The organism is Microbacterium neimengense (assembly GCF_054782995.1).
Genome location: NZ_BAAGRK010000003.1, coordinates 724003 through 950451 on the forward strand (window position 1 = coordinate 724003; position 226449 = coordinate 950451).

Consider the following 226449-nt stretch of genomic DNA (forward strand, 5'->3'; position numbering starts at 1 on the left):
GCAGCGATCCGTCGCGTACATCGGATGCAGAGGCTCGATCGCGAGCGTGACGCCGGCCGCAGCGGCGTGCGGGGCAAGTTCTCCGATCGCGTCGCGCACACGCTCCCGAGCTCCCCCGATGTCTCGCGACCACTCGGGGAGCCCACCCGCGACCAGCACGAGGATGGCCCTGGAGCCCGGCGCCCCCGCGGCGGCGAGCGCCGCGGTCTCCTCGATCGCTACGAGATTGTCGTCGATCGATGCGCGGCGGGCCGACCCCTCGGGCATGGTGAAGAAGCCGCCACGGCAGTGCGTCGTGAAGCGGAGTCCCGAATCGGCGAGCATCGCGGCCGCCGTGGCGAGCCCGACCTCGTTCACCGGCTCGCGCCACAGCCCGATCGCGGGGATGTCTGCCTCGGCAGTGACCCGCAGGGCCGTCGCGAGATCGGCGTACTTGATCGTGGCCTGGTTGATCGACAGGCGCGGATCCGCGGTCATGCGACGACTCCGTTCACCTGCAGGAGAGAGTGCCAGCGGGATGCGGCGAGGTCGGGGCGCTCGAACGCCTTCGCATCGTTCGCGAGTTCGACGATGCGCGAGAGGTGCGGCACGCTCCGCGCGGACTGGAGGCCGCCGACCATCTGGAAGGCGGGCTGGTGCCCGTTGAGCCAGGCCAGGAATGCGACGCCCGTCTTGTAGTAGAAGGTCGGCGGCGCGAAAATCTGGCGCGAGAGCGCCTCGGTGGGCGCGAGCACCTCGAGGTAGCGCGCGGGATCCCCCGCGTCGAGCGCCTGGATCGCAGCGGAGGCCACGGGTGTCAGCGCCGCGAATGCTCCGAGCAGCGCGTCCGAGTGCTGTCTCGACGACGACGGATCCCGCTCGGGCTGAGGGGCATCCGGCACATCCGCGCCGCCGATGAGACCGACGTAGTTGAAGTCGTCGCCGGTGAACATGCGCACCGACTCGGGCAGGCGCTCGCGGACGAAGACCTCGGATGCGGCGTCGAGCAGACTCATCTTCACGCCCGCGATCCTGTCGGCGTGCTCCTCGAGGATCTCGAGCAACACGCTCGACGCGCTCAGCCAGTCGTCGGCGCCGAAGTACCCGCGCAACTCGGGGTCGAACGCGGTGCCCAGCCAGTGCAGCACGACGGGCCCGCTCGCGCGCGACAGCACCTCGTCGTACACACGGCGGTAGTCGGCCGGCCCCTCGGCCGCGCGGGCGAGGTGGCGCGAGGCCATGAGGACGGGCTGGGCCCCCTGGTCCTCGGCGAAAGCGAGCTGCGCGAGGTAGGCGTCGACCACACCGCCGAGGGGGATGCGTTCGTCGTCGACGTGATCGGTGTTGACTCCCACCACGACCGATCCGCCCTCTTCACGGGCCACCTCGGCCGATCGGGCGATGAGTTCACGGGTGGCCGCCGCATCCAGTCCCATGTTCCGCTGCGCCGTGTCCATCGCGTCCGCGACGCCGAGCCCCCACGAGTACACGTTGCGGCGGAACGCGAGCGTCGCGTCCCAATCAATGTCGGCGGGCCGCCCCGGCGTGTTGTCGGCGTGCGTCTTTGGGACCACGTGGGCTGCCGCGTACGCGACGCGGCTGCGGAGCGGAACGGCTGGGCGCGTGAAGCCGGAGGTATCGGCGATCGGGACGCGCCGGAGCGCGCCATCGTCGGCGAGGAGCGTGAGATCCGTCATCGGTCAGTCCAGCGACAAAGCGGGCAGCGCGACCTTGCGGCCCTCGCGGCTCGACTGCAGCCCCGCCTCGGCCAGCTGCACACCGCGCGCGCCCGCGAGCAGGTCGAACGCGTACGGGGTGCCGGTCGCGTACGAGGTGAGGAACTCCTCCCACTGCTGACGGAAGCCGTTGAGGAACACGTCGTTCGTGGGCACCGCCTGCCAGTCGGCGTCGTAGTCGTGGTCGTCCCGAAGATCGGGGTTCCACACCGGCTTGGGCGTCGCGTTGCGGGGCTGGATCTTCGCGCCGAAGAGGCCCACGACGGCCGAGCCGAGGGTGCCGTCGACGTGGAACTCGACGAGCTCGTCGCGGTTGACGCGCACCGTCCACGAGGAGTTGATCTGGGCGACGACGCCACCCTCGAGCTCGAAGACGCCGTACGCGGCGTCCTCGGCCGTCGCCATGTAGTGCTCGCCGTTCTCGTCCCACCGGTCGGCGATGTGGACGGCCGCCTGCGCGTAGACGGACTCCACCTGGCCGAACAGGTTCTCGAGCACGTAGTTCCAGTGCGGGAACATGTCGACGATGATCCCGCCGCCGTCCTCTGCGCGGTAGTTCCACGACGGGCGCTGCGCGGGCTGCCAGTCCCCCTCGAACACCCAGTACCCGAACTCGCCCCGCACCGACAGGATGCGGCCGAAGAACCCCGAGTCGATCAGACGCTTGAGCTTCTGCAGGCCGGGGAGGTAGAGCTTGTCGTGCACGACGCCGGTCTTGACGCCCGCGTCCGCGGCGAGCCTCGCAAGTTCGAGCGCCTCATCGAGCGACTCGGCCGTCGGCTTCTCGGTGTAGATCGTCTTGCCGGCGGCGATCGCCTTGCGAAGCGCGGCGGCTCGCGCCTGGGTCACGAGGAAGTCCGCGTAGATCTCCCAGCGCGGATCGGCGAGCGCCGCATCCAGATCGGTCGTGTAGTCCTCGATGCCGTGTTTGGCTGCCAGCGCGGCGAGCTTTGATTCGCTGCGCCCGACCAGCAGCGGGACGACCGTCAGCGTGTTCCCGTCTGGAAGCTCGATTCCGCCCTGGTCACGGATCGCGAGGATCGACCGCACGAGATGCTGGCGATAGCCCATGCGCCCCGAGACGCCGTTGAGGATGATCCCGACCTCACGCGTGCGCGTCGAGGTTGGCGTGGCGGCGAGTGTCGTCGATGACATACGGGGATCCTTTGCGGAAAGAGTGGTAAGCGCTTTCCAACCTGCCATGGGAATGCGCTTTCCGCAACCTCCACCCCACTGCACGCAAGAAGGGCCCCCGCGCAAGCGGAAGCCCTTCTGTGCCGTGTCAGCCCTTGAGTCCGGTCTGGGCCAGCCCCTCGACGAACTGCTTCTGTGCGAACACGAAGACGATCAGCACGGGCAGCGCCGTCATGGTCGAGGCGGCCATCTGCACGTTCCACATCTCCCCGCCGTACGCGTCGGTGTAGCGCGTGAGCGCCTGCGGCAACGTGAACAGCTCGGGCGACAGCAGGTAGACGGTCGGTTCGAGGTACAGGTTCCAGACGTGCAGGAAAGTGAAGATCGCCACTGCGGCGAGCGCCGTGCGCGACAGTGGCACCGCGATCCGCCACCAGATCGCCCACCGGCCGAGCCCGTCCAGACGCGCCGCCTCTTCCAGCTCGACCGGAAGGGTCAGGAAGAACTGCCTCATGATGAACGTCGCCAGCACGCTGGGCGCTCCGAACGTCGTCACGAGTAGGAGCGGCCAGTGCGTGTTCACCAGCCCCAGAGCGTTGAACATCTGGAACAACGGGACGATCGTGACCTCGCTCGGGATGAGCAGGCCGACGAGGACGACCAGGAACAGGACGTTCTGGCCGGGAAAGCGGATGCGGGCGAACGCGTACCCCGCCATCGCGGCGATCAGCATGGTTCCCACCGTCACGACGACCGCGATGTAGAGGCTGTTGAAGTACTGCTGCGCGAACGGCTGGATGGTGAAGGCGTCCGCATAGGCCTGCAGCGTCGGATCGGCCGGCCACAGACTGGGAGGGAACGCGAAGATCTCGTTCACCGGTTTGAGCGACGATGTGATCATCCACCACGTCGGGAAGACGAAGGGGATGGCCAGAACGCTCAGCACGCCGTAGAAGACGACCTTGCGCCCGGCGGACGAGGATCGGCGCGGAGGCTTGTCCGGCCGTCGACCCGCCGCATCCAGATTCGGTACAAGCGAGCCCGCGGGCTCGGCGTCGAGCACGGCGTCAGTTCTCATAGAAGACCCATCTCTTGCGGAGCTGCCACTGCGCGATCGTGAGCACGAGGACGATGATGAACAGCAGGATCGCCAGCGTCGAGCCGTAGCCGAAGTGGTGGAAGTCGAACGCCTGCTGCACCAGGTAGTACACGAGGACCGTGGTCGAGATCCCCGGGCCGCCCTGCGTGAGGACGGCGATCTGCGCGTACACCTGCAGCGACCCGACGATCGTGATGATCAGCGTCAGGAGGATGGTCGGCGAGATGAGCGGGACGATGATGCGGCCGAAGATCTGCCGCTCATTCGCTCCGTCGACCTTCGCGGCCTCCTGCAGCTCGCGCGGCACGCCCTGGAGCGCCGCGAGGAACAGGACCATGTTGAGCCCGACGTTCTTGAAGACCTGCACGACGATGACACTGAGCAAGGCGGTCGGCCCCTCTCGGAGCCAGTTGGGCCCGTCGACGCCGACGAGGGCGAGCAGCCCGTTGATGCCGCCGTTGTCCTGCAGGAGGAAGCCCCACACGATCGTCCAGGCGACCAGCGAGACGACGACGGGAGAGAAGAAGATCGTGCGGAATGCGGTCACCCCACGCCACCGCCGGTTCAACAGCACCGCGAGCAGCAGCGCCAGCGACAGGTTGAACACCACCAGGCCGACCGAGAAGATCCCGGTCGCCGTGAGCACCTCGCCCATCTGCGGGTCGGAGAAGAGCGCCTCGACGTTCTCGAGTCCGACGAAGGTGAAGGTTCCGGCCAGCACGTTCCACTCGTGCACCGAGTAGTAGAAGATCAACACGAGCGGCACGAGAACGAACAGCACGATGCCGATCAGCTGCGGGGCGATGAAGACGTATCCGGCGAGGGCGTCCTTGCGCTGATACGTCAGCCACGGGCGACGGCGCGGGGGGCTCCCGGGCCGCGAGGCGTCGCGACCCGGGAGCACAGGCGATACGGAGGTCGTCATCGTCTCAGAGCAGAGGTTCGATCGCGTCGCAGGTCTTCTGCAGCGTTCCGGGGATGTCCGCATCCGCGACCCAGAGGCCGTCCAGCGCCGCCCGGACCTGCTGACCGATCTCGGCTGAGTCAGTGTGGCTCGGGCGGACGACGCCGTCCTCGACCGCCGGCACCACGACGGACTCGATCTGCTCCGCCGTGAGTAGCGGGTTCGCCGCCGACAGTGTGTCGACGTTCAGCAGCGAGGTGCGCGGCGGCGGAAAGTACTGCGCGAGCTGCGCGGCGTTCTCGGGGTTCGTGAAGAACGCGAGGAACGCCGCGGCGGCCGCGGTGTTCTTGCCCTGCGCGAGCACGCCCAACCCGGCCTGGCCGGTCACGGCGTACTCCCCCACCGGACCCTCGGGCAGCGGGAGCAGGTTCCAGGCGAACCCACCCTCGGCCAACAGGTTGGCGCGAGAGATCTGGGTCACCGTGAAAGCGGACTCTCCCGCGAAGAAGTCGGCCGACGTGCCCGGCCCTGGCATCGAGGAGTTGTCGAACGCTGCGGCGTGAAGGAACTCGAAGGCCCCCACCATCTCGTCGCTGGCGAACGTGCACTCGGAGCCGTCCTCGCTCCACGGGGCGGCTCCCCATCCGTTCCAGACGGTGGAGAGGTAATCCCAGTTGAGGTAGTCGAAGTCGCGCACGACGAAACCGGCACGACCGGTCGCCGCATTGACCGCCGAGCCAATCTCGCTCACCGTCTCCCAGTCCCAGGATCCGTTGGCGAGTAGCTGGGCCGAAGTCGGCTGACCCGCCTGCGCGAGAAGGTCGTCGTTCGCGAACACGACGAACGGCGAGGTGCTGAAGGGATAGGCCAAGAGGTCGTCGCCGCTCTCCCACAGCTCCAGCGCGTTCGGCGCGAGGTCGTCGAACTGGTAGCCGTCGGTGCTCTCGAGCACGTCGTTCAGCGGCAGGAGCGCGCCGCTCGAGACGAAGTCCGGCGCGGCGTTCTCGAGCACCCACGCGAGGTCGGGGGCGTTGCCTCCGGCGATCTGCGTGGTCACCGTCGAGGTGTAGTCGTCGAATGGCAGGGGCTCGAACGTGATCGATGCGATCTCGGGATGGTCTGCGATGTACGCGTCGGCGATGGAGTCGAACAGCGCCAGATGGTCTTCGTTGGAGGTCCACACCGTCATGCGCAGTTCGATGTCCTCGGTGGGCTCGGCCGGTGTCGTCGGACCGCCCGCGCACGCCGCGAGGCCGAGGGTCGCTGCCGCGGCGATCGCGGCGGCAGCCAGCGTCTTTGCTGATCTCATTGCTGTCTCTCCTAGTAGCCGCGGACGTCGGGCCAGTGCAGCTCGACGCCCTGTCGGGTGAGGGTGTTCTGGAACTCATGCAGAAGGGCGGGGGATCCGTGGACGGCGCGTGGGCGCTCGCCGTGGTCGATGCAGAAGGCCGCGAGCGCACCCGCCGCCTCGCCGATGTTCCACTCCACCGGGTGGAGTCGGAACGCGCCGTTGGTGATGTGGGTCGTTCCGGCGTTCTTGCCACCGGGCAGCAGATTCTCGAGCCGCCGCGGGATCAGTATTCCGAGCGGGATCTCGAAGGGGACGCTGGCGATGTCGAGATAGTTGTCGCCTCCGGTCGACGGGTGCAGGTCGATGCGGTACATCCCGATGCCGACGCTGTCGGGCACGGTGGCGGGCTTGGCATCGCCGCGTACCTCGATCGACAGGTCGTTTTCGGTCACGCGCGAGACCGCGCGGATGCGGCGCGACTCCCGGATGTAGGGCGCCATCGCGAGGCCCTCCACACCTTCGGTGATGTCGCCGCGGAGACGCAGCCCGGAGAAGCCCGTGCCGCCGTCGGGGCGAGGCGCCTCCGTCTGCAGCCAGTACAGCATCGACAACGATTGCTGCCGCGCGGCCGCCTCGTGTCGAGCGGCCTCTTCGGGTGACACGTCGATGATCGAACCGCCCAGGTAGTCGATCATCGGCCAGTTCACCAGCACCAGGTCGCTGTCGAGGGCGCCGGGCAGCAGGTTGTCGCGCGCCAGGATGCGGCGGAAGGTCCACAGCTCGCGGTCACCGGGGTCCTTGCCCTGGTCGGCGACCGCCTCGGCCGGCGCCGCGTGGGGCGTGAAGGTGCGGGTGAGGATCTCGAGGCTCCGGGGATCGGGCCCGGTGAGCGAGATCATGGGCGCGCCCCAGTAGTCCGGCTGCGCGGAGCGCCATGTGTCGTACTGCGTCGGCCGATCGATCGTGTGGTCCCCGTCGACATGGTCCACGACGAAGCACCAGCTGAAGGCCTGCTGGTTCTCGGGCTGCGCGACGTCGGGCGCGCTCGGCTCGCCGGTGTCGGCGCGGCTCTCGAACCCGGTCACGTACTCTGCCCCTGCGAGAGGGAGCAGATCGCCGAGCTCCGTCGCATCCACCACGTACGCCGCCTCGACCTCGATCAGCGAGCCGTCGTCGAGTCGCCGCAGAGTGACGGATCGGATGCGGTCGCCCGCTGTGTCGACAGCCTGCGCGCGCGCAGGCAGCAAGATCGTGAGTCGACCGGACGAGAGGTAGGGCGCCAGCATCCCGTCGATCACGGCGACACCGGCCCGGGGCTCGGCGCACATCCGGCTCACGAGGCCGTTCCCCGGGTTGAGGGTGCGATCGGCGCGCGCCGCGGGCGTGAGCGGGTACCACCGCCGGTAGTGGTCGCGGATACCCTCGCGCAGGCGCCGGTATCGTGCGGTGGCACCGAACTGCTCGATCCAGCTGTGCTCGTCGAGCGGCACCGCCTGACTCGTGAGCTGCCCACCGAGCCACGCGTACTGCTCGGTGAGAACCACGGAGCGGCCGGCTTCGAGGGCCGCGAGCGCGGCCGCGACGCCGCCCAACCCTCCGCCGACGACGAGGACATCGGTGCGTAGGCCGGTCATCGCGCCACCGCCGCAGCGCCGAGGGTCTCCCCGTCGAGGATCGGGCAGGGCAGGAGCACGCGACGCTCGCCCGCGGGCACCGCGTCGCCCTCGGCGAGGATGCGCGCGAGAAGCTCGACCGCGCGCTCGCCCAGTTCGGCGCGGGGAGGCTGCAGCCGCGTCAGCTCGGCGGCGTCGGTGCCGGGCCGCGATGTCGATCCGAGTGCGACCACACTCAGGTCCGTCGGCACCGAGACGCCGTCGCGGACGGCGCGCTCGAGGAGTGCGGCCGCCAGGCCCGGCTCCTCGACGACGAGCAGAGTCGCCCCGCTCGCGCGGACAGCGCTCCAGTCGGCGTCGACGTCGGTGCCGTCGGTGGTGCGGTCGGTCAGGGCCAGGCCTGCCGCGCGCGCACCTTCGACGACCCCGCGCCGACGATCGAGCACCGACTCACCGAGGCTCGAGCGGTGCAGGAAGATCGCGTCTCGGTGCCCCCACCCGCCCGCTCGTCGCACGAGCTCCGCAGCCGCTGACGCGTAGTCGATGCCGACATAGGGGATCCCCGGGGTGTCGCGCCGACCGACGGCGACGACACGGAAGCCGTCGGCGACGAGACGAGCCAGCTCGTCGGGGTTCATCTCGACGCCGAGGAGGAGGACGCCGTCCGCCAGCCGCAGCCGATTGCGCTCGTGGAACAGCTCGCGACGACCGTCGGCCACAGGAGCGCTCGTGAACAGGAGAAGGTCGGATCCGACCGTCTCGGCGCCCGCTTCGATGCCGGCGAGAAGCGGCGTGTAGAAGTCGAGGCTCTCGGACGGGAAGGCGGGCTCGTAGGTGAAGACACCGAGGATGTGGTTGTCCGCTCCGGCCAGACGGCGAGCCGAGGGATCGGCGACATAGCCGGTCTCCTCGATCACCTTGAGGATCCGGTCGCGCGTGTCCTGCGGGATCCGGACGCTGCCGTCCGTGCGTCCGTTGAGGACGAACGAGACAGTGGACTGGCTGACTCCTGCCAGCTGCGCGATGCGCTGCTGGGTGATCCGGCCGGTGTCGCTACGGGACATGTGCTCTCCGTCGAGTGGGGCTGATAATGCGCATCATCACGATGCGAACCTCACGCTAATGCGCATGATCGGATCGCGCAAGGACGAGTTTCCTCGTCGCCCTTCGCACTGGCGGGTGGCGTGCTTTCCGGCGTAGGCTGACATCGGCGTGATGATAATGCGCATTATCATCACGCCGCGCGGATCACAGTCGCTCCGCGCCCACTTCTGGAAAGGCACGATGACGTGAAGAAACAGTCCGCTGTTCCGCTCCGCGTGCGTGGGCTCCTGCTCGCCGCCGCGCTCCTCGCTCCGACACTCGCGCTGCCCGCCGGCGCCGTTGCGTCCGAGCCCCTCCCCGACTTCACCTACGCCGCAGAGCTGACCGTCGCCGAGGAGCTCCAGTTCAACCCCACGAACGAGTTCATCTTTCCCAGCGTGTTCCATGCGGGCGAGCACCTCACCGACCCGCTCGGCGAGTGGTACCTGTACTACGCCCCGCACAACGACCCGGGCGGCATCGCGCTCATGTACGCGGACTCCCTGGACGGGCCCTGGACGGAGTATGCGGCGAACCCGATCATCGAGGCCGTCTGGTCGCCGCACTACACCGCGAACCACGTGTCGAGCCCCGATGTGATCTGGAACGACCAGGAGCAGCAGATGTTCCTGTACTTCCACGGCCGCAATGACACGACCCGATTCGCGACCACGACCGACGGGGTCACCTTTGCTTACGGCGGCATCGCGGTGAACACAGCCATGCTCGGCGACGCCTCGCGCGAGGCGTCGTACGGCCGCGTCTTCACCCACCCCGACCCGACATCGGCGTTCGAGTACGGCATGTTCTTCATGGAGAACACCACGGCGGGTGCGCGCCGCATCCGTCTGGCCGAGTCGGTCGACGGCCGCGCGTGGACCGTGCGTCCGAACCCGATCGTCACGCCCTCCAACGGAGACGGCGGCAACGTGTCGGCCGCCAACCTCTGGCAGTGGGACGAGCAGTGGTACGTGATCTACCACAACTCCGAAGGCCGAATCATGGCTCGGGCGGTCGATCAGACCCTCACCACCGTGGGAGCTCCCGTCATCCTCCACACCTCCAGCGGCGTCGCGCCCGACACGGGTCGCGTGGCGGCACCCGAGATCGTCTCCGAGGGCGACACAACTTACCTGTTCTACGAGGGCGGTGGTCGTCTCGGAGCCACCGTCATGTACGCGACGGCGACCACCGGCACGACGACTCCACCGCCCTTCACCCTCGCCGTGACCGCGTCCGCCACCACGGCGTGCAGCGCCGGGGCCGCGACGCTGTCAGTCACCGTACGCAACGATTCGACCGCCGCGAACGACGTCCGCATCACGACGGCAGTGGGCGAGCGCAAGCTGATCGGCGTCGCCGCGGGCGCGAACAGGACGGTGACCTTCACCGCACCCGGAGCGACGCTCGACGCAGGCACAGCATCCGTGAAGGCCTTCGCACGGGCCGAGGGCGTTGCGCACGAGCAGACGTGGCCGGTGAGCCACCCCGCACGTTCATGCTGACGAACGGGCGCGCGCTCCTCAGGGGGCGTGCGCCCGCCTCACCGTCTGGCGGCCCACCGCGTGAGGCGCACGAGAAGGTCACGCACGGCGGGTGCAGCGTAGGCCTCGACATCGTGTCCGAGCGCGTCGTAGGCGGTGCGCCGGCCGTCGTGCTCGACGGTCCAGACCACGGCGTGCGACTCTCCTCCGTGATCCTGCGTGTAGAGAATGCGGGTGTCATCCGCGACGCGGAGCCACGAATATGCCTCGTCGACGGTTTCGATCTCGTCGATCCCATCGGTGAGCGCGGTGTCGCACGCCGCTCGCAGCACCAGCGGGCCGCGTTCCGGGTGCATCGTCGTGCCCCGCACCCAGCGGCCGCCGAGCCGGTCCTCCCACTCCGGGTCGGCGGGGAACATCGTCGCGGCGACATGCAGCACCAGCAGACCACCCTCGAACCCGCCGATCAGCGCGCCGGCACGCGGGTCGAGCGGATGCGGCTGCCCACCGCCTCCGGCATTGACGATGAGGACATCCGAGCCGCCCAGCGAGCGCTCGAGCGCGTCGAGCTCGTCGACGACGTCGACCTCGAGCCCGTGCCCCCGAAGGATGTCGGCAATGACGGCACTCGTCTCGGCGAACGGATGCCAGGGGTCGACGAAGTCGCCCCCGCCCGAGAACACGACGGCCCGGGTCATGCGGGTGCTGCGGTCGAGGCCCGAAGCACCAGGCGGGGCTCGACGTGGAGATGAAGGGGCGGTTCGGCACTCGGCTCGCGGATCAGGTCGATCAGCGTCCGCGTGGCAAGGGCGCCCACGCGGCGGCGGTCGGGTGCGACCGCCGAGATCGGCGGGTCGGCGTGGGCCGAGACGTCGTCGTCGTAGGCGACGATCGACAGCTGCTCCGGCACCGCGATCCCCCGCGAGCGGGCGTTCTGCAGCAGGCCGAACAGCGAGTTCTCGTCACCATGACAGAACAATGCCGTCGCACCGGTGCGTTCGACGGCGTCCATCACGACGTCGCTTCCCCCGCGCTCCCATCGAGGCCCCGACCCGAGTTCGTCCGGCCCGAGGATCACGCTCTCGGGATCCAGGTCGAGCCGATCGAGCGCATCGCGCCACCCACGCCGCACGAACTCGGAGCTCTGCGAACTACCGCGGCTGACCATCAAGAGCCGCCGGTGTCCGAGTCCGGCCAGATGCTGCAGCGCGGCGAAGACGCCCCGCTCGTGCGCCGAGCGCACCGACGTCACCGAGCCCAGACCGCCGCCGGGGGTCTCGCGCTCGACGAACACCACCGGCACGCTCAACCGTTCGAGCATGTCGAGGAAGCCGGGCGGGGCGACACGCTCGGAGACCGTCGGCACCCACAGCAGCCCGTCGATTCCGCTCGCGACGAGTTCATCGACAAGGCGATACTCCTCGTCGAGGTCGTACTCCGAGATGACGAGCTTCATCTCGCCCCCGGAGGCCAAGACGTCGTCGATGCCCTCGACGACGTAGCGGTAGTAGTACGAGGTGGGCATGACGACACCGATGGTCCCGGTGAAGTGCGGGACGGTGACGGATGCGGGGAGCGGGCGGTCGGCACGCAGCACCGCTCCCCCGCGGACTTTCTCCAGCATCTGCTCGGCGACGAGCGAATCGAGATCGCGGCGCACCGTGACGTGGGAGACACCCAGGTCGTCCACGAGGGCGGTGATACTCACGGCCCCGTCCTGCTGAGCGCGACTCAGAATACGCGCGCGGCGTTCGGCAGCGAGCATCGCGGTCCCCCTTCGGAGCGGATTACAGCATTCAGCCTAACGACGACGCACGCGTCGGATCACGACGACACCAGGATGATCGATCTATTTAAATATCGTTACGAATCTTGCCATTTGTTTCACCTCACGTCGATACTGGCTCGCGTTGCAGCGATGGCGCTGCAACGAACTCCGGAGGAGGAGCCATGACTCGAAGACGAGCGATGTCTATCTGGAAGGCGGCCGCCGCCGCGACGGCCGTCGCGGTGGGTGGGGCGGTGATCGCCGCCCCACCCACGCACGCCGCCACCGTCGAACGCGTCGCAGTGAGCCAGGCGGGCTACAGCGCCACAGGCTTCAAGACCGCGTCGGTGATCGCGGACGCGGCTCTGCCCGCTTCGACGACCTGCCGCATCCTGCAGGGACAGAGCGTGGTTGTCCCCACCTGCACGCTCCTCGACCGCGGCACCGTGTGGGGCGACCGCGTGTACGCCATCGACTTCAGCACTCTCGCTACGGTCGGCGACGACTATGCGCTGGAGGTCGGCGGCGTGCTGTCGCCCCGATTCTCCATCGCCCAGAACGTGTGGTCGGGCTACCTCGACGAGATGACCGCCTTCTACCGTCTGCAGCGTTCCGGGGTCGCGACGAGCGACGCCTATCCCGCGGGCTACAGCAGCATCGCGCCGTCGGACAAGATCTTCCATGGACCGGGACACCTCGATGACGCGGCGTCGGAGGACGGCACCGTCCACTACGACCTGACCGGCGGCTGGTACGACGCCGGCGACTACGGAACCTACGGCGGCAACCAGTGGGTCGGGGGCAACATCGCCATCACCTACCTCCGTTACGGCGACACCCCCGAGGTCGCGTTCGACAACGACGACAACGGCGTCCCCGATCTCGTCGACGAGGCGCGCTTCGGCAGCGAATACCTGCTGCGGATGCTCGACGCCTTCGACGGGGCGTTCTGGGATGTGAAGGGCAGCGGAGGCTTCCAGCACCCGGATTCCCACACGGACGGCATCGTCGGCACGGCTGACGACCGTCGTATCTCGGGCTACGGCGTCGGCGGCTCGGCTAAGGCGGCGGGCTCACTGGCCGCGACAGCCCGGGCCATCGAGAAGGCGATCGCCGACGGCCGCATCCCGACCGCCGAAGTCGCCGGCTGGCAGACGTTCGCGGACGAGGCCGAGGCGGGGGCAGTGGCGTTCTACCAGTACGTCGACGCGCACCGCTCCGACCCGCTCGGCGGGTACTCGACGACGCGAGGCGGCATCGCCAACTCGCTCCTGTTCGCCGAGGTCCAGCTGCACCTGCTGACCGGTGACGCCGCCTACCGCACGTCGGCGGAGGCCACGATCGCCGCCACCGAGTACTCGGTGCTGTCCAACACGAACTACTGGGACATGGCGCCGCTGTCGATGGCGGAGCTCTACCCGGCCGCCACGGCGACCGGAAAGACGAACATCCAGCGCTACCTCAAGAAGCAGCTGGACTACTTCCTGTCGACGACGGACGACACGCCCTACGGCGTGGTGAACCAGTTCAAGAACTTCGGCGTGAATGAGCCTCACATCTCGTACGTCGCCGATGCCCTGCGCTACTACGAGCTCTTCGGCGACCAGCGTGCGCTGAAGGCGGTCCAGCGCGGCCTCTACTGGGTCTTCGGCAACAACCCCTGGGGCACGAGCTGGGTCTCGGGCGTGGGCGAGAACTCGGTGAAGTTCCTCCACACCCGACTCGACGAAGAGGCGCAGAGCCAGACCGGAACCGGAGTGGTGCTCCCCGGCGCCCTGGTGAGCGGACCCAATGCGAAGGACCCGCTCGACGTCCGCAGCGCGAGCCCGTGGTACGCCGACCGGCCCGTGTGGCAGGACAGCGGTCAGCAGTGGCGCTACAACGAATACAGCGTCAGCATCCAGACCGGACTGTTCTCGACTCTGTTCGGGCTGACCGCGATCGGCGGCGCCGCCTGGTCGACCGGGACGCCGCCCACCGCGCTGAACGTCACCTCTCCCCAGATCGGCGACTACGTCACCGGTGATGTCACGGTCTTCGCTCAGAGCGGGAGCTCGCTCACCCAGCACGCGCTCGGACCGAACTGGACTCCGATGTCGGCTGCCGGCGGCGTCTCGACCGGCACGATCGACGTCGACGCGCTCGCCCCGTACACGACCGCACGCGTGGATGTCCGCGGTACGCAGGCGAGCGGGGCCCACTCCTACTCGTCCACCCACTACACGGTGGCGCCGCCGCTGCCGAGCCCCGACAGCCCGCTGCTGTACGACGGCTTCGGCCGCGACGGCGTGTTCGGGATGCAGGGCTACACCTGGGTCAACTGGTACAACAACCATGCCGGCGTCGGATCGGCCACCAACACCACGGTCGACGACCGCACGGTGGTGAAACTGTTCCAGAACCCCGCCTCCGCGATGTCGCAGGCGAAGTTCCAGCCCTGGCACCACTCGGTGGATGCGGGTGGCTACCGCTATCTCACAGTGACGATGCGCAGCCCCTCACCGAACCTTCGCCTGCGCATCGAGGTGTCGGATCCGGACTCGAACCACCGCGTGACGGGGAACGCGCCCATCGCGGTCTCTTCGCAGTGGACGACATACGCGTTCGACATGGCGGCTTTCCCCGGTCTCGACCGCACCAAGGCGAAGCTCGTGTTCTGGCTGCAGCAGACGGCGGACACCGACGGCGAGCTCTTCGTCGACGAGGTCAGCTTCACGAACCAGGCCAGCGGCACGCCGCCCACGCTGTCGGGCATCTCCCACACCTCCGGGACGCTCACGACCGGCACGGATGTCACCGTCCAGGCGACCTACACGGACGCGGACGGCACGCCGCCGCACGCCGTCGAACTGGTTCTGGACGGCGTCATCCACCGGATGACGGCGGTGGATCCCGCCGACACCGATGTGACCGACGGAGTGGTCTACGCCGTCACGCGCCGGTGGGTCAAGGGCGTGCACAGCTACGAGGTGCGCACGACCGACACCACCTCCAGCGTGGTCACTTCACCCGCGGTGACCGGGGTCGTGGTCGGATGATCGCGCGCGCGGGGGCGGGTCGCTTCGGCGGCGCGCCCCCGCGCCTGCGGTGCTCAGGCGATGACACCCAACGAGGCGGCATCGACGCGGTGCCACGGCGCCCTGCCGCCGACGAGGGCCTCGAGGTCATCGAGGGCCGAGTCCGTCAGACGCAGCGTCTCGGCGTGCATGGCGCCGGCGATGTGCGGGCTCAGCACGATCCCCGGCGTCTCGAACAGCGGAGAGTCGGCGGGCAGCGGCTCCGGATCGGTGACGTCCAGGACGGCACGCAGGAGGCCCTCGCGACACCGCGCGATGAGCGCGTCGGTGTCGACGAGAGACCCCCGGGCGGTGTTGATGAGCACGGCGTCCGGGCGCAGCATCCGCAGCCGTCGGGCATCGATCAGGTGTCGGGTCTCGGGCAGCTCCGGTGCGTGGATCGTCACGACATCGCTCGCGGCCATCAGTTCGTCGAGATCGGTGAGGCGAGCCCCGACGGATGCGGCGAAGTCGCGGTCGACGTGGGGGTCCGCGGCAAGCACGTCGAGATCGAACGGGCGCAGCAGCTCGGCCACCCGCCTGCCGACCCGCGACAGTCCGACGATGCCCACCGTGCCGCCGAAGGTGATCGCCGGAGGGATCGCATCGCGCCACGCGCCCGCGACATCGCGCGAGCGGGCGTAGCCCTCGATGTAGGCGGGAGCACGTTTGGCCTCCAGCAGGATCGTCGCGAGCGTGAACTCGGCGACGGGGATGGCGTTGGCGTCGGCCGCGCTGGTGACGACTATCCCCCGATCCCAGAGCTCGGGCGAGACGAGGTGCTTGACGGAGCCGCCGGTGTGGATCAGGCCGCGCAACCGGGGCGCCGTCGCAAGGAGGTCGGCTCCGATGGCCGGTCCGCCCCAGCCGGTCAGAAGGTAGTCCGTCTCGGCCAGGCGTGCACGCGCCTCGGCCGTGGCGAGGGTGTCGACGCGGATCGGCGACGGCAGGCGGACGAGCCGACGCAGTCGCTCAAGACGGACGTCGTCGAAGAGATCCGCGAAGGCCCGTGCGCCCATGAGGAGCAGCGCCGACGGGGCGTGCTCGTCGGTGTCGTCGCTGACAGATGCGGCCATGTCGACGAGAGAACCACACTCGACGCACTTTTCACAAGTTTTAAAGCTCGGTTTTCTATCTTGATCGAACTTATTGCATTCTGTGTCAAGCTTCCCCATACTGGGCGCAGCACACGACGGAGTGGGCCCGGGACTCCCGGTCACCGCCCCCGTCGGTTAGCCACGCGACCGCACCTGCGGTCGCGACCGAACGGAGGAATCATGCATCAGCGCACCCGACGCACCCTCGCGGCCCTCGTCGTGGTCCCCGTGCTCGCCGGCGTCGCCGCCTGCAGCACCGGTGGAGACGACGCCGCAGGCCCGAGCGACGGCGACGAGCAGGTCACCATCAGCGTCATGGGAAAGCCGGCGGCGACCAACACCGCAGCCGTCGAACTGTTCGAGCGGCAGGTCGCCGCGTTCGAGGAAGCCAACCCGAACATCACGATCGAGGCGTCGGATGTGCCGTGGGACGCGAAGACGTTCACCACCCGCTTGGCCGGCGGCAGCGCACCGACCCTGCTGCGTGTGCCGCTCACCGAGCCGCCCACTCTGATCGAACGCGGACAGGTCGCCGACATCGCGGATGTCGCCGCCGAGCTCGAGAGCTTCGACGACCTGAACCCGCGGGTGATGCAGTTCCTGGAGCGCGACGGTGCGGTCTACGGGATCCCCGAGAAGAGCTACGCGTTCGGCCTGGTCTACAACCGCGATCTCTTCGAGCAGGCGGGTCTCGACCCCGACAGCCCGCCCGAGACCTGGGAAGAGGTGCGCGAGTACGCCAAGCAGATCTCCAACGCCACCGGCAAGACGGGCTTCGGCGAGATCACGACCAACAACAGCGGCGGGTGGCACCTCACGGGGTACGACTACACGTTCGGCGGTCAGATGATCGAGCAGAAGTCGGACGACACCTGGGTCGCGGCATTCAACGACGACGCCTCGCGCGATGTCATGGAGCTGTGGAAGGCCATGCGATGGGAGGACGACTCACTGGGAGACAACGTCCTCGGCAAGCAGGAGGACCTGGTCGCCGAGTTCACCGCGGGCAACGTCGGCATGTGGGTGACGGCTCCGCCGGACGTCTACCCCAACTACATCGCGGCCGGCGGAGACCCGGCAGCCTTCGGTGCCGGCCCGATGCCCCAGGGCGGCGCGGACGCCACCCTGGCGGGCGCGACGGTGCTGATGGTGAACGGAACCGCGACCGAGGCCGAGAAGCGCGCCGCGGTCAAGTGGATCGAGTGGCGCGCGCTGCGCCCGAACTACGACCTCGAGGTCGCCGCCGAGACGGCTGAGGCCTCCGCGGCCGACGGCCTGCCGGTCGGCGTGCCGGTGGCGCCGATCTTCACCCAGGAGGCGTACGACGCCTACCGCGACGCGATCGCCGAGTACGTCAATGTCCCTGTCGAGAACTTCGCGCCGTACGTGGCCTCGCTCGACGCGTTCGAGTACGTGCCCGAGCCGGCGGTGGCCTCGCAGGAGATCTACGCGGCGCTCGACCCGGTTGTCCAGGCGGTCCTGACCGATCCCAACGCCGACATCGACGCCCTGCTCGACGATGCCGAGGCACGGGTCAACCAGATCCTGGCGCAGTACGCGTCATGACCCTGACCCCCGAACGCCTGAGCGGCACGGCGCCTCACCGTGCCGCTCAGGCGGCCGATCGTCCCCGAGTCACGCGGCGCGGCGGCGCTCGCCGCCGCGCCGCGTGGGCGGCACTGGCCTTCCTCGCTCCCACTCTGATCGTCTTCGGCTACTTCGCCTGGTGGCCGATCGCGCAGAGCGCCGTGCTCGCGTTCCAGCAGACCAACCTGGTGGACCCTGCCGAATGGGTGGGATGGCGCAACTTCGAGATCCTGTTCGCCGACCCGCTGCTTCCGCGCGCCGCGCTGAACACCCTGTGGTTCACCGTCCTCTCGCTCGCTATCGGCCTCCCGGTACCCCTGCTGTGCGCCGTCCTGATGTCGGAGCTCCGTCGCGGAGGCACGCCGGCACGCATCCTGGCCTACCTTCCCGTCGTCATCCCCCCGGTGGTCTCGGTTCTGCTGTGGAAGGTGTTCTTCAGCCCCGGTGAGACCGGGGTCGTCAACAGCCTGCTCGCCCTCGTCGGCCTCGGTCCGCTCCCCTGGCTGCAGTCACCCGAGCTGGCGATGCCGAGCCTCGTGATCGTCGCCACCTGGTCGGGCGCCGGAACCGCCATCCTCATCTACCTCGCCGCCTTGACCGGCGTGAGCACCGAACTGTACGAGGCCGCCGAACTCGACGGCGCATCCGTCTGGCAGCGCATCATCCACATCACGCTGCCGCAGATGCGCGGGGTGATCCTCGTCCTTCTGCTCCTGCAGATCATCGGCGCGATCCAGGTGTTCACCGAGCCCTACGTCATGACCGACGGCGGTCCCGCGACCGCCACGGTGACCGTGCTGCTCATGATCTACCGCTACGCCTTCTTGTTCGGCAACTACGGCGTCGCCACCGCGCTGAGCCTCCTGCTCGCGATCGTCCTCGTCATCGTGTCCGCGATCTATCTGCGGCTCACACGTTCCTGGAGTACCCGATGACCCTCACCACTCCCCCGCTTCGGCGCCTGCGCCGCGCCGCCACGCCGCGCGAGCGCGGCATCCTGTCCGGCTTCGACTGGCGCCGACCGCGCATCCTGGTCGGTTGGCGGGCGATGCACATCGTCTTGTTCATCGGGCTCGTCGCGCTCGGCGCGATCCCCCTGGTCTGGATGCTGCGCGCGGCGATCTCGACCACCACGGACCTCGTCCAGAACCCGCTCAGCCTCGTACCCGATCCTGCCAAGTGGGAGAACATCCCGACGGCGTGGACCCTGCTCGACATCGGGCACTACCTCGGCAACACGATCGTGCTCGTGGGCGGATCGTGGGTCGTTCAACTGGTCGTCTCGGCGACCGCGGGGTTTGCGCTCGCCGTGATCCGCCCCTGGTACGGCCGGTTCGTCTTCGGCGCCGTCCTCCTGACCCTCTTCGTCCCCGGCACGGTGACGCTCATCGCGCTGTACCTGACGGTGCTCGATCTGCCCCTGCTCGGGATCGGCCTCACCGACACCCCCTGGGCGGTGTGGCTCCCCGCGGGCGCCAACGCGTTCACGATCCTGCTGGTCAAGCAGTTCTTCGAGGACATCCCCCGCGACCTGTTCGAGGCGGCGCAGCTCGACGGTGCCGGTTGGTTCACCATCTTCTGGCGCATCGTGCTGCCGATGTCGCGGCCGATCCTCGCCGTCGTCTCACTGCTGTCGATCATGACGGCGTGGAAAGAGTTCCTCTGGCCACTCATCGTGCTGACGGATCCGACCACGCAGCCGCTCGCGGTGGCGCTGCCACGGCTGGCGCAGGCCACCGACCCCGCCTACCTGATCTCCGGCCTGCTCATCGCGAGCATCCCGCCGATCCTCATCTTCATCATCTTCCAGCGCTCCATCGTGCGCGGCATCGGCTTCTCCGGGCTGAAGGGCTGAGGCATGGTCGACCCGTATCGCGACCGCCGCCTGTCCCCGCATGAACGCACGACCGACCTCCTGGGGCGCCTGAGCGTGGCCGAGAAGGCCGGGCTGATGTTCCACACCGTCATCGAGTCCGGCCCGAACGGCACGCTCGTCGAGACCGCCGGTGCGCTGAGCAAGTCGCCCACGAGCACGGTTGTGCTCGACAAGCACATGAACCACTTCAACGTGCACGGCCTCGGCAGCCCGCGCGAGGCGGCCCGTTGGGCGAACGCGCTGCAGCGGCTCGCCGCACAGACCCCGCACGGCATCCCCGTGACGATCAGCACCGACCCGCGGCACGCATTCACCGAGAACGCGGGCGCCTCGTTCGCGGCGCGCGGCTTCTCGCAGTGGCCGGAACCGTTGGGACTCGCCGCCCTGGACGACGCCGACATCAGGTTGCACGCCGAGATCGCCCGGCGCGAGTACCTCGCTGTCGGGATCCGTATGGCTCTGCACCCTCAGGTCGACCTTGCGAGCGAACCGCGATGGGGTCGGCAGTTCCAGACGTTCGGCGCGGACCCAGACCGCACGATCCGTGCGCTCACGGCCTACCTCGAGGGATTTCAGGGCGCGGACCTCGGCCCCGATTCGGTCGCGTGCGTCACGAAGCACTTCCCCGGCGCAGGACCCCAGCAGGGCGGTGAGGATGCGCACTTCCCCTATGGCCGCGAGCAGGTCTACCCCGGGGGCAGGTTCGACGAACACCTCGCACCGTTCCGCGCGGCGATCACGTCAGGCACCGCGGGCATGATGCCGTATTACGGCATGCCGATCGGTCTCGAGCTCGACGGCGAAGCCGTCGAGGAGGTGGGCTTCGGCTACAACCGGGCGATCGTCACTCGGCTGCTGCGCGAGAAGCTCGGCTTCGACGGCGTCGTCGTCACAGACTGGGAGCTGATCCACGACAACGTCGCCCAGGGCCAGGTGCTTCCGGCGAAGGCCTGGGGCGTCGAGCACCTCTCGCCCGCGGAACGGATCATCAAAGTCCTCGACGCCGGGTGCGACCAGTTCGGCGGCGAGGAGTGCGTCGAGCTGCTCGTCGACCTGGTGCACTCCGGTCATGTGCCCGAGGCGCGGTTGGACGTCTCGGCACGGCGCCTACTCGAACTGAAATTCCGGCTGGGGCTCTTCGACGATCCCTTCGTCGACGAGGACGAGGCCGAGCGGATCGTCGGATCGGACGCGCATCGTGAGGCAGGGTTCCGGGCGCAGGCCTCATCCGTCACCGTGCTCCGCGACGGTGATCCGGAGACGGGACGGCTCCTGCCCGTGACGCCCGGGACGCGGCGCGTGTACGTCGAGGGCATCTCGCCCGAGGCCGGGCGCGAGCTGGGAGAGATCGTGGGGCGCCCCGAAGAGGCAGACCTCGCGATCGTGCGTCTGCCTGCGCCGTTCGATCCGCGCGACGACCTGCTGTTCGAGTCCCTCTTCCACCAGGGCTCGCTCGATTTCCGCCCCGGCTTGCTGGCGCGGCTGCGGTACATCGCGTCCGTCACGACACTGGTGGTCGACGTGGGACTCGAACGCCCGGCCATCCTTACCCCTCTCCTGCCGCTCGCCCGGGTACTCGTGGGCACCTACGGATCCAGCGACGAGGCGCTCATCGCGGCTCTGACCGGCCGCATCCCACCCCGTGGTCGGTTGCCTTTCGAGATCCCCCGCTCGATGGATGCGGTGCGCACGTCGCGCGAGGACGTGCCGAGCGACACCCTCGACCCGCTCTTCGCCGTCGGCTTCAGCGCGAGCGGAGCAGCGCAGTGAGCGGCACGTCCGTGCCGGACCGCGTGACGCGATTCGTCGAAGAGACCCTGCGCACGGCAGCGGTCGTGCGCACCGCGGCCGTCGAGATCGAGGCCTGGGCCGTGCCGGGCGAGCCGGTCCCGTTCGCGGATGCGGTGGGTCACGCGTTCACCCCGTTCGCGATCGGCGAGGCCTGGGGCCGACCGTGGAGCACGCTGTGGCTGCACGTGCGCGGAGCTGTGCCCGCCGACTGGACGCGGGACGCGCACCGGCGTGTGGAACTGGTGGCGGATCTCGGGTTCAACGGCCTGGCCCCCGGATTTCAAGCGGAGGGCCTCGCGTTCCGTCCCGACGGCACCGTGGTCAAGGGCATCTCGCCCCGGAACGCCTGGCTCCCCGTCGAGGGAGAGACGCTCGATGTCTACCTCGAGCTGGCCGCGAACCCCACGATCCCTCCCGAATCACACTGGCGCACGACGTCACTCGGCGCTCCGCCCGACGCAGGCGCACCCCCGTTGTATCGGCTGGAACGGCTCGAGCTGGCCCTGATCGACGGGCGCGCTGAAGAACTCCTGCACGATGTCGAGGTCCTCGCCGGGCTCGCCACCGAACTCGCGCCTGCATCGCCACGCGCCGCTCGGATCTGGCGCGCGCTGGATCTCATGCTGGACGCGGTCGATCCCGACGACCTCCCCGCATCCATCGAACGAGCGCGCGCGCTGCTGGCCCCCGTGCTGTCGTCCCCGGCCGCAGCGAGCGCGCACCGCGTCGTCGCCGTCGGGCACGCGCATATCGACTCCGCCTGGCTGTGGCCCGCGCGCGAGACCGTCCGCAAGTGCGCGCGGACCTTCTCGAACGTCCTCGATCTGCTCGAGAGGCACCCCGATCTGCGTTTCGCCTGCTCTTCGGCCCAGCAACTCGCGTGGATCGAGGAGCGCTACCCCGACCTTTTCGCGCGGATCGGGCAGAAGGTCGCCGAGGGGCGGTTCGTCCTCGTCGGTGGTCAATGGGTGGAGCCGGACACGAACCTGCCGGGAGGGGAAGCCACCGCGCGGCAGCTCATCGTCGGCAAGCGCTGGTTCCTCGAGAAGTTCGGCGTCGAGACCACCGAGGTGTGGCTGCCCGACACCTTCGGGTACTCCGCGGCGCTGCCGCAGTTGGTCCGGCTCTCGGGGTCGGACTGGTTCATGACCCAGAAGATCTCGTGGAACCAGACGAACCGGATGCCCCACCATTCCTTCTGGTGGGAGGGCATCGACGGCACCCGGGTGTTCACGCACTTCCCGCCCATCGAGACGTACAACGCCGAGCTCTCGCCCGCCGAGCTCACTCACGCCGAACGCACCTACCTCGATCACGGCACGGGCACGGTATCGCTCGCGCCGTTCGGCTGGGGCGACGGGGGCGGCGGCCCCACTCGCGAGATGATCGCCGCCGCGCATCGGCAGGCCAACCTCGAGGGATCGCCCCGGGTGGACCTGGGCACGCCGCGCGAGTTCTACGAGCGCGCCGCCGTCGAGAACACAGACCTGCCGGTGTGGTCGGGCGAGATGTATCTCGAACTGCACCGCGGCACCCTGACGAGTCAGTTGCGCACCAAGCAGGGCAACCGGCGGGTGGAGCGGATGCTGCACGAGGCGGAGCTGTGGGCGGCGACCGCCGTCGTACGCACCGGGCTCCCGTATCCGCGCGAGATGCTGCGCCGGGCATGGGAGCGGACTCTGCTGCTGCAGTTCCACGACATCCTGCCCGGCAGCTCGATCGCTTGGGTGCACCGGGAGGCCGAGGCCGACCATGCCCGGCTGCAACGCGAGTTGGACGCGCTCGTGCGCACCAGCATCCTCGCCCTGACCGGTGAGGGAGATCTCGCGCTCACCGCGAACTCGTCGACGCTCGTTCTCGACGGTGTGCCTGCGGGCGCGATCGAGGTCGCCGTCGCGCACGAGGCACCGACGACCCTCCTGCCCGCAGAGGACGGCGGATGGGTGCTCGACAACGGCGTCATCCGCGCCGAGGTGGACAGCGCCGGCCTGCTGCGATCGCTGCGCGACGCCACGGGGCGCGACGCGATCGCCCCCGGCGAGCGCGCCGGTCGTCTGTCGGTCCATCCCGATCGGCCCGACAAGTGGGACGCGTGGGACATAGACCGCCACTACCGCGCGCGGGCCGTCGACCTCGGGAACGCCGACGAGGTCGCCGCGACGATGGCCGACGGCGTAGCGCAGGTGAGTGCGACACGGTCCATCGGGTCGTCGACCATCGTGCAGACCGTGAGCCTGCGGCCGGGCAGCGGCGCCGTCGACATCACGCTGCACGTCGACTGGCAGGAGCGGCACCGACTGCTCCGGATGTACGTGCCCCTCGATGTGCACGCCGAACGGTCGAGCGCCGAGATCCAGTTCGGCCACGTCGAACGCCCCACCCATACGAACACCTCGTGGGATGCGGCGAGGTTCGAGATCGTGGCGCAGCGCTGGATCCACGTCGGCGAGCCCGGCTACGGCGTCGCGATCGCGAACGACTCCACCTACGGGCACTCCGTCGAGCGCGACACGCGTCCCGACGGCGGAACGACCACGACGGTCGGGCTGTCGGTGCTGCGCGCGCCCTCCTTCCCCGACCCCGACGCCGATCGCGGGAAGCACGACGTCGCCTTCGCCATCCGCCCGGGCGCGGGCATCCGTGAGGCGGCCGCGGAGGGGCACCGGTTGGACCGCGGCCTACGCCACGTCCGCGGGGCACGGGCGGTCGCGCCGCTCGTCCGCTCGAGTGAGCCCGACATCCGCGTCGAGACCGTCAAGCTCGCCGAGGACGGCTCCGACGACGTGATCGTCCGCCTGTACGAGGCGTCCGGCGGCCGCCGCACCACGACACTGCGCATCGATGTTCCCGATGCGCGTGTCAGCGAGGCGGACCTGCTCGAGCGAGAACTCAGCGGCGGCCGGGCGTTCGCGCCGGGCGAGGACATCGTCCTGACCCTGCGCCCCTTCGAGATCGTGACCCTGCGCTGCACGCGATAGGCGCGGGCACATCCTTCCCACACACAGAACCACCAGCGAATGAGGACGATGATGTTCGGAACTTCGATACGGCGGGCGACCGGCTGGACCGTCGCGCTCGCAATGATCACGGGAGCCCTCGTGCTCCACCCCGCTGCGCCGAGCAGTGCGACGACAGCGACCGCGTTCGACACCGTGCGTCAGAAGTACGCCGCGATGCTGACCGGCGGTTCGACCTTCGACGCCTCGGACCCCGACATCGCGGCCCGCATCGCGACCATCACGGCGGCGGGACAGCAATCCTGGACCTCGATGAAGAAGAATGCCGACCGCAACAGACTCTGGGACGACTCGCCCTTGGGCAACGACTCGGCCAGCCTGACCCGCACCTATCAGCATCTGCGCGACATGGCCCTCGCCTACGCGACCGAGGGTTCCACCCTGCAGGGGAACACGCAGCTCGAAGCCGACCTCATCGACGGACTCGACTGGATGGACACGAACGCGTACTACGACGGCAAAGCCCGGTACCAGAACTGGTGGCACTGGGACATCGGAGCGCCGTTGGCACTGAACGACATCGTCGCCCTGATCTACAGCGACCTCACCAGCACTCAGGTCTCGAACTACATGGCCGCGATCACGTTCTACCAGCCGACCGTCACCATGACCGGCGCCAACCGGCTGTGGGAGAGCCAGGTCATCACCATCTCGGGCATCAACGCGCAGGACGCCACGCGCGTCGCCGCCGGTCGCGACGGCCTGAGCGCACTCTTCCCCTATGTCACGACCGGCGACGGCTTCTACGCGGACGGGTCGTTCGTGCAGCACAATTTCTACGCCTACAACGGTGGATACGGCGCATCCCTTCTCGCCGGGATCGCAGACCTCATGTATCTGCTCGACGGGTCCACCTGGGAGGTGACGGATCCGAGCAGAGCCAACGTGTTCGAGTGGATCTACGACGCCTACGAGCCGTTCATCTACAAGGGCAATCTGATGGATATGGTCCGCGGCCGCGAGATGAGCCGGTTCGGCGCGCAGGACGACGATGCCGCGGTGTCGGTGTTGGCGTCCATCGTGCGGCTGTCCGACATCGCGGCGCCCTCAGACGCAGCCGCGTTCATGAGCATGATCAAGTCCTGGCTGTCGGCCGACTCCGACAAGACATTCCTGTCGAACGTGTCGGTCAATCTGATCGTGTCCGCGAAGAGCATCCTGGGCGACACCTCCGTGCCCGAGCGCGACGAGCTCGTGACGAATCGGCAGTTCACCGGCATGGACCGCACCGTCCACCTGCGACCGGGCTACGGCTTCGGCATCAGCATGGCCTCGAGCCGCATCGGCGCCTACGAGGCGATCAATGCCGAGAACGCCAAGGGATGGCACACCGGCGACGGGATGACCTACCTCTATAACCAGGACCTCAGCCAGTTCAACGACGACTTCTGGCCGACGGTCGACAGCTACCGCCTCCCGGGAACGACGGTTCTGAAGAACACGACCCAGCCCGCGAACACCCGGACCGACAGGTCCTGGGTCGGCGGCGCGAGCATCCTCGACCGATACGGCGTCACGGGGATGGACCTGCACCCGATCGGACGCACGCTGGAGGGCAAGAAGTCGTGGTTCATGTTCGACGACGAGATCGTCGCGCTGGGGGCCGGCATCACCAGCACCGACGGGATCGCGACCGAGACGATCGTCGAGAACCGCAAGCTGAACACCGCGGGAGACAACACGCTCACCGTCAACGGCACCGCCAAGCCATCCGCTCTCGGCTGGGCGAAGACCGAGGCCGGCGTGAACACCGTGCACCTCGCGGGGAGCGTGGCCGGCTCGGATGTGGGCTACTACTTCCCCGGCGGCGCGACCGTGAACGGGCTGCGGGAGCAGCGAACGGGCAATTGGAAGCAGCTCAACTCGGCATCGGGCTGGGCGAATAGCACGCCGATCACCCGCAACTACCTGTCCCTCGCGCTGGATCAGGGAACCAACCCGACCAACGCGGCGTACTCCTATGTCCTGCTCCCGAACAAGACGAGCGCGCAGGTGAACAGCTATGCAGCCGATCCGGGAATCACGATCCTCGCGAACTCCGCATCCGTTCAGGCTGTGCGCGAGAACGCGCTGAACGTCACAGGGATCAACTTCTGGAGGGACGAGCCGACGTCGGCCGGCGGAGTCACCTCGGACAAGAAGGCCTCGATCATGATGAACCGGACCGCAGACAGCGTCGAACTCTCGGTGGCCGATCCCACGCAGAAGAACGTCGGATACGTCTATCTCAGCCTCGACAGCCCGGCGACCGGAGTCATCTCGAAAGATCCCGAGGTCACGGTGCTGCAGTACACGCCGACCGTCGAGCTCAAGATCGACATGAACGGCGCGCGTGGCAAGAACATCAACGTCAAGCTCGCGCTCGGGGGAGCCCAGCAGCCCAACCCCGCACCGATCGCGGTGCCGGGCGTCTACGAGGCCGAGACGCTCCCGGTCCATGCGCTCACGAACTCCGTCACCGTCACCGACGACACGAACGCGAGCGGCGGCAAGAGAGTCGGCGTGAACAACACCGCGGTCGGCAACTACCTCGAGTACAGCGTCGACGTGCCGCAGGCAGGGACGTACGACGTCGTGGCCCGTGCCTTCAAAGTCGGCGGAACGGGCATCTACCAGTTGTCTGTCAACGGGACGAACGTCGGCAGCCCGCAGGACTTCTTCTGGACTCCAACGCCCGCTCAGAAGGACCTCACGTTCGGTTCCTACGCGTTCCCGGCGCCCGGAAGCTATCTGGTGAGACTGACGACGACGGGCAAGAGCAGCGCATCGTCCGGCTACAAGATGATGCTGGACTACCTCAAGCTGATGCCGACGGCAGGCGGCTGACCTCCCGTCGATCGATCAGGGCGGGCCCAATCCTCGAGCAACGCATCTCCGACGCGTTTCAACCTCAGAACCGCGCGCGATGGCAGAGAACCGCAGTATGTTGAGCGACCGTGACGAGAACCATCTTGGCGTACGGGTTACCCGAACCCACCCTCGACGCCCTTCACAGGGCCGTGCCAGACGGATTCGAGCGTACGTCTGACCGACGCTGGGTGAGCGAGCCACGAAACGAGATCAGGCGAATCCTCGAGTTCCAGGCGATCACGGGGCGCAGTACTCAGCGAGGTGGGGGTTCGGCGTCGACTTCGTACCGAAGGTCCGCGGCGGCCGCCCCTCGTGGAAGAGGACCGCCAAGAGCGCCGACTTCGATGTCACCATCGACCCGATCGATGACGCGGGCAGTGTCCCGCGGTGGTGCTCCATCGTCGCTACCGACTCCGGGCGACACGTCGACGCAGTGGCTCGAGACGTCTGGTCGACGGCTTCTCAAGACTTCTCCCGCGTGGTCGCTGTTGCACACCTGCTCGATCTCATGAACGCCCGAGCCACCATGACCTTCCGAAGATTCGGACCACACAACGATGTCCAGACGGATCTCACCCGCGGACTCCTGCAGATCGCTGTCGGGGACCTCGATAAGGGCATGGCCCTCGTGGGCACAATCTGCGAGCGATTCGACATCAGTCAGAATCACCCCGTCCTCATGAAAGCTATCGCGCATGCGCGCACGCTCTCTGCTCAGACGGCACAATGATGCGCCACTGATGACTCGACTAGCGCAGCCGCAGCCCGTCGAGCAGGAGGCGGACCATCGCGTTCGGTGATCCGTCCGCCGACGGCGCACGGTGACTGAGGTCGCCGATGGCCTGCAGCAGCTGAATCGGGTCGACGCCTGAACGCACCTCACCCGCATCCACTGCCGCATCCAGGAGCATCCGGATGGCCGGACCCAGCTTCGCGATGAGGTGGGCCGGCAAAGACTCGAACGCGGGGTCTCCGGAGATCAGCGCCGCTGAGAGGCCCTGCTTCGTGGCCACGAACCGGGTGAACCGCTCGACCCACCGATCGAGGGCCTCGCCCGGGGGGAGTTCGTCGAGCAGTTCCGCGGCAGCGGCGGCCGTGGCGTCGATCTCCGTCGTGAACACGGCGGCGACGAGCTCCGCGCGGTTCGGGAAGTGACGGTAGAGCGTCCCGACACCCACGCCGGCCTCCGCGGCGATCTCACGCGCGGGAGCATCGACGCCCGCGCGGGCGAAGACGACCCGGGCCGCGGCGAGGAGCGCGGCGGCGTTGTGCGCCGCATCCGCACGGGGTCGACGAGGCGCTGCTGCAGCCGATTCCACGGACACGTCGGCGAGACCTCCTTGCCAAACGGAACATCGTTCCGTATTGTGAGCGAGAGCGGAACGGTGTTCCGTATTCCACAGACTAGCGGAGGATCCCATGCAGTACCGCACCCTCGGCCGCACCGGCATCAAGGTGACCCCCTACGCCCTCGGCGCCATGATGCTCGGCTCGTACGGCAACCCGGACCGGCAGGAGGGGGTCCGGATCATCCGCCGCGCCCTCGATGCCGGGATCAACTTCGTGGACACGGCGGACCGCTACGGCGACTCCGAAGAGGTGGTCGGCGAAGCGCTCCGCGGCCGCCGCGACCAGGTGGTGCTCGCCACCAAGTTCTACGGTCCGGTCGACGACGACATCAACCACCGAGGCGCATCTCGCCGCTGGATCATGGATGCGGTCGAGCGCTCGCTCCGCAACCTCGGCACCGACTACATCGACCTCTACCAGCTCCACCGGCCCGACCCCGATACGGACATCGAGGAGACGCTCTCCGCTCTCACCGATCTGGTCCGCCAGGGCAAGGTGCGCGCCATCGGATCCTCATCGATGCGCGGATCCGAGATCGTCGAGGCGCAGTGGGCCTCCGAGCGGCGCGGCTTCGAGCGCTTCCGCACCGAGCAGCCGAACTACTCGATCCTCGACAGGGAGATCGAGCGCGAGATCCTGCCGGTCGCGCAGCGCTACGGGATGGGCACGCTCGTCTACAGCCCACTCGCCGGTGGCGCGCTCTCCGGCAAGTACCGAGCAGGGCGGACCAACGACAACTTCCGCGCCGGCACCGGCATGCAGCACTTCCGCGACGAGCGCCGGCTCGCCACGATCGAGCAACTCGTCGCCCTGGCGGATGAGGTCGGCATCCCCCTCTCGCACCTGGCGATGGCGTTCCCCCTCGCCCACCCGGGAGTGACGTCGGCGATCATCGGACCCCGCACGATGGAGCAGTTGGAATCCACACTCGCCGGCGCGGAGATCGCCCTGTCGGACGAGGTGCTCGACCGCATCGACGCGATCGTCCCGCCGGGCGAGAGCATCGGCGCGATGGACATGGTCTACCGCGGACCGGAGGTGGGCGACGCTGCGCTTCGCCGCCGGCCCGTGTCGGAACGGATGGAGGGTTGATCGGATGCTGGCGTCCCTGATGTGCAGGGGGTGCGTTTCGTCTCGCTGCGCTCGCTCAACGACCGGAGGGCTCAGGCGGGTTCGGTGACGCGGACGAGGCCGCAGTTCAGGCACGACCACGCGACGAGGAAGGCCGCATCGTCGAGGATCTCGAACCGCAGCGCGTCGCCGCAGGTGGGGCATACCCACGGGGGCTGTCGAGAGGTCATCTCTCGAGCGTAGAACCGCTCAACGCGGCATGGGTCGGCGCGAGATCAGCCGTCGATGCCGAGCAGCTGCTTCGCGGCGGCCACGGCCGCGGTACCGCCGAAGTCCGGATCAGCTCCCACCTTGACCTGCGAGAAGGAGATGTAGACACCGGGCACGGTCGTCGTGGTCGTCAGGCTGGCGCGATCGCCCACGGCACGTAGGAGACTCGCGATCCCGCCCGCCGCCTCAAGGCCCGCATCCGGAACATACTCCAGCCCGGACAGCGCGATCGTGTCCGTATCCGGCACGTCGCCGACACCGTTGTTCGGATCGACGGTCACACCGAAGACCACCGGTTCCGCTCCGATGGGCGACCCCCAATAGCAGCTCACGGAGCCGTCCTCGATGGTCTCGTCTGAAACATCGAGCCCCGCGATCTGAGCGGAAACCACCGCGCCGATCGCCCCGCACGAGGGGTAGCGCGACAGCACGCCCTCGACCGTGAACGAATCGCCTCCCCCGGCAGCCTGCGGCGAGGAGGGCTCCTCGCCCGCCGGCGCCGCGCTGGAATCGGGGTCACCCTCGGCAGGGGCCGGAGCGGCGGCGGCGCAGGATGCGAGCAGCGCAGCGCCGCATCCGAGCGCGAGGGCGGTCAGGAGTCGGGTGAACGGACGGGAGGTCGGCACGGAGGGAGCTTACAGACGGCGCCCAGCGGCCGAAGGGTTATCCACATCGTCGTAGAGTGGGCGCAATCCACACTGACGCATACCCCCTGGGGGTATGCTGGTCTCGGAACGGAGCACACATGATCCAGCGCATCGAGTTCGGCCGCACCGAGCCCAAGGCGGCCTGCGCCTGCGGCGGTCACGGCGACCGCCACGCATCGGAGCCGGCAACCGAAGGCTCCCAAGAGATCCTCGTCACCGGAATGACATGCGCGCACTGCGCGTCGGCCGTCACCCAGGAACTCACCGCCATCGACGGCGTCACCGATGTGTCGGTCGACCTGCAGGCCGGCGGCACCTCACGCGTCACCTTCCGCTCCGCATCCCCCGTCGACCCGCAGACGATCGCCGCCGCGATCGACGAAGCTGGCTACTCGCTGGCCTGAGTCGCGCCGCGCCCGCAACGCCCGCGAGACTGCTTTATCCGCATGAGATCACGGGTAATACCCGTGATCTCGTGGCGGAAATGCAGTCTCGCGGGATGAAGCGGTCGCGCGTCAGCTCACCGTCACGAGCGTGCGCTGCCAGCCGGACGAGCCGTCGGGAGCGATGGGCGCGGACTGCTCGATCTGCAGCTCGCCCGCGGCGTTGATCGCCCGCACCGCGATGTAATGAGAACCGGGCGCCGCATCCCACTCGAGCACCCACTGCACCCAGGCGTCCTTGTTGACGGGAGACGAGAGCGTGGCGCGCTGCCACTCGCCGTTGTCGATGCTCACCTCGACGGCGGAGATGCCGACGCCCTGCGCCCACGCCATACCGGCGATCGGTACTTTGCCCGCCGCGACCGGCTTGCCGATCTTCGGGGTGTCGACGCGCGACGAGAACTTGATGGGTGCGCGTTCGCTGTAGCCGCGCGGCGTCCAGTAGGCGGTGTCGGCCGCGAAGGTCGTGACCTTCAGCTCCTCGACCCACTTCGTCGCCGACACGTAGCCGTAGAGCCCGGGAACCACCATCCGCACCGGGAAGCCGTGCTCCAACGGCAGCGGTTCGCCGTTCATCGCGACCGCGAGGATGGCGTCGATTCCGGGGTCCGTGAGGGATTCGAGCGGAGTGGATGCGGTGAAACCGTCGACGCTGCGCGAGAGCACCATGTCGGCACCGGCTTGCACGCCGGCCGCGGCCAGGACGGTACGCACCGGCACGCCCAGCCACCGCGCGTTGCCGACCAGGTCGCCGCCGACCTCGTTCGAGACGCACGTGAGTGTGATCACGTACTCGTCGAGTCCGAGCGCGAGGAGGTCGTCGAAGCTCAACTCGACGCGCTTGTCGACCATCCCGTCGACGACGAGGCGCCACATGTTCGGGTCGACCGTGGGAACCGTCAGCGCGGTGTCGACACGGTAGAAGTCGGCGTTTGGCGTGAAGAGGGGGGAGATGCCGTCGACGTCGAGCTCCGCGCCCTGCGGGATGGGAACCGTCGTCTTCGGGGCCGGCAGCCGGAGCGCATCGCGGATCTGCCGGATGGATGCGGTCGTCGCGTTCAGCGCCCGAGCGCCGAGGCCCACCACGACGGCGGATGCGGCGACGATGCCGGTGAGGATGAAGAACCCGCGGCGGTCCATCTGCACCTCTGACGGCGTGGACTTCGGGCGCCGTTCGGGGGACGCGGGACGCGGTGCCGAGCCGCCGGAGGCCGCGTCAGGGCTCTCTTGAACAGAGCTCGCGGCGGCGGACGAGTTGCTGGCCGCGGGCGCGGCCGCGGGGGCGGGGGCGGGGGCGGGGGCGGGGGCGGGGGCGGGGGCGGGGGCAGCCTCGGCGAGCTTCCAGCGACGCAGGCGGCGGGCGAGCAGCACGAGCATCGCGATCCCGACGGCGGCTCCGGCGACGCACGCCACTCCGGCGAGGGCCCCCGCATCCGCGCGTGTGACGACGGCGGCGGTCGCGAGTGCGGCGGCGAGCGCGAAGAGCACGACGCCCCAGAGCGGCCGGAACGTCTCGACGATCCCGATGACGGCGGCGGCGATCACGACGGCCACGCCGAGTGAGGCGAGCAGCACCGGCTTGTCAGCGGTCCCGAACGTCGAGATCGCGAATTCCTTGAGAGGTCGCGGCACGATGTCGATGACGAACGAGCCGACCGCGATCAGGGGGCTGGTGCCCCGGGAGACGAGGGCGGCGACAGCCTCGCTCACCGCGAGGAAGGCCGCCGCCGCAACGACTCCGGCGAGCGAAGCCCAACCCCACGTCGTGCGCATCCGCAGTCGTGTCATGGTCGGTCTCCGCTCGCCGGTCCGGCGGATCACGCCGGAGTGTCGTCAGTGTTCAGGGATCACATGGGGGGCATCAGCACCGAGTCGATGAGGTACACGGTCGCGTTCTTGGTCTTCACGCCACCGCAGATGACCTTGGCGTCGTTGACCATGATGTTGTCACCGCTGCCGGTCACCGTCACGTCCTGACCCTCGACCGTGGTGTGCGTGCCGTCGATGTCGCTCGGCGCGATCTGGCCCGGGACCACGTGGTAGGTGAGGATCTTGGTCAGCGCCGCGCTGTCGGTCTTCAGCGAGTCGATGGTCGCAGCGTCGATCTTGCCGAAGGCCTCGTCGACGGGAGCGAAGACCGTGAACTCGCTGCCGTTGAGCGTGTCGACGAGGTTCACGTCGGGGTTCAGCTGGCCGCTGACGGCCGCCACGAGGGTGGTGAGCAGCGGGTTGTTGGATGCGGCCGTCGCCACCGGGTCGAGCGACATGCCCTCGACCGAGCCCGCGCCGCTCGGAACCATCGCGGCGTAGTCGGCGCAGCCGGCGCCGACGAGGTCGGAGGCGGCATCCATGGTCTTGCTGGGCATCGGAGCCGCCGTCGAGGTCTCGGGCGCCATGGTGCTCTCGGACGTGCCGGCAGATCCGCCCGCACAGCCGGCGAGTGCGAACCCGGCGACGGCGAGAAGGGTGAGGCCGCCGAACAGGTGCTTCTTGTTGGTGCGCATGATGTCCTCCGAATCAGAGAGTCGCTGTGTGCCGACTCGTTCAGAACACGCCCCGGTGCCGGGAGCGAGGCAGCCGCACTCTTGCGGCGTACATCATCTGTTCGGCGTGCTCCGTGAAACGGATGGGAAGAATTTCTAGCGGATGCGCGCGGCCCTCCCGGAGACCACGATTCCGCCGGTCTCGGTCACGTCCACATCGAGCACGCTCGGCCGCCCGACGTGCGCACCCTGGTGGATTCGGACGTGCCGCGGAGCGAGGCCGAGGCTGCGCAGGTAACCGCCCGTCGCCGCAGCTGCGGCGCCCGTCGCCGGGTCCTCGGTGACCGTGCCGACGGGGAAGATGTTGCGTGCGTGCCACTGCGTGTCGCTCTCGGGCCACAGCACGATGATCGTGGCCGGCCAGCCGTTCGCGTCCAGCAGGTGGCGCGCAGCGGCGGGGTCGAAGGCGAATGCGTCGAACACCGGGCGCTCGGCGAGCACGAGAAGCGGATGCCAGTTGCCGCCGTACGCGAGAGCGGGCGGATACGACGGATGCAGCGCGTCGCGATCGATGCCCAGCAGCGCGACGAGCTCGTCCAGCGTCTCCGGCGTCAGCTCCGCGGCATCCGGTTCGACGCTCGTGAACGACACGATGCGCCCTCGGTCGTCCGATCGCGTCGTGATCTCGATGCCGCCCACCGCGGTCTCGAAGACGAATCGACCGTCGCCCTCGCGCTCTGCGAGGGCCGCGGCCGTTGCGACCGTCGCGTGACCGCAGAAGGGCACCTCGGCGATCGGAGAGAAGTAGCGGATGCGGCGGACGCCGCCCTCATCCGTCGTCGCGAACGCGGACTCGGCGTAGCCGAGGTCGGCGGCGGTGCGCTGCATCCGCTCCTCGCTCCACCCCTGGGCGGAGCGCACGACCCCGGCCGGGTTGCCGCCCGTGGGGTCGTCGGAGAAGGCGGTCCAGTGCTCGATCTCGCTCACGGTGCCACGCTACCCACGCCCGGGCGCACCGGCTCCGGTCCACCCGGCCTTGCGTGGACCGGTCTGAGGTCAGCCCTTGAGGTCGGGGAAGTCGCTCTCGCGGAACTCGGAGCCGATGCGCTCGGATCCGGCCGCCTCCTCGCGCTCACGCAACTCGACACGGCGGATCTTGCCGGAGATCGTCTTGGGCAGCTCGAAGAACTCCACCCGCCGCACCCGCATGTACGGGGGCATGTGCTCGCGCGCGTGCGCGAGGATGCTGCGGGCGGTCGCCGCATCCGGTTCCACTCCCGCAGCGAGCGCGACGTAGGCCTTCACGACGTTCAGCCGCACCGCATCCGGGGCACCGACGACGCCGGCTTCGGCGACGGCCGCGTGCTCGAGCAGGATCGACTCGACCTCGAACGGCGACACCTTGAAGTCGCTGGCCTTGAACACATCGTCCGTGCGCCCGACGAAGGTCAGGAATCCTTCGGCGTCCCGGACGGCGACATCGCTCGTGTGGTAGTACCCGTCGTGCTCCACCTTGGCCGTACGCTCGGGCTCTCCGATGTAGCCGGGCGTGAGGTTCAGCGGCCGCACGGGAGCCGTGGGCAGACAGATCTCCCCCTCGTCGGCCACTTCGCCGGTGAGCGGATCCAGCAACACGATCTCGACGCCGGGAAGCGCGCGCCCCATGGATCCGGGCTTGAGCGCCACACCGGGGGTGTTGCCGATGACGGCCGTCAGCTCGGTCTGGCCGTAGCCGTCGCGGATCTGGATACCCCACCAGCGCTCGATCGTGGCGATCACCTCGGGGTTGAGCGGTTCCCCGGCCGACAGCAGCTCGCGGAGCGCCCGCGGCTTGTGCTCGAGGTCGGCCTGGATGAGCATGCGCCACACCGTCGGCGGTGCGCAGAACGTGTTGACGCCTGCGCGATCGAGCTCGCCGGCGAGCGCCACCGCGTCGAAGCGGCGGTAGTTGTAGACGAAGACGGTCGCCTCGGCGATCCACGGCGAGAAGAACAGGCTCCAGGCGTGCTTGCCCCAACCGGGCGCGCTGATGGTCATGTGCACGTCGCCGGGGCGCACGCCGATCCAGTACATGGTGCTGAGATGACCCACCGGGTACGAGACGTGGGTGTGCTCGACCATCTTCGGGCGCGAGGTCGTCCCGGAGGTGAAGTAGACGATCGCCGTGTCGGTGGAGTCCACGACGACCCCGGGGCGCTCGTCGGATGCGGCGTCCGCATCCGTGAACGAGGCCCAGCCCGCTCGGTCGCCGCCCACGACGACCCGCACGAGGTCGGGGTCGAGCGCGTCGAACTTCTCCGCATCCGCCGCATCCGCGATCACGACACGGACACCCGCGCGCTCGATGCGCTCGGCGAGATCGTCGGGGCCGAGCACGACCGAGGTCGGCAGGATGACGGCGCCCAGCTTCATGATGGCGAGCATCGCCTCCCAGAGCTCGACCCGGTTGTCGAGCATCAGCATCACGGCGTCGCCGCGGCGCACGCCCTGCTCACGCAGCCAGTTCGCGACGCGGTCGGAGCGTACGCGCATCTCGTCGTACGTGCGCGACGCCTCGCTGCCGTCTTCCTCGAGCACCCGCAGCGCGAGGCGGTCGTTGCCGAGAGCGATCTCGTCGAACCAGTCGACGGCCCAGTTGAAGTGGTCTCCCACATCGGGCCAGACGAACCCCGCGCGAGCGGCCTCGATGTCGTGGGAGTGGGCGAGCAGGAAGTCCCTGGCCTCGCGGAACGCGCGGCCGGCGGCGGAGTGGAGCATCGTGTCTTCGTTCTCGACGGGGAGAGGATGCGGCGCGCGCGAGCGGGCTCTGGCACCGTCCGGTCAGTCTAGGACGGCGTATGTGCGGGCCGCGGCATCCGTTTGCGCGCGGGGCCCGATAGCATCGGTGCGGTCGTCGCCGCCAGGGGGAGCCGACCGCACGGCACCGGGGGATTCATGGAGACGACCAGACGAGCACACCGTGGACGCCGCTCGGTTCTGCGCCGACGCAGAGCGCTCACCGCGGCCGTCGGCGTCCTCGCCCTGGTCCTGGTCGTCGTCGGTGTCGTGGCCGTCGTGCGCGCGGTGACCTCGGCGCCGACGCCGGCGGCTCAGGTGGCGGATCCGTCCACCCCGACACCGACGCCCACCCCGACGCCCACGCCCCTCACCGCGAGCCAGCAGCTTCTCGCCGACAGCGACGACCCGGCTGCGTGCGCCGTGAGCTTCGCCGGCGACGCGATCACCGAGCAGCCGCAGCTGCAGTCGCAGGGCAAGCTGTACGCCTACCTGCCGATTCCGCGCCGCGAGGGCGCCGTCTTCGCCGGGTGGTACGCCGCTCCCGCCGACGCGCAGGCCTTCACGATCGCGGCGCGCGTGAACGGCGCCGACGTCGTCACCTGCACCGACGATGAGATCACGCTCTACGGTGCGTGGAAGACTCCCGACGAGGTGGCGAGCGAGGACGTCGGCGTCCCGATCCTCATGTACCACCAGTTCACGGCCCGTCCCGAGGGCGAGGACGGCTGGCTGAAGGGCAACTACGCCTACATCAACGACTTCGACGCCCACATGGCCTACATCGCCGAGAAGCAGTTCTACCTGCCGACCTGGGACGAGCTCAGCGCCTTCATCGACGGCCGGCTCTTCCTTCCCCACCAGTCCGTGATCGTCACCGACGACGACGCCGACCAGACCTGGCTGGAGCTCGCCGTCCCCGTTGTCGAGAAGTACGGCGTGCTGACGACGTCGTTCGTCATCACCGCCGCGCGGCAGGCGCCGTCACCGGGACTGCATGTGCTCCAGCGCTCCCACACGCACGACATGCACACGGCGGGAGACAACGGCAAGGGCCGGATGGTCAACTACTCGGTCGACCAGATCGTCGCCGACATGAACACCTCCGCCCAGATCCTCGGCGCGAAGGAGGTCATGGCCTACCCCTACGGTCACTACAACGACACGGCCAAAGAGGGGCTGCGTCAGGCCGGCTACGAGATGGCTCGCACCATCGAACCCGGCTACGTGCACGCCGGCACCGACAAGCTCGCGCTTCCCACCGTGCGCATCAACTACGGGATGGGTCTGCAGGAGCTCATCAACCTGATCGGCTGAGACCGCCGGGTCAGACCTCCCCGGGCGAGATCGCCTGGCGGTCGATCTCCTCGACGAAGTACCGGGCGCGCGAGGGAGCCGGGCGCGGCGACGAAGCGCTGCGGGGTGCGTACACCACCAGCGAGTGGAACAGGAAGCGCACCACGAAGGCCGCCACGAGGGTGACCGCGGTGGCGATGACCACCGAGATGTGCCACGTAGAGATCATCAGCGTCGTGATCGGGATGCGGATCAGCAGCTCGATGTTGTTGAACGAGAACGACTTCGCGAACCTGCTGCCGATGCCGGACGCCTGCTCTCGCATGTCCTGGAAGACGAACCGCTCCTGCAGCAGGAAGTTGGCGATGATCGTCGTCTCCGCCGCGATGATCATCGCCGCGAGGTCCGTGATGCCGGCGTGCGAGAGCAGCCAGACGATCGCGACATTGGCCACCGCCCCCAGCGCGCCGATGAGCGCGAAGGCGGACATCTTGCCGAAGCGGAGCATGGCCAGCTGCGCCAGGAACGAGATGCCTTGCGAGAACGAGGCCTTCGAGGCGCCCGCGAACCGGTCCGCGAACGCGAACGGGATCTCGGCGACCCGCAGCGAACGACGCGCGAGGATCTCGAGGAGGATCTTGAAGCCGCGCGGGCGCAGCTGATCGAGATCGATGGCGCGACGATCGACGAGGAAGAACCCCGTCATCGGGTCGGTGACCTCGCGCAGGCGGATCGGGAACATGGCTTTCGTCACGGCGGTCGAGCCGCGCGAGACGATGACACGCGAACGGTCGGCGAGACCACCCGCGGTGCCATCGGCGGTGTAGCGCGAGGCCACCACGACGTCCACGTCACCGTGGAGGTAACGCGCAACCAGGCGCGCGATGTCCTCCGGCGGATGCTGCAGGTCGCCGTCCATGACGATGCACACGTCGCTGGGCGCCGCATCCAGACCCGCGACGACGGCTCCGCTCAGACCGCCCGCCGGGTCGTCGCGATGGATGAGTCGAACGGGGATGCTGGCGGTGGCCGCCACGCGTCGGATGACGTCGGGCGTCTCGTCCGTGCTGTCGTCGACGAAGAGGATGTCGACGCTGAAGCCCTTCGCGGTTGCGGCGACCCGACGCACGAGTTCTGCCACGTTGGGCGCCTCGTTGAACGTCGGGACGATGACCGTGACCTGCATGTGCACCGCCTGATGGAAGCTGTGAACGCCCGAGTGCGGGCGACATTGCTCATCCTGGCACGCTCGTGATGTCAATTCCCTGGGGTTGAGCATCCACATAGGAATCCGCTAGCCAACTCGTAACCACCCGATCACGGGCCGTTTACCCGTACGCTGGAATCCATGAGCGAAACGGGATCCGGCATCACGATGTTCGGCGCCGAGTGGTGCCGCGACTGCCGCCGCACGAAGGCTCAGCTCGATGAGCTGGGCGTGGAGTACACCTACGTCGACCTCGAGGCCGACCCCGCCGCCGCGGAGGTCGCCCGCGAGATCTCCGGCCGCACCAACATCCCCGTGGTGGTCTATCCCGACGCGACCCACCACGTCGAGCCGTCCAACGCGGACGTCGATACGAAGCTACGCGAGCTGTCGATCATCTGAGCGGGATGGCGCCCCGTCGGGGCGTGGGACCGCTCCCCGTACACTGATTCCGGCTTCCGCCGGAATCAGCACGTGAACCGCACTCCTTCCCCCGCATCCCGCCGAGACATCCAGGGCCTGCGCGCCCTCGCTGTGCTCGCGGTCGTCGGCGCCCATGCCGCGGGCTGGCCCCGCGGCGGGTTCGTGGGTGTCGATGTGTTCTTCGTCATCTCCGGCTTCCTGATCACCGGCCTGCTGCTGCGCGAGGTCGAGACGACGGGACGCGTGCGCCTCGCCCGCTTCTACGGGCGGCGAGCGCGGCGATTGCTGCCGGCGGCCGCCGTCGTCCTCGCCCTGACGGTCGGCGCGGGCTTCGTCGTGTTCAACGCCGTCGTCGCTGAGCGCACACTTCACGACGCGGTGTGGTCCATGCTCTTCGCGGCGAACTGGCACTTCGCGGCGGACGGCACCGACTACTTCCACGCGACGGATGCGGCCTCCGCGCTGCAGCACTTCTGGTCGCTCTCGGTCGAGGAGCAGTTCTACCTCGTGTGGCCCGGGGTCGTCGCGCTGAGCCTCCTGGTGCTGCCCACCGCCGCGTGGCGCGGACGGCACGGACGTCTCACCGTCGGGGCGATCGCGGCGGTGATCGTGCTCGCCTCGGCGGCGTGGGCCGCATCCCAGACGGCGTCCGAGCCGACCGTCGCCTACTTCTCCACGCTCACTCGCGCATGGGAGCTCGGAGCGGGAGCCGTGCTGGCCGCCGCAGCACCGCTCCTGTCCCGCATCCCGAGGGCCGTCGGCGGGGTCATGGGTTGGGTCGGCCTCGCAGGCATCGTCACCGCCTTCGCGGTGATCGATCCGGCCGCAGGCGGCTTTCCTGCCCCCTGGGCCGCGCTGCCCGTCGCGGCCACGGCCCTCGTGCTGGCGGGTGGTGTCGGCGGTGACCCGCGCCACCGACACCTGTTCCCGCTGACGAATCCCGTCAGCGTCTTCGTCGGCGACATGTCGTACTCGCTGTACCTGTGGCACTTTCCGGTCATCGTGCTCGCCTCGGTCGTGCTCGCCGGACGCGACGACGCGCTCTGGCTCACGCTGGGGGCGATCACCGTCCTGTCGCTGGCGACCTACCTGATCGTCGAGCAGCCGCTGCGGTATGCACCACTCGCGCCGCGAGCGGATGCGGCCGAGCCCACTACGCCGGAGCCGATCACCCCTCAGCCGGCCACCCTTCCGGCCATACCCGCCGCGCCGCGACCGCGCGTCGTGGCCACACGCCCCGCGGGATGGACGCCGGGCACCCGGTACTACCCCGGCTCGCCTCGGCCGCTCCCGCTCGCCGCCGACCTTGTTCTCGAGCCGGCACTCGCCGATCCCGATCCCGAACCCGTAATCGTGCCGATCGACGCGGTCGACGTCTCGCCCGACGAACAGGAGAACGACGAACGGTCTCCCTGGAAGGCCTGGCGGGCCCGCTTCGGAGCGCAGATCGCCCTCGCCTCATCGGGCCTCGGCATCGCCGTCCTGGCCGCCGTGCTCGTGGCGCAGAGCATCTTCGGCGCACCGGTGATCGGACCGCTCACGCCGCCCGCCGAGACGCAGGCGGATGGCGGCGACGATCCGATCACCGCCGTGCAGAACGAGCTGGCGGCCGCTGCATCCGCCACGGCATGGCCTGCACTGTCGCCGTCCCTGGACACCGTGATCGCCCGCGGCTCGGCGGACAACCCGGCACGGGACTGCTTCGCGCCCGACGTGGCACCGGATGCGGGCCGGTGCAGCTGGGGGTCCGAGCAGGCCGCCACCCGCATCTACCTCGTCGGCGACTCGACCGCCATGGCGTACGCCCCCGCATTCAAGAAGATGGCGGAGGACAGCGGCGGCGCCATCCGCGTGACGACCGTCGGGCTCTACGGCTGCCGGTTCACCGAGGTGGCCGTGCAGAACGACGGCGCGGGCGTCATGGCAGCCTGCGAGCAGCGCAAGGCCGACGTGCGCGCCATGGTTCTCGCCGACGCCCCGAACGTCGTCGTGATGAGCAACGCCTACACGCTCGGCCATACCCCGGACGGGCAGGACCTGAGCGCCGACACGCTCATCGCGTCGCAGCAGGCGGAGGCCGCCGGCTACGACGCGCCGGGACGGATCGTCCATCTCGCGCCTCCGCCGGAGGGCGCCGATCTCGCTCGCTGCTACTCGCCGCTGACCTCGCCCTACGACTGCGCGAGCGCGGTGTCGCCGACCTGGCAGCAGATGGAGGCGCTGGCGGAACGTGCGGCTGCCGCATCCGGTGATCACGCGATCAGCTCCCTGCCGTTCAGCTGCTGGGAGGGCGTGTGCCCCGCGTTCGCGGGGACGCTGCCGGTCAAGTACGACCAGACGCACCTCACCGTGCCATTCGCGGAGCACATCGCCCCGATTCTGCGGGCATCTCTGGCCACCGCAGGACTTCTCTGAGCGACGGCAGTGACGGTGGGACCTAGGTCCCTATTCGCACCCGTGCGAGCGGAGGAGGGTGGAACCACCAAACAAACACAGCCCCCAGGTTCCGGCCCCACACCGCCGCTCCGAGGGATCGAAAGGAGCACACCTCTCATGGCCACCATCACCGCAAATGTCCGGACGCAGGTCGCTGCCAAGCCGATCACGGCAGAGGCGAGCGTCGTCACGAGCCTCGCGGCTCGACGCACCGTCGCCATCGCACGTTTCGCGACCGGCTTCATCTTCCTGTGGGCCTTCCTCGACAAGACCTTCGGCCTGGGCTTCTCCACCCCGGTCGAGCGGGCCTGGATCAACGGCGGCACACCCGCTCAGGGCTTCCTCAACAGCGAGGCCGTGAGCGGCCCGTTCAAGGGCATCTTCCAGGCGATCGCGACGCCGCTGACCGACGTCCTGTTCATGGCCGGCATGCTCGGCGTGGGACTGGCCGTCATGCTCGGCATCGGGATGCGGGTCGCCGCCGTCGCCGGCAGCGCGATCATGCTCTTCATGTGGATGGCGGAGTTCCCGATGATCTGGGGCACCGGTTCCACCAACCCGGTCGTCGACTACCACATCATCTACGCCCTCATGCTCATCGTTTTCGTCGCACTTGCGGCCGGCGAAACGTGGGGCCTCGGCGCCCAGTGGCGCAAGCTGCCCATCGTGCAGAAGAACCACTGGCTCATCTAGCCGACCTGCTGGCCGCGTGACGGTGCGGCGCTTCCTCGCCCGGGGAGCGCCGCATCGTCATGTCTGCACGTCCCCGCCCTCTCCACTCCCAACCCCGCGGTCCTCTCCCGGACCACCCGGGGCCTTTGCGTGCTCGAGGACCCGAAACGTCGCGTGTCCGGCCCGGGGACCGCAACACGCGTCCCTCGAGCAGGAACACCCCACGTTCGAGAAACCCGAAACGTCACGCCTGCGAGCCCGGGAGCCCGGGGCGCCGCGCGGGCGAGGAGGCGCGGGGGCGGCGAGAGTCAGGAGCGACGCTGCTCGGCGCGGTAGACGGCGGCCTGGGTGCGCCGCTCCATGCCGAGCTTGCGCAACAGCCCCGACACGTAGTTCTTGACCGTCTTCTCGACCAGGTTCAGCTTCTCGCCGATCTGGCGATTGGTCAGCCCGTCGGCAATCAGGTCCAGGATCTGCCGCTCGCGCAGCGTCAGGTCGACCTCTGGGGCGGCAACCGCATCCGCGCGCGAGCGGACGAGCTCGGCAGCGCGCGTTCCGGTGAGGGTCTTGCCCGCGGCGACCTGGCGGATGCTGTCGAGCAGCCCGTTCGCGCGGATGTCTTTGAGCACGTAGCCCGCAGCGCCGGCAAGCACCGCGGCTTCGCTCGCGCGGTCGTCGTCGAAGGCGGTGAGGATCAAGCACGCGATCTCCGGATGCGCGGAGCGCACGTCGCGGCAGACGTCGATGCCGTCGCCGTCGGGCAGGCGCATGTCGAGCACCGCGACGTCCGGGCGCACCGCATCCACGCGCGGGAGCGTCTGTGCCGCGGTCGACGCCTCGCCGACGACCTCCATGTCGGGGGCGGCGTCGATGAGGTCGACGACCCCGCGGCGCACGAGTTCGTGGTCATCGAGAACGAAGACGCGGATCATAGGTCGGCCTCCTGCCGGGAAGTCTCGTCGTCGGATGCGGCCGGAGCGGCCAACGGCACGCTCCACGCGGCGAGGGTACCGCCGCCGGGGCGGGGCGCGAGTGCGAAGGTGCCGCCCCGGGCCTCTGCCCGCGCCTGCAGGTTGCTGAGGCCGCTGCGCCGCTCGCGGGCCGGGTCGAGCCCGCGGCCGTCGTCGCCGACCTCGATGACGATGCGGCCGCCGCGCACCTCCACCCGCACCTCGGCGTGCGAGGCGCGGGCGTGCCGGACGACGTTCGAGAGCGCCTCGCGCACGACGGCAGCGACTTCCGGGGCGAGATCGGCGGGCACGTCATGGTCGACCGGACCGCGGAACACGAGCCGCGGCGGCTCCGCCAGAAGGGCTCGATACTCTCCGACGACGTCGACGATGCGATCGCGCAACGTGACGCCGCCCACATCGTCGTGCTGCAGGGCGAAGATCGCGGTGCGGATCTCGGCGATCGCCTCGTCGAGGGCGTCGATCTGCGCCGAGAGGCGGTCGCCCAAGCGCGGGTCGTCGACACCGGCGGACACGACCTGCAGCTGCATCCCGGCGGCGAACAGGCGCTGGATCACGTTGTCGTGCAGGTCGCGGGCGATGCGGCCACGATCCTCCAGCAGGGCGAGCCGGTGACGGTCGGCACGCGCGCGGCTGAGTTCTCCGGCGAGATCCGCGACGGAGGCCAGCGCGGTCGTGCGCCGGATGTCGTCGTCGCTGAACGGCCGTTCGCGCAGGTGTCGGGCCAGCAGCACTCCCACATCCGCGCCGTCCTGCCCGCCGAGGCTCACCACGAACGCGTCGCCGAACCGCACGGTCTCGCCCTCGAACGTGGGCAGCGCCACCTCGGGGAGCACCGTGGCTCCCGTCGCGAGCAGGGCGCGGGCGACCCGATCATGGCCGGGCAGCTCCACGCTCTCCAGCTGGCGCGCCATGGCGTCGCCGCGCACGATCTGCAACCGCACGGTGCCGCGTTCGGTGGACGTGATGATCGCCACGAGCGCCGCACCGGTCAGCATCGGCAGCTGCTCTGCGAGCAGTCGGTAGGGTCGCTCGTCGTCGACCTCGAGGAAAGCCGCGCGCACCTCGGCGGTCGCCGCGGCCCAGCGCTCCCGAAGCCGGGCGGCCTCGTACAGCCGCGCCTTCTCGATCGCAATGCCCGCCGTCACGGCGAGCGAGCGCAGGAGTTCCGTGTCTTCCTCGGTGAAATGGCCGTCCGGATGCTCGGCCAGGTAGAGGTTGCCGAACATCTCCTCGCGGACGCGGATCGGCACCCCGACGAAGCTGTCCATGTGGGGATGGTGCGCGGGGAACCCGGTGAATCGTGGATCGGCGGCGACGTGATCGACCCGCACGCTCTCGGACACGATGGCTCCCAGCAGGCCGCGCCCGCGCGGCGGATGCCCCATCCGCGCCGCGGTCTTCTCATCGATCCCGACGTGCACGAAATCGACGATCGCGCCGTCGGCGCCCAGCACGCCGATCGCGCCGTATCGCGCGCCGACGAGATCGACGGCCGATTCGACGATCTCGCGCAGCACGGAGTGCAGATGGATGTGGCCGACGATCGCCGCATTGAGCGAGAGCAGGCTACGCAGTCGTGCCTCGATGTCGGCCACGGTCCCCTCCCCTGGTGTCGCGCCCAAGTCTAGGTGCGCCCCCCTCGGCGCCCACCGACCGCCGCCGTGACTACTGCCCCCGCCCACCTCCCCCGGCCGCCCTCCGCACCCCCGTTCGCCTGTCACAGATCGAGCCATCCGGCTCGATCTGTGACAGGCGAACAAAACGGGCGACCCCCGACGACCGGCGCGTTGTGCTCCAGACCCGGTTCACAGCATCCGGAACGCCGCGCGCGGCACACTTGCCTGGTGGCCCACCCGAAGGAGAGCGCCGTGCCCGCGTCCGAGTCCTCTGCAACGCCCGCACCCGTGTCCGCGCCCGAGCTCGATCCCCGGCTGCGTGCCGCGATCGACGACCACCTCGTCGCGCTCCGCCAGGGCGCCGCCCTCTGGTCGCGCTCGAGCATCGTCGAGCGCATCCGTGCACTCTCGGCCACGAGGGACGCGGTCGGCACCGCCGCCGCGGACTGGGCCGGCATCGCCGCGCGCGCGAAGGGGCTCGCCCCCGACCACCCGCTCCGCGGCGAGGAGTGGCTCTCGGGTCCCTACGCCGTACTCGGCGCACTCGACGGCTACCTCGCGACGCTGCGCCGGATCGCCGCAGGCGGCAGTCCGCTCGACGGTGTGCGGCTCGACCGGGCGCCGGGCGACCGCATCCGCGCGCACGTCTTCCCTCGCGAACCCATGGACAACCTGCTGCTGTCGGGATTCACGGGCGAGATCTGGCTACGCCCCGGCACCGACGCCTCCACCGCCATCCGCCGTGCCGGGCTGGCGCAGGTCGCCCCGGGCACGGCGGGCGTGGGACTCGTCCTCGGCGCGGGGAACATCTCCGCGATCCCGGTCCTGGACGTGCTCTACGAGCTGCTCGCGTTCGACCGCGTGAGCCTGCTCAAGGTCAACCCCACCCAGGACGACCTCGTGCCGGTCTTCGAGCGTGCGCTCGCGCCGCTGATCGGTCGGGGACTCGTACGGATCGTGCGCGGCGCCGGCGATGTCGGCGCCTACCTCACCGCGCACGAGCGCATCGAGCACGTGCACATCACCGGCTCGGCCGCGACCTTCGACGCGATCGTCTGGGGCGCCCGCGATCGCACGACGGATGAACCGCAGCTGAAAGCCCCCATCTCCGCCGAACTCGGGGGCGTGTCTCCGATCATCGTGGTACCGGGCGAGTGGACCGATGCCGACCTCCGCTTCCAGGCGGCCCACATCGCGACGATGCGGCTGCACAACAGCGGACACAACTGCATCGCCGGTCAGGTCGTGCTGATGAGCGCGGACTGGCCGCAGCGGGAGCAGTTCCTACGGGCGCTGCACGAGGCCTACCGCGACGCCCCCGACCGGCCGGTCTGGTATCCCCGCGCCGACGAGCGACTGCACGCGCTCACGGTGACGTATCCGAGCGCCGAGTGGTCGGCCTCACACAGCCGCGCGCTCGTGCAGGTGGCGCCGGGCGAGGATGCCACCGAGCTCGAGACCACGGAGTACTTCGCCCCCGTGCTGGGCGTCGTGGAGCTCCCCGGAACGGGGCAGGACTTCCTCGACGCCGCCGTCGCGCACGCGAACGAGTCGCTCGCGGGGACGCTCGGCGCCAACGTCATCGTCGACCCCGATACGGAGGACGCGATGGGTGCGGGCTTCGAGCGGGCGGTCGCCGAGCTCCGCTACGGCGGCATCGCGATCAACGCGTGGACCGGCGTGCTGTTCGCAACCCCCGTGCTGAGCTGGGGTGCCTTTCCGGACTCCGACGTGCGGGAGGTCGGATCGGGAATCGGCGTCGTGCACAACACGTCGCTGCTGGCGGACGTCGAGCGCTCGGTGCTGCGAGGGCCCTTCCGCCCGTTCCCGCGCTCGCTGGGCCCGGGACGATTCTCCGTGCTGCCCACCCCGCCGTGGTTCGTCTCCGCACGCACGGCGGCGGCGGTGAGCGAGGGGCTGACCCGCTACCGGATCGACCGCAACCCGCTCGGTCTCGCCCTCACCCTCATCCGAGCGATGGGCGCCTGAGCCTCACGCGAACCGGTCGGTAGCCGCCCGCAGGGCCGCCGCGATCCCGGGTTCGGATGCGGAGTGCGAGGCGTCGTCGACGACCACGAGCTCCGACTCGGGCCACGCACGGTGCAGGTCCCACGCCGTCATGATCGGCGTGCAGACGTCGTAACGACCCTGCACGATGACCGCGGGGATGTGGCGGATGCGGTCCACTTCCTCGATCAACTGGCCCTCGCGCAGCCATCCATGGTTCACGAAGTAGTGGTTCTCGATGCGCGCGAACGCGGTGGCCGCATCCGGATCCGTCATCGATGCCACCAGTTCCGGGTCGGGGCGCAGCGTGAGCGTCGACGCCTCCCACCGGGTCCACGCGAGCGCGGCGGGCCGGTGCACCTCCGGGTCCACGTCGAACAGGCGTCGGTGGTAGGCCTCGATCATTCGACTGCGCTCGAGCACCGGGATCTCGGCGACGTAGCCCTCCCACAGGTCGGGGAAGATCGCCGAGGCGCCGCCCTCGTAGAACCACTCCAGCTCGTGCCGGCGGAGCGTGAAGATGCCGCGCAGCACGAGCTCGGTGACCGCCTCGGGGTGCGCCTGGGCGTAGGAGAGCGCGAGGGTGGACCCCCACGAGCCGCCGAAGACCTGCCAGCGCTCGATTCCGAGGTTGCGGCGCAGGAGCTCGAGGTCGGCGACGAGGTGCCAGGTCGTGTTGAACCGCAGGTCCGCGGCGGCGTCGCTCGCGTGCGGCGTCGATCTGCCGCATCCGCGCTGATCGAGCAGGACGATCCGGTAGCGCTCGGGATCGAAGAAACGCCGATGCCAGGGCGAGGTGCCTCCGCCGGGCCCGCCGTGCAGGAAGACGACCGGCTTGCCCTCCGGGTTGCCGGACTGCTCCCAGTAGATTCGCTGCCCGTCGCCGACCAGCAGTTCTCCGCTCTCGTAGGGCTCGATCGGCGGGTACAGGATGTCGTCGAGCTCGGAGACCGTCATGTCCTCACGGTACCTTGCCACCCCTCCGTGCCCGCGGATGCGCTATGGGGCTCCCCGGGATGTGTCCGCCCCGAGCCTGCTCGTATGCTCATCGCATGAGCACAGCTGCGCCCACCACGATCACCATCACCGGCGCCGGGGGGCAGATCGGCTACGCGCTGCTCTTCCGCATCGCGGCAGGCGACATGCTGGGCCCCGACCGACCGGTCAGGCTGCGTCTGCTGGAGATCCGCCAGGGGCTGCGCGCCGCGGAGGGCGCGGCGCTCGAGCTGCAGGACGGCGCGTTCGAGCTGCTGCGCGACGTCGAGGTCACGGAGGATCCGGCCGTGGCCTTCGACGGCTGCAACATCGCCCTTCTCGTCGGCGCGCGCCCGCGCGGTCCCGGCATGGAGCGCGCGGACCTGCTCGCCGCGAACGCGGGCATCTTCGGCCCCCAGGGTGCGGCGATCGCGGCGCACGCCGCATCCGACGTCCGCGCCGTCGTTGTCGGCAACCCGGCGAACACGAACGCGCTGATCGCGTCGGCCGCGGCCCCCGACGTCCCCGCCGAACGCTTCGCCGCGCTCACCCGCCTCGACCACAACCGCGCCGTCGGCCAGCTCGCCGAGGCGGTCGGCGTCGGCGTGTCCGCGGTGCGCGATGTGGCCATCTGGGGCAACCACTCCGCTACCCAGGTTCCCGACGTGACGCACGCGACGATCGACGGCGCACCCGCCCTCGACGTGCTCGCCGCGCGCTTCGGCGACGAGGATGCGGCGATCCGCTGGCTCGACGACGAGTTCACCCCGCGGGTGGCGAAGCGCGGGGCGGAGATCATCGAGGTGCGCGGCTCCTCCTCCGTGGCCTCCGCGGCGAACGCGACGATCTCCCACATCCGCGACGACGTCGAGGGCACCCGACTCGGCTGGACCTCCGCCGCGGTCGTCTCGCACGGCGAGTACGGCGTGCCGGAGGGCCTTTTCAGCTCCTTCCCGGTGCGCTCGGACGGCAGCGGGTACCGCATCGTGGAGGGGCTGGAGGTTCCTGCTCGCGTCCGCCGCCGTCTTGACGCCTCGGTCGCCGAGCTCGCCGACGAGCGCGAGGCCGTGCGGGCGCTGGGGGTGATCTGACGTGGAGCATCTGGCCGTCATCGTCGGCGGCATCATCGTCGTCGCCATCGTGACGGCCCTGGGCCGGCGGCTCAACATCGCCGGCCCCCTCGTCCTCGTCGCCATCGGCCTCGTGCTGGCCGCCCTCCCGTTCGTGCCCGACATCCCCGAGGTCGATCCCGAGTGGATCCTCGTGGGCGTGCTCCCGCCCCTGCTGTACTCGTCGGCCGTGCAGCTTCCCGCCATCGAGTTCCGTCGCGACTTCACCCCGATCGCGGGCTTGTCGGTGGTGCTGGTGGTGGGAAGCGCCGTGCTGCTCGGCTTCTTCTTCACCTGGGTGATCCCGGGCCTCGACCTCGCCCTCGGCATCGCCCTGGGTGCGATCCTCTCGCCGACGGATGCGGTCGCCACCTCGATCGTGAAACGGATGGGCATCTCCACACGCGTCACGACGATGCTCGAGGGCGAGAGCCTGCTCAACGACGCGACCGCCCTGGTGCTGCTGCGCACCTCCACCGCCGCGATCGCGGCGGGGTTCTCGTTCGGCGAGACCATCCTGTCGTTCCTGTGGGCGGTGCTGATCGCCCTCGTGATCGGCGGACTCGTCGGCTGGGTGAACCTGCGGGTGCGCACGTGGGTCGGCCACTCGGCGGCCAACACCGCCATCAGCTTCGCGATCCCCTTCATCGCGTACCTGCCCACCGAAGAGCTCAACGGCTCGGGACTCGTCGCGGCGGTGGTCGCGGGCATCGTCACCGGGCAAGGCGCGGCCCGACGCTTCGCGCCCGAGCAACGGTTGTCGGAAGAAGCCAACTGGCGCACGATCGAGCTCGTCCTGGAGGGCGGCGTCTTCCTCGTCATGGGGCTGGAGCTCACCGACGTCGTCAACAAGAACCTGACCGAGCACGACGGCCTCTGGCACGGCACCTGGCTCGCCCTGTCGGCCCTCGGCATCATCGTCGCCGTTCGCGGCGTGTACGTGGCCTTCCTCATCTGGCAGCAGGGACGAAGAGCGAGGCGGTTCGCCGGCTTCGACATCGAACGCGTCGACAACAGACTGCAGGGGATGGCCGACGGCACGGTACCGATCGAGAGATCGAACCCCGAGCGGGCGATGCGCCGCATCCCGTCGATCCGGAAGCGACTCGCGCGCCTCGGCGCCGATCTGGACTACTACCGCTCCTCACCACTCGGGTGGAAGCACGGCACGATCATCGTCTGGGCCGGGATGCGAGGTGTCGTGACTCTCGCCGCGGCGCAGACCCTCCCGCGGGGCACCGACCACCGCCCTCTGCTCATCTTCGTCGCGTTCATGGTGGCGATCATCAGCCTGCTCCTGCAGGGTTTCACCCTGCCTGCGCTGGTGCGCCTGCTCCGGATCCCGTCGGAGTCCGCGGGACCGACGCGGGAGGAGCAGCGGCGCCTGGACGATGTGCTGCGCGAGGCCGCATCCGAGCGACTTCAGGACGAGGATCTGCGCCGGCGCGACGGGACGGCGTTCAGCGAACGCATCCTCACCCGGGTGGGAGCACGACTCGTGGACCCGCCCGACGACGAGATGACGGCAGCCGCGCGCGAGGTGCTGGAGCTGCGCCTCGAGATGATCGACGCCATGCGCGAGCGCCTGCTCGAGGCAGGGTCGTCGGGGTCGTTCAGCACGGCCGCGCTGCGCCACGCCCTCGCGGAGCTCGACGCCGACCAGATCAGCCTCGAGCTGCGCCTGGCGGACGAGACCGGCGACGAGTGACACCGTCACCCGATCCGGGGGAGAATGGACGCATGGTCAGCGAGGGGACGGGCGAGAACGCGGGCGCGGGAGCCGATCCCGCGACCGCCCCACTGCACCTGCCCCACACGGCGGCCGACTGTCCCAAGTGCTTCACGGAACTGCAGTCGGACCGCAACTGGTGGCGGGCCCGGCCGACCGGCGCGCGTCTCGTAGGCCTCGTCGTGAATCGCGACGACATGCCCTCCGTGGTCGAGCAGCGCGCCGAGCTGACGCGCTTCGGTGTGCCCATCGATGGCTTCCGACACCCGGCCCCCGACATCCTCGAGTCGTGGGAGGAGCGTCTGAGTCGACTGTTCGGCCGCCTCACCCGCGGCGACGTCCTCGTCGTGGCGAGCGTGCATGCGCTGGGCCGCAACATCGACGAGGAGACCCGCACGGTCGCGGAGCTTCGCCGACGCGGCGTGATGGTGAAGGTGCTGGGCCACTCCGGCCGGCACCTGTTCGACACCGGCCGCTGACGCCGAGCGCGTTTCGTCTCGCCTGCGGCTCGCTCAACGACCGGTGATCGCGGCGCGCCAGCAGCCGGCGACGTGATCGTCGACGAGACCGGCGGACTGCATCAGGGCGTACATCGTCGTGGGCCCGACAAAACGGAAGCCCCTCCGGCGCAGTTCCTTGCTGAGCGCGGTCGATTCGGCCGTCGTGGCCGGGACCGCGGCGAAGGACGCCGGCGGCACGTGGCCCTCGGGCGAGAACGACCAGATCAGCGCGTCCAGCTCGCCCGGCGACATGGCCTCGACCAGACGCGCGTTGCCGATGACCGCCTCGATCTTGGCCCGATTGCGCACGATGCCCGCGTCGCCCATCAGCCGCTCGACGTCGACCTCGTCGAAGGCGGCGACCGCACCCGGCTCGAAGCTCGCGAACACCTCGCGGAAGCGCGGGCGCTTGCGCAGGATGGTGATCCAGCTGAGCCCAGCCTGGAACCCCTCGAGGCTCATCTTCTCGAACAGCGGCCGATCACCCCGAAGCGGACGACCCCACTCCTCGTCGTGGTAGCGCAGGTACTCGGGATCGGCTCCGGCCCACGCGCAACGCGCACGGCCGTCTTCCCCCACGATGATGTCGGTCATCCGCCCACGCTATCGGCGGTCGCCGACACCCCTCAGCGCTTCTTGTGCAGCGACTTCTCCGAGACCGGCGCCTCACCGGATGCGGCGAGCTCCGCGTAGTACGCGTGCGCCTCATCCTGTCGCTGCTGCTCCGCGCCCGACGCGATGTGCGCGCGGATGTGCTCGGGCTCGAAGCCCCACGCATCCACCAGGTCCTGCGCGTGCGGACGGAGCCGGGCCGAGAGGCGTCCGATGTAGCGCGACACGGAGCCGGCGCGCTGAGCCGAGAGACGCCCGTTGATGAGGTACCACGACAGGTGCTTCTCGATGAGGCTCATCCCGAAGAGGTCGCGCAGCCAGGTGAGCACCCGCAGCGTGCCGTCGTCGCCGACGCGGTGCACGGCATCGGTGAAGGCCTCCCACTGCAGCAGCTCACCGTGCGCGCGCGCCGCCTCGATGAGGTCGTACTGGCATTCGTTGAACAGCGCGGCGGCCTCGGCGGCGGGCAGTTTCGCCGCTGGACGCAGGCGCGCCGCGACGTCGGCGACCATCTGCTGCACGCGTCCCGCCAGCAGCTCGAACTGCTGGTCCTCGCGCAGCCCGAGCTCCACCGAGCGAGCGGTCGAGCCGAAGTCGGCGAGAGACTGCCCGAGCTGACGAAGGCCTGCGCCGTGGAACACCTTGCCCGCGGTGCTGCCGACGGCGAAGCGAGCGAGCGCGGCCGCATCCTTGCCCTTGAACTGCGAGGCGAAGTCCGAGAGCAGACGCTTGCCGACGAGTTGGAGGAGCACGTTGTTGTCGCCCTCGAACGTGACGTACACGTCGAGGTCGCTGCGCAGACCGACGAGACGGTTCTCGGCGAGGAAGCCCGCGCCGCCGCTCGCCTCGCGGCACTCCTGCAGGATGTCGAGCGCGTTCCACGTCGACAGCGGCTTGAGAGCGGCCGCCAGCGTCTCGAGGTCCTCGCGCTCTTCGGAGGTGTCGGTGCGGCCGGAGAACACACCGTCGAACTTCTTCAGGAACTCGTCGTGCGCGAACGCCTGCGCGTACACCGTGGCCAGCCGCGGCAGGAGGCGGCGCTGGTGCTTGCCATAGTCGAGCAGGGTCACCTCGGGCGTCCCCGACCCTGAATCGAACTGACGACGCTGGTTGGCGTAGGTGACGGCGATCTTCAGTCCGAGGGCGGCCGCCGTCGTAGCGGCCCCGTCGAGCGAGACGCGGCCCTGCACGAGCGCGCCGAGCATCGTGAAGAAACGGCGACCGGGGCTCGCGATGTCGCTCGAGTACGTGCCGTCGGCGGCGACGTCGCCGTAGCGGTTGAGCAGGTTCTCGCGGGGGATGCGGACCTGGTCGAAGTGCAGGCGGCCATTGTCGATGCCGTTGAGGCCGCCCTTGACGCCGTCGTCCTCGCCGCCGACGCCCGGCAGGAAGTCGCCGGCCTCGTCGCGGATCGGAACGAAGAAGCAGTGCACGCCGTAGTTGACACCGCCCGTGATCAGCTGGGCGAACACGGTGGCGGCACGCCCGTGCACCGCCGCGTTGCCGAGGTAGTCCTTCCACGCGCCCCGGAACGGCGTGTGGATGACGAACTCCTCCGTCTCGGCGTCGTACGTCGCGGTCGTGCCGATCGCGGCCACATCCGAGCCGTGGCCGGTCTCGGTCATCGCGAAGGCGCCCGGCAGCTTCAGCGTGACGACGTCGGCGAGCCATTTGTCGTGGTGCTTCTTGGTGCCCAGCTGCTGGATGGCGGCGCCGAAGAGCCCCCACTGCACGCCGGCCTTGATCTGCAGGCTGGGGTCGGCGAGCACGAGTTCCTCGAAGCCGGCGATGTTCGCACCGTTGTCACCGAGGCCGCCGTACTCGACGGGGTACGCCCGCGCGGACACTCCCTGTTCGACGATGAGACCCAGCTGAGCGAAGACACGGTCGCGGTGCTCGGCGACGGTCTGCCCGTCGATCCGCCAGAAGGCCGGATCCTTGATCATCTCGCGCGCCTCCCGGCGCGTCTTGCCCCACGTGCCGAGCAGCATGTCGGTCACGGCGGGCAGGTCGATGCGCGGCTCGGCGGCCTCTGCCGCGGAGCGCGCCGCGGCAGGCGCGCCCCCGGCAGGAGTGCGACGGCTGGTCGCAGGCTTGGCGGGACGGACGACGGCGTCGGTCATGGCATCACCCTTCGGTGGGACAGAGGAAGACGATGTCGACGGTAGGAGCACGACAACCACACCCCAAGTCGATTGCAGATCCTCTACAACCGGATGCGGGCACGTCGCCGCATCCGGTTGTGTGCTGGCGACATCGTCCATGAAGACGACCCGGTGTCGCAAGCCTCGGACACACTGGATGCGGGAGGTTCGCCCATGACGCTGACCCTGAAGCCCTGGTCCACCGCGGACCTTCCCGTGCTCCAGCGCGCGAACACGCCGGAGATGACGCGGTTCCTCGGCGGCCCAGAGACCGAGGCGCAGGTCGTCGAGCGCCACGAGCGGTACCTGCGCCTGAATCAGAGCGGCGAGGCGGAGATGTACCGCATCGACGTCGACGGCGAGCCGGTCGGCGCCATCGGATTCTGGCAGGTCGATCACGACGGCGTCCCGGCGTACGAGGCCGGCTGGAGCGTGGAGAGCGCGTGGCAGGGGCGAGGCATCGCGTCCACGGCCTTGCGGCAGCTCATCGCGCGCGTGCGGCAGCGCGGCGACCGCGCCTTTCTCGTGGCCTCCCCGGGTGCCGACAACGCGGCATCCCACGGGGTGTGCCGCGCGGCCGGTTTCTCGCGCGGCGGTACCTTCACCGAGCCCTGGCGAGGGGGTTCGCTGATGGTCACGACGTGGACCCTCGACATGTCGCCGCTCGACGTCGCCGATCGCGTCGCGGATGTCGACGAGCGGTTCTCCGGCGCCCTCGACCGGGAACGATGGTGGCCGTACTACCTGCCGCACTGGGCATCGCGTGCGACGACGAGTGCCAGGTGGCGCACCGGTCCCGAGGGGCTCGAACTGCGCATAGATGAAGACACCGCACCGTGGGCGCCCGACATCGACGGGGAGGTCCGGGTGTCGCATCTGCAGACGGCACAGCGCTCGGGCCCAGCGGGCTCGTCGATCGGGCAGCATCGCTTCCGCGACGGTCTCGTCGTGCGCGAGGAGCAGCCCGATGCCGGGCTCTGGCTCGTGCGGTACGGCGTGATCGAGGCGCGGCTGACGGCGGTGCGCGACGCACGCGCGATGGTGGCGTTCTGGCCGATCGGCGTCGAAGACAGCCCCGAGCACTCGGGGGAGATCTGCGTGTGCGAGATCTTCGGGCACGAGCTCGACGACGACGGCGGATGGGTGGGAGTCGGCGTCAAAGCGCAGCACGACCCGGGACTGCGCGACGATGTCGAGAAGATCCGCGTCGAGGGAGATCTCACCCAGCCCCACGACTACGCCGTGGAGTGGTCGCCCGACCGCATCCGATTCTTCATCGACGGACGCTGGGTCAAGACCGTCAACCAGTCGATCGGCTACCCCGTGCAGCTCATGCTCGACGTCTACGACCTGCCGCTCGCACCGCGCGGAGGGTCCAGCTATCCCTTCCGGATGCGGGTGGAGCGGGTGCGCAGCTTCCCGCCGGTCTGAGCCGACCCGTCGGGATGTGTCAGGCGGCGGCGATGACCTCGAGCACGGCCTCGCCGTACGCGTCGCGCTTCTTGGCGCCGATGCCGGTGATGCCATCGAGATCGGCGAGCGAGCCCGGACGATGCTCGGCGAGCGCGCGCAACGTCGCGTCGCCGAACACGATGTACACGGGGACGCCCTGCTCGCGCGCGGCCTGCGCGCGCCATTCGCGCAGCGCTTCGAACAGTGCGCGATCGCCCTCGGCCACGGCGTCGGATGCGGCGGCCCGCCGCGCGCGGGTCGCGGCGGCGGGACGGCCGATGACGTCACGCCGTAGGCGCACGGCCGTCTCGCCGCGGAGCACTCCGCCGGCTTCCTCTCCGAGCGCGAGCGTGCCGTACTCGCCGCGTGCGACGAGCACGCCGCGTGCGAGGAGCTGGCGGATGACGCTGCGCCAGTCCTGATCGCTGAGGTCGGCGCCGATGCCGTACGTCGCCAGTTCGTTGTGCCGTTGCTGACGGATGCGGTCGGTGTCGGCACCGCGCAGGATGTCGATGATCTGGCCGGCCCCGAACGACTGGTTGCGCTCCCGCTGGAGGCGCACGACCGTCGACAGGAGCTTCTGCGCCGGCACGAGACCGTCGAAGATCTCGGGCGGAGTGAGGCACGTGTCGCAGTTGCCGCAGGGTTCGGCCTGCTCGCCGAAGTAGTTGAGCAGGTTCTGCCGACGGCACTCGACGGTCTCGCAGAGCGCGAGCATGGCGTCGAGGTGCTGCCCCATCCGGATCTTGAACGCGCGGTCGCCGGGGCTCTGGTCGATGAGACGCCGCTGCTGCACGACATCGCCGAGCCCGTACGCCATCCACACGACGGAGGGATCGCCGTCGCGGCCCGCGCGGCCCGTCTCCTGGTAGTAGCCCTCCACGGACTTCGGCAGATCGATGTGCGCGACGAAGCGCACATCCGGCTTGTCGATGCCCATGCCGAAGGCGATCGTCGCCACCATCACGACGCCGTCGTCGCGCAGGAACCGCGACTGGTTCGCGGCCCGCGTCTCAGCCGGAAGGCCCGCGTGGTACGGCAGCGCATCGATCCCCTGCGCACGCAGGTAGTCGGCCGTCTGCTCGACGCTCTTGCGACTCAGCGCGTACACGATGCCGGCGGAGCCCTCCGGCTGCGATCGGATGAAGGCGACGAGCTGGCGGCGCGGATCGACCTTCGGCTCGATGCGGTACTGGATGTTGGGTCGGTCGAAGCTCGCGACGAAGTGGCGGGCGTCGCCGAGCGCCAGTCGCTGGGTGATCTCCCGATGGGTGGCACGCGTCGCCGTGGCGGTCAGCGCCATCCGCGGCACGCCAGGGAAGAGGGTGCCCAGCTCGCCGAGGGCGAGGTAGTCGGGGCGGAAGTCGTGACCCCACTGCGACACGCAGTGCGCCTCGTCGATCGCGATGACACTCAGCCTGCCGCGCTTCAGCAGCGTGGTGGTGGCGGGGAGGTTGAGTCGCTCGGGGGCGACGTAGAGCAGGTCGATCTCGCCGGCCACGTACGCGCGCTCGACGCTCTGCCGCTCACCGGGCAGCTGGGTGGAGTTCAGGTAGGCGGCGCGCACACCGTTGGCGAGCAGCGCCTCGACCTGATCGTGCATGAGGGCGATGAGAGGGCTGACGACGAGGCCTGTGCCCGGCCGCACGAGCGCGGGCACCTGGTAGGTGACGCTCTTTCCGCCGCCGGTCGGCATGAGCACGATCGCGTCCCCGCCGCCGACGACGTGATCGACGATGTCGGCCTGGTCGCCGCGGAAGGCGTCGTAGCCGTAGACCTCGTGCAGCACGGTACGCGGGTTCTGCCCGGTGAAGTCGCGGCGCGGCGTCGCCGCAGGTGCATCCTCGGGTGGAACCCAGCCGTCCTCGGGCGGCACCCACCCGCTCTCGCCGTACGGATCGTACGGCGGCTCGTCCTCCGGAGGCGCCCAGTCATCCGGTGGGACGTCCCACGAGGACGGATGCGGCGAGCTCACTCTTCCAGGGTAACCAGCCTCGCAGACAGACTCGCCGCCCCGCATCCTCACCGCATCGGCTCCCGCCACCCCGCATCCTGCCGCCCGCATCCCTGCGTGTCTCACACATTCACGCCCGAAGCCCCCGAAACGTGCACAAGTGAGACACGCAGGTCACCACACGCGCCGTTCCACCGGGTCATGCACGCAAAAGGGTCATGCACGCAGAAAGGACGCGCACGCACGCAGGGCACGCACGCAGGGCGCGCACGCAGGGCACGCACGCAGAGAGGAGCCTCAGCACCAGCGATCGGCGAGGGACCCGACGACGTTGAGGTTGCGGTTGGTGGCGACGCCGAGCAGCTTCGCGGCGGAGAGCGGATCGACCGTACCGTCGTTGTACCCGGGGCCCAGCAGGGCGTGTGCGGCGCGGCCGGACACGACCATGTCGCCCCTGTCGCCGCTGGTCGCCTCGACGAGGGCCGCCTGCTCGGGCGTGAGCTCTTCCTTGAGCAGGTACACGTAATGCCGCGCCAGGTTGGTTCGGGCTTCGCTCAGGGCCCTGGCCTCCTGCGCGATCCGCGCGAACTCGTCGGTCGTGAAGACGATCGTGGGCACGTCGAAGCCACGGTCGGCGTGGAACGCGCGCTCCAGCGCCTCCTCGATGCGGGCGCGCGAACGCATCCTCGTCGAGAACCGCACGTTGCCGGTGTTGAGGTGCGTGGTGACGTCCTCGAAGCCGAGCTCCGACACCACCCGGCAGATGTCGTCCTTGGGAAAGACCCGCTTGGCTCCGAGGTTGATGGCGCGGAGAAACCCGAGATACGTCGGCACCCGGACCATTGTGGCCCGCTGCGCCCGATCACGCATCCCCGCGGACCCGCCTCACTCGCCGGGGAACGTCTCCTTGAGCTCCAGGATGCGGCCGGCCGCCGCATCCACCTTCTGAGCGAACGCGGGGTCGGTCTTCGCCCGCTGCAACACGGCCTGATACATCTCCGGGAACACCGACGTATCGGCCGAGAGCAGCAGCAGATCGACGCCGGCGTCGACGGCGAGCACCGCCCGATCCGCGGGCGCCCAGCGCTCCACCTGCGCCGTGGCCGAGATGTCGTCGGTCATCACGACACCGTCGAATCCGAGCTCCTCGCGCAGCAGTCCTGTCACGACAGGCTCGGAGAACGCCGCGGGCATCGAGGGGTCGATGCGCTGGTAGACCGCGGTCGCCATCATGACCGCAGCCGGGCCCTCCTCGAGAAGGGTGCGATAGACGTCCACATCAGGGGAGTCGGCGCCGACCTCCGTGTCGAGCACATCGGCCGCGTAATCCGTGTTGCCGGTCACTCGGCCGAGCCCGGGGAAGTGCTTGATGGTCGGCAGAACGCCGGCCTCCCGCATCCCCTGGGCGAAGACGCCCGCCTTGTCGGCGACGGTCGCCTCGTCGTAGCCGTAGTGGCGGTTGTAGATGCCGATGGGCTGATTCAACCGTGCGGTGTCGGCACTCGAGACGATGTCGGCCACGGGCGCAAGGTTCATGTCGACGCCCGCCGCGCGCAGCTGGGCACCCCACCGCACGGCATCCGCGCCGAGCGTCGCGTCGTCGCGTTGCGCGCTCGTCAGCGCTGTCGGCATGGGCTCGAAGCCCTCACCGGAGAGCACCTGCACGTCCCCGCCCTCCTGATCCGTCGCGACCCAGGCGCGGGGGCCGGTCGCAGGCTCCACCGCCGTGAACTGCGCAACGAGCGCGGCCGTGGCCGCCGCGCCCGCGGACGAGCGGCCGCGCAGGAAGAGCCCACCCACACCGGGGTCGGCCATTGCAGCGAGCGCCGTGGGGTCGGGGGCGTCGGCGGGAGTTCCCACCATGAACAACTGCCCGACGCGCTGCTCCATCGTGAGCGCCTCGACCGGGTCGGGCGTCGGAGTCGGGGTGGGTGTCGGGCTCTGGGCGGAGGGAGCGGCCGTCGGCGCGGACTGCGTGGCGGAGCATCCCGCAAGCACCGCCACCGCGCCGAGAACGGCGAGCGCGCGAACCGTGATCGTCTTGCGCATCATCCCAGTGTCCCCCACCGGGCCTGGACGAGTCCGGGGTTGCGCCCGGCTAGAGGCGCACGATCTCGGTGACGCTGACCTGCGCCGCGCCCTCTTCCGCGGATGCGGCGAGGTCGACGACCGCGCGGATGCGCCAGTCGTGGTCGCCGTCCGGATCGTCGATGACCTGCTCGACGCGCCAGAGCCCGCTCGACGCATCCGACTCATCGATCGTGCAGAGCGCGGGCGAGCGCGCACCGGCGCCGGTGAGGACGGCGTCGTGGTCGTCGTAGTAGGCGTCCAACGCATCCGGCCATCCCGCATCCGGATCCAGGGCGACGAGGTCGTCGTCGCGTTGGAGGGCCGCGAGCTGCACGCGCCGGAACATCTCGTTGCGCACGAGCACGACGAAAGCACGACGGTTGGCCACAACCGAGGGTGGCGCGGGAGGCACGACGGGCTCGCCCGCCACATCCGTGGGGTTCACGAGCCGCTCCCACTCGTCGACGAGGCTCGAGTCCACCTGCCGCACGAGCTCGCCGAGCCAGGCGATCACGTCCAGCAGCTCCTCGGTGCGCGCTTCGGCCGGCACCGTCTGCCGGATCGCACGGTACGCGTCGCTCAGGTAGCGCAGCACGAGGCCTTCGCTGCGGCCGAGCTGGTACCAGGAGACGAACTCCGCGAAGGAGAACGCCTGCTCGAACATGTCGCGGACGACGGATTTGGGGCGCAGCTCGAAGTCGCGCACCCAGGGCTGGCTGGAGGCGAACACCTCGAACGCCTCGCCGAGCAGCGTGGCCAGCGGCTTCGGGTAGGTGATCTCCTCGAGGGCCGCCATCCGCTCGTCGTAGTCGAGCCCGTCGCGCTTCATCGCCGCGACCGCCTCGCCGCGCGCCTTGAACTCCTGTTGCGCGAGCACGGGCCGCGGGTCGTCGAGGGTCGCCTCGATCACGCTGACCACATCCAGGGCGTAGTGACCCGACCCCGCGGCGCGCACCGGTCGGAGATCCGGCCCGATGTCGGAGGTTTCGCCGTCGATCCTCCGACCTTCGTCGCTTTCTCCGACCGGAGTGAGCTCGACGGCGGACCCCGCCGCGGCGGATGCGGGCGGCACCGCATCCGGGTCGAGCAGCTCGATGGCTGCGAGCGCGAAGGGCGAGAGCGGCTGGTTGAGCGCGAAGTTCGGCTGCAGGTCGACCGTGAGCCGGATGCGGCCGCCCGCCACCTCGACGACATCGGCGGCGACGAGCGTGCGGAAGATCGCAAGCGCCCGGCGCGCGAGCTCGTAGCGGCGGGCGCGGGGCTCGTGGTTGTCGAAGACGAGGGAGCGCACGTGCGCGAAGACGTCGCCACCGCGGGCGATGACGTTGATGAGCATGGCCGCCGTCAACTGCATCTGCGGCACCAGGGGTTCGGGCACGGCCTGCACGAGCCGCTCGAACGACCCTTCGCCCCAGTTCACGGCGCCGGCCGGCGCCTTCTTGCGCACGATCTTCTTGCGCTTGGCGGCGTCGCCCGCGGCCTTGCGCAACGCCTGCTCGTTCTCGATCTCCCACTCGGGGGCCATGACGACGACCGTTCCGGCGGTGTCGTAGCCCGCACGACCGGCGCGCCCCGCGATCTGATGGAACTCGCGCGCGGTGATCTGCCGCATCCGGGTGCCGTCGAACTTGGTGAGTGCCGTCATGAGCACTGTGCGAATCGGCACGTTGATGCCCACGCCGAGCGTGTCGGTGCCGCAGATCACGCGCAGCAGCCCGCGCTGCGCGAGCGTCTCGACGAGCCGTCGGTAGCGCGGCAGCATGCCCGCGTGGTGCACGCCGATGCCGGCGCGCACGAGGCGCGAGAGAGTCTTGCCGAACGCCGTCGTGAAGCGGAAGCCACCGATGGCCTCCGCGATCTCGTCGCGCTGCGCACGGCTCGCCACCTTCACACTCGCGAGCGCCTGCGCACGCTCCATGGCCTGCGCCTGCGAGAAGTGCACGATGTACACCGGAGCCTCGTTCTCCTCGAGCAGCTTCTCGACCTGCTCCTGGATCGGGATGCGGGCGTAGGAGAAGTGCAGCGGTACAGGGCGCTCCACGCCCGCCACCTCGACGGTCGGGCGCTGTGTGCGACGGGTGAGGTCGGCGGCGATCCCGGTCACGTCGCCGAGGGTCGCCGACATGAGCAGGAACTGCGCCCGCGGCAGGAGCAGGAGCGGCACCTGCCACGCCCAGCCCCGGTCGGGCTCGCCGTAGAAGTGGAACTCGTCCATCACGACCTGGTCGACCGCGGCATCCGCTCCGTGCCGCAGTGCCAGGTTCGCCAGGATCTCGGCCGTGCAGCACACGATCGGCGCATCCGGGTTGACGGAGGAGTCGCCCGTGACCATCCCGACGTTCTCCGCGCCGAAGATGTCCACGAGCGCGAAGAACTTCTCGCTCACGAGGGCCTTGATGGGCGCGGTGTAGTAGCTCCGCCCGCCCCGCGCGATGCTCACGGCGTGCGCGGCGACGGCGACGAGCGACTTGCCCGTGCCGGTGGGTGTCGACAGGATCACGTTCTGACCCGAGACGAGCTCGATGACCGCTTCGTCCTGCGCGGGGTACAGCTCGATGCCGCGTCCGGTGGTCCAGTCCACGAATGCGTCGTACAGCGCATCCGCATCGTCCCCGGCTGTCCGGGCGAGCTCGGTGAGGGATGCGGTCATCCCTCGAGTCTGCCCGACGCCGGCCGCATCGGACGGCGGGCCTCGTCATCCGACGCAGGCGTCCTCGGCGGATGACGCAGCCCGAGACCGCCCGCCCGCGGCTAGCGTGGGAGCACGCGAGCAGAGGAGAGCCATGTCGGATGAACTGAACGTGCGCGTCGAACGCGGCGAGGACAGGTACGAGGTCTTCCTCGATGACGTGCCGGCGGGCTTCACGGCCTTCTACACGGACGAGGAGGGCCGCACGGTCTTCCCCCACACCCAGGTGGATCCCGCCTTCAAGGGTCACGGTGTCGCCAGCATCCTGGTCGAACGCGCTCTTGAGGACGAGGCGCAGCGCGGCGAGACGATCGTCCCGCTCTGTCCGTTCGTGGCGAAGTACCTGCGCGAGCACGAGGTTCCCGGCCTCAAGGTCGCCTGGCCGTGACCCGGCTCGACGCTGACGCCGAGGAGAGCCTCGAGCAGTCGGTCGAGTGCGACGGCCCCCGCGCCGTCGTGCTCGACGCGCGCGAGGTCCCGCTCGGCGGCGTGCGCGCGATGCAGGTGCACCGTGCCCTCCCGCAGCGCGAGCTGCCGATGGTCGGCGCGTGGTGCTTCCTCGATCGCTTCGGCCCCCAGGAGGTGCGGATGCGGGTGGAGCCGCACCCGCACATCGGACTGCAGACGGTCACCTGGCCGCTGATGGGCGAGGTACGCCACCGCGACGGCATCGGCAGCGACGTGCTGATCTCCCGCGGCCAGCTCAACCTCATGACGAGCGGGCGCGGCATCGCCCACTCCGAGTACTCGGTCACCGATGACCCCATCCCCCTCGACGCCCTGCAGCTGTGGATCGCCCTGCCCGACTCGCGTCGCCACGGCGAGCCCGCCTTCGAGCAGCACACCGACCTCCCCGAGCTGGCGCTGAACGGTGGCGGCGGCGCCATCGTCGTCATGGGAGAGCTGGCAGGAGTGCGCTCGCCCGCATCCGCCTATACGCCGATCGTGGGGGCCGAGGTCCGCGTACCCGCAGGATCCCGCATCACGCTGCCGCTGCGTGCGGACTGGGAGCATGCGCTCGTCGGCGTCGCCGGCACTCCGCGGGTGCACACGGCGGATGCCGAGCGCACCGAGCTGGTAGGGCTGCAACTGCTGTATCTCGGTCGCGGACGAGACGAGGTGGAGCTCTCGAGCGACGAGCATGCGACACTGTTCCTCCTGGGCGGCGAACCCTTCGAGGACGAGATCGTCATGTGGTGGAACTTCGTCGGACGCGATCACGACGAGATCGTGGCGGCTCGCGAGGAGTGGGAGGCGGGCTCGGAGCGATTCGCGCACGTCGTCGGCCACGGCGACGAACGCGTCCCCGCACCTCTGCTGCCGGCCGTGCGGCTGACGCGTCGCCGGCGTCGACTCTGAGCGGCGGAGTTCTCCCGGTCACTGCGAGCCGCCCCACGCCGTCGCGCCGATAGTCTGGGGACGTGGCCCGCACCTCCGTTCTGTCGACGCGCGTGCTGCTCGTGTGCGCCGCGATCGGTGTGGCCACCGGCATCCTCGGCGGCATCGCCGGCTGGGCCACGGTGCCGCTTCTGGGTTTCGTCCCTCCGCTGTACGGCCTGCTGCTGGGCGTGCACGTGCTGCCCGGCATCATCGCGCAGGAGGTGCTGCGCCGACCCGGTGTCGCTCTCCTGGCGCACCTGCTGGCTGCTCTCGTCTCCAGCGCCACGGCACCGCAGTACGCACTGCAGTTCCTCGGGACCGCGGTGCTCTTCGGCGGTATCCAGGAGGTGGTCGCCGCCGCGACCCGGTACCGGTCCTGGCGCGCATGGCGGTTCTTCGTGTCGGCGCTCGTGATCGGCGTCGTCATCGCCGCCGCGGTCTTCTTCGCCGCCCACCTCAAGACACTGCCGATCTGGGCGCAGATCGCTTATCTCGCCATCTCGGTGCTGGCCCCGGTCGCGTGGACCGCCGTCGGCCTGTGGGTCGGCATGGGACTGCGCCGGGCGGGCGTCGTACGCGGCGGGCGTTGAGTCGATGACCGAGGGCGCCGACAGCCCGGAACGCCGCCGGCTCGCGCAGCTCGCGGCCGACCTCATCCTCGAGAACGGCCTCATCGACCTGAGCCTGTCCGGCATCGCGCGCGCGGTGGGCTCCAACAACCGGATGCTGCTGTACTACTTCGGTTCGAAGGAGCGGCTGCTGGAGGCCGCATCCGAGATCGCGATCGAGCGCTTCCCCCACCTCGCCGCCGTCTTCGAGCGCCTCGCCGCCGACGACGCTCCGCTGCGGGAGCGCCTGCTGCGGGCATGGCAGGACATCGGCGCGCCCGAGAACCGGCCCTACCTGGTCATGTTCTTCCACCGCTTCGCGGTCGCCCTCGGAGACCCCGAGCGCTGGAACGAGTTCCTCTCGCACCTCGGCACCGGCTGGGTGCGTCGCGTGCGCGCGGTGTTCGTCGCCGAGGGCTGGACCCCGGATGCGGCCGAGCTCGCCGCGACGCGCGTCGTCGCGGAGTGGCGCGGCCTGCAGTTCGCGCTCCTGTGCGGGATGGGGCCCGCGCTGCTGACGGCGGCCTACGAACGCAGTATCGACGAGCTTCTGGAGAAGGCGAGTTAGGTTAGGCTAAGTTGGGAGGACCCGCCCGTCCGAACTCTGGATCCTTCGTGCCTGCTGCCTCCGCCGACCGCGACGCCTCGTTCGCCGCATCCGGCGTCGATGCACCCCTCCTGCGGGTCGAAGACCTCTCGATCACCCACGAGGGCGCCGCGCGCCCCTCGCCCGCATCCGCCACGTTCCGGATCGACCCCGGCGAAGTCGTGCTGCTGCTGGGGCCCAGCGGCTCCGGCAAGTCGACGCTGGCCCTGGCGCTGAACGGACTCATCCCCCACGACATCCCGGCCGGAGTCACCGGCCGGGTGACGGCCGGGAGCCTGGATACCCGCGACGCCTCCGTCGCCCAGCTGAGCACGCAGGTGGCGATGGTGTTCCAGGATCCGGATGCCCAGCTCGTCACCGGCACGCTCCTCGACGAGGTCGCCTTCGGTCCCGAGAACCTGCGGCTCCCCGTCGACGAGGTGCTCCGCCGCGCCGAAGACGCTCTGCGCCGGGTCGGGCTCTGGGACCGGCGCCACGAGAACCCGGACCGGCTGTCCGGCGGCGGACGTCAGCGGCTCGCGATCGCCGCGGCTCTGGCCATGGGCTCTCCCCTGCTGGTGCTCGACGAGCCCACGGCCAACCTCGATCCGCACGGCATCGAAGACGTGTACGCGACGCTCGCCGAACTCGTCGCAGCCGGGGATCGCGCCATTCTGCTGATCGAACACAACCTGGATGCGGCCGTGCCGCTGATCGATCGCGTCGTCGTGCTGGATGCGGCGGGGGCGGTCATCGCGGATGGTGGCGTCGACGACGTGCTGCGTGCGCGGGCCGACGAGCTGCACGAGCTCGGCGTGTGGCTGCCGACCTGCACCCTCGCGGGGCTCCGTCTGCGGTCGGCGGGGTACCGCATGGATCCGCTGCCGCTGAGTCCGCTCGAGCTGCGCGCGGCGCTCGAGGCGCAGCCCGCGCCTGCATCCGCCGTGCCCGCCGTGCAGGCGGCCGCCGTGTCGCGCGAACCCCGCGAGCCGATCGTCGAGGTGCGCTCTCTCACTCTGCGGCGCGGGCGCACCGAGGTGCTGCACGACGTGTCGCTGAGCGTCGCCGCAGGCTCCTTCGTCGCGATCATCGGAGCCAACGGCGCCGGAAAGACCAGCCTGCTGCAGGCGATCGCGGGAGTCGTCGTCCCCCCGCGCGGCACCGTGACGGTCGCCGGGATCGACGTGGGCCGCGCGGACGCCCGGACGCTTCCCGCCCGCATCGGCTTCGTGTTCCAGAACCCGGAGCACCAGTTCATCGCCCACACGGTCGCCGACGAGATCGCGCACGGCCTGCGCAGGCAGCGGCTCGCCGACGACGAGGTGCGCCGGCGCACCGACGAGCTGCTTGCGCGGTTCGGGCTGGCAGAGCGCGCCGGGGCCCATCCCTTCCTTCTTTCGGGCGGCCAGAAGCGCCGCCTCTCCGTCGGCACGGCCCTCGTGGCCGGCGCCCCGGTGCTCGCGCTCGACGAACCGACCTTCGGACAGGACCGCGCCCGCGCCGACGAACTGCTCGCGCTGCTCGCCGAGCTCAATGCCGCCGGTACCACGGTGCTCGTGGTCACGCACGACATGCAGCTCGTGACGGAGTACGCCGATCACGTGGTCGTGGTGCACGAGGGGCGTATCGCCGCATCCGGCGCCACATCCGACGTGTTCGCCGACGCGGCACTCGTCGAGCGAGCCGGGTTGCGCCCTCCGCCGCTGCGGCACGCGCTCGCGCATCTCGAGGGTCATCCCGCCCTCACCGGCGTCGTGCGATTGGCGGATCTGCCATGACCGCGACGATCGACCCGTTCGCGGCTCCCACGGCCGCATCCGGGGCGCGCTTCCTCTACGCGCTCAATCCGCTCGCCAAGTTCGCGGCCATCATCCCCCCGAGTCTCGCGCTGATCTTCGTGCGCGACCTCACCACCCCGCTCGCATTCCTCGTGCTCGCCTACGCGGTGCTGCTCGTGGGCGCGCGGGCGTCGCGTCAGGTGCTGCTCACACTGTTCCTGGCGCTGCCGGCCGCCGTGCTCGTGCTCGGATGCGGCTTCGCCGCGTGGACGGATGCCGCCCAGGTCGACACGACGCCGCTCGTGCTGCAGATCGGCGAGTGGCGATTGTTCTCCGGCGCGCTCACGATCGGCTTCGCCACGGCGCTGCGCCTGATCGCGATCCTCGCGCTCGCCCTGGCCGCGGGATTCACGACCTCGGGGGCGGACCTCGCCCGATCGCTCGTGCAGCAGCTGCGTGTGCCGTACCGCATCGGCTACACGGCTCTGGCCGCATTCCGTTTCGTGCCGCGGTTCGCGCACGAACTCGATGTGATCCGGCAGGCGCACCGAGTGCGCGGATCGCACGGCGGGCGCGGACCTTTTGCCGCGATCGCCCGCTGGGGCGGCTACATCGTCCCGCTGCTCGCGGGTGCGATCCGTCACGCCGAGCGGGTCGCCCTCGCGATGGATGCCCGCGCGTTCGGCGCCCACCCCGACCGCACCGAGCGTCACCTGGTGCCCTTCCGCATCCGCGACGTCGTCTTCGTCCTCGCGTTCTGGACCGTGTCGGCGGCGGTCTTCCTCATCGCGCGCCCGTGGGCCGGCGCCTGACCCACCCGACAGAAAGGCTCCGCATGGCTCGGTTCTCCCGTCTTGTGAAACCCGCATCCCCCGACCTCCTGCACCTGCGGGTGGTGCGCACCGAACGCCTCAGCGAGCACTGGATGCGGGTGACCTTGGGCGACGGCGAGATCGACAGGTTCGTGCCGCTCGGCTACGACCAGTGGTTCCGCCTCTTCCTCCCTGTCGGCGGCGACGAGGGTCTGGAGCGGATCCCCGCCAAGGCGAACAAGCTGATCGGGTACCTGAAGTACCTGCGGATCCCGGATGGCGTGCGTCCCGTCATGCGCAACTACACCGTGCGCGCCTACCGGGCGGCGACCGCGGTCAAGGGACCGGAGATCGACGTCGACTTCGTGCTGCACGGCACAGGGCCCGATGCGGGCCCGGCATCCCGGTGGGCCGCATCCGCACGCCCGGGCGACAGTGTGGTGATCATCGACGAGGGGCTCGGGTTCGACCCGGGACGCGGCGTCGATCGGGTGATCCTCGCCGCGGACGAGACGGGACTGCCCGCGGTGTCCGGAGTGTGCGCCTCGCTGCCGGCGAGCGCGACGGGCGTTGCCCTCATCGAGGTGCCGTCCGAGGCCGACGCGCTGGCGTTCGATGCGCCCGCCGGCGTCGAGGTGCGGTGGCTCGTGCGCGACGCCCAGACCCGCCCCGGCACCCTCGCGCTCGCGGCACTCGAGGATGTCCCGCTGCCCGCAGAGGGGGTGCACGCGTTCATCGTCGGCGAGCAGTCGCTGCCGACATCCGCCCGTCGTGCGCTCGTCGCCCGCGGCCTCGACAAAGCCTCGATCAGTTTCATCGGCTATTGGCGGGTGGGGGCGGCGCGTCCCGCACCGACCTCCACGGAGGTCGACGCGTGAGCGCCCCGTCCGCCGAGACCCCGCGAACGGCGCGCGGCCGCATCCCGACCCTCGTACTGCTGACCTGCGCCGCGATCGGCGTCGCAGGGGGTGTGGTGCTGTGGGCCGTGACCGGCCTGTCGACGCTGCTCTTCGCGGTCGTGCCGTTCGCGTCGGTGGCGCTGGCGGGGATGTGGCTGCTGCCGGCGACCATCGCGCTGCGACTGCTGCAGCGGCCGGGGGTGGGCCTTCTCGTGGGCCTCATCTCGGGGATCGTCGTGCTGCCCTACATCGGCACGAACCTGTGGTGGGCGTTCTTCGCCGAGCTGCCGTTCCTGCTCGTGCTGTACCGCTACTGGGGGACCTGGCTGCACTTCGCCGGCGCACTCGTCATCGGCGTCGTCTATCCCCTCTTCGCGGCAGAGTACTTCAATCTGTGGACCATGCCCGTGCCCATGATGATCGGCTTCTTCGCGCTCACGATCGCGAGCTGCCTGGCGGGTACAGCGATCGGGGTCGTGATCGCCGACGCCCTCCGGCGCGCGGGCGTCGCGCGCCTCGCCCGCCGCCAGCCCCGCTGAGCCCGGAGATCGGCCAACCCGCCTCGTTCGCCTGTCACAGATCGACGCTCACGCGTCGATCTGTGACAGGCGAACACCGGGTGGCGCGGGGACGCCGCCGGGGGCTACTTCCGGCCGGTCACCTGACGCGCGACGATCTCGCGCATGATCTCGTTCGTGCCGCCGTAGATGCGGTGCACGCGGGCATCGACGAATGCGCGCGCGACGGGGTATTCGAGGATGTAGCCGTACCCGCCGTGCAGCTGGACGGCGGCATCGAGCACCTCCCATTCACGCTCCGTCGTCCAGAACTTGACCTTGGCGGCCTCCTCCGGTGTGAGCTTGCCCTCGCCGTACAGCGCGATGGCGCGGTCGACGTAGGCCCACAGCACATCGACCGTCGTGGCCATGTCGGCCAGGCGGAAGCGCGTGTTCTGGAAGTCGGCGATCGCGTGGCCGAACGCCTCGCGACTGCTCGTGTACTCGAGCGTCCAGCGCAGGCCCGCCTCCGCGGCCGCAGCCGCGGCCACGCCGATCGACAGCCGCTCGAGCGGAAGGTTGCGCATGAGCTGCACGAAGCCGTGCCCGGTTTCGCCCCCGATGAGATTCTCGTCGGGGATGAAGACGTCGGTGAACGACAGCTCCGCGGTGTCGTGCCCGGCGAAGCCCATCTTGTGCAGCTTCTTTCCGTGATCGAAGCCCTCCATGCCGTTCTCGACGAGCACGAGGCTGAACGCGTCGGGGCGGTTGCCCTCCCCCGTCTTGACGAAGGTGACGACGATGTCGGCCGTCGCGCCGGAGGAGATGAACGTCTTGGCGCCGTTCAGGATCCACCCGCCGTCCACCTTCTTCGCCACGGTCGAGATGCCGCGCAGATCGCTGCCCGCACCGGGCTCGGTCATGGCGAGCGCACCGATGACCTCACCGGTGGCCATGCCGGGCAACCACTTCTGCTTCTGCTCCGGCGTGCCGAAGTGGGCCAGGTACGGCACGGCGAGGTCGTCCTGGATGCCGAAGGCACCCGCCAGGGACCCGAGCCCGGCCTTGATGACCTCCTCGTTGACCACGGCACGGAAGCGGTAGTCCTGCAGCATCCCCGCGCCGCCGAACTCCTCGGGAACCGACAGTCCGATGATCCCGGCGTCGCCGGCGGCCCTCATGGTCTCGCGGTCGATCTGACCGGCCGCATCCCACGCTTCGCGCCGGGCGTTCGTGCCGTAGCGCTTGATGAACTCGACCACGACCTCCCGGAAGGCCTCGTGATCCTCGTCGTAGATGTCGCGTTCCACGGACGTCTCCTCCATCTCGGGGCGCCTGCGTCGACACGCTGCGGCGCCATCGCCTGACGCGATCCTAAACCGGCGGATGCGCGCGGAGCACACCACGCTGTGGAATCGCATTCCACGCACACCGAAACCGAGTGTCGCGATTGTGGACGCCCTCCAGCGGGTCAGTTCCCCTCGGTGCGCACCGGGTCCGTACCGTCGGGAGCGACGTCGTAGGAGGCCGAGCGGTAGTCCCCGTCGAACCAGAAACGCGCGCGCACCGGCCCCGCAGGCTGCGCGAACGTCGGCGAATCGATGTCGCCGTCGGCTGCCCGTTGCACCCGCAGCGCGACGCCGCTCAAGCTGTCGAACCCTTCCGTGTCGGCGGCCGTCTGCATGGCGGTCCACAGACCGGCCCAGGACACCTCGTCGAGCGAGAACTGCTCGGCGGCCGAATCCGGCTGCGACGGCGCCGGACCGTCGGGGATCACCTCACCGCGGCGGTACTCCCAGCGGTCGGTATCGGTGGAGCCGGGCGTCACGGGAGCATCGACGAGGATGACATCCTCGCTCACGGAGATGCTGAGCACCCGATCGTGCCCGATCTTCGCGGTGAGGGCAGCGACGGCGTCGGCAGCCATCTCCGGCTGGCGCAGATCCGCGGTGAGCCGCCCCTGTCCGAGAGCGGTGATGGTCTGAGCGACCGCCGCCGGGTAAGGCAGGGCCACCGATGTGCCGGCGACGAGGAACGCGAGGGCGAACAGGACGAACCGCACTCCCCTCCCCTTCGGGCCGATGCCGATCAGGGGTCCGCGTCGCCGTCCCTTGATCGTGACCACTCCCGGCTCGGGAAGGCGCGGCTCGCCGAGTTCGGCCTGCGCGGGGATGCGGATTCCCGCGTACGGCGCCTCGGTGACGTCATCGTCGGCGAACGCCACCTCGGCGCCGTCCGCACTCAGCAGCGCGACCGCGCGCAGATTCCCCGGCTGGACGGCGGGGATGTCGACGAGCCGCACGAGCTGGCGCACACGCGCGCGATACGCGGGGCCCTCCAGCGGCTGGATGCTGAGATCGAGGTCGCACACCGGCTGATCGTTGATGAGTGTGCCGGTCTGAGTCACGGCGTCGATGCGGGCGAGGGCCATCCTGCCCTCGGATCGCGCCGCATCGAGGTCCGTGGTCGACACGGCGGGCATTCCCCGCGTGGCCCTCGCGATCAGTATCAGGATGCCGCTGAAGATCGCCAGGGCCATCCCGGCCGGGAAGGTGATCTCGCCGGCACCCGGCGGGCCGATCTCCGAGACCACGAGAGCGCCGAGGGCCATCCCCGCCCCCACGAAGAACAGAAGGCGGATCATGCCTCCATGCTAACGAGCCGACTTCGGCCACCGATGCCGGCCGGGGCGGGTCATCCGGGGTAGGAGGGTGCAGCGGGAAGGCCGAAGAACTCCTCGAGCGTGTGCCAGCCGCCCTCGTGATACGCCTGCGCCAGCTCCGGCCCGATGTAGCGGAGGTGCCAGGGCTCCGCTTCGTACCCCGTGACAGGGGTGTCACCCTGCTCGTAGCGCACGATGAACCCGAACTGCCAGGCGTTCGCGGCCACCCACTGCCCCTCGGGAGAGGCTCCGAAGTCGTCGAGCGTCCCGCATCCGCTGCCGCAGGGCATGAGGTCCATCGCGAGGCCGAGCTGGTGCTCGCTGAATCCCGGCCGTGCGCTCGAGATCTCCGCCTCGACCTGCCCGCCGCGCGCCACGTTCTCCTGGTAGGTCGACACCTGCGTGTCGTAGGAGCGATAGCCGCTGAGCTGCCCGAGCGAACCGACACCGGCCGTCTCGACGGCCTCGGCCATCTGCTGCAGCGCGGCGGCGGCATCCTGGCGGAGCACGCCGGCGTTGAAGGTCTTCAGACCCTGCACCTGGACGATGCCCTGCGGCTCGTAGTCGAGCGGGTTCAGAGGCCGCTGCTTGTTGACGACGACCCAGCGGCGGGCCGGGTCGGACAGCGAGATGCACGGGGCAGTTCCGGAGACGACGGCTTCTCGAAAGGACATCCCCCCACCGGCGGCCACGATCACGGCCTCGTCATCGCCGGCCGCAACCGCTGCGGCGACGGCCGGGTCGTCGCAGATGGATGCGGCGGCGGGCGCCCGGGTGAACACCGGCGCGGGGATGGCCTGCGCCGCGGGCGGACCCGCGGGCGCGGCGGGAGCGGCCACCGGGGCTCCCGCCAGCACAGCACTCAGCCACAGGGCCGCCACCACGACGCCGGCCACCGCGAGACACGCGACCGCGATGCGGCGGCGACGGAGCCGCCCGGACGCGACGCGCGCAGCGCGGCGTGAGGGAAGCGTCTCGGGTGACGCGGTGGAGATCACGCTCCATTGTGCCTCCCGGGCGCGCGATGGGCGAGCTGACCCATACCCCTGTACGAATCATCGTCCACCAGGGTTGACATGCATTCGTATCTTTGTTCCACTGTCGTCATGCGGTGGAACGGGCAGAAGGTCGGCGAGGAGGATGCGGCTGCACTCCCCGGCATGGAGCGACTCGACTCTCTCGTGCGCTCGGTGACGACACCGGAGTTCGCCGGCATGACGTTCCACGAAGTCGCGGCGCGCTCCGCGCTCAACCACGTCCCCGGTTCGTCCGCGATGCCTTTCGACTGGACCATCAACCCGTATCGCGGGTGCAGCCACGCCTGCACGTACTGCTTCGCACGCGGCACGCACACCTACCTCGACCTCGATGCGGGTCGCGACTTCGACACCCAGGTCGTGGTGAAGGTGAACATCGCCGAGGTGCTCGAGCGCGAGCTCGCCCGCAGCTCGTGGGGCCGGGAGCACGTCGCCCTCGGCACGAACACCGACCCGTACCAGCGTGCAGAGGGGCGCTACCGACTCATGCCCGGCATCATCGACGCCCTGGCCGCATCCGGAACACCCTTCTCCATCCTCACGAAAGGCACGCTGCTGCGTCGCGATCTGCCGGTGCTGCAACGGGCGCACGAGCGGGTCCCCGTATCGATCGCGATGTCGATCGCCCTCTTCGACGACGACCTGCAGCGCTCTGTCGAACCCGGCACCCCGACGTCACAGGCTCGCCTCGACACGGTGCGCGCGGCGACGGATGCGGGCTTCCGCGTCACCGTCTTCCTCATGCCCGTGATGCCGCACCTGACCGACTCGATCGCGGCGCTCGACGACGCGCTGCGGCGCATCAAGGAGGCGGGGGCGGTCCGCGTCGTCTACGGCGCACTGCATCTGCGTCCCGGCGTGAAGCCCTGGTTCATGGCGTGGCTGCGGCGCGAGCATCCGGAGCTCGTCTCGAGCTACCTGGGGCTGTACCCGGGGGCTTCGGTGAGCGCCCCGAAGGCGTATCGACAGTGGCTCTCGCGGCGCGTTCGACCCCTGTTGCGGGTGCACCGCCTCGACGGTCGCGACGAGGAGGAGCCGGTACGCGCGCGTCCAGTCGCTCCCGGCGCACGCGCGGCGGCGGCGGCCGCATCCGTGCGCTTCACCGGTTCGACGCCGCAGCCGGCGCGCCTGTTCTGACCCGAGACGCGGCAACGCCCCCTCGCGCGGGGCGAGGGGGCGTTGCGGGACTCGGCGTCAGGCGGAGGCGACGTCGGCGAGCTGGCGCCCGGCGACCTCCTCGACGACGTCGTCGCCGGGACGGACCTCTTCGAACGGCGCGTCGATCTCGGCGCGCGAGAGCAGCTCCGTCATGCGACGGCGGCGCTGACGCGGGACCAGCGTGACAACGGTGCCGCTGCGACCGGCGCGGCCGGTGCGGCCGGAGCGGTGCAGGTACGTCTTGTACTCGTCGGGAGCGTCGGCCTGGATGACCAGGTCGATGTCATCGACGTGGATGCCGCGGGCCGCCACGTCGGTGGCGACCAGCACGTTCACCTTGCCGTCGGTCAGGCGCTGCAGGTTGCGCGTGCGCTTGGCCTGGTTGAGGTCTCCGTGCAGAGCGACGGCGGAGATGCCGGCGTCCTCGAAGTTCTCGACGAGCATCTCGGCGAACGCGCGGGTGCGCGAGAAGACGAGCGTCTTGCCGTCACGGTCCACAAGGGACGCGAGCAGCTCGGCCTTGTCGCGGTGGTCGACGACGAACACGCGGTGGTCGATCGTTCCGGTCTCCTGCGTCTCGCCGGCGACCTCGTAGACGGCCGGATCGACGAGGAACTCGTCGACGAGGGCCGCGACCTCGCGGTCGAGCGTGGCGGAGAACAGCAGCTTCTGGCTGCCCTCGCCCGTCAGGCGCAGGATGCGCTGCACGGGCTCGGCGAATCCGAGCTCGGCCATGTGGTCGGCCTCGTCCAGAACCGAGACCTGCACCTCGGACAGGTCGAGCTTGCCCTGGTTGATGAGGTCCTCGATGCGGCCGGGGGTACCGATGATGATGTCGATGCCCTTCTTGAGCGCACCGACCTGACGCGCCTGGGGCACGCCGCCGTAGATCTGCGTGGTGAACAGGCCGACGCTGCGCGCGATCGGCTGCACGGTGCGGTCGATCTGCAGGGCGAGCTCACGCGTCGGCGCGAGGATGAGCGCCTTGGGACGGCGGCCGAACTCGCGGCGCGTGCCCGCCTGTGCGCGCAGGATGCGCTCCACCAGCGGTGCGCCGAAGGCGATGGTCTTGCCGGAGCCGGTGCGGCCGCGGGCGAGCACGTCGCGTCCCTCAAGGATCGGGGGGATCGTCGCGGACTGGATCGGGAACGGACTGGGCGCACCGAGCTCGGCGAGCACCTTCACGATGTTCTGACCGAGGCCGAGCTCACCGAAGCCCTGACCCTCAACGGTCTCGGCCTGGACGGCTTCGGCCTCGAGACGCTCGTGCACGACGTCGACGTGCTGCTCGTGCGCCTTGGCTGCGGTCGCGTTCTCCCCACGACCCCTCCACGCATCGCTCCCGCGCTGCGCGGAGCCTCCGGCCGCGTGGGCCCAATCCGAACGGTTGCCGCCCTCGCGACGCGCCGGACGGTCGTCGGAGGAGCGGCGGGGACGGTCATCGAACGAACGCGCGGGGCGGTCATCGAACGAACGACGGGGACGGTCGTCGAACGAACGCGCCGGACGATCGCTGAAGGAGCGAGCCGGACGCTCACCCTCGCGGCGCGCCGGACGGTCGTCGAACGAACGACGGGGACGGTCATCGAACGAACGCGCCGGACGCTCACCCTCGCGGCGCGCCGGACGGTCGTCGAACGAACGACGCGGGCGGTCATCGAACGAACGACGCGGGCGGTCATCGAACGAACGACGCGGGCGGTCATCGAACGAACGCGCCGGACGGTCACCATCGCGACGAGCCGGACGGTCATCGAACGAACGAGCCGGGCGGTCGTCGAACGAACGACGCGGACGGTCATCGAACGAACGCGCCGGACGATCGCCATCGCGACGAGCCGGACGGTCGTCAAACGAACGAGCCGGACGGTCGTCGAACGAACGACGCGGACGGTCATCGAACGAACGAGCCGGACGGTCGCCTTCGCGACGGGTCGGGCGCTCGTCGAACGAACGGGCGGGACGGCCCTCGCGGATGCCGCGGGCCTCATCGCGGCCGGCGCGCTCGGCCGAGGTCCAACGACGCTTGGGAGCCGACTCCGCGGTCTCCTCGCGGAAACCGCGGTGGTTGGGGCTCTTGGAGCCGGTCGAGCCGGCGGAGGACTCGCCCGGACGACGCTTGCGGTCCTGGAACGAGGTCTTCGCGCCGTAGCGGGGCTCGAAGTTCTTGGCCGGACGTCCGCCGGCGGGCTTCTTGTTCTTGGGCATGGGTGATTCTTCCTGGGTTCTCTTCGCACGAGAACAGCACCCGCTCAGAACGCGGGCATACCCGGACTACCGTCGGCCGGGGCCATTTTCGATGATGGTCATGTGCGCCGAGCGGCGCTCACCATCGGCCCCATGGACTCACAAACCCATCCGCGCACCACGCGGTGTCCAGAGCCGACATTCCAGAGTAACCCACTCGACTGGGAAAGTGCCTCACGTGAGTACGCTGAGAGGATGAGCGCCGATCCGACCGGAGTCCGTCACCGCCTGTCGTCGCCGAACGGATCGGCCGAGATCACCGAAGTGGGAGCCTCGTTGCGCGCGCTGCGGATCGACGGCGTCGACCTCGTTCCTCACTATCCCGACACGGCGGCGACGCCCGCCGCATCCGGGGTGGTTCTGGTTCCGTGGCCCAACCGGGTGCGCGACGGGCGCTGGTCGCAGCGCGGCACCGACTACCAGCTCGCGCTCACCGAGCCCAAGCTCGGCAACGCCTCGCACGGGCTCCTGCGCTTCACCCCCTACCGCCTGGTGGGCTCGGAGGCGGATGCGGTGACGCTCGAGGCCGACGTCTTCCCCCAGACCGGTTACCCCTTCCATCTCGCGACCCGGGTGACCTACGCCCTGACCGACGACGGCCTGAACGTCCTGCACCAGATCGCGAACGTCGGTACGGATGCGGCACCCGTCGCGCTCGGCACGCATCCGTACCTCTGCATCTCGGATGTACCCACCGCCGAGCTGCGCCTCGAAGTGGATGCGGCGACCTGGTTCCGCCTCGACGAGCGCAACCTCCCGATCGCCGAGGAGCCGGTGGATGCGGCGCACGACCTGCGCGCACCGCGCCGGGTCGGAGACCTGACGCTCGACACCGCCTACTCGACACTGCGACGCGGGACGGACGGTCGAGTCCGCGGCGTGCTGCACGCCCCCGACGGCCGCCGCCTCGAGCTGTGGGCCGGCGCCGGGTTCGAATACCTCCAAGTCTTCACGACCGACCGTTACCCGGGGCAGGAGGTGGCGGTCGCGATCGAGCCGATGACCGCCCCCGCAGACGCCCTGAACTCGGGCCGAGACCTGCGCTGGCTAGAGCCCGGCGAGACGTGGGAACTCGAGTGGGGCATCTCCCTCACACGCCCCTGAGGCGGCGGCCTCGACTCGCGAGTGAGCGCTCCTTCATCGAGCGCGCATCCGATGGGGTGCTCACGCGGCGAACGGATGCGCGCTCGGCGCCCACCGGCGGCGCGTTCCGCGTCCGCCGGTAACACGCACCGGGGTTGTCGGTAACCTCCGACGGATATCGTTGACCCATGCGGTTTCAACCGCTGCGGCGACGCCGACCGGCTGCGCTGCTCGCCAGCCGGTGCGTGCAAGGGGCTCCACGTTCCGCCGGCTGGATCGGTGTCCGTCTGGGTGGAGGGTACCCGCATGCTGCGTACCGTTTTCGCGTCGTTTCCCGCTTCGAGCCTCAGCGGGGCAGACCCCACGCCACCGCGCGTGCGACTGCACCGGGCGGTGAGCGAGCTCCTTCAGGCTGATGCCGTGCATCTCGCCACCCTGGCGCTGACGATCCTGCTCACCGGGCTCGGGATCTCGATCGCGACGACCACGAATCCGCAGTGGTGGCGCCTGCACTTCAGCCAGCTCGGCACCTACGGCGACGCGTCGGCGATGTTCTTCAACGGCACGCTCATCCTCGGCGGCTCCACCGTGCTGCTGTTCGCGCGCGCCGCCGCTCGCCAGCTCCGTCCGCTGGAGGGGACGCGGGTGCGCCGGGGCACGGCGATGACCGCCCGCATCCTCTTCTCCGTCGTCGGCGCCAACCTCGCCCTGGTGGGATGCGTGCCGCTGACGACCAACGGATTCGTGCACGACCGGGTCGCCGCCGCGATGGTTCTCGGCTTCGCCGGACTCCTGCTGACCAGCCCCTTCATGATGCACCGCTTCCCGAAGCGGCTGGTGCTGACGACGGGATTCGTCTTCGTGGGCCTGTTCGCCGGAGCCTGGGTCTTCGTCGCAGGCACCATCAACCTCGCCCTGTTCGAGGTCATCGCCTTCAGCGCGATGTTCGGCTGGTCGGGCGTGTTCCTCAGCGCTCTGGCCGCGTGCGGTGCCCCCGCCACCGCCGTCGAGCCGGCGACACCCGCACACGCATCCGAAGCGCCGGAGATCCTCGCCCGCGCCGAGGCGTCCGACACCGAGCCGCGAAGCGCGACCGGCGCCGGAGCCCTCGAGGTCACGACCCCCGCAGCGCCCGCCGTGTCGTCGGCGCATCGGGTTCCCCGTCGGTCTCGGGCGAGCCGGATGCCGGTTCGTCGCCGGCGCGGCGCGCACGCCGCCGCTCTTTCGCACCCTCGACGAGGTTGTAGAGCGTCGGCAGCACGAGCAGCGTCAGCACCGTCGAGGAGACCAATCCGCCGATGACCACGATGGCCAGCGGCTGCGAGATGAAGCCGCCGTGGCCCGTGATCCCCAGCGCCATCGGCGTCAGCGCGAAGATCGTCGCCGCCGCCGTCATCAGGATCGGGCGGAGTCTGCGTGAGCCGCCCGCGACCGTGGCGTCATGCGCGTTCAGCCCCTTCTCGCGGTACTGGTTGACCAGGTCGACGAGCACGATCGCGTTCGTCACCACGATGCCGATGAGCATCAGCACGCCGATGAGCGAGGCCACTCCCAGCGGTACGCCCGTCGCGATCTGCAACAGGATGGCGCCCGTCGCCGCGAACGGCACGGAGACGAGCAGCAGCAGCGGCTGACGCAGCGACTTGAAGGTCGCGACCATGACGATGTAGACGATCAGGATCGCCGCGAGCATCGCGAGGCCCAGCTGCGTGAACGCGTCGGTCTGCTGGGTGACGACACCCCCGAGCGAGGCATCGGCCCCCGTCGGCAGCGACACGTCGGCGAGCGCCGTGTTGACGGTCGCGTTGGCCGACGTCAGGTCGTCGCCCGCCGGGGTGACGGTGACCGTGGCGGTGCGCTGGCCGCGCTCGGTCGTGATGGAGGTGGGCCCCTGGCTCTGCTCCACCGTCGCGATCTGGTCGAGTCGCACCACGCCCCCGGCACTCGGGATGGTGAGTGCCCGCAGATCGTCGATCGTCACCGGGACCTGGGATGCGGCGAGGTATACCGTCAGCGAGGTGCCGTCGATCTCCACCGAGCCCACCTGGCGCGGCTGCATGGTGCCGGAGACGAGCCCGCCGACGGCGACCTCGGACAGGCCGCGTGCTGCAGCGGCATCCCGATCCACCGTCACGGCGATGTAGGGCAGTGACGCGGAGAGGTTGCTCGTGACCTGCGAGATGCCGTCCTTGCCCTCGAGGCCCGACTGCACCGCATCCGTCGCCTCCTGCAGCGTCTGCTGGTCGGGGGCGGTCACATCGATCTCGATGTCGCTCGAGCCGAAGCCGCCGCCGGAGGAGGCGAGCGCGATGGTGCCCACGTCGTCGAGGTCGGCGAGGGCGGACTGCACGCGGTCGCGGAGGGCGAGCTGGTCGGCTCCCGCATCCGTCGTGATCGAGTAGGTGATGCCGCCGCTGCCGCCGGAGAACGCGTCGCGCACGGCGGAGCCGCTCGAGCCGATCGAGACCTGCACGGTCTCGATGCCGTCGACGCCCTTGAGGGTCTCCTCCACGCGGGATGCCGCCGCATCCTCCGCGTCGAGGCTGGCGGCCGGGCCAAGGGTCTGCGTGATGGTCAGCGTGTTCTGACCGGAATCGCCGAGGAAGTTCGTCTTCATCAGCGGAGCCAGCGCGCCCGTGCCGACGAGCACCAGCAGCGCGATGCCGAGCGTCACCCACGAGTGCTTGAGCGTCCACGACAGCACCGGCAGGTACGCCTTCTGCAGACGCGAGGGCGGCGCGGACGGGTCCTCGGGGTCGATGTGCTCTCCGTCGGGACCTTCCACCGGCTTGCCGGGCTTCAGGAACCAGTAGGCGAGCACGGGCACGATCGTGAGCGACACGAACAGCGACGCGGTCATCGCGAGGGTGACGGTCAACGCGAAGGGGCGGAACAGCTCGCCCGTGAGGTCGCCGACGAAGGCGATCGGCAGGAAGACCGCGACGGTCGTGATCGTGGATGCGGTCACCGCCGCCGCCACCTCGCGCACGGCGAGCAGGATCGAGGCGCGTTTGTCGGCGTCGCCGACGTAGTGCCGGCGGATGTTCTCGATGACGACGATCGAGTCGTCGACGACGCGCCCGATCGCGATGGTCAGAGCGCCGAGGGTGAGGATGTTCAGCGAGTAGCCGAACGCCTGGATGCCGATGAAGGTGATCAGCACGCTCGTCGGGATCGAGATCGCGGTGACGATCGTCGCGCGCACCGACAGCAGGAAGATGAGGATGACGAGAACGGCGAAGACCAGCCCGAGCAGCCCCTCCTGCGCAAGCGCCTCGATGGACTGCTCAATGTAGGGCGCCTGATCGAAGACCACGGAGAACTGCGCATCTCCGCCGAGCGCGTCGCTGAGCTGCGGCAACGCATCGGTGACCGCACGGGAGACATCGACGGTGTTCGCCGCCGGGAGCTTGGTGACGGCGATCGTCAGAGCCGGCTCCCCGTTGACCCGGGAGAGCGATGTGACCGGATCGGCCGCTTCGGCGACGGTGGCGACCTGACCGATCGTCACGGTCCCCGCGCCGAACTGCGCCGCATCCGTCGGCACGAGCGGGAGCGCCGCGAGCTCGTCGACGGACGTGATCTTGGCTCCGGTCTGCACCGTCAGCGTCTGATCACCCTCGGTGATGGCGCCGCCGGGGAAGAGCACGCCGTTCTTGTCGAGCGCGTCGGTGATCGCCTGCTGTGTGAAACCGGATGCGGCCAGCTTCGCCGCATCCGGGGTGATGACCACACGCTTGCCGATGCCGCCGACGATCTGCGCGGCGTTGACGCCGGCGAGATCCTGGATCTCGGGGACGACGGCGGACTCGAGCCTGTCCTGGATCGCCTGCGCGTCGCTGTATCCCGTGACGGCCAGCTGGATGACGGGTAGATCGTCGATCGATACGGAGATGACGTTGGGCTCGACGCCGGTCGGCAGCTGGTCCTTGATGCGCCCGATCGCCAGGCTGATCTTCTGCTCGGCGGTGGCGAGGTTGGTGCCGTAGGTGAACGACGCGCGCACGATCGAGGCGTTGGTGGTGCTCGTCGCCGTCGTGGATTCAAGACCCGGGACGCCCTGGATCGCCGTCTCGATCGGCGTCGACACGTCATTGGAGACGACCTCCGGCGAGGCGCCGGGATACGTGGACAGGATCGACAGCTGCGGGAACTCGACCGAGGGGATGAGCTCCTGCTTGAGGCTGGTGAGCGCGAGCGAGCCGAAGATCGCCGCGACGATCGTGATGAGCGCGATCAGCGCGCGGTTCTTCAGACTGAGGACTGCCAGGTGTGACACGGGAGCGCTTTCATGACGGCCGACTCGAGAGGGTGCAGCGGCGAGGAGGCACGATACAGGGCTGTATCGAGGTCAGTATCTCACGCGTTCTCGCGCGATCGCCGGGGTCGCCGGGGTCGCCGGCCTATCCGGCGATGAGCCCGCCGATCGCCAGACCCGCGGCCGCGGCGGCGAGGGCCAGCACGAGTGTGCCGATCGTGTTGGTGGCGGCGGCCCACCCGCGACGGTCGGTCGCCATCACGGCGCTGACCGCGGCCACCGAGCTGAAGGTCGTGAAACCGCCCAGGAGGCCCGTGCCGATCACCGCGAGCAGCGCCGCATCCGACACCGCGCCGGTCAGAAGGCCGAGCGCGAAGGAGCCCGTCACGTTGATGACGAGCGTCCCCCAGGGGAATCGAGCGCCCGCGAGCGCGGTGACCGCGAGGTCAACGACGTAGCGCGCACCCGCACCGATCCCCCCCGCGACGGCCATGACGAGAAACGTGAGAGGCGTCATGCGGACCTCCTCCGCCCGAGCGCGAGGCCCGCCAACGCCGCAGCGAGTCCCACAGCCGCGGTGGCGAGGGTGAGTGCGACCGCCGCGCCGTCGACCGCCTGCACCGCGAACGTGCTGTAGGTCGTGTAGCCGCCGAGCACACCGGTTCCGAGCAGCTGGCGCAGATCGCGCGAGCGCGCGGTCTCGGCGCGACGGGTCAGCACCGCCGTCAGCAGGCCCAGCGCAAAGGCTCCGGTGACATTGATGACGGACACCGCGATCGAGTGCCATCCCGGCACATCCACGAGCAACAGCCCGGCGCGGGCGGCGGTGCCGAGGGCGCCGCCGAGGACGATCAGTCCGAGATGCCGCCACGAGAACCCTGCTGCCACGGGGCAACGCTACTCCCGCCGCGGACGTCTTCTTCCGACATCCGTCTGCGCTTCGTTCGTCACCCGTCGCCAGGGCTCACCCTTCGACGAGACGCCGGATCGCGGTCTCCGGCGAGACGCCCGACTCCAGCAGCCGCCCCTTCGCGTACGCCCGCCAGACGCGCGGATCGATGTAGCTACTGCGAGCAACCGAGGGGGTGTTGCACAGCACGGCCGCTGTCGCCTTCACGGCGTCGCGCTCGGCCAGCTTGCGCGCCTTCTTCGTCTCCACGTGACCGAGGCGCGCGAGGTTCTCCGCCGCGGTGACCGTTCCCCGCAGCGTCCGGAAGTCCTTCGCCGTGAAGTCTCCGCCGGTCAGCACGCGGATGTAGGCGTTCACCTCCCCCGGGGTGAGGGGCACACGTCGCCGTCCGCGCCGGTAGGCCAGCAGCGGCGAGCGCGGGCGCCCCGCCGTCAACTGTTCGAGAACGACGGCGAGATCCTCGTCCTCGATCCGAATGCGGGCGCGCACCCCGCTCTTCGCGGGGAAGTCGAGCTCGATCGCCCCCGCCTCGACGCGGACGTCGCGGCGCTGCAGGGTCGTGAGGCCTCGTCCGCCACCGCGGCGCAGGTACTTGGTCGAGCCGATGCGGATGGCACCCGCATCCAGCATCCGGAACGCCGCGGCGAGCACGGCCTCGCGCGAATCGTCCGCGCGCCGCAGCGCCGCCGTCACCCGTCCGCGAGCGCGCGGCAACGACTCCGCCAGGGCCAACGCACGCGCGTACTTGCCCTTGTCCCGACGGGCCGACCAGTCGGGGTGGTACAGATACTGCCGGCGCCCGGCGTCATCGGTGCCGACCGCCTGGATGTGGCCGTTGTCCTTCGCGCAGATCCACACCTCCCGCCAGGCCGGCGGGATGACGAGGGCTTCGATGCGGGCCCGCTCCGCGGCCGTGACCTTGGTACCGTCGGGCCGCGTATAGCTGAACCCCGAGCCGCTGCGCGTGCGGGTGATCCCCGCATCCGATCCGGGATCGACCCGGGCCAGTCGCGCCACGTCAGTGGTTGCGCAGAGCCGAGATGAGCTCCGCCTTGCGCTTGCCGGAGTATCCAGTGAGGCCGAGCTCCTTCGCTCGCTGGCGCAGTTCGGGGACTGTCCAGTCCTCGTAGTCGCCGGAGCGTCCGCCGCGCCTGCCGACAGCCGATCGGCCGTCGCGGGCGGCGGCATTGGAGATGCGCGCGGCCTTCTCCTTCGAGGCGCCCTCGTCGCGCAATTCCTCATACAGCTTCGGATCCTTCAGGCTGTTCGCCCCGCGTCCACCCGGCATGTCGGCCTCTCCCGCCCCGCGTCCACGAAGCGCTCCCCCGACGCTAGAGCGCCCCTCATCCGTCCATCGGCGGGCTTGACATGTGAGAGGACGCGCGCCCACGCGACTAGCACCGGGCGCTTTCGAGCGTCAACCCCTCTGACGCTGTGAGTGAGCAGTGGGAACGTTGGGATGTGCCCACGAGGCACCCGGGCCGCGCGGCGTCCCGGCGAGAACGAGGAGAATCCAGATGAACATCGCACTGCTCATCATCATCGTCGTCGCCATCGTGCTGGCGATCGTCGGAGGCCTCAACACAGCCCTGAACTGGCTGCTGTGGGTGGCACTCATCGTCGGCGTCATCGCGCTGATCGCGTTCCTGCTCCGAGTCATCCGAGGCGGCAGCAAGGTCTGACACCTCGAGAGAGGGGCATCCGTCACCGACGGGTGCCCCTTTTTCGTGCGCGGCTGTCCGCGGGTAGCGTGAGCGCATGGTCTCCGCGCGCGAGCACATCGATCCCACCCCCTTCGTCGAGGCGAACCGTGCCAACTGGGACGAGCGCGCCGAACTCCACGCCGCGCGCGACGGATCCGGGTACGGGATCGAGCGCTTCGTCGCCGACCGCGAGGCGCTCTCCGATGTCGTCCGCTTCGATCTGCCCCTCCTCGGCGACATCCGCGGCAAGCGCGCCGTGCATCTGCAGTGCCACATCGGCACCGACACGCTTTCCCTCGCGCGGCTCGGCGCGCACGTGACGGGGCTGGACTTCTCCGAGACGGCGATCGCGGAGGCTCGCAGGCTCGTCGCAGAGTCGGGTGACGAGGTCGACTTCGTCCGCTCCGACGTGAGGGATGCGGCATCGGTGCTCGAGCCCGCATCCTTCGACCTCGTGTACACCGGCATCGGCACACTGTGCTGGCTGCCGCGGGTCGACCAGTGGGCGCGGGTCGTCGCGACCCTACTCGCCCCCGGCGGGTCGCTGTTCATCCGCGAGGGGCACCCCATCCTGTGGTCCGTCAACGAGACCCTCGAAGACGACATCCACCTCCGCTTCTCCTACTTCGAGCCGGCCGAGCCCCTCGAATGGGACGACGACTCGACCTACGTGCCGACGACGCGTGCGCTGACGGCGACCAAGACCTACGAGTGGAACCACGCTCTGGGCGAGATCGTGACCGCGCTGCTGGATGCGGGCCTGCGCATCGACGCGTTCGTCGAACACGACAGCGTGCCGTGGGAGGCGCTGCCCGGTCGCATGACGCACCGCGCCACCGACGGCGAATGGGTGTTGACAGGCCGCTTCGCCGGCGTCATGCCGCTGACCTACACGATCCGGGCGACCAAGCCCGCCTGAGCTGGCTCCTGCACCGGGGGCACTCCGCCCGCTTGAGCCACACCCCTGCCCCTCGCCGGCGCCTCCCATCCCGCTTCACAACTCAGCCACATCCCGCCTGTTCCCGCATCCCCCCCCGGCCTGGGGCCGGTACTGGCTGAGTTGTGCACGCCGGCCCGCGTCCGAACTCCCGCAGAATCCCCGCGGCAGCGCGGCCGCGAGCCCGGATCGGCCGTTTCGCAGGAGTTCGGGTCTTCCGAATCGAGATATATCGTGTTATCTTCACAACGCGATATATCTCGATAGACGAGGAGAACGGACATGGCACCGGAAAAATGGCTCATCCACCCCGGCGAGACGCGCGTGATCGACCTGGACGACATCACGCACCTGAAGGTGGGTCTGGTCGGCGGTGAGATCGATATCGTGGCCCACGACGAACCCGGCGTGCGCATCGAGGTGCACGCGGTGACGACGAAAGACCTGCGCATCTCCGCAGAGGACGGCCGCGTCGAGATCGACCACCCGCAGCTGCGGTGGGACAACTTCCTCGAGGTGTTCCGCAACTTCGGCTCCGGCGGCCCCAAGGCCGAGATCAGCGTCGCGGTCCCCGCCGATATCGCACTCACCCTCGGCGTCGTCAACGCCAGCGCTCTCGTCTCCGGCCTCGCCGCGGACGCGCGGGTCAACACCGTCTCGGGCGACGTGATCGTCGACGGACTGAGCGGCGACCTCACCGTCAACGCCGTCTCGGGCGACGTGCAGAGCCGCGGGCTCGACGGCGCCCTGAACGCCAACAGCGTCTCGGGCGACGTGACGGCGACCGGCCGCATCACGAAGGCGACGATCGACACGGTCTCCGGCAGCATGATGATCGACGCGATCGGCCCGGTGCACCAGATCGGCCTGAACACCGTCGCCGGCAGCACCACCATCCGTCTGGATGCGGGACTGCCCGCCAACTACGTGGTGCGCAGCGTCAGCGGTCGCGTGCAGATCGACGGGGTGCCGCACTCCGGCCGCGGCAGCGGGCCGACCACGAACTACTCCGGTTCGATCGGCGAGCTCAGCGGCAGCTTCGTGGACGTGCGGGCGAACTCGGTCTCGGGCGACATCACGGTGCTCCGCCGCCCCGTCGGGGAGGACGAGCAGTGATGGCCCCGGTCTTCTCCCACGGCGACCTGCGCCTGTACCTGCTCAGCCTCCTCGACGAGTCGCCCCGTCACGGCTACGACCTCATGCAGGCGCTGGCCGACCGGACGGGCGGCACCTACACGCCCAGCGCGGGCACGATCTATCCCCGGCTCGCGAAGCTGGAGGAGGAGGGCCTGGTCACCAAGACGGTCGACGGTCGCAAGACGATCTACGCGCTCACGGATGCGGGACGCGCCGAGGTCGCGGCCCGTCAGGGCGAGCTCGAGGGTATCCAGTCCGACCTCGCGGACTCCGTGCGTCTGATCGCCCAGGAGGTGCGCGGCAGCGTGCGCGAGGCGATGCGGAGCCTGCGCGCCGATCTCGCCGCGGCGTCCAAAGCCGACCGGGACGCCCCCGCGCAGCCACGCGAGGACGACGAGCGAAGCGCCGCGCGCGAGCAGCTGCGACGCGCGGAAGCGGCCGTCACCGAGTTCCGCACGCAGGTGCGCGCCGACATGCGCACGCACGTGGCACGGGGCGGACAGCTCTCCGCATCCGCCGTCGACGCCTTCATCGAGGCGATGGATGCGGCCGCACGCGAGCTCACCCGGGGGCTGCGCGGCTAGGGACTACTCGACCCACGGATCGTCGGCGTCGGCCAGGGGCTCCTCGAGAGGAACGACGAGCACCGGCCGGTGCTGACGATGCGCCAGGCGCGCGGCGACCGATCCGGTGAAGAACTCCCGGAGGGTCTCACCGAATCCGCGCCGGCGCGTGCCGACCACGATCATCACGGCGTCCACCTGATCGGCGAGATCCTTCAGCGCCATCGCCGGGTCACCCACCAGTGAGCGCATCGTCCACGCATCCGGCGCGAGGAGCTGCTCGGCTCGAGCACGCACCGCGTCCGCCTGCGCCTGACCCGCCGCGAGGTTCAGATCGATCGGCGCACTGTGCTCCACCCCGTCGGGATCCGCGTAGGTGACGAAGCGCGTCACATCGACGTAGGCCACGACGAGATCGCGTCCGAACAGCCGCGCATAGCGGGCGGCTTCCATCCAGACCCGATCGGGAAGATCCGCCGTCGCTCCCAGCACGACCGGTCCCACAGCCTCTTCGCTCATGACTCCTCCGCGGGCGGCCGCGGGAGAGACCCCGCGAGCCACCGTGTTATTGTTAATGCTACTCTTCCCGGTTCAGAAACCGGACTACGCGGATGCGATGGGCGCCAGCTGCAGCCCTCGCCGTCAGAATATGAGGGGGTCTCGCATGGGGCGTGGCCGTCAGAAGGCGAAGCACACGAAGATCGCCCGTGAGCTGAAGTCATTCAGCCCGTCGGTGAACTACGCGGCGCTCGAGCGCGAACTCGGTCACCCGAGTGACGAGAACGAGTACGTCGACAAGTGGGCCGACCAGTACGAGGACGAAGACGAAGACGAGGACTCGCTCGAGGGCGCCCGGTAATCCACCGGCTCCCGCGGGGCGATACCTCGCCCGCTCGTCGTCACAGCCAAGCCGCACGGTGCACCGCTCCGGTGCCCGTGCGGCTGCTCTGTGGCGTCAGGACGTCTGCGTGCCCTCGACCCAGGCGAGGTACTCCTCGCTGACGGTCCCGGTCACGTAGCGACCGTCGAAGCAGCTCATGTCGAGGTCGGTGATGTCCGAGCCCTCGAGGATCGCCGCCTTCAGGTCGTCGATCTCCTGGTAGACCATGTAGTCGGCGCCGAGCTCCTCGGCGATCTCGGGGATCGTCCGGCCGTGCGCGACCAGCTCGTGCCGCGACGGCATGTTGATGCCGTACACGTGCGGGAACCGCACGGGCGGCGCGGCGGAGGCGAAGGTCACCGACAGCGCGCCGGCGTCGCGCGCCATCTGGATGATCTCCTTGCTCGTCGTGCCGCGCACGATCGAGTCGTCGACCAGCAGCACGTTCTTGCCTTTGAACTCGCTCGGCATGGCGTTGAGCTTCTGACGCACGCTCTTCTTGCGCACGGCCTGACCGGGCATGATGAACGTCCGGCCCACGTAGCGGTTCTTGTAGAAGCCCTCGCGGTACTCGATGCCGAGCTTGCGGGCCACCTGCATCGCCGCGGGGCGCGACGAGTCCGGGATCGGCATAACCACGTCGATCTTGCCCTGCGGCGTGTACTTCGCGATCGTGTCGGCCAGCCGATCGCCCATGCGCAGGCGCGTCTCGTACACCGAGATGCCGTTCATGACCGAGTCGGGACGCGCGAGGTAGACGTACTCGAACGAGCACGGCGCGAGCGTCGTCTCACTCGCGCACTGGCGCGCGTGGAGCGTCCCGTCGAGCGCAACGAACACGGCCTCGCCGGGCGCGACGTCGCGGACGACCTCGAAGCCGGCGTTGTCGAGAACGAGCGACTCTGAGGCCACCACCCATTCATCGTGGCCGTCCGGATTGGAGCGGCGACCGAGGATCAGCGGACGGATGCCGAACGGATCGCGGAAAGCCAGCAGACCGTGGCCGGCGATCAGGGCGATCGCCGCGTACGAGCCCTCGACGCGCTCGTGCACACGCGCCACGGCGCGGAACACCTGTTCGGCATCCAGCTCGAGACCGGGGATCTCGGACTGCAGCTCGCCGGCGAGCACGTTCACGAGCAGCTCGGTGTCGGAGCTCGTGTTGAGGTGGCGGCGGTCCTTGCGGAACAGCTCCTCGGTGAGCTCTCGCGTGTTGGTCAGGTTGCCGTTGTGCACCAGGACGATGCCGTAGGGGGCGTTCACATAGAAGGGCTGCGCCTCTTCTTCGTTGGACGCCGTGCCCTTCGTGGCGTAGCGCACGTGACCGAGCCCGATCTCACCGAGGAGGGCCCGCATATCGCGGGTGCGGAACGCCTCACGCACCTGCCCCTTCGCCTTGGCGATGTGGAAGACGCCCGAGCCCTCGGCGGTCGCGATACCGGTGGAGTCCTGTCCGCGATGCTGCAGCAGCAGGAGGGAGTCGTAGATGTCCTGATTGATCGGGCCCTGCCCGACCATTCCGACGATGCCGCACATGAGGTGTTAGTTCGCTCCGTCTCGCGTGCCGTCGCCGTAGGCGCCCACCAGGCGCACCGCGCCGCCGTCGACGCCCTTGGCGCCCTCGATCCACTCGCCGACGGCCCGTGAGCCCTCGCCCACCACGCCGACCTGCCACGCGTCGATTCCGTATCGAGCGAGGAGGGATGCGGCCGCATCCACGCGGTCGGCGGAGATGACCGCGAAGAACCCGATGCCCAGGTTCCACGTGCCCTCGGTGGCCTCCAGCTGCAGGTCGCCGAGATCGGCGAGCACCCGAAACACGGGCGCGGGCGACCACGTGGAACGGTCGACCTCGACCCAGCTTCCGGGCGCGAGCACCCGAGCGAGGTTCGCGCCGATGCCGCCGCCGGTCACGTGGCTGAGGCTGTGCACGTCGCCGCCGAGCTCGTCGATGAGCGCGAGGATCGGTGTCGTATAGAGGCGGGTGGGCTCGAGGAGTGTCTCACCCCACGTGCGGCCGAAGTCCGCGGCGTGATCGCCGTACTGCACACCGGCGCGGGCCACGATGTGACGCACGAGCGAGTAGCCGTTGGCGTGGAGTCCGCTCGAGGCCAGCGCGATCACCGCGTCGCCCGGGCGGACGCGGTCGGCGCCCAGCACGCGGTCGGCCTCGACCACGCCCGTCGCGGCCCCCGCGACGTCGTAGTCGGCCACTCCGAGCAGCCCCGGATGCTCGGCCGTCTCGCCGCCCACGAGCGCGGTTCCGGTGGCCTCGCAACCCTCGGCGATGCCGCGCACGATGGCGGCGATGCGCTCGGGGACGACCTTTCCGCACGCGATGTAGTCCGTCATGAACAGCGGCTTCGCGCCGACCACGACGATGTCGTCGACGACCATGCCGACCAGGTCCTGACCGATGGTGTCGTGTTTGTCGATCGCCTGCGCGATGGCGACCTTGGTGCCCACGCCGTCGGTGCTGGAGGCCAGCAGCGGCCGGCGGTAGCCGAGAAGAGCGGAGGCGTCGAACAGCCCTGCGAATCCGCCGACGCCGCCCAGGACCTCGGGGCCCTGGGTGCGACGCACGGCCGACTTCATGAGTTCGACGGCCAGATCACCCGCGGCGGTGTCTACACCCGCGGCGGCATAGGGATCGGGAGCCACCCCTTCAGCCTACCCGGCCGAGCGCGCCGTCGCTCCGCCGGGTGAGGGCCGTGCGACATCCGCACGATCGGTGGGGCGCACGTGTACGCACGAGGCGTAGGAGCCGGCCCAGATTCGATCGGTCGTGCACACGTCGCCGCACGGATGCGGATGCGATGCGCGCCTGGGCGCAACGCGACCCCGGCGAAGGGCGGGCGACCCCTACAATGTCGGCATGCCGAGCGCCGAGAGGCCGCAGTGGGTGGTCCGCGAAGACGCGGGGCCGAGCGTGCTCGCCGCGCTCTATCTGCGGCAGATGCTCGGGATCCGCAGCCCCGAGGAACTGCCAGGGCTGCGCGGCGTGCCGACCGACGCGCCCGAGGCGGATGCAGTGCTGGAGAGGCAGTGGCGGGCGCTGTGGGCGATGACCGTCGAGCCGCTGGCGCACCCCTCCGAGGTACCGCTGGAGCTCGTCGCGGGCATGGACACGCTGCTCGCGCTCCCCGCCGACGGCGCCGACGAGCTGCGTGCGGCGATCGTCCCGCATGCGGGCGCGGCGCTCGCTTTCGCCCGGTCCGCCAGCGCCGTCCACACCGATCGCGTGCGCGGCTCGTCGTACCGGGCGTACGCGAGCGCGATCGCCGTGCACGAGCGCGAGGTGGGCCGGCGCGCGCACTCGTTCGAGCTGAACGTGCAGGTGCTGCCGCTCGCCCAGCGCGGGCTCTGGTGGATCGGCTCGCTGACGATCGCCGTGACCGACGGGCTGCGCGGGGATGTGGTGGCCTTCGACGCGGCGATCCACCCGATCATCGCGGAACTGGCCTGAGCTCAGTCCTCGTCGCGGCGGACGTGGGCCACCTCGACCGAGACGTCGCGAGCGCGTCGCGCCAGCGCCCGGTCGAAGAGGAGGGCGATGACTCCGCCGGCCGTGAGGCCGACCACCGCGCAGACGAGGGCGAGGAAGCCGAACACCTGCATCTGGGTGTACTGCACGCCCGCGGCGCTCGGCTCATCGGTGCCGTGGAACACGAAGGTCAGGATCATCGCGACGAGCACACCCACGGCCGCACCCAGAACCAGGAAGACACCGTACTTGGGCGCGCGACGCACCCGCAGGGTCTCGACGTGTTCATCGGTGACCGTGCGGGGGGTCTGGGGGTCCTGCGGCTCGGGGGCCATGGGTCCATTGTCTCATCCGCGGCACACATGGCCGGGCCGCTCCGCAGGCGCATCGCTCCTATCGTGGATCGGATGAGAGCAGCTGTCGACCTGATGGAGGGCTTCGCCCTTCGCCCCCTGGCGTTGAGCGATGCGCGCGAGCTCGCCGCAGCGTACCGGCGCAACAGTGCGCACCTCGCCCCGTGGGAGCCGCTGCGAGCGGATCGCTTCTTCACCCAGGCGGGCCAGGAAGAGGACCTCCAGAGCCGGCTGGCGGCGAGCGCGGCCGGCACGGGGTACTCCCTGGGCGTCTTTCAGGACGCACGCATCGTCGGGAGGTTCAACCTCGCGGGGATCGTCCGGGGCCCGTTCCAGAGCGGAGGACTCGGCTACTGGGTTGATCGCGACGTCGCGGGCCGGGGCCTGGCGACGGCTGCGGTGAAGGCGATCCTGTCCGCCGCGCGCGGGGAGCTCGGACTGCATCGCGTCGAGGCGAGCACCCTGACGCACAATCATGCGTCGCAGAGAGTGCTGCGCAAGGCCGGCTTCGAGCAGATCGGCATGGCTCCGCGCTACCTCGCGATCGCGGGCCGGTGGCAGGACCACAACCTGTACCAGGTCATCCTCCACGAGTGACAGGACACGGCGACACGCCGAAGCGCCGGCCCCCAGGACCGGCGCTTCGGGTGTCGGCGCCCCGCGGAAGCCGTTCGCGGGGCGCCGAGTCTGTCAGGCTCGCTGACGGCGGCGCATGGCCACCATCAGGATGCCGCCGAACGCGATCACACCGATGCCGAACCAGAGCGCATCCGTCGGCGCAGCGGAACCCGTGGATGCCAGCGCGCTGTCGGTCGCGGCGTCACACGGCACCTCGGCGCCGAGCGGCAGCGAGAAGGTGACGGAATCCAGTGCCGTGCCCGCCTCATAGAAGCCGGCGAAGGCCTGCGCACCCGCCGAGGTGAGCGTCGCCGACGCCCCGGAGAACGTCACGCGGTTCGCTGACTCCTGAGCTTGAGGTAGGGACAGCGTCGCGAAGACGATGCCCGATGCGTTCGTGTCGGGCGAGCCGTTGAAGCCCTTCGACTGCACGTTCAGGATGAGCGACGCGGAGCTCGCGCTGGTGATCTGGATGCGGGGGTTGGACAACGTCATGTCAAGCGCGCCGCTGTGCCCCGTGTAGTGGACGGATCCGCCGAAGCTCACCCGTCCGCGGTCGGCCTCGGTGTTGAACGCCCCCGAACCCGCTCCCCAGCCGCCGGCGATCGCGCCATTCGCGACCGAGCCGGTGACGTAGGAGCGGAACGACTCCTTGACCCCCCAGTCGATGCTCGCGCCCGACACGGCGCGGGCGACGCAGACGGGAGCCGCGACCTGCTCGACGGCGGGGACGACGGCCGCCGCGGTGACGGAGAAGGGAGCGGATGCGACGACCGCACCGTTCACGCTGAGCTCGACCGTGTGCGCGCCCACCGGGAAGTCCGCGGGGACGTTCCAGCTGAATGTGACGGTGCCGCTGCCGCTCGCCGGCACCGTTCCGATGGTCACCGGCTCGGAGTGCGCGACGGCGGTCACGGCGTCGCCGGCCTGGAAGCCGCCGCCGGTGATCGTGAGCACGCCGCCCTGCTGCGCGCTCGCGCCGACCGGGAAGCCGACGAAGGGAGCCACGGGCTGCGCGACGGCGACCGGCGTGAACGTGTCGAGCGAACGGTCGGTGATCGACAGACCGTGTGCCGCGGAGGTCGCGACCTGGTAGCTCTTCGACGGATCGAGTACGCCGGCAGGCACCGTCAGCTGCACGGAGAACGCGCCGTCGACGACGTCGCCGGGGCGGACCCACGCCTGGGCGATCCACCCCGCCGACGGCAGCGGCGCCCCGCCGCTCCAGACGGAGCTCTCCCCGAAGAGGACATAGGCGCCGTTCGCCGCGCCCGCTCCGACGAAGCCGGTGCCGGCGACGGTCAGCACGTTCTGCACCGAGGGGTCCAGCGGTGCGCTCGGCGATACGGTGACGGCGGGCTCGCCCTCCGGCTCGGGCTCGGGCTCGGGGTCAACCCGATCGCCGACGTAGTTGACCGGGACCGACAGCTCCTGCTGCGCGTTCACGACACCGCCGGCACCGTAGGTGTACACACCCCAGTGCCCACCGGAGATGGCGCTGGCCGCATCCTTCGCGACGAGGTTCGCGGTGAATGTGCCATCGGTCGACAGCTCCGCCCACTGCTGACGGACCGCGCTCTGATAGGCGACGGGCACCTGAGAGACGGTGTCGGCGGTCAGTGCCCACAGCTGGGAGACGACCTTGCGCGTCGCCGAGGGCGCCGCCTGAGAGGGCCGCCAGGTGTCGAGGAACGAGCCGAAAACGACGTAGGTGCCCTGAGGGAGCGTATTGGGGATCGGTACCCCGCGACCGCCGACGTTGGCCGCGGGGTCGAAGCCAGAGCCGCGGACGACGAGCACATCATCGCTGTAGACGGGCTGTCCGGTGTAGGGCGTCGTCCCGTCGGCGAGGAAGACGGAGAGCGCCGGCGTGAACACCGGCTCGGCCTGGGGCGCGGTGATCGACACCGTGATCGCTGTCGAGGTCGACGCCGAGTATGCCGACGTGTCCGCGGGCGTGAAGACGGCCTTCAGAGTGTGGTCGGCGACGCTCAGCGAAGAGGTGCGCAGGACCGCGGTCCCTGCATCCAGGGGTGCGCTGCCGAGGGAGGCAGCCCCATCGAAGAACTCGACCGAGCCCGCTGCGGCGGGCGCGACGGTCGCGGTCAATGCCACCTCGGTGCCGGCCACGGCGGATGCCGGAACCGCTGCGAGCGTGGTGGCGGTTGCCGTCGCAGGGAACAGCGCCGCCCAGTCGATCGCGACGCCGGTGCGCGCGTAGAGGTTGCTCGCACTCGGGTTCGAGCGGGAGGGCCAGGCGATCACGTCGTAGGACTTCGTGCGGTCCAGCGTCGCGGCCGACTGCTCGAGCGAGCCGGAGATGGCGCCGGACGAGTCGGGGGAGACCGCTGCGGCGGGAATGCTGCCGCCGAGCTGGATGCTGCCGAGATCCGTGTCGGCGGGGATGAGTGCGATGTACAGGGACGGCTGAGACTGCCCCGGAAGGGCCGTGATGTTGCCGTAGCCGCCTCCCGTGACGGAGACGGTGACGGACGTGCCGGGGTCGACGGCGGCCGTCGCCGAGAGGGTGTAGCTGGCGGCCTGGGCGGGAACGGCGGCGCCGAAGACGGCGGCGGAGGCGACGAGCGCGGTCGCCACCGCGCTCGCGAGCAGGCGCCGCAGCGACGCTCGAGGTGATCTGTGCACGGGTAACTCCTTGCGGAAGGCGGGTCGGTGATCGCGGGACGGGACCCAACTTGCGATCGGGAGTTAGCTTAGCCTTACCAAACTCGAATCTGAGAATTCGATATGCGCCTGTTACGCGGAGCGACGTGGCAGGACGACCGGCCGACCGGTGTCGGGATCCGTCAGGATCCGTACCGGTGTGGCGTACACGGCCTCGACACGCTCAGCGGTGAGCACCTCCGCCGGCTTACCGAAGGCGGCGAGCGTCCCGGCGGCGACCATCGCCACCTCGTCCGCGTATGCAGCCGCCAGGGACAGATCGTGCAGCACCACCACCACCGCTCGCCCGGCGGCGGCGAGTCGGCGGGCGATGCGCAGCACGTCCTCCTGATGTCGGAGATCCAGCGCCGCCGTCGGTTCGTCGAGGAGCACCACGGGAGTCTCCTGCGCGAGCACCCGCGCGAGCGAGACACGCGCCTTCTCGCCCCCCGAGAGCGAGGCATAGGTCCGCTCGGCGAGATGCGCGACATCGGCCGCGGCCATGGCTTCGGCGATGGCGGCGTCGCCGGAGCCCTCCCCCTGCCACGGGGCGCGGCCCATCTCCACCACTTCGTACGCGGTGAAGGCGAAGGCCACGCGGTTCTCCTGCAGCAGCACCGACCGCATCCGCGCCAGTTCCGACGGCCGGAGGGCGCCGAGGGGTCGCCCGTCCAGGAGCACCTCGCCGGAGGCGGGCCGCACGTCCCCCGCCATGATCCCCATGAGGCTGGACTTGCCCGCCCCGTTGGGGCCCACGAGCGCGACGACCCGGCCGAACCCGATGTCCAGGCTGACATCGTGCAGGATGTCGGCGCCGCCCAGGCGCAGACCGATCGTGTCGAGACGGATGGCAGGCGCGCTCATGCCCAGCCCCCACCCCGCCGACGGCTGCGCCGGATGAGCCAATAGAAGAACGGTCCGCCGATGAGCGAGGTGAGGATCCCGATGGGCAGATCGGCCGCGGGCACGAGCGTGCGGGCCAGCAGGTCGGCGTAGACGAGGAGCACGGCGCCGCCGAGCAGCGCGGCGATCAGCAGCGGCCGATTGGCGGGGCCCAGCAGCATCCGCACGAGGTGAGGGACGACGAGCCCGACGAACGCGATGATCCCCACGAACGCGACGGCGACACCGGTCATGGACGCCACCAGGACGATGGAGACGATCCGCAGGCGCTCCACGCGCACGCCGAGGTGCGCCGCCGTGCGCTCTCCGAGCGCCAGCAAGTCGTACCTCCGCGCCAGCACGAGAGCACCCACGGCCGAGAGCACGCCGACGACGGCGACGACTCCGACCTCGTCCCACCGCGAGCCGTTCATGGACCCGAGCTGCCAGAAGACGATCTGCTCGCGGGAGGCGGTATCCCCGACGAACATGAACACGGCCAGGGCCGCCCCCGCGAACGCGTTCACCGCGATGCCCGTGAGGATCAGCGTGACAGACTCTGTGCGCCCCTGGGCCCGCGCGGTCGCGTAGACGATGCCTGTCGCGGCGAGGCCGCCGAGGAAGGCGAACACCGCGGTCGTCCACCCCCCGAACGCCGCCAGACCGAGCGTGATGGATGCGGCCGCGCCGACGGCGGCACCCGAGGAGACACCGACGACGCCGGGCTCGGCGAGCGGGTTTCCGAAGATCGACTGCATCACTGCCCCGGCCGCAGCCAGCAGCGCACCCACGAGCAGCGACATCACGACACGGGGGAAGCGGATCTGCCACAGGGTCTGCTCGACGAGCAGATCGCCGGGTGCCCACGGGTTGGCGATGCCGATGGCGCGCAGCAGAGATCCGACGACCTCGGATGCGGGAATGGGCAGCTGCCCGACGCCGGCCGAGAGAAGCACCCCGACGATCAGCAGGACGGCAGCCGCGCCCCCCACCAGCACTCGACGGGTCCGCGGCACCCGCGCGCTCACGACGCGGCCGGCGCGTACACGGCGCGCGCCAGCGCCTCGAGCACCTCAGCCGATCGCGGACCGAACGAGAGGATCTGACCGTCCGCCATGTCGACGAAGCGGCGGTGGGCCCCGGCCGTCGTGATGGCGATCGCCGGCTTCGCCGCGAGAAGACCGTCGACGCCTCCGACGGACTCGATGCCGCCGGACATGACGAGGATGAGGTCGGGATTCGCCGCGACCATCGCCTCGTCGGTGAGAGGCCGCATCCCGTCCCACCCGAGCTCGCCGGCGACGTCCACGCCCCCCAGCGCGCGGATGATCTCGTCCGCGCCGGACTCCTCGCCGAAGAGGTAGTACACGCCGGCCGTTCCCCGCAAGTACAGGAACACCATGCGCAGCCGACCTGCGTCGCTCGCGGGAGCGATCGCGGCGATGTCGGCTCGCGCGCGCTCCACCTCGTCGCCGATGCGCGCAGCCAGGGCCTCCCCCGCCGCGGGCGCACCGAACACGGCCGCGACGTCGCGGGCCAGCTGCTGCGCCCCGGCGAAGGACGCCTCGTTCTCGACGAAGACGACGGGGATGCCCACATCCCTCAGCTGCTCGACCACGTCCCTCGGTCCGATCGAGCCGTCCGTGATGACGAGCGTGGGGCGAAGCGCGATGACGGCCTCGGAGCTGACCGTGTGCCCGCCCGTCGTGATGACGGGCAGATCCTCGACGCCCGGGAAGACGGTCGACACGTCGCGTCCGACGAGAGAGCCGCCGAAGCCGAGTCCCCAGACGGTTGCGGCCAGCGAACCGGCCAGGTCCATCGCGACGACGCGGGAGGTATCTGCGACCGTCACCTCGCTCACCCCGCCGAGATCGCGGGAGAGTGCGGTCGTCGGCAACGACTGTGGGGGCTCGTCGGCGACCGGGACGATCGCCGCGTCGGGCAGGACGGCAGTGGACGGACCCTCGTAGGAGCGCGGATCCTCGAGGACATTCCACTCCGACATCGGCAGGGCCTCGGCGGCCGAGACATCCGCGGACGACGACGGCGAGGGCGCAGCGCACCCGGCGAGCAACGCCGCGGTGGCCGCCAGAGCGGCGAGGAGAGCGCGGCGCCTCACGACGCGTCCTCGCCCCGGCGGCGTCTCAGCCGGGCGATGATCACCGTCGCTGCAGCAGCCACCGCGGCGAACGCGGCACCGATGCCCCACAGCCACACCGGGGCCGGCGTCTCGGCGGCGGCGGTCTCGGCGGCCGGGGTCGACTCGGGCACGGAAACCGCGGATTCGGGCTCGGGATCGGCGCAGGCGAACGTGACGTCGAAGGAGATCGGGTCGAACGCCGTCCCGGTCTCGTAGTTCCCGAACTGCGCGTATCCGTCCGCGGTGACGGCCGTAGGGACCTCCGTCGCGGACATCCCGGTGTCGGTCGTCGTGGGCGCCGCGGCTGCGAGGTCGAGTGCAACGAAGTCGACCTGAGCGGCGGAGTGCACCCGGTCGGTCGCCCCGGCCAGCGCATCCTCCATCGAGAGCCCGCTCACGTCGAGCAGGAGGTGCGCGCCCGACGAGTCGATGACGAGGGTGGGCTGGGCGATCGTGGTGTCGAGCAGCCCGTTGTGCCCGGTGAAGCGGACACCGCCGCCGAAGGACACCGACCCCTCGCCCGTCACGGGATCCACGCTCCCGCCGGTGGCCGGCCAGCTGAAGGCCGGCGTGGCGTAGGATGCGCCGTCGACGGGCTCCCACGACCCCTTCGCGATCGTGCCCGAGATATAGGAACGGAACGACTCCTTGAAGCCCCAGGTCAGCGAGCCGCCGGTCACCGCGCACATCTCGTCGACCGGTGCGGCAGACCGCTCCGCGCCGAGAGCGGGCGTGGGCAGTGCAAGCAGCGCGGCGGACAGCGCGATCGCGGACACAGCGGAACGAAAGAGCATGGTGGGACCATTCCGTGGCGAATGAGGTAAGGCTTGCCTACCCTATCGGATGGTCGTGGACCGCCCGGGAGACGTTACGGGCGCAACGGAAGCAGGTCAGAGACGTCCGACCGGGTGCCCGACGCGCGGATGCGGCCGGCGCTCGCCGCATCCGCCCACGACTGAGCCCCCGTCGCGAGGGCGATCCACGTGCGCGCGTCGGTCTCCACGACGTTCGGCGGCGTGCCTCGCGTGTGACGCGGCCCCTCGATGATCTGGACGGCGCCGAAGGGGGGAACGCGCACTTCGACCGTGTGGCCGGGCGCCTTCTCCGCGAGCAGTTGCAGGAGGTACCGCACGGCCGTCGCAAGGTCGGCGCGAGCGGGCTGGTCGGTCGCCGCCACCGCGGCGAGCGCGGCGCGGCCGGCGTCGGTGGTGATGCGCGGCATGACGCCACGCTACCCCGGCGTCCGCGGGCCGCTCTCGGTAGGGTGGGCGCGTGAAGATCCTCGTTCTCGGCTCCGGCGCGCGCGAGCACGCCATCATCCTCGCGCTCGCCTCCGAACAGGCGCACCACGAGATCCTCGCGGCGCCGGGCAATGCCGGAATCGCCCGCGACGCCACGATCGCGCGGGTCCCCGACGGAGGCGTGCTGAACCCCGAGGACCCCGCCGCCGTCACCGAGTACGCCAACGCCCACGCGATCGATCTCGTGGTCATCGGCCCGGAAGCGCCACTCGTCGCCGGCGTCGCCGACGCCCTCCGCGAGCACGGCATCCCCGTGTTCGGACCCGGCCGGGCCGCGGCGCAGCTCGAGGGCTCGAAGACCTTCGCGAAGCGGATCATGGATGCCGCGGGCGTCCCCACCGGCCGCGCGGTGCGCGCGCAGACGATCGACGAGGTGCGCGCAGCGCTCGACGACCTCGGCGCGCCGCACGTCGTCAAAGCGGACGGACTCGCCGCGGGCAAGGGCGTCATCGTCACCGACGACCGCGATGCGGCGCTCACTCACGCAGCGGAGTTCCTGCCGACCGGCGCCGTGCTCGTCGAGGAGTTCCTCGCAGGCCCCGAGGTCTCCCTCTTCTTCCTCAGCGACGGCGACACCGTGCGCCCGCTCAGCCCGGCGCAGGACTTCAAGCGCCTGGGTGACGGCGACAGCGGCCCGAACACGGGCGGCATGGGCGCCTACTCGCCGCTCCCCTGGCTCGCCGAGCGCTTCGGCGACGAACGCTCGTTCGTCGATCTCGTCACCGAGTCGGTCGCCCTTCCGGTCATCCGGGAGCTCGACCGCGAGGGCACACCCTTCATCGGTCTGCTCTACGCCGGCCTCATCCTCACCGACACCGGCGTCAAGGTCATCGAGTTCAACGCGCGGTTCGGCGACCCGGAGACGCAGGTCGTGCTGCCGCGCCTGGTGACCCCCCTCTCGCAGCTGCTCCTGTCGGCGGCATCCGGCACACTCGAAGACGAGCCGCGTCCGGAGTTCTCCGATGCGGCCGCGGTGACCGTCGTGCTCGCGAGCGAGGGTTACCCGGCGGCGCCCGTCACGGGCCGCGTCATCGAAGGGCTGGATGCGGCCGCATCCGTCGAGCGAGTGCACATCGCCCACGCCGCCACCCGGGACCACGACGGCGAACTCGTCGCGACGGGTGGGCGCGTACTGAACGTGGTGGCCGTGGCCGACGACTTCGCCACCGCCCGCGATCGCGCCTACCGCGCGCTCGATGCGATCGAGCTGGCGGGCGGGCAGTACCGCACCGACATCGCGTCGCGCGTCGCGGGCTGAGCTGCGACGCCCGCACCCCTTCCTCGGCGCAGCCCGAACTCCTGCACAACCGCGCCATGCAGGCGTGTGAGCACCGTCCGGGCGGGACCTGCCGGAGTTCGGGCACCCCCGGCGACGCTCACTGCACTCGGGCCTGCACCCATCCGGTCGAGATGTCCTCGGTGGTGGTGACCTGGAGCTGAACGGGACCCGTGTAATCGATCGAGGCCCATTCGTTCGACACGATCGCGTCGCCGCAGACGAACGTGCCACCGGCGATCGAGCGCTTCTCATCGCCGACAGCCGACGTCATCAGCTCGTAGGACACACGCCCTCCTTCGCACCATCCATCGATACGCAGCCCCTGTCCCGCCTCGATCACCCCGGGTCCGGCCGTGGACTCGTTGTAATCCTCCCGACGATCAGGGTTGAGCAGGAAGAGCGCGATCTGACTCGGATCGTCGGCATCCGGCGTGTGCCGCGGGCTCGGTACGGCGGATGCCTCGCCCGCCGCCGGCGGCGTCTGCCCGCCGGGCGACGCGGGGGGCGTGACGGAGGTGGTCGGATCGCTGTCGTCGGGTCCCGCCGTGCACCCGGCGATGCCGAGAGCGGCGAGGACCACACCACCGAGGAGGACGGGGCGGATGCGGCTGCTCATGCCCTCCACGGTAGGAAGCGCCCGCCGGGGCCGCCCACCCCGTTGATCCAGAAGCGAGCGCCGTCTACGGTAGGCGCCCTCATCCGGCCCGAACTCCTGCAGAACCACCGCGCCGAGGTCGGAAGACCCGTGGCTGGCCGGTTCCGCAGGAGTCCGGGTGCGCTCAGCGGCGCACGAGCTCCTTCGGACGCCGCATGAACAACACGGCGACGAGTCCCACCACGATGACCCCGGCGGGCAGCAGGGTGGCTTGCGCCATTGCGGTGGAGAACCCCGCGATCACGGGCCCCGGCAGGGTGCCGGCGCCGAAGCCGGAGGCGGCGTCCCCCGCGCCCGGGAGGTTGGCCTCGAGGCGGGCCTGCATGACCGCGGCGATCGCCGCCGAGCCGATGACCGAGCCGACGACGCGCGTCGTGTTGTAGATGCCCGCGCCCGCACCCGCCTGACGCGGCGGAAGTCCGCGGGTAGCGGTCGTTGCCAGCGGCCCCCACATCCCGGCATTGCCGATGCCCTGCAGAGCGGAGGGGAGCAGGAAGAGCCAGATCGGCGTCGTGGGATCGCCGATGAGGACCGAGTTGAAGACGAGCGAGCCGCCGACCAGGACGAGTCCCGGCACGAGGATCACGCGAGGGTCGACCCGGTCGAGCAGACGACCGGCCAGCGGGGCGAGCACGCCCGAGAGCACGGCCATGGGGATCATCAGCAACGCGGCCTCGGTCGGCGTGAGCCCCCGAGCCAGCTGCAGCGCGAACATGAACGGAACCGACATGGCCGTCACCGCGAAGCCCACCGCCGCGATGCCCGCGTTCGCCGCCGAGAAGTTGCGGTCGCGGAACAGGTCCAACGGCACGAGCGGCTCGCTGCGGGTGCGACCCTGCGTCCAGATGAAGATCGCGAGCACGACGACGCCGACAGCGATCATGAGCCACACCCACGGCGCCCAGTCGAAGTGCTCGCCCTCCTGCAGACCGAAGACGATGAGGAACAGCGCGAGGGCGGAGAGGAAGACGCCGACCATGTCGAAGCGGTGACGGTGCGTCTCGAGCTGCGGCACCAGGATCCACGCGAGGACCAGCCCGATGATTCCGACGGGCACGTTGATGAAGAAGATCCACTCCCAGCCGAGGCCGTCCACCAGCAGTCCGCCGGCGAGGGGGCCGACGAGCATCGCCACACCTGCGGTCGCACCCCACAGGCCCATGGCGGCGCCGCGCTGCGAGGGCGGGAAGGTGCGCGTGATCACGGCCATCGTCTGCGGCGTGACGAGCGCGGCGCCGATTCCCTGCACGGCGCGCATCGCGACGAGCATGCCGAGACTGGACGAGAGCCCGCACCCGAGAGACGCGAGCGTGAACAGCGCGAGGCCGATGAGATAGATGTTCTTGGGCCCGAACCGGTCACCGAGACGGCCCGTGATCAGCAGCGGCACCGCGTAGGCGAGCAGGTAGGCGCTGGTCACCCACACGACGTTGTCGAGGTTGTTCGTGTTCGGATCAAGCGCAGCCTTGATCGCGGGGTTGGCGACCGAGACGATCGTGGTGTCGACCAGGATCATGAAGAACCCGATGACGAGGGCCCAGAGGGCGGGCCATGGGCTGCGGGTGGCTGTGGTGGCGGTGGTGGGAGCGCTCATTCGCGAGCAGCCTTTCTCTGTGTGAGGTACCGGTCGCTGGTGCGGTCGTGCTCATCCGGCCCCCAGGTGAAGCTCGGGTCGCCGAGGCGCCCGAGGAAAGCGTCGAGCCAGGCCAGGTCGGCCTCGGCGAGTGCACGGGAGCGATCGACCTCGATGAGGTACTGCTCGGAGACTCCTCCCGGGCGGGCCTTGTTCAGCCCCGCGGCGATGTCGGCGATCTGCTCCGTCAGTGCGGCGCGGCGCACGGCGAGCAGAGCCGCGACGTCGTCGCGGTCGAGGTTGTGGGCCTCGGCGAGCGCGACGCGGAACTCGACCGGACGGTCGATGCGCACGAGCTCGGTGCGGATCCACTCGTCCAGCGACGCCAGCCCGGCATCCGTCAACGCGTACGCCGTGCGCTCGGGACGGTTGCCTTCGCGCTCGGTGCCCGCCTCGGCGATGAGACCCGCCTTCTCGAGCCGGGCGACCGTGTGGTAGACCGTGCCACCGGTGACGTTCAGGATGCGGTCGTCATGGCGCAGCCTCATGAGCCGCAGCATCTCGTAGGGGTGCATGGAGTCTTCGCGCAGCAGCGCGAGCACCATGATCCCCAACGGGGTGATCCGAGCCGCCATCCGATACTCCATCTCGATTAGTCCACATGGACTATACACCCGGCGCGTACCCTTCGCACATGCCGGATCCGCAGCGCGAGGCCGCCCGCCGACGCGGCCACGAGATCTTCGATCCGATCGTCGAGCCGCTGCTCGAGATGCCCGACGTGGATGTGGGCAGGATGTTCGGCTCGGAGGGCGTCCGCATCCGGGGCAAGGTCTTCGCCTTCCTCGGCTTCGAGGGCACCCTCATGGCCAAACTGCCCACGGCACGCATCGATGAGCTCGTCGAGGCGGGCATCGCCCGGCGCATGATCATGAGGGGGCGCCCCCTACGGGAGTGGGTCGAGGTCGGCACCGATCGGGCCGAGGCGTGGCCCGGGATCGTCGGCGACGCGTACGGCTTCCTCGACGAGATCACGCCCTGACGACCGTGACGGGCGAAGCCGCGGCCGCACGGGATAATGGGCGGGTGAACGACCCTGCGCTCCTCGACGGCTGGCGGCACGTGTACTCCGGGAAGGTCCGGGACCTCTACGTTCCCGACGACACCCCCGAAGGCGCTTCCGGTGAGCGCATGCTCGTCGTCGCGAGCGACCGCGTGAGCTCCTTCGACCGCGTGCTCGAGCCCGGCATCCCCGACAAGGGCGTGCTGCTGACGACCCTGAGCCTCTGGTGGTTCGACCGCCTCGCCGGCGGGGACGGCGGCCGCCGCATCCCGAACCACCTCGTCGCGGACCACGTGCTCGGCTCCGACGACACCGCGCATGAGCTCATCCCGGATGCGGTCGTCGGCCGCGCCATGCTCGTGCGCGCGCTCGACATGCAGCCCATCGAGTGCGTCGTGCGCGGCTATCTCACCGGCTCCGGCTGGCTCGAGTACCAGAGCACCGGAACGGTCTGCGGCATCCCGATCGCACCGGGCCTCACCGACGGCGACCGCCTGCCGGAGCCGATCTTCACCCCCGCCTACAAGGCGCCGATGGGCGAGCACGACGAGAACATCTCGTTCGAGCGCACCGCCGAGATCGTGGGGAGCGAGATGGCCGAGCGCCTGCGCGAGCTCTCCCTGGAGATCTACGCACGCGCCGCCGCCACCGCTGAGGAGCGCGGCCTCATCCTCGCCGACACGAAGTTCGAGTTCGGCCTCGACGAGCACGGCGTGCTCACCCTCGCCGACGAGGTGCTCACCCCCGACTCGTCCCGGTACTGGGATGCGGATGCGTGGCGCACCGGCACGACCCCCGCCGAGCGGATGGCGAGCTTCGACAAGCAGATCGTGCGCAACTGGCTCGCCGCCGCCTGGGTTCCCCGCGAGGGCGAGCCGCCGCGGCTGCCCGACGAGATCGCGGCGCAGACCTCCGCGCGCTACGCCGAGCTGCTGCGCCGACTGACCACCGTCTGACCGCCGCCGCATCCGCGTCGTCACACGGGCCGACCGGCACTACCGCCGCCCCCGTCGGCACGCCAGACTTTCCGCGAGACTGCACTTTCGCCACGAGATCACGGGTATTACCCGTGATCTCGTGCAGGAGATGCAGTCTCGCGGGATGAACACCGGAAAGGACCACCCATGCCCCTGTGGAAGATCCACGGAAACGGCCGCACCGTCGCTCCGGGCGACGTCGTCGCCCCCGACGAACGCCTGAACTGGCCCGCGACGATCGCGATCGGCGCACAGCACGTGATCGCCATGTTCGGCGCCACATTCCTCGTGCCGATCCTGACCGGCTTCCCGGTCGCCACGACCCTGCTGTTCTCCGGCATCGGCACACTGCTGTTCCTCGTGGTCACGAAGAACAAGCTCCCGAGCTACCTGGGGTCCTCGTTCGCGTTCATCGCGCCCGTGACGGCGGCGACCGCATCCGCCGGCATGGGTTCCGCGCTCGCGGGCATCGTCGCCGTGGGCGTGCTGCTCGCGATCATCGGTGTCGTCGTCCAGCTCGCCGGCCTCGGCTGGGTCGACAAGCTCATGCCTCCGGTCGTCGCCGGCGCCATCGTCGCGCTGATCGGCTTCAACCTCGCCCCCGCAGCCTGGAACAACTTCCAGCAGGCGCCCGTGATCGCCTCGATCACCCTGGCCGCCGTCATCCTGTTCAGCGTGCTCTTCCGCGGCTTCCTCGGCCGGATCTCGATCTTCCTCGGCGTCGTCGTCGGCTACATCGCCGCCGCCATCGCCGGCGAACTCGACTTCAGCAGCGTGGCGGATGCGGCCTGGATCGGCCTGCCCACCTTCCACATCGCCGACTTCGCGAGCGGCGGCACATGGAGCGCGATCGCGATGTTCCTGCCGGTCGTGCTCGTGCTGGTGGCCGAGAACGTCGGTCACGTGCGCGGCGTCGCCACGATGACGGACGCGTCCGTCAACCGCTCCACCGGCCGCGCCCTCATCGCCGACGGCGCCGCCACCACCGTCGCCGGGTTCTTCGGCGGCTCGGGCACCACGACCTACGGCGAGAACATCGGCGTGATGGCCGCGACCCGCGTGTATTCGACGGCCGCGTACTGGGTCGCCGGCGTGGTCGCGATCCTGCTGAGCCTCTCCCCCAAGATCGGCGCCGTCATCAACTCCGTGCCGGCCGGCGTGCTGGGCGGCGTGACGACCGCGCTCTACGGTCTGATCGGCATCATCGGCATCAAGATCTGGGTGGACAACCGCGTGGACTTCTCCCGCCCGGTTAACCAGTACACCGCGGCCGTTGCCCTCGTCATGGCGATCGCCGGGTTCTCGATGTCGTGGGGCGACTTCCAGCTGGGCGCAATCGTGGTCGCCACCGCCGCGGCCCTGGTGATCTACCACCTCGGCAACGCCATCGCGCGCTGGCGCAAGACGGGCGCCGACGACGGCGGCCCCATCCCGGCGGTCGGCCCGCTGGGCGGCGACCCCGAGTGAGGCGCGGGCGTCGCGGGCGGGGTCATCCCGCCGGCGGCGCCCCGCATCCGGTCGACCCGGATGCGGCGGCTCAGGCCGACTCGCGCCGGATGAGCTCGGACGACAGGATCGTGGCGTGCGGGGGGTTCTGGCCCGCGAGCAGCGCCAGCAGCACGTCGACCATCTGCTCGCCCTGCTGCTGCGAGGGCTGGCGGACGGTTGTCAGGGCAGGGGTCACCGCGGTCGCGACCGGCGAGTCGTCGAATCCGACGATGGCGATGTCGTCGGGCACGCTGAGGCCCGTGCGCTCCAGCGCCGCCAGCGCGCCGCGCGCCATGAGGTCGCTCGCGATGAACAGGGCGTCGATCTCGGCGCCGGAGGCGAGGATGCGTTCCATCGCCGCGTAGCCTCCGGCCGAGCTGAAGCCGCCGTCCTCGATCGGGCCGACCTGCAGCCCCGCATCCTGGAGCACCTCACGGTAGCCGGTGAGACGGTCGATGCCTGCGGGCATGTCGATGGGACCCGAGATCGTGCCGATGCGGGTACGACCCGCCTCAACGAGGTGCCTGGTCGCCGTGCGGCCGCCGTCGACGTTGTCGATGTCGACGAAGTACGCGCCGTCGCGGCCGTGGGCGGGCCGGCCGCCGTAGACCACGGGGACCGCCGCGGCGATCCGGTCGACGAACGTGTCGGTCGTGTGGTGCGAGACGACGATCGCGCCGTCGACGGCGCCGCTGCGCAGATAGGCCGCCGTCTTATCCCGCGGATCGTTGCTCGCGATGATCAGATTCAGCACGTAGTCGGACCTGCTGAGCCGGGCGTTGATGCCCGACACGATCGACGCGAAGAACGGGTCGCCGAAGAACCTGTTGGTGTCTTCCGGCACGATCAGCGCGATCGCCATCGTCGCCCGGCTCGCGAGCGAGCGTGCGGCCCGGTTGGGCACGTAGTTCAGTTCGTTGATGGCGAGTTCGACGGCGGCCACCGCAGCGGGACTCACTGCGGTGGCGCCGTTGACGACTCGGGAGACCGTGGACCGGGAGACCCCGGCCATCGCGGCGACGTCCTCGATGGTGGCGGTGGCACGACGAGGGTCGCTGGTCACGGTTCTCTACCTCTGCAGGACGGCGCCCTCGGGCGCGTTATCGATCGCACGGGCGGCGATGACCCGACGATACTCCAGAGCGCTGTCCTTCAACGTACGCACCTGGGTGTCGTAGTCGACGTGGACGATGCCGAACCGCTTCTCGTACCCCCAGGCCCACTCGAAGTTATCGAGCAGCGACCAGTAGAAGTAGCCGCGCACGTCTACGCCCGCGTCAGCCGCATCCAGGACGGCCGAAAGGTGTGCGCGCAGGAACTGGGTGCGCTCGACGTCCTTCACCCGGGCGACGCCGTCCTCGACGACGAGCTCGTCGTCGTAGGCCGCGCCGTTCTCGGTGACGTAGAGCACAGTGCCCGCGGGGGCGGCGTACTCGTCCGAGACGCGACGGAGGAGCCTCGTCAGACCCTCCGGCTGCACCTCCCAGTTCATGGACGTGCGCGGCAGGCCGCGGTCGTGCCAGTAGATCCCCTCCGCCGCCGGGAACGGCGAGCGCCCGGGACGATCGGTGGGAGCCTCGCCGGGCAGCGGGGGGTTCGGGTCGGGCTGGGCGCCCACGAACTCGCCGTGGTAGTAGTTCACGCCCAGACTGTCGATGGGCTGCGCGATGAGCTCGAGGTCTCCCGGACGGATGGCGGCCTGCCACGTCTCGACGGCTGCGGGGTCGACGACGCGGATGTCGTCGATCACGTCCTGCGGGTACGCACCGCGGAAGATCGGGTCGAGGAACCAGCGGTTGAACTGGCCGTCGATGCGGCGCGCCGCATCCCGGTCGCCCTCGTTCTGCGGGTCCACGGGGTCGGGGACGGTGAGGTTCAACGTGATCCCGAGATTCTTGCCCGCGTCGCGTCCGCGCAGCTCCTGCACCACCTGGCCGTGCCCGAGCAGGAGGTGGTGCGAGGCCAGCATGCCTTCGGCAATGGAGTAATGACCGGGGGCATGGATGCCGGCGGTATAGCTCAGGAACGACGAGCACCACGGCTCGTTCAGCGTGGTCCAGATGTCGACCCGGTCGCCCAGCGCGTCGTACACGTCCAGCGCGTACTCGGTGAACAGGTCGCTCGACTCCCGCACCGCCCAGCCACCACGCTCCTGCAGCGCCTGCGGCATGTCCCAGTGATAGAGCGTGAGCCAGGGCAGGATGTCGGCCTCGCGCAGCTCGTCGACCAGACGCTTGTAGAAGTCGAGGCCCTTCTGGTTGAGGGGACCGGCGTCCGGGCGCACCCGCGACCACGACACCGAGAACCGGTACGTGTCCAGACCTAGCCCCTTCATGAGCGCGACGTCATCGCCGTAGCGGTGATAGTGGTCGCACGCGACATCACCGTTGTCGCCGTTGATGACGGCACCGGGCTCACGGCAGAACGCGTCCCAGATGGATGCGGTCCGTCCGTCCTCGAAGGCAGCACCCTCGATCTGGAAGGCTGCGGTGGCCGCTCCGAACAGGAAGTTCCGCGGGAACGCGCGCAGAGCGTCGCTCATTGTCGATGTACCTTTCTCGCGCCGGGCCTCAGCCCTTGACGGCGCCTTGCATGATTCCGCTCACCAGCTGCTTGCCGGCGAAGACGAAGAGGATCAGAAGCGGGATCGTCGACAGCAGCACGCCCGCGAGGACGATGGAGTAGTCGACGAAATAGTTGGACTGCAGCAGCGACAGCGCGACGGGGAGCGTCGGGTTCTGCCGGTCGAGCACGATGAACGGCCAGAAGAAGTTGTTCCAGGCTGTCACGAACGTGAACAGCGCCAGCATCGCGGCCGCGGGACGCGCGGCGGGGACGCCGACCGTGAGGAAGGTGCGGAACGAACTCGCCCCATCGACGCGCGCCGCCTCGATCAGCTCGTCCGGCACGGCCTGGCGGATGTACTGCGTCATCCAGAACACGCCGAAGGCGCTCACCAGCGCCGGGATGATGATGGCGCCGATCTGTCCCGTCCATCCGATCTCGCTGAACAGAAGGTACAGCGGCACGACGCCGAGCTGGGTCGGTACGGCCATCGTCGCGATCACGAACACCAGCAGCCAGCTCGAGCCGCGGAACTTCAGTTTCGCGAAGGCCCATCCGGCCAGCGTCGAGAAGAACACGACGGATGCGGCGATGAGCGCCGAGCTGAAGATCGAGTTCCATAGCGCCGGCCAGAAATTGACGGCCGGGTCGTTGATGACCTTGGCGGCGTTCGCGATGAAGTTGCCGCCGGGGATCCACGACATATTGGGGTCGCGGATCGTGTACGAGTCACCGGAGCCGATGAGCAGCGACCAGTAGAAGGGGAACGCGGCGCTCAGCAGGACGACGCCGAGGGCGGCGTACACGAACCAGCCCGGACGCGACCCGCGCACCGGCCGCCGCCGGCGCGCCGGCTTGCGGCCGGGCTCCAACAGCGCTTCCTCCGCCGCGACGGGCGGGGTCTGCAGAGTGGTCATCGGAGGACCTCCGTCTTCTGGGACGTGCTGGCTCGGTCGGCTTCGACCGCTTCCTTGGCGGCGCGTCGGGCGGCGCGCATCTGGGCTCGGCTCATGTCGGACTTCTTGCCCTCGTCGCGCACCAGCCCGCGGGTGACGAAGAGGTTGATCGCGCCGATGGCGAGGATGATGAGGAAGAGGATCCATGCCAGCGCGGCGGCGCGGCCGAAGTTCCACTGGCCCCATCCGAGGTCGTAGAGCCACAGGGTGATCGTCAGCCACTGGTTGTCCGCGCCGCCGGTTCCGGTCTGGTCGTACATGCGGGGCTCGTCGAAGATCTGCAGTCCGCCGATCGTCGAGGTGATGATCACGAAGATCAGGGTGGGCTTCAGGCTCGGCAGCGTGATGGAGAAGAACTGGCGGACCTTGCCGGCGCCGTCCACGGTCGCCGCCTCGTAGAAGTCGCGCGGGATGGCCTGCATGGCCGCCAGCAGGATGAGGGTGTTGTACCCGGTCCAGCGGAAGTTGACCATCGTCGCGATGGCGATGTGGCTGGCGAACGCATCCGAGTGCCACTTGATGGCGGGGATGCCGAGGTCGGTCAGGATGGAGTTCACGAGACCGTACTGGTCGCCGAACATGTTGGAGAAGATGAGCGCCACGGCGACGGGCGCCATGACGTAGGGCAGCAGCACGCCCATGCGCCAGAACGTCTTGGCGCGGATGTTCTGGTCCAGCAGCACCGCGATGAACACCGCGAGGATCAGCTGCGGGACGGTGGAGAGCAGGAAGATCGAGAACGAGTTGCGCAGCGCCGTCCAGAACTTCGGGTCGTTGATGACCGTCGCGTACTGGTCGAAGCCGACGAAGGTACCCGTGCCGCGCACGAGATCCCAGTCCTGGAACGAGATGTACGCCGTGTAGGCGATCGGGAAGAGCCCGACGATCAGGAACAGGATGAAGAAGGGGGAGATGTACAGATAGGGGGACAGCTTGAGGTCCCAGGAGCTGAGGCTCTTGCCACCGAAGCCGATGCGCTTGGGGGATCTGGCCGTCGTGGACGAGGCGCTCACGTCGTTCCTTCGTTTCGTTGAGCGTGAGACGGGCCCGCGGGGTCGGCCCTGCGGGCCCGTCTCACTGCGGGATTACTTGATGGCCTCGACCTCAGAGACCCACTGGTCCCACGAAGCCTTCGCGTCCTGCGTGCCTTCCTCGACGCGCGTGAGCGCCTTCTGCATCGCGTCGTTGACCTGGAAGTAGAACTCGCCCTTGAAGGGGGTGACCGTCACGGCCTTCGCCCGCTCGGAGAAGATCTGGCCGACCGGAGCGTTGTTGAAGTACTCGTTGGTCGAGTCCAGCAGCGTGGCGTCGGTGAGCGCGTCGTTCTGGCTCGGGAAGGTGCCGGCGTTCTCGAAGGCCTTGACCTGGGTCTTGGCGTCGGTCAGCCAGTCGGCCAGCTTCTGCGCGGCCGCGACGTTCTTGCCGTTGGCGGGGATCGTCAGGTACGAGCCGCCCCAGTTGCCGCCGCCGTTGGGGAACATCGGCGCGACGTCCCATCCGGTGACGTCCTTCGCGTTGCCCGAGATGACACCGAGCATCCAGCCGGGGCAGAGCATCGTGGCGAAGTCGCCGTTGCTGAGACCGGCGAACCAGTCGTCCGACCACTGGCTGAAGTGCGCGGACTGCGTCGCGCTGGCCTTGGTGACCTGGTCGTAGATGTCCTTGACCTCGGCGTTGGTCGTGGCGATGATCTTGCCGTCCGAGGGGTTCTCGTACGCCGCCTCGACCTGGTTGATCATGCCCTGGTAGGTGCCGCCCGCCGAGTCGAAGAACGCCTTGCCGGTGGCTGCCACGTACTGGTCGCCGACCTTGAAGTAGTTGGCCCAGTCGCCGTCGAAGAGCTTGCCGACCTCGGCGCGGTCGGTCGGGAGACCGGCGGCCTGGAACAGGTCGGAGCGGTAGCAGACGGCCTCGGGGCCGATGTCGGTGCCGTAGCCGATGAGGTTGCCGTCGGCGTCGGTCGCGGCCTTGACCTTCCAGTCCAGCCAGCGGTCGGTCAGGTCGGTGGGGACCGGGGCGAGCATGTCGGAGTACTGCATGACCTCGGGCAGCCAGTCGACCTCGATCGCCTCGATGTCGGCGAGGCCCGTCTTGCCGAGCTTCTGGAAGTAGTTGGCGCGGGCGTCGTTGGACGTCGCGGCCTTGTTGTGGACGATCTTCACGTTCGGGTTCTCGTCCATGTACTCCTGCAGGAGTGCATCGGTGTAACCGAAGTCGTTGAAGGTGGCGATGGTCAGCGTGACCGGCGCGTTCGGGTCGGACTGCTCGCCGCCGCCGGTCGAACAACCGGCGAGGACGATGGCTGCGGTTGCGATGCCGGCGGCGAGGCCGAGCGGTCGCAGGGCGCGTGATTTCACGGGACACTCCTTTGTGGATGCGGTTCGGTGCCAGAAAGCTCTCGATGTCCCCAGGACTGGGAGCGCTCTCATCGGACGCGACTCACAGTATGGGAGCGCTCCCGAGAGGTCAAGAGAGCGCTCCCACCGTTCGGATAACGGTTGGATAACGCACCGGCACCGCGGGCGTCCTGCCCGCCTCTAGACTGGGAGCAGACCATCTCCCGCGCACCCTCGGAGCCGTTATGCCCACGATCGTCGTCGATGTCATGCCCAAGGCCGAACTGCTCGACCCGCAGGGCAAGGCGGTCCAGAACGCCCTGCATCGCCTCGGCGTCGAGGACTTCGGCTCCGTCCGGATCGGAAAGCGGTTCGAGTTGACGATCGACGGAGCCGTCGACGAGGCACTGCTCGAGAAGGTGCGCGAGATCGCCGATGACGTGCTCTCCAACGCGGTCATCGAGGACGTCGTCGGCATCGAGGTCGTCGAATGAGCGTACGCATCGGGGTCATCACCTTCCCCGGTTCGCTCGACGACCGCGACGCGCAGCGCGCCATCCGTGTCGCCGGGGCCGAGCCCGTCGCGCTCTGGCACGGCGATCACGACCTGCAGGGTGTGGACGCCCTGGTCCTGCCCGGCGGCTTCAGCTACGGCGACTACCTCCGGGCGGGTGCGATCGCGGCCCTCGCACCGATCATGTCCGAGGTGAAGGATGCGGCCGCCGCCGGCATGCCGATCCTCGGCATCTGCAACGGTTTCCAGATGCTCGTAGAGGCGCACCTGCTCCCGGGCGGACTGATCCGCAATGCGCACCAGCAGTTCGTGCGTCGCGACCAGCGCCTGCGCGTCGAGAACGCCGACACCGCCTGGACGAGTGACTTCAGGACGGGCCAGGAGATCGTCATCCCGTTGAAGAACGCCGACGGCGGCTACATCGCCGACGCCGAGACGCTCGCGCGCGTCGAGGGCGAGGGCCTCGTGGCGTTCCGCTACGTCGGGGTGAACCCCAACGGCTCGCTCGACGACATCGCCGGGCTCACCAACGAACGCGGCAACGTGGTGGGGCTCATGCCGCATCCCGAGCACGCGGTCGAGCCGGGCTTCGGACCCGACACCTCCGCCGCCATGCGCTCCGGCGTCGACGGACTCGGCTTCTTCAGCTCGGCCATCCAGGCCGTGGTGTCCGCCGCCGCCTGATCCGGGGTCAATTCCCCTCCCCTTCCCTGCTCGCCTGTCACAGATCGAGCCCCGCGCGTCGACCTGTGACAGGCGAACGTGCAGGGCGAGCACCGTGCCGCACGAGCGAGCAGCGACTCACGCCCCGGCGGGCATGACACGTGTCATGCCGCGGACATGACAGAAGCCTCCGGCGCGGAAGGTCGCCGCGCGGTTGGCTGAAGGCATGAGCGAACCGCGCGTGCAGATACCCGACACACCCCTCGCCTCGGATGCGGCCGCCGTCGAGCTGCGCGGAATCGTGCGCCGCTTCGGCCGCGCCGGCCAGCGCTTCACCGCCGTCGACGGCATCGACCTCCGCATCGAGCGCGGCGAGATCGTGGCGCTGCTCGGCCCGAACGGGGCGGGCAAGACGACGACGATCGACGTGCTGCTCGGACTCGCAGAGCCGGATGAGGGCAGCGCGCTCGTCTTCGGTGCCCACCCGCACCGCGCCGTGACGGCCGGCCGGCTCGCCGCGGTGCTGCAGACCGGCGGCCTGCTGTCGGATCTCACCGTGCGAGAGACGGTCACGGTCATCGCAGACCTGTACGGCGCGGGCTCACGCGTCGCCGAGGTCATGGAGCGCGCCGATCTCGCCGAGATTGCTCGCCGCCGCGTCGGCAAATGCTCGGGCGGCGAGAAGCAGCGCGTGAAGTTCGCGCTCGCGCTGCTTCCCGACCCGGACGTTCTGGTGCTCGACGAGCCCACCGCGGGCATGGACGTCACGGCCCGCCGCCGGTTCTGGCAGGCGATGCGCGCCGACGCGGATGCGGGACGCACGATCGTCTTCGCCACGCACTACCTCGAAGAGGCCGAGCAGTTCGCCCGGCGCACCGTTGTGATGAGTCGCGGCCGTATCGTCGCGGACGCCGCCACCGCGCACCTGCGGGCCTCCCTCGGAGGCCGACTCGTCTCGGCGACGCTCGCCGACGAGACGCTCGCCACGGCCTTCGCCGCAGAGCTGGTGGGCGACGAGTCCGCCGCCGACGTGTCGGTGGACGCATCGCGGCTCACGGTGCGCACCGCCGCATCCGACGCTCTCGCCGCGCGCCTGCTCGCCGCGGGCGCCAGCGACCTGGAGATCACCGCACCGACCCTGGAATCCGCCTTCACCCGACTCACCGAGGAGCCCTCATGAGCACGTTCGTCTCGCCCGCGATGTACCGCATCGAGGGTCTGCGTCAGCTGCGGAACCCCTACACGCTGGCCTTCACCCTGGCCATGCCGTTCGCGATGTATCTGCTGTTCGGGGCCAGCATGGACTACGCCTCGCAGAGCGTCGGTCACGCGAACGCGTCGTTCTACGTCATGGTCTCGATGGGCGCCTACGGCACCGCGACGGCGATGAGCTCGCTGTGCTCGCTCGCCGCATCCGAGGTCGGACAGGGATGGGGGCGCCAGCTCGCGCTCACCCCGCTCTCGACCGCCGGCTACGCACTGACGAAGGTCCTGTCGGCGATGTCCTTCGCCGCGCTGTCGGTGCTCATCGTCTACATCGCCGGGTATGTCACGGGCGCCGCGGCCGACGACGTGTGGCGCTGGTTCGCGTCGGCGGCCGTCACGCTCGTGCTCGGCTTGGTCTACGGCCTGTTCGGTCTGGGTGTCGGGCTGGCGTTCAACTCGGACTCGGCCGCCGCGCTCGCGTCGATCTCGATCACCTTCTTCGGCTTCTTCGGCAACGTCTTCGTGCCCCTGAGCGGCGTCATGCTCGACATCGCCAAGTGGACACCGATGTACGGCTACGCGGCCCTCGTGCGCTGGCCGGCGACGGGCGGTGTGCTCGTGGCCGGAGGGTCCGATGAGCTCTGGGCCGTGATTCTCAACGTCGTCGTCTGGGGCGCCCTGTTCGCCCTGCTGGTGCGCTTCGGCGTCGTACGCTCGCGGCGTCGTCGTTAGGCTCGAGCGGTGACGACCCCTTCCGCGCCCCGGCGCATGCCACAGGATCCGTGGCAGCGCTGGGGCTGGGTCATGGCCATCGTGTGGATGGTCTTCCTGGTCTTCCCGGTCGTCTCGCTGCTGTCGTCACCGTCACCCCTGGCCCTACTCGTGCTGGGGTGGGTTGCGCTGGCGGGGTTCGCCGTGGCCTACGTCGTGGGGTTCGTCGCGGGGATGCGGTCCGCCTGGGGCACGCCGAGCCGACTCGTGAAGACGCTCTTCTGGGTGCAGATCGCATGCGCTGCAGCCACCGTGCCCGCGATCGCCGACGGCGCCCTGAGCTTCGTGCCGTTCGTGATGTCGTACGCGAGCTATGGCCTGCGACGCATGTGGCACTGGGTGACGATGACCGCGGGCATCGGGCTCGTCGTCGTCGTGATCGTCATCACGGGCTCGATCGAGGACAACGTCCAGATCCTGTCGGTGGTCATCATGATCTCCGTCATCAACACCGTGACGAGCTGGCTCATCGGACGCTCCGTCGACACGGATCGGATCCGGCTGGAGCTCGCCGCCAGCGACGAACGAACCGCGATCGCCCGCGACGTGCACGACCTGCTCGGGCACACACTGACGGCGGTGAAGCTCAAGGCCGAACTGGCCGAGCGGCTCGTCGAACGCGACCCCGATCGCGCGAAGGCCGAGCTCGCCGACATCGTGCGGCTCACGGGCGAGGCGATCACGGGCGTGCGCAGCACCGTGACCGGCATCCGCGGGCAGGCGTTCGCGGAGCAGCTGGTCGCGAGTCGTGCGGCGCTCGAGTCAGCGGGGATGGCCGTCGTGGTCAGCGGCGACGCCGCATCCCTCTCTCCCGCCCAGTCGCTGCCGGCGGGGTGGATCGTGCGGGAAGCGACGACCAACATCCTGCGCCATGCGCACGCCCGCACGGTGCGCATCTCGGTGGCGCCGGGCGTCGTGACGGTCGACGACGACGGCCAGGGGGTGCGCCAGCGCCCGGGCAACGGCATCCGCGGCATGCAGGAGCGGGCGGCCGCAGCCGGCGCCGTGCTCGAGGTGGCTCCGGCGCCCAGCGGTGGAACGAGAGTGAGCATGACGTGGTGAACGCACCGATCCGACTGATGCTCGTGGACGACCAGGCGCTCGTCCGCGGCGCGATGGGCGCCCTGCTCGAACTGGAGGGCGACCTCGTCGTGGTCGCCGAGGCCGCCGATGGTGCGCAGGCCGCATCCCTCGCCCGTGACACGACACCCGACGTCTGCCTCATGGACATCCAGATGCCCGGGGTGGACGGGATCACCGCCACGTGTGAGGTGCGCGCGGCGAGTCCGGCGACCCGCGTGCTCGTCGTCACGACGTTCGCCCGGCCGGGCTACCTCCGCCAGGCTCTGGATGCGGGAGCCAGCGGCTTCATCGTGAAGGATGCGCCGGCGGATCGCCTGGCGGATGCGGTGCGGCGCGTGCACGCGGGGCTCCGGGTGGTCGATCCCGAGCTCGCCGAGGCGTCGCTCTTCGAGGGGCAGAGCCCGCTGACCGAGCGTGAGCAGCAGGCGCTGCGCCTGTCGGCCGACGGTCGGGCGGTCGCGCAGATCGCCGCGGAGATGTTCCTCTCGGCGGGCACCGTGCGCAACCACCTCTCGTCGGCGATTGGCAAGACGGGTACCGAGAATCGCTCGCAGGCGGCGCAGTTCGCCCGCGAGAAGGGCTGGATCTAGCTCTCGGCCGCCCGCGGACGTTCGTCCACGGTTGTTCGCCTGTCACAGATCGGCGCATTCCGCCCGATCTGTGACAGGCGAACAGGGGCGGCGCGGGCACGAGGCGAACCGGGGCGGGGCGGGGCGGGGCGGGCCCGGGCACGAGGCGAACCGGGGCGGGGCGGGGCGGGGCGGGCCCGGGCACGAGGCGAACCGGGGCGGGGCGGGGCGGGGCGGACCGGGCCGGCGCGGGCTCACACGAGGCGGCCACCTTCGAGGCGGAGCACGCGCCCGGCCGCCGCGATGAGCACCGGGTCGTGGCTCACGCACACGACGACGGCGCCGCGCCGTCGCTCCCGCTCGACGGCGGAGAGGATGCGGGAGCTGCTGGCCGCATCCAGCCCCGTCGTCGGCTCGTCGAGCAACAGCACGTCGGCGCGGCGGGCGAGCGCCTGAGCCAGCAGCGCACGCTGACGTTGACCGCCGGAAAGCATCGCCACGGGCCTGGCGGCGAGGTCGGTGATCTCCAGCGCGACCATCGCCTCTCCCGCATCCGTCCGCTCCGCGCGTGAGGGCAGCGGCAGCCGGCGCCGCCAGGCGCCGATCCGCACGAGCTGCGCGACCGTGAGCGGCAACCCCTCGGCGATGGACGACTGCTGCGGGACGAAGGCGATCCGGCGTGCCCCGTCGACGACGCCGGTCCGGCCCGGCCGCGCCCCGGCGAGCGCCTCGAGAAGCGTGGTCTTGCCCGCGCCGTTCGGGCCCGTGACCACGGTCGTCACGCCCGGATCGAGGCGCAGATCCAGCGGGTGCAGCAGCGTTCGGCGATCGATCTCGACACGCAGGCCGACCGCGTACAACGCGGGGGCCGTCGGCGGATCGGAGAGGACCATTCGACCAGTCTAGCCAGTTTGAGAACGGTTCTCATTATCGCTACGGTCGGGTGTCGTGACCCTCCTCCTCCCCCTCGAGCACGCGTTCCTGCTGCGCGCGCTCGTCGGCGGCTCGCTCGTGGCCGTGCTGTGCGCGGTCGTGGGCACCTGGGTCGTCATCCGGGGAATGGCCTTTCTCGGCGAGGCGCTGGCGCACGGGATGCTTCCCGGCGTCGCTCTCGCCACCGTGCTCGGCGCTCCCGTTCTCCTCGGCGGCGCCGCGAGCGCCGTGGCCATGACGATCGGGATCGGGGCACTGCGCCGGCGAGGGCGTCTCGCGTACGACACGAGCATCGGGCTCCTCTTCGTCGCGATGCTCGCCATCGGCGTCATCGTCATCTCGTACTCCGGCAGCTTCGCGACGGATGCGACCGCGATCCTCTTCGGCGACGTGCTGGCGATCTCGGCCGAGGATCTCGCGGTGCTGGGCGTGGCCACAGGGATCGGCCTGACGGTCGCCGTCCTCGCGCACCGCGCGCTGGTGGTCGTCGCCGTGGACACGCGCGTGGCCCGGGTCATGGGCGTGCGTCCGGCCTGGGCCGAGGCCGCCCTCACCGGTCTCGTGACGCTTGCGGTGGTCACGTCGTATCAGGCCGTCGGCTCGCTCCTCGTGGTCGGGATGCTTCTCGCTCCGGCCGTGGCCGCCCGACCGTGGGTGCGTGGGATCGGCGCCACCATGATGCTCGCCGCCGCCATCGGGGTCGCCGCCGTCACCGCGGGACTCTCGCTCTCGTGGCATCTCGGCACCGCCGCGGGGGCATCGATCGCCGCATCCGCCATCGCCGCGGCGGCGTTGTCCGCTCTGCTGCGCTCCCCGTTCACCTCCCGCCGCTCCGCCGCCGCGGTGCCGGCTCCGCTCTAGAAAGCTCCGTGTGCGTCATCCCCTCGCCTTCACCGCCCTCACCGCATCCGTTCTCCTGCTCGTCGCGTGCGCGAGCGCTCCCGGAGCCTCTCCCACCGCAACCGACGGCACCGGCCACGGGCAGGTCTCCGGCGCCGCCGAGGTGAGCGAGCCGCCCCTGCACCTGCTGACCGCGACGACGGACGGCCGATTGACGCTGCTCGACCTGCTCTCCGAGGAGACCTCGAGCCTCGGCCGCATCGACGTTCCGCTCACGACCGCCACGGACGGCCGCTACCTGTTCTCCGACACCGGCGACGGCGTCGAGATCGTCGACAGCGGGATGTGGACCTGGGATCACGTGGATCACTTCCACTACTACCGCGCCGAACCACGCGTGCTGGACAAGGTCCCCGGCCACGGCACGGCTCGTATCGCGACGACCAATTCGTCGACGACGGGCGGCACCGGGATCTTCTTCGCCGACGGGGAGGCCGTGCTGCTGGACACCGAGGCCCTCTCCCAGGGCGCGATCGTCGAGCGGTTCCGGATGCGGATGCCCCGGCACGACGGCTACATCGTGCCGGTGGGCGACCACGCCCTCGTCACGACCGGCGAGGGAACCGTCCAGGTGCGCGACCGCGACGGCGCCCTCCACGGCGACCCCGTCCCCTGCGCCGATCCCGCCGGCACGCTCACCACGCGTGTGGGCGCAGTCCTCGGATGCCGGGATGGAGTGCTGCTGGCCGTGGCCGCCGACGCGGGCATCAGCGTCGAGCGCATCGCGCTGCCCGACGGAGTCGCGGCTCCCCGCGTGTGGGCCAACAGGGAGGGGCGCCCGACCGCCGCGGGTCTCAGCCCCGACGGATCGATCGTCCTCCTCGACACACGCGAACGCAACGCGACGGCGGTCGCCGCCCCGAGGCCGCTTCTCGCCGTCACGGCCGTCGACGACGCATCCGAGCACGTGCTGGGGCTCACAGTCGACGGACGAGTGAGCGTGATCGACGGCGCGACCGGTGTCGAGTCGGCCCTGACCGAGCCGCTCGTCGCCGCCTCGCTGGCGGCCGGCCGGGCGCCTACCCTCATCGCGGACGACCGACGCGCGTACCTGAACGGAGTCACCGAACGCCGGCTGTTCGAGATCGACTTCGCGGATGCGGCGCGCATCGCACGCACGTTCATCACGGCCGACGAGCCGGCCTTCGTCGCGGAGACCGGCCGATGACCGCCGGGCGGCGCATCGCCGCGTTCGCCGCCGCGCTCGTGGTCGCGGGCGCGCTGTCGGCCTGCGCCCCGACGATCGAGGATCGACCCCTCGTCGTGGTGTCCACCAACATCCTGGGCGATGTCGTGACGGAGCTGGTGGGCGACCAGGCCGAGGTCGTGACCCTCATGAAGCCGGACTCGGATCCGCACTCCTTCGAGATCTCGGCGCGGGAGGCGGCTCGGCTGCGCTCGGCCGACCTCGTGGTCTCGAACGGTCTCGGGCTCGAAGAGGGCCTCGCGCAGCACCTCGAAGCGGCGGCGGACGAGGGCGTCACCCAGTTCGTCGCGGGTGACGTCATCGACGTCCTGCCGTACGCGAGCGAGGAGGCGGACGGCACCGACGACCCGCATTTCTGGACCGATCCCGCGCGGATGCTGCAGGTCGTCGACGCGCTGGAGCCGACGCTCGCGGGCATCGACGGGGTGGATGCGGCGACTCTCCGCGCCGACACCGCCGCGTATCGCACCGAGCTGGCGGCGCTGGATGCCGAGATGAGCGAAGCCCTCGCCGCCATCCCCGCCGAGAGGCGCGCACTCGTGACCAATCACCACGTCTTCGGCTACCTGGCGGACCGCTTCGACGTGCGTCTCGTGGGTGCCGCGATCCCCGGCGGCACGACGCTCGCCGCACCGAGCGCCGCCGACCTCGCGGAGCTGGTCTCCGCCATCCGGGAGGCAGGCGTGCACACGATCTTCGCCGAGTCCTCCTCGCCCGATCGGCTCATGCGCGCCCTGGCCCAGGAGGCCGGCGTCGATGTCCAGGTCGACGAGCTGTTCACCGAGTCGCTCACCGCCGCCGACGGCGCCGCCGGCGACTACCTGACCATGATGCGCGTCAACACGCAGCGCATCGTCGCCGGGCTCTCCTGAGCCCATCCATACGGCCGCACCGGTCGGCGGGCCCGCCCGCGAACCCACAGAAACGAGGCACCACATGCACCTGAAACGTCCCGCGCTGCTCGCGCTCGGACTCGCCGCCGCGGCGACGCTGACCGCCTGCGCCGGCACCGCTCCTGCGCCCGCATCCTCGAGCGCCGCCGACACTCCCGCCGGCGAACGCGTCGCGATCAGCTACGAGGGCGGCATCCTCGTGCTCGACGGCACGACCCTGGAGACGGTCGGAGACCTCGTCTCCGAGGAGTTCACCCGGCTCAATCGGGCCGGCGACGGCTCGCACGTGCTGGTCACGATGAGCCAGGGTTTCCAGATTCTCGATACCGGTGCCGCATCCGGGTCCGAGCCGACGCTCACCGATCTCGTGTTCCCCGCGGACGCTCCCGGACACGTCGTGCGGCACGCCGGCAAGACGGTGCTCTACGCCGACGGCACGAGCGACACGACGATCATCGACACGGATGCGTTCGCCTCGATCGGCGAGGCCCTTCCCGCCTCGACGACGATCCCCGGCACCGAGGCGCACCACGGCGTGTCGATCGTGCTCGAGGACGGCACCTTCGTGACCACCGTGGGCTCAGCGAACGGTCGCACCGGCATCACGGTGCGCGACGAGGACGGCACCGAGATCACCTCGAACGCCGACTGCCCCGGCGTGCACGGCGAGGGCACGGCTGCCGACGAGGTCGTCGTCTTCGGATGCGAGAACGGCGCGCTGATCTACCGCGACGGCAAGATCGCGAAGGTCACGGCACCTGACGCGTACGGCCGCACCGGCAACATCTTCGTCACCGACACGAGCCCGCTCGTCGTCGGCGACTACAAGAACGACCCGGATGCGGAGGGCTACCTGCTCTCGAACGTCGCCTTGATCGACACCGAGAAGGCGAGCATGAAGGTCGTGCCGCTCCCGGAGGGCGTCTCGTACACGTTCCGCGACCTCGCGCGAGGCCCGAAGGACCTCGGCTACATCCTCGCCACCGACGGATCGATCCACGTGATCGATCCCGCGAGCGGCGATCTGGTGGACGAGTTCCCGGTCATCGCACCGTGGGAGGGCCCGCTCGAGTGGCAGGACCCGCATCCCGCGATCGTCGTGTCGGGCGAGATCGCCTACGTGACCGAACCCGCAGCCAGGAAGGTGCATGCTGTCGACCTGACGAGCGGTGAGGTACTCGCGAGCACGACGCTCGCCGTGACCCCGAACGAGGTCGCCGTCTCCTGACCGGAGGATGCCCCCTTGGGGTACCCACCCCACGTTCGCCTGTCACAGATCGCGCGGAACGCGCCGATCTGTGACAGGCGAACAGGTTGTGTGAGCCCATGACACGCGGGGCGGGCGCGGTGGGGCCTTGGTCCCGCATCCGAGGGCGTCGGGATGGGAGGATGTCAGCATGGCCGGCGCCCGTATGATCCCGGCGGACGACGGCGACGCCACCCCCCTCGATGAGACGCGTCTCGAACCCGTGCGGTTCGTCGCGCTCACCGATGCGGTGCTGCGCCTGGGAATCCTGATGCTGGGCGCGGGCGCCTCCTCCGCGCGCGTGCGCACCACGATGGAGCGCGTCGGCCGCGCCTGGGGCATCGAGACCATGAATGCCCGCGTCGGCATGCTCGACATCGTCCTCACGGTCAGCCGCGGCCAGCTCGTACGCACCCGCGTGGCAGAGGTCGCACGCCCCGTCGTGAACGCCGAACGCATCGCGGCCCTGCAACGGCTCTCGCACGAGGTCGAGGCCGAGGCGGGCGGGAGCGTCGACGACTTCGCCGCACGTCTGGATGCGATCGCCGCGCGTCCGGCCCGCTACGGGATGCTGCTCCGCATCCTCGCGGCCGGCGCGGCCTGCGCCGCATTCGCCCTGCTGAACAACGGCGGATGGGCGGCAGCGGTCGCCGTCGGCGTCGGCGCCGCCGCCGGTCAGGCGGTCCGGATGCTGCTGGGCCGCGCGCGGCTGAACGAGTTCCTTACCGTGTTCCTCGCCGCGGCGACGGCGCTGCTGATCTATCTCGGCGCCGCCCAGTTCTTCGAGGTGCTGGGCCAGCCGTTCGCCCACGACGCCGCCCTCACGAGCGCCGTGCTCTTCCTCGTGCCCGGCTTCCCGCTGGTCACGGGCGCGATGGACCTCGCCCGCCTCGACCTGAACGCGGGGATCGCCCGCGTGGTCTACGCGTGCCTCATCCTGCTCACCGCCGGCTCGGCCGTCTGGGCGGTGGCCGCCCTGTTCGCCACCTCGCCGGGCGCGGTCGTGACGCCACTGCTGGACGAGCCTGTGCTCGCCGTCATGCGCCTCGTGGCGGGGTTCGTCGGCGTGCTCGGTTTCGCGCTGCTGTTCGCCACTCCCTGGCGCATCGCGATCGCCTCGGCCGCGGTGGGCGCGATCGCGAACACCGCGCGTCTGACGGCGGTGGATGCGGGACTCATGCCCGCCGTCGCGGCGATGGCCGCGGGGCTGCTCGTGGGCCTCGGCGCCTTCGTCTGCTACCGCCGGCTCGACGCGCCGCGAGTGGCACTGACGGTTCCGGCGGTGGTCATCATGGTCCCCGGTGCGGCGGCGTATCGCGCCATCGTCGCCACGATCGACGGCGACACGCTCGCGGCGGTGCAGAACAGCGTGCAGGCGTTGTTCGTGGTGGCGGCGCTCGCGATCGGGCTCACGGTCGCAAGAGTCGTGTCGGAGAAGGAGTGGGGCGACCGCTCCCGCTGAACCGGCTGTCAGCCGGCGATCGCCGCGCCGATGACGGCCAGGCCCGCGTCGTAGAGGACGTGGGCGACGATGACCGAGGCGAGTGAGCAGCTCGGCCAGACCACTCGGGCTGTCGCAAGCATCGCTCCGATACACGCGGTCACCAACACCTGCACGATGTCGCCGCTGACGAGGTGGAGAAGCCCGAACAGCACGGAGGAGACGATGATCGCGCCGACGCGCGATGCCAGGGCGATCCGCAGCCGCCCCAGCAGATATCCCCGGAACATCAGCTCCTCGGCGACCCCCACCGTGAGGGAGGAGACGAGCGCGAACCACAGGGTGTTCTGTCCCGCGCCGACGATGCCGCCCACATCCGCACCCGCCAACGCCGGGACGCCGACGACCAGCGACAGCAGCAGGACCGCGAGCAGGATGCCGGCGATCATCTGCTGTGCGGGTCGCTCGCGGGTGAAGCCGAGCGGGATTGTCGTTCGCAGCCCGTCGAAGCGGTGCGCGAGGATGACGAGCACCACCATCGCGAGGTAGATCCCGAAGAACACGGTGAGACGGCCACTGGCGCCCGATACCACCGCGTACAGGAGCGCGGCCGCTGTTCCGACGGCCCCGACGAGGACCACGACGACGGCGATCGCCACCGCTGCGCGAGCGCGCGGCCGCGCCGGACGCACGACCCGAACGGCGGACATGGCGCCAGGCTAGGACGCGGGCCGGCAGGCGCCCCGTGCGTGCCGCAGGAGATAACCCTTCTGCGGGACGATTCGCACGGGATCCTCCTGCGCCAGGCCGGCGCCGGATGCGGCAGCGCAACACCCTCGGGGTTCATGGGCACGGTGGCTACGCTCGCAGCATGACGCCCTCCCGCCTCATCGTGTCCGTGCCCGATCCCGCGTTCGCCGCCGAGCTGGTGGACCTCGGTGAGCAGGTGGAGGTGATGGTCTGGCCGATGGACGCTGCCGCCCCGGCGGACCGGATCGACCTGGTCGTGCCGCCGTACATGAGCGCGCGCGACGTCGTGGCACGACTCGAGGGCGTCGAGACCCGCCTCGTGCAGAGCCAGTCGATCGGCTACGAGGGAACGGAGGAACTGCTGCCCCCGGGGATCGTGTTCGCGAACGCGGCAACCGTGCACGAGACGTCGACGGCGGAGCTGGCCGTCGCCCTGACTCTCGCGGTCCAGCGCGAACTCGATGTCTTCGCCCGTCAGCGCGACTGGACGCGCGCCTTCGCGCAGAGCCTCGCCGACCGCCGCACCACCGTGCTCGGCTTCGGCGGCGTGGGCAAGGCGATCGCCGCGCGCCTGCGCCCCTTCGAGGTGCACCTGCGCGCCGTCGCGACGCACGCCCGCACCGAGGACGGCGTCGAGGTGGCGGCGCTCGAGGACCTGCACGCCGTGCTCGCCGAGACGGAGGTGGTGATCCTCGCGCTCCCCGCATCCGAGCGCACCCGCGGCATCATCGGCGACGCCGAGCTGGCGGCCCTGCCGGACGGCGCACTGGTGGTCAACGTCGGACGCGGCACCCTCATCGACACGGACGCGTTGGTCGACCACGTGCGCCGCGGCCGCATCCGCGCCGGACTCGACGTCACCGACCCCGAGCCGCTGCCGGCGGATCACCCGCTCTGGGAGCTGCCCGGCGTGCTCATCTCGCCCCACGTCGGCGGCGCATCCACCGCGATGCAGCCGCGGATGGTGGCCCTCGTGCGCCGCCAGATCGCCCACCTGCTCGCGGGTGAGGAGCCCGAGAACGTCGTGATCCGCACCTGAAGCTCAGAACCCGGGAGGCAGCTCTCCCTCGTCGACGAGGATGACGTCGCCGTGGCGAGTGAAACGGACGACACCCCCGTCGGGGAAGCGCGCACGCGTCTCGTCGGGATACCGCATCCCACCCTCGCCCGCTCGCGGCGCGCGCATGACGTAGAAGTCGATGGCGGGTTCGAGCCCCGCGCCCGTGCACGTGCCTGAGCTCGAGCCTCCGGCATCAGACATCGTGGCCCTGACGATGATGCACGCGTCGGTCGCATAGACCTCCAGGCCCCTGTATGAGCCGTACGAGCGCAGGTCGTCCTGATCGAGCCCCGGGATGTCCCACTCGGTCATGGTCGGGGCCCCACCCGGCTGCTCGGTGAGCCGCGCGGCATGCTGCTGATCGTCGCGCGCACCCCATGGGAGCGTCCACGCCGTGAGTCCTGCGGCGACGACCGCCGTCACGAGGATGCTGAGGACCCACGCCACGCGCAGACGGCGATCGAGCGTCCGCGGCGCCGCCTCCGCGATCAGCGAGACCGGAGCGATGAGCGTGACCGGCGCCGGATCCTCGGCAGGAGGCGGATCATCCGCGGCGGCCGGAGCCGGCGCGGCGGCCGCTTCCCGCGCGGGTTCCGGCTCCGGCTCCGGGGTGTGCGAAGCGCTCGGCCGCCGGGTCGAAAGCGCGGCCTCGAGCGCGGCGAGCCGCGCGAACCCCGCCTCGTCGAGATCGGCATCCGGCCCGTAAGCGCGGGCACGCAGGCGCGCGAGCTCTTCCTCGGTCGGGTCGGGCATGTTCCTCCTTGCTCGGACGGATCTCGGGGGTCTCAGCGGCGACTCGGCAGCGCGCCCTCGTCGACGAGCACCGCGTCGCCGCGAAGCGTGAATCGGATCACGCCGCCGTCCGGGAACCGGTCGAGCACCGCATCCGGCAACGGCATGTTGGAGCCGACGTTCGAGCCGGTGACATAGATCTCCATGATCGGAGCCAGCCCCTCCCCGCCGCACGCGCCCCAGATAGGCCGCCGGGTATCGCCCACGGATGCCTCGAGGCACGAGTCGACGGAGTAGATGTGGAGCCCGAGGTACTCGCCGAAATAGCGCGCACCGTCTTCCATCGACATCGATCCGCGCGTGCGCTCATCTGTCGCAGTGTCGGTCTGCAGCGTCAACGTCGCAGCGCGTCCCGCGCCGTCCGAGGGACGCATCCACACCGTGACCAGCGCCGTTACGACGACCGCCACCACGATGCTCGCGAGCCAGACCCACCGCATCCTTCCGCTCGGCAGCAGCGGAAGGATGCGCGAGGCGGCGCTCGGTCGTGCGGGCACCGCCGGTTCCTCCGCGGGAGCCTCCGGCGCAGCGTCGGGCAGCGGCTGGTACACGACCTCGGGCTCGGGTGCGGGCGCGACGTCGTCCTCGCGCAGTCCGGCGCGCAGCCCGCGCCGCGTCGGGGCCGCGGCATCGGATGCGGCGCCCTCGGGTTCCGACGGTGCTCCGAAGAGCGCGGCGAGCGCGTCCGCGGCATCCGCCGCACGCCCAGGGACGGGCACGGCGGAGGCCCTGCCCTCCTGCAACTCGGCGAGCCGGGCGAGACCCGCCGCATCGATGTCGGCGGCGGGACCGTACGCACGCGCCTGCAGACGCGCCAGCTCGTCCTCGGTGTCGTCCGGCATAGGCCCATTCTGGGCTGCGACGGCGTCCGGGCGCATCAGCGGGTGTCGCGGTCCTCGCCCGACCAGAGATCGGCGCAGTCGATCATCCGAGCCCCGTGGGCACGCAGATAGTCACGGGCCCCGCGATCGCCGACGACGGATGCGGCCAGCGCCGGCCAGTGGTCACGGCCGATCACCACCGGATGCCCCGGGCGGTCGCCGTACACCGCCTGCACGAGCGCTGCGGCATCGGCATCGCTCGCCACGCGGCGCACCGCGGCGGCGGGGAGATCGGGTGTGTCCACCGTGACGATCGCGAGAGCGACCGCATCCGAGGCCGTCGCGGCGGCGAGCCCCGCGCGCAGCGAGGCGCTCATCCCCTCCGACGGATCGGCGACGAGGACCGGCTCCGCGTCGGCGGGCACGAGCGGCAGCACCTCGTCGAGGGTCGCGCTCACGGCGACGTAGATCGGCAGGCAGCCCGCATCCCGGAGCGCTCCGACGGCGAGCGCCAGCCACGAACGTCCGTCGGTGGTGCGGGCGAGCGCCTTGGGAGAGCCGAACCGGCGCCCCGCACCCGCGGCGAGAACGAGCCCGGCGACGCGTGGCTGGGGCATGATCAGGTCAGCGTATCGTGCACGAAACACGCGCTGGTTAGCGTGGGAGGATGCTCGAACTCGCCGCCGACCTGTTGCCGCTGCTGCGCGCGGGCCAGACCGTGGCGACCATCACCGTCACGGGAGTCGCCCGCTCCGCTCCTCGTGGTGCCGGCTCGGCGATGGCCGTGACGCGCGACGCCCGGGTGATCGGCTCGATCTCGGGCGGATGCGTGGAGGGTGACGCGGTCGCCCTCGCCCTCGCAGCGCTCGCCCGCGGCACCGGCGATGCGGCGCGGTTCGGCTTCACCGACGATCAGGCGTTCGCCGCGGGCCTCGCCTGCGGCGGCACGATCGACGCCGTCATCAGTGTCGTCTCGCCCACGGATGCGGTCGCCCGCGATGCGCTCGAGCGCACGGCGGCGGATCGCCCGGCCGCCATCGGCATCGTCGCCTCGGGACCTGCCGCCGGCACGCTCGTGCCGCACGACCCGGTGCCCGAGAGCGCCCTGCACGACGACCTGCTCGTGGTCGCCGCGCCTCGCCGCCCACGCCTCGTGATCCTCGGCGCGGGCGAGCACGCCGCAGCCCTCAGCCGGGTGGCCGCCGCATCCGGCTTCGCCGTCGCAGTGTGCGACGTGTGGGACACTCTCGTCACCGCCGAGCGGTTCCCCGAGGCCGACGAGCGGGTGTGCGCCCTCCCCCACGAGTACCTACAGCAGCTCGACGAGCGGGGCGAGCTCGACGAGCGCACGGCGGTCTGCGTGCTGACCCACGACCTGCGCCTCGACATCCCGGCGCTGCAGACCGCCCTCGCCCTGCCCGTCGGCTTCGTGGGCGCGATGGGTGCCCGGCGCACGGTGGCCCGACGGGCGGACCTGCTGCGCGAGGCCGGTGTGTCCGACACCGATCTCGCCCGCCTGCACTCGCCGCTCGGGCTGGATCTGGCCGGCGTCACGCCGTCGGAGACGGCGATCGCCGTGCTGGCCGAGATCGTCGCCGCGCGCCGCGGCGGGTCAGGCCTGCCGCTGCGCGCAGGCACCGGCGCCCTGCACCCGCGCACATCCGCGCCCGCATCCGCATCCGCATCGCGAGAGAGCATCCTCGCGCCGAGCGAGGATTCGATCGGATGCTCGCTCGAAAAATGAGTGCGCGCTCGGCGAGGGAGGCGCGCTCGCGGTGCTAGCCTGACCGCGCGTCCTAACAACCATGGCGGCAGCCAGGGCGGGGACTGCGACGAACCGTTCGTCTCAGCACCCGAGGAGCACGCATGTCTCAGCCCGTTGACAAGTCCCAGGCCGGTCTGACCGCCCGGCAGTACCACATCGGAATCGCGCCGGGAGAGGTGTCGTCCGTGGCTCTCCTGCCGGGCGATCCGTTTCGGGTACCGCTGGTCGCGGAGTTCCTGACGGACGTGCGCGAGGTCGCGCACAACCGGGAGCACCGCACGATGACCGGCTGGTACAAGGGGCGCCACATCACCGCCACCTCCACGGGCATGGGCTGCCCCTCGACCGCGATCGCCGTGGAGGAGCTCGCCCGCGTCGGCGTGACCTCGTTCATCCGCGTCGGCAGCTCCGCCGGACTCCAACCGGGCATCGAGCCCGGCGACCTGCTCGTCAGCGAGGGGAGCTTCCGCAACGACGGCACGACGGATGCATACCTGCCCAAGGGCTTCCCCGCGGTGCCGGACCTGTCGCTCACGCTCGCGTTGCAGCGGCACTCCGAGCGGCTGGCCGCCGCATCCGGCACGCGCTCGCACAGCGGCATCAGCGTGAGCGACGACGCGTTCTACGCCGAGACGCCGGAGTGGATCGGCGAGCTGAACCGGATGGGCATCCTCAACGTCGAGATGGAGGCGTCGGCGCTGTACATCGTCGCGCGGATGCGGGGACTGCGCGCCGGCATGGTGTGCGCCTGCTCGAGCAACCTCGTCGACGGCTCGTCGCTGTACGACGAGAAGAACACCGCGCTCAAGGACGGCTGGATGCGCTCGATCGAGGCAGCCCTGGAGACCGCGGTCGAGCTGGAACTGTAGCCTCCACGCGAAAGAGCACCCGTTCACCGAGTGAGCACCCCATCGGGTACTCGCTCGGTGAACGGATGCTCGCTCGGAGGATGACGCGCGGTCAGGGCTTGAGCAGCACCTTGCCGATGCGGCCGGGCTCGAAGTTGGCGCGGGCCGCATCCGAGATCTCGTCGAAGCTGAAGGTGTGCGAGGCCGGGAGCGTGAGAACGCCCTCGCCGATGCGCGTCACGAGCTCGCGCAGCAGCTCGCCGCGGCGCGCCGGCGCCATCGACGAGCTGACCTTGCTGCCCCAGAAGCCCTTGACCGTGGCCTGCTTGAAGATCACGTCGCCCGAGGCGATCTCCATGATCGGCGAGGCCATCGCGCCGAAGGCGACCAGCGTGCCGTTCTCGGCGAGCAGCGAGAGCACCTCGCCGGATGCGGCACCGCCGACAGAGTCCACACCGGCGACGATCGGGGCGCCACCGGTGATCTCGGCGACGCGCTCGCGCCAGTTCTCACCCTCGGTGGACACGACGTTGCCGATCCCCAGCCCCTCGAGCTCCGCCACGCCCGCGTCGCGGCGGACGAGTCCGAGCACGTTCAGGCCGCGGGCGACCGCGAGCTGCGCCACGAGGCGTCCGACGGCGCCGTTCGCCGCGTTCTGCACGAGCCAGTCGCCGCGCTCGAGCTCGAGGAACTCGATGAGGCTCAGGGCGCTGAAGGGCATGGAGACCAGCTGGGAGGCGGTGACGTCGTCCATCGCGTCGGGCACCGGGATCATCGCGGCCGCGTAGCCGATGAAGTACTCGGCCCAGACCCCGAACGTGCCGCCGGTGGCGACGCGCTGACCGACGCTCAGATTCTCGACGCCCTCGCCGACCGCATCCACGACGCCGACGGCCTCGGTCCCGGCTCGCGCCGGGAGCTCGGGCTTGAAGCCGTACGTGCCGCGCACGGTCCACAGGTCGTGGTTGTGGATGGGCGAGAGCAGCGTCCGCACGCGAACCTGTCCGGCGCCGGGCTCGGGGAGCGGGGCATCCTCGACGTGAAGGACCTCGGCAGGATCACCGAAGGCGGAGTGCACGATGGCGCGCATGTTGTTCCTCTTTCTCGTGGGGTGAGGGAAGACGGGGGCGTCGGATGGACGCCCCCGGAGTCGTTGCCGTCAGGCCGGGCTCTACTGCAGCAGCAGGCCGACCGTCGTCGCGATGACGGCGAGCAGCGGCAGGGTCCCCTGCGTGATCGCCGCGCGGGCCTTGGTGCGGTCGGAGAGCAGCAGCACGAGGGCCGCCGCCAGCATCGAACCGGTGCCGGTCAGCACGAGGGCCGCGCCCACCGCGTTCGCGCCCGCGGCGACTCCGACGATGCCGACGAAGACCGCGATCGCGAGGAACAGGTTGTAGAAGCCCTGGTTGTACGCCATCGGCTTCGTCATCTGCACCTGCTCATCGCTGCCCAGGCCGAAGGTCTGGCGGGTGCGAGGACGATCCCAGGCGAACGATTCCATCCAGAAGATGTAGACGTGCAGCACGGCGGCGAGGCCGGCGAACACGAGTCCGACGATGAGCATGGAATCCTCCTGTTATTGCAACGGTCGTTTCAATATATACTGCAATGGACGTTCTAGTAAAGGCGGTGGTCGGAATGGGTCGCACTCGCACCTTCGACGAGGACGCGGTCGTGCGCGCGGCGCGCGACGTGTTCTGGCAGCACGGCTACGCCGAGGCATCCGTTCCGGACCTCGAGGCGGCCACCGGACTCGGCCGTTCGAGCCTGTACCACTCGTTCGGCAGCAAGCGCGAGCTGTTCGTCGCGGCGATCGAGAGCTACCTCGACGAGGTGATCCGACCACGGCTCGCCCCTCTCCTGGGACCCGACGTGAGCACCGATGCGCTCGAGACCTACCTCACCGGTCTTGCCGCCGCTCTGCAAGCCCCTCGGACACATCTCGCCGAGCACGGCTGCCTTCTGATGAACACCGTGCGCGGCACCCTCGCCGACGACGAGCACGTCAAGCGGGCGGTCGGCCAGTACCGCACCGAGCTCACGACGGCCTTCGCCGCCGGCGTCGCCGCCCGCCGCCCGGATCTGGATGCGGAAAGCCACGCCGTCCTCACCCGCTCCTGCACCGCGCACGTGCTCTCCGCCATGGCCATCGTGCGTGCCCAGCCCGCAGCCGCCGCAGACCTGGTGGACAATGCCCGCATCCTGGCCACCGGGTGGACGCCGCGCTGACCCGGAGCCCGCGCCCGCACCGTCACGGCGCCCGAAATCCTGCAGAACCGGCCGGTCGGGGCCCCGACGGGGTCGGCACACCGTTTTGCAGGAGTTGCGTCGCCGGGAAGGGTGGGATGCGGTCCGCGCCCGAACACGGCTCCTGCCGCATCCGCGTGCGCGAACTCCTGCAGAACCGCCGCGCTACGGCCGGGCAGAGGACTGCAGGACAGGTTTTGCAGGAGTTGTGCTCGCGTGCGGGCGTAGCCTGCTCGCCGAGGGACCGCGGGCTCACGCCCGCGAAACACCCACGAAACGCCGCCCTGGTTCACTGAGGGCTGTTCATGTGACCAACATCCCGAGGCAGCCGTGGACATCACGACCATCACGAGTTTCCGCCCGGCGCGAAGCCGGTCCGACCTGCGCCTGAACGAGGGCGAGGTCTTCCTGGCGGGCGGCACCTGGCTCATGAGCGAGCCCCTGCCGGGCACCACCGGCTTCGTCGATCTCACGACCCTCGGCTGGCCCGAGATCGAGCTCACCGACGACGGCCTGCGGGTCGGGGCGACCTGCACCATCGCCCGCTTCCTCGCCTGGGCCGAGGGGCGCGCCGCCGACCTGCCCCCGGTGCCCGCCGAGTGGACCGCCGCGCACCTCGTCACGGATGCGGCGCACGCCCTCCTCGCCTCGTTCAAGATCTGGAACACCGCCACCGTCGGCGGCAACGTGTGCCGCTCGTTCGCCGCGGGCGCCATGATCTCCCTCGCCGCGGCACTCGACGCGACGGCGGTCATCTGGACACCCGACGGCGGCGAGCGCCGCATGCCCGTGGCCGAGGTGCCCACCGGCAACGGCACCAACGTGCTGGCCCGCGGCGAGGTCCTGCGCGCGCTCGAGTTCCCCGCATCCGCCCTGCGCTCCACCGTGCGCCTGCGCAAGATCGCCCTCGCCGAGCTGGGCCGCTCCGGGGCGGTCGTCACCGGCCGCGTCGACGAGGACGGCACGAGCGTGTTCACCCTCACCGCCGCCACGGCGGCTCCCACCGTGCTGCGGTTCTCCACGCTGCCGGATGCGGCGACCCTCGCTGCATCCGTCGGGTCCGTGTCCGGCTACTACACCGATCCCCTCGGCGCTGCGGACTGGCGGCGAGGGGTGAGCATCGAATTCGCGGAGCGGATCCGCGCCGAGCTGGAGGAGGCCGCATGAGGTTCGAGGTCAACGGCACCGGCATCGAGGCGGAACCTGCTCCCGGCCAGTGCCTGCGCACGCTCCTGCGCGAGCACGGACAGACCGAGGTCAAGAAGGGATGCGACGCCGGCGACTGCGGCGCCTGCTCGGTACTCCTGGACGGCGAGCCCGTTCACTCCTGCATCATCCCGGCCGTGCGGATGGAGGGCCGGTCGGTCACGACCGCCGCGGGCCTCGCCCCGCCCGGCGAGCTGCACCCCGTGCAGGAGGCGATCGCCGAGAACTTCGGATTCCAGTGCGGGTTCTGCACGCCCGGAATGAGCGTGACCGCATCCACCGTCTGCGAACACGACCTCGACGATCTCGACCGCAAGATGAAGGGCAACCTGTGCCGGTGCACGGGGTACCGCCCCATCCGCGAGGCCATCCGCTCCTCGGTGCTCGGCCCCGTACGCGAGACCGGGGCCGCGCCCACCGGCGCCGTCGGGACCTCGCTCGTCCCGCCCGCCGCCCGCCGCATCGTGCAGGGGCTCGAGCCCTACACGTTCGACGAGCCCGTCGTCGGCACCCTCGTGCTGCGTGTGCTGTCGTCGCCGCACGCGCACGCCCGCATCCGGTCGATCGACACGTCCGCCGCACGCGCGATCGAGGGCGTCGTGGCGGTGTACACGCACGAGGACGTGCCCGACGTCCTGTACTCGACCGGCCGTCACGAGCACCGCACGGACGACCCCGACGACACCCGCCTGCTCGACTCGGTGGTGCGCCACGTGGGTCAGCGCGTCGCCGCCGTCGTGGCGGAGTCGGCCGCGGCGGCGGATGCGGCCTGCCGCGCCATCCGCGTGGACTACGAGGTGCTGCCCGCCGTCTTCGATCCGGAAGCCGCCCGCACTCCGGGTGCGCCACTGCTGCACCCCGACCGCACGCCGCAGGACCGCGTCGACCACGCCGATCGCAACACGGTGCTCTCGCTGCAGGAGAACCACGGCGGCGACGTCGAGGAGGCCCTGGCGGGCAGCGAGGTCACCGTCACGGGAACCTGGCAGACCGGTCGTGTCACGCACGCACAGCTCGAGACGCACGGCTCGGTCGGATGGATCGACGACGATGGACGGCTCGTCATCCGCTCCAGCACCCAGGTGCCGTTCCTCGTGCGCGATGAGATCGCGCGGATCTTCGGCCGGGACCCCGCCGAGGTGCGGGTCTTCGCGGCCCGCGTCGGCGGGGGCTTCGGCGGCAAGCAGGAGATCTTCACGGAGGACCTCGTGGCCCTCGCCGTGCTCGACACGGGCCGTCCGGTCTCGTACGAGTTCTCGCGCACCGACGAGTTCCAGCGTGCCGCGCTGCGTCATCCGATGCGCGTCGCCGTGACGCTCGGCGCGACCCGCGACGGTGTGCTGACCGCGATGAAGCTCGACCTGCTGAGCGACACCGGCGCCTACGGCAACCACTCGCGGGGCGTGCTGTTCCATGCGTGCGCCGACGCGATGACGGTGTACCGCTCGCCCGTGCGCGGCATCCACGCGGAGGTCGTGTACACGAACAACGTGCCCTCCGGCGCCTTCCGCGGCTACGGGCTCGGCCAGGTGATCCTGGGGGTCGAGTCGGCGATGGACGAGCTGGCCCTCACCCTCGGCATGGACCCGTTCGAGCTCCGGCGCCGCAACGTGATCCGTCCGGGCGACGACCTGCACGAGCCCGACCTGCGCTGGGGCTCGTACGGTCTCGACCAGTGCCTGGATCTGGCCGAGACCGCGCTGCGGCGCGGCAACGGCGTCGACGCACCCGAAGGGTGGGCGGTCGGCGAGGGCATGGCGGTCGCGATGATCGCCACGATGGCTCCCTTCGGCCACATCTCCCACACCACCGCGACCCTGCGCCCCGACGGCACCTACGCGCTGCGCGCCGGCACGAGCGAGTTCGGCAACGGCACCACGGTCGTGCTGCGGCAGATCGCCGCATCCGTGTTCGGTGTCGACGTCGACCGGCTCGACCTCAAGACCGCCGACACCGATCTCGTCAGCCACGACACGGGAGCGTTCGCCTCGGCGGGCGTGACGGTGGCCGGCAAAGCGCTCTATGCCGCTTGCCTCGCCCTCGAGCAGCGGATGCTGCACATCGCGCGCGAGCTCGTCCCGGATGCGGAGCCCGAGCTCACTCCCCACGGCGTGCGCGCCGGCGACCGGCTGCTCTCCTTCGCGGAGATCGTGGCGGCGGCATCCGACGCGACGGAAGAGGGCCTCACGGCGACGGGCGCGGAGCTCGGCGAGGTGCGCTCGCTCGCGTTCAACGTGCACGCCGTGCGGGTGGCCGTCGACCCCTCGACCGGCACCGTGCGCATCCTCCAGTCCATCCAGTCGGCGGATGCGGGCACAGTGCTCAACCCCGCCCAGTGCCGGGGACAGGTCGAGGGCGGCGCGGCGCAGGGCATCGGCAGCGCACTGTATGAGGAGGTGCTGATCGACGAGGACGGCCGCGTGGAGAACCCCGTGTTCCGCACGTACCGGGTGCCGCAGTTCGCCGACATCGTGGACACCGAGGTGTACTTCGCCGAGACCCGCGACGACCTCGGTCCGTTCGGCGCGAAGTCGATGAGCGAGTCCCCTTACAACCCTGTCGCCCCGGCGATCGGCAACGCCATCGCCCGCGCCCTGGGCGTGCGACCGTACCAGCAGCCGTTCACCCGCGAGCGCGTCTGGCGGCTCGCTCAGGAGTGAGCCCCGGGGCTCCCGCGCGCCGTATCCCGCGGCGCTCCGAAACGCGGCGCCGCGGCGCCGGGCACGACGAATCGCGTCCCTCGAACACGTCGGGAGCACGTGATCCGCGTCGGGAGCACGTGATCCGCGTCCCTTGAACACTCTCGGCGCCCGCATCCGGCCGGGGCGCGGCGTTCCAGCCGGCCGGCGCAGTTTGTGGCACGGCGGGCCCGGTGCGATCCTGGGTCCGTGATGACCGATGCCCTGACCGAGCCGGATGCGGCGAGCCCCGCCGGCGCGGAGTCGTACATCGGCGTTTCGCTCGGGCGCCGCATCCGTGCTGCCCGCACGTCCAAGAAGCTGTCGATGCGGGCTCTGGCGGGCGCGGCGGAGATCAGTCAGCCGTTCCTGAGCCAGATCGAGGGCGGCCGCACGATGCCGTCGATCCTCACGCTCTTCAAGCTGGCGAAGGTGCTCGACATCTCCCCGTCGGAGCTGCTGCCGGCAAACGAGGAGCCGGAGCCGATCCACGTCGTCCGCCGCGGGGAGGGCGAGCTCGTTCCCGTCTCCGAGAGCGACGACGGCGCCGTCAGCCGGATCATCTCCTCGGCCGCCACGCGCGGCGCGACCGTGCAGGAGTACCGCATCGCCCGCGCTCCGTACGTGGGCGAGTGGTTCGAGTCCGACGGCGAAAACACGATCTACCTCGTCACAGGGTCCCTGACGGTCGAGCTGGAGGACCGCGGCTCGTGGACGCTCGGCGCGGGCGACGCCCTCTCCCATCCCGGAGCGTTGCGCAACCGCTGGCGCATCGACGGCACCGAGCCGGCTGTGCTGTTGCTCGTGCACGTCGCCGAGCGCTGACGCGCCGGACCCCGCATCCACATCCACGGAGGCTCACCCTCCGGCTACCCCCCCCCCCCCCCCCCGCAGGCCCACCCTCACCCCCGGCTCGCCTGTCACAGATCGTCGCCGTGGCGTCGATCTGTGACAGGCGAGCAGATCGGGCTGTTCCGGCACACGGTTCGCCGGAGAGGTAACGCGCGCGAAACGCGATTGGTATGTGTAATCAACGATAGGTATCTACGATCGGCAGCGTGCCTCCCACCGCGCGCCTCTTCCTGCCCGATCTCGTCGTCACGATGGACGACGAGCGCCGCGTTCTCACGGATACGGGCGTGCTCGTCACCGGCGACACGATCACCGACGTCGCCCCCCGCGCCGAGCTGATCGCGGCGAACCCCGATGCCGAGCGCATCGAGCTGCCCGACCGCCTGCTCATGCCGGGCCTGATCAACGCCCACCACCACTCCGGGATGCTGCGCGGCACCGCCGAGCACCTGCCGGTCTGGGAGTGGCTGCGACTGCACATCGACCCGATGCACCGCGTGCTCCGCCCCGACGAGGCCGAGGCCGCGGCGTGGCTCTGCTACGCCGAGGGACTCCTGGCGGGCACCACGACCGTGGTGGACATGTGGCGGTACATGGACGGTGCGGCGCAGGCCGCATCCGTCCTCGGCAACCGCGTCGTGACGGTCAACTACGTCGGCGAGCACCCCGACTTCGACTACTTCGACACCCTCGACGACAACGAACGGATGCTCAGCGAATGGACGGGCGCAGCCAACGGCCGCATCATGCCCTGGGTCGGACTCGAGCACCCGTTCTACGCGGATGCGGCGGGCCAGCGCCGCGCGATCGCGCTGGCGAACGCCTACGGCACCGGTCTCTACACGCACTGCAGCGAGTCGGAGATCGAACTCGCCGACTTCGCCGACCGTCACGGCGCGCGCCCCATGTTCGCCCTCGAGGAGCTCGGCTTCTTCGATGTGCCGCGCGCGATGATCGCCCACGCGGTGTGGCTGGATCAGGCCGAGGTCGACCTCATCGCCGCGCGCGGCGTCGGCGTCTCGCACAACCCGGTCTCCAACATGAAGCTCGCCAGCGGCATGGCGCCGGTCGCCGAGATGCTCGCCGCGGGTGTCAACGTGGGGCTCGGCACCGACGGTGAGAAAGAGAACAACAACCTCGACATGTTCGAGGAGATGAAGGTCGCCTCGCTTCTGGGCAAGCTGCGCACGATGGATGCGGCCGCGATGGACTCGTGGCAGGTGCTGGGCATGGCGACCCGCGGCGGCGCGGCGGCGATCGGCCGCGGCGACGAGCTCGGCGCGCTGACGCCGGGCCGGAAGGCCGACTTCGTGGCCGTGCGCACCGACACCCCCCGCATGACCCCGTTCATGCCCGACGGCGCATATCCCAACATCCACCACAATCTCGTGCACGCAGTGCGCGGCTCCGACGTCGACATGACGGTCGTCGACGGCGACATCGTCGTGCGGGACGGCCGCCTCGTGAACGCCGACCTCGGCGAGCTCATCGACCGTGTGCGCGCACTCGTTCCCGACCTCTTCGCCCGCCGCTCCGCGTGGATCGCGGCGCAGGGCGAGCTCGACGGACTGTTCCACTGAAAGGCACCGCATGACTCTCGCGCTCGATCACGGGCCGCTCCGCGAGCGGGTCGCCCGCTTCCTCGCCGATGACCCCGGACGCCTGCTCATCGGCGGACGCTGGGTCACCGCATCCGATACGTTCGCCTCGCTCGACCCGGCAACGGGCGAGACTCTGGCGCACGTCGCCCGCGCCTCGGCCGGCGATGTCGATGCCGCGGTGCGCGCGGCGAGTGCCGCACTGGAGAGCGCCGCGTGGGCACGGATGCGGCCGGCCGACCGCTCGAAGCTGCTGTGGCGTATCGCCGACGTCATGGAGGAGCACCTCGACGACCTCGCCGAGCTCGAGACGCTCGACCAGGGCAAGAGCCTCGGCACGGCGCGCTTCGGCGAGGTGCCGGCGGCCATCTCGCAGTTCCGCTACTACACGGGCTGGCCCACGAAGATCACCGGTGAGACGATCCCGACCTCGCTCACCCGCACGCCCGAGGGCAAGGACGTGTTCGCCTACACGCGGCGGGAGCCCGTGGGCGTGGTCGCGGCGATCGTGCCGTGGAACTCCCCGCTCATCATGACGGCGATGAAACTCGCCCCCGCCCTGGCCGCAGGCTGCACGATCGTGCTCAAACCCGCCGAGAACACCTCGCTCAGCGCGCTCTACCTCGGTCGCCTGCTGCAGGAGGCGGGGCTGCCCGACGGCGTCGTCAACATCGTCACCGGCTACGGACACGAGACGGGACAGGCGCTCGTCGAGCACCGCGGCGTCGCGAAGATCGCCTTCACCGGCTCCACCGCGGTCGGCAAGAAGCTGGTGGCGACCGCATCCGATCGCCTCGCCCGGCTCACGCTCGAGCTCGGCGGCAAGTCGCCGTCGATCATCCTGCCGGATGCGGATCTGTCGGCCGCCGTCGCCGGAGTCTCGCGCGGGATCTTCGACAACGGAGGCCAGGTGTGCGTCGCGAGCGCACGCATCTACGCGCACCGCGACGTGTACGACGAGGTCGTCGCCGGGATGGCAGCGGCGGGCGATGCCCTGAAACTCGGCCACGGCCTGGCAGTCGGCACCGATCTCGGGCCCCTCGTGAGCGAGACGCAGGCCCGGCGCGTCGCCGCCTACGTCGACGAGGGCGCGGCCGATGGTGTCACCGTCGTCACCGGCGGCGAGCGCACCGGAAGCGCTGGAACCTTCTTCACGCCGACGGTGCTGACAGACGTCCCCCCGCACGCACGCCTCATGCGCGAGGAGATCTTCGGCCCCGTCGCCGTCGTGACCCCGTTCGACGATCTCGACGAGGTCGTCGGCTGGGCCAACGACAGCGACTACGGGCTCGCCGCCAGCATCTGGACCGAGGGGCTCAGCAACGCCCACCGCGTCGCGGCACGCCTGCAAGCGGGAACCGTGTGGGTCAACTGCCACTCCTTCCTCGGTCCGGAGCTGCCCAAGGGCGGGCACAAGGAATCGGGCTGGGGTTACGAGAACGGAGCGCAGGGGTTGGAGAACTACCTCGAGACGAAGTCGGTGGTGATGGTCGTATGACAAGGATCGCGCTCGGGGTCTTCGAGATGATGAACCCCTCCAACGGGATGCCGACGTGGACGCATCCGGACGGCCGCGCTGACGATTGGGACCGCCTCGACTACTGGGTCGATCTGGCGCGCGAACTGGATGCGGCCGGCTTCGACTTCCTCTTCTTCGCGGACACCTACGGCTACGCCACCCTCGAGGGGCGGATGCCCGACGAGGTCGCCGCCCACGGCATCCAGTTCCCCGCCCTGGATCCGATGCTGGCGATCGCGACGCTCGCGCGGGCGACCGAACGTCTCGGCTTCGTGGTGACCTCGCCGACGACCGTCGAGAAACCCTACGGGACCGCTCGTCGCTTCGCGACGCTCGACCGCTTCACCGACGGACGCATCGGCTGGAACGTCGTGACCGGCAGCTCGCAGGCGACCACGGACCAGCTGTTCGGTGTGACCGAGATGCTCGACCACGACCAGCGCTACGACGCGGCCGACGAGTTCCTCGACACCTGCCTTCGTCTGTGGGAGCACAGCTGGGACGACGACGCCGAGCTGCGCGATCGCGATCGGGGCGTCTACGCCGACCCGGCGAAGTTGCACCGCGTGGAGGTCGAGGGCACGTATCAGCGCGCCGCCGGGATCTTCGCGGTGCCGCCGACCCCGCAGCGCACTCCGGTGCTCTTCCAGGCCGGCACCTCTGATCGCGGCCGCGCCTACGCCGCCCGCAATGCCGAGGCCGTGTTCATCCAGGGCCAGTCGATCGCCGCCGCGAAGGCGCACGTCGACGACATCCGCGCACAAGCCGTGACCCACGGACGCGATCCGCACGACATCGCCGTGATCTCGGGCATGACCGTGACCGTGGCTGCCACCGAGGCAGAGGCACGCACCCTCCGAGACGAGTACGAGAGCGTGCTGCAGCGCGCGGATGCGGCCGTCATGTTCGCCGGGATCACGGGGCTCGATCTCACCGGCATCGACCCCGACACCAAGGTCGTGGACCTGCGCACCGACCTCGGTCAGACCCTCATCCAGCGCTACGCGCGACAGAACGCCGAGATGCGGGTGGGCGAGATCCTCGACCAGTTCCGCACGAAGGCGATCCGCGGGTTCCAGATCACCGGTTCCCCCGAACAGGTCGCCGACGAGATCGAGGCGATCGTCGACGGCTCGGGGCTCGACGGCCTCATGCTCGAGCCGACCTTCGGCGGGCCCGGAGCCTATCGCGCGTTCATCGAGCTCGTCGTACCCGTGCTGGCCGAACGGGGACGCGTCAGCCCGCCCGTCGGCGCCACGCTGCGCGAGCACTTCGGCGGCGGCCCCCGCCTCGCCGCCACGCACCGCGCACATCGGCTCGCGGCGCGCGAGACCGCATCCCTTCCGTCCTGATCCGACGCCCCACATCCCCGGTTCGGGGTGCGATTCCTGCGGTGGGGCGCGAAATGTCCGCCCCAAAGCGCGAAAAGCGCCCCAAACCCGGAACAGACTCCACCCACCCGCACGAAAGAGAGACCACATGAGAGCCGACGCCGTCGAGGCGGTGATCCGCGGGCTCAAGCGAGCCGGCGTCTCCGTCGCCACGTACCTGCCCGACTCGCTGCTGAAGGAGCTGTATCCGGCTCTGGACGCGGACCCCGACATCCGCACCATCCCCGTCACGAACGAGGGCGAGGGCGCGGCCATCGCCGGCGGCGTGTTCCTCTCGGGCAAGCGCGCCGTGCTGGTCATGGAGAACTCGGGGCTGCGCGCGGCGACCGAGCACCTCGCCCGCATGGGACTCGGCGCCGGCATCCCGGTCGTCATGGTCATGAGCTACCGGGGCGAGATGGGCGAGAACAACTGGTGGGCCATCCCGCACGGCATCACGATGGAGCCGCTGCTGAAGGCCCTGCGCACGCCGTACACGATCGTCCGCGACGTCGACCAGCTCGAGACGGCGATCGTCCGCGCCTACGACACCGCCTACGCGTCGTACTACCACGCCGCCATCGTCCTCGGAGGGGATCTGGTCCGATGAGCTACTCCCGATTCGAAGCCATGAAGCTGCTCGCCGCGCGCCTTGCGGACGAGCTCGTCATCCTCTCCCTCGGCGGCGCCGTCGACGAGTGGTACAACGCGGCTCCGCACATGCGCGAGGCGAGCCTGTTTCAGCAGCAGCTCGGATGCGTGACGCCCGAGGCGTTCGGCCTCGCGGTGGGCCTGCCCCACCGCCGCATCGTCTCGCTCGACACCGACGGCGGCCTGCTGTTCAACCTCGGCATCCTCGCGACCCTCGGCAACGAGCGCCCCGAGAACCTGTTCATCGTCGTGTGGGACAACGAGCAGTACCAGTCGATCGGGGGACCTGCGACGCACACGGCGAAGGGCCGCGTCGACCTCGCCGCGATCGCGCGCGGCGCCGGTGTCGAGAAGGCCTTCACCGCCGAGACGCTCGAAGAGTTCGACGCGCACTGCGCAGCGGGACTCGCCGCATCCGAGCCGTACATCGTCGTCGCGAAGACCGACGGCATCCTCGAGCCGGGGATCAAGCGCAAGCACTCCGACGGACGCGAGGACAAGTACATCTTCGTGCGCCACGTCGAGGCCACGGAGGGCATCAGCATCATGGGTCCGAGCGAGCACAACTGATGGCGTCTCACCTCCTCGCCCTGGTCCCCCCGCGAGACGAAACGCTCCGCGCGGGGAGCCACTGATGCCTCTCGTGCGCACCCCCGCCGCCGGCTACGACGAGATCGTGGTCGGCGGTGGGGCGGCCGGATGCGTGCTGGCGGGGCGCCTGTCGGAGGATCCCGCGGTCCGCGTGCTCCTCATCGAAGCGGGCGGCGACCACCGCGGCGTGCGTGAGATCCTCGACGCGGCCCACTGGGACGCCCTCATCGGCGGCGAGTACGACCACGGGTACCGGTCGACGCCCACTCCGCACGTGCTCGGTCGCTCGCTCGCGATGCCGCGCGGCAAGGTGCTCGGGGGCTCGTCCTCGACGAACGCCATGCTCTGGTACCGCGGCAACCGTGCGGACTACGACGCGTGGGTGGATGCGGGCGCCGCCGGCTGGGGCTACGAGGATCTGCTGCCGTACTTCCGCCGGTCCGAGACCCGCGCCGGCGGCGATCCCGCCTACCGCGGGCTCGCGGGGCCCATGCGGGTCGGCCCCCTCGCGCACGTGCACCCGATCGCGCACGCGCTCATCGCCGCCTCCGCAGAACGCGGCCTTCCGGTGATCGACGACGCGAATGCGGCGTCCAACGAGGGCGCGACCTACCCGGACTACAACGCGATCCAGACCGACGACGGCGCGTTCGAGCGCTGGAGCACGGCGCGAGCGTACCTCGAGCCCGCGCTCGAGCGAGCGAATCTCGACGTGCTGGTCGACAGCCGCGTCCACGCGCTCGTGCTGGCCGCAGGCCGCGTCACGGGCGTCAGGCACACGGTCGGCGATGTCGCCGTGGAGACCACCGGTGCGCGCATCGTGCTGGCAGCCGGGGCGCTCGACACCCCGCGGCTGCTGCAGCTCTCGGGGATCGGGGACGCCGGCCGGCTCGCCGCATCCGGCATCCGCGCGACGCACCATCTGCCCGGAGTCGGCGAGAACTTCCAGGACCACCCGCTGATCCTGGGCATGAACTTCCGCGCCCGACACGACCTCGGTCCGGTGATCGGCAACGGCGGCGGCGCGATGCTCAACTGGCGCAGCTCCCACGCCGAGGCGGGGCCCGACCTCCACACCGTCGTCGCGCACGGCTCGCGCGGCGATGAGGCGCTGCACGCGCGGCACGACCTGTCGGGAGAGCGCGTCTTCGCTCTGGTCCCCGGTCTGTATCGCTCGCGGAGCGTCGGCTGGGTACGGGTGCGCTCGGCGGATCCGGATGCGGCCGCCGACATCCATCCGAACTATCTCGCCGATCCGACCGACCTCGCTGCGATGGTCGAGGCCGTGGACGCCGTGCAGGATCTCGTCGCCGCATCCGCCTACGCCGACCTCGCGGAGGGTCCGATCACGCCGGCCGCGGGGATGCCGCCCGCCGATAAGGTGCGGTTCGTGCGGGAGAACATCGGCACGTTCTTCCACTGCTCGGGCACCGCGCGCATCGGCACGGATGAGCTCGCGGTCGTGGACCCTGCGCTGCGGGTGAGAGGCCTCGAGGGGCTCTGGGTGGCGGATGCGTCGGTGATGCCGTCGATCCCCACGTGCAACACGCAGGCCCCCACTGTCGCGATCGCCGAGCGCGGCGCCGAACTCGTCGCCGCCGCCCGCTGACCCCTGGCCCGCCCCGACCTGCACCCGGTTCGCCTGTCACAGATCGCGCCGAGATCCTCGATCTGTGACAGGGGAACCCGGTTCGAGGGACCCGCGGGCTGTGGATCGCGAGCGTCGCCCTCTCGGCGATCTCGATCCTCACGGCGCTGGCGGACGGAAGCTACGACTTCGCCGACGCAACTGGGCGCGCATCGTGCTGCTCATCCTGGCCATCATCGCGGTGCTGGCGGGGCTCCCCACCTTCGCCACGGGCAACATCGTGGACATCCTCATCGTCGTGGTCGCGCTCGCAGCAGCCGTGCTGATGTACCTGCCGGCATCGAGCCCGTACTTCCGTCGCCGTCCCGCGGCCGCCTGACCGGATCCCGGGCCTGTTCGCCTGTCACAGATCGACGGGCTGCCGTCGATCTGTGACAGGCGAACAGTGAGCAGGAGGATCAGCAGCCGCCGGCGGCGCGAGTCAGGCTTCGAGGAGAGCGTCGAGGGCGACGAACGCGCCCTCGAACTCGCCGCGCAGGCGTGCCTTCGTGGCCGCATCCGCGAACGAGATGTCGATGCCGGCGAGGGCGATTCGCTTCGCCGTGGCCGCGTCGACGCCCAATGCCACGAGCCCCTCGCGGTACTCCTTGCCGATGTCGGTGCGGAAGAACATCGCGTCGTCGGTCGATACGCTCACCGTGAGTCCCGCGTCGATCATCGCGCGCAGGCGGTGGCCCTCGTCCAGCGTCCAGCCCGAGCAGATCGTCGTCGACACGGGAGTCGTCGCGAACCCGATGCCGCGCTCCAAGGCCAACGCCACCACGGCCGCATCGTCGACGATGCGGTACCCGTGGTCCAGGCGGTCGCAGCCCAGCACCTCGATCGCCTCGCGCACCGCATCCGGTGTCGCCGTCGGAGTCTCCCCGACGTGCGCCGTCAGCTTCAGCCCGGCGGATGCGGCGAGCCGGTACGCGGCGGCGAAGCGAGTGGGGTCCTCGGTGTTCTCCGGCGTCAGATCGTCCTGACCGATGCCCACGACCTCGGGGATGCCGTGCTCGATCACCTCGCGCACCATCGCGACCGCGGACTCGGGGCTGTCGCGCCGGTTGATCGCGGCGACGATGCGGAATCCGACGCCGAAGTCGGCCTCGGCGCGCCGCAGGCCCGCGATGATCGGGTCCATCACATCCCGGTAGCCGATCCCGCGGGCGGCGAAGTACTGCGGGTTCACGTAGTACTCGCGGTAGCGCAGGTTGCCCTCGGCGACGGCGGCCCTCACGCCCTCCCAGGCGACCCGCTCGAAGTCCGCCGGCTCGCGCAGCACGTCGTGCGCGGCGCGGAAGGCGACGAGGAACTCGGGCAGGTCGGCGAAGTCGAAGAGCGTCTCGGGGTCGTCGCCCCACAGCTCCACGCCGTAGCGCGCGGCCAACTCGATGAAGGTCGTCGCCGTCATCGTCGAGGCGAAGTGGCAGTGGAGTTCCGTCTTGGGCAGCAGCTGCAGGTAGTCGGCGTACGAGATCACGGCGTTCCTCCGGGTGTGCGGGGCCTGAGAACGCCCGCGCTCTTGACGACGAGAAGCCGGTACGGCTTCCCGTCCAGCGACCACCAGCGGTGCACGACGCCCCCGGGGAAGTGCACCGAGTCGCCGGCGGTCAGATCGTGCGCCTCGCCGTCGAGTTCGATCCGGATGCCGCCGGCCACCACATAGAGGAACTCCTCCTCCTCGTGGGTGAAGCTCTCACCGGGCACGAGCGCGTCGGCGACCACCTCGACCGGGTGGAAGGCGCGCGCGTCGTGCGCCAGCATCCGCGCCGTGCCGGATGCGAACCCCTCGGGCACGGCGCCGGAGCCGGCGCGCTGGATCTCGATCGCGGATGCGGCCTCGCGCGGCTCGTCGGAGGCCGCGATCAGCTCGATCGGACTCGTCTCCAGCGCCACCGCGATACGCCGCAGCGACGCCAGGCTCGGCTGAGCGAGCCCGCGCTCCAGCTGGCTCAGGAACGGATGCGACAGCTCGGTGGCCGCGGCCAGACGTACGAGTGTGAGTCCGCGCGCCTGCCGCAGCTCGCGGATGCGGGCACCGAGACGCTGCCCGGCCGCATCCTCGTCCGCGGCGATCGTGGCGACAGGGTCGGTCATGGTCCGAGGTTATGCGGCGGGCATCGCGACGCCGTGGCGCGCCGCGTAGTCAGCGACGGCCGCGAGGTAGGCGGCGCGGCGGGCGGGCGTCAGCCAGGAGGCCTCGAACGAGTTGATCGCGAACTGGACCAGGTCGGTCTCGGTCAGCTCCGCCTGCTCGGCGAGAGCGACGTAGGTGTCTGCGACATAGGCGCCGAAGTACGCGGGGTCGTCCGAGTTCAGCGTGACCTTGGCACCCCGACGGAGCAGCCCCACGATCTCGTCCGCCTTCATCTGCTCGGTCACGAAGGAATTCGAGACCGGGCACGTCGTGAAGCCGAGCCCCCGCTCGATGGCGAGGTCGACGAGAGCCGGGTCCTCGACGATGTTGGTGCCGTGGTCGATGCGGTCGACCTGGATCTCATCGAGCACCGCGCGGATGTTGTCGATCGAGCCGGGCTGGTCGATGTCGCAGTGCATCGTGAGCAGGAAGCCCTCGGCGCGCGCCCGAGCGAAGACCTCGGCGAATTTCTGAGGCGGGTTTCCGCGCTCGTCGGAGTCCAGCCCGATCCCAAGGATCCACTGCTTGTAGGGCAGCGCCTCCATGAGGGTCGCGAAGGCGAACTCGGCTGAGTAGTCGCGCAGGAAGCACATGATGAGCTCGGCAGAGATACCGAGCTCGCGCTCCGCGCGCACCACCGCACGGCGATAGCCGCCGATCACGTCGGCGAACGGCACCCCGCGGCCGGTGTGGGCCTGCGGGTCGAAGAACATCTCGACGTGCACGACGCCCTGCGCCGCGGCCCGCTGGAGATAGGCCCAGGCGAGGTCGTGGAAGTCGTCGGCCGTGACCAGGACCCGCATCGCCGGGTAGTACACCGCGAGGAAGCTCGTGAGGTCGGTGAAGTCGTAGGTGGCCTTCACCTCGTCGACGGTCTTCTCGGCGAGCTCGATGCCGTTGCGCTCGGCGAGCGCGAACTTGAGATCGGGCTCGAGGGTGCCCTCGAGGTGCAGGTGGAGCTCTGCCTTGGGCAGGCCGTGCGCGAACGCGGTGAGATCGGTCATACCGAAGATCTTCCTGGAATCGGCGGATGCGGCGCGAGTCGCCGCGGGGGGTCAGATACCGGTCTGGGCGCGCATGCCCATGCGGGCGAGCACCACGTTCTCGACGATCTGGATCACGTTGTACAGCACGAGCGAGACGACCGTGACGAGCACCACGGACGTCCAGAGCGCGCTGAACTGCGCCTGCGGGATGTAGCCGGCGATCGAACCGCCGATCCCGCCGCCGACGGCGAGCCACTCGGCGAGCAGCGCACCCGTGATCGCACCGGGCACCGAGATGCGCACGGCGGCGAAGAACGCCGGAAGCGAGGACGGCATGGCGATCTTGCGCAGCTTGGCCCACGAACCACCGCCGTAGACCTCGACGAGGTCGTTCATCTGCGCGGAGGCGGACTTGAGACCGAACGAGATGTTCACCAGGGCGGGGAAGAGCACGACGATCCCGCCGATGACGGCCACGGTCGCGATGTCGCGGCCGAAGATCATGATGATCACCGGCGCCATCGCGATCAGGGGCACCGAGCGCAGGAGCATCGCGACCGGCATGAGCGCATGCTCGATCCCCTTGCTCAGCTGGAAGATGCTGGCGCCGAGAATCGCGACGACCAGTCCCGACACGAAACCGATGAGCGAGTGCCCCAGCGTGACGGCCAGGTTCCCGAACATTAGTTCACGGTTCGCCTCGGCTGCCGGCAGCGTGAAGAGGTAGTTCCACACGTCGATGGGGCCCTTGGCGATCATGGGCGAGACGTTGAGGATCGCCAGCACACCGACCCAGAGGGCGAGCACGCCCACGAGGGTGCCGACGAAGGTCACCATTCCCCAGCCGAACGCCTTCAGGGCACCGGACGCCACCTGCTTGCGCACTGTCACCTGGATATCGGGCTTCTGTGTGGAACCCGGGCCCGCGATCGGCGGCTGAGCAGTCATCATTGTGGTCACTTCTGGGCTCCCTTCGACCAGGGCGCGATGAGGCGGGCGACGAGTCCGACGAGGGCGAAGCCTGCGAGTGCCACGGCGCCGGAGGCGAGGGCGAGTGCCCAGACGAGGGGCGCGTCGGAGTTCTGCTGCGCGAGGATCATCGCCAAGCCCACCCCGGCCTCGATCTTGCCGAAGAACTCACCGAGCACGGCGCCGAGGAAGGCGGCAGGGACGGCGATCTGCAGCGCATTGAGGATGGCGGGAAGTGCCGCGATGAGCCGCACCTTGCGCAGCTGCGTCAGCTTGCTGCCGCCGTAGACGGTGATGAGGTCCAGGCTCGACCGGTCGGCCGATTTGAGCCCGAGCAGCGCTCCGACGACGGTCGTGAAGAAGACCGACAGAGCTGCCAGGAAGACCGCCGTACCGCTGGGTTCGCCCGCCTTCGGAACGGGGAACAGCACGACGGCGAGCATGCCGATTGCAACGATCGGCACGCAGTAGGTGAGGATCGCGAACTGCATGGCCACGCCCTCGAACCGCGGAACGAGCAGAACGATGAACGCGAGCGCGAGAGCGAGACCGTTCCCCCAGAGGTATCCGATGCCGGCTTCGACCAGGGTCACCGAGAAGTTGCGGGCGAAGTAGTCCCAGCCGGTCGTGATGTAGGCCCCGATGACGTCGGGCGGACTCGGGATGATCTGCCGGCCCGAGGGGTTGAGGAAGATCGTCGAGATCAGCCACCAGAAGGCGACGAGGGCGATCCCGCCCATGATTCCGATGACCCATGCGGGGAGGCGGACGTCCTCCCACTGGACCGCTCTGCCCTTCGGCGACGCGTCAGTGGTCGTCATCAGCCGCGGCCCCTCCCGCTCCGAACAGGAGCTCCGAGGCCTGATCGACGTAGGAGTGGAACTCCGGGCTGCGCATCATCTCGGGCAGGCGCGGCCGAGGCAGATCGATCGTCATGACCTCCTTGATGCGGCCGGGGCGCGGGCTCATCACGGCGACCTGGTCCGAGAGGAAGATGGCCTCGGAGATGCCGTGCGTCACCAGCAGCGTGGTCGCCGGTTTCTCCGTCCAGATCCGCAGCAGCTCGAGGTTGAGCTTCTGGCGGGTCATGTCGTCGAGAGCGCCGAAGGGCTCGTCGAACAGCAGGACCTCGGGGCGCATGATGAGCGAGCGCGCGATCGACACGCGCTGCCGCATCCCGCCCGACAGCTGCGCCGGCTTGGCCTTCTCGAAGCCGCGGAGCCCGACGAGCGCGATCATCTCGTCGATGTACGCCTTGTCGGGGCTCTTGCCCGCGATCTCGAACGGCAGACGGATGTTGGCGTAGACGCTGCGCCACGGAAGCAGCGCCGAGTCCTGGAAGGCGATGCCGAGCTTGTTCTCGCGACGCATCTCCTTGGGGCTCTTACCGTCGACGCGGGTCGTGCCGCTCGTGGGCTGCTCGAGGCCCGCGAGGATCCGGAGGATGGTCGACTTCCCGCACCCCGACGGTCCGAGCAACGACAGGAACGTGCCCTGGTCGGTGTGGAGGTTCGTGTCCTGAAGGGCGACGACCGACTTGCGGCCGGTGGTGAAAACCTTGTTCAGGCCGGTGATCTGGAGGCCGGTGCCGAGCGCGGCATCGGTCGCGCCGGTCTCGACGACAGTCTGGGTCACGTCGATGGCTGCTTTCGCTCGGGGTCGGTGGGTCACCGACGGGGGGAGGGGAGTACGAGGGCGCCCGCGTACGGGCGCCCTCGCGGTGTCAACCTGCGTACTTGACCAGGTCGGGGTTCTCGCTGTAGAGCTCCTCGAGCAGCGAGGTGTCGAACAGCTGGTCGGCGGTCACGTCGATGCCGGCCTCCGACAGGCTCTTGATCGTGGCGTCCTTGAGGTCGTCGGAGATCGTGAACAGGCCGTTCTCGGCGGTCTCGTCGGAGACGACGAGGTCACTCAGCTGGGCGGCGGCACCGGCCTCGGAGTTCTTCGGGTCGAGGTTGAGGTCCTTGCCGTAGTCCTCGTAGGCGAGACGCGCACACTCGGCGGGGTCGGCGATCGCGTCGGTCCATCCCTGGATCTCGGCCTTCAGGAACGCCTTGACCTTCTCCGGGTTGTTCTTGATCATGTCGTCGGTTGCGACGAAGGTCTCGGCCGGGAACGCGAGGTTGTTGTCGGCGAAGGGCAGGTTGACCGTCTCGTAGCCCTCGTTCGCGACGATGATCGCCTCGTTGGTCAGGTAGGAGACGAAGCCGTCCACCTCGCCGTTCGTGAGGGGCGCCGGGTCGTACTGCACCGGGACGACCGTGACGTCGGACGTGGTCAGCCCGTTGGCGGCGAGGAACGCGTTGAACAGCGACGTGTTCGGGTCCTGCACACCGATCTTCTTGCCCTTGAGGTCGGCGACCGTGGCGATGTTGCCGCCGTCCTTCAGCGAGAGGATCGTGAACGGGTTCTTCTGGTATGTCGTGCCGATGATCTTCAGCGGCGCGCCCTCGCTCGCCACGACGGAGCCGATGGCAACGGCGTCGCTGAGACCGAAGTCGGCGGATCCGGCGATCAGCTCGGTGGCGCTCGTGGAGGGCCCGGGCACGAGCGTGGCGCTGCTGAAGCCCGCGTCCGTGTAGTAGCCCTTGGAGTCGGCGAAGAACTCGCCGCAGAACTCCTCGTTCTTGATCCAGCTGAGCTGGATCGTGGTGTCGCCCAGACCCGCGGCGTCCCCGCCGGAGGACGACGAGGATGCGGGGTCGCTGGATCCGGCACACGCGCTGAGCGCGAGGGCCGAGAGAGCGACGGCGGCGATGGACACGGCGACGCGCGTGCGGCGTGCGGTGAAGCGGGACATAAGCTGTCTCCCGGTTTGTCGGGTGGTGCACTTCGGGTGGTTGGGATGCCGGCGCCTCCCGTGCTCGGGTTCATCCCGGCGGCAGCGGTCTGCGTGACGAGTTCGACGCTAAGCGATGTAGATTTCACGAACACTGGCGCTCGTGTTTCCGCACCGTTACACCTGACCTATCCACAGGTCCGCGTCAAGAGGCTCATGCGCGCACGCGTGGACCGATAGCCTGGCGGCCGTTCACCACAGCGAACACGTCCCTTCAGCCTCCTCTGGCGGCACCGCCGTCCGAGCGCGCCCGAAAGCGAGTGCCATGCGTACCTCCCGCCTCCTTACCGCCACCGCCGTCATGGGGGCCGCCCTGTTCCTCGGCGGCTGTTTCCAGATCAGCGACCTCGGGGGCGGCCCCGAGGCGGTGCGCGACTCGGACACGGGCGAGATCACCGACGCCGGCAAGGCCGACGTCTTCACGCTCTCCGTGGGCGACTGCATGAACAACACGTCCAGCGAAGAGGTCACCGACGTCCCGGTCGTGCCCTGCAGCGACCCGCACGACACCGAGGTCTACTACGAGTTCTCGCTGCCGGACGGCGAGTACCCCGGCAAGGACGAGGTGTACTCCGCTGCTGAGGAGGGCTGTTACAACGAGTTCTCGAACTTCGTCGGCATCGCCTACGAGGAGTCCGCGCTGGAGTTCTCCTACTTCGCGCCCACCCAGCAGAGCTGGGACCAGGGCAACGACCGTCTGGTCTCCTGCCTCGTCGTCGACACGGCAGGTCAGGTCACCGGCACGCTCGCGGGCGCCGCGCGCTGACGGATCGCACGACGAAGGGGGCCGGGTCATCCCGGCCCCCTTCGTCGTTCGCGAGCTCAGGCGGGGTGCCGACCCAGTCGCTCGGCCACGCGCGGCAGGTCCTCGTGCACGCGGATGGTCGCCTCCGGCGCGAGCGGGTTCGTGGAGACGCCCTCCTCGCTGACGAGGCGGCCGCCCACGTAGACCCGTTTGAGGTTGCGGGGCGTCATCGACAGGACGTAGCTGCGCACGGGATGCCAGAGCGGTCCGACATCGGGCTTGCGGGGGTCGACCACGACGAAATCGGCGAACTTGCCGACCTCGAGGCTGCCGACGCGGTCGTCGACGCCCAGGATCGCAGCTCCCCCCAGGGTGTGCAGGCGCAGGACGCGCTCGGGCATCATCGACAGCGGATCCTTCGTGCGGGCGCGCTGCATGAAGATGCCCGCCCGCATGTTCTGCCACGGGTCGGAAACGTCGGTGCAGGCCTGATCGTCGAGTCCCATCCCGACCTTCATCCCCATCGCCAGCATCTCCGGCACGAGAGCGACCCCGGACGCGAGGCGTCCGTTGGATGCGGGCTGCCACGACATCGACGCGCCGCCGGCCGCGGTCTGCTCGATGATCTCGGGCGTGGTCTGGATGAAGTGGCCGAACATCATGCCCGGGCCGAGGGCTCCCGCATCCCGGTACATCGCGAACTTCGACTGCTGCAGCGGCACGGCCTCGGGCGACTCGAGGAAGTGGGCCTGGTTGGTCACCCCGAAGCGGCGCATCGCCTCCACCTCGACCTCGGCCGCATCCGGTCGCGGCGACCACTGCACCTGACCCATGATCGATGCGCCCAGCGCGAACGCGGGGTCCATCGCGCGCGAGTGGGCGACCTCGGCGGCGAACCGGTCGAAGATCTCCTCGTCGCTGCCGACGGTCGCATCCATGCCGATGGCGTCGACGAAGCGGATGCCGGCGTCGAGGCAGCCGTCGGCCTGACGGGTGTGGTACTCGAGTCCGCGCATCGCGGCGTTGCCGACGCGCTTGCCGTCGACCATCGACTCCCATGCCTGCAGCGGGTCGGTGAAGTTGTAGGCGGTGGTGACGCCGTTGCCGAGGAAGTCGAGGGCGCCGTGCAGGGTCGACCAGTAGATGTCCTCCGGCGTCGCCGCGGAGGTCATCCCGAGCATCGAGTCGCACCATCCGTAGAGCGTCTCGCCCACGCCCAGACCGCGTAGTCCGCTCGTGAACAGGTGCGAGTGGCTCGACACGAACCCGGGGGCGACGAACGCGCCGTCGACGTCGAGAACCTCGTCGGCGGTGACCGTGGGAAGTCCCGACCCGAGGGCCGCGATCCGTCCGTCCTCGACGAGCATCCACCCGTCCTCGATGTAGCCGGCGTCCTCGGTGCCGGCGGGCACGGTGATGAGGCGGGCGTGCGTGATCAGCAGGCTCATGGGACTCCTGTTCGGTTCGGGGCGGACGACACGGATGTTGGTGACGCTAACACTGCGATGTTTCGCGCGCGTGGCGCCGGAACGCGGCACGCCCCGCATCCGGTGGGGGATGCGGGGCGTGCCGTGGATGACTCAGCCGGCGTACGCGATGAGGTCGGGGTTCTCCTTGTAGACCTCGTCGAGCAGGCTCATGTCGAACAGGTCGGACGCCTCCAGCGTGATGCCGGCCCCGGCGAGGCTGGCGATCGTCTGCTTCTGCAGGGCGTCGGAGATGGTGAACAGGCCGTTCTCGGCGGTCTCGTCCGTGGTAATGAGCGCGTTCGTGGCCAACAGTCCGGCGATCGTCTTGGCGGGATCGAGGTTCAGGTCGGTGCCGTAGACCTCCTTCGCGAGACGCGCGCCCTCGTCGGGGTCGGCGAGAGCGTCGGTCCACCCGCGGATCTCGGCGACGAGGAAGGCCTTGAGCATGTCGCGCCGGTTCTTCAGGGTGTCGTCGGTGACCGAGAACGTCTCCGCGACGAACGGCAGGCCGTTCTCGGCGAGCGGCAGGTTGGCCGTCTTGAACCCGGCCATCTCGACCGTGATGGCCTCGTTCGTGAGGTAAGCCGTGAAGCCGTCGACCTCACCGTTGGTCAGCGGCGCCGGGTCGTACTGCACGGGGACGATGTCGACCTGGGAGGGGTCGATGTCGTTCGCCGCGAGAAGCGCCGAGAAGAGCGCCCGGTTGGAGTCCTGCACGCCGATGCGCTTGCCGATCATGTCGGCGGGCTTCACGATGTTGCCCCCGTCGGCCAGCGACAGGATGGTGAAGGGGTTCTTCTGCAGCGTGGCGCCGATGATCTTGATCGGCGCGCCCTCGGTGGCCACCGCCGTGCCGGCCGACACGGCGTCGTTGATCGCGATGTCGGTCGTGCCGCTGAGCAGCTCCGCGACGCCGGTCGAGGGGCCGGGGATCAGCTGCACCTTTCCGAGGCCCGCCTCTTCGTAGTAGCCCTTCGAGTCGGCGAAGTACTCGCCGGCGAACTCCTCGTTGAGAATCCAGCTGAGCTGGAGGGTGACGTCGCCGAGACCGGCCCCGTCGGACGATCCGGATGCGGCCGGCTCCCCCGACCCGCCGGCGCAGGCGGTGAGGGCGGCGGCCGAGACGACGAGGCCCGCGAGGGCGACTCCCAGGCGGGATCGGTGGCTGCGTGACATGGGTGCTCCTGGTGGTGGATGGGGTGGGTCAGGGGGTCTTCATGAGCGGCGCGGCGAGGTCGGCGACCATGCGGTCGGCGCGCTGGCGCAGGTCGCGTTTGCTGTCCGCGTCGAGCCAGCTCGCCTCGATCGCGTTGTCGGTGAAGGAGGCGAGGGTCTCGAGGCCGTACCCGAGCGCGTGAGCGAGGGCGCGGTAGTCGTTGGTGGGATCGGTGCCGAACATCGGCGGGTCGTCGGAGTCGATGGTCACGAGCAGTCCCGCATCCACCATCTGCTTGATGCGGAGGTGACTGCCGTCGCCGCTGCCGGAGTAGCGGCCGATGTCGCTCGAGACGGGGGTGCAGGTGAAGGGGATGCGCTCCTCGACGCACCGACGTGTGATGTCGGGGTCGTCGACAACGTGGTAGCCGTGGTCGACGCGGCTGCATCCGAGCAGGTCGAGGATGGTCTCGATGTTGTGCGGCGGCCCCGATTCGGAGTGCGCGGTGCGCTGCAGACCGGCCTCGCCGGCGAGCCGGAAGGCTTTCCAGAACTTCTCCGGCGGCCCGATCATCTCGGAGTAGTCGAGCCCGATCCCGATGACCTCGTCGTAGGGGTTGGCGATCATCGTCTCGACCAGCTCGGTGGCGGCCCCTGGGGTGTCGTTGCGGTTGAGGCCGACGATGAGATTGCTGCGGATTCCGGTGTCGGTCTCGGCGTCGCGCATTCCGGCGCGGACGCCGTCGATGATCGTGCGGTACCCGATGCCGGGGTGGCCGGGAGGGCTGAGGAAGATCTCACGGTAGAGCACGTTGTGCGCCGCACCTCCCGCCGTCAGCGACTCGTAGGTAACGCGGTGGAAGTCGTCGACGTCGCGGATGACGGAGCCCGCCACATCCAGCACGCGGAGGAACTCGTCGAGGTCTTCATAGCTGGCGTGGTCGAAGAGGTTCTCGGCGGTGCGTCCGCCGTCGAGCGTGACGCCGTGCTTGGCCGCCAGCTCGACGAGCGTCGTCGCCTGCACCGAGCCGATGAGGTGGCAGTGGAGGCTGACCTTGGGCAGGCCGCGCACGATCCGCTCGATCTCGGCCGTTGCGCTCATGGGCTCCTCGTACTTCTAAACTGAGGGAGACGCCCTCGGTGATAACTGACAGCATTCATATTCGACGGATGCGATGACGAGAGCATTCGGCTAACGTTTCCGGAGCGTAAATTGAGCGATCCCTCTCTCGATGCCGATCTCGGCTCGGTCATCGGTGCCGAAATCCGGCGACTGCGGGATGCGGCCGGACTCTCGACCCGCGAACTGGCCGCCGCGGCGGGGATGAGCCAGCCGTTTCTGAGCCAGATCGAGCGCGGAGCGAGCGCCCCGTCGATGGCGTCGGTCTACCGCCTCGCCCGTGCGCTCGGGGTGCGCCCCGGCGACCTGCTGCCGGCCGTGGGGGCCGACGAGGTCGATGTCGTCCGCGCCGGGGAGGGGCGCCGCATCCCCGTCGCGGAGCGGGACGACGCCGCGCTCGGGCGTGCGCTGCTGCTGCGTGAGAGCTCGGCGCTCGAGGTCGTCGAGTACGCCTTCGGTCCTGACGAGTACATCGCCGAGTGGTTCGAGTCGCCCGGCGAGAGCGGCCTGTATCTGGTCTCAGGGCGCCTCGAGGTGGACGTGCTCGGCGCCGGCACCTACGCGCTGGGGCCGGGCGACTTCATCCGCTTCCCCGCGGGCGCCCGCGACCGCTGGCGGCTCGTCGGCGACGAGCCTGTCGTCGCCCTCTTCGTCACGAGCGTCCCGCGCTCCCGCTGATCGCCCCGGCTCTTGGCCGTCAGCGCACGCGGACGTCGGCGGCGAGCGCCAGCACGGACTCGGCGAGGGCACGGATGCCGAGCGCCACATCCGGTGCCGAGACGGACTCCCCCGGATGGTGGCTGATGCCGTCGGGGTTGCGCAGGAACAGCATCCCGACGTCGGTGATCGCACCGATCGACATCGCATCGTGGCCGGCGCGGCTGAAGATCACGGCCGGGTCGGTGCCGCCGGGCGCATCGGTGGCGCCGATGCCCTCGCGCACGACGTCCTGCAGGAGCGGCGCGCACATGACGGCGGCGGCACTGTGCACTTCGCGTGAGCTCCAGCGCAGCCCGCGGCGGCCCATGATCGCGTCGAGTTCGCGGGAGAGCTCGTCCCACACATGGTCGCGGGTCTCATCGAACTCGCCGCGGAGGTCGAGAGAGAAGCGCGCCTCGCCGGGCACGACGTTCACCGCACCCGGGTAGGCCTCGAGCTGGCCGACGGTGCCGATGATGTGGTGCTCTTCGCGGCAGATGCGCTCGACCGCGAGCGCCGCCTCGCTCGCGCCGAGCAGCGCGTCGCGGCGCATGTCGTACGGCGTGCCACCGGCATGACGGGCCTCCCCCTCGACGACGAGTTGGAAGCGGCGTGCGGAGGCGATCGAGGAGACCACAGCGAGCGGCTCCCCGCGCCGGTCGAGCTCCGGTCCCTGCTCGATGTGCGCCTCGAGATACCCGATCAGCTCGTCGGGCCGCCGGGCGGCCTCGCCGATGCGCGCCGGGTCGAGTCCGAACTCGAGGAACGCCTGCCGCAGGCTCGTGCCGTCGGCATCCGTCAGCGCCCACCAGTCCTCGTCCCACAGTCCGGCCACCGCGGACGAACCGAGCAGGGCCTTGCCGAAGCGCGTGCCCTCCTCGTCCGAGAACGCGACCACCTCGAGGGCGAACGGGAGCGCGACGCCGAAACGCCCGTCACCGACCGGCGTCCGCAGGAGCCGGGCGATCTCGAGTCCCATGAGCACGCCCACGATTCCGTCGAAACGTCCCGCATCCAGCACGGTGTCCAGGTGCGAGCCGATGATCAGCGCGGGCGCGTCGGGGTCGAGCGTGTCCCCGATGATGCGGTCGAACCGGCCGATCTGGTTGCCCGCCGCATCCTGGCGCGTGCGCATGCCGAGCTCGCGCATCCACTCGGCCGCAAGGCGGTTCACCCGCGCATGCTCGGGCGAGAGATAGACCCGCTCGATGCGCCCCGGCGTCGCGGTGACGCGCGCGAGCTCGTCGCACCGCGCCATCACGCGCCGGGCGGCGGCCGCGATGCGGTCGGGCGAGACCTCCAACATCATGCGCGCCCCGCGAAGACGTCGGATGCGGCCTCGACGCCGCCGCCGGCGGGAACGGCGACGCCGTGCCGGCGCAGCACCGCCTCGAGGGCGGCCAGGGTCGTGAGGACGGTGTCCTTACGCGCGTTGTAGCCCATCGTGCCGATGCGCCACACCTTGCCGTGCAGCGGGCCGAAGGATGTGCCGATCTCGATGCCGAAGTCCTCCAGCATCGCGGTGCGTGCAGCATCGCCGGGCACGCCTTCGGGGATGGACACGGCCACGACGTTGCTCATCTTGTGCGCCACGTCGCCGAAGACGGCGAGACCGAGCGCCTCGACGCCGGCGAGCATCGCGCGGCCGGCGAGCTCGTGCCGGGCGATGACCGCCTCGCGACCCTCGATCAGCAGCAGACGCGCGCACTCGCGGGCGCCGTAGAGCATGCTCGTCGCCTCGGTGTGATGGTTGAGCCGGCGCGGACCCCAGTAGTCGAGGATCATGCCGAGGTCGAAGTAGTTGGAGCGCACGAAGTCCGGGGCGTCTTCGTCGCCCGCCTCGCGGATGCCGGCCTCGATCCGCTTGCGCGAGCGGACGACCTCGACGGCGCGCTCGCTCAGCGTGATCGGAGCGGAGCCGCTCGGTCCGCCCAGGCACTTCTGCAGACCGGCGGTCGCCGCATCCAGTCCCCAGGCGTCGGCCTCGAACACGTTGCCGCCCAGGGATGCGGTGGCGTCGGAGTAGAAGAGCACGCCGTGCCTCCGGCAGATCGCACCGATCTCCTCCAGCGGCTGCAGCATCGTGGTCGACGTGTCGCCCTGCACGAGGGCGAGGAGCGTCGGCTTGACGCGCACGACGGCCTCTTCGATCGCCGCGGCGGTGAACACCTGCCCCCACTCGGTCTCGATCGTGTGCACCTCGGCGAGCGCGCGTTCCGCGATCTCGGCGAGCAGGTGCCCGAAGCGTCCGAACACGGGTACGAGCACGCGATCCCCGGGGCGGATCAGGCTGACGATCGCGGCCTCGATGCCGGCGCGCGAGGTGCCGTCGACGAGCAGGGTCGCCTCGTTCTCGGTGGCCCACACCTGGCGGTACAGCTCCTGCGTCTCGTTCATCGTGTGGGTCATGAACGGGTCGTACTGGCCCACCAGCGGCGCCGACATGGCGCGCAGTACGGACGGGTAGGCGGAGATCGGACCCGGCCCCATGAGCAGGCGGGCGGGCGGGTCGATCGGGAGGGTGTCGGTCATGAGTGCTTCCTGGAGGATCGCGGTCAGAGCGCGGCGAGTCGGCGGCCGAGACGGACGAGGGCGATGTCGGTGCCGCTGCGCGAAACGAGGCAGACGCCGACGGGTGCGGGGCCGAGCTGCGAGCGGACGGTCAGCAGCGGGATCGAGAGGGCGGGGGTGCCGGCGACGGCCGCGGGCGTCGTCATGCGCAGCGTCGCCTGGCGCACGGCATCCACCTTCGCCGGGTCGGATGTGCGCATGGGCGCAGGACCGGGCACCGTGGGCAGCAGCAGTACGGCGCTCTGCAGAAGGGACTGGACGCGCTCGCGGAGCGGCTCGAGCGCCTGTCGCGCGACGCGCTCCGCGTCGGCCGTGACCTCGCTGGCGATGCGGAACCGCTCGGCGACCGCCGCACCCGTGGAGCCGGGGTGCGCCCGCAGCCAGTCGCGGTTGTTGCGCCACGCCTCCGCCGCCTGCACGGTACGGAACGGTTCGAAGTACTCGTCGAGATCGCCGATCGAGACCGTCTGGACCTCCGGAGCGTTCTCGGATGCGGCCAGCCGCTCGACGTAGGCGTCGAACGCCACCCGGGTGTCGGGCTCGACGTGCGTCAGCACCTCTTCGGGCACGGCGAAGCGCCAGGGCAGGTCGCCCGCGGATTCACCGAACACGCTCTCGGTCGACTCCGAGCCGTCATAGCTCAGGCACCAGTCGACGACGCGCTGGAGGGTGTTGCCGTCGCGCGTGAGCCAGCCGATTGTGTCGAAGGACTGCGCGAGGGGCAGCATCCCCTGCCGCGGCACGAGATTGTGGGTCGTTCGCAGCCCCCACAGCCCCTGGTACGAGGCGGGGACGCGCACGGACCCCGCGGTATCGGTGGCGAGTCCCACCTCCGCCTGCCCTGTCGCGACGGCGGATGCGGGCCCGCTCGACGATCCGCCCGGCAGCGCACCCGGGAGCGCCCCGTTGGGCGGGGTGCCGTAGTGCGCGTTGTCGCCCGCGATCGAGTAGGCGAACTCGTCGGTGCGCGCGATGCCGCGCAGCGACGCCCCGCCGCGCAGCAGATCGGTGACGGCGGGAGCCGTGGTCGACTCCGGCCTCGCGGTCTCGAGGAACGTCGGGTTGCCCGCGCCGATGCGGTAGCCCTTGATGGCGAAGAGGTCTTTGACGGCCACGTTGAGGCCCTCGAGCGGCCCCTCCCATGCCCCCTGCCACAGCGGGTCGCCGACCGTGCGCCACACCGATCGGTCCAGGGCCTGCGCCTTGCCCGTCACGTGCGCGGCCTCGATGACCCATCCGGTCTCACCACGGCGCCACAGCTGGGTCTGCAGCCCCGTTCCGCCCCCGGTGAACCGCGACACCGAGACGAGCAGAGCGAGATCGTCGGCGAGCGGACGGTACTCGATGCGCTGGATCGTCCGTGGCGCGACACCGCCGCGCACGCCGCGGAAGGCGCTGATCACGTCGTGGCCGACGAGCAGGCCCGCCGCATCCCCGCGCAGCGTCGCGTCGCCGGGGGCGAACATCTCGTCGAGCACCGCGAGGTCGTTGTCGAGGATGGCACGCTCGTAGCGGTCGAAGGCTGCCCGAAGGTCCGCGGGGATCTCGCTCATGCCCGACCCTCCGCATCCGTCGTGGAAGGTGCACCCGTGAAGTCCGATTCGCGGATGCGGGCGTGCACACCGCACACGATGTCGACGACCTGCGAGATGTCGAAGTCCGTCGCGGCCGAGAGATACGCGTAGGCGAGGTGCTCGGCCATGCCGTACCGCGCCTGAAGCAGGGTGAGGGCCGCGCGCACGCAGCGGCGCATCGCCTCGCCGAGGTCGGGGTCGAGTCCCGTGGGGACGAGGTACTCGGCGGTGCGCACGAGCGGGCCGAGGAGCTCGCCGAACTCGGCCAGTGCCACCGCGCGCGGCACGACGTCGAACCGCAGGGTGGCCCGCAGCGACGCCTCGAGCGCGGTGAGCGCGACCTCGCCGTCGCCCTGCGCGAAGTGCGGATCTCCGACGTACGCGAGCGCGCCCGCGACCTGCACCGGCAGGTACAGCACGGCGCCCTCGGTCAGCAGCTTGATGTCGATGTTGCCGCCGTGCGCGCCGGGCGGCACGGAGTGCGGGCGGTCTCCGCCTGCGACGGCCACACCCATCGTGCCGAGGAACGGCGCCAGCGGGAAGGTCACCGCGGCCGGTCCCCCCTCGATCAGCGGCAACGCGCCCAGGAGGGCGCCGTCCTGCTCCACGACGGGCGTGAAGACGCTCACGTTGTGCTCGCCGCGGGGCAGCTCACCCACGAGCGCACCCTTGCCGTGACGATTGCTGATCACGCCGTAGGGCACCCGCGGCTCGAGCCGCACGACCGTGATCTGCAGCAGGTCGCCCGGCTCTGCGCCGGCGACGTGGATCGGCCCTGTGACCACGTGCGGGCCGTCGGCCATCACGTCGCGCGAGAGGGATGCGGCGATCGCTACCGCATCCTCGAGCACCTGCTCCGCGGCGACGCCGTGCGCGCCGAAGAACGCGAGGGGGTCCTTGCCCTGGTCCTCGAGGATGCCCTCGTGGCTGACGGTGTCGACGGTGACGGTGGCGCCGGGTTCGATCCGGAGCACCGGCGCGTCGGTGGCGCAGGGCAGCCGGCCCCAGAAGACGTTCTCGACGGCGGCGGGAAGGTAGTGCTCGCCCGTGACGTCGCCGACGCCCGGCTGCAGGATGGGTGTGCTCACTGGCGCTCCTCGTCGATTGCCCCGATCAGCTCGCGCCCCACGCGCGCGAGCAGACCCTCGCCGCGACGGTACACCGGCTCGCCGTGCAGCCAGGTCTCGGCGACGACGCCGGTGAGACTCGCGCCGTCCCACGGCGACAGCGGATTGCGGTACTCGAGGGCCGCCGCATCCACGGTGAACGTCTCGTCGGGCGCGAAGACGGTCAGATGGGCGGGTTCGCCGACCGCGATCGTGCCGCGGGCGCCGAGTCCGCCGATACGCGCGGGCCCGGTCGTCATGAGCGGCAGGAACGCCTCGAGCGGGATGCCGCGCTCGCGCGCTGTCGTGTGCACGCTCGACAGCCCCGTCTGCAGGCCCGAGATCCCCCCCCATGCGAGGCCGAAGTCCGGATCGCCCTTGAGCTCCGGGGTCGCGGGCGAGTGGTCACTGACGATCGCGTCGATCGTGCCGTCGAGGACGCCCCGCCAGAGCAGGTCCTGGTTGGCGAGGTCGCGGATCGGCGGGCAGCACTTGAAGGATGCGGCGCCGTCGGGGACGGTCGCCGCATCCAGGGTCAGATAGTGCGGGCACGTCTCGACCGTGATCCGCACGCCCTCGGCCTTGGCCGCTCTCACGTCGTCGAGCGCCGTGCCGTCGGAGACGTGCACGATGTGCACGCGCGCACCCGTGCGCCGGGCGGTCTCGATCACAAGCTGGATCGCGGCCCGCTCGCTGGCGGGCGGCCGGGAGGCGAGGAAGTCCGCGTAGTGCACACCGAGCGCGCCGTCGGCGTGCAGGTGCGCGGGATGCTCGGCGTGGACGATCAGCAGCCCGTCGAAGGCGGCGAGCTCGGTGAGCACGTCATCGAGCTGTTCCGCGCTCAGGTGTCCGAACTCGTCGATTCCCGATGGCGAGAGGAAGCACTTGAAGCCGACGACGCCCGCGTCGGCGAGCTCCCGCAGGCGGCCGATGTTCTCCGGCACGGCGCCGCCCCAGTAGCCCACATCGACGGCGATGCGTCCGCTCGCTGCGGCCCGCTTCTCCGCCAGGGCGTCCGGGGTCGTGGTGACCGGGATGCTGTTGAGCGGCATGTCGAGCACGGTCGTGACCCCGCCCGCGGCGGCCGCCGCCGTCCCCGTGTCGAACCCCTCCCAACTCGCCCGCCCCGGGTCGTTCAGGTGCACGTGCGAGTCGACGAGGCCCGGGAGCAGCACGAGATCGTCCGGCAGAACGCGTTCCGCATCCGGATCGAAATCTCCGATCCGGATGACGCGCCCGTCGGCCACGGTCACGGTCGCCGGGCGGAACGCCCCGTCGAGGAACACACGTCGCGCCGCGATGACGGTGGATGCGGGGGTCGTCATGCCGACAACGCTAAGTGCTCCACATTTCGCAAATGTAACTGTTACCAACATTCCCGACGCCCGCTTCCGGCGAGTCACGTGGCGGCAATGCGGGCTGGGTAGGGTGGCGCGCATGCAACTGGACGAGTTCAACGCCCTCGATGCCGCCGAGGCATCCCTGGTCGTGTCGGTGTGGGCGGCGGTGCCCGGCTGGGTCGACGCGATCGTCGCGGCGCGCCCCTACGCCTCGATCGATGCCCTGCGCTCCTACGCGGGCGACCTCGCGGCGGTCTGGTCGCGCGCCGACCTGGATGCGGCGCTCGCCCACCATCCGCGGATCGGCGAGAAGCCGGCGGGATCGGGCGCCGAGGCCGATGCCTCCCGGCGGGAGCAGGCCGCGATGGCGAGCGCGGCGGACGATGTCGCCGCCGCGATCTCCGCCGGCAACCGGGCGTACGAGGAGCGCTTCGGCCGCGTCTTCCTCATCCGCGCCGCGGGTCGCAGCCCCCAGGAGATGCTCGCCGAGCTGCACCGCAGACTCGACAACGACGACGACACCGAGGCCCGCGAGGCGACCGCCCAGCTCGCCGAGATCGCGCTGCTGCGCCTGGACTCGACGATCGTCGCCGACCGGATCGAGCCGGAGGAGGCGGAATGAGCCAACTGACCACCCACATCCTCGACGCGACCGCCGGGACGCCGGCGCCGAATGTCGCGGTCACCCTGCACCGGCATCTCGAAGGCGGGGGGATCAAGAGCGTCGCCGAGGGATTCACGGATGCGGACGGCCGACTCGCGATCGGCCCGGATCTTCTCGAGCCGGGCATGTACGCGCTGACCTTCGCGACGGGGGCGTACTTCGCCGATCGCGGCGTCGAGACGTTCTACCCGCTCGCGACGGTGACCTTCACCGTCGCCGACCGGCCGCACTACCACGTGCCGCTGCTGCTGAGCCCGTTCGCCTACTCCACCTACCGCGGGAGCTGACGCGCCCGGTCGCCGGCGACCGGCGACCAGGCGCGACATCTGCACGACGCATGGTGCGGATGTGAACGTCCGGGGCTGGAGGGGCGGCCTCCGCGCAATCGGTCGTGCAGACGTCCCCCGCGTGACCCCTCCGCAGCGACCGCGACGACTCAGCGCCGCAGCTCGAGGACGAAGGGCACCGCGAAGCTCGCGAGCGCCACCGCGACGGCCGCGATCACGAGCCACACCGGCGCGCCCAGAACACCGAGGACGAACCACGCGAGCAGAGCCGGAAGGGCGAGGAAGAACACCCCGGCGGCCAGCGCGAACACCCACCCGAGGCACCCGATGACGAACATGCCGGCCGCCGCGAGCGCGAAGACGCTGACTCCCCCGGTGTACCCCGAGGTGTAGCCGTTCGCCCACCGCACGCCGCCGATCTGCACGCCGAGCGCGAGGACACCGACGACGAGCACGATCCATCCGCTGACTCCCCCCGCGAGCAGACCGACGACGACCCCGACGCACACGACCAGCGACGTGATGATGACGGTGCGCAGGAAGTGCGTGGCCACGAGGCGCATGAACCTCGTCCAGAGCCAGGACCAGCCCCAGGCGGGAAGTGCCAGCAGGCCCACCCACCGCGCGGCGGCGAACCGCACCCGCGGACGGATCCGCACGGACGCAGCGAGCGTGATCGCCACCCAGCCGAGCGGGACGTGGACGAGGCCGACGAGCACGACGGTCGACTCGTCCACCCGCCCCATGGCGGCGAGCGGAAGCGCGATGAGTACGACCGTCGCCAGCAGCAGGTACGTCGCAGGCAGCCAGGACGGATGCGGGCGGTACAGCGAATCCATCAGCGAGCGTCGGCGGATGCGGCCGTGTCCGTGTCCGTCGAGGGGAAGCGCTCGCGCAGGTCTTCCACGATCGCGTCGACGATGGCCGCAGCGAGCTCTGCGCCGTCCGCAGGCCAGTCGGAGGCCTTCCGGCGCTTCGGGTGCCATCCGCGCTTTTTGAACGACACCGACTCGGCCCCTTTGGCCGTCTTGCGCCCGAACCAGGCCGGCACGTCGCCGTACTGCGACGCGCCGAAAGAGTAGGCGGCGACAGCCTCCCCACCCGCGGGTGCGTAGGAGAACTCGAACGCCAGGGCACCGCGGCCGACCTCTCCCTGCCGCGTCGACTCGCGCGTCCGGCGCATCTCGACGATGCCGGCATCGAGAAGCCGCCGATCGGTCACCGGCTTCGACTCGGCCGGATCGATGCCGCCGGCGAGTCGGTGGCCCACCGCATCCATCAGCGTTCGCGACTGCTGGTACGTGTCCTCCGTGTCGGCGATCACGAGCCTGGCCTGCTCGCTGTTGAGCGACACTTCCGGGAACCGGCGCTCGCCCACTTCCGGCTGTCCCGCGGGGCGAGGACGCCAGAGTTGCCACCCCTGCACCCGCGCCGGACGGCGGCGACGGATGCTGAGGTCCGACCGACGGCGCCAGCGCGTATTCCCGAGGGAGTACTCGAAGACCTCCGCGGCGAAGCTCGAGTCCGACTGCGTGCCCGCCTGGGTCCACGGGAGGAGTTCGTACTGACGCATCTCGTCGCCGGGCGAGTTCTGCGCGTGACGCAGACTGATGGTGAGTGCGCCGTCCTTCTGATTCACGGGCAGCAACACGTAGTCATTGCCCTCACCGACCCACGGCGCCTCCCCCGCGCCATCGGTCATCTGGCGCTCCTGGAGGGTCAGGAAGTGCGCCCCGGGCGGGACGATCGGATAGACGGCGGTTACCGCATCCGTTCCCTCCGCGTGCACGTCGATGCGCACGTCGCGGGCGACCTGTTCGGACTCGTTGACGATGACGATCCCACGGACCCCGGCGGAGCGGATGCGGTCGTGCGGCACCACGGTCCACGCCACCACGCGAGCCGCCTGCGCGGCCGCGGTGCGGCGCATCTCGAGAACGAGGGCGAGCACAGCGATCGGCACCGCGAACGCCGCGATCACCGTCGCGATCTGCGCCCAGAAGTCCCAGTCGACGTTCCCGTCCGGCATGCCCGTGTCCTCTCGCCGTGCGTCATGACGCATCGACGCTAGGTGCCACGGAGGGTGGGACCCCGCCGCGGAGACCACTCCCGGACGAATCCGGACATCGATCCCGGCGCGCGGACGATCGCTCAGTTGGCGTTGAGACCGTGGGCGCGGCTGTCGAGGGCGAGCTTCCAGAACGACTCGCGCTGCAGAATGGTCTCCGCGCGGGTCTTGGGGTCGAAGATCTCGAGGATCGAGTACTGGAAGTGTTCGACGATGTGCCCGTCGCCGCGCGTGAGTGTGAGCAGCTCGAGGTCCCGGTTGCCGCCGGAAAGGTTGGCGAGGTGCGCGTAGCCCGCCCAGCGCTGCCAGAGGCCGTTCGCCTCGCCCGACGCCGAGCCGATGTAGAGGCGCCCGTCGCTGAGGTCGGTGATGACGTAGACGCCTTTCACACTGGAAAGGGCGTCCTTCCAGCTCGGTTCGTCGTTCGCGATGATGCGCTGCAGATCCCGGTGGCGCAGCCGCACGTTCTGGTACCCGGGGAAGGCCCCGAGCTTCACGTCCGGGGCCAGCTCGTACACCTCAGGGCCGAGGGGGCCGTCCTGCAGGTTGTCGTAGGAGCGGAGGTAGAGGTTGCGACCGATGGGCTCGTTCAGCTTCACGATGAGGCGCTTCGCGTACTCGGAGTATCGATCGAGCGGGGTGAGCCGATAGCCGTCTTCGCCGAGCGTCTCGGGAACGGTCGGCTCGACGCGGAAGAAGCCACCGAACATGAAGTACTCCGGCCCGTAGGGGTAGTACTGCGCGAACGCGAGAACATATTCCGCGCGGCCCATATTGTTGTTCTGCTGTCGCGAGCGATACCGCGTCATCGCCAGCCAGGGCTCGGGGTCGTCGGCCATCAGCAGGTCATAGGCGGCGGCGCCGCCCACGCCCGCACGGATGTTGAACTTCACCTTCGTGCGTTCGGGTGCGGGCACGGGCAGGAAGTCGGCGAATCGGATCACGGCGCTCCTCGGGGCTCTGCCGGGAGCCTACGGTCGGGTCGGAGACCGAGGAACGTTCGTGGCCGCATCCCGGACGAACCCGGACTTGCGCGCGCTCCCGTTCCGAGCCGGCGGAGACGAAACGCCCCACGCGCACCCGCGGGGCGCTACGCTCACCGCATGTTGGGGACCATCTCTCGCGGCGTCGCGATCTTCATGCTCGTCTTCGGACTGCTCGCTCTCGGCGTCTCCGTCGCGGGCCTCATCGTCGAACCGACGGTCTGGCTCTGGTTCTCGCTCGTGCTCGGTGTGCTGCTGACCCTCCGCGGGATCATCGGGCTCGTGCGGGACGAGACCTCCTCACGCGGGTGAACGGCGCAGCGGGAGCACGGACGTGGCTGGCGGATGAACGGTCGACGACCATCCGGTGATCGACTGCTCTCAGGCGCTCACCGCCCCTAGCGTGTGATCGTCTGGGGGAGGATGCGTCATGCGTTCACGGTCATGGCACACGTTGGTGGCGCTGGCTGCATCGGTGGTTGTGCTCGGGTCGATGCTGCCGTTGAGCGCCCAGGCCACGACCGCCGCACCCATCTCGGGTTCGGGATCGACCGCCGTCCAGAGTCTCGTCGACGCCTGGCGTCGCGACCTCTCGGTCACGAGCGGGCAGGCCGTCGCGTACTCCGGAACCGGCGCATCCGCGGGCCGGGCGGACTTCATCCGCGGCAGCGTGGACTTCGCGGTGAGCGAGCTCCCTTTCCAGCGCCAGCCCGAGGACGGGTCCGCGCCGGAGCTGCCCGACCGCGAGTTCACCTACGTGCCCCTCATCGCCGGCGGCACGGCAGTCGCGTACAACCTCCAGATCGACGGACGCCGCATCACCGACCTGCGTCTGTCCGGGGCGACGGTCGCGGGCGTCTTCGCCGGCGACATCACCCGATGGAACGACGCCGCGATCGCCGCGGACAACCCCCGGCTCGAGCTTCCCGATCAGTCGATCACCCCGGTCGTGCGGTCCGACCGATCGGGGTCCACGGCGCAGTTCACGGCCTGGATGGCGGCGCAGTACCCGCAGATCTGGACCCACGGGGCGACACAGCTCTTTCCGGCGACGCTCGGCTGGAAGTCACAAAGCGGCTCGGTCGGGGTGACGGGCTACACCTCGTTCAGCGCGGGGTCGATCACCTACGTCGAGAACGCCTACGCGCACGGCGCAGGGCTCCCCGTCGCGGATCTGCGCAATGCGGCCGGCGCATACGTCGCGCCGGATGCGGCGAACGTGCAGACGGCCCTCGGGGCCGCGAGGACCGTCGACGACCCGAGTTCGCCCGACCACCTGACGCAGGTGCTCGACGACGTCTACGCCAACCCCGCGCCGACCGCGTACCCGCTCTCGAGCTACACCTATCTCATCGTCCCGACCCGTCTCGGGGGCACGTTCACTCCCGAACGCGCCGCCGCACTGCGCGCCTTCGCCGCCTACGCGATCGGCGAGGGCCAGGCCGCCGCGGCGGGCCTCGGGTACGCGCCTCTTCCCGCAGCGCTCGTCGCCGCGGGGCGCGCGCAGATCGCCCGCATCCCGGCGACGCAGTCGCCCGCCTCGGAGATCGGCATCGAGGCCGACGTACTGTCGCCCCACGACACGGAACTCTCGCTCGAGGTGCCCGCATCGACACCGGCGCAGCTCGACGCGCCGCAGATCGTCGACGGCCGTTCGGTCTCGACGGGCAATCTGACCACGTTCGCGGTGGTCGACGGTCGCGCACTCAGCCGGCCGGGGTACACCGTCCACACCACGATCACGGACTTCTCCTCCGGGTCCGCGGAGATTCCCGCCGAATCGATGACGGTCACCCCCCGACTCGAACCGGGGAGCACGGCCATCGGCGTCGTACCGGCGGCGGCGTTCGCGGGCTCCGCGGCGAGTACGGTCTTCGCGAGCGCACCTGCGGGCTCCGGCGTCGGCACCGCGGTGCTGGGTGCCGGGCTGCGCCTCGCCGCCCCTCAGGGATCTCCCGGAGGCACCTACCGGGCCACGATGACCTTCACAGTCATCTCGCGCTGATCCCCGGCGAAGCGGCGCACCGCATCCCTGCGTCGACGCACGCCCGCGGCGCCGGTAGCGCGACATCTGCACGACCGGCGGTACGGGAGTGAACAGATGCGGCATATGAGGCGGCATCAGGGAATTCGGTCGTGCAGATGTCGCGGCGTCATCCCTGCTTGCCGTGCGGGTCGGACTGGTTGAGCGTCCGGACGACCTGGTCGTAGTCGCCGCGCGCCTCGCCGTACCGCAGGAACTTGACCCGTTCGACCTGGATCTCCGGGGCGTCCGGCTCGTCGCGCAGCAGGTGCATGACCTCGTCGGCGAACGCATCGAGCGGCATCGCGAACGCGCTCTCGCGCTGACCCGGCAGGAGGTCGGTCGCCACGGAGGGCGGTTCGAGCTCCTTCACCGCGACGGACGTTCCCACCAGCTGCAGGCGCAGCGACTCGCTGAGCATGTGGATGGCCGCCTTCGACGCGTTGTAGCTGGGAGTCGCGGCGAGCGGCGCGAAAGCGAGGCCGGACGAGACCGTGATGATCGTCGCCGACGGCTGCGCGCGCAACTGTTCGATGACCGCGGCGATGAGCCGGATGGGACCCAGCACGTTGGTGGTGACGGTCTGCTCGGCCGAGGCGAGGAAGCCCTCAGGGGTGGTCCAGTCCTCGACGTGCATGACGCCGGCCATCGTGACGAGCACGTTCAGGGAAGGGTGACGTTCGATGACGGATGCGGCGGCGGTGCGCACGGAGGCCGCATCCGCCGTGTCGATCTCGACTGTGTCGATGCCGGGGTGCTCCTGCGCGATCTCCTCGAGGAGCTGCCGGCGCCGGCCTCCGACGATGACCGTGTTGCCGGCCTCCTGAAGGCGGACGGCGAGCGCCAGGCCGATGCCGCTGGTCGCGCCGGGGATGAAGACGGTGTTTCCGGTGATGTCCATGTTCCGAGCGTCGCCGGAGTCGACGCATCGGGGAAGGGAGCGGTCATCGGGGGATCGCCGATCCCCCGATGACAGGGGATGGCGGACGCCTACTATTCATGTTTCACTATTAGTGTGTCACGGATACAAGCTCGGCAGGAGGCGCAGCTCACGCGGGCGGTGCTGCCGCTGCTCACGCTGCAGCTGATCGATGCCCGGGAGTCTTACGGCTACGAACTCGTCGAACGGCTCGCGGCACTCGGCCTGGATGCGAGCACGGGGCTCGTCTATCCGGTGTTGAACCGGATGGAGCGCGACGGCTGGGTGACGACCACGTCCAAGCCCTCACCGAGCGGACCGCCGCGCAAGTACTTCTCACTCACCGCGGCGGGGGTGAGCGCCCTCGCCGACGCGCGCACGCAGTGGGAACAGACGGCCGCAGCGGTCGATCTGGCGACGAGCGCCTCTGGAAAGGAACGCACATGACCGGCTCCCGACTCACCCGGCGCTCGTCCGGCCTCCGCACATCCCTGTATCTGATGCGCCTGGACTGGCACCTCGAGGCCGTGGCGCCCGCATCCGAACGCCGACGCATCGTGCGATCGTTGCGTGAGGAGCTCGACCAGGATCCGCGCCCCCTCGAGGCGGCACTCGCCGACCTCGGGTCGCCGCGCATACTCGCGGCGCGATACGGCGAGGGCGGGCGGCGGCGGCCGCTCTGGTCGATCGGGGTGCTCACTGCAGGGTCCGCGCTCTTCGGCTATTGGGTGGTGTTCCTCACGTTCGCCGGCGGGATGCTGGCGGTGGTCGACGCGGCAGCGCCCATGAGCGCCCAGGCACGCTTCCTGTTCGTCCCGGTCGTCGCGTTCTCGAACGCGGACGGGATCGGCATCGGCTGGTCCGGCGGGGTGGAATGGCTTGTCGTTCCCCTCGCGGTGATGGCGATCGCACTCCTGGTCGGCGCACGGACCTGGCGCCTGTTCCGACGCGAAGAGCTCGCCTAAACCTCGTTCTCGATGAGATTCAGCTGCGTACCGTCGAGATCGATGAGGTGCGCGACACGACGCCCCCACGTCTGACGGACCGGAGCGTGGAGCCGCGGGCACCCGTCGGCACGCTCCACCACGCCGCTCGCCCGGACAGCGGCATAGAGCACATCGAGATCGTCGACACGCAGGCCGCACATGAACGAGCTCTGCGCCGGATCCAGCTCGGCGGCAGGAAAGAACTCGAGTTGAAGCTCGCCGCGCTCCAGGATCAGCCACGCGGTGTCGCGGTATGTCGGCCGGAACCCGAAGCCGCCATAGAACGCGACCGTCGCCTCGAAGTCGCGTGAGGGGAGGTGGGGAACCGCGCGGTCGCTCATGCGTCGGACCCTAACCGCGCGCTCTCACCCGCTCAAGCCCTCCCGCCCTTATCCCTGCAGGTCGGCGGGATGAGGGCGATGCCGCGTCACGGGCGGATCGTCGATCCCTGGTTCAGGATGCCGCGCGGCGCACACAATGGACGCATGGATCGCGTCGCTCTCGCCGACTTCCTCCGCTCGCGTCGCGAACGGCTGCGGCCTGGCGACGTGGGACTGTCGGCGGGGCCGCGTCGGCGCGCGAGCGGCCTGCGCCGCGAGGAGGTGGCGCAGCTCGCCGCGATGTCGACCGACTACTACACGCGCCTCGAGCAGCAGCGCGGCCCGCAGCCGAGCACGCAGATGCTCGCCTCGCTCGCGCGGGCGCTGCGGCTGTCGGCGGACGAGCGCGACTATCTCTTCCGCGTCGCCGGTCACAACGCTCCCGACCGCATCCTGGCTCGTGACCACGTGGCGCCCCCGCTGCAGCGCGTGTTCGACCGCCTCGCCGATACGCCGGCCGTGATCATCTCGTCGCTGGGCGAGACGCTGCTGCAGAACCGGATGGGCGCGGCGCTGCTCGGCGATCACACGGGAGCGAGCGGGTGGGAGCGGTACGAGGCGTACCGCTGGTTCGCGCATCCGGATGCGGCACGCGCCCGCTATCCGCTCGATGACCACGAGCGGCAGTCGCGCGCGCTCGTCTCGGGTCTTCGCGCTGTGCTCGCGGTCGAGGGACCACGTGCGCAGGCGCTCGTCGACGAGCTGCTGCGGATCAGCGACGAGTTCGCCGCGTTCTGGGAGCGGCAGGAGGTCGCGCGTCGGTTCAGCGACCACAAGGTGCTCGTACACCCCGAGATCGGACCGATCGAGGTGGACTGCCAGGTCCTGTTCACCGAGGACCAGTCGCAGGCCCTCCTCGTACTCACCGCGGAGCCCGGCTCGAGCGACGAGGAGAAGCTGCGCCTGCTGGATGTGGTCGGCGTTCAGGAGTTCGGCGGCGTCGACTGACGGCCCGGCGCTGGTCGCCGAGCGCCCGAGCCGCTCGATTCACCGAGCGCGCATCGACGCGAGGCGCCTCCGATACCGCGTGAGGATCGACCGTTCGGGATCTGCATCCGGGGCCGGTGGATGGTGAGCATCGACATAGTCGAAGACCTCCCGCCAGGCGCGACGTGTGCGCTGTGGGTCAAGCCCCGCGAACACGACGGCCAGTCCCGCGAAGGAGATGACCGCGACACAGAAGAGCAGGACGACGACCAGGTTCGGAAACGACCAGCTTTCGGTGAGTCGGGGGACGAAGCCCATCGTGGCCACGACCAGGGCAGTGGCAGACACCGCGACCGCCGTGTTCACCTGGGCTTTGCCGGCGAGCGCGATGCGCGCCTGCAGGCGTTCCTCTTCGGACAGAGACCCGTAAGCCATCACGTCGGCGGGTGTGGGCGTGCGCCGGAACTCGAACGATGTGACCATGCCGCCACGATCTCAGGAGGTCCCGACGCTGCGCCGTGACGTCTGCACCCTTCGTGGGCGACCGGCTGAAGCCGCCGGTCGCCCCCCGATCAGCGGGCGGTCAAGGGCATGACCAGGACGGCCTTGACGGCTGCGCCGGACTGCGTGTCGGCGATCGCCTTCTCGATCTCATCGAAGGGGTAGGTCGTCACGAGGGTGTCGAACGGGAACTCGCCGGCCTTGTACATGGCCAGCAGCTTCGGAATGAAGGTCTGCGGCACGGCATCGCCTTCGATGGCTCCGACCAGGGTCGCGCCGGAGCCCGAGAACAGGGCGACGGGAGCGACCGCATCCGGCTTCGGCACGCCGACCGTCGCGATCTTCGCACCGAAGCGGGCAGAGGCGACGAGGTTTCCGATGACCGCAGGGATGGCCGTCGTGTCGAGCGCGTACTCGGCTCCGACGCCGCCGGTGGCCGCCTTGATCTGGTCGACGACGTCGTCCGCCTTACCGTCGACGAGGTGCGTGGCGCCGAGGCGCTTCGCGGCCTCGAGGCGCTCGGGCAGAACGTCGACGGCGACGATCGTCGTCGCCCCCGCGGCCTTCGCCGCCATGATCGCCGACAGTCCGACCGCCCCGGTTCCGCTGACCACGAGCGCGTCGCCCGCGCCGACGCCGAGCGAGTTGAGTACGGTTCCCGCGCCGGTCTGGACGCCGCATCCGAGCGGACCCACGAGCTCGAGGGGCACGTCCTCGTCGATCTTCACCGCGTTGCGCGCCGCGACCAGTGCGTGCGTCGCGAACGACGACTGCCCGAAGAAGCTGCCGACGACCTCGCCGCCGTCGGGGAGAGCCATCGTGCCGGTTCCGTCGGCGCGCACGCCGCCGATGTTGAGGAGCATGAACTGCAGGCAGTATGCCGGGCGTCCCGCGAGACAGTTCTCACAGCGACCGCACGAGGCGAACGACACGGCGACGTGGTCGCCCTCGACGAAGCCGGTCACGTCAGCGCCGACGCGCTCGACGATGCCGGCACCCTCGTGTCCCAGCACGCGCGGGAAGGCGCTCGGGATGTGGCCGTGCTGCACCGCGAGGTCGGTATGGCACAGGCCGGCCGCGACGATGCGGACGAGCAGCTCGTCGGGACGGGGATCCTGGAGCACGACGTCTTCGAAGACGAACGACTCATCGACTCCGTTGAGCACGGCTGCGAGGGCGGTGGTGGACATGGCAAACCTCCTGAGAAAACTCAATGCGCACGTATGTAACCGTGCGCAACGTCAGGCTACGCCCGCCCCCAGGAGCAAGGATCCGAGACCGCTTCTCAATTTCCCGGCCCTCGCGCCCGCGCACGGCTGGTGAGCATCGGTCGTTGAGCAAGCGCAGCGAGACGAAGCGCGCCCACCCGCGACCACGCCGCGATGTCGGAGGCCCCTCCTATTCTTAGAACATGTCTTCGAAGGTTGCGAGCGTGGTCGGTCTCTCCGACGCGGATGCGGCGGCGCTCGCATCCATCGCACACCAGGTGGATACGGCGCAGGCCGAGCTTGCCGCGGCGCAGGCTCGTCTGGTGCGCGCCCTCGCCCGCGCGGAGGAGCTCGCGTGCCGGATGAGCGACGGGCAGAGCCGCTCGGCACGGGGCGCAGATATGGCCCACCGCGCGATCGCGAGCGAACTGGCGGTTCCTCTGCGGATCTCCGACCGCACGATGCAGCGCCGGATGGTCGAGGCGGCCGAGCTCGTGACGAGCTATCCGGCCACCGTCGACGTGTGGGAGGCGGGGCTGATCACGCAGGCGCACGTCCGCGTGATCAGCGAGAGCGGCGGCAGTCTTCCCGCGCACACGCGCGCGGAGTTCGAGCAGTACGCGCTCGTGCGGTGCGAGGAAGACACCGCGGGCCGCGTACGCACCAGCGTGCAGATGATCGCGGAGCGGCTGCATCCGCGAACCCTCACCGAGCGCCACCGCGACGCGGCCGAGAAGCGCGCTGTCACCGTGCAGCCGCTCGACGACGGAATGTGCGAGCTGACCGCCACCATCCCCCTGCTGCTGGGTGACGCCATCCACGACCGCCTCACTCGCATGGCCACCGTCATCCACGATGCCCGACGTACTGCCGCGCAGCGACTCCGCACAGGCGGTGACACCACAGACGAGATCGTGGCGTCCGACACGCGGACGATGGATCAGGTCCGCGCGGATATCCTCGCCGACCTCCTCCTGAGCGCGGCCCCGACGGCCGATCCCACGGGCGATGGCGACCAGCCCGGCGCTCTCGGCGCCATCCGCGCCCACGTGCAGGTCGTCGTGCCGGCCCTCACCCTGCTTCACGCATCCGAGCACCCGGCCGACCTCGCCGGGCGCGCCCCGATCGATGCCCACACGGCTCGGCTCTTGGCGGGAACCGCACCCGGATGGGATCGCCTCCTGACTCACCCGGTCTCCGGCCAGGTGCTCGCCACCGACCGCTACCAGCCCACCCCCGACCTTCGACGTCGACTGCGCGCCCGCGACGCGCATTGTCGGTTTCCCGGATGTCGGGTGCCGGCCATCCGCCACGAGCACGACCACACGCACGACCACGCCCTCGGCGGGCGCACGAGGCTCGAGAACCTCGAGGGCCTGTGCCAGCGCCACCACTCCATGAAGCAGTTCACCGGCTGGCGGGTGAAACAGGTTCACGCGGGCGTGCTCGCGTGGACCTCGCCCCTCGGATACACCTATATCGACGAACCGCCGTCGCCGAGCGTGCACTTCATCCCCGAGTACGGTCCGCCGGATACGTGCCACCCGCCCGAGGAACCACTCCCGCCCTTCTGAGCCTGCGTCCTGCCGGACAACCGACCGCGCGCACGCAGTAATTCGGCGCGCGCGGCGTCGAGGAGACGTGTCGAAAGCGGGCCGCAGCGATCGGCGGCGAGGAGCCAGGCGCCGCGGGTGCGTCGCAGAGATCGGGAAGTGTGAGTCGCAGAGATCAGCGGCGAGGAGCCACACGTCGAGAACAGGTCGCAGAGATCAGCGGCGAGGAGCCACACGTCGAGAGCGGGCCGCGGAGATCAGCGTCGCGAACGGGCCGCAGAGATCGGGAGGAGCGGGACCGCGAGCCCGAGGAAGGCGACGAGCGGCCACCAACTCGCGGCGACCAGAGCGAGCGCAATGCCGAGGACAGCGAGTCCGAGAGCGAGCGACCAGACCGCGGCATCGAGCCACACGGGCACGTCGGGCGAGGCGAAGGCCATGCCCCGAGGGTACGGCGCACGCGTGCGTCGGCGACGAAATTCACACGCGGCCCCCAGCCGCGCGCAGCGACCGATGCTGTGCGCACCGGATGCGAGGGCCCATACTCGGGACCATGACGCCGACCGAGCAGACGCGCGACATCCGCGCCGTCGCACCTGCCATCGGCCTGGCAGTCCTTCAGCTCGTCCTGACCGGCATCGTCCTGGTGTTCGCGTTCTGGGATGCGTTCTCCCAGATCGACTGCGCGGAGTGCTTCCCGGCAGTGCAGACCGCGCGCTGGGTGCTCACCGCATCCTTGGTCGTCGGGTGGGCGGTGACGCTCGCCGGGATCGTGACGGGCTACATCCGGCAACGAGCACGGTCGTGGACTCCGCTCGTAGGCAGCGCCGTCATCCTCGGCGGCTATCTCCTGTTCCGCAGCATCCTCTACACAGCCTGATCACGAGGTCGCGTTCTGATCACACGCCGCGTGAGGCGGGATCAGGCGTGGAAGACCGAGTGCAGGTCGTCGTGCCCGGCCACCGAGCGGCCGCCCAGCGCATCGAGCTCCATCAACACCGCAACGCCGGCCACCGAGCATCCGATCCGCTCGACGAGGTCGCGCGCCGCAGCGATGGTGCCGCCCGTCGCGAGAACGTCGTCCAAGAGCAGCACGCGCGTGCCGGGCGCGATGTCGTCGTGCATCTCGATCGTCGCGGTGCCGTACTCGAGCGCGTAGTCGACGGACGCGGCCGGCCGCGGCAGCTTGCCCGCCTTGCGGATCGGCACCAGACCGACCCCCGCGGCGATCGCGGCGGCACCAGCCAGCAGGAACCCTCGCGCCTCGATACCGGCGACCACATCGTAGGTTCCGGCGAACGGCTCGAGCATCGCGTCGATCACGACGCGAAGGCCCTCACCGTCGGCGAGCAGCGGGGCGATGTCGCGGAAGAGCACGCCGGGCTCCGGGTAGTCGGGGATGACGGCGATGAGCTTTTCGGCGCGCTCGAGCGCGGCGGAATTCGAGGGGGTCACCCGTCGATGGTAGTCGCCGCACCGTGAGCATCGCCGCGATCAGAACCGGGCAAACCAAGAGCACGCCACGGAAAACCGGGCTTCGAATCGATACGATCCCACCCGCTACCATCGGATGCATGACCTCGACGCACGATGCCTCGACCTTGATCGCCGCGCCCGGATCCGAGTGGTGGCGCACCGCCGTGATCTACCAGATCTATCCGCGCTCGTTCGCGGACGCCAACGGCGACGGCATCGGCGACCTCCCCGGCATCACCGCGCGCCTCGACTCGCTCGCCGAGCTGGGCATCGACGCGATCTGGCTGAGCCCCTTCATGGTCTCGCCGCAGAAGGATGCCGGCTACGACGTCGCCGACTACTGCGACGTCGACCCGCTGTTCGGCACGCTCGACGACTTCGACGCCATGCTGGCCAAGGCGCACGGCCTCGGCATCCGCGTGATCGTCGACCTCGTGCCCAACCACTCCTCCGACCAGCACGTCTGGTTCCAGCAGGCCCTCGCCGCCGCCCCCGGCAGCCCCGAGCGCGCGCGGTACATCTTCCGCGACGGCAAAGGCGAGAACGGCGAGCTGCCGCCCAACAACTGGGAATCCGTGTTCGGCGGCGGGATGTGGGAACGCGTCACCGAGGCCGACGGCACCCCCGGCCAGTGGTACCTGCACATCTTCGACGTGAGCCAGGCCGACTTCGACTGGACCAACCCCGAGGTGCAGGAGTACTTCCGCGGCGTGCTGCGGTTCTGGCTCGACCGCGGCGTCGACGGATTCCGGGTGGACGTCGCCCACGGCATGATCAAGAAGGACGGCCTGCCCGACTACACCCCTCCCGCCGACGGCGACTCGATGGGCGGCGACGACGAGGACGTCCCGTACTGGGGGCAGCCGGGCGTGCACGAGATCTACCGCGATTGGCACAAGGTGCTCGCCGAGTACGACGGCGACCGCGCACTGTGCGCCGAGGCGTGGCTGCCCACGCCCGACAAGACGGCGCTGTGGGTGCGCCCCGACGAGATGCACCAGGCGTTCAACTTCCCGTACCTCACGACCGCCTGGGATGCGGACGCCCTCCGCACGGTCATCAGCGACTCGCTGCGCGCGTTCCCCGCGGTCGGCGCCCCGGCCACGTGGGTGCTCTCTAACCACGACGTGATCCGTCACGCCTCGCGTCTCGCGCTGTCGGCCGAGAGCCCTCAGGGCGAAGGCATCGGGCCGCTGTCCGAGGCCCAGCCGATCCCCGAGCTCGGCCTGCGCCGCGCCCGCGCAGCCACCGCCGTGATGCTCGCGCTGCCCGGCTCCGCCTACATCTACCAGGGCGAGGAGCTCGGACTCCCCGAGGTCATCGATATCCCGGACGACGCGCGCCAGGATCCGACGTGGTTCCGCACCAACCATGAGAAGTACGGCCGCGACGGCTGCCGCGTGCCGATCCCGTGGGAGGCCGCATCCCCCGCGTACGGCTTCAACGGCACCGGAGCGTCATGGCTGCCCCAGCCCGCCGAGTGGGCGCAGCACGCCCGCGACGTGGAGCAGCGCGATCCCGACTCGACGCTGGCGCTCTACACGCACCTGCTCCGGGTGCGGAAGGCGCACGGCCTCGGCGCCGCCCCCTTCACCTGGCTCGACGGCTACCCGGAGACGGTGCTCGCCTTCCGCAGCGGCGACGTCACAGTGATCGCCAACCTCGGCACCGACACGATCGATCTTCCCGCCGGCGAGGTCCTCGTCTCGAGCGAACCACTCGAGGGACGGGTGCTTCCCGCCGACACGGCCGTCTGGCTCGCCGACGCCTGATCGTCGACTCCGACGCGCGCCGGCGCCCCCTGGGCCGCCGGCGTGCTCGTTTCTGTGAGAGCCCCGGCGCGCTCACGCACGTGGGTATCCCGGCGCGCACGCGCCTGCGGGTACTTCTCCGCTCAGGGCCCCCGAGTAGGGTCGGGACATGGCTCTCGACCTCGAAGCGCTGTACATCGACCTGCATCGCCACCCCGAACTGTCGTTCCAGGAAACGCGCACCGCGGGCGTGATCGCCCGCACGCTGGAGACGCTGGGCATCCCGTTCAGCGAGGGCATCGGACGCACCGGCGTCGTGGCCACACTCGTCAACGGAGACGGCCCGGTCGTCTGGCTGCGTGCGGACATGGACGGCCTGCCCGTCGCCGAGCGCACCGGACTCGCCTACGCGAGCACGGCGCGCGGCGTCGACCCGCAGGGCGCGGACGTGCCGGTCATGCACGCGTGCGGCCACGACATGCACGTCACCGCACTCCTGGGTGCGCTCGAACGGCTCGCGGCGACCACATCCGAGTGGTCGGGAACGGTCGTTGCCGTCTTCCAGCCGGCCGAGGAGTTCGGCGCGGGATCGAAGGCGATGATCGCCGACGGCGTGCTGGATCGTTTCCCGCGACCCGACATCGTGCTCGGTCAGCACGTCACGCCCTTGCCTGCGGGGACGATCGGAGTCCGACCCGGAACCCAGATGGCGGCGTCGGACGGGCTGACCGTCACGCTGCACGGACGCGGCGGGCACGGCTCGCGCCCCCACGCCACGATCGACCCGATCGTCATGGCCGCCGCGACGATCATGCGCCTGCAGACCGTCGCCTCGCGTGAGGTCGACCCGCGCGAGGTCGCCGTGGTCACGGTGGGGTCGATCCATGCCGGGCTCAAGCACAACATCATCCCGGCCGAGGCGACGCTGCAGCTCAGCCTCCGCTACGCGGACGACGGGATGCGGGAACGCGTGCTCGAACGGGTCGAGCGGATCATCCGCGCCGAGGCCGATGCGTCCGGTGCAGAGGTTGCCCCCACCATCGTCAACGACCACACGTTGCCGCCGACGATCAACGATGCCGATGCGACCGCGCGGCTGGCGGCGGCCTTCCGCCGCGCCTACGGCAACGCGGCGGTCGTGGACCCCGGCATGTTCACCGGCAGCGAGGACGTCTCCTGGTTCGCGCGCGAGGCCGGCGTGCCGCTCGTGTTCTGGTTCTGGGGCGGGGTCGATCCGGAGTTGTTCGCCCGCGCGAGCGCCGAGGGAACGATCGACCGCGACGTGCCGACGAACCACTCGCCCTTCTTCGCTCCCGTCCTGCATCCCACCATCGAGCGCGGCGTCGAGAACCTGGTCATCGCCGCGCGGGAATGGCTGGACTGATCGGGATCTGCGGGCGTAGCGCTCGCGGTCCGCAACGATGGACCCCGTCGACGTAAGCGTCACGAACAGCGCGCGGTCGCCGGCAAGGAGGGCGTGCAGCATCACGGACAGGAGGGCGCGATGACCGCACCGGTGAACGACACCCCCCTCTACGAGCCGCCCGAGCCTGTCGAGGACTGGAACCCGCTCGCGCAGATCGTGCAGATCTTCGCGGAGGACAACGGGTGGCCGTACTACCCGCTCGCGGTCCGCCAGCCGCTTCCCGGTGTCGTCTTTCGGGAGCGCGACGGCACTCCGCGCTTCATGCAGCGTTCGGTCAACATCGTGCGCATCCCCGGACCACCGCTGACCGAGATCGGCAACAGCTTCTACACCGAGATCGCGGTGGGCAACCAGTTCACCCAGAGCTGGGGCTACGTCGCTCTGCAGCTGGATGCGGCAGCGCCGCCTCTGGTGCTCGTGAACCAGAGGCTCGCCCCCCGCTCACCGCTGCCGTCCCTCCCCGACGTCACACCCATGCCGTTCAAGGAGCAGGACCGGTTCCTGCTCTACGCAGACCCCGGCGCATTCGCCTGGGCGGACTGGCTGTTCGACGACGAGGTGCAAGCGCTCCTCGACGACGGAACCCTCGGCTTCCACGTCGAGATCGCGCCCGGTTCGCTCTTCCTCTATGCGCCGCATCCGCTCGCCGTCCCCGACCCCGCCGTCTGGCAGCGCCTGATCGCCCTCGTCAGCGCGCTGCGCACCCGCCTCGGCGGCCGTCTCCCGGAGCCGGGGGCCCCCATCGCATCCCCGCGTCCGCCCGTCCCGAATGAGCCGCCTTACGTCAGCACCTTGGTCCCGCCCGCGAGCGCCACGGGTCAGGCCCGCGTCCCCCAGCCGGCATCACTCCCTATGCGCTCGAACGAACTCGCCGTCAACTTCCGACGCACCTGGGTGGTGTGGACCCTGGTCCTCGCCGGTGGCGTCGTGGCGGGCGGCGCGTCGATCATCCTCGCCGCATTGCGCTGATCAGCGCCCGGCTCCCGCATCCGCCGTCGCACGGATCGGGGCCGGCTGCCGCATCCGCCGGTCCAGGGCGCCGAGTCCTTTGTCGATGAGGATGTAGACGTAGGCGACGACCTCGAGCGCGAGGGTCAGGCCGACGATCCACAGCACGACCCCGCCGAGCCCGTTGCGGTCGACGTTCATGAACGGGTAGGGGTACTGACCCCCGCCCGCGAACCGGCCGCCGGCGGCCCCGTAGACGAACGCGAACGCGAGATACACATACGGGATGAGCGTCCACAGCGGCGGATCGAACCAGCGGCCGCGTCCCTTGGGCACGAAGAGCAGCCAGTCCGCGATCGCCAGCGAGGGCGTGATGATGTGGATCAGGTTGTCCGTCAGTGTGAACGGCTGATATCCGTTGCCCTGCGTGTAGGTCTCGGGCACGAGCACGATGAGGTAGATCAGCATCGTCACCGTGATCGCGAACGCCACGGCGAGCGAGAACCGCGGAGAGGGCGTCGATGTACCGCGCGGCCCGTCCGAGCGGAGGTCGGCGATCGTGCGCACGGCGAGCACCACCATCCAGATCAGACAGAGCAGGTTGCTGAGCACGGTGTAGTACAGGAACTCGACCGGGCTCGGGCGCCCATCCAGGATGCCGGTGACCCTCCCGATCCCCCACGCCATGAGCACCGCCGCGACGAGGCGATAGGCGAGAGCGAGGCGGCGATCGGGCACATGCATGCGCTACATCGTAGGTCGACGCACGAGCCGTCGATCATCACGGAACGATGACGGCATGGCAAACACCCCCCGCTCGCGTTGCGCGGCCTGAGCGATCGGCGTAGTGTCGCGCGTCGTGGCCAACGACAGCGCCGAGCCGGCGCCCGAGACTCCGATCGCGAAACGCCTGCTGATCGGGGACCCTCTCGCGTCCACGGATGCGGACGATCACCTCCTGCGCAAGCGCATGGCGCTGCCGATCTTCGCGTCCGACGCACTGAGCTCTGTGGCCTACGCGCCGCAGGAACTGCTCATGATCCTGATGATCGGCGGGCTCTCGTTCCTGGCCTTCAGCCCCTGGATCGCGGCCGCGGTCGTCGTCCTGCTCATCGTGGTGGTGCTCTCGTACCGTCAGCTCATCAAGGCCTACCCGTCGGGCGGCGGCGACTACGAGGTGGCACGAACGAACCTCGGGGAGATCCCCGGCGTCATCGTCGCCTCGGCCCTGCTGGTCGACTACATCCTGACCGTCGCCGTGTCGGTCGCGTCGGGCGTCGACAACATCATCTCCGCACTGCCGGGGCTGAACCCGTGGCGCATCGAGTTGGCGGTCGGATTCGTCATCTTGATCGTGATCGTCAACCTCCGTGGTGTGCGCGAGGCCTCGCGGGCCTTCGCACTGCCGACGTACATCTTCATCGGATCCGTCGCGCTCATGATCGTGACCGGCATCATCCGCATGATCCTCGGCGACCCGCCGGTCGCCTCCAGCGCCGCGTTCTCCGTGCAGGCCGAGAGTCTCACGCAGGCCGCGGTCATCCTGCTGATCCTGCGCGCGTTCTCCAGCGGGTGTTCCGCCCTCACCGGTGTCGAAGCGGTCTCGAACGGCGTGCCCGCGTTCCGCCGCCCCAAGGTCAAGAACGCGCAGCGCACCCTCGTCGCGATGGGCGCGGTCGCCATCCTGCTGTTCTCCGGGCTGACGATCCTCGCGCTCGTCTCGGGCGTGCACTATGCGGAGAATCCGTGCCACCTCATCGGGTTCGACTGCACGCAGCCCCAACCGAGCCTCATGGCGCAGGTCGCGGCCGCCACCTTCGGGATGAACTCGATCCCCTTCTTCATCATCCAGGCGGCCACTGCCTGCGTCCTGCTGCTCGCGGCCAACACCGCGTTCAACGGCTTCCCGCTGCTCGGCGCCGTGCTCGCGCGCGATGGATATGCCCCGAAGGCGATGAACACGCGCGGCGACCGCCTCGTGTTCTCGAATGGCATGATCCTGCTGGGATTCGCGGCGATCGTCGTGCTGATCGCCTCACAGGCGAACCTGACCACCCTCATCCAGCTCTACATCATCGGCGTGTTCGTGTCGTTCTCACTCGGACAGATCGGGATGGTTCGCCACTGGCGGCGCGAGCTCCGCGCGCTCAACCAGCTGCCCGCCGAGGCCCGCAACCAGAAGTCGGGGCGCTTCGAGCGGCGAGAGATCATCTCGGGTCTGATCATCAACTCCCTCGGTGCGGGCCTGACGGCGGCGGTGTTCATCATCGTCACGATCACCAAGTTCACTCACGGCGCCTGGTTGGTGTTCCTCGCGATCCCGGTGCTGTCGATCCTGATGATCGGCGTGCACCGGTACTACCGCGATGTCGAGCACGAGATCACCTACGACGACGACACCCACTTCGGCGCGGCCGGCGACATCGCGATCGTGCTGGTCGGGCGTCTGCAGAAGCCCGTGGCGAAGGCGATCGACTACGCTCTCGCCGCGCGTCACGACAAGACGATCGCCCTGCACGTCGCCGTCACGAAGGAGTCGGCGGATGCGGTGCAGAAGGAGTGGGAGGACCACCGTCCGCCCGTGCCGCTCGTGATCGTCGAGTCCCCCTACCGGACGTATGCCCAACCGGTGATCGCCTTCATCGAGAAGTACCGGGAGAAGCACGGATCCGCCGTCGTCACGGTCTACCTGCCGCAGTACATCGTCGGTCACTGGTGGGAGAGCTTCCTGCACAACCGCCGCGCCCGCCGCATCGCGCAGCAGCTCATGCTCGTGCACGGCGTCACGATCACCCTCGTGCCGTGGCTGCTGGACTCGTCGGAGGTCATCTACGGCCGCCGCTCGCGCCCCCTCCCCGGCCAAGAGCGCGCCGGGCGCCCCACCACCCGCAACATCAGCGTCGCGCGTCACGGCGAAGGCCAGAGCCGGAACTGACCAGGAGCGGGCATCGGCGCCGCCGAGCCGCATCCGCATCCGGTCGCGCATCCGCATCCGCATCCGTCCGGTCGGAGAATCGCCCGAATGTCGGAGGACCCACGCCTCATCCTCCGACATCGGTGTGTTTCTCCGACGCGGGAGACGGATGCCGGGGCCACCGGCCATCCGCGCACGGCGCCGGGTGCCCGCGGCGCAACTAGCCTGGAGGGGTGAGCTCCTCCCCCCTCGACGCCGCCGCCCTGCGCGCCGACTTCCCGATCCTCGAGCAGAAGATCGGCGACGCATCGCTGGTGTATCTCGACTCCGGTGCGACCAGCCAGAAGCCCCGCGCCGTGATCGACGCGGAGGTCGACTTCCTGCTGCGCGCCAACTCCGCCGTGCACCGGGGTGCGCACACCCTCGCCGCTGAGGCGACCGAGCTGTACGAGGACGCGCGGGCCCGCGTCGCAGGCTTCGTCGGCGCCGACGAGGAGACCCTGGTGTGGACCAGCGGGGCGACCCTCGCCCTGAACCTCGTCGCCTACTCGATCGGCAATGCGACCGCGGGGCGCGGGTCGGCCGCATCCGCCGCCCTGGCGCTGCGTCCGGGCGACGAGATCGTCGTGACGGAGATCGAGCACCATGCGAACCTCATCCCGTGGCAGGAGCTCGCCGCGCGCACGGGCGCCGTGCTGCGCCACATCCCCGTCCACGACGACGGCACCCTCGACCTGGATGCGGCCGCCGCACTGATCGGCGACCGCACGCGCATCGTCGCCTTCACGCATGTGTCCAATGTGCTGGGCATCGTGAACCCGGTCACCGAGCTCGTCTCGCTCGCCCGCGAGGTCGGCGCACTGACCGTCATGGATGCCTGCCAGTCCGCGCCGCACCTGCCGCTCGACCTGCCGGCGCTGGGCGTCGATCTCGCCGCGTTCTCCGGTCACAAGATGCTCGGCCCGTACGGCATCGGCGCGCTCTACGGTCGCCGCGAGGTGCTCGAGGCGCTCCCGCCGTTCCTCACCGGCGGGTCGATGGTCACGACCGTGACGAAGGATGCGGCCGAGTTCCTGCCACCGCCGCAGAAGTTCGAGGCCGGCACGCAGCCCGTGTCGCAGACCGTCGCCCTCGCGGCCGCCGTCGACTACCTCGACGCCCTCGGGATGGATGCGGTGCATGAGCACGAGAGCGTCATCGGGCGGCGCATGATGGCGGGTCTGAAGGACATCCCCGGCATCCGATTGCTCGGCGATGCCTCCGGCGCCGACCGCGTCGGGCTCGCCGCCTTCGACGTCGAGGGGGTGCACGCGCACGATGTCGGCCAGTTCCTCGACGCCCGCGGCATCGCGGTGCGGGTCGGGCACCACTGCGCCAAGCCGCTGCATGCCCGGTTCGGGCTCACCGCGTCCGTACGGGCGTCCGCCTCGGTGTTCACGACCGAGGCCGACGTCGACGCCCTGCTGGGCGCGGTCGGCGACGTGCGCGCCTACTTCGGAGCGGACGCATGAGCGGACTCGACGGGCTGTATCAGGAGCTCATCCTCGACCACTCCAAGAATCCGCACGGTACGCCCATGGCTGACGCCGAGGGGCGCACGGCGACCTCGCACCAGCGCAACCCGATCTGCGGCGACGAGATCGAACTGCGGGTGCGCCTGCACGACGACGGCACCGTGCGCGATGTGACCTTCGCCGGGGCGGGGTGCTCGATCTCGCAGGCCTCCGCATCCATGCTGGCGTCCCTCGTCGACGACATCATCGACGAGGAGGGTTCGCTCCCGGCGGATGCGGCCCGTGAACGTATCGAGCGCTTCCGCGAGGCGCTGCGCTCGCGCGGAACCGTTCCGCTCGACGAGGAGACGTTCGGCGACGCCGCGGCGCTGTCCGGAGTGTCCAAGTTCACCGCGCGCGTGAAATGCGCGATGCTCGCCTGGGTCGCCCTCGAAGACGCCCTCGCCCGCGCCTGACTGTCCGCCGCCGCACGCGGTCCTGCCCACGGCTGGACACGTATGGGCGGTGCTGTCCTCCTGGCGCCCGAACCGCGACGCACCTGCGCAACCGCCACACCCCTCCGCAACAGCGACGGTCGATGACTGTGGGGGATGCGAAGAATGTGGCACATGGGAGCCCGACCCCCTTGGGCGAGGCCGACGCCGGGACCGGGGCCGAGCCCGGGACCGGACCGAGGCCGACGCCGAAGCCGGGGCCGGCGCAGCGGTGTCGAACCGCGACGCGTATGCGCAACCGCGCCACTTCTGCGCAACAGCGACAGTCGATGACTGTGGCGGATGCGGAGAAGTAGCGCGGTTGGGAGAAGGTTCAGCGGAACGAGCAAGAGCCCGCGGCTCAGGCGGCGGAGCCTCCGGAGCGCCCGCGGCCACCGCGACGGCGCCGACGCGGCGCGTCACCGGAACCGGCACCCGCGGCGGAGCGCTCCGAGCCCGAGCGGGCGGATGCGGCGTCGCCACCGCGCGCGAGCGACTCCACCCACGCGCGCTGCTGCTCGCTCACGGAGTCACCGATCGTGCGGCCGCCGCGCGGCGCGACGTTCTCGGCCGTGTGCCCCTGGGGGCGTCCGGCGCGACGGTTCGGCGTGCGCTCGGCAGCGGCGCTGTGACGCGCCTCGGCGGGAGCAGCACCGCGGACGGGCGCGTCCGTGCGGCCGGTCGAACGAGCGGGGGCCGCAGCGGAGCGACCGGCGCCAGCTGAGCGCCCGGCGCCGCCGGTGCGTCCGGAACCGGCAGCCGCGCCCGCAGCGCGACCGGCTGCGGAGCCAGAACGGGCCGGAGCCGCCGCGGAGCGCCCCGCACCACCCGAACGGGGAGCCGCGCCACCGGCACGACCTCCCGAACGCGAACCGCCGGAGCGACCACCCTGCGCGGGAGCGGTCACGGGCGACGGCTTCACGAGCGGTGCCGGCACCCCGACCAGCTCGGAGACGGCGGCGTGCGACGCATCGACACGCTCGAGGGGCGCGGAGATCGCGGCCTTGCGCAGCAGATCGGCGAGGTCGCGACGCTGCGAGTCGAGCACGACGGTCACCACGGTGCCCTCGGCGCCGGCGCGGGCGGTGCGGCCGGAGCGGTGCAGGTACGCCTTGTGCTCGGCGGGCGGGTCGACGTGCACGACGAGCTCGACGTTGTCGACGTGCACGCCGCGGGCGGCGACGTCGGTGGCCACGAGCACGCGCACGCCACCCGCATCCGGATCCGCGCCGAAGGCCGCGAGGTTGCGCTCGCGCGCGTTCTGAGAGAGGTTGCCGTGCAGATCGACCGAGGGGATGCCGGCCGACGTCAGCTTCTTGGCGAGCTTCTTCGCCTGGTGCTTGGTGCGCGTGAAGAGGATGCGGCGGCCGTTTCCGGATGCGAGGCGCTCGACGAGGTCGTTCTTGTCGTCGTCGGAGACGTGGAAGACGCGGTGGGTCATCGCGGCGGCGGGGACGCTGGACTCGTCGACCTCGTGGCGCACCTCGTTCTGGAGGAACTTGCGCACCAGCGTGTCGACGCCGCGGTCGAGCGTCGCGCTGAAGAGCAGTCGCTGACCGCCGGTCGGCGTCGCGGCGAGGATGCGGGTGACACCCGGCAGGAAGCCGAGGTCGGCCATGTGGTCGGCCTCGTCGAGCACGGCGACCTGCACACGGTCGAGGCGGATGACGCCCTGCTTCATGAGGTCTTCGAGGCGACCGGGGCAGGCCACGACGATGTCGACGCCGGAGCGCAGCGCCTGCTCCTGCGGCTTCTGGCTGACGCCGCCGAAGATCGTGGTGACGTTCAGGCCCACGGCGGCCGCGAGGGGCGCGAGGGTCGCGGCGATCTGGGTCGCGAGCTCACGGGTCGGGGCGAGCACGAGGCCGGTCGGGCGACCGGCGGTGCGCGAGACGCCCGTGAGGCGCGCCACCATCGGCAGCGAGAAGGCGATGGTCTTACCGCTGCCAGTGCGGCCGCGGCCGAGCACGTCGCGTCCGGCGAGTGCGTCGGGCAGGGTGTCCTGCTGGATGGGGAACGGCTCGGTCTTGCCCGAGGAGGCGAGGACGGCGGCCAGGGGCGCGGGCACGCCGAGATCAAGGAAAGAAGGCATGAAGAAGTGCTTTCGGATGAGGCGATCGATCGTGATCGCAAGACGGGGCGACGGCGCGGATTCGCGCATCGGTTCGCCGCTCGAGAAGAGGGCCCAGCGCCCGGAGGCGGAGCACGCGTATCGACGACGCAGCCGCCCGAAGGCGACACATAACCCTAACACCGCTACGCGCGCTCGCATTCCGGATGCGGCAAGCCCCGGCCTTCGCGCGGGCCGCGACGGCACCGGTACCCGCTCGCGGACGACTCCGGCGCGCCCCGGTGGCACTCCGGCTGACCAGCCGAGACCCCGCGCCTTCGCCGACTCCGAAACACCGAACCGGGCCGCCGGCCGAAGCCGCGCAGCCCGGTTCGTCGCCCGCCGCCTCAGCCGGCCAGCACCTCGCGCTCGAGGCGCGCGTAGCTGGCCTCCATGCCCTCGGTCATCCCCGTCGCGAGCACCATGTCGCGCGTGGCCGCATCCGGATACTCGATGAGCAGCGTGAGCAATGTCGCGCCGTCCTCCTCGTAGAGCGACAGGTCATTGGTGGTCGAGGGGAAGTCCGTCCCCGTCATGTGCTCGGTCGTCACCCAGCGCCGCTCGGGCACGACGAGCTGCGTCTGTCCGTCGAACCCGAACGGCTCGCCGACGACGCCCGCGCCCGGCGCCCACGCGTAGAGGTAGTCGCCGCCGGCGACGAGGTCGATCTCGCAGGTCGTCATCGTCCAGCCGTCGGGACCGAGCAGCCACCGACGGACGAGCTCGGGCTCGGTGTGCGCCCGCCAGACGACGTCGCGAGGGCCGTTGATGAGCCGGGTGATGCGCACGTGCTGATCGCTGAGGATCTCGGTGCGCGTGCCCTTGCCCTCGGCGTACGCCCGCAGCTCCTGCAGCACCGCGTCGAGCTGGTTGAACGCGAGGGTCGAACCCTCGACGGCGCCCATCGCGATGACCTGCTCGAGGGCGTCGAGCGAGTCGAAGTGCGAGACGTTCGTCAGCCGCGAGCCGGTCTCGGTCGGCGCGAAGGTGAAGGTCATGTGCTGCACCGGCATCCCCTCGACGGGAACGCCGTCCGCATCCGTGAACATGTCGCGCACCTCGAACATCGTGGGCTCATCAATGGCCACGAACTCCCACGCCCCGCTGTACGGCTCGCCCTGAGGGCTGGTCATCGTGTAGCGCGCGGTGCCGCCAACGGCGAAGTCGAACACGGTGAAGGACGCGGGATATCCGGGCGGACCCCAGAAGCGCTCCAGCTGACGCGGGTCGGTGAGCGCGCGCCAGAGGCGTTCGACGGGGGCGTCGACATCGGCGACGAGCGTCATGGTGAGCGCTTCGGGATCATGTGTGACGGAGGTGACGGGCATGGGGATCTCCAGGTGGGTTCGGCGGATGCGGCCGGTGCCGCATCCGGGTCAGGGCTCTTCGGCGAGCAGGTCTTCGAGGCGGGAGATGCGCGATCGCCAGAGCTGCTCGTACTCGGCGAGCAGCAGGCGGGCGCGGGCGATCGTTGCGGGATCGGCGCTCACGAGCCGCTCCCTTCCTTCGGTGCGCTTGGTGACCAGGCGCGCGGTCTCGAGCACGGCGACGTGCTTCTGGACGGCCGCGAACGACACGTCGTACACGGCCGCGAGGGCGGAGACCGACTGCTCGGCCTCGATCGTGCGCCGCAGGATGTCGCGACGCGTGCGATCGGCGAGGGCCCGGAAGATCCGGTCCACCTCGGCGTCGCTGAGTTCCGTTTGTACAACCATTTGGTTGTACGTTAGCGCGCGGATGCGGGTGGCACAAGTGTCGCGTTGTCGGTAGCTCAGGTGGCCTCGGAGGGTGCCCAAACTCCTGCAGAACCGGTCCGGCGCGCCGCGTGGGGGGGCACATCGACGGATTCTGCAGGAGTTCGAGCACGTCGGCTCAGCGCATGCGCCACCGCACATCGCTTCCGCCGCCAACGCGTGCACAACTCCTTCAGAATCTCCGCGCGAAGTCGTCCCGGCCGAGATCCGGCAAAGTCTGCCGGAGTTGTTGCGCTCGAGCAGCAGATCCGCCGCCGCGTCAGAGGTGCACGAGCGCTCCGTCGTCGTCCTCGGCGGCGAGCACCAGGAAGTCGACGACGAGCTGCACGATCTCATCCGTCTCGTCGACGCCCCAGTACACCGGGTAGCTCCCGTCGCCGTGGCCGGAATCCGCAGCGACACCGACGTCGCCGTCGCCGAGCGGCACCTCGAGCGCGATCGGATGCGGGGCGCGCAGGAAATCGCCGAACGCCTCGGCCTTGGCACGGCGGCTCATCTGCGCATACGCGGGATAGTCCACGATGCAGACGCAGCCCGCATCCACCCCGATCACGTGCCCCGATCCGGGCAAGGATGCGGGATGCCAGGTGACCGGCATCCGATCGCTGAACCGCACGCGCACAGCCGCATTGCGTCCGAACGCGGTCACCCGCTCTACCGGGTACGAACCCGGCGGCACCCGATGAGCGAGGGGGCGTGCATCGTCGTTCTCGTAGCCGAAATCGAGCACCGCGAGCACGCCTGAGCGTGTGACGAGCGTGCCGACCGGGCTCACTCGCGCCTCGCCGGTCTCACCCTTCGCCGACGAGACGGCTCGGTCGGTGAAGTTGTGCTGCTCGTCGAGTCGCGACTGCGCGGCGGGCATCGGATCCCACGGCGCGTCCGTCGCCGTGCCGGCGAGCGCCTCCTGCACCGCATCCGCCGACGCGAACGGGAGGGTCGGGTCCTCGAAGTGCTGCGCGACCGAGCGGATCCGCCACCCGCCGCCCTGCGCCACCAGCGTGAACTCGCGGAACATGTCCAGCGGATGCGAGAACACCTCGGTCAGCACGTACGCCTTCTCGCCCACCACCTCGCTGCGAACGATCCGCTCGACAGCGACGCCGTACTCGGGCGGACGCCCGAACGATCGGAACTCCTCGGTCGTATCGGCGGTGAAGTGCTCGTCGCGCACGAGTGCGGCGCGGGCGCCCCATGCCTCGAAGGCGTCGCGGTGCCCGGATGCCGGATCCCGCCGCTCGAACGCCGGCGCCACCGCCCGCCACTGCGCGTCATAGTCCGCGAGGAAGCGCTGCACACGCTTCTCCACCGCCTTCTGCAAACGAGAGCGCACCATGGACGCGAGGCTAACGAATGCGTCGCGCGAGGCGCAGTGGCGGCTCTACACGTCGTCGTAGGCGTCGGGGAAGACGCGCCCCTGGGGTCCGGACTCCGGCAGCCAGTAAGGCAGCGCGCCCGGCGCCTCCCACACCTCGGTCAGGAAGGCCTCGAACGACGGTGCGATCACGGGCCACCCGCCCACGACACCGTGGAGCTCGTGGAAGCTGTCGTAGACGCGACCGCCGCGGCGTGCGGACATGTCGACCGACAGATGGTCGCCGCCGGGAGTGCGCGCGATCAGATAGGCCGCACGGCTCACCGCATCCTCTTCACCGGAGTCGCCGACGATGACCGGGTTCGCGGGCACGACCTCGTCCGGCGGCAGCACGGTGAGCTCGCGCGCCTGACCGGCGAAGAGCACCGCGCCCCCGCAGCCGTCGTAGAACTCCCGCACGCCGTCGGGGAGACGCTCGTCATCGCGCCGGAGGAGCGGGATCGAGGCGGGCGGCAGCACCTCGCAGTCCGCGCGCAGCCGGGCGTGCTCCAGGAGTTCGGCGATGTCCACGCATCCATTCTCCGGGCCGCGACGGGCACCTCGCGCAGCGCGGCCGCGCCCCAGGCAGATCACCGACGGCTGCGGACGCCCGCTTCGCCCGCCCCAAATCCTGCAGAATCCGATTTCTGGCCGCATCGAGGCGACCTTCGCGCGATTCTGCAGGAGTTGTGCACGGGATCCGCGCGCGCCACCAGCCCCTCAGACCGCGAACGGCGCGAACTTCGCGAGCGCCTCCTCGGTCGCGGGTGTGAAGAGGTTCACGAGGTTGCCGTCGGGGTCGCGCAGCAGAACCGCGCGGTTGCCCCACGGCATGAGCGCGGGCTCCGTGACCCACGTGTCCACGACGTCCCGCAGTCGCGCGTACTCGGCGTCGACGTCGGCCATGAGGAACTCGATGATCACCGACCGGTTGTGTCCCGCCTCCGCGGCGCCGGGGGCGAACGCCGGGACAGTCCGGGAGCTTCCTATCGCGAGCGTCGCGGACGAGGTGGCAAGCTCCGCGAAGACATCTCCCGTGCGGGATACTGCGGCCCCGGTGATCAGCTGGTAGAAGTCGGCCAGTCTGGCGACGTCGTCGGTGATGATGCGGACGGAAACGAGGTTCATGGAATCTCCCGGGTGCTCTGCCGAGTCCTTCTCGACCTCGCGAGTCTGACCGGCGTGCGCGACAGCGTCCTGTCGGAGTTTCCGCGCGGATGTCAGAGCGTCAGCGGCTCGAGCGTCCCGTAGACGATCTCGATGTCCTCCGCCGTCAGCACACGCCGCTCGGGCACCTCGGCGGTGACCACGACCTCGCGGATGCGGTCGGTGCGAAACGCACGGATGCCGTCGCGCAGCCGGCACCACGCGATCAGGAACCACGCGCCGCTCGACGCGACGTACCCGAGCGGTTCGATCTCACGCTCCGTCCGCACGCCGGCACGGTCCTCGTACTCGATCCGCAGCACGCGCGGATCGGCGAGCGCATCGGCGAACACGCGCGGAACGGGGCCCACGATGGCATCCTCGCGGAGGAAGTGCACGCGCTCCGCAAGACCTCTGGCCGCTTGCGCGTCATCGCCGCGCATCGCGAACACGAGCTTGCGCATGGCCGTTTCGGCGGCGGAGCGGAACGGCGCGGCGCCCATGGACTGCAGCGCGACGGCCATCGCCATCGCCTCCTGCGGCGTGAAGTTCACCGGCGGCAGGGTGTGCTCGGGCGACACGCAGTAGCCGCCCGTGCGTCCCGGTTCCGCCCAGATCGGCACGCCGCTCTGCTGCAGCGCGCTGATGTCGCGCTCGATGGTTCGCGCGCTGACCTCGAACCGCGCGGCCAGCCAGCGGGCGCTCCGGGGACGCGGTGCCACGGCGCGCAGCTCCTCGACGAGAGAGTAGAGCCGATCGGTCCGATTCACGCTCCGACGATAGACCCGGGCGCGACGCGCGGAATCCCGCGTGCAGGGCCGACGGCTCGACGCGGTTGACGCCGCATCCGCCGCACCCTAGCCTCGGAGTGCTGTGCCTCATCCGGCGCGGCATCAGCCGAGGAGACCGACCCATGCACGCACGCGACGGCCTGCGTCAGAACGCGGCCCTGCAGCTTCTCTCGAAGCGCAGCGGCCGCTATGAGTCGTACCCTCCGGCGCGCAGCATGTGACGAGTTTCGTCGCACGCCCCGCACCGAAAGGTCCGGGGCGTTTCTCTTTCCGCGGGGAGAACACCCGGACCGGCTGGTCCACCCCACGCAAGGAAAGGAATCATGGAGAAGCTCTCCGCACGGCTCATGTCGTGGGCGCGCCTGAGCGACGACAAGACCCTCGATCAGGCGCGCACCTCGGCGCGGATGCCGTTCATCCACCCGCACATCGCGCTGATGCCCGACGCGCACCTGGGCAAGGGCGCGACGGTCGGCTCGGTCATCCCGACCCTCGGCGCGATCATGCCCGCGGCCGTCGGTGTCGACATCGGATGCGGGATGATCGCCGTCCGCACCCAGTTCTCGCTCCCGCAGCTCGCCGACCGCGACCTCGCGCCGCTTCGCGAGGCGATCGAGCGGGCCATCCCCCTCTCGGCCGGCCACGACAACCGCAAGGTCGTCGCCACCGCCGGGCCGCGCGTCGCCGAGCTCGAGACCAAGGCCGCCGCATCCGGCTTCGACCCGGCCTCGTACGTCGGCCACTGGCGGCTGCAGCTGGGCTCGCTCGGATCGGGCAACCACTTCATCGAGGTGTCGGTCGACGAACTCGACCGTGTCTGGTTGTTCCTGCACTCGGGTTCGCGCGGCATCGGCAACAGGATCGCCACGCATCACATCGCCGTCGCCCAGCGGCTGGCGAAGCAGTGGTGGATCGACCTGCCCGACCCCGACCTCGCCTACCTCGTGGAAGGCACGCCCGAGTTCGCGCGCTACATCCGCGAGCTGCAGTGGGCACAGCACTTCGCACTGCTGAACCGCGAGGAGATGATGGACCGCGTCGCGCGCCAGCTCGGCGAGTTCCTCGGCGAGGACGTCGTCGAGCACGAGCGGATCAACTGCCACCACAACTTCACGCAGCCCGAGCGCCACTTCGGTAAAGAGGTGTGGGTGTCGCGCAAGGGTGCGATCCAGGCGGATGCGGGCCGTCCCGGCCTCATCCCGGGGTCGATGGGCACGGCGTCCTACGTCGTCGAGGGGCTCGGCAACCCGGTCTCGCTCAACTCGTCGCCCCACGGAGCCGGCCGCGAGTACTCCCGCTCCGCCGCACGGCGCACGTTCTCGCGCGACCAGCTGCGGGAGGCGATGGTCGGCATCGAGTTCCGTGACACGGACGCCTTCGTCGACGAGATCCCGCAGGCGTACAAGCCGATCGACCGGGTGATGACGGATGCGGAGGATCTCGTGTCGATCCGGCACTGTCTGCGCCAGCTCGTCAACGTGAAGGGCGACTGACCTCGGATCGCCCCGCTCGCCTGTCACAGATCGATGCGGAACGCGCGATCTGTGACAGGCGAGCCGTGGGTGGGACGGGCGGGCGTGCGGCGGCCGGCGGCGGCGGCGGAGCGGATGCACGAACTCCTGCAGAATCCGCATCCCCGGCCGAGAACACCGCGCACAGCCCGTTCTGCAGGAGTTGGGCCGCACCAGACCCTGGGCACCGCACCGCCCGCGCCCCGCCGCGCCGCGCCCAACTAGACTGAGCAGGTCCGGCACCCCGATCCCTGGAGCTCAGCCGCGTGACCACTCCCGCCACCGCCTCGCGTCCTGCCGCCGATACCGTCGAGAACGCTCGCGCCACCCCCGAACGCGAGCAGCCGTACGCCGCTCTCGGCCTGAAGCCCGACGAGTACGACCGCATCCGCGAGATCCTCGGCCGCCGTCCCACGAGTGGCGAGCTGGCGATGTACTCGGTCATGTGGAGCGAGCACTGCTCGTACAAGTCGAGCAAGATCTACCTCCGCCAGTTCGGCCAGAAGGTCACCGACGAGATGCGCGAGCGACTCATGGTCGGCATGGGCCAGAACGCCGGTGTCGTCGATGTGGGCGAAGGCTGGGCGGTGACCTTCAAGGTCGAGTCCCACAACCACCCCAGCTACATCGAACCCTTCCAAGGCGCGGCCACCGGCGTCGGCGGCATCGTACGCGACATCATCTCGATGGGCGCGCGCCCGGTCGCCGTCATGGACCAGCTCCGCTTCGGCGCGATCGACAACCCCGACACCGCCCGCGTCGTCCACGGCGTCACGAGCGGCATCTCGTTCTACGGCAACTGCCTGGGCCTGCCGAACATCGGCGGCGAGACCGTCTTCGACAGCGTCTACCAGGGCAACCCGCTCGTGAACGCCCTCGCGGTCGGCGTACTGCGCCACGAGGACCTCAAGCTCGCCGACGCCACGGGCCCCGGCAACAAGGTCGTGCTCTTCGGCGCCCGCACCGGCGGCGACGGCATCGGCGGCGCCTCCATCCTCGCCTCCGACACGTTCGCCGACGGCGGCCCGACCAAGCGCCCCGCGGTTCAGGTGGGCGACCCGTTCGCCGAGAAGGTGCTCATCGAGTGCTGCCTCGAGCTCTACCGCGACGAGCTCGTCGAGGCCATCCAGGACCTCGGCGCCGCCGGCATCTCCTGCGCCACGAGCGAGCTGGCGGCGAACGGCGGATCCGGGATGCGGGTCGACCTCGAGAAGGTGCTGCTGCGCGACCCCTCGCTGACTCCCGAAGAGATCCTGATGTCGGAGTCGCAGGAGCGGATGATGGCGATCGTCGCTCCCGAGAAACTCGAGGCCTTCCTCGCCGTCGTCGACAAGTGGGAGGTCGAGACGAGCGTGCTCGGCGAGGTCACCGGCGACGGGCGCCTCGCGATCTTCTGGCACGGCGAGCAGATCGTCGACGTCGACCCCTCGACCGTCGCCGTCGACGGCCCCGTGTACGAGCGTCCGGTCGCCTACCCGACGTGGATCGATGCACTGCAGGCGGATTCCGCATCCGCTCTGCCGCGTCCGACGGATGCGGCGGCGTTGCGCGAGCAGTTCCTGCAGCTGCTCGGCAGCCCCAATCTCGCCGACACCTCGTGGATCACGAACCAGTACGACTACTACGTGCTGGGCAACACAGCGCTGAGCTTCCCGGACGACGCCGGGATGATCCGTGTCGACGAGGAGTCCGGCTTGGGCTTCGCGATTGCGACCGACGCGAACGGCCGCTTCTGCCAGCTCGATCCGTACCAGGGGGCGAAGCTCGCCCTCGCCGAGGCGTACCGCAACGTCGCCGTCACCGGCGCCATCCCGACCGCCGTCACCGACTGCCTCAACTTCGGCAGCCCGGAAAACCCCGAGGTCATGTGGCAGTTCTCGCAGGCGGTCGAGGGCCTCTCCGACGCATGCCTCGAGCTCGGCATCCCCGTGACCGGGGGCAACGTCAGCTTCTACAACCAGACCGGTGACGTGCCCATCCACCCGACCCCCGTCGTGGGCGTGATGGGCATCATCGACGACGTCGCCCGCCGCATCCCGAGCGGCTGGCAGGATGCGGGCGAGAACCTGTACCTGCTGGGAGTGACGGCCAACGAGCTGAGCGGCTCAGCATGGGCCCAGGTCGTGCACGAGCACCTCGGCGGTCGCCCGCCGGCGGTCGACCTCGCCGCCGAGAAGCGCCTGGCTCAGCTGCTGCGCGCCGCCGGCGACCAGGGACTCATCTCCAGTGCCCACGACCTGTCGGAGGGCGGCCTCGGGCAGGCACTCGCCGAGGGCGTCATGCGCTTCGGCGTCGGCGCGCGCGTCTGGCTCACCGAGATCATGGAGCGCGACGGGGTGGATGCCGCATCCGCTCTGTTCTCCGAGTCGACCGGTCGCGTCATCGTCAGCGTGCCGCGCGAGGAGGACGTGAAGTTCCGGGGCCTGTGCAACGGGCGCGACTACCCCGTGCTGCGCATCGGTGTCACCGATTCCGGCGACGGCGAGTCGGTTCTCGAGGTGCAGGACGTCTTCAGCCTCTCGGTGTCCGAGCTGCGGGAACGCTCGCGTGCGACGCTGCCCGCCGCGTTCGGCCCGACAGTGACCGAGGACGCCTGATGAGCGACGACGAGGACTACGAGGGCTTCGCCGACAAGCGCCAGATGCGCATGAAGGTCGTGGCCTGGGTGGTGATCATCGCGCTCGTGCTCGTCGGCGGCGGCTCGACCGTGCTCGCTCTGCTCTTCGGCTGAGCCGGCGCGATCGCGTTCGGGCGGAAGCCTGCAGCGTCCCGCGTGCTCCGCTGCGTCGCCCCTGCTCCGCGTCCCGCGAGCCTCTGCTGCGACGTCTGCACGATCCGTGGTGCTCGTGTGAACACGAGAGGCTCGTGAGGCGGCATGCAGCTCGCCCGCCGTGCAGACGTCAGTTCGCTGCGCCGACCGGGCGAGCATCTCCGCATCCTCTCGGCCGTCCATCACGCCGCGCCGTAGCATGGAGACGTGGGACCCCTGCTCGAGTTCCTCGCGGTCTGGTGGTGGACCGCCCCCGCTGCGGTGGGTGCCGGCACCGTCGGATACGTCGCGGCGACGACCGGGCGGCGCCGGGCGCGTCGTCTGGCGCTGGATGCGGCCCGGCACCAGGAGCAGCACGCGGTTCGCGAGCTGCTGAGCGCCCGCGCGCGCACGCGCGCCGCGCAGGCCGAGGTGCAAGCGGCTCGCGCCACCCGCAGCACGTCGCACTCCGAGGCGCGCCGCGCTCTGAACCAGGCGCGCGAAGCGCAGCGCACGGCGACGCTCCTGCTACGAGCTGCGCGCACACGCGTGAAGGCGGAGCGCGCGCAACTGGCGGCACGCGACGCCGAACTGCCGCTGGCGAGAATCGTGCGCGAGCACGACGAGATCGCCGCCCGCTGGCTCGAGTACGAGACCGATGTCGAACTCGCGATCGCCGTGCCGCAGATGAGCGACCCGCACCATCCGGAGACGGCCGCCTACCTGCAGGCGATGCAGCGGGCGCAGTGGCTGCGTCCGCCGGGCGGCGCGACACGCATGGACCCCGCGGATTTCGTGGCCTATGCCGCTGCGGTCCGGGAGCTGAACGAGGTGTTCGCGGCTGCAGAGACCGCCGCGCTGCGTGCGTCCGCGGAGCGGGGACGACGGCGCACCGAGGTTCCGCCGCGCGAGCGCGCAGCCGCATCCGAGCCGCCTCGCGTCATCCGCACCGAGCCGGCACGCCCCCTGGAGGAGGCGCCGTGGCCAGCGCCGCCCGTGCAGGAGACACCCGGACCGGCCGAGCGCGTCATCCGCACCGTGTGGCCCGTGCCGCGCCGCTCCGGTGGCACCCGTCGCGACCCTCGCCCCTGAGCTCGCGGGAGAACCCGCTCCGCCGTCAGCGCGGAAGTGTCAGGATCTCCGCGCCGGTCTCCGTGATGGCGACCGTGTGCTCGGTGTGGGCGGTGCGACATCCGGTGGCGCTGCGCAGCGTCCAGCCGTCGTCATCGGTCACGAGCTGATCCGTGTCGACCATGACCCACGGCTCGAGCGCGAGCAGCAGGCCCGGACGCAGCACGAAGCCGCGACCCGGGCGCCCGGCGTTGGGGACGTGCGGGTCCTGGTGCATCGTCGTGCCGATGCCGTGGCCGCCGAACTCGACGTTCACCGAGTAACCGGCCTGCTTGAGCACCGTGCCGATCGCGCGGGACAGATCGCCCACCTTGGCGCCGGGCTTCGCGGCCGCGATACCCGCGGCGAGCGCACGCTCGGTCGCCTCGATCAGCGGGACGCTCTCGGCGGGGCGGGCCTCGCCGACGATGAAGCTCACGGCCGCATCCGCCGAGATCCCGTCGAGCGTCACGGCGAGGTCGAGAGTCAGCAGGTCACCGTCGGCGACGCGCTCGTCATGCGGCATGCCGTGCAGCACGGCGTCGTTGACGGCGGTGCAGATGTAGTGGCCGAACGGTCCGCGACCGAACGAGGGCGCATAGTCGACGTAGCACGAGACCGCACCGGCGCCGAGGATCATCTCCTTCGCCCAGGCATCGATCTCGAGCAGGTTGGTGCCGGGCACGACGCGCGAGCGGATCGTGTCGAGGATCTGACCGACGAGAGCGCCCGTCCGGCGTGCGCGGTCGACCTCGGCGGGCGTGAAGATCTCGATCATGGCAATGACTATTCTCCATCGTCGCCGCCGTTGTGGTCGGCGCAGCCCGCCGGGGACGCGGAGAACTCTGGCCTCGTGACCCGCGATCCGCCCATCCCGGCTCCTAACATGGAGAAGTGGATCAGCTGTTCGCGTTCCTCCAGCACAACTGGTGGCTCGCCTTCCCTCTCATCGGCGTCGCCGGCGGTGTCGCCCGCGCGTGGGAGCGCGGCGCCAAGCGGCGGCACGAGAGGCGACTCGAGCTGATTCGAGCCAAGAGCGGCGCGATCGCAGCGGCGCCCGCCGAACCGCGCCCGCAGTCGACGGCGTCCGCACTCGAACGCACTCTCGCCGAACACGACGCGACCACGGCGCGCTGGCTCGAGTACGAGCTCGACGTCGCGAAGATGATCGCCTACCCCGCCATGAGCGACGGACGCCAGGAGCTCACGGCCGCGTTCCTGCGCGCCAAGCGGGTCGCGGATCGGATGCGGCCGGCATCGGCGGATGCGAGGATCACCGCGGCAGAACTCGCCGCGTACCAGAACGCCGTCACGGACTACGAGGTGGCCTTCGACGTCGCCGAACGCGAGGCGCGACGCGTGAGGGATGCCGGGTTCACGCCGTCCGAGCGCAAACGCCTCGACACCGCGCAGCAGTTGCTCTCGGTCGCGGTCGACGAGGCGGCGACTCCCGCCGAGCGACAGCTCGCGTACCGCAGGGTACGCGAAGAGCTCGACGGGTTGATCTCGCTCTCCGATGCGGCGATCGACGAACTCGAGCGACGCGTCGCCCTCGAGCTTCCTGCCACCGCCGCCCGGAACGGCGCCGATGCGTCGGAGGCCGGTCCCCCGGCATCCGCGACCGGGTCGGATGAAGAGGGGCACCGGCGCGAACCGCCGATGCCCCCGGGCCCCCGCGACGCCCCCCAGCGACACTCACGTCCATAACGCAGGCCACGTCGTCTCAGGCAATCGCCTGTGGACGCCGTCCAAAGATATACCACGTCCACCTTCCCCTTCAGGAGCCATGCCAGAGTCACTGCGCGCACGCAAGAAGCGCGACACCGAGAACGCGATCGAGATCGCGGCCGTCGAGCTCGCCCTCGAGCGCGGCCACGCGAATGTCACGGTCGCCGACATCTGCAAGCGCGCCGACGTGTCGCGCAGCACGTTCTTCAACTACATGAGCTCCCGCGAGACCGCGCTGTTCGGTCGCTCGCTGCACCTGCTGCCGGCCGAGCAGGCTGCCGTCATCATCGAGATGTCGGCGGATGTCCCGCTCACCACCGCGGTCTTCCGGCTGATCATCGCCTCGATCGGCCACGCGCAGATCAACGCGGTGGTGGCGGAGGGACGCAATCGGATGCTGCTGGAGCAGCCCGACACGCAGGCCGCGATCCTCGCGCCCTTCCTCTCGCTGACCACGGAGCTCACGGCGTTCCTCGCGCCGTGGCTCGCGGCGCACCCCGAGCGCCGGCGGCTCGCCGACGATGACACGTCGATCGTGCGTGAGGCATCGCTGACGGTACTCGTGACCGTCTCCGCGTTCCAATCACTCATCTCCGATACGACCGGCACGGGCGACGTGGAAGCGACCGAGGCAGCGTTCCGCGATTCGGTCCGCAAGCTCGCCCTGCTCGCCGAAGAGAGCGCGCGCTGAAAACCAGCACGTGCTGAACGCCGGAACGCGCCGCACCCCGAAGGATGCGGCGCGTTCGGCGACGATCGTCAGGACGTCAGTGCGTCCACCCACGCCTGGTTCTCGGCGATCCAGTCGGCGACCGCCGGGGCGTAGTCGTTGCCGCTGCCGCCGGAGTTGAACATCGCATCCTCGAGCGAGTACAGGGTGTCGTTGTCCATCTTGAACGACGCGAGCCAGTCGTTCACCTCGGGGAAGTCGTCCTTGAAGCTCGACGACGTCACCGTGTGGATGCCCTCGGCGTCGCCGAGCAGGCCGTCCGGATCCTCGAGGTCCTTGAGCGGGAAGGCGTTGTAGGCCCAGTGCGGACGCCACAGCGTCACGGCGATGTCCTTGCCCGCATCCGTCGCCGCCTGAAGCTCGGTGAGCATCGCCGGCGTCGAGGACGTGACGAAGTCGAGCCCTTCCAGGCCGTAGCCGGGGATGACCTCGTCCTGCGTGACGGTCACGAGACCCGATCCCGCCTCGATGCCGACGAGACGGTTGCCGAAGACGTCGGCGTTGTCGGCGAGCTCGGTGAGCGAGTCGATGGGAGCATCCTCGTTGACGGCGATCGTCAGCTTGGCCTCGTCGTTCCAGGCGCCGAGGTCGACGAGGTCGTCGCCGTAGGTCTCCATGTACTGGGCGTGGGTCAGCGGCAGCCAGGTGTCCAGAGTCAGGTCGTAGTCGCCGTTCGCGATACCGGTGTAGACCGCTGCCGGGTCCGCGTACTCGAGCTCGACCTCGTAGCCCTGCTCCTCGAGCACGTTCTTCCACAGCTCGGACGCGGCGATGCCCTCGTCCCAGCCGTTGAACACGGCGATCGTGATGGGACGCTCGCCCGACCCTTCGCCCGCGTCGCCGGCAGCAGAGCAGCCGGTCAGGGCGAGGGCAGCGACGCCCGCGAGGGCGATGCCGGCGGTCAGGTTCTTCTTGGTGACAGTCATCTGCAGTCCTCTCCGTCCGCGTGCTGTCGCGGACAAGGTCGGTACGGCACGTCGAGTGTCGACGGCCGCTCGCGAGTGATGAGCTCGCAAGTTCTCGGATGGGCCGGGCGCGCTCAGGCTGCGCGGGCGAGCGCGCGGCGTCGGCTGAGGAGCGCGCGCTTCGGGCGGGGGCCCGCGAAGCTCGAGGTGACGCGGTCGAGGATCATCGCGATGATGACGACGGCGAGACCCGCCTCCACGCCCAGCGCGATGTCGATCCGGCTCAGGGCCTGCACGATCTGACCGCCGAGTCCGCCCGCTCCCACCATGCCGGCGATCACGACCATCGACAGGCTCAGCATGATGACCTGATTCACGCCGGCCATGATGCTCGGAAGTGCCAGGGGCAGCTGGATCTGGCGCAGGATGCGGCCGGGCGAGGCGCCGAAGGCGTGACCGGCCTCGACGACCTCGGTGTCCACACCGCGGATGCCGAGTTCCGTCAGTCGCACACCCGGAGACATCGCGAACACGATGGTGGCGACGATGCCGGGCACGGGTCCCACGCTGAACATGATCAGGGCGGGGATCAGGTAGACGAAGGCGGGCATCGTCTGGAGGAAGTCGAGCACAGGTCGCACGACGGCGGACACGCGATCGCTGCGAGCGGCCCAGATGCCGAGGGGAAGGGCGATGGCGACCGCGATGACGGCGGCGATGATCACGAGCGCGAGGGTGTCCATGGCCGCATCCCACTGATCGATCGTGACGATCAGCAGCAGCCCGATCGCCGTGCCCAGGGCCAGCTTCCACCCCTTCGCGAAGAACGCGAGAGCGACGAATACGGCGATGATCACCCAGAACGGCGGACCGGACAGCACCGTGTCGAGCCCGTCGTAGAGGGCACGGAAGGCAACGCTGATCCCGTCGAAGAGCCACGAGAAGGTCTTGATGATCCAGCGGACGGCGGTCTCGACGACGTCGCCGAGGGGGAGGCGGAAGAGATCGTTCATCGCGCACCTCCCGTGGTCGTGGCTGCGGGTTGGTCGACGACCGCCAGCGTCTCGGTGAGCACGCTCGCCGGCACGGATGCCGGCACGTCGATGATGGGGTTCTCCCGCGTGACGGCGGGAACGTTGCCGAGGGCGGCGAGGAGGGTGACGCGGGGAATGACGCCTACGAGGCGCTGCCGTTCATCGACCACCGCGACGGGGTAGGGCGACTCCACGGCGTGCTCGACCACATCCGTCAGAGGGTCGTCGGGCGAGACGACCTGCTGGGAGCGCTGCACGATGCGGCGGAGGTCGGTCTCTCCCGCCTTGACCGCGCGGATGACGGCGCGGTCGGTCACGGCACCGATGTAGCGGCGGTTCTCGACGACGGCCACGGCCCCGGCCTGGAGGTCCCGCATGACGCGCAGAGCTCCCCGCATCCCGGCCGACACGGGCGTGGTCGCCTGCGGCGGCGCCATGACGGACGAGGCGGTCAGCACGCGCGCCCGGTCGACATCCTGCACGAACTGGGCGACGTAGTCGTTCGCCGGATCGGTGAGGATCTCCTCCGGGGTGCCGTTCTGCACGATGCGGCCGTCGCGCATGACCGCGATGCGGTCCCCCAGGAACATGGCCTCGTTCAGGTCGTGCGTGATGAAGACGATCGTGCGGCCGAGCTCCTGCTGCAGCTCGATCAGCTGTTCCTGCATCTCTCGACGGATGAGGGGGTCGAGCGCCGAGAAGGCCTCGTCCATGAGCAGGATGTCGGTGCCTGAGGTGAGGGCGCGGGCGAGGCCGACGCGCTGGCGCATGCCACCGGAGAGCTCTCCCGGCATCGCGTCGACCCGATCGCCGAGGCCGACCTTGTCGAGGATCTCCCGGGCGCGCTCGCGCCGCTCCTGCGTTCCGACGCCCTGGATCTCCAGCGCGTAGGCGGCGTTGTCGAGCACCGTGCGGTGCGGAAGGAGCGCGAAGTGCTGGAACACCATCGAGATCGACGAGCGTCGGATGCGGCGCAGCTGCGCGGCCGAGGCGGTGGTCACGTTCTGGCCCTGCACGAGCACCTCGCCGGCGCTCGGGGGCAGCAGACCGTTCAGCATGCGGATGATCGTGGACTTGCCGGAGCCGGAGAGGCCCATGATCACGAAGATCTCGCCCGGGTCGACGGTGAAGCTCGCGTCGATCACCGCGGCCGTGCCGCGGTCCGACACCTCGGCACGGGTCTTGCCCGCGCGGAGCTGCTCGATGACGGACTTGGGATTCTTGCCGAAGACCTTGAACAGGTTCCGCGCCTCAATGGCATGTTCGACACTCACGTGGATTGCACCTCGGCAGTCCGGTGCACAGACTGCATCGGTCACGCCCGGGTGGACGACCACGGGCGGCCGCGTCGGGAGGCGCGACACGCACGGGCTCCGGGCATAGGACCCGGGCACGGTCGTCGACCGTACGCTCGCCGACGCCCTCCCGAAGGGGCATCAGGCGACCGCGGACTGGTCGTGGGGCCCGGCGACGGGCCTTTTCCAACGTGTCATGCGTTTTCGGGGTTCGCAAGTCGGCCCCCTCGGTTGCCGTATCCGAACGATCGCGCTAACGCGCCCGCGTGATATCAAACGTCGCACCTGGGCGCACGTGCGGTGTGAGTACCGACTCCGGTCGAGCTGGGCAGGGCCGGCTCACAGCGGGTCGGGCTCGATGAAGAAGTTGTCGCGGAACAGGCCGGTCGGATCCCAGAGCGCCTTGAGCCGGCGGAGTCGACTCAGATGCGCGGGCGGGAAGGCCCGCGCCAGGACCTCCGGGCCGGTATCGGTCTCGAAGCTGAGGTACATGCCCTCCATCGCCGGCACCAGATCCGCCCACCGCTCCTCCAGCTCCTCCGAACCGCCGCCGAGCATCGCGAGCAGGAAGTTCGCGTCCCGCCATCCGTACGCGGCCGCGTCCGCCGCGACGTTCGCGACCGCACCTCCGGCGGAACGGATGCTGAGGATGAACGGCGCCCCCGACGACAGCAGCCTCGTGATCTTCACCGCCACGTCGTGGTCGAGATGGCGAACGAGGCCCGAGTGCCCGCGGGGTTCGCCCTGCCCGTGCTGCTGCTCTCCGCCGACGGGCAGCTCCAGCAGGGCCGCGTACGGGAGCATCTGCACGGACTGGTTCGCCATCGGCGCCAGCCGCGCGAACGGCTGCAGTCGCTCCACGACCGTGTCGGGATCGTGCTCGTCGACGAGGATCAGTGCCTGCACGACCGCTGGCGCGCCCGGGGCTGCGGGGCCCATCATGAGCGTCCCCGTCACGGTCGGGTCGGCGCTCTCGATCGCCTCCCCCCATCCCTCGAGGAAGGCGGTGAGGTCGTCGGGGACGAAAGCGAGCATCGCGAATCCGACGCGCTCGGAGACGGGGTGCGCCTCGAACTCGAACGAGACCACCGCCCCGAAGTTCGCCCCGGCACCGCGCACGGCCCAGAAGAGGTCGGCGTTCTCCGAGGCGCTCGCGCGCACGAGCTCGCCGTCCGCGGTGACGACGTCCACCGCGCGGAGGTGGTCGATCGTGAGGCCCCGTTCTCGCACGAACCAGCCGATCCCCGCCGTCGTGGCCAGTCCCCCCACTCCCACGCCGCCGTAGTCGCCCGCGGTGATGGCGAGGTTGTGCGGCGCGAGTTCCCGCGCGACCTCGCCCCAGCGGGCGCCCGGGCCGACGCGCACCTCGTCGCCATCGACGACGATCGCGTTCAGGGCATCGAGGGCGATGACGATGCCGCCGTTGTTCAGTGAACGCCCCGACAGGCCGTGCCCGCCGCTGAACAGACCCAGGGGCAGATCCCGATGCCGTGCGGCGAATCGCACGGCATCCTGGACCTCCGCCGGGGACTCCGGACGGATGATCAGACCGGGACGGGCGCCACGGAAGTAGCTCGACGTGTACCGGGCGTAGCCGCGGTCGCCGGGCAGCAAGACCCGCGCCGCGAGCGCGTCGGGGATCGGGTCGTCGGCGAAGGCGCGGGCCGATGATGCGACGGCCGCACGTGACGCCTGCCGGCTCCGCTCGACCCGGTCTCGGATGCGGGGAGCCGTTTCGGTGGCGAACGTGCGGAGTTCCCGCGGGTCGTCCGCGCCCATGATGAAGACGCTGATCCCGTGCTCGACCGCGAGCTCGGCCAGGTCTTCCGCGTCGTACTGCGGGGTCACGTTCAGCAGGCGGGTCACGTCTCGCGGATCACGTCCCGCTGCGCGGGCGGAATCATCGATGACGCGGTTTCCGCGTTCGATGTCGCCCGGCTTCATCCAGGGCAGACTCGGCAACCACCCGTCGCCCTTGCGTCCGATGATCCGCTGCATACGAGGTTTGTACGCACCCACCCAGATCGGGATCTCGTGCGCAGGAGCCGGCCCGCGGGCGGCGCCGGCCACGCGGTGAAACTCCCCCTCCACCGAGAGCGGCGACGGATCGGCCGTGTCCCAGAGTCCCCTGATGATCTCGAGGGCCTCATCCAGGCCGCTCACCGCCTCGGCAGGGGTCAACAGCGGGGCGCCCATCGTCGCCATCGCATCGAAGTACCCTCCCGTGCCGATCCCCAACTCGGCCCTTCCCCCGCTGAGCCGGTCCAGGCTCGCCACGGCGCGAGCCAGGACGGCAGGCTGGCGCAGCGGGAGGTTCAGCACGTTTCCCGAGACGTGGATGCGGGATGTCTTCGCGGCGACCCACGCCAAGAGAGTCCACGTGTCCTGGAGCACCGGCTGGTACGGGTGGTCCTGGAACGTCACGAGGTCCAGGCCGAGCTCCTCGCTGAGGATGGCCAGGTCGACCGGGCGTTGCGGGGCGGACGCGATCGGGGTGACGAAGCTGCCGAATCGCAGGGGGTGGAGGTAGTCGGGCATGCACTCAGCCTTGGCAGACGGAACGTCATTGACAAACGCTGCGTAAGTTACTTACTTTTGGTGCGTGACTGACGCTTCCGCCGACGCAGCTCGCGCGCCGCTCCACATCGACGACGAGGAATGCCGGCGTCTCGCGGGCGTGATGGAGCTCGTCGGCAAACGTTGGTCCAGCGGCATCCTGCTGGCGCTGGGGATGGGGGCGGAGCGCTTCAGCGAGATCGAGCGTCGCGTCGCAGGCCTCTCCGCCCGGATGCTCAGCGTTCGCCTCCGCGAGCTCGAGGGGGCCGGTCTCGTCGAGCGCATGGTCGCTCCCACCACCCCGGTGAGCATCTCGTATCGTCTCTCCGCACGCGGGCGAGAGCTGCTGCGTTCCCTGCAACCCATGGCGCAGTACGCCAGGCGCTGGGAGCCTCCCGTCTCGCAGGATTCGAATCCGTCCTGACGCGACCCGTCGCCCGTTCCGTGAGGCGACGCGCGCTCCGGCTCGCGTCGTAGCGGAGCGAACTCGCATCTCGCTTCTTGACATTTCCGCATCCGTCGTTGCATGGTTAGTTAGTCAAGTAATGAACCACTGAACGGGGATCCAGTGATCGAAGAGGGCAAACCGCTCTTCCTCCAGATCGCGGAGAGCGTCGAGGACGCCATCGTCGACGGCACCCTCCGCGAGGGGGACCAGGCGCCGTCGACGAACGAACTCGCCGCGTTCCACCGCATCAATCCCGCCACCGCGGCCAAAGGAGTCAACATGCTCGTCGACAAGGGAGTGCTCCACAAGCGCCGCGGCGTGGGCATGTTCGTCGCCCCGGGTGCCCGCGAGGCACTGCAGAACGAACGCCGCTCCGCGTTCGCCGACCGCTTCATCGACCCGCTGCTGACCGAAGCCCGACGGCTCGGGCTCGGCCCGGAGGACATCACTCACCTCATCGCCGACCGCGCCGCCACCAACGAAGGAGAGAACCAGTGACCGCCGTGATCGAGGTCAGCGCACTGACCAAGCGATACCGGGACACCGTCGCGATCGACGACGTCAGCTTCCGGATCGAAAAGGACGCCATCTACGGCCTTCTCGGACGCAACGGAGCGGGCAAGACGACGATCATGTCGATCCTCACCGCGCAGAACTTCGCGACCTCGGGACAGGTGCGCGTGTTCGGCGAGGACCCGTACGAGAACGCGCACGTGCTCTCGCGGGTCTGCTTCGTCCGCGAGAGCCAGCGCTACCCCGACGACGCCCTCCCCGCTCACGCGTTCCGCATCGCCCGGCTCTTCTTCCCGAACTGGGACCAGGAGCTCGCCGGGCGGCTCATCGCGGACTTCCGCCTGCCGATGAAGACACGCATCAAGAAGCTCTCCCGCGGACAGCTCTCCGCCGTCGGCGTCATCATCGGCATCGCCTCGCGCGCCGAGATCACCTTCTTCGACGAGCCGTATCTCGGACTGGATGCGGTCGCCCGCCAGATCTTCTACGACCGGCTCCTCGAGGACTACGCCGAGCACCCCCGCACCATCATCCTGTCGAGCCATCTGATCGACGAGGTGTCGAATCTCCTCGAGAAGGTCATCGTGATCGAGGGCGGACGCGTTCTGCTCGACGAGGACACCGAGGCGCTGCGCGAGCGCGCGACGAGTGTCGTCGGCGACGCCGAGGCGGTCGACGCGTTCGTCGCCGGCCGCGAGGTGCTGCACCGCGAGAGCCTCGGCCGCGTCGCATCCGTCACCGTCCTCGGCGCGCTCACCCCGGACGAGCGCGCGCGCATGCGGGATGCGGGCCTGGAGCTCGCGCCCGTCTCCCTCCAACAGCTCGTCGTGCGCCTCACGCAGCGCGTCGAATCCCCCGCTCTCGAGAACGGAGTCGTGCGATGAACCGCATCCTCAAGGTCGTGCGCATGCAGCTGACCAACAGGCAGACCTTCCTCTGGGTTCCGCTCATCGTCCTGGGCGGCGCCTTCGCTCTCAGCCTCGCGGTCTACGGCATCCTGTACAGCGCAGGGGTCACCGGTGCTTTCTACGGCGGTGGCGCACAGGCGCCGCTCTGGTACTTCGCGGTCATCGGCGCCCAAGCCCTGACCATGACGTTCCCGTTCTCGCAGGCGATGAGCGTGACGCGCCGCGAGTTCTTCATCGGAACGATGCTGACGGCAGTTCTCACCGCCGCCATGCTCGCGGTCATCTTCGTCATCGGCGGGCTCATCGAGACGGCGACGGGGGGCTGGGGACTCAACGGCTACTTCTTCGCCGTCGGGGTCGTCTGGGAATCGGGAGCGGCGCTGGCAGGACTCTTCTACTTCGTGCTCGCCATGCTGTTCTTCGTCTCCGGCTTCTGGGGCGCCACGATCTTCAAGCGCTTCGGCACGTTGTGGCTGATCGTCACGCTCGTCGCGGTCGCCGCAGTCATCGTGCTCGCCCTGTTCGCCGTCACGCGCATGGACGCCTGGCCGTACGTCATCGACTGGTTCGCGTCGATCGGCTTCGGCGGAATCACCCTCCTGACCGCGGCGGTTGCCGCGGTGCTGGCCGCCATCGCGTTCCCGACGCTGCGGCGCGCCACGCCCTGAAAACGACGGGATGATGGAGAGGGCGCGATCTCGGCCCGCTACCCGAGTCCCGCCGTCGACAAGGAGCACAGCATGAGCGAGTTCGCACGGCGCGTCGATGCCATCACCATCGACCAGCTGCGATCCACCGGGGCCACGAAGTGGTCGGCAGAGGACGGAACCCTGGGCGCGTTCGTCGCGGAGATGGACTTCGGCATCGATCGGAAGATCACCGAGGCACTGCACCGCGCCGTGGACGCCGGGTCGTTCGGCTACATGCCGCGGGGGATCGCCACGGATCTCTCCGAGGCGACGGCGGAGTTCGTCGGACGCCGCTACGGCTGGCAGGTTCCGGCAGCGGATGTATGGGGCGTGCCGGATGTCATCGTCGGCCTCGAACTCGCGATGGAGCACTGCTCGGCTCCAGGCTCCAAGATCATCGTGCCGACGCCCTCGTACATGCCGTTCCTGTTCGTGCCGCCGATGCGGGGACGAGAGGTTGTCGAGGTCCCGCTCGTCGTGCGTGAGGGCCGCTATGAGTTCGACCTCGATGCCCTCCAGCGCGCGTTCGACGACGGCGGGAACCTCCTGCTGCTGTGCAACCCGTACAACCCGGTGGGACGCGTCTTCAGTCGCGAGGAGCTCGTCGCCGTCTCCGAGGTCGTCGAACGCAACGGCGGACGCGTGTTCTCCGACGAGATCTGGGCGCCGCTCGTCTTCAGCGGCTCCACCCACATCCCGTACGCATCGATCTCGGAGGCGGCCGCACAACACACGATCACGGCGATGAGTGCATCCAAGGCCTGGAACCTGCCCGGGCTCAAGTGCGCGCAGCTCGTGCTCACGAGCGACGCCGACCGGGAGAAGTGGGCGAAGGTCGGCCCGTTCGGCGGCCACGGCACCAGCAACCTCGGTGCCATCGCCAACGCGGTGGCCTACCGCGACGGCGACGACTGGCTCGCCGAGCTCGTGCCCTATCTCGAACGCAATCGCGACACCCTGCAGAACCTCCTTGCCGAGGAGGTCCCGGACGCCTGGATGCCGAAGCCCGAGGGAACCTACGTCGGGTGGATCGACTTCCGAAACGCCGGCCTCGGTGACGCACCCGCCGAGTTCTTCCAGCGGGAGGCATCGGTCCAGCTCACGGAGGGGACCATGTGCGGGGTGGCCGGCACAGGCTTCGCGCGGCTCATCTTCGCGACCCCGAAGCCGGTGCTCGAGCACGTCGCGCGTCGGCTCGGCGACTCGCTGCGCGCGCGTTCGGCGGCGTGAGGGTCGAGGCTGATCGCCCCGCGCGGAGCGGGATCAGTCGGTGGCGGACGCCGCCGCCTCGTGGTGCCGGATCACTTCGGCGACGACGAAGTTGAACCACTTCTCGGCGAACGCCGGGTCGAGGTCCGCCTGCAGCGCCAGACTCCGCAGGCGCGCCAACTGCCGCTCCTCGCGGGCAGGGTCGGAGGGCGGAAGGCCATGCTCCGCCTTCAGGGCTCCCACGGCCTTCGTGCAGCGAAAACGCTCCGCGAGCATGAACGTCAGCGCAGCATCGATGTTGTCGATGCTGGCGCGCAGCCCCTGGAGGGTGGAGATCGGGTCGACGGGCTCGGTCATGGCGTCCTCCTCGCGCTCGACACTACCGCGCGGGCCGCACCCTAGAGTGTGGGCATGACCGATGAATCGGCTGGGTCCGTCGATCCCGCATCCGCCCCGCCCACCGCCACGGGTCTGCGCTGGCGCGCCGTGCACCACCCGTTCGCACTGGGGTTCTTCGTCACGCTCGGGGGCCTCCTCGCGCTGGTGCTCGGACTCGCCGTCTCGAACCTGTCCACGGTGCTCATCTACGTGGCGTTCGCCCTGTTCGCAGCTCTCGGCCTCGATCCCCTCGTGCGCTTCCTCGAGAAGCGCGGCGTCGCACGCGTCTGGGGCATCGTGATCGTGTTCGTCGGCTTCGCGATCGTGCTGGTCGGGGTGCTCCTGCTCATCATCCCGACAGTGGTTCAGCAGATCGCGGAGTTCGTGAACGGGGTGCCTCAGCTGATCACCAACTTCCAGAACAGTGATCTGTATCGCAGCCTGCACGACAGTTTCGGCAGCGTCCTGCCCGACATCCTCGGTCACGTGCAGGACTTCATCACCAATCCGACCAACATCGCCTCGATCAGCGGCGGCGTGCTGAAGGTCGGCGTCTCGATCGTCACCGGGATCTCCGGCGGGATCATCGTCCTGGTCCTGAGCCTCTACTTCACGGCTTCCTTGCCGATGATGAAGAAGTCGCTCCTCTCGCTCGCCCCCGCCTACTCGCGCACCAAGGTCGCCTCGCTCACCGAGGAGATCGCGGACTCCATCGGCGGATACCTGCGCGGCATGGTCGTGCTCGCCCTGTGCAACGCCGTGTTCGTGCTCATCATGTTCCTCGTGCTCGGCCTGCCCTTCCCGCAGTTGTTCGCGGTGGTCGCGTTCTGCATCACCCTCATCCCCCTCGTCGGAACGGTGCTCTTCTGGGTCATCGGCTCGGTCTTCGCTCTTTTCGCCAGCCCCATGGGCGCACTGGTGTTCGCAATTGCCTACCTCGTATACATGCAGCTCGAGGCATACCTGCTCACGCCCCGTGTCATGAACCGAACGATCTCGATCCCGGGCTCGCTCGTGGTGATCGGAGCGCTCGTGGGCGGCACGCTGCTCGGACTGCTCGGCGCGCTGGTGGCGATCCCCGTCACCGCGTCTGTCCTTCTCATCGTGAAGCAGGTCATCATCCCGAAGCAGGACGCGAAACTGCATCCCGACGCCTGAGGCCGGGAACTCCCCCGTCAGCGGATGGGCAGCAGGCAGGTCGGGGAGGGCACAGCCACGCGAGAGCGCACACGGCCCGCGATGCCGGTGCGAAGGTCCAGCGACACGGCGGCGACCTCGTCCGACCGCTGACCGGCGACCAGCACCGTGTCGCGCGAGACGACGTGGTGGCGCGGCCAGTCCACGCCGCTGTCGGCCAGCGCGACGAACTGCAGCTGCTCCCCCGCGCCCGCCACCCGCACGGTGGCGAGGGTGTTGCTGCCGCGCACGCCGGCGACCAGGAACGACCCGTCGGAGGATGCGGCGAGCTCCGCCGCGGTGTCGCCGTCGAGGGTTCCGGCCAGCTGCACGCCGCCGACCAGGCGCCAGGCACCCGACGCATCCGGCGCCAGCACGAACACCTCGCGCGAGAGCTCCGCCACGACGTAGAGGTGACCGCTCGGGTGCCACACGCCGTGGCGGGGGCCGCTGCCCCGGGGAAGCACGACCTGGCCCGCCGCCCGCAGCCCGTCGCCGGACGGGCGCCAGAACCGCACAAGATCGAAGCCCATGTCGGTGGTGGCGACAGCTCCCCCGGGAAGAAGGATGCTCTGGTGGGCGTGCGGGGTGCGCTCCAGCACGGGGGCCTCGAGCTCGGGTGCGACGGGCGCCTCCGACTCCCCCAGGTGCGGGATGAGGTGCGCGTAGTCCTCGCCCGCAACCTCCCGCAGGGCACGGGCAGCCGCCTCGAGGCTCACGTCGGCCGCCTCGGCGACGGCGGTCGACACCGACATTCCCGAACCGGCATACGGGTCGATGGGAGCGGGCGCGACAGAGGGTCGCGACGGACGTCCGGCGACGTCCAGCGTCATCCGCACGACGCGTCCGTCCCCCCAGCACGTCGCCATGAGCCAGGCGCCGTCGGGCGCGACGGCGATGTGGCAGACCGCCTCTCCCGCGGGGATCGCCGGCCCGAGGCGCTCGTAGCGGGACTCACCGGTGCGACGGAAGGCCTGTACCGCGCCCGCCGACTCGAGAGCCGCGTAGATCACGTCGAGGGTGGGATGGCGCGCGACCCACGAGGGCGAGCCCTCGACGGGGGCGACCACGCCGGCGAAGGCGAGAGCCGATCCCGCGAGCGACTGATCGGCGGCACCGGCATGCAGCTCGCCGATGCCCTCGCCGATGCCGTCCATCTCGGCGCCGTAGCCGCCGGTGAGCAGCCGCACGTCAGTCGACGAGGTCGTGGCGCACGATGACGGCGTCGCGGGCGGCGCCCACACCGATGACCGAGATGCGGGTACCGCTCAGACGCTCGAGGGCCAGCACGTAGTCCTGCGCCGTCTGGGGCAGCTCCTCGAACGTGCGCGCGGTCGAGATGTCCTCGGACCAACCGGGCAGATACTCGAGGATCGGCTTGGCGTGGTGGAACTCGGTCTGGTTCACCGGGACCTCGTCGAACCGCACGCCGTCGACGTCGTACGCGACGCAGACCGGGATCTGCTCGAGGCCGGTCAGGATGTCGAGCTTGGTGAGCACGAGGTCGGTGATGCCGTTGATGCGGGTGGCGTAACGGGTGATGGGTGCGTCGTACCAGCCGACCCGGCGCGGACGGCCCGTCGTGGTGCCGAACTCGAACCCGCGCGAACGCAGCCACTCGCCCTGCTCGTCGAAGAGCTCGGTCGGGAAGGGCCCGGACCCGACGCGCGTCGTGTACGCCTTGACGATGCCGACGATCCGGTCGAGCCGGTTGGGGCCCACGCCCGACCCGGTCGCGGCGCCTCCGGCGGTCGCCGACGAGGAGGTGACGAACGGGTATGTGCCGTGATCGACGTCGAGCATCGTGGCCTGACCGCCCTCGAAGACGACGACGTCTCCCGCATCCAGCGCGTCGTTGAGCAGCAGCCCGGTGTCGCAGACCATGGGGCGCAGGCGCTCCGCGTACGAGAGCAGGTCCTCCACGATCTCGTCGACCGTGATGGCGCGGCGATTGAACACCTTCACGAGCAGGTGATTCTTCTGGTCGAGGGCGCCCTCGACCTTCTGCCGCAGGATGTTCTCGTCGAACAGGTCCTGGATGCGGATGCCGACGCGGTTGATCTTGTCGGCGTACGCCGGGCCGATCCCGCGCCCCGTGGTGCCGATCTGACGCTTGCCGAGGAAGCGCTCGGTGACCTTGTCGAGCGTGCGGTGGTACTGCGTGATCACGTGGGCGTTGGCGCTGACCCGCAGACGCGAGGTGTCGACGCCGCGCGCCTGGAGCGCCTCGAGCTCGTAGAAGAGCACCTCGAGGTCGACGACGACGCCGTTGCCGATGACGGCGTTCACGCCGGGCGAGAGGATGCCGGAGGGCAGCAGGTGCAGCGCGTACTTCTCGTCGCCGATCACCACCGTGTGCCCGGCGTTGTTGCCGCCGTTGAACTTGACGACCCAGTCGGTGCGCGAGCCGAGCAGATCGGTGGCCTTGCCCTTGCCCTCGTCGCCCCACTGGACGCCGACGATCACGATGCCTGGCATGGGTGGCTCCCTCGAATCGGGTGGCAGATGACGGCGCCTTGCGGCACCGGAAGACGCGAACCCGTCGAACGGGAGGTCTTCCGGCAGTCTATCGAGCCGGTCTCGCGCGAGCGCGCGGGGAATATCCCGATCGTCCGGCGCATTGCCTTCCGTGACGCCCGATTGGGCACCCTGTCCCCGAGTTCCGAGAATGGACGCATCATGTCCGCCCGAGAAGACCACGCCCGCTGGCACGCCGCGCGCGAACGCGCCGCAGCCGCCCCCACCGGTAACCTCGCCCTCGTCGAGACGCGCTGGACCGGCGCGCGCGCCGATCTCGGCGCCGCGCAGGCCTCAGCCGCACCCACGGTGCAGGTGACCGAGATCGAGCGCACCGACATCGACACGGGCGAGCCGCAGCACGGTCTGCGCTTCTGGGATGCGGCCTCCCCCGCGATCGGCGCCTTCGAACGGATCGACACGTACGACTACGACCCCGACTGGGTCATCGACGGCACGTTCCGCCCGGTGGAGGCCGCGCGCACCGTTCCCTTCGAGCACATCCGCGACAACGGCGGCACCCGCGATCTCATCGTCCCCGGCGACATCACCGCGACCATCGGCGGGGTGGAGCGCACCCTCGCCGCCTTCGACGACGGCGGAAAGCTGCTGCTCGTGTTCGGCGACACCACGAACGGCGTCGAGACCTACGGGCCCGGTCGGTTCCTGTTCGTGCAGCACGTCGAGGGCGACCCGCACCGGGTAGTGCTCGACTTCAACCGCGCCTTCGTGCCGCCGTGCGGATTCTCCGCGCAGTACAACTGCCCGCTTCCTCCCGCATCCAACCGTTTCGAGGTTCCGGTGCGCGCGGGCGAGAAGTCCGTCGTCTTCCGCGACGGCTTCGACATCTACGCCGCCTGACGCGGCGCCGCACAGCATCCCGACCCCCACCCACAGCACCCTGGAGTATCCCCGCATGAGAAGACCTCTGCTCGCCGTGACGGCCGCCGCTGCCGCAGCCCTGCTGCTGGCCGGCTGCGCCGCCGGTTCCGGCACGGCCGAGAACGCCGACGACGCCACGATCGTGATCGGCTCGCTGTACGAGCCGCAGAACCTGAGCAACACGCAGGGCGGCGGTCAGGGCGTGACCGAGGCCTTCAACGGCAATGTCTACGAGGGGCTCTACAAGCTCACCGACGACGGCGAGGTCGAGCCCCTGCTCGCCGAGTCCGAGGAGGTCAGCGACGACGGCCTGACCTACACGATCACGCTGCGCGACGGCGTCGAGTTCCACTCCGGCAAGAAGCTCACCTCCGCCGACGTCAAGGCGAGCGTCGAAGCCGTTCTCGCGGACGACTCGAAGTCGGCCCGCAAGTCGAGCTTCGGCCCGATCGCGGACATCGCGACCCCCGACGACAACACGGTCGTCTTCACGCTCTCGCAACGTTCGATCTCGTTCCTCTACAACCTGAGCTACGTGTGGATCGTCAACACCGAGGCGGGCGATCTGACCACGACCGAGGACGGCACCGGCCCCTACACGCTCGACGAGTGGAAGCAGGGCAGCACGCTGACCCTGAAGCGCTTCGACGACTACTGGGGCGACCCCGCCAAGAACGCCGAGGTCGTCTTCACGTACTTCACCGACGCGACGGCCGAGAACAACGCGCTGCTGACGGGCGAGATCGACCTGATCACCAGCATCCAGGGCCCCGACCAGCTGGCACAGTTCGACGGCAACAGCGACTACGTCGTGAGCGAGGGCACCTCGACCACGAAGGAGCTGCTCGCCTTCAACGACCGCGTCGCCCCCTTCGACAACGTCGACGTACGCAAGGCCGTCTACTCGGCCATCGACACCAAGAAGCTGCTGAGCTCGATCTGGGGCGACTACGGCACCCTCATCGGCTCGATGGTTCCGCCCACCGACCCCTGGTACGAGGACCTCACCGGCGTGAACCCCTACGACCCTGCGCTGTCCAAGACGCTTCTCGCGCAGGCGGGCTACGCCGACGGCTTCACCTTCACCCTCGACACCCCGAGCTACGACCCGCACCCCGCCGTGGCGGAGTTCCTGCAGTCGCAGCTGGCCGAGGTCGGGATCACGGTCGAGATCAACACGATCAGCGCGGACGAGTGGTACACGAAGGTCTTCAAGGACCGCGACTTCACCGCCACCCTGCAGGAGCACGTGAACGACCGCGACGTGGTCTGGTACGGCAACCCCGACTTCTACTGGGGCTACAACAACCCGCAGGTGACCCAGTGGGTGTCCGAGGCCGAGCGGGCCACGACCGTCGACGAGCAGACCTCGCTGCTCAAGCAGGTCAACGAGCAGATCGCGGCGGATGCGGCTAGCGTGTGGCTGTACCTCTACCCACAGATCGTCGTGGCCTCCAGCGACGTCAGCGGGTACCCGGTCAACGGCTTGAACTCGCAGTTCTTCGCCTACGACATCGTCAAGTCCTGATCCACGGATGATGCCGCCGACCGACCGGGTCGGCGGCATCATCCATTCCCGGTGAACCCCATGGTCGTCTACCTTCTGCGTCGGGCCGCGTTTCTCGCGGTCTCCCTCGTCGTCGCCATGGTCGTCATCTTCGTCCTGCTGCGGCTGCTGCCCGGCGACCCCGCCAACGCCCTGCTCTCGGTGGACGCGACCCCGGAGCAGATCGCGGCCGCCCGCGCCCAGGTCGGCTCGGACCAGCCGCTGATCCAGCAGTTCGCGACCTGGGCCGCGCAGCTGCTGCGCCTCGACCTCGGCGAGTCGTACATCTCGTCGCGCTCGGTCGGCGACGAGGTCGCTGCGCGCCTCGCGATCACGCTCCCGCTCACCCTGCTCGCCTTCGGCCTCGCCCTCGTCGTCTCGCTCATCGTGGGCATCACCGCCGCCGTGAAGGCCGACCGCTGGTACGGCATCCTGCTGTCGGGGTTCGCGCAGCTCGGAGTCGCGGTTCCGGTGTTCTGGGTCGGCGTCATCCTGGTGTGGATCTTCGCGCTCCAACTGGGTCTGCTTCCCTCGGGCGGGTTCCCCCGTCACGACTGGGAGGATCCGGCGGATGCTCTGCGCTCGCTGACCCTCCCCGTCATCACGATCGCGATCGTGATGAGCGCGTCGCTCAGCCGCTACGTCCGCGCCGCGACCCTCGACGTGCTCGGCAGCGACTACCTCCGTACCGCTCGGGCGGGCGGCGCCTCCCGCGCCGAGGCGCTGCTGCGTCACGGGGTGCGAAACGGCGCCGTTCCGGTCGTCGCCGTGCTCGGAATCGAGCTGTCGACGACGTTGCTGGGCGCTGTGGTCGTCGAGAGCGTGTTCACGCTGCCGGGTCTCGGCAGCATGCTGCTCACCGGCATCGAGCAGCACGACTTCGCCAACATCCAGGGCGTCCTCGTGGTCAGCACCCTGTTCGTGCTGCTCGTCGGTTTCGCCGCCGACGTGGTGCAGCGTCTGATCGACCCGCGCCTGCGCACGAGCGTCTCGGGCAACCGATGAGCGGTGCGACACTGAAGGCGCAGACGGATGCGGTGGCCACCGCATCCGTTCGACGGCGCCGACCGCACGCAACATTGGTCATCGGGATCGTGCTGGTCGGACTCGTCGTGCTCACCGCGATCGTCTCGCTCGTCTGGCTGCCGTATCCGCTGAGCGACATCAGCGGTGACCGGCTCGAATCGCCGGGCCCCGCGCACCTGCTCGGCACCGACCGCCTGGGGCGCGACCTGCTGAGCCAGCTCATGGTGGGCGCCCGCATCGCCCTGACGGTCGGGGCGGGCGCAGTGCTGATCGCCGCCGTGATCGGGATCTCGCTGGGGCTCGTGGCCGCGTTCGCCCGACCCTGGCTCGACGACACGCTCTCGGCCGCGCTCGACGTGGTGATCGCATTCCCCGTGCTGCTGCTGGCGATGCTCGTGGTCGCCGTGCAGGGCCCGTCACTGTTCTCGGCGATCCTCGCGATCGGGCTGGCGATGTCAGCCGTTGTCGCCCGGCTGACCCGCATCCTGGCGCGCCGCGTCCTCGGCGAGCAGTACGTGATCGCCGCGCGCACGAGCGGAACACGGCTGGGCGGCATCATCCGCCAGCATGTCCTGCCCAACATCGCCCCGACGCTGTCGGTGAGCCTCGCGCTGCAGTTCGGCATCGCGGTGCTCGCGGAGGCGAGCCTGTCGTACCTCGGTCTCGGCGCCCCGCCGCCCAACGCATCGTGGGGGCGCATGCTGCAGGAGGCGCAGGGAACCGTGCTGACCGCGCCCGTGGGCGCCATCGCCCCCGGCATCGCGATCGTGGCGCTCGTGCTCGGCATCAACTTCCTCGCCGACGGACTGCGCGAGTGGACCGACCCGACCCGGCGGAGGTCGCGATGAGCCTTCTCTCGGTGTACGGACTCTCGGTGCGCGCGGGCGGCGCGACGCCCGTGCGCGACATCTCGTTCGAGGTCGCGCCCGGCGAGCGCGTCGGCGTGATCGGCGAGTCCGGATCCGGCAAGTCGCTGACCGCCCTCGCTGTGCTGGGTCTGCTGCCGCAGGCGTTGTCCGCATCCGGTTCGATCCGGCTCGACGACCGGGAGGTGGTGGGCACCCGGGACGCGGACCTGCGGCGGCTGCGGGGCCCCGTCGCACAGATCGTGTTCCAGGAGCCGCTGACCGCTCTCGACCCGCTGATGCGCGTGGGACGTCAGATCGCCGAGCCGCTGCGACGCTGGCGGGGGCTTCGCGGGGCGCCGCTGCGCGAAGCCGTCGCCGCGGCGCTGGCGGAGGTCGCCCTGCCCGACACCCGCATCGCCCACGCCTACCCGCACGAGCTGTCTGGCGGACAACGACAGCGCATCGCCATCGCGATCGCTCTGGCGGCCCGCCCGCGCCTGCTCATCGCGGACGAACCGACCACGGCCCTGGACGTCACGGTGCAGGACGGCGTCCTCGCGCTGCTCGAACGCCTCGTTGCCGAGCGGGGCATGGCGCTGCTGTTCATCAGTCACGATCTCGCGGTGATCTCCCGCATGGCCGAGCGCGTGATCGTGCTGCGCCAGGGCGCGATGATCGAGCAGGGAGCCGTGGCCTCGGTGCTCAGCGAGCCCGCGCACCCGTACACGGCGCAGCTGATCGGCAGCGCACGCATCCTCGACACAGCCCTCGACGCGGGTACGCGAGACGAAGGGGGTGCGCGATGAGCGTGCTGGAACTTCGCGCGGCAGGGTTCGCGTACGGATCGCAGACGGTTCTCGAAGACGTGTCGCTTGCGGTCGGCGCCGGTGAGTCCGTCGGCCTGGTCGGCGAGTCCGGGGCCGGAAAGTCCACGATCCTGCGCCTGCTGCTGGGGCTGGCGCGCCCGCGCGACGGCGAGGTGCGTTTCGACGGCGCGCCCCTCGCGTTGCGCGATCGCGCGCTCATGCGGCGGTTCCGCGCGAGCGTGCAGCCCGTCTTCCAGGATCCGTACTCCTCGCTCGATCCCCGCCAGCGCATCGATCGGATCGTCGGGGAGCCGCTGCGCTCGCTGGGGCTCGCGTCAGGAGCGGATGCGGCGGCCCGCGTCGCCGACGCGGTCGCCGCCGTGGGGCTCTCTCCGGACACCCTCGAGCGCTATCCGCACGAGTTCTCCGGCGGTCAGCGGCAGCGCATCGCGATCGCCCGAGCGGTCGTGTCGCGCCCCCGCGTGCTCCTCGCCGACGAGCCGGTGAGCGCGCTGGATGTGACCACGCGCGTGCAGGTCATCGAGCTGCTCGCGCGCCTGCGCGAGCAGACGGGCCTCGCGCTCGTGATGGTCTCGCACGACCTCGGCGCCGTCGCCGCCCTGTGCGAGCGGACGGTGGTGCTGCAGCACGGCCGCGTCGTGGAAGCGGCGCCGACCGCCCGCATCCTCACCGCCGCCGAGACCCCGTACGCGCGCGCACTCGTCGCCGCCGTCCCCCGCCTCCCCCGCTGACCCAGCTCCGGCCTCCGTGCCCCGCCGCGCGCCGGGCTCCCCCCTCCCCGAGTTGGGTCGCAGGTGCGCAAGAGTCTGGCGCCCCGCGACCACGCGCCCCCGGCGACACCGACCACCAGCCGCGCTCGGCCCATGCGCACGGATACGCTGACTGCATGCGTGCCCGACTCCTCGCTCTCCCCCTCGCCGTCGCCGCCCTCGCCCTCCTGTCCGGATGCGCGAGCGCGGCCCCCGCCCCCGCCGTCACCGCGCAGAGCACAACCTCGAGCGCCGATGCGCCGACGGCCGGTACCTGCACCTACTCCGCCGGCGGCGCCGCGGCGCGCGAGGTCACGACCCCGCCGTCCGAGCCCGCGGTCACCGGCACCGTCGCCGTGACCCTGCAGACCTCGGCCGGCGACATCCCGATCACCATGGATGCGGACCGCGCCCCCTGCACGGTGAACAGCTTCGTCTCCCTCGCCACCCAGGGGTACTACACCGACACGAACTGCCACCGCCTCACGACCTCCGGCATCTTCGTCCTGCAGTGCGGCGATCCCACCGCGACCGGAATGGGCGGTCCCGGCTACCGCTACGCCGACGAGCTCGACGGCTCCGAGACCTACCCCGCGGGAACCGTCGCCATGGCCAACGCCGGCCCGGGCACGAACGGCTCGCAGTTCTTCCTCGTCTACCAGGACACCCGACTGAACCCGGACTACACGGTCTTCGGACACATGGATGCGGCCGGCACCGCCGTCGTGCAGCAGATCGCCGCAGCCGGCACCGACAGCGGCGGTGCCGACGGCAAGCCCAAGACCCCGGTCACGATCACCGGGGTGAGCATCGGCTGATCGCGGCCGCATCCGTCTCCGGCGGCGCGGACGCGATCAGCGCTTCGTGAACGTGTCGGTGATGTCGTGCCAGGCGTACACGCCGGTCGGCTGCTCGCCGTGCGCGAAGTCGATGAGGATGCGGCGGGCGTCGTCGACGCCGAGCAACTCGTTCGCGAGGATCGCCTGGCTCGCCCGGAATCGCTCCAGCCGCACGTCGGGTCCGGACGTGTCGGGATCCGTCGCCGCCACCCCGTGCCAGAAGCCGCGGACGCGGGCGAGGCCGCGACGGCGGCGGCGCCACTCGACCGTCAGCCCCGCGCGGCCGCCGGCCGTCTGCGCATAGTCGTCGGATGACGATTCGAGGATGACGTAGCCGGGGCCGTTGACGTCGTCGATCCAGCTCACGGCGGCGGCGATGAGCGCGTCCGACGGCTCCTCGTGCGTGCCGAGCGTCTCGGTGCGCAGGACGAGTCCCGGATGCGGCGCGTCCTCGAAGCTCTCGGTCGGCGGCCACCACACCCGGTCGGCTGCGGTGCTGTACGCCCAGACGGCCAGCGAGTGGCGCGCCGCCGTCGCCCAGACGAGCGGTTCGAGCTGATCGGCCGCATCCCAGGCGCAGTGCAGCGTCGCCGTCTGCCCTGCCGGTCCGTAGTCGGCGTAACGACCGCCGGGAGGCAACTCCTCCGGCGCGTCCTCGTAGCCGCGGAAGCTCTGACGCATCTCGCGTTCCCAGGCGGCGATGGATGCGGCGGGTGCGGTCCCGATCTGCGCGTCGAACCACTCCTGCAACCGGTGCACATCCCGCGGCGCACCCGCGGGATCGAACACGGCGATATCGAACGACATGTGCTCCCCCTGATCTTCGCCGCCCAGTCTTCCCCTCGCCACGGCGGCAGGCGAGTTGTCCACAGCACCGGACGGCACGGGCCGCATCCGTCGGCTCAGTAGAATCGAGGGCATGTCCAAGGTCCTGCAGTCCCTGCCCGTCGGCGAGCGCGTCGGCATCGCGTTCTCCGGGGGCCTCGACACCTCCGTCGCCGTCGCCTGGATGCGCGACAAGGGCGCCGTCCCCTGCACCTACACGGGTGATCTCGGCCAGCCCGACGAGGACGACATCGCCTCGATCCCCGGCCGCGCGCTGCAGTACGGCGCCGAGGTCTCGCGCCTCGTCGACTGCAAGACCGCGCTGGTCGAAGAGGGGTTCGTTGCCCTCGCCTGCGGCGCCTTCCACATCCGCAGCGCCGGACGCACCTACTTCAACACGACGCCCCTCGGCCGCGCGGTGACGGGAACCCTCCTCGTGCGCGCCATGAAGGAGGACGGCGTCGACATCTGGGGCGACGGCTCCACCTACAAGGGCAACGACATCGAGCGGTTCTACCGCTACGGTCTGCTCGCCAACCCGGCGCTGCGCATCTACAAGCCGTGGCTGGATGCGGACTTCGTCACCGAGCTCGGCGGCCGCAAGGAGATGAGCGAGTGGCTCGTCGCGCATGACTTCCCGTACCGTGACAGCGCCGAGAAGGCCTACTCGACCGACGCGAACATCTGGGGCGCGACCCACGAGGCCAAGACGCTCGAGCACCTCGACGTGTCGCTGGAGACCGTGGAGCCGATCATGGGCGTGCGGTTCTGGGACCCGGCCGTCGAAATCGCCACCGAGGACGTGACGGTCACCTTCGAGCGCGGCCGCCCCGTCGCCCTCAACGGCGTCGAATACACCGACCCCGTCGAGCTCGTGTTCGAGGCGAACCGCATCGGCGGACGTCACGGGCTGGGCATGAGCGACCAGATCGAGAACCGCATCATCGAGGCGAAGTCCCGCGGCATCTACGAGGCTCCCGGCATGGCGCTGCTGTTCATCGCCTACGAGCGTCTGGTCAACGCCATCCTCAACGAGGACACCCTCGCCACCTACCACGAGCAGGGCCGCCGCCTCGGCCGCCTCATGTACGAGGGGCGCTGGCTGGAGCCGCAGTCGCTCATGCTGCGCGAGTCGATCCAGAAGTGGGTCGGATCCTCCATCACGGGCGAGGTGACCCTGCGTCTGCGACGCGGCGAGGACTACTCGGTGCTCGACACGACCGCTCCCCACATGTCCTACGGGCCGGAGAAGCTGTCGATGGAGCGTGTGGGCGACGCGGCGTTCGGGCCGACCGACCGCATCGGACAGCTCACCATGCGCAACCTCGACATCCAGGACTCGCGCGCGCGGCTCGAGCAGTACGCGGGTCTGGGACTCATCGGCGGCGCGACCGGCGCGCTGATGGGCGAGCTGCGCCGCGGTGCCGCGGAGGAGATCGTCGAGCACGCCGAGCCCTACGACGCCGAGCGCGAGGATCTCGCCGAGGCGACGGATGCGGTCAACGAGGCAGCCGCCTTCGACTCCGGAACCGACTGAACGGACAAATTGCACACCACTGTGCAATTTCGGGCGTAGACTCCTCGTCATGCCCACCGCTGTTTCGTCGCGCCCTGACGCCCTGCGCAACCGCGCTGCGCTCGTCGCGGCCGCCACTTCTCTGATCGCGCGCGACCCGCACGCGTCCATCGCCTCGATCGCCGAGGCGGCGGGCGTCAGCCGCCGCGCCGTGTACGGCCACTTCCCCGACCGCGGCGCGCTCGTGGCCGAGCTCGTGCGTTCCGGCGCCGAGCGCTTCAACACTTTGGCCGCCGAGACCGTCACCGACGAGCCGGCGCCCCTCGCCCTGGCCCGCCTCGCGGCGCGCCTCTGGGACGAGGCCGCACAGGTGCAGGTCGCCGCATCCCTCGCCCTCGACGACGCGCACATCGAGCAGACCGCCTACATCCTCGCCCCCGTCCGGCGCCGCCTGATGGCGATCGTGCGCGAAGGACAGGATGCCGGCACGCTGCGCACCGACCTGACTCCGGCGACGCTCGCGCGACTCATCGAGGAAGCGGCGCGCATGGTGATCACCCGCATCGACGCGGCGAGTTCGCACGCGCGCGGGCTCGCGGTGCGTACCGTGCTCAGTATCGCTGGACTCTCCTGGCGCGAGACGGACGTTCTGCTCGAGGCTCACCCCGAGCTGGCGGAGGAGGAGTGATGCGCGTCGAGGCGATCACCGTCAGCAAGGGGCGTGGCGGCCAGGCCCTCGCGCCCGTGTCCCTCGCTTACGAGAGCGGCAGCGCGCGACTCGCCACAGCCGAGACCGAGCAGCGCCCCACGGTGCTCGGACTCATCGCGAGCGGGCGGATGCGGCCCGACACCGGCGTGGTGCTGATCGGCGGCGCGGAGGACAACTCCGCGGTACGTCGCAGAGTGGCGCTCGTCGACGCGCCCGACGTGTCGGATCCCGCTCCCAACGTCACGGTGTTCACCGTCGTCTCCGAAGAGCTCATGTTCGCGGGGCGCCCGTCGAACCCGATCGCGACCAAGGCGTGGCTCACCGAGGCGGCGCTGCTGGAGATCTCGCGCACCCCCATCGCCGACGTCGCCCCCGCGGACCGGCTGCGCATCCTGCTGGAGCTCAGCGTGCTGCGCCCGGATGTGGAGGCGCTCGTGCTCGTCTCCCCCGACCGACACGGGGGCGATCCGCACGTGTGGTGGGAGCTGGCGGAGGAGTTCGCCGGCCGCGGGCTCGCGGTGCTGGTGATCGCCGGCCAGGCGGCCGGGGCGGTGCTCGCAGGCCGAGCCGCACGAGCCGAGATGGATGAGACGGAGGTGGCGCGATGAAGGTTCCCGCGATGATCACGGCGGAACTGCGCCGACTGACGTCCACGAAGATGTCGGTCATCGCCCTGATCGCCCTCATGTGCGTGCCCGTGCTCTACGGCGGCCTGTACCTGTGGGCCAACCAGGATCCGTACGGCCGCCTCGACCAGGTACCGGTGGGCCTCGTCGTCCTGGATGCAGGTGTGACCGAGAACGGCCAGACCACGAACTACGGCGACCAGGTCGCCGACAACCTCGTGAAGGACGGCACGTTCGACTGGCAGCGGATGAGCGCCGACGGCGCCCAGGACGCGCTGAAGCACGGGGCGGTGGACTTCACCGTCACGATCCCCGCCGACTTCTCCGACGCCCTCCAGTCGGCCGCCGGGACCTCGCCGCGACAGGCAGGGCTCGAGCTGTCGACCAACGACGCGAACAACTACCTCGCCTCCACGATCGGATCCCAGGCGATCGAGAAGATCCGCGCCTCGGTGGCGAAGCTGGTCGGCACCCAGGCCGCGAACCGCCTCCTGACGGCGATCAGCGACATCCGCGGCAATCTCGTCACCGCGGCAGACGGCGCCTCCCAGCTCGCCGACGGGGCGGCATCCGCTCTGGCCGGATCCCAGAAGCTCGGGGACGGCGCATCGCAGCTCGCGGACGGGACGGCCCAGCTCTCCTCCGGCGCCTCGCAGCTGGCCGGCGGAGCGTCGCAGCTCGCCGACGGCGCGAGCCAGGTGGCGGCGGGCACGGCCACGCTCGACGGCTACGCCGACCGCGCAGCCACCGCATCGCAGGGCCTGGTGAACGATCTGCCCGCCATCCGCTCCGCGATCGCCGACGAGCTCGCCGCGCGCGGGCTCACCCCCGACGAGATCAATGCCGTGCTCGCGCGCCTCGACACCCTCGGCGGCGACGTGTCGTCCGCGAACGACCGGGTTCAGTCGGCGGTGAGCCAGATCGACCGGCTGAACGCCGGCGCCGCACAGGTGTCGCAGGGCGCGGCGAGTCTCGCGAGCGGCTCCGCACAGCTCGCGGACGGGGCGGCGTCCGCGGCCAACGGGGCTGCGGCACTGCGCGACGGCACCGGCACACTCACCTCTGGTCTGTCCCAGCTGGATGACGGCGCTGATCAGCTCTCGAGCGGACTCGCCGACGGCGTCGCGAAGATCCCCGACTCCGACGCGGCGCTGCGCGAGCAGCAGGCCGACACGATCGCCGACCCGGTGGATGTGGAATCGAGCAAGGTGGCCGCGGCGGCCGACTACGGCGCAGGCCTCGCCCCCTTCTTCGCCTCGCTCGCGGGTTGGATCGGCATCTACGCGCTCTTCCTCATCGTGAAGCCCATCTCGCGCCGCGCGGTCACGGCGCTGCACTCCCCCGTCCGCATCACCCTGGCCGGCTGGCTGACGCCGGGACTTCTGGGCGGCATCCAGATGATCGCGCTGTTCGGCGTCCTGTCGCTCGCGCTCGGCTTCACGTTCGCGAATCCCCTCGCGACGCTCGGCATCATGGTGCTCGCCTCGCTGACGTACGCGGCCATCATCCTCGCACTGAACGTGTGGTTCGGATCGGTCGGCCAGTTCCTGGGTCTCGTGCTCATGGTGCTGCAGCTCGTGACGGCGGGCGGCACGTTCCCGTGGCAGACCCTGCCGGCACCGCTGACGGGACTTCATCATGTGCTGCCGATGGGCTTCGTCGTCGATGCGATGAGACAGCTCATGTACGGCGGAGATATCGCCAGGATCGGCAGCGACATCACGGTACTGGTCACCTGGATGCTGGGCGCCCTGGTGCTCGCGGCCCTCGGCGTCACGCGGATGACGCACAAGCGCACCCTCCGCGACCTCGCCCCCTCCCTGATCGGCTAGCGCGCCGCATCCCTCGCGATCCCCTCCGCCAGACCGCGAGACTGCATTTCCGGCACGAGATCACGGGTAATGACCGTGATCTCGTGCGCGAGATGCAGTCTCGCGGGGCGTGGTCGGCGGCGGGGACGGATGCGGGCGCATACACCGCACGCCCAGGGTCCTGCCACGGTTCGTCCAGAAAGCCCCCCTACGGTGTCCAGGTCGCCCGCGAGCCCGAACTCGTGCGGCGGCAGCCCCGACGACGGGGCCTGTCCACCCTGCTGGCGCAGCGCGTGATCGTCCCCGACGTCACTCGCGCCCGCGCGTTCTCCGTGCCCCGCGTCAGGCAGGCCGCTCGACCCTGGAGCCCTATGCCCC

At 70.1% G+C, this 226449-nt stretch carries 209 protein-coding genes and 1 pseudogene (2 of these 210 cut by a window edge); 107 read left to right on the forward strand and 103 right to left on the reverse strand.

The features are described 5' to 3' along the window. The 8 genes from ACYVJS_RS06245 to ACYVJS_RS06280 all read right to left on the reverse strand — a co-directional run. Positions 1-477, reverse strand: partial view of a sugar phosphate isomerase/epimerase family protein gene (locus ACYVJS_RS06245; RefSeq protein WP_460738757.1) — the 5' portion only. It extends 408 nt beyond the left edge of the window; only the first 477 of its 885 coding nucleotides appear in the window; it begins with the start codon at positions 475-477; its stop codon lies beyond the left edge, outside the window. Further along, complete coding sequence (locus ACYVJS_RS06250) at positions 474-1676, reverse strand: dihydrodipicolinate synthase family protein (RefSeq protein ID WP_460738759.1); 1203 nt, start codon at positions 1674-1676, stop codon at positions 474-476. The genes ACYVJS_RS06245 and ACYVJS_RS06250 overlap by 4 nt, the downstream gene beginning before the upstream one ends. Positions 1677-1679: 3 nt before the next feature. Next, positions 1680-2870, reverse strand: coding sequence for a Gfo/Idh/MocA family protein (locus ACYVJS_RS06255; RefSeq protein WP_460738761.1), 1191 nt, complete (start codon positions 2868-2870; stop codon positions 1680-1682). Between the two features lie 127 nt (positions 2871-2997). After that, a complete protein-coding gene (locus ACYVJS_RS06260) occupies positions 2998-3927 on the reverse strand; it encodes a carbohydrate ABC transporter permease (RefSeq protein ID WP_460738763.1) in 930 nt (309 codons plus the stop codon). After that, on the reverse strand, positions 3917-4873 hold the full coding sequence (locus ACYVJS_RS06265; protein WP_460738766.1) for a carbohydrate ABC transporter permease: 957 nt from the start codon (positions 4871-4873) through the stop codon (positions 3917-3919). The genes ACYVJS_RS06260 and ACYVJS_RS06265 overlap by 11 nt, the downstream gene beginning before the upstream one ends. Before the next feature lie 4 nt (positions 4874-4877). Continuing rightward, on the reverse strand, positions 4878-6161 hold the full coding sequence (locus ACYVJS_RS06270) for an extracellular solute-binding protein (RefSeq protein ID WP_460738768.1): 1284 nt from the start codon (positions 6159-6161) through the stop codon (positions 4878-4880). Between the two features lie 11 nt (positions 6162-6172). Continuing rightward, positions 6173-7777, reverse strand: a complete 1605-nt coding sequence (locus ACYVJS_RS06275) for an FAD-dependent oxidoreductase (protein ID WP_460738770.1) — start codon at positions 7775-7777, stop codon at positions 6173-6175. Beyond that, on the reverse strand, positions 7774-8820 hold the full coding sequence (locus ACYVJS_RS06280; RefSeq protein ID WP_460738771.1) for a LacI family DNA-binding transcriptional regulator: 1047 nt from the start codon (positions 8818-8820) through the stop codon (positions 7774-7776). The genes ACYVJS_RS06275 and ACYVJS_RS06280 overlap by 4 nt, the downstream gene beginning before the upstream one ends. Before the next feature lie 225 nt (positions 8821-9045). On the opposite strand from ACYVJS_RS06280, the gene ACYVJS_RS06285 reads away from it, so the two are divergent. Continuing rightward, positions 9046-10344 (forward strand): glycoside hydrolase family protein, encoded by a 1299-nt coding sequence (locus ACYVJS_RS06285; protein ID WP_460738773.1) that lies wholly within the window; start codon positions 9046-9048, stop codon positions 10342-10344. Between the two features lie 38 nt (positions 10345-10382). Here ACYVJS_RS06285 and ACYVJS_RS06290 read toward each other — a convergent pair whose 3' ends face one another. Together ACYVJS_RS06290 and ACYVJS_RS06295 are read right to left on the reverse strand one after the other, a co-directional pair. Then, positions 10383-11021, reverse strand: coding sequence for a ThuA domain-containing protein (locus ACYVJS_RS06290; RefSeq protein WP_460738775.1), 639 nt, complete (start codon positions 11019-11021; stop codon positions 10383-10385). Beyond that, positions 11018-12088, reverse strand: a complete 1071-nt coding sequence (locus ACYVJS_RS06295; RefSeq protein WP_460738777.1) for a LacI family DNA-binding transcriptional regulator — start codon at positions 12086-12088, stop codon at positions 11018-11020. The genes ACYVJS_RS06290 and ACYVJS_RS06295 overlap by 4 nt, the downstream gene beginning before the upstream one ends. 185 nt (positions 12089-12273) lie before the next feature. On the opposite strand from ACYVJS_RS06295, the gene ACYVJS_RS06300 reads away from it, so the two are divergent. Further along, on the forward strand, positions 12274-15129 hold the full coding sequence (locus ACYVJS_RS06300) for a glycoside hydrolase family 9 protein (RefSeq protein ID WP_460738779.1): 2856 nt from the start codon (positions 12274-12276) through the stop codon (positions 15127-15129). A gap of 53 nt (positions 15130-15182) precedes the next feature. Here the strand turns inward: ACYVJS_RS06300 and ACYVJS_RS06305 are convergent, their stop codons facing one another. Then, positions 15183-16223, reverse strand: coding sequence for a hydroxyacid dehydrogenase (locus ACYVJS_RS06305; protein WP_460738781.1), 1041 nt, complete (start codon positions 16221-16223; stop codon positions 15183-15185). A 201-nt stretch (positions 16224-16424) separates the two neighbouring features. Between ACYVJS_RS06305 and ACYVJS_RS06310 the strand changes: the two genes are divergently transcribed. Genes ACYVJS_RS06310 through ACYVJS_RS06335 form a run of 6 tightly spaced genes read left to right on the forward strand, consistent with a single transcriptional unit; the run spans position 16425 to position 27341 of the window. Continuing rightward, positions 16425-17810, forward strand: a complete 1386-nt coding sequence (locus ACYVJS_RS06310) for an ABC transporter substrate-binding protein (RefSeq protein ID WP_460738783.1) — start codon at positions 16425-16427, stop codon at positions 17808-17810. Continuing rightward, positions 17807-18766 carry a carbohydrate ABC transporter permease gene (locus tag ACYVJS_RS06315; RefSeq protein WP_460738785.1) on the forward strand — a complete coding sequence of 320 codons (960 nt, stop codon included), beginning with the start codon at positions 17807-17809 and terminating at the stop codon, positions 18764-18766. Before ACYVJS_RS06310 ends, ACYVJS_RS06315 begins: the two co-directional genes overlap by 4 nt. Then, positions 18763-19686: a carbohydrate ABC transporter permease gene (locus ACYVJS_RS06320; protein WP_460738787.1), complete on the forward strand. Its 924-nt coding sequence runs from the start codon at positions 18763-18765 to the stop codon at positions 19684-19686. Before ACYVJS_RS06315 ends, ACYVJS_RS06320 begins: the two co-directional genes overlap by 4 nt. A 3-nt stretch (positions 19687-19689) precedes the next feature. Continuing rightward, the gene (locus tag ACYVJS_RS06325) at positions 19690-21477 is read left to right on the forward strand and encodes a glycoside hydrolase family 3 protein (RefSeq protein WP_460738789.1); all 1788 of its coding nucleotides are present in this window, start codon (positions 19690-19692) and stop codon (positions 21475-21477) included. Next, positions 21474-24476: an alpha-mannosidase gene (locus ACYVJS_RS06330; protein WP_460738791.1), complete on the forward strand. Its 3003-nt coding sequence runs from the start codon at positions 21474-21476 to the stop codon at positions 24474-24476. The genes ACYVJS_RS06325 and ACYVJS_RS06330 overlap by 4 nt, the downstream gene beginning before the upstream one ends. Before the next feature lie 48 nt (positions 24477-24524). Continuing rightward, positions 24525-27341, forward strand: a complete 2817-nt coding sequence (locus ACYVJS_RS06335; RefSeq protein ID WP_460738793.1) for a polysaccharide lyase family 8 super-sandwich domain-containing protein — start codon at positions 24525-24527, stop codon at positions 27339-27341. 773 nt (positions 27342-28114) lie between these two features. Here the strand turns inward: ACYVJS_RS06335 and ACYVJS_RS06340 are convergent. Beyond that, positions 28115-28690 carry a TetR/AcrR family transcriptional regulator gene (locus ACYVJS_RS06340; RefSeq protein ID WP_460738794.1) on the reverse strand — a complete coding sequence of 192 codons (576 nt, stop codon included), beginning with the start codon at positions 28688-28690 and terminating at the stop codon, positions 28115-28117. A gap of 94 nt (positions 28691-28784) precedes the next feature. On the opposite strand from ACYVJS_RS06340, the gene ACYVJS_RS06345 reads away from it, so the two are divergent. Further along, positions 28785-29807, forward strand: coding sequence for an aldo/keto reductase (locus ACYVJS_RS06345; RefSeq protein WP_460738796.1), 1023 nt, complete (start codon positions 28785-28787; stop codon positions 29805-29807). Positions 29808-29878: 71 nt separating this feature from the next. Here ACYVJS_RS06345 and ACYVJS_RS06350 read toward each other — a convergent pair whose 3' ends face one another. Next, positions 29879-30016 carry a hypothetical protein gene (locus ACYVJS_RS06350; protein ID WP_460738798.1) on the reverse strand — a complete coding sequence of 46 codons (138 nt, stop codon included), beginning with the start codon at positions 30014-30016 and terminating at the stop codon, positions 29879-29881. 45 nt (positions 30017-30061) lie between these two features. After that, positions 30062-30682, reverse strand: coding sequence for a hypothetical protein (locus ACYVJS_RS06355; protein ID WP_460738800.1), 621 nt, complete (start codon positions 30680-30682; stop codon positions 30062-30064). A gap of 119 nt (positions 30683-30801) precedes the next feature. On the opposite strand from ACYVJS_RS06355, the gene ACYVJS_RS06360 reads away from it, so the two are divergent. Then, entirely contained in the window at positions 30802-31107 is a 306-nt protein-coding gene (locus ACYVJS_RS06360; RefSeq protein ID WP_460738802.1) for a heavy-metal-associated domain-containing protein, read from the forward strand. Between the two features lie 111 nt (positions 31108-31218). On the opposite strand, the gene ACYVJS_RS06365 is transcribed toward ACYVJS_RS06360, so the two are convergent. The 4 genes from ACYVJS_RS06365 to ACYVJS_RS06380 all read right to left on the reverse strand — a co-directional run bounded on the left by ACYVJS_RS06365 (position 31219) and on the right by ACYVJS_RS06380 (position 36386). Continuing rightward, positions 31219-32934, reverse strand: coding sequence for a molybdopterin-dependent oxidoreductase (locus ACYVJS_RS06365; protein ID WP_460738804.1), 1716 nt, complete (start codon positions 32932-32934; stop codon positions 31219-31221). Between the two features lie 59 nt (positions 32935-32993). After that, positions 32994-33650, reverse strand: coding sequence for a fasciclin domain-containing protein (locus ACYVJS_RS06370; protein WP_460738806.1), 657 nt, complete (start codon positions 33648-33650; stop codon positions 32994-32996). A 135-nt stretch (positions 33651-33785) separates the two neighbouring features. Then, positions 33786-34616 carry a PhzF family phenazine biosynthesis protein gene (locus tag ACYVJS_RS06375; protein ID WP_460738808.1) on the reverse strand — a complete coding sequence of 277 codons (831 nt, stop codon included), beginning with the start codon at positions 34614-34616 and terminating at the stop codon, positions 33786-33788. A 69-nt stretch (positions 34617-34685) separates the two neighbouring features. After that, positions 34686-36386 carry an AMP-binding protein gene (locus ACYVJS_RS06380; RefSeq protein WP_460738809.1) on the reverse strand — a complete coding sequence of 567 codons (1701 nt, stop codon included), beginning with the start codon at positions 36384-36386 and terminating at the stop codon, positions 34686-34688. A gap of 177 nt (positions 36387-36563) precedes the next feature. Here ACYVJS_RS06380 and ACYVJS_RS06385 point away from each other — a divergent pair, with 177 nt between their 5' ends. Further along, positions 36564-37721 (forward strand): polysaccharide deacetylase family protein, encoded by a 1158-nt coding sequence (locus tag ACYVJS_RS06385; RefSeq protein WP_460738811.1) that lies wholly within the window; start codon positions 36564-36566, stop codon positions 37719-37721. Positions 37722-37731: 10 nt separating this feature from the next. Here ACYVJS_RS06385 and ACYVJS_RS06390 read toward each other — a convergent pair whose 3' ends face one another. Continuing rightward, entirely contained in the window at positions 37732-38886 is a 1155-nt protein-coding gene (locus ACYVJS_RS06390; protein ID WP_460738813.1) for a glycosyltransferase, read from the reverse strand. A gap of 162 nt (positions 38887-39048) precedes the next feature. Here ACYVJS_RS06390 and ACYVJS_RS06395 point away from each other — a divergent pair, with 162 nt between their 5' ends. From ACYVJS_RS06395 to ACYVJS_RS06405, 3 genes are all read left to right on the forward strand, one after another. After that, the gene (locus tag ACYVJS_RS06395) at positions 39049-39309 is read left to right on the forward strand and encodes a glutaredoxin family protein (protein ID WP_460738815.1); all 261 of its coding nucleotides are present in this window, start codon (positions 39049-39051) and stop codon (positions 39307-39309) included. Positions 39310-39381: 72 nt separating this feature from the next. Beyond that, positions 39382-41745 (forward strand): acyltransferase family protein, encoded by a 2364-nt coding sequence (locus ACYVJS_RS06400; RefSeq protein ID WP_460738817.1) that lies wholly within the window; start codon positions 39382-39384, stop codon positions 41743-41745. 138 nt (positions 41746-41883) lie between these two features. Next, positions 41884-42459, forward strand: coding sequence for a DoxX family protein (locus tag ACYVJS_RS06405; protein WP_234074297.1), 576 nt, complete (start codon positions 41884-41886; stop codon positions 42457-42459). 287 nt (positions 42460-42746) lie between these two features. On the opposite strand, the gene ACYVJS_RS06410 is transcribed toward ACYVJS_RS06405, so the two are convergent. Beyond that, the gene (locus ACYVJS_RS06410) at positions 42747-43370 is read right to left on the reverse strand and encodes a response regulator (protein WP_307322086.1); all 624 of its coding nucleotides are present in this window, start codon (positions 43368-43370) and stop codon (positions 42747-42749) included. Next, positions 43367-45007 (reverse strand): GAF domain-containing sensor histidine kinase, encoded by a 1641-nt coding sequence (locus tag ACYVJS_RS06415; protein WP_460738820.1) that lies wholly within the window; start codon positions 45005-45007, stop codon positions 43367-43369. Before ACYVJS_RS06415 ends, ACYVJS_RS06410 begins: the two co-directional genes overlap by 4 nt. Before the next feature lie 249 nt (positions 45008-45256). On the opposite strand from ACYVJS_RS06415, the gene ACYVJS_RS06420 reads away from it, so the two are divergent. Beyond that, positions 45257-47017, forward strand: coding sequence for an aldehyde dehydrogenase family protein (locus ACYVJS_RS06420; protein ID WP_460738823.1), 1761 nt, complete (start codon positions 45257-45259; stop codon positions 47015-47017). Positions 47018-47020: 3 nt separating this feature from the next. Here the strand turns inward: ACYVJS_RS06420 and pip are convergent, their stop codons facing one another. Then, positions 47021-47992 (reverse strand): prolyl aminopeptidase, encoded by a 972-nt coding sequence (pip, locus tag ACYVJS_RS06425; protein ID WP_460738825.1) that lies wholly within the window; start codon positions 47990-47992, stop codon positions 47021-47023. A gap of 95 nt (positions 47993-48087) precedes the next feature. Between pip and ACYVJS_RS06430 the strand changes: the two genes are divergently transcribed. Genes ACYVJS_RS06430 through ACYVJS_RS06440 form a run of 3 tightly spaced genes read left to right on the forward strand, consistent with a single transcriptional unit; the run spans position 48088 to position 51327 of the window. Next, positions 48088-49101 (forward strand): malate dehydrogenase, encoded by a 1014-nt coding sequence (locus tag ACYVJS_RS06430; RefSeq protein WP_460738827.1) that lies wholly within the window; start codon positions 48088-48090, stop codon positions 49099-49101. Between the two features lies 1 nt (position 49102). Further along, positions 49103-50827 (forward strand): cation:proton antiporter, encoded by a 1725-nt coding sequence (locus ACYVJS_RS06435; RefSeq protein WP_460738828.1) that lies wholly within the window; start codon positions 49103-49105, stop codon positions 50825-50827. 32 nt (positions 50828-50859) lie between these two features. Next, positions 50860-51327: a recombinase family protein gene (locus tag ACYVJS_RS06440; RefSeq protein WP_460738830.1), complete on the forward strand. Its 468-nt coding sequence runs from the start codon at positions 50860-50862 to the stop codon at positions 51325-51327. 33 nt (positions 51328-51360) lie between these two features. Here the strand turns inward: ACYVJS_RS06440 and ACYVJS_RS06445 are convergent, their stop codons facing one another. Continuing rightward, a complete protein-coding gene (locus tag ACYVJS_RS06445; RefSeq protein WP_460738833.1) occupies positions 51361-51942 on the reverse strand; it encodes a DNA-3-methyladenine glycosylase I in 582 nt (193 codons plus the stop codon). A 32-nt stretch (positions 51943-51974) separates the two neighbouring features. Next, entirely contained in the window at positions 51975-54083 is a 2109-nt protein-coding gene (locus ACYVJS_RS06450; RefSeq protein WP_460738835.1) for an acyl-CoA dehydrogenase family protein, read from the reverse strand. A 195-nt stretch (positions 54084-54278) separates the two neighbouring features. On the opposite strand from ACYVJS_RS06450, the gene ACYVJS_RS06455 reads away from it, so the two are divergent. Continuing rightward, complete coding sequence (locus ACYVJS_RS06455; protein ID WP_460738837.1) at positions 54279-55535, forward strand: GNAT family N-acetyltransferase; 1257 nt, start codon at positions 54279-54281, stop codon at positions 55533-55535. A 19-nt stretch (positions 55536-55554) separates the two neighbouring features. Here ACYVJS_RS06455 and recQ read toward each other — a convergent pair whose 3' ends face one another. The 4 genes from recQ to ACYVJS_RS06475 form a co-directional block, all read right to left on the reverse strand. Further along, positions 55555-57576 (reverse strand): DNA helicase RecQ, encoded by a 2022-nt coding sequence (recQ, locus tag ACYVJS_RS06460; RefSeq protein ID WP_460739869.1) that lies wholly within the window; start codon positions 57574-57576, stop codon positions 55555-55557. Positions 57577-57807: 231 nt separating this feature from the next. Continuing rightward, positions 57808-58344, reverse strand: coding sequence for a DUF1697 domain-containing protein (locus ACYVJS_RS06465; RefSeq protein ID WP_460738839.1), 537 nt, complete (start codon positions 58342-58344; stop codon positions 57808-57810). Positions 58345-58395: 51 nt separating this feature from the next. Beyond that, a complete protein-coding gene (locus ACYVJS_RS06470) occupies positions 58396-59559 on the reverse strand; it encodes a glycoside hydrolase family 3 N-terminal domain-containing protein (RefSeq protein ID WP_460738841.1) in 1164 nt (387 codons plus the stop codon). A 49-nt stretch (positions 59560-59608) separates the two neighbouring features. Further along, positions 59609-62230 carry a DEAD/DEAH box helicase gene (locus ACYVJS_RS06475; protein WP_460738843.1) on the reverse strand — a complete coding sequence of 874 codons (2622 nt, stop codon included), beginning with the start codon at positions 62228-62230 and terminating at the stop codon, positions 59609-59611. 133 nt (positions 62231-62363) lie between these two features. On the opposite strand from ACYVJS_RS06475, the gene ACYVJS_RS06480 reads away from it, so the two are divergent. From ACYVJS_RS06480 to ACYVJS_RS06515, 8 genes are all read left to right on the forward strand, one after another. Further along, positions 62364-62657, forward strand: a complete 294-nt coding sequence (locus ACYVJS_RS06480) for a GNAT family N-acetyltransferase (protein ID WP_344226508.1) — start codon at positions 62364-62366, stop codon at positions 62655-62657. Continuing rightward, complete coding sequence (locus ACYVJS_RS06485; protein ID WP_460738846.1) at positions 62654-63628, forward strand: pirin family protein; 975 nt, start codon at positions 62654-62656, stop codon at positions 63626-63628. Before ACYVJS_RS06480 ends, ACYVJS_RS06485 begins: the two co-directional genes overlap by 4 nt. A 62-nt stretch (positions 63629-63690) precedes the next feature. Next, complete coding sequence (locus ACYVJS_RS06490; RefSeq protein WP_460738848.1) at positions 63691-64239, forward strand: ECF transporter S component; 549 nt, start codon at positions 63691-63693, stop codon at positions 64237-64239. A 4-nt stretch (positions 64240-64243) separates the two neighbouring features. Next, the gene (locus ACYVJS_RS06495) at positions 64244-64825 is read left to right on the forward strand and encodes a TetR/AcrR family transcriptional regulator (protein WP_460738850.1); all 582 of its coding nucleotides are present in this window, start codon (positions 64244-64246) and stop codon (positions 64823-64825) included. 47 nt (positions 64826-64872) lie between these two features. Continuing rightward, complete coding sequence (locus tag ACYVJS_RS06500; RefSeq protein ID WP_460738852.1) at positions 64873-66621, forward strand: ABC transporter ATP-binding protein; 1749 nt, start codon at positions 64873-64875, stop codon at positions 66619-66621. Then, complete coding sequence (locus ACYVJS_RS06505) at positions 66618-67433, forward strand: energy-coupling factor transporter transmembrane component T (protein WP_460738854.1); 816 nt, start codon at positions 66618-66620, stop codon at positions 67431-67433. The genes ACYVJS_RS06500 and ACYVJS_RS06505 overlap by 4 nt, the downstream gene beginning before the upstream one ends. A gap of 23 nt (positions 67434-67456) precedes the next feature. Beyond that, positions 67457-68311, forward strand: coding sequence for a siderophore-interacting protein (locus ACYVJS_RS06510; RefSeq protein WP_460738856.1), 855 nt, complete (start codon positions 67457-67459; stop codon positions 68309-68311). Then, positions 68308-68871, forward strand: a complete 564-nt coding sequence (locus ACYVJS_RS06515) for an ECF transporter S component (protein ID WP_460738858.1) — start codon at positions 68308-68310, stop codon at positions 68869-68871. Before ACYVJS_RS06510 ends, ACYVJS_RS06515 begins: the two co-directional genes overlap by 4 nt. Before the next feature lie 104 nt (positions 68872-68975). Here ACYVJS_RS06515 and ACYVJS_RS06520 read toward each other — a convergent pair whose 3' ends face one another. The 3 genes from ACYVJS_RS06520 to ACYVJS_RS06530 all read right to left on the reverse strand — a co-directional run bounded on the left by ACYVJS_RS06520 (position 68976) and on the right by ACYVJS_RS06530 (position 72489). After that, on the reverse strand, positions 68976-70139 hold the full coding sequence (locus ACYVJS_RS06520) for an acyl-CoA dehydrogenase family protein (RefSeq protein ID WP_460738860.1): 1164 nt from the start codon (positions 70137-70139) through the stop codon (positions 68976-68978). Positions 70140-70300: 161 nt separating this feature from the next. Next, positions 70301-71473, reverse strand: a complete 1173-nt coding sequence (locus ACYVJS_RS06525) for a hypothetical protein (protein WP_460738862.1) — start codon at positions 71471-71473, stop codon at positions 70301-70303. A 50-nt stretch (positions 71474-71523) separates the two neighbouring features. Then, positions 71524-72489 carry a M15 family metallopeptidase gene (locus ACYVJS_RS06530; protein WP_460738864.1) on the reverse strand — a complete coding sequence of 322 codons (966 nt, stop codon included), beginning with the start codon at positions 72487-72489 and terminating at the stop codon, positions 71524-71526. Positions 72490-72597: 108 nt separating this feature from the next. Here ACYVJS_RS06530 and ACYVJS_RS06535 point away from each other — a divergent pair, with 108 nt between their 5' ends. Further along, entirely contained in the window at positions 72598-73665 is a 1068-nt protein-coding gene (locus ACYVJS_RS06535; protein ID WP_460739870.1) for an Rv2578c family radical SAM protein, read from the forward strand. A 57-nt stretch (positions 73666-73722) separates the two neighbouring features. Here ACYVJS_RS06535 and ACYVJS_RS06540 read toward each other — a convergent pair whose 3' ends face one another. Further along, a complete protein-coding gene (locus tag ACYVJS_RS06540) occupies positions 73723-75894 on the reverse strand; it encodes a DEAD/DEAH box helicase (protein ID WP_460738866.1) in 2172 nt (723 codons plus the stop codon). A 234-nt stretch (positions 75895-76128) separates the two neighbouring features. Between ACYVJS_RS06540 and ACYVJS_RS06545 the strand changes: the two genes are divergently transcribed. After that, the gene (locus ACYVJS_RS06545; protein ID WP_460738868.1) at positions 76129-77037 is read left to right on the forward strand and encodes an aldose 1-epimerase family protein; all 909 of its coding nucleotides are present in this window, start codon (positions 76129-76131) and stop codon (positions 77035-77037) included. Between the two features lie 285 nt (positions 77038-77322). Next, positions 77323-77922: pseudogene (locus tag ACYVJS_RS06550) on the forward strand (hypothetical protein); the annotation flags it as partial. Positions 77923-78130: 208 nt separating this feature from the next. On the opposite strand, the gene ACYVJS_RS06555 reads toward ACYVJS_RS06550, so the two are convergent. The 5 genes from ACYVJS_RS06555 to ACYVJS_RS06575 form a co-directional block, all read right to left on the reverse strand. Beyond that, the gene (locus tag ACYVJS_RS06555) at positions 78131-81295 is read right to left on the reverse strand and encodes an efflux RND transporter permease subunit (RefSeq protein WP_460738870.1); all 3165 of its coding nucleotides are present in this window, start codon (positions 81293-81295) and stop codon (positions 78131-78133) included. Positions 81296-81419: 124 nt separating this feature from the next. Further along, complete coding sequence (locus ACYVJS_RS06560; protein ID WP_460738872.1) at positions 81420-81791, reverse strand: fluoride efflux transporter FluC; 372 nt, start codon at positions 81789-81791, stop codon at positions 81420-81422. After that, positions 81788-82162: a fluoride efflux transporter FluC gene (locus ACYVJS_RS06565; RefSeq protein WP_460738874.1), complete on the reverse strand. Its 375-nt coding sequence runs from the start codon at positions 82160-82162 to the stop codon at positions 81788-81790. The genes ACYVJS_RS06560 and ACYVJS_RS06565 overlap by 4 nt, the downstream gene beginning before the upstream one ends. A gap of 76 nt (positions 82163-82238) precedes the next feature. Then, the gene (locus ACYVJS_RS06570; protein WP_460738876.1) at positions 82239-83201 is read right to left on the reverse strand and encodes a DNA topoisomerase IB; all 963 of its coding nucleotides are present in this window, start codon (positions 83199-83201) and stop codon (positions 82239-82241) included. Between the two features lies 1 nt (position 83202). Next, positions 83203-83472, reverse strand: a complete 270-nt coding sequence (locus ACYVJS_RS06575) for a DUF7218 family protein (protein WP_460738878.1) — start codon at positions 83470-83472, stop codon at positions 83203-83205. A 229-nt stretch (positions 83473-83701) separates the two neighbouring features. On the opposite strand from ACYVJS_RS06575, the gene ACYVJS_RS06580 reads away from it, so the two are divergent. The 4 genes from ACYVJS_RS06580 (at position 83702) to ACYVJS_RS06595 (ending at position 86545) form a co-directional block, all read left to right on the forward strand. Further along, complete coding sequence (locus ACYVJS_RS06580) at positions 83702-83866, forward strand: DUF2207 domain-containing protein (RefSeq protein ID WP_137418322.1); 165 nt, start codon at positions 83702-83704, stop codon at positions 83864-83866. 76 nt (positions 83867-83942) lie between these two features. After that, the gene (locus ACYVJS_RS06585) at positions 83943-84806 is read left to right on the forward strand and encodes a class I SAM-dependent methyltransferase (protein ID WP_460738880.1); all 864 of its coding nucleotides are present in this window, start codon (positions 83943-83945) and stop codon (positions 84804-84806) included. Between the two features lie 300 nt (positions 84807-85106). Then, the gene (locus ACYVJS_RS06590; protein ID WP_460738882.1) at positions 85107-85940 is read left to right on the forward strand and encodes a DUF4097 family beta strand repeat-containing protein; all 834 of its coding nucleotides are present in this window, start codon (positions 85107-85109) and stop codon (positions 85938-85940) included. Beyond that, the gene (locus tag ACYVJS_RS06595) at positions 85940-86545 is read left to right on the forward strand and encodes a PadR family transcriptional regulator (RefSeq protein WP_460738884.1); all 606 of its coding nucleotides are present in this window, start codon (positions 85940-85942) and stop codon (positions 86543-86545) included. The genes ACYVJS_RS06590 and ACYVJS_RS06595 overlap by 1 nt, the downstream gene beginning before the upstream one ends. Positions 86546-86548: 3 nt before the next feature. Here the strand turns inward: ACYVJS_RS06595 and ACYVJS_RS06600 are convergent, their stop codons facing one another. After that, complete coding sequence (locus ACYVJS_RS06600; RefSeq protein ID WP_460738886.1) at positions 86549-87043, reverse strand: universal stress protein; 495 nt, start codon at positions 87041-87043, stop codon at positions 86549-86551. A gap of 145 nt (positions 87044-87188) precedes the next feature. Between ACYVJS_RS06600 and ACYVJS_RS06605 the strand changes: the two genes are divergently transcribed. Beyond that, complete coding sequence (locus ACYVJS_RS06605) at positions 87189-87383, forward strand: DUF3073 domain-containing protein (RefSeq protein WP_137418327.1); 195 nt, start codon at positions 87189-87191, stop codon at positions 87381-87383. Positions 87384-87479: 96 nt separating this feature from the next. On the opposite strand, the gene purF is transcribed toward ACYVJS_RS06605, so the two are convergent. Further along, entirely contained in the window at positions 87480-88940 is a 1461-nt protein-coding gene (gene purF / locus ACYVJS_RS06610) for an amidophosphoribosyltransferase (protein ID WP_274286584.1), read from the reverse strand. 6 nt (positions 88941-88946) lie between these two features. Continuing rightward, entirely contained in the window at positions 88947-90065 is a 1119-nt protein-coding gene (gene purM / locus ACYVJS_RS06615; RefSeq protein ID WP_460738889.1) for a phosphoribosylformylglycinamidine cyclo-ligase, read from the reverse strand. 214 nt (positions 90066-90279) lie between these two features. On the opposite strand from purM, the gene ACYVJS_RS06620 reads away from it, so the two are divergent. Next, on the forward strand, positions 90280-90870 hold the full coding sequence (locus ACYVJS_RS06620; protein ID WP_460738891.1) for a zinc-binding alcohol dehydrogenase: 591 nt from the start codon (positions 90280-90282) through the stop codon (positions 90868-90870). Between the two features lie 2 nt (positions 90871-90872). Here ACYVJS_RS06620 and ACYVJS_RS06625 read toward each other — a convergent pair whose 3' ends face one another. Next, the gene (locus ACYVJS_RS06625; RefSeq protein WP_460738893.1) at positions 90873-91223 is read right to left on the reverse strand and encodes a potassium transporter Trk; all 351 of its coding nucleotides are present in this window, start codon (positions 91221-91223) and stop codon (positions 90873-90875) included. 72 nt (positions 91224-91295) lie between these two features. Here ACYVJS_RS06625 and ACYVJS_RS06630 point away from each other — a divergent pair, with 72 nt between their 5' ends. Continuing rightward, on the forward strand, positions 91296-91838 hold the full coding sequence (locus ACYVJS_RS06630) for a GNAT family N-acetyltransferase (RefSeq protein ID WP_460738895.1): 543 nt from the start codon (positions 91296-91298) through the stop codon (positions 91836-91838). 93 nt (positions 91839-91931) lie between these two features. On the opposite strand, the gene ACYVJS_RS06635 is transcribed toward ACYVJS_RS06630, so the two are convergent. From ACYVJS_RS06635 to ACYVJS_RS06660, 6 genes are all read right to left on the reverse strand, one after another. Further along, positions 91932-94505 carry an HtaA domain-containing protein gene (locus tag ACYVJS_RS06635; RefSeq protein WP_460738897.1) on the reverse strand — a complete coding sequence of 858 codons (2574 nt, stop codon included), beginning with the start codon at positions 94503-94505 and terminating at the stop codon, positions 91932-91934. A 111-nt stretch (positions 94506-94616) separates the two neighbouring features. After that, on the reverse strand, positions 94617-95387 hold the full coding sequence (locus ACYVJS_RS06640) for a heme ABC transporter ATP-binding protein (protein WP_460738899.1): 771 nt from the start codon (positions 95385-95387) through the stop codon (positions 94617-94619). Further along, a complete protein-coding gene (locus ACYVJS_RS06645) occupies positions 95384-96403 on the reverse strand; it encodes a FecCD family ABC transporter permease (protein ID WP_460738901.1) in 1020 nt (339 codons plus the stop codon). The genes ACYVJS_RS06640 and ACYVJS_RS06645 overlap by 4 nt, the downstream gene beginning before the upstream one ends. 26 nt (positions 96404-96429) lie before the next feature. Then, a complete protein-coding gene (locus ACYVJS_RS06650; protein WP_460738903.1) occupies positions 96430-97527 on the reverse strand; it encodes a heme/hemin ABC transporter substrate-binding protein in 1098 nt (365 codons plus the stop codon). Then, on the reverse strand, positions 97524-98342 hold the full coding sequence (locus tag ACYVJS_RS06655; protein WP_460738905.1) for an HtaA domain-containing protein: 819 nt from the start codon (positions 98340-98342) through the stop codon (positions 97524-97526). The genes ACYVJS_RS06650 and ACYVJS_RS06655 overlap by 4 nt, the downstream gene beginning before the upstream one ends. Positions 98343-98416: 74 nt before the next feature. Then, on the reverse strand, positions 98417-98770 hold the full coding sequence (locus ACYVJS_RS06660) for a sterol carrier family protein (RefSeq protein ID WP_460738907.1): 354 nt from the start codon (positions 98768-98770) through the stop codon (positions 98417-98419). 50 nt (positions 98771-98820) lie between these two features. Between ACYVJS_RS06660 and purD the strand changes: the two genes are divergently transcribed. Next, on the forward strand, positions 98821-100107 hold the full coding sequence (gene purD / locus ACYVJS_RS06665; RefSeq protein WP_460738909.1) for a phosphoribosylamine--glycine ligase: 1287 nt from the start codon (positions 98821-98823) through the stop codon (positions 100105-100107). 118 nt (positions 100108-100225) lie between these two features. On the opposite strand, the gene ACYVJS_RS06670 is transcribed toward purD, so the two are convergent. The 3 genes from ACYVJS_RS06670 to ACYVJS_RS06680 all read right to left on the reverse strand — a co-directional run bounded on the left by ACYVJS_RS06670 (position 100226) and on the right by ACYVJS_RS06680 (position 102991). Beyond that, on the reverse strand, positions 100226-100744 hold the full coding sequence (locus ACYVJS_RS06670) for a hypothetical protein (RefSeq protein WP_460738911.1): 519 nt from the start codon (positions 100742-100744) through the stop codon (positions 100226-100228). Positions 100745-100907: 163 nt separating this feature from the next. Beyond that, positions 100908-102377 (reverse strand): DHA2 family efflux MFS transporter permease subunit, encoded by a 1470-nt coding sequence (locus ACYVJS_RS06675; RefSeq protein ID WP_460738913.1) that lies wholly within the window; start codon positions 102375-102377, stop codon positions 100908-100910. Next, entirely contained in the window at positions 102374-102991 is a 618-nt protein-coding gene (locus tag ACYVJS_RS06680; protein ID WP_460738915.1) for a PadR family transcriptional regulator, read from the reverse strand. The genes ACYVJS_RS06675 and ACYVJS_RS06680 overlap by 4 nt, the downstream gene beginning before the upstream one ends. A gap of 59 nt (positions 102992-103050) precedes the next feature. On the opposite strand from ACYVJS_RS06680, the gene ACYVJS_RS06685 reads away from it, so the two are divergent. The 3 genes from ACYVJS_RS06685 to ACYVJS_RS06695 all read left to right on the forward strand — a co-directional run bounded on the left by ACYVJS_RS06685 (position 103051) and on the right by ACYVJS_RS06695 (position 105863). After that, the gene (locus ACYVJS_RS06685; RefSeq protein WP_460738917.1) at positions 103051-103398 is read left to right on the forward strand and encodes a hypothetical protein; all 348 of its coding nucleotides are present in this window, start codon (positions 103051-103053) and stop codon (positions 103396-103398) included. A gap of 44 nt (positions 103399-103442) precedes the next feature. After that, entirely contained in the window at positions 103443-104375 is a 933-nt protein-coding gene (locus ACYVJS_RS06690) for a phosphoribosylaminoimidazolesuccinocarboxamide synthase (RefSeq protein ID WP_460738919.1), read from the forward strand. 168 nt (positions 104376-104543) lie between these two features. Continuing rightward, positions 104544-105863 (forward strand): uracil-xanthine permease family protein, encoded by a 1320-nt coding sequence (locus ACYVJS_RS06695; RefSeq protein WP_460738921.1) that lies wholly within the window; start codon positions 104544-104546, stop codon positions 105861-105863. A 70-nt stretch (positions 105864-105933) separates the two neighbouring features. On the opposite strand, the gene ACYVJS_RS06700 is transcribed toward ACYVJS_RS06695, so the two are convergent. From ACYVJS_RS06700 to ACYVJS_RS06720, 5 genes are all read right to left on the reverse strand, one after another. Beyond that, positions 105934-106947, reverse strand: coding sequence for a LacI family DNA-binding transcriptional regulator (locus tag ACYVJS_RS06700; RefSeq protein WP_460738923.1), 1014 nt, complete (start codon positions 106945-106947; stop codon positions 105934-105936). Between the two features lie 6 nt (positions 106948-106953). Further along, on the reverse strand, positions 106954-108426 hold the full coding sequence (locus tag ACYVJS_RS06705; RefSeq protein WP_460738925.1) for a glycoside hydrolase family 1 protein: 1473 nt from the start codon (positions 108424-108426) through the stop codon (positions 106954-106956). Positions 108427-108454: 28 nt separating this feature from the next. Further along, the gene (locus ACYVJS_RS06710; protein ID WP_460738927.1) at positions 108455-109366 is read right to left on the reverse strand and encodes a carbohydrate ABC transporter permease; all 912 of its coding nucleotides are present in this window, start codon (positions 109364-109366) and stop codon (positions 108455-108457) included. Then, positions 109363-110418: a carbohydrate ABC transporter permease gene (locus ACYVJS_RS06715; RefSeq protein WP_460738929.1), complete on the reverse strand. Its 1056-nt coding sequence runs from the start codon at positions 110416-110418 to the stop codon at positions 109363-109365. Before ACYVJS_RS06715 ends, ACYVJS_RS06710 begins: the two co-directional genes overlap by 4 nt. 72 nt (positions 110419-110490) lie before the next feature. Next, positions 110491-111762, reverse strand: coding sequence for an ABC transporter substrate-binding protein (locus ACYVJS_RS06720; RefSeq protein WP_460738931.1), 1272 nt, complete (start codon positions 111760-111762; stop codon positions 110491-110493). 224 nt (positions 111763-111986) lie between these two features. Between ACYVJS_RS06720 and purS the strand changes: the two genes are divergently transcribed. The 6 genes from purS to ACYVJS_RS06750 all read left to right on the forward strand — a co-directional run bounded on the left by purS (position 111987) and on the right by ACYVJS_RS06750 (position 116568). After that, positions 111987-112235 carry a phosphoribosylformylglycinamidine synthase subunit PurS gene (gene purS / locus ACYVJS_RS06725; protein ID WP_460738933.1) on the forward strand — a complete coding sequence of 83 codons (249 nt, stop codon included), beginning with the start codon at positions 111987-111989 and terminating at the stop codon, positions 112233-112235. Continuing rightward, entirely contained in the window at positions 112232-112939 is a 708-nt protein-coding gene (gene purQ, locus ACYVJS_RS06730) for a phosphoribosylformylglycinamidine synthase subunit PurQ (protein ID WP_460738936.1), read from the forward strand. The genes purS and purQ overlap by 4 nt, the downstream gene beginning before the upstream one ends. A 205-nt stretch (positions 112940-113144) precedes the next feature. Then, entirely contained in the window at positions 113145-114098 is a 954-nt protein-coding gene (locus ACYVJS_RS06735; RefSeq protein WP_460738938.1) for an ABC transporter ATP-binding protein, read from the forward strand. Then, positions 114095-114856 carry an ABC transporter permease gene (locus ACYVJS_RS06740; protein ID WP_460738940.1) on the forward strand — a complete coding sequence of 254 codons (762 nt, stop codon included), beginning with the start codon at positions 114095-114097 and terminating at the stop codon, positions 114854-114856. Before ACYVJS_RS06735 ends, ACYVJS_RS06740 begins: the two co-directional genes overlap by 4 nt. Positions 114857-114865: 9 nt before the next feature. Next, positions 114866-115957, forward strand: coding sequence for a sensor histidine kinase (locus ACYVJS_RS06745; protein ID WP_460738942.1), 1092 nt, complete (start codon positions 114866-114868; stop codon positions 115955-115957). Positions 115958-115974: 17 nt separating this feature from the next. Next, positions 115975-116568, forward strand: a complete 594-nt coding sequence (locus ACYVJS_RS06750) for a response regulator transcription factor (protein ID WP_460739871.1) — start codon at positions 115975-115977, stop codon at positions 116566-116568. Positions 116569-116801: 233 nt separating this feature from the next. On the opposite strand, the gene ACYVJS_RS06755 is transcribed toward ACYVJS_RS06750, so the two are convergent. Beyond that, complete coding sequence (locus ACYVJS_RS06755; protein WP_460738944.1) at positions 116802-117440, reverse strand: metal ABC transporter ATP-binding protein; 639 nt, start codon at positions 117438-117440, stop codon at positions 116802-116804. Positions 117441-117495: 55 nt separating this feature from the next. Between ACYVJS_RS06755 and aztB the strand changes: the two genes are divergently transcribed. The 5 genes from aztB (at position 117496) to ACYVJS_RS06780 (ending at position 123188) form a co-directional block, all read left to right on the forward strand. Then, positions 117496-118341 carry a zinc ABC transporter permease AztB gene (aztB, locus tag ACYVJS_RS06760; protein ID WP_460738946.1) on the forward strand — a complete coding sequence of 282 codons (846 nt, stop codon included), beginning with the start codon at positions 117496-117498 and terminating at the stop codon, positions 118339-118341. Between the two features lie 10 nt (positions 118342-118351). Next, positions 118352-119548 (forward strand): ABC transporter, encoded by a 1197-nt coding sequence (locus ACYVJS_RS06765; RefSeq protein WP_460738948.1) that lies wholly within the window; start codon positions 118352-118354, stop codon positions 119546-119548. Continuing rightward, complete coding sequence (aztC, locus tag ACYVJS_RS06770) at positions 119545-120459, forward strand: zinc ABC transporter substrate-binding protein AztC (RefSeq protein WP_460738950.1); 915 nt, start codon at positions 119545-119547, stop codon at positions 120457-120459. Before ACYVJS_RS06765 ends, aztC begins: the two co-directional genes overlap by 4 nt. A gap of 64 nt (positions 120460-120523) precedes the next feature. After that, complete coding sequence (gene aztD, locus ACYVJS_RS06775) at positions 120524-121708, forward strand: zinc metallochaperone AztD (RefSeq protein ID WP_460738952.1); 1185 nt, start codon at positions 120524-120526, stop codon at positions 121706-121708. Between the two features lie 169 nt (positions 121709-121877). Further along, positions 121878-123188 carry a threonine/serine exporter family protein gene (locus tag ACYVJS_RS06780; protein WP_460738953.1) on the forward strand — a complete coding sequence of 437 codons (1311 nt, stop codon included), beginning with the start codon at positions 121878-121880 and terminating at the stop codon, positions 123186-123188. 8 nt (positions 123189-123196) lie between these two features. On the opposite strand, the gene ACYVJS_RS06785 is transcribed toward ACYVJS_RS06780, so the two are convergent. After that, on the reverse strand, positions 123197-123877 hold the full coding sequence (locus ACYVJS_RS06785) for a CPBP family intramembrane glutamic endopeptidase (RefSeq protein WP_460738955.1): 681 nt from the start codon (positions 123875-123877) through the stop codon (positions 123197-123199). Between the two features lie 161 nt (positions 123878-124038). On the opposite strand from ACYVJS_RS06785, the gene ACYVJS_RS06790 reads away from it, so the two are divergent. Continuing rightward, entirely contained in the window at positions 124039-124956 is a 918-nt protein-coding gene (locus ACYVJS_RS06790) for a 2-hydroxyacid dehydrogenase (RefSeq protein ID WP_460738957.1), read from the forward strand. 3 nt (positions 124957-124959) lie between these two features. Here ACYVJS_RS06790 and ACYVJS_RS06795 read toward each other — a convergent pair whose 3' ends face one another. The 3 genes from ACYVJS_RS06795 to ACYVJS_RS06805 are packed head-to-tail and all read right to left on the reverse strand — an operon-like array spanning position 124960 to position 127207. After that, positions 124960-125730: a hypothetical protein gene (locus ACYVJS_RS06795; protein ID WP_460738959.1), complete on the reverse strand. Its 771-nt coding sequence runs from the start codon at positions 125728-125730 to the stop codon at positions 124960-124962. 32 nt (positions 125731-125762) lie between these two features. Next, on the reverse strand, positions 125763-126611 hold the full coding sequence (locus tag ACYVJS_RS06800; protein WP_460738961.1) for a hypothetical protein: 849 nt from the start codon (positions 126609-126611) through the stop codon (positions 125763-125765). Between the two features lie 35 nt (positions 126612-126646). Beyond that, the gene (locus ACYVJS_RS06805; protein WP_460738963.1) at positions 126647-127207 is read right to left on the reverse strand and encodes a nucleotidyltransferase family protein; all 561 of its coding nucleotides are present in this window, start codon (positions 127205-127207) and stop codon (positions 126647-126649) included. Between the two features lie 50 nt (positions 127208-127257). On the opposite strand from ACYVJS_RS06805, the gene ACYVJS_RS06810 reads away from it, so the two are divergent. Together ACYVJS_RS06810 and ACYVJS_RS06815 are read left to right on the forward strand one after the other, a co-directional pair. After that, on the forward strand, positions 127258-128334 hold the full coding sequence (locus ACYVJS_RS06810) for an XdhC family protein (RefSeq protein WP_460738965.1): 1077 nt from the start codon (positions 127258-127260) through the stop codon (positions 128332-128334). A 122-nt stretch (positions 128335-128456) separates the two neighbouring features. Beyond that, a complete protein-coding gene (locus tag ACYVJS_RS06815) occupies positions 128457-129224 on the forward strand; it encodes a nucleoside phosphorylase (RefSeq protein ID WP_460738967.1) in 768 nt (255 codons plus the stop codon). 91 nt (positions 129225-129315) lie between these two features. Here the strand turns inward: ACYVJS_RS06815 and ACYVJS_RS06820 are convergent, their stop codons facing one another. Then, on the reverse strand, positions 129316-130293 hold the full coding sequence (locus tag ACYVJS_RS06820) for a zinc-binding dehydrogenase (protein ID WP_460738969.1): 978 nt from the start codon (positions 130291-130293) through the stop codon (positions 129316-129318). Between the two features lie 81 nt (positions 130294-130374). After that, a complete protein-coding gene (locus ACYVJS_RS06825; RefSeq protein WP_460738971.1) occupies positions 130375-130767 on the reverse strand; it encodes a DUF1304 domain-containing protein in 393 nt (130 codons plus the stop codon). Between the two features lie 74 nt (positions 130768-130841). On the opposite strand from ACYVJS_RS06825, the gene ACYVJS_RS06830 reads away from it, so the two are divergent. From ACYVJS_RS06830 to ACYVJS_RS06880, 11 genes are all read left to right on the forward strand, one after another. Then, on the forward strand, positions 130842-131432 hold the full coding sequence (locus ACYVJS_RS06830; RefSeq protein WP_460738973.1) for a TetR/AcrR family transcriptional regulator: 591 nt from the start codon (positions 130842-130844) through the stop codon (positions 131430-131432). Positions 131433-131780: 348 nt separating this feature from the next. Continuing rightward, the gene (locus tag ACYVJS_RS06835) at positions 131781-132617 is read left to right on the forward strand and encodes an FAD binding domain-containing protein (protein ID WP_460738975.1); all 837 of its coding nucleotides are present in this window, start codon (positions 131781-131783) and stop codon (positions 132615-132617) included. Beyond that, complete coding sequence (locus ACYVJS_RS06840; RefSeq protein WP_460738977.1) at positions 132614-135316, forward strand: molybdopterin-dependent oxidoreductase; 2703 nt, start codon at positions 132614-132616, stop codon at positions 135314-135316. Before ACYVJS_RS06835 ends, ACYVJS_RS06840 begins: the two co-directional genes overlap by 4 nt. A 231-nt stretch (positions 135317-135547) precedes the next feature. Beyond that, positions 135548-136159: a helix-turn-helix domain-containing protein gene (locus ACYVJS_RS06845; RefSeq protein WP_460738979.1), complete on the forward strand. Its 612-nt coding sequence runs from the start codon at positions 135548-135550 to the stop codon at positions 136157-136159. 233 nt (positions 136160-136392) lie between these two features. Next, complete coding sequence (locus ACYVJS_RS06850) at positions 136393-137766, forward strand: amidohydrolase family protein (RefSeq protein WP_460738981.1); 1374 nt, start codon at positions 136393-136395, stop codon at positions 137764-137766. Positions 137767-137776: 10 nt separating this feature from the next. Further along, positions 137777-139282 (forward strand): aldehyde dehydrogenase family protein, encoded by a 1506-nt coding sequence (locus ACYVJS_RS06855; protein ID WP_460738983.1) that lies wholly within the window; start codon positions 137777-137779, stop codon positions 139280-139282. Next, on the forward strand, positions 139279-140655 hold the full coding sequence (locus ACYVJS_RS06860; RefSeq protein ID WP_460738985.1) for an NtaA/DmoA family FMN-dependent monooxygenase: 1377 nt from the start codon (positions 139279-139281) through the stop codon (positions 140653-140655). The genes ACYVJS_RS06855 and ACYVJS_RS06860 overlap by 4 nt, the downstream gene beginning before the upstream one ends. A 127-nt stretch (positions 140656-140782) precedes the next feature. Beyond that, complete coding sequence (locus ACYVJS_RS06865) at positions 140783-141283, forward strand: thiamine pyrophosphate-binding protein (RefSeq protein WP_460738987.1); 501 nt, start codon at positions 140783-140785, stop codon at positions 141281-141283. Continuing rightward, positions 141280-141894, forward strand: a complete 615-nt coding sequence (locus ACYVJS_RS06870; protein WP_307321821.1) for a thiamine pyrophosphate-dependent enzyme — start codon at positions 141280-141282, stop codon at positions 141892-141894. The genes ACYVJS_RS06865 and ACYVJS_RS06870 overlap by 4 nt, the downstream gene beginning before the upstream one ends. A gap of 64 nt (positions 141895-141958) precedes the next feature. Continuing rightward, positions 141959-143524, forward strand: coding sequence for a GMC family oxidoreductase (locus ACYVJS_RS06875; protein ID WP_460738989.1), 1566 nt, complete (start codon positions 141959-141961; stop codon positions 143522-143524). 100 nt (positions 143525-143624) lie between these two features. Then, a complete protein-coding gene (locus tag ACYVJS_RS06880; protein WP_460738991.1) occupies positions 143625-143882 on the forward strand; it encodes a hypothetical protein in 258 nt (85 codons plus the stop codon). 102 nt (positions 143883-143984) lie between these two features. Here ACYVJS_RS06880 and add (ACYVJS_RS06885) read toward each other — a convergent pair whose 3' ends face one another. The 7 genes from add (ACYVJS_RS06885) to ACYVJS_RS06915 form a co-directional block, all read right to left on the reverse strand. Continuing rightward, a complete protein-coding gene (gene add / locus ACYVJS_RS06885; RefSeq protein ID WP_460738993.1) occupies positions 143985-145025 on the reverse strand; it encodes an adenosine deaminase in 1041 nt (346 codons plus the stop codon). After that, a complete protein-coding gene (locus tag ACYVJS_RS06890; RefSeq protein WP_460738995.1) occupies positions 145022-145642 on the reverse strand; it encodes a helix-turn-helix domain-containing protein in 621 nt (206 codons plus the stop codon). Before ACYVJS_RS06890 ends, add (ACYVJS_RS06885) begins: the two co-directional genes overlap by 4 nt. Positions 145643-145651: 9 nt before the next feature. Continuing rightward, on the reverse strand, positions 145652-146686 hold the full coding sequence (gene add / locus ACYVJS_RS06895) for an adenosine deaminase (RefSeq protein ID WP_460738997.1): 1035 nt from the start codon (positions 146684-146686) through the stop codon (positions 145652-145654). Between the two features lie 51 nt (positions 146687-146737). Further along, positions 146738-147619: an ABC transporter permease gene (locus ACYVJS_RS06900; RefSeq protein WP_460739872.1), complete on the reverse strand. Its 882-nt coding sequence runs from the start codon at positions 147617-147619 to the stop codon at positions 146738-146740. Between the two features lie 5 nt (positions 147620-147624). Continuing rightward, complete coding sequence (locus ACYVJS_RS06905) at positions 147625-148458, reverse strand: ABC transporter permease (protein WP_137418381.1); 834 nt, start codon at positions 148456-148458, stop codon at positions 147625-147627. Beyond that, the gene (locus tag ACYVJS_RS06910) at positions 148445-149272 is read right to left on the reverse strand and encodes an ABC transporter ATP-binding protein (protein ID WP_274286640.1); all 828 of its coding nucleotides are present in this window, start codon (positions 149270-149272) and stop codon (positions 148445-148447) included. Before ACYVJS_RS06910 ends, ACYVJS_RS06905 begins: the two co-directional genes overlap by 14 nt. Before the next feature lie 88 nt (positions 149273-149360). Beyond that, on the reverse strand, positions 149361-150437 hold the full coding sequence (locus ACYVJS_RS06915; protein WP_460739000.1) for an ABC transporter substrate-binding protein: 1077 nt from the start codon (positions 150435-150437) through the stop codon (positions 149361-149363). A 304-nt stretch (positions 150438-150741) separates the two neighbouring features. On the opposite strand from ACYVJS_RS06915, the gene ACYVJS_RS06920 reads away from it, so the two are divergent. Continuing rightward, positions 150742-151242 carry a septum formation family protein gene (locus ACYVJS_RS06920; protein ID WP_460739002.1) on the forward strand — a complete coding sequence of 167 codons (501 nt, stop codon included), beginning with the start codon at positions 150742-150744 and terminating at the stop codon, positions 151240-151242. Between the two features lie 56 nt (positions 151243-151298). On the opposite strand, the gene ACYVJS_RS06925 is transcribed toward ACYVJS_RS06920, so the two are convergent. From ACYVJS_RS06925 to add (ACYVJS_RS06935), 3 genes are all read right to left on the reverse strand, one after another. After that, positions 151299-152669, reverse strand: a complete 1371-nt coding sequence (locus tag ACYVJS_RS06925; RefSeq protein WP_460739004.1) for an amidohydrolase family protein — start codon at positions 152667-152669, stop codon at positions 151299-151301. A 132-nt stretch (positions 152670-152801) separates the two neighbouring features. Then, on the reverse strand, positions 152802-153866 hold the full coding sequence (locus ACYVJS_RS06930) for an ABC transporter substrate-binding protein (RefSeq protein ID WP_460739006.1): 1065 nt from the start codon (positions 153864-153866) through the stop codon (positions 152802-152804). A gap of 28 nt (positions 153867-153894) precedes the next feature. After that, the gene (add, locus tag ACYVJS_RS06935) at positions 153895-154947 is read right to left on the reverse strand and encodes an adenosine deaminase (RefSeq protein ID WP_460739008.1); all 1053 of its coding nucleotides are present in this window, start codon (positions 154945-154947) and stop codon (positions 153895-153897) included. A 111-nt stretch (positions 154948-155058) separates the two neighbouring features. Here add (ACYVJS_RS06935) and ACYVJS_RS06940 point away from each other — a divergent pair, with 111 nt between their 5' ends. Beyond that, positions 155059-155643, forward strand: coding sequence for a helix-turn-helix domain-containing protein (locus ACYVJS_RS06940; protein ID WP_460739010.1), 585 nt, complete (start codon positions 155059-155061; stop codon positions 155641-155643). 19 nt (positions 155644-155662) lie between these two features. Here ACYVJS_RS06940 and ACYVJS_RS06945 read toward each other — a convergent pair whose 3' ends face one another. The 5 genes from ACYVJS_RS06945 to allB are packed head-to-tail and all read right to left on the reverse strand — an operon-like array spanning position 155663 to position 162240. After that, positions 155663-156973, reverse strand: a complete 1311-nt coding sequence (locus tag ACYVJS_RS06945; RefSeq protein ID WP_460739012.1) for an allantoate amidohydrolase — start codon at positions 156971-156973, stop codon at positions 155663-155665. Further along, the gene (locus ACYVJS_RS06950; protein WP_460739014.1) at positions 156970-158196 is read right to left on the reverse strand and encodes a pyridoxal-phosphate-dependent aminotransferase family protein; all 1227 of its coding nucleotides are present in this window, start codon (positions 158194-158196) and stop codon (positions 156970-156972) included. The genes ACYVJS_RS06945 and ACYVJS_RS06950 overlap by 4 nt, the downstream gene beginning before the upstream one ends. 23 nt (positions 158197-158219) lie before the next feature. After that, positions 158220-159788, reverse strand: coding sequence for an AtzH-like domain-containing protein (locus ACYVJS_RS06955; RefSeq protein WP_460739016.1), 1569 nt, complete (start codon positions 159786-159788; stop codon positions 158220-158222). Further along, the gene (locus tag ACYVJS_RS06960) at positions 159785-160897 is read right to left on the reverse strand and encodes an acetamidase/formamidase family protein (protein ID WP_460739018.1); all 1113 of its coding nucleotides are present in this window, start codon (positions 160895-160897) and stop codon (positions 159785-159787) included. Before ACYVJS_RS06960 ends, ACYVJS_RS06955 begins: the two co-directional genes overlap by 4 nt. Beyond that, positions 160894-162240: an allantoinase AllB gene (gene allB, locus ACYVJS_RS06965; protein ID WP_460739020.1), complete on the reverse strand. Its 1347-nt coding sequence runs from the start codon at positions 162238-162240 to the stop codon at positions 160894-160896. Before allB ends, ACYVJS_RS06960 begins: the two co-directional genes overlap by 4 nt. 112 nt (positions 162241-162352) lie before the next feature. On the opposite strand from allB, the gene uraD reads away from it, so the two are divergent. Together uraD and uraH are read left to right on the forward strand one after the other, a co-directional pair. Continuing rightward, entirely contained in the window at positions 162353-162877 is a 525-nt protein-coding gene (uraD, locus tag ACYVJS_RS06970) for a 2-oxo-4-hydroxy-4-carboxy-5-ureidoimidazoline decarboxylase (RefSeq protein WP_460739022.1), read from the forward strand. After that, the gene (uraH, locus tag ACYVJS_RS06975) at positions 162874-163206 is read left to right on the forward strand and encodes a hydroxyisourate hydrolase (RefSeq protein ID WP_460739024.1); all 333 of its coding nucleotides are present in this window, start codon (positions 162874-162876) and stop codon (positions 163204-163206) included. The genes uraD and uraH overlap by 4 nt, the downstream gene beginning before the upstream one ends. A 149-nt stretch (positions 163207-163355) precedes the next feature. On the opposite strand, the gene ACYVJS_RS06980 is transcribed toward uraH, so the two are convergent. From ACYVJS_RS06980 to ACYVJS_RS06990, 3 genes are all read right to left on the reverse strand, one after another. Then, positions 163356-164045 (reverse strand): hypothetical protein, encoded by a 690-nt coding sequence (locus ACYVJS_RS06980; protein ID WP_460739026.1) that lies wholly within the window; start codon positions 164043-164045, stop codon positions 163356-163358. Beyond that, on the reverse strand, positions 164045-165235 hold the full coding sequence (locus tag ACYVJS_RS06985; RefSeq protein WP_460739028.1) for a hypothetical protein: 1191 nt from the start codon (positions 165233-165235) through the stop codon (positions 164045-164047). Before ACYVJS_RS06985 ends, ACYVJS_RS06980 begins: the two co-directional genes overlap by 1 nt. A gap of 122 nt (positions 165236-165357) precedes the next feature. Continuing rightward, entirely contained in the window at positions 165358-166218 is an 861-nt protein-coding gene (locus tag ACYVJS_RS06990; RefSeq protein ID WP_460739030.1) for a GIY-YIG nuclease family protein, read from the reverse strand. Positions 166219-166377: 159 nt separating this feature from the next. On the opposite strand from ACYVJS_RS06990, the gene ACYVJS_RS06995 reads away from it, so the two are divergent. Then, entirely contained in the window at positions 166378-166569 is a 192-nt protein-coding gene (locus ACYVJS_RS06995; RefSeq protein WP_460739032.1) for a hypothetical protein, read from the forward strand. A 118-nt stretch (positions 166570-166687) separates the two neighbouring features. Further along, positions 166688-168262 carry a phosphate ABC transporter substrate-binding protein PstS gene (gene pstS, locus ACYVJS_RS07000; RefSeq protein WP_460739034.1) on the forward strand — a complete coding sequence of 525 codons (1575 nt, stop codon included), beginning with the start codon at positions 166688-166690 and terminating at the stop codon, positions 168260-168262. A 148-nt stretch (positions 168263-168410) separates the two neighbouring features. Here pstS and ACYVJS_RS07005 read toward each other — a convergent pair whose 3' ends face one another. After that, on the reverse strand, positions 168411-169181 hold the full coding sequence (locus ACYVJS_RS07005) for an SDR family oxidoreductase (RefSeq protein ID WP_460739036.1): 771 nt from the start codon (positions 169179-169181) through the stop codon (positions 168411-168413). A gap of 114 nt (positions 169182-169295) precedes the next feature. Here ACYVJS_RS07005 and ACYVJS_RS07010 point away from each other — a divergent pair, with 114 nt between their 5' ends. Beyond that, the gene (locus ACYVJS_RS07010) at positions 169296-169646 is read left to right on the forward strand and encodes a PadR family transcriptional regulator (RefSeq protein WP_460739039.1); all 351 of its coding nucleotides are present in this window, start codon (positions 169296-169298) and stop codon (positions 169644-169646) included. Next, positions 169643-170164 carry a hypothetical protein gene (locus tag ACYVJS_RS07015; RefSeq protein ID WP_460739041.1) on the forward strand — a complete coding sequence of 174 codons (522 nt, stop codon included), beginning with the start codon at positions 169643-169645 and terminating at the stop codon, positions 170162-170164. Before ACYVJS_RS07010 ends, ACYVJS_RS07015 begins: the two co-directional genes overlap by 4 nt. On the opposite strand, the gene ACYVJS_RS07020 is transcribed toward ACYVJS_RS07015, so the two are convergent. Further along, positions 170161-170526: a bleomycin resistance protein gene (locus tag ACYVJS_RS07020; RefSeq protein ID WP_460739043.1), complete on the reverse strand. Its 366-nt coding sequence runs from the start codon at positions 170524-170526 to the stop codon at positions 170161-170163. The two genes, ACYVJS_RS07015 and ACYVJS_RS07020, sit on opposite strands and share 4 nt — an antisense overlap. Positions 170527-170670: 144 nt before the next feature. Here ACYVJS_RS07020 and ACYVJS_RS07025 point away from each other — a divergent pair, with 144 nt between their 5' ends. Beyond that, positions 170671-171513, forward strand: a complete 843-nt coding sequence (locus ACYVJS_RS07025; protein ID WP_460739045.1) for a helix-turn-helix transcriptional regulator — start codon at positions 170671-170673, stop codon at positions 171511-171513. A gap of 39 nt (positions 171514-171552) precedes the next feature. Here the strand turns inward: ACYVJS_RS07025 and ACYVJS_RS07030 are convergent, their stop codons facing one another. Both ACYVJS_RS07030 and ACYVJS_RS07035 read right to left on the reverse strand, forming a co-directional pair. After that, on the reverse strand, positions 171553-171975 hold the full coding sequence (locus ACYVJS_RS07030; RefSeq protein WP_460739047.1) for a hypothetical protein: 423 nt from the start codon (positions 171973-171975) through the stop codon (positions 171553-171555). An 89-nt stretch (positions 171976-172064) separates the two neighbouring features. Further along, positions 172065-173183: an NAD(P)-dependent alcohol dehydrogenase gene (locus ACYVJS_RS07035; protein WP_460739049.1), complete on the reverse strand. Its 1119-nt coding sequence runs from the start codon at positions 173181-173183 to the stop codon at positions 172065-172067. Positions 173184-173404: 221 nt separating this feature from the next. Here ACYVJS_RS07035 and ACYVJS_RS07040 point away from each other — a divergent pair, with 221 nt between their 5' ends. Next, complete coding sequence (locus tag ACYVJS_RS07040; protein ID WP_460739051.1) at positions 173405-174775, forward strand: HNH endonuclease signature motif containing protein; 1371 nt, start codon at positions 173405-173407, stop codon at positions 174773-174775. A 236-nt stretch (positions 174776-175011) separates the two neighbouring features. Here ACYVJS_RS07040 and ACYVJS_RS07045 read toward each other — a convergent pair whose 3' ends face one another. Then, on the reverse strand, positions 175012-175194 hold the full coding sequence (locus tag ACYVJS_RS07045; protein WP_460739053.1) for a hypothetical protein: 183 nt from the start codon (positions 175192-175194) through the stop codon (positions 175012-175014). A gap of 113 nt (positions 175195-175307) precedes the next feature. Between ACYVJS_RS07045 and ACYVJS_RS07050 the strand changes: the two genes are divergently transcribed. After that, a complete protein-coding gene (locus ACYVJS_RS07050; protein ID WP_460739055.1) occupies positions 175308-175634 on the forward strand; it encodes a hypothetical protein in 327 nt (108 codons plus the stop codon). Between the two features lie 41 nt (positions 175635-175675). Here ACYVJS_RS07050 and ACYVJS_RS07055 read toward each other — a convergent pair whose 3' ends face one another. Then, positions 175676-176209 carry an adenine phosphoribosyltransferase gene (locus ACYVJS_RS07055; protein WP_137418411.1) on the reverse strand — a complete coding sequence of 178 codons (534 nt, stop codon included), beginning with the start codon at positions 176207-176209 and terminating at the stop codon, positions 175676-175678. A 119-nt stretch (positions 176210-176328) separates the two neighbouring features. Between ACYVJS_RS07055 and ACYVJS_RS07060 the strand changes: the two genes are divergently transcribed. From ACYVJS_RS07060 to ACYVJS_RS07070, 3 genes are all read left to right on the forward strand, one after another. Beyond that, positions 176329-178002, forward strand: a complete 1674-nt coding sequence (locus ACYVJS_RS07060) for a glycoside hydrolase family 13 protein (RefSeq protein ID WP_460739058.1) — start codon at positions 176329-176331, stop codon at positions 178000-178002. 148 nt (positions 178003-178150) lie between these two features. After that, on the forward strand, positions 178151-179365 hold the full coding sequence (locus ACYVJS_RS07065; protein ID WP_460739060.1) for an amidohydrolase: 1215 nt from the start codon (positions 178151-178153) through the stop codon (positions 179363-179365). 120 nt (positions 179366-179485) lie between these two features. Then, on the forward strand, positions 179486-180376 hold the full coding sequence (locus tag ACYVJS_RS07070; RefSeq protein WP_460739062.1) for a hypothetical protein: 891 nt from the start codon (positions 179486-179488) through the stop codon (positions 180374-180376). Here ACYVJS_RS07070 and ACYVJS_RS07075 read toward each other — a convergent pair whose 3' ends face one another. Beyond that, on the reverse strand, positions 180377-181099 hold the full coding sequence (locus tag ACYVJS_RS07075) for a Pr6Pr family membrane protein (protein ID WP_460739064.1): 723 nt from the start codon (positions 181097-181099) through the stop codon (positions 180377-180379). Between the two features lie 226 nt (positions 181100-181325). Here ACYVJS_RS07075 and ACYVJS_RS07080 point away from each other — a divergent pair, with 226 nt between their 5' ends. The 3 genes from ACYVJS_RS07080 (at position 181326) to sufU (ending at position 185238) form a co-directional block, all read left to right on the forward strand. After that, positions 181326-183290: an APC family permease gene (locus ACYVJS_RS07080; RefSeq protein ID WP_460739873.1), complete on the forward strand. Its 1965-nt coding sequence runs from the start codon at positions 181326-181328 to the stop codon at positions 183288-183290. Between the two features lie 212 nt (positions 183291-183502). Beyond that, positions 183503-184780: an aminotransferase class V-fold PLP-dependent enzyme gene (locus ACYVJS_RS07085; RefSeq protein WP_460739066.1), complete on the forward strand. Its 1278-nt coding sequence runs from the start codon at positions 183503-183505 to the stop codon at positions 184778-184780. Next, positions 184777-185238 carry a Fe-S cluster assembly sulfur transfer protein SufU gene (gene sufU / locus ACYVJS_RS07090; RefSeq protein WP_460739068.1) on the forward strand — a complete coding sequence of 154 codons (462 nt, stop codon included), beginning with the start codon at positions 184777-184779 and terminating at the stop codon, positions 185236-185238. Before ACYVJS_RS07085 ends, sufU begins: the two co-directional genes overlap by 4 nt. Positions 185239-185617: 379 nt before the next feature. On the opposite strand, the gene ACYVJS_RS07095 is transcribed toward sufU, so the two are convergent. The 7 genes from ACYVJS_RS07095 to ACYVJS_RS07125 all read right to left on the reverse strand — a co-directional run bounded on the left by ACYVJS_RS07095 (position 185618) and on the right by ACYVJS_RS07125 (position 192390). Continuing rightward, on the reverse strand, positions 185618-187348 hold the full coding sequence (locus tag ACYVJS_RS07095; protein ID WP_460739070.1) for a DEAD/DEAH box helicase: 1731 nt from the start codon (positions 187346-187348) through the stop codon (positions 185618-185620). A 365-nt stretch (positions 187349-187713) separates the two neighbouring features. Beyond that, complete coding sequence (locus ACYVJS_RS07100; protein WP_460739073.1) at positions 187714-188694, reverse strand: SRPBCC family protein; 981 nt, start codon at positions 188692-188694, stop codon at positions 187714-187716. A 48-nt stretch (positions 188695-188742) separates the two neighbouring features. Next, positions 188743-189081: an ArsR/SmtB family transcription factor gene (locus ACYVJS_RS07105; RefSeq protein WP_460739075.1), complete on the reverse strand. Its 339-nt coding sequence runs from the start codon at positions 189079-189081 to the stop codon at positions 188743-188745. Positions 189082-189379: 298 nt separating this feature from the next. Next, positions 189380-190456: a DUF4241 domain-containing protein gene (locus ACYVJS_RS07110; protein WP_460739077.1), complete on the reverse strand. Its 1077-nt coding sequence runs from the start codon at positions 190454-190456 to the stop codon at positions 189380-189382. Positions 190457-190501: 45 nt separating this feature from the next. Next, positions 190502-191005 carry an SMI1/KNR4 family protein gene (locus ACYVJS_RS07115; RefSeq protein WP_460739079.1) on the reverse strand — a complete coding sequence of 168 codons (504 nt, stop codon included), beginning with the start codon at positions 191003-191005 and terminating at the stop codon, positions 190502-190504. 189 nt (positions 191006-191194) lie between these two features. Then, positions 191195-191602, reverse strand: a complete 408-nt coding sequence (locus ACYVJS_RS07120) for a VOC family protein (protein ID WP_460739081.1) — start codon at positions 191600-191602, stop codon at positions 191195-191197. 92 nt (positions 191603-191694) lie between these two features. Further along, positions 191695-192390 (reverse strand): helix-turn-helix transcriptional regulator, encoded by a 696-nt coding sequence (locus ACYVJS_RS07125; RefSeq protein WP_460739083.1) that lies wholly within the window; start codon positions 192388-192390, stop codon positions 191695-191697. Positions 192391-192734: 344 nt separating this feature from the next. On the opposite strand from ACYVJS_RS07125, the gene ACYVJS_RS07130 reads away from it, so the two are divergent. The 4 genes from ACYVJS_RS07130 to ACYVJS_RS07145 all read left to right on the forward strand — a co-directional run bounded on the left by ACYVJS_RS07130 (position 192735) and on the right by ACYVJS_RS07145 (position 197763). Further along, complete coding sequence (locus ACYVJS_RS07130; RefSeq protein ID WP_460739085.1) at positions 192735-193904, forward strand: RtcB family protein; 1170 nt, start codon at positions 192735-192737, stop codon at positions 193902-193904. A 284-nt stretch (positions 193905-194188) separates the two neighbouring features. Next, positions 194189-196519: a phosphoribosylformylglycinamidine synthase subunit PurL gene (gene purL / locus ACYVJS_RS07135; protein WP_460739087.1), complete on the forward strand. Its 2331-nt coding sequence runs from the start codon at positions 194189-194191 to the stop codon at positions 196517-196519. Beyond that, positions 196519-196653 (forward strand): hypothetical protein, encoded by a 135-nt coding sequence (locus tag ACYVJS_RS07140; protein ID WP_283818104.1) that lies wholly within the window; start codon positions 196519-196521, stop codon positions 196651-196653. The genes purL and ACYVJS_RS07140 overlap by 1 nt, the downstream gene beginning before the upstream one ends. 246 nt (positions 196654-196899) lie before the next feature. Beyond that, a complete protein-coding gene (locus tag ACYVJS_RS07145) occupies positions 196900-197763 on the forward strand; it encodes a hypothetical protein (protein ID WP_460739089.1) in 864 nt (287 codons plus the stop codon). Positions 197764-197788: 25 nt separating this feature from the next. On the opposite strand, the gene map is transcribed toward ACYVJS_RS07145, so the two are convergent. Then, complete coding sequence (gene map, locus ACYVJS_RS07150; protein ID WP_460739091.1) at positions 197789-198559, reverse strand: type I methionyl aminopeptidase; 771 nt, start codon at positions 198557-198559, stop codon at positions 197789-197791. A 116-nt stretch (positions 198560-198675) separates the two neighbouring features. Here map and ACYVJS_RS07155 point away from each other — a divergent pair, with 116 nt between their 5' ends. Then, on the forward strand, positions 198676-199488 hold the full coding sequence (locus ACYVJS_RS07155; protein ID WP_460739093.1) for a hypothetical protein: 813 nt from the start codon (positions 198676-198678) through the stop codon (positions 199486-199488). A 79-nt stretch (positions 199489-199567) separates the two neighbouring features. Continuing rightward, positions 199568-200200, forward strand: coding sequence for a TetR/AcrR family transcriptional regulator (locus ACYVJS_RS07160; protein WP_460739095.1), 633 nt, complete (start codon positions 199568-199570; stop codon positions 200198-200200). A gap of 68 nt (positions 200201-200268) precedes the next feature. On the opposite strand, the gene ACYVJS_RS07165 is transcribed toward ACYVJS_RS07160, so the two are convergent. The 4 genes from ACYVJS_RS07165 to ACYVJS_RS07180 all read right to left on the reverse strand — a co-directional run bounded on the left by ACYVJS_RS07165 (position 200269) and on the right by ACYVJS_RS07180 (position 206011). After that, positions 200269-201165: a glycine betaine ABC transporter substrate-binding protein gene (locus ACYVJS_RS07165; RefSeq protein ID WP_460739097.1), complete on the reverse strand. Its 897-nt coding sequence runs from the start codon at positions 201163-201165 to the stop codon at positions 200269-200271. A 113-nt stretch (positions 201166-201278) separates the two neighbouring features. Continuing rightward, positions 201279-202157 carry an ABC transporter permease gene (locus tag ACYVJS_RS07170; RefSeq protein WP_460739099.1) on the reverse strand — a complete coding sequence of 293 codons (879 nt, stop codon included), beginning with the start codon at positions 202155-202157 and terminating at the stop codon, positions 201279-201281. Continuing rightward, a complete protein-coding gene (locus ACYVJS_RS07175) occupies positions 202154-203452 on the reverse strand; it encodes a quaternary amine ABC transporter ATP-binding protein (protein ID WP_460739101.1) in 1299 nt (432 codons plus the stop codon). Before ACYVJS_RS07175 ends, ACYVJS_RS07170 begins: the two co-directional genes overlap by 4 nt. A gap of 360 nt (positions 203453-203812) precedes the next feature. Continuing rightward, the gene (locus ACYVJS_RS07180; protein WP_460739104.1) at positions 203813-206011 is read right to left on the reverse strand and encodes an LLM class flavin-dependent oxidoreductase; all 2199 of its coding nucleotides are present in this window, start codon (positions 206009-206011) and stop codon (positions 203813-203815) included. Positions 206012-206075: 64 nt separating this feature from the next. Between ACYVJS_RS07180 and ACYVJS_RS07185 the strand changes: the two genes are divergently transcribed. The 5 genes from ACYVJS_RS07185 to ACYVJS_RS07205 all read left to right on the forward strand — a co-directional run bounded on the left by ACYVJS_RS07185 (position 206076) and on the right by ACYVJS_RS07205 (position 209817). Then, complete coding sequence (locus ACYVJS_RS07185; protein WP_460739106.1) at positions 206076-206453, forward strand: winged helix-turn-helix transcriptional regulator; 378 nt, start codon at positions 206076-206078, stop codon at positions 206451-206453. 144 nt (positions 206454-206597) lie between these two features. Then, positions 206598-206975, forward strand: a complete 378-nt coding sequence (locus ACYVJS_RS07190) for a GntR family transcriptional regulator (RefSeq protein ID WP_460739107.1) — start codon at positions 206598-206600, stop codon at positions 206973-206975. Next, the gene (locus ACYVJS_RS07195) at positions 206972-207874 is read left to right on the forward strand and encodes an ABC transporter ATP-binding protein (RefSeq protein ID WP_460739108.1); all 903 of its coding nucleotides are present in this window, start codon (positions 206972-206974) and stop codon (positions 207872-207874) included. Before ACYVJS_RS07190 ends, ACYVJS_RS07195 begins: the two co-directional genes overlap by 4 nt. Continuing rightward, entirely contained in the window at positions 207871-208566 is a 696-nt protein-coding gene (locus ACYVJS_RS07200; RefSeq protein WP_460739110.1) for a hypothetical protein, read from the forward strand. Before ACYVJS_RS07195 ends, ACYVJS_RS07200 begins: the two co-directional genes overlap by 4 nt. 72 nt (positions 208567-208638) lie before the next feature. After that, positions 208639-209817, forward strand: a complete 1179-nt coding sequence (locus ACYVJS_RS07205; RefSeq protein WP_460739112.1) for a MalY/PatB family protein — start codon at positions 208639-208641, stop codon at positions 209815-209817. Between the two features lie 33 nt (positions 209818-209850). Here the strand turns inward: ACYVJS_RS07205 and ACYVJS_RS07210 are convergent, their stop codons facing one another. Next, positions 209851-210153 carry a chorismate mutase gene (locus tag ACYVJS_RS07210; RefSeq protein ID WP_234074159.1) on the reverse strand — a complete coding sequence of 101 codons (303 nt, stop codon included), beginning with the start codon at positions 210151-210153 and terminating at the stop codon, positions 209851-209853. Between the two features lie 54 nt (positions 210154-210207). Here ACYVJS_RS07210 and ACYVJS_RS07215 point away from each other — a divergent pair, with 54 nt between their 5' ends. Further along, a complete protein-coding gene (locus tag ACYVJS_RS07215; protein ID WP_460739114.1) occupies positions 210208-211332 on the forward strand; it encodes an AI-2E family transporter in 1125 nt (374 codons plus the stop codon). A 17-nt stretch (positions 211333-211349) separates the two neighbouring features. Here ACYVJS_RS07215 and ACYVJS_RS07220 read toward each other — a convergent pair whose 3' ends face one another. Together ACYVJS_RS07220 and ACYVJS_RS07225 are read right to left on the reverse strand one after the other, a co-directional pair. Beyond that, positions 211350-212540, reverse strand: a complete 1191-nt coding sequence (locus ACYVJS_RS07220; RefSeq protein WP_460739116.1) for a lactonase family protein — start codon at positions 212538-212540, stop codon at positions 211350-211352. Between the two features lies 1 nt (position 212541). Further along, entirely contained in the window at positions 212542-213828 is a 1287-nt protein-coding gene (locus ACYVJS_RS07225; RefSeq protein WP_137418441.1) for an adenylosuccinate synthase, read from the reverse strand. A 201-nt stretch (positions 213829-214029) separates the two neighbouring features. Here ACYVJS_RS07225 and ACYVJS_RS07230 point away from each other — a divergent pair, with 201 nt between their 5' ends. The 7 genes from ACYVJS_RS07230 to ACYVJS_RS07260 all read left to right on the forward strand — a co-directional run bounded on the left by ACYVJS_RS07230 (position 214030) and on the right by ACYVJS_RS07260 (position 220563). After that, positions 214030-214728 carry a DUF1684 domain-containing protein gene (locus ACYVJS_RS07230; protein WP_460739118.1) on the forward strand — a complete coding sequence of 233 codons (699 nt, stop codon included), beginning with the start codon at positions 214030-214032 and terminating at the stop codon, positions 214726-214728. Between the two features lie 55 nt (positions 214729-214783). Further along, entirely contained in the window at positions 214784-216277 is a 1494-nt protein-coding gene (locus tag ACYVJS_RS07235) for an ABC transporter substrate-binding protein (RefSeq protein WP_460739120.1), read from the forward strand. Between the two features lie 60 nt (positions 216278-216337). Then, positions 216338-217300: an ABC transporter permease gene (locus ACYVJS_RS07240; protein ID WP_460739874.1), complete on the forward strand. Its 963-nt coding sequence runs from the start codon at positions 216338-216340 to the stop codon at positions 217298-217300. After that, positions 217297-218169, forward strand: coding sequence for an ABC transporter permease (locus ACYVJS_RS07245; protein WP_460739122.1), 873 nt, complete (start codon positions 217297-217299; stop codon positions 218167-218169). Before ACYVJS_RS07240 ends, ACYVJS_RS07245 begins: the two co-directional genes overlap by 4 nt. Next, the gene (locus tag ACYVJS_RS07250; RefSeq protein WP_460739124.1) at positions 218166-218975 is read left to right on the forward strand and encodes an ATP-binding cassette domain-containing protein; all 810 of its coding nucleotides are present in this window, start codon (positions 218166-218168) and stop codon (positions 218973-218975) included. Before ACYVJS_RS07245 ends, ACYVJS_RS07250 begins: the two co-directional genes overlap by 4 nt. Further along, positions 218972-219727 (forward strand): ABC transporter ATP-binding protein, encoded by a 756-nt coding sequence (locus ACYVJS_RS07255; protein WP_460739126.1) that lies wholly within the window; start codon positions 218972-218974, stop codon positions 219725-219727. Before ACYVJS_RS07250 ends, ACYVJS_RS07255 begins: the two co-directional genes overlap by 4 nt. Positions 219728-219882: 155 nt before the next feature. Beyond that, entirely contained in the window at positions 219883-220563 is a 681-nt protein-coding gene (locus ACYVJS_RS07260; RefSeq protein WP_460739128.1) for a peptidylprolyl isomerase, read from the forward strand. A 36-nt stretch (positions 220564-220599) separates the two neighbouring features. Here ACYVJS_RS07260 and ACYVJS_RS07265 read toward each other — a convergent pair whose 3' ends face one another. Next, a complete protein-coding gene (locus tag ACYVJS_RS07265) occupies positions 220600-221505 on the reverse strand; it encodes a hypothetical protein (protein ID WP_460739130.1) in 906 nt (301 codons plus the stop codon). On the opposite strand from ACYVJS_RS07265, the gene argG reads away from it, so the two are divergent. From argG to ACYVJS_RS07290, 5 genes are all read left to right on the forward strand, one after another. Next, positions 221504-222946 carry an argininosuccinate synthase gene (gene argG / locus ACYVJS_RS07270; protein WP_460739132.1) on the forward strand — a complete coding sequence of 481 codons (1443 nt, stop codon included), beginning with the start codon at positions 221504-221506 and terminating at the stop codon, positions 222944-222946. The two genes, ACYVJS_RS07265 and argG, sit on opposite strands and share 2 nt — an antisense overlap. A 49-nt stretch (positions 222947-222995) precedes the next feature. Then, complete coding sequence (locus ACYVJS_RS07275) at positions 222996-223613, forward strand: TetR/AcrR family transcriptional regulator (RefSeq protein ID WP_460739134.1); 618 nt, start codon at positions 222996-222998, stop codon at positions 223611-223613. Next, the gene (locus ACYVJS_RS07280) at positions 223613-224242 is read left to right on the forward strand and encodes a hypothetical protein (protein WP_460739136.1); all 630 of its coding nucleotides are present in this window, start codon (positions 223613-223615) and stop codon (positions 224240-224242) included. Before ACYVJS_RS07275 ends, ACYVJS_RS07280 begins: the two co-directional genes overlap by 1 nt. Then, the gene (locus tag ACYVJS_RS07285; RefSeq protein WP_460739138.1) at positions 224239-226092 is read left to right on the forward strand and encodes a YhgE/Pip family protein; all 1854 of its coding nucleotides are present in this window, start codon (positions 224239-224241) and stop codon (positions 226090-226092) included. The genes ACYVJS_RS07280 and ACYVJS_RS07285 overlap by 4 nt, the downstream gene beginning before the upstream one ends. Before the next feature lie 83 nt (positions 226093-226175). Further along, on the forward strand, positions 226176-226449 hold the beginning of the coding sequence (locus ACYVJS_RS07290; protein ID WP_460739139.1) for an aggregation-promoting factor C-terminal-like domain-containing protein. Its footprint extends 728 nt past the window's final position; 274 of the gene's 1002 nt are visible here — the first part of the coding sequence; the start codon lies at positions 226176-226178; the stop codon falls past the right edge of the window.

Excerpts from the sequence above, each read along its gene's own strand:
- ACYVJS_RS06250 (WP_460738759.1), bottom strand. The coding sequence starts at position 1,676 with ATGACGGATCTCACGCTCCTCGCCGACGATGGCGCGCTCCGGCGCGTC.
- ACYVJS_RS06255 (WP_460738761.1), bottom strand. The coding sequence starts at position 2,870 with ATGTCATCGACGACACTCGCCGCCACGCCAACCTCGACGCGCACGCGT.
- ACYVJS_RS06260 (WP_460738763.1), bottom strand. The coding sequence starts at position 3,927 with ATGAGAACTGACGCCGTGCTCGACGCCGAGCCCGCGGGCTCGCTTGTA.
- ACYVJS_RS06265 (WP_460738766.1), bottom strand. The coding sequence starts at position 4,873 with ATGACGACCTCCGTATCGCCTGTGCTCCCGGGTCGCGACGCCTCGCGG.
- ACYVJS_RS06270 (WP_460738768.1), bottom strand. The coding sequence starts at position 6,161 with ATGAGATCAGCAAAGACGCTGGCTGCCGCCGCGATCGCCGCGGCAGCG.
- ACYVJS_RS06275 (WP_460738770.1), bottom strand. The coding sequence starts at position 7,777 with ATGACCGGCCTACGCACCGATGTCCTCGTCGTCGGCGGAGGGTTGGGC.
- ACYVJS_RS06280 (WP_460738771.1), bottom strand. The coding sequence starts at position 8,820 with ATGTCCCGTAGCGACACCGGCCGGATCACCCAGCAGCGCATCGCGCAG.
- ACYVJS_RS06290 (WP_460738775.1), bottom strand. The coding sequence starts at position 11,021 with ATGACCCGGGCCGTCGTGTTCTCGGGCGGGGGCGACTTCGTCGACCCC.
- ACYVJS_RS06295 (WP_460738777.1), bottom strand. The coding sequence starts at position 12,088 with ATGCTCGCTGCCGAACGCCGCGCGCGTATTCTGAGTCGCGCTCAGCAG.
- ACYVJS_RS06300 (WP_460738779.1), top strand. The coding sequence starts at position 12,274 with ATGACTCGAAGACGAGCGATGTCTATCTGGAAGGCGGCCGCCGCCGCG.
- ACYVJS_RS06305 (WP_460738781.1), bottom strand. The coding sequence starts at position 16,223 with ATGGCCGCATCTGTCAGCGACGACACCGACGAGCACGCCCCGTCGGCG.
- ACYVJS_RS06310 (WP_460738783.1), top strand. The coding sequence starts at position 16,425 with ATGCATCAGCGCACCCGACGCACCCTCGCGGCCCTCGTCGTGGTCCCC.
- ACYVJS_RS06315 (WP_460738785.1), top strand. The coding sequence starts at position 17,807 with ATGACCCTGACCCCCGAACGCCTGAGCGGCACGGCGCCTCACCGTGCC.
- ACYVJS_RS06320 (WP_460738787.1), top strand. The coding sequence starts at position 18,763 with ATGACCCTCACCACTCCCCCGCTTCGGCGCCTGCGCCGCGCCGCCACG.
- ACYVJS_RS06325 (WP_460738789.1), top strand. The coding sequence starts at position 19,690 with ATGGTCGACCCGTATCGCGACCGCCGCCTGTCCCCGCATGAACGCACG.
- ACYVJS_RS06335 (WP_460738793.1), top strand. The coding sequence starts at position 24,525 with ATGATGTTCGGAACTTCGATACGGCGGGCGACCGGCTGGACCGTCGCG.
- ACYVJS_RS06345 (WP_460738796.1), top strand. The coding sequence starts at position 28,785 with ATGCAGTACCGCACCCTCGGCCGCACCGGCATCAAGGTGACCCCCTAC.
- ACYVJS_RS06350 (WP_460738798.1), bottom strand. The coding sequence starts at position 30,016 with ATGACCTCTCGACAGCCCCCGTGGGTATGCCCCACCTGCGGCGACGCG.
- ACYVJS_RS06360 (WP_460738802.1), top strand. The coding sequence starts at position 30,802 with ATGATCCAGCGCATCGAGTTCGGCCGCACCGAGCCCAAGGCGGCCTGC.
- ACYVJS_RS06365 (WP_460738804.1), bottom strand. The coding sequence starts at position 32,934 with ATGACACGACTGCGGATGCGCACGACGTGGGGTTGGGCTTCGCTCGCC.
- ACYVJS_RS06370 (WP_460738806.1), bottom strand. The coding sequence starts at position 33,650 with ATGCGCACCAACAAGAAGCACCTGTTCGGCGGCCTCACCCTTCTCGCC.
- ACYVJS_RS06380 (WP_460738809.1), bottom strand. The coding sequence starts at position 36,386 with ATGCTCCACTCCGCCGCCGGCCGCGCGTTCCGCGAGGCCAGGGACTTC.
- ACYVJS_RS06385 (WP_460738811.1), top strand. The coding sequence starts at position 36,564 with ATGGAGACGACCAGACGAGCACACCGTGGACGCCGCTCGGTTCTGCGC.
- ACYVJS_RS06390 (WP_460738813.1), bottom strand. The coding sequence starts at position 38,886 with ATGCAGGTCACGGTCATCGTCCCGACGTTCAACGAGGCGCCCAACGTG.
- ACYVJS_RS06395 (WP_460738815.1), top strand. The coding sequence starts at position 39,049 with ATGAGCGAAACGGGATCCGGCATCACGATGTTCGGCGCCGAGTGGTGC.
- ACYVJS_RS06405 (WP_234074297.1), top strand. The coding sequence starts at position 41,884 with ATGGCCACCATCACCGCAAATGTCCGGACGCAGGTCGCTGCCAAGCCG.
- ACYVJS_RS06410 (WP_307322086.1), bottom strand. The coding sequence starts at position 43,370 with ATGATCCGCGTCTTCGTTCTCGATGACCACGAACTCGTGCGCCGCGGG.
- pip (WP_460738825.1), bottom strand. The coding sequence starts at position 47,992 with ATGACGGTCTCCGAGCTCGACGACATCCTGTACCCGCCGATCGAGCCC.
- ACYVJS_RS06430 (WP_460738827.1), top strand. The coding sequence starts at position 48,088 with ATGAGCACAGCTGCGCCCACCACGATCACCATCACCGGCGCCGGGGGG.
- ACYVJS_RS06440 (WP_460738830.1), top strand. The coding sequence starts at position 50,860 with ATGGTCAGCGAGGGGACGGGCGAGAACGCGGGCGCGGGAGCCGATCCC.
- ACYVJS_RS06445 (WP_460738833.1), bottom strand. The coding sequence starts at position 51,942 with ATGACCGACATCATCGTGGGGGAAGACGGCCGTGCGCGTTGCGCGTGG.
- ACYVJS_RS06450 (WP_460738835.1), bottom strand. The coding sequence starts at position 54,083 with ATGACCGACGCCGTCGTCCGTCCCGCCAAGCCTGCGACCAGCCGTCGC.
- ACYVJS_RS06455 (WP_460738837.1), top strand. The coding sequence starts at position 54,279 with ATGACGCTGACCCTGAAGCCCTGGTCCACCGCGGACCTTCCCGTGCTC.
- recQ (WP_460739869.1), bottom strand. The coding sequence starts at position 57,576 with ATGCGGGGCGGCGAGTCTGTCTGCGAGGCTGGTTACCCTGGAAGAGTG.
- ACYVJS_RS06470 (WP_460738841.1), bottom strand. The coding sequence starts at position 59,559 with ATGCGCAAGACGATCACGGTTCGCGCGCTCGCCGTTCTCGGCGCGGTG.
- ACYVJS_RS06475 (WP_460738843.1), bottom strand. The coding sequence starts at position 62,230 with ATGACCGCATCCCTCACCGAGCTCGCCCGGACAGCCGGGGACGATGCG.
- ACYVJS_RS06480 (WP_344226508.1), top strand. The coding sequence starts at position 62,364 with ATGTCGGATGAACTGAACGTGCGCGTCGAACGCGGCGAGGACAGGTAC.
- ACYVJS_RS06495 (WP_460738850.1), top strand. The coding sequence starts at position 64,244 with ATGACCGAGGGCGCCGACAGCCCGGAACGCCGCCGGCTCGCGCAGCTC.
- ACYVJS_RS06505 (WP_460738854.1), top strand. The coding sequence starts at position 66,618 with ATGACCGCGACGATCGACCCGTTCGCGGCTCCCACGGCCGCATCCGGG.
- ACYVJS_RS06510 (WP_460738856.1), top strand. The coding sequence starts at position 67,457 with ATGGCTCGGTTCTCCCGTCTTGTGAAACCCGCATCCCCCGACCTCCTG.
- ACYVJS_RS06525 (WP_460738862.1), bottom strand. The coding sequence starts at position 71,473 with ATGATCCGCCTTCTGTTCTTCGTGGGGGCGGGGATGGCCCTCGGCGCT.
- ACYVJS_RS06535 (WP_460739870.1), top strand. The coding sequence starts at position 72,598 with ATGCGGTGGAACGGGCAGAAGGTCGGCGAGGAGGATGCGGCTGCACTC.
- ACYVJS_RS06540 (WP_460738866.1), bottom strand. The coding sequence starts at position 75,894 with ATGCCCAAGAACAAGAAGCCCGCCGGCGGACGTCCGGCCAAGAACTTC.
- ACYVJS_RS06545 (WP_460738868.1), top strand. The coding sequence starts at position 76,129 with ATGAGCGCCGATCCGACCGGAGTCCGTCACCGCCTGTCGTCGCCGAAC.
- ACYVJS_RS06560 (WP_460738872.1), bottom strand. The coding sequence starts at position 81,791 with ATGACGCCTCTCACGTTTCTCGTCATGGCCGTCGCGGGGGGGATCGGT.
- ACYVJS_RS06575 (WP_460738878.1), bottom strand. The coding sequence starts at position 83,472 with ATGCCGGGTGGACGCGGGGCGAACAGCCTGAAGGATCCGAAGCTGTAT.
- ACYVJS_RS06580 (WP_137418322.1), top strand. The coding sequence starts at position 83,702 with ATGAACATCGCACTGCTCATCATCATCGTCGTCGCCATCGTGCTGGCG.
- ACYVJS_RS06585 (WP_460738880.1), top strand. The coding sequence starts at position 83,943 with ATGGTCTCCGCGCGCGAGCACATCGATCCCACCCCCTTCGTCGAGGCG.
- ACYVJS_RS06590 (WP_460738882.1), top strand. The coding sequence starts at position 85,107 with ATGGCACCGGAAAAATGGCTCATCCACCCCGGCGAGACGCGCGTGATC.
- ACYVJS_RS06595 (WP_460738884.1), top strand. The coding sequence starts at position 85,940 with ATGGCCCCGGTCTTCTCCCACGGCGACCTGCGCCTGTACCTGCTCAGC.
- ACYVJS_RS06600 (WP_460738886.1), bottom strand. The coding sequence starts at position 87,043 with ATGAGCGAAGAGGCTGTGGGACCGGTCGTGCTGGGAGCGACGGCGGAT.
- ACYVJS_RS06605 (WP_137418327.1), top strand. The coding sequence starts at position 87,189 with ATGGGGCGTGGCCGTCAGAAGGCGAAGCACACGAAGATCGCCCGTGAG.
- purF (WP_274286584.1), bottom strand. The coding sequence starts at position 88,940 with ATGTGCGGCATCGTCGGAATGGTCGGGCAGGGCCCGATCAATCAGGAC.
- ACYVJS_RS06620 (WP_460738891.1), top strand. The coding sequence starts at position 90,280 with ATGCCGAGCGCCGAGAGGCCGCAGTGGGTGGTCCGCGAAGACGCGGGG.
- ACYVJS_RS06625 (WP_460738893.1), bottom strand. The coding sequence starts at position 91,223 with ATGGCCCCCGAGCCGCAGGACCCCCAGACCCCCCGCACGGTCACCGAT.
- ACYVJS_RS06630 (WP_460738895.1), top strand. The coding sequence starts at position 91,296 with ATGAGAGCAGCTGTCGACCTGATGGAGGGCTTCGCCCTTCGCCCCCTG.
- ACYVJS_RS06640 (WP_460738899.1), bottom strand. The coding sequence starts at position 95,387 with ATGAGCGCGCCTGCCATCCGTCTCGACACGATCGGTCTGCGCCTGGGC.
- ACYVJS_RS06655 (WP_460738905.1), bottom strand. The coding sequence starts at position 98,342 with ATGCTCTTTCGTTCCGCTGTGTCCGCGATCGCGCTGTCCGCCGCGCTG.
- ACYVJS_RS06660 (WP_460738907.1), bottom strand. The coding sequence starts at position 98,770 with ATGCCGCGCATCACCACCGACGCCGGCCGCGCCGCGCTCGCCGCGGTG.
- ACYVJS_RS06670 (WP_460738911.1), bottom strand. The coding sequence starts at position 100,744 with ATGAGCAGCCGCATCCGCCCCGTCCTCCTCGGTGGTGTGGTCCTCGCC.
- ACYVJS_RS06675 (WP_460738913.1), bottom strand. The coding sequence starts at position 102,377 with ATGAGCGCTCCCACCACCGCCACCACAGCCACCCGCAGCCCATGGCCC.
- ACYVJS_RS06680 (WP_460738915.1), bottom strand. The coding sequence starts at position 102,991 with ATGGCGGCTCGGATCACCCCGTTGGGGATCATGGTGCTCGCGCTGCTG.
- ACYVJS_RS06685 (WP_460738917.1), top strand. The coding sequence starts at position 103,051 with ATGCCGGATCCGCAGCGCGAGGCCGCCCGCCGACGCGGCCACGAGATC.
- ACYVJS_RS06695 (WP_460738921.1), top strand. The coding sequence starts at position 104,544 with ATGCCCCTGTGGAAGATCCACGGAAACGGCCGCACCGTCGCTCCGGGC.
- ACYVJS_RS06705 (WP_460738925.1), bottom strand. The coding sequence starts at position 108,426 with ATGAGCGACGCTCTGCGCGCGTTCCCGCGGAACTTCCTGTTCGGAGCG.
- ACYVJS_RS06710 (WP_460738927.1), bottom strand. The coding sequence starts at position 109,366 with ATGACCACTCTGCAGACCCCGCCCGTCGCGGCGGAGGAAGCGCTGTTG.
- purS (WP_460738933.1), top strand. The coding sequence starts at position 111,987 with ATGCCCACGATCGTCGTCGATGTCATGCCCAAGGCCGAACTGCTCGAC.
- purQ (WP_460738936.1), top strand. The coding sequence starts at position 112,232 with ATGAGCGTACGCATCGGGGTCATCACCTTCCCCGGTTCGCTCGACGAC.
- ACYVJS_RS06735 (WP_460738938.1), top strand. The coding sequence starts at position 113,145 with ATGAGCGAACCGCGCGTGCAGATACCCGACACACCCCTCGCCTCGGAT.
- ACYVJS_RS06740 (WP_460738940.1), top strand. The coding sequence starts at position 114,095 with ATGAGCACGTTCGTCTCGCCCGCGATGTACCGCATCGAGGGTCTGCGT.
- ACYVJS_RS06750 (WP_460739871.1), top strand. The coding sequence starts at position 115,975 with ATGCTCGTGGACGACCAGGCGCTCGTCCGCGGCGCGATGGGCGCCCTG.
- ACYVJS_RS06755 (WP_460738944.1), bottom strand. The coding sequence starts at position 117,440 with ATGGTCCTCTCCGATCCGCCGACGGCCCCCGCGTTGTACGCGGTCGGC.
- aztC (WP_460738950.1), top strand. The coding sequence starts at position 119,545 with ATGACCGCCGGGCGGCGCATCGCCGCGTTCGCCGCCGCGCTCGTGGTC.
- aztD (WP_460738952.1), top strand. The coding sequence starts at position 120,524 with ATGCACCTGAAACGTCCCGCGCTGCTCGCGCTCGGACTCGCCGCCGCG.
- ACYVJS_RS06780 (WP_460738953.1), top strand. The coding sequence starts at position 121,878 with ATGGCCGGCGCCCGTATGATCCCGGCGGACGACGGCGACGCCACCCCC.
- ACYVJS_RS06785 (WP_460738955.1), bottom strand. The coding sequence starts at position 123,877 with ATGTCCGCCGTTCGGGTCGTGCGTCCGGCGCGGCCGCGCGCTCGCGCA.
- ACYVJS_RS06790 (WP_460738957.1), top strand. The coding sequence starts at position 124,039 with ATGACGCCCTCCCGCCTCATCGTGTCCGTGCCCGATCCCGCGTTCGCC.
- ACYVJS_RS06795 (WP_460738959.1), bottom strand. The coding sequence starts at position 125,730 with ATGCCCGACCCGACCGAGGAAGAGCTCGCGCGCCTGCGTGCCCGCGCT.
- ACYVJS_RS06800 (WP_460738961.1), bottom strand. The coding sequence starts at position 126,611 with ATGCCGGACGACACCGAGGACGAGCTGGCGCGTCTGCAGGCGCGTGCG.
- ACYVJS_RS06805 (WP_460738963.1), bottom strand. The coding sequence starts at position 127,207 with ATGCCCCAGCCACGCGTCGCCGGGCTCGTTCTCGCCGCGGGTGCGGGG.
- ACYVJS_RS06810 (WP_460738965.1), top strand. The coding sequence starts at position 127,258 with ATGCTCGAACTCGCCGCCGACCTGTTGCCGCTGCTGCGCGCGGGCCAG.
- ACYVJS_RS06815 (WP_460738967.1), top strand. The coding sequence starts at position 128,457 with ATGTCTCAGCCCGTTGACAAGTCCCAGGCCGGTCTGACCGCCCGGCAG.
- ACYVJS_RS06820 (WP_460738969.1), bottom strand. The coding sequence starts at position 130,293 with ATGCGCGCCATCGTGCACTCCGCCTTCGGTGATCCTGCCGAGGTCCTT.
- ACYVJS_RS06825 (WP_460738971.1), bottom strand. The coding sequence starts at position 130,767 with ATGCTCATCGTCGGACTCGTGTTCGCCGGCCTCGCCGCCGTGCTGCAC.
- ACYVJS_RS06830 (WP_460738973.1), top strand. The coding sequence starts at position 130,842 with ATGGGTCGCACTCGCACCTTCGACGAGGACGCGGTCGTGCGCGCGGCG.
- ACYVJS_RS06840 (WP_460738977.1), top strand. The coding sequence starts at position 132,614 with ATGAGGTTCGAGGTCAACGGCACCGGCATCGAGGCGGAACCTGCTCCC.
- ACYVJS_RS06845 (WP_460738979.1), top strand. The coding sequence starts at position 135,548 with ATGACCGATGCCCTGACCGAGCCGGATGCGGCGAGCCCCGCCGGCGCG.
- ACYVJS_RS06855 (WP_460738983.1), top strand. The coding sequence starts at position 137,777 with ATGACTCTCGCGCTCGATCACGGGCCGCTCCGCGAGCGGGTCGCCCGC.
- ACYVJS_RS06860 (WP_460738985.1), top strand. The coding sequence starts at position 139,279 with ATGACAAGGATCGCGCTCGGGGTCTTCGAGATGATGAACCCCTCCAAC.
- ACYVJS_RS06865 (WP_460738987.1), top strand. The coding sequence starts at position 140,783 with ATGAGAGCCGACGCCGTCGAGGCGGTGATCCGCGGGCTCAAGCGAGCC.
- ACYVJS_RS06870 (WP_307321821.1), top strand. The coding sequence starts at position 141,280 with ATGAGCTACTCCCGATTCGAAGCCATGAAGCTGCTCGCCGCGCGCCTT.
- ACYVJS_RS06875 (WP_460738989.1), top strand. The coding sequence starts at position 141,959 with ATGCCTCTCGTGCGCACCCCCGCCGCCGGCTACGACGAGATCGTGGTC.
- ACYVJS_RS06890 (WP_460738995.1), bottom strand. The coding sequence starts at position 145,642 with ATGACCGACCCTGTCGCCACGATCGCCGCGGACGAGGATGCGGCCGGG.
- add (WP_460738997.1), bottom strand. The coding sequence starts at position 146,686 with ATGACCGATCTCACCGCGTTCGCGCACGGCCTGCCCAAGGCAGAGCTC.
- ACYVJS_RS06900 (WP_460739872.1), bottom strand. The coding sequence starts at position 147,619 with ATGATGACTGCTCAGCCGCCGATCGCGGGCCCGGGTTCCACACAGAAG.
- ACYVJS_RS06905 (WP_137418381.1), bottom strand. The coding sequence starts at position 148,458 with ATGACGACCACTGACGCGTCGCCGAAGGGCAGAGCGGTCCAGTGGGAG.
- ACYVJS_RS06915 (WP_460739000.1), bottom strand. The coding sequence starts at position 150,437 with ATGTCCCGCTTCACCGCACGCCGCACGCGCGTCGCCGTGTCCATCGCC.
- ACYVJS_RS06920 (WP_460739002.1), top strand. The coding sequence starts at position 150,742 with ATGCGTACCTCCCGCCTCCTTACCGCCACCGCCGTCATGGGGGCCGCC.
- ACYVJS_RS06925 (WP_460739004.1), bottom strand. The coding sequence starts at position 152,669 with ATGAGCCTGCTGATCACGCACGCCCGCCTCATCACCGTGCCCGCCGGC.
- ACYVJS_RS06930 (WP_460739006.1), bottom strand. The coding sequence starts at position 153,866 with ATGTCACGCAGCCACCGATCCCGCCTGGGAGTCGCCCTCGCGGGCCTC.
- add (WP_460739008.1), bottom strand. The coding sequence starts at position 154,947 with ATGAGCGCAACGGCCGAGATCGAGCGGATCGTGCGCGGCCTGCCCAAG.
- ACYVJS_RS06945 (WP_460739012.1), bottom strand. The coding sequence starts at position 156,973 with ATGATGTTGGAGGTCTCGCCCGACCGCATCGCGGCCGCCGCCCGGCGC.
- ACYVJS_RS06950 (WP_460739014.1), bottom strand. The coding sequence starts at position 158,196 with ATGACCGACACCCTCCCGATCGACCCGCCCGCCCGCCTGCTCATGGGG.
- ACYVJS_RS06955 (WP_460739016.1), bottom strand. The coding sequence starts at position 159,788 with ATGAGCGAGATCCCCGCGGACCTTCGGGCAGCCTTCGACCGCTACGAG.
- allB (WP_460739020.1), bottom strand. The coding sequence starts at position 162,240 with ATGACGACCCCCGCATCCACCGTCATCGCGGCGCGACGTGTGTTCCTC.
- uraD (WP_460739022.1), top strand. The coding sequence starts at position 162,353 with ATGCAACTGGACGAGTTCAACGCCCTCGATGCCGCCGAGGCATCCCTG.
- uraH (WP_460739024.1), top strand. The coding sequence starts at position 162,874 with ATGAGCCAACTGACCACCCACATCCTCGACGCGACCGCCGGGACGCCG.
- ACYVJS_RS06980 (WP_460739026.1), bottom strand. The coding sequence starts at position 164,045 with ATGGATTCGCTGTACCGCCCGCATCCGTCCTGGCTGCCTGCGACGTAC.
- ACYVJS_RS06985 (WP_460739028.1), bottom strand. The coding sequence starts at position 165,235 with ATGCCGGACGGGAACGTCGACTGGGACTTCTGGGCGCAGATCGCGACG.
- ACYVJS_RS06995 (WP_460739032.1), top strand. The coding sequence starts at position 166,378 with ATGTTGGGGACCATCTCTCGCGGCGTCGCGATCTTCATGCTCGTCTTC.
- pstS (WP_460739034.1), top strand. The coding sequence starts at position 166,688 with ATGCGTTCACGGTCATGGCACACGTTGGTGGCGCTGGCTGCATCGGTG.
- ACYVJS_RS07005 (WP_460739036.1), bottom strand. The coding sequence starts at position 169,181 with ATGGACATCACCGGAAACACCGTCTTCATCCCCGGCGCGACCAGCGGC.
- ACYVJS_RS07015 (WP_460739041.1), top strand. The coding sequence starts at position 169,643 with ATGACCGGCTCCCGACTCACCCGGCGCTCGTCCGGCCTCCGCACATCC.
- ACYVJS_RS07020 (WP_460739043.1), bottom strand. The coding sequence starts at position 170,526 with ATGAGCGACCGCGCGGTTCCCCACCTCCCCTCACGCGACTTCGAGGCG.
- ACYVJS_RS07025 (WP_460739045.1), top strand. The coding sequence starts at position 170,671 with ATGGATCGCGTCGCTCTCGCCGACTTCCTCCGCTCGCGTCGCGAACGG.
- ACYVJS_RS07030 (WP_460739047.1), bottom strand. The coding sequence starts at position 171,975 with ATGGTCACATCGTTCGAGTTCCGGCGCACGCCCACACCCGCCGACGTG.
- ACYVJS_RS07035 (WP_460739049.1), bottom strand. The coding sequence starts at position 173,183 with ATGTCCACCACCGCCCTCGCAGCCGTGCTCAACGGAGTCGATGAGTCG.
- ACYVJS_RS07040 (WP_460739051.1), top strand. The coding sequence starts at position 173,405 with ATGTCTTCGAAGGTTGCGAGCGTGGTCGGTCTCTCCGACGCGGATGCG.
- ACYVJS_RS07045 (WP_460739053.1), bottom strand. The coding sequence starts at position 175,194 with ATGGCCTTCGCCTCGCCCGACGTGCCCGTGTGGCTCGATGCCGCGGTC.
- ACYVJS_RS07050 (WP_460739055.1), top strand. The coding sequence starts at position 175,308 with ATGACGCCGACCGAGCAGACGCGCGACATCCGCGCCGTCGCACCTGCC.
- ACYVJS_RS07060 (WP_460739058.1), top strand. The coding sequence starts at position 176,329 with ATGACCTCGACGCACGATGCCTCGACCTTGATCGCCGCGCCCGGATCC.
- ACYVJS_RS07065 (WP_460739060.1), top strand. The coding sequence starts at position 178,151 with ATGGCTCTCGACCTCGAAGCGCTGTACATCGACCTGCATCGCCACCCC.
- ACYVJS_RS07070 (WP_460739062.1), top strand. The coding sequence starts at position 179,486 with ATGACCGCACCGGTGAACGACACCCCCCTCTACGAGCCGCCCGAGCCT.
- ACYVJS_RS07075 (WP_460739064.1), bottom strand. The coding sequence starts at position 181,099 with ATGCATGTGCCCGATCGCCGCCTCGCTCTCGCCTATCGCCTCGTCGCG.
- ACYVJS_RS07080 (WP_460739873.1), top strand. The coding sequence starts at position 181,326 with ATGGCGCTGCCGATCTTCGCGTCCGACGCACTGAGCTCTGTGGCCTAC.
- sufU (WP_460739068.1), top strand. The coding sequence starts at position 184,777 with ATGAGCGGACTCGACGGGCTGTATCAGGAGCTCATCCTCGACCACTCC.
- ACYVJS_RS07095 (WP_460739070.1), bottom strand. The coding sequence starts at position 187,348 with ATGCCTTCTTTCCTTGATCTCGGCGTGCCCGCGCCCCTGGCCGCCGTC.
- ACYVJS_RS07100 (WP_460739073.1), bottom strand. The coding sequence starts at position 188,694 with ATGCCCGTCACCTCCGTCACACATGATCCCGAAGCGCTCACCATGACG.
- ACYVJS_RS07105 (WP_460739075.1), bottom strand. The coding sequence starts at position 189,081 with ATGGTTGTACAAACGGAACTCAGCGACGCCGAGGTGGACCGGATCTTC.
- ACYVJS_RS07110 (WP_460739077.1), bottom strand. The coding sequence starts at position 190,456 with ATGGTGCGCTCTCGTTTGCAGAAGGCGGTGGAGAAGCGTGTGCAGCGC.
- ACYVJS_RS07120 (WP_460739081.1), bottom strand. The coding sequence starts at position 191,602 with ATGAACCTCGTTTCCGTCCGCATCATCACCGACGACGTCGCCAGACTG.
- ACYVJS_RS07130 (WP_460739085.1), top strand. The coding sequence starts at position 192,735 with ATGGAGAAGCTCTCCGCACGGCTCATGTCGTGGGCGCGCCTGAGCGAC.
- ACYVJS_RS07140 (WP_283818104.1), top strand. The coding sequence starts at position 196,519 with ATGAGCGACGACGAGGACTACGAGGGCTTCGCCGACAAGCGCCAGATG.
- map (WP_460739091.1), bottom strand. The coding sequence starts at position 198,559 with ATGATCGAGATCTTCACGCCCGCCGAGGTCGACCGCGCACGCCGGACG.
- ACYVJS_RS07160 (WP_460739095.1), top strand. The coding sequence starts at position 199,568 with ATGCCAGAGTCACTGCGCGCACGCAAGAAGCGCGACACCGAGAACGCG.
- ACYVJS_RS07165 (WP_460739097.1), bottom strand. The coding sequence starts at position 201,165 with ATGACTGTCACCAAGAAGAACCTGACCGCCGGCATCGCCCTCGCGGGC.
- ACYVJS_RS07170 (WP_460739099.1), bottom strand. The coding sequence starts at position 202,157 with ATGAACGATCTCTTCCGCCTCCCCCTCGGCGACGTCGTCGAGACCGCC.
- ACYVJS_RS07180 (WP_460739104.1), bottom strand. The coding sequence starts at position 206,011 with ATGCCCGACTACCTCCACCCCCTGCGATTCGGCAGCTTCGTCACCCCG.
- ACYVJS_RS07200 (WP_460739110.1), top strand. The coding sequence starts at position 207,871 with ATGAACCGCATCCTCAAGGTCGTGCGCATGCAGCTGACCAACAGGCAG.
- ACYVJS_RS07205 (WP_460739112.1), top strand. The coding sequence starts at position 208,639 with ATGAGCGAGTTCGCACGGCGCGTCGATGCCATCACCATCGACCAGCTG.
- ACYVJS_RS07210 (WP_234074159.1), bottom strand. The coding sequence starts at position 210,153 with ATGACCGAGCCCGTCGACCCGATCTCCACCCTCCAGGGGCTGCGCGCC.
- ACYVJS_RS07215 (WP_460739114.1), top strand. The coding sequence starts at position 210,208 with ATGACCGATGAATCGGCTGGGTCCGTCGATCCCGCATCCGCCCCGCCC.
- ACYVJS_RS07225 (WP_137418441.1), bottom strand. The coding sequence starts at position 213,828 with ATGCCAGGCATCGTGATCGTCGGCGTCCAGTGGGGCGACGAGGGCAAG.
- ACYVJS_RS07230 (WP_460739118.1), top strand. The coding sequence starts at position 214,030 with ATGTCCGCCCGAGAAGACCACGCCCGCTGGCACGCCGCGCGCGAACGC.
- ACYVJS_RS07235 (WP_460739120.1), top strand. The coding sequence starts at position 214,784 with ATGAGAAGACCTCTGCTCGCCGTGACGGCCGCCGCTGCCGCAGCCCTG.
- ACYVJS_RS07240 (WP_460739874.1), top strand. The coding sequence starts at position 216,338 with ATGGTCGTCTACCTTCTGCGTCGGGCCGCGTTTCTCGCGGTCTCCCTC.
- ACYVJS_RS07245 (WP_460739122.1), top strand. The coding sequence starts at position 217,297 with ATGAGCGGTGCGACACTGAAGGCGCAGACGGATGCGGTGGCCACCGCA.
- ACYVJS_RS07250 (WP_460739124.1), top strand. The coding sequence starts at position 218,166 with ATGAGCCTTCTCTCGGTGTACGGACTCTCGGTGCGCGCGGGCGGCGCG.
- ACYVJS_RS07255 (WP_460739126.1), top strand. The coding sequence starts at position 218,972 with ATGAGCGTGCTGGAACTTCGCGCGGCAGGGTTCGCGTACGGATCGCAG.
- ACYVJS_RS07260 (WP_460739128.1), top strand. The coding sequence starts at position 219,883 with ATGCGTGCCCGACTCCTCGCTCTCCCCCTCGCCGTCGCCGCCCTCGCC.
- argG (WP_460739132.1), top strand. The coding sequence starts at position 221,504 with ATGTCCAAGGTCCTGCAGTCCCTGCCCGTCGGCGAGCGCGTCGGCATC.
- ACYVJS_RS07265 (WP_460739130.1), bottom strand. The coding sequence starts at position 221,505 with ATGCCCTCGATTCTACTGAGCCGACGGATGCGGCCCGTGCCGTCCGGT.
- ACYVJS_RS07275 (WP_460739134.1), top strand. The coding sequence starts at position 222,996 with ATGCCCACCGCTGTTTCGTCGCGCCCTGACGCCCTGCGCAACCGCGCT.
- ACYVJS_RS07280 (WP_460739136.1), top strand. The coding sequence starts at position 223,613 with ATGCGCGTCGAGGCGATCACCGTCAGCAAGGGGCGTGGCGGCCAGGCC.
- ACYVJS_RS07285 (WP_460739138.1), top strand. The coding sequence starts at position 224,239 with ATGAAGGTTCCCGCGATGATCACGGCGGAACTGCGCCGACTGACGTCC.